Source organism: Neorhizobium sp. NPDC001467 (assembly GCF_050275975.1).
Classification (GTDB): domain Bacteria; phylum Pseudomonadota; class Alphaproteobacteria; order Rhizobiales; family Rhizobiaceae; genus Neorhizobium.
On sequence record NZ_JBNNPS010000001.1, the window covers coordinates 725,909 to 950,435 of the forward strand.

The 224,527-nt window shown below is 61.3% G+C and carries 219 protein-coding genes, 2 other RNA genes and 3 pseudogenes (2 of these 224 cut by a window edge); 135 read left to right on the forward strand and 89 right to left on the reverse strand.

Translation table 11 applies throughout. The features are described 5' to 3' along the window. Positions 1–640, reverse strand: the beginning of a protein-coding gene (locus tag ACQKKX_RS03660) for a putative bifunctional diguanylate cyclase/phosphodiesterase (RefSeq protein ID WP_427568911.1). Its footprint begins 1,145 nt before the window's first position; 640 of the gene's 1,785 nt are visible here — the first part of the coding sequence; it begins with the start codon at positions 638–640; the stop codon falls past the left edge of the window. Positions 641–791: 151 nt separating this feature from the next. Here ACQKKX_RS03660 and ACQKKX_RS03665 point away from each other — a divergent pair, with 151 nt between their 5' ends. After that, the gene (locus ACQKKX_RS03665) at positions 792–1,082 is read left to right on the forward strand and encodes a hypothetical protein (protein ID WP_427568913.1); all 291 of its coding nucleotides are present in this window, start codon (positions 792–794) and stop codon (positions 1,080–1,082) included. A gap of 18 nt (positions 1,083–1,100) precedes the next feature. Further along, entirely contained in the window at positions 1,101–2,090 is a 990-nt protein-coding gene (locus ACQKKX_RS03670) for an EAL domain-containing protein (protein WP_427568915.1), read from the forward strand. A gap of 404 nt (positions 2,091–2,494) precedes the next feature. Here the strand turns inward: ACQKKX_RS03670 and ACQKKX_RS03675 are convergent, their stop codons facing one another. From ACQKKX_RS03675 to ACQKKX_RS03690, 4 genes are all read right to left on the reverse strand, one after another. Next, positions 2,495–3,718: an HlyD family type I secretion periplasmic adaptor subunit gene (locus tag ACQKKX_RS03675; RefSeq protein ID WP_427568917.1), complete on the reverse strand. Its 1,224-nt coding sequence runs from the start codon at positions 3,716–3,718 to the stop codon at positions 2,495–2,497. Further along, positions 3,715–6,240, reverse strand: coding sequence for a type I secretion system permease/ATPase (locus ACQKKX_RS03680; RefSeq protein ID WP_427568918.1), 2,526 nt, complete (start codon positions 6,238–6,240; stop codon positions 3,715–3,717). The genes ACQKKX_RS03675 and ACQKKX_RS03680 overlap by 4 nt, the downstream gene beginning before the upstream one ends. Continuing rightward, entirely contained in the window at positions 6,240–7,481 is a 1,242-nt protein-coding gene (locus ACQKKX_RS03685) for a TolC family outer membrane protein (protein WP_427569342.1), read from the reverse strand. The genes ACQKKX_RS03680 and ACQKKX_RS03685 overlap by 1 nt, the downstream gene beginning before the upstream one ends. A 599-nt stretch (positions 7,482–8,080) precedes the next feature. Continuing rightward, complete coding sequence (locus ACQKKX_RS03690) at positions 8,081–8,257, reverse strand: hypothetical protein (RefSeq protein WP_427568920.1); 177 nt, start codon at positions 8,255–8,257, stop codon at positions 8,081–8,083. A gap of 236 nt (positions 8,258–8,493) precedes the next feature. On the opposite strand from ACQKKX_RS03690, the gene ACQKKX_RS03695 reads away from it, so the two are divergent. Then, positions 8,494–8,667, forward strand: a complete 174-nt coding sequence (locus ACQKKX_RS03695) for a DUF1328 domain-containing protein (protein ID WP_427568922.1) — start codon at positions 8,494–8,496, stop codon at positions 8,665–8,667. 62 nt (positions 8,668–8,729) lie between these two features. Here ACQKKX_RS03695 and ACQKKX_RS03700 read toward each other — a convergent pair whose 3' ends face one another. Further along, a complete protein-coding gene (locus ACQKKX_RS03700; RefSeq protein ID WP_427568924.1) occupies positions 8,730–9,200 on the reverse strand; it encodes an Lrp/AsnC family transcriptional regulator in 471 nt (156 codons plus the stop codon). A 140-nt stretch (positions 9,201–9,340) separates the two neighbouring features. Between ACQKKX_RS03700 and putA the strand changes: the two genes are divergently transcribed. Further along, positions 9,341–13,069: a trifunctional transcriptional regulator/proline dehydrogenase/L-glutamate gamma-semialdehyde dehydrogenase gene (gene putA / locus ACQKKX_RS03705; protein WP_427568925.1), complete on the forward strand. Its 3,729-nt coding sequence runs from the start codon at positions 9,341–9,343 to the stop codon at positions 13,067–13,069. Between the two features lie 81 nt (positions 13,070–13,150). Here the strand turns inward: putA and ACQKKX_RS03710 are convergent, their stop codons facing one another. Next, positions 13,151–13,276: a hypothetical protein gene (locus tag ACQKKX_RS03710; RefSeq protein WP_427568927.1), complete on the reverse strand. Its 126-nt coding sequence runs from the start codon at positions 13,274–13,276 to the stop codon at positions 13,151–13,153. A gap of 251 nt (positions 13,277–13,527) precedes the next feature. On the opposite strand from ACQKKX_RS03710, the gene ACQKKX_RS03715 reads away from it, so the two are divergent. From ACQKKX_RS03715 to ACQKKX_RS03745, 7 genes are all read left to right on the forward strand, one after another. Then, a complete protein-coding gene (locus ACQKKX_RS03715) occupies positions 13,528–14,661 on the forward strand; it encodes an ABC transporter ATP-binding protein (RefSeq protein ID WP_427568928.1) in 1,134 nt (377 codons plus the stop codon). Positions 14,662–14,699: 38 nt separating this feature from the next. Beyond that, on the forward strand, positions 14,700–15,833 hold the full coding sequence (locus tag ACQKKX_RS03720) for an extracellular solute-binding protein (RefSeq protein WP_427568930.1): 1,134 nt from the start codon (positions 14,700–14,702) through the stop codon (positions 15,831–15,833). Between the two features lie 161 nt (positions 15,834–15,994). Continuing rightward, a complete protein-coding gene (locus tag ACQKKX_RS03725; protein ID WP_427568932.1) occupies positions 15,995–16,816 on the forward strand; it encodes an ABC transporter permease in 822 nt (273 codons plus the stop codon). After that, entirely contained in the window at positions 16,813–17,637 is an 825-nt protein-coding gene (locus ACQKKX_RS03730; RefSeq protein ID WP_427568934.1) for an ABC transporter permease, read from the forward strand. The genes ACQKKX_RS03725 and ACQKKX_RS03730 overlap by 4 nt, the downstream gene beginning before the upstream one ends. A gap of 7 nt (positions 17,638–17,644) precedes the next feature. After that, positions 17,645–18,688 (forward strand): LacI family DNA-binding transcriptional regulator, encoded by a 1,044-nt coding sequence (locus tag ACQKKX_RS03735; RefSeq protein ID WP_427568936.1) that lies wholly within the window; start codon positions 17,645–17,647, stop codon positions 18,686–18,688. A 78-nt stretch (positions 18,689–18,766) separates the two neighbouring features. Further along, a complete protein-coding gene (locus tag ACQKKX_RS03740; RefSeq protein ID WP_427568938.1) occupies positions 18,767–19,090 on the forward strand; it encodes a hypothetical protein in 324 nt (107 codons plus the stop codon). A gap of 126 nt (positions 19,091–19,216) precedes the next feature. After that, on the forward strand, positions 19,217–19,417 hold the full coding sequence (locus tag ACQKKX_RS03745) for a hypothetical protein (RefSeq protein ID WP_427568939.1): 201 nt from the start codon (positions 19,217–19,219) through the stop codon (positions 19,415–19,417). Between the two features lie 84 nt (positions 19,418–19,501). Here the strand turns inward: ACQKKX_RS03745 and ACQKKX_RS03750 are convergent, their stop codons facing one another. Together ACQKKX_RS03750 and ACQKKX_RS03755 are read right to left on the reverse strand one after the other, a co-directional pair. Then, positions 19,502–19,999: an MgtC/SapB family protein gene (locus tag ACQKKX_RS03750; RefSeq protein ID WP_427568941.1), complete on the reverse strand. Its 498-nt coding sequence runs from the start codon at positions 19,997–19,999 to the stop codon at positions 19,502–19,504. 124 nt (positions 20,000–20,123) lie between these two features. Then, a complete protein-coding gene (locus tag ACQKKX_RS03755) occupies positions 20,124–21,374 on the reverse strand; it encodes an AGE family epimerase/isomerase (protein WP_427568943.1) in 1,251 nt (416 codons plus the stop codon). 184 nt (positions 21,375–21,558) lie between these two features. On the opposite strand from ACQKKX_RS03755, the gene metH reads away from it, so the two are divergent. Beyond that, positions 21,559–25,326 carry a methionine synthase gene (gene metH, locus ACQKKX_RS03760; protein ID WP_427568946.1) on the forward strand — a complete coding sequence of 1,256 codons (3,768 nt, stop codon included), beginning with the start codon at positions 21,559–21,561 and terminating at the stop codon, positions 25,324–25,326. A gap of 136 nt (positions 25,327–25,462) precedes the next feature. Here the strand turns inward: metH and ACQKKX_RS03765 are convergent, their stop codons facing one another. From ACQKKX_RS03765 to ACQKKX_RS03795, 7 genes are all read right to left on the reverse strand, one after another. Next, a complete protein-coding gene (locus ACQKKX_RS03765) occupies positions 25,463–26,350 on the reverse strand; it encodes a phosphotransferase (protein WP_427568948.1) in 888 nt (295 codons plus the stop codon). A gap of 56 nt (positions 26,351–26,406) precedes the next feature. Beyond that, positions 26,407–26,997, reverse strand: coding sequence for a DAK2 domain-containing protein (locus ACQKKX_RS03770; protein WP_427568951.1), 591 nt, complete (start codon positions 26,995–26,997; stop codon positions 26,407–26,409). 321 nt (positions 26,998–27,318) lie between these two features. Continuing rightward, positions 27,319–28,380, reverse strand: a complete 1,062-nt coding sequence (locus ACQKKX_RS03775) for an ABC transporter ATP-binding protein (RefSeq protein WP_427568954.1) — start codon at positions 28,378–28,380, stop codon at positions 27,319–27,321. Between the two features lie 3 nt (positions 28,381–28,383). After that, positions 28,384–29,181 carry an ABC transporter permease gene (locus tag ACQKKX_RS03780; protein ID WP_427568956.1) on the reverse strand — a complete coding sequence of 266 codons (798 nt, stop codon included), beginning with the start codon at positions 29,179–29,181 and terminating at the stop codon, positions 28,384–28,386. 7 nt (positions 29,182–29,188) lie between these two features. Continuing rightward, positions 29,189–30,061 carry an ABC transporter permease gene (locus tag ACQKKX_RS03785; RefSeq protein WP_427568958.1) on the reverse strand — a complete coding sequence of 291 codons (873 nt, stop codon included), beginning with the start codon at positions 30,059–30,061 and terminating at the stop codon, positions 29,189–29,191. A 69-nt stretch (positions 30,062–30,130) separates the two neighbouring features. Next, complete coding sequence (locus tag ACQKKX_RS03790; protein WP_427568961.1) at positions 30,131–31,234, reverse strand: ABC transporter substrate-binding protein; 1,104 nt, start codon at positions 31,232–31,234, stop codon at positions 30,131–30,133. A gap of 126 nt (positions 31,235–31,360) precedes the next feature. Continuing rightward, complete coding sequence (locus ACQKKX_RS03795) at positions 31,361–32,269, reverse strand: MurR/RpiR family transcriptional regulator (RefSeq protein WP_427568963.1); 909 nt, start codon at positions 32,267–32,269, stop codon at positions 31,361–31,363. 169 nt (positions 32,270–32,438) lie between these two features. Between ACQKKX_RS03795 and ACQKKX_RS03800 the strand changes: the two genes are divergently transcribed. The 8 genes from ACQKKX_RS03800 (at position 32,439) to ACQKKX_RS03835 (ending at position 40,746) form a co-directional block, all read left to right on the forward strand. Beyond that, the gene (locus ACQKKX_RS03800; RefSeq protein WP_427568966.1) at positions 32,439–33,218 is read left to right on the forward strand and encodes an N-formylglutamate amidohydrolase; all 780 of its coding nucleotides are present in this window, start codon (positions 32,439–32,441) and stop codon (positions 33,216–33,218) included. A 120-nt stretch (positions 33,219–33,338) separates the two neighbouring features. After that, positions 33,339–34,856, forward strand: a complete 1,518-nt coding sequence (locus ACQKKX_RS03805; protein ID WP_427568968.1) for an amino acid permease — start codon at positions 33,339–33,341, stop codon at positions 34,854–34,856. 78 nt (positions 34,857–34,934) lie between these two features. Beyond that, positions 34,935–36,305: a glutamine synthetase family protein gene (locus ACQKKX_RS03810; RefSeq protein WP_427568970.1), complete on the forward strand. Its 1,371-nt coding sequence runs from the start codon at positions 34,935–34,937 to the stop codon at positions 36,303–36,305. 83 nt (positions 36,306–36,388) lie between these two features. Then, positions 36,389–36,829, forward strand: a complete 441-nt coding sequence (locus tag ACQKKX_RS03815) for a helix-turn-helix domain-containing protein (RefSeq protein ID WP_427568972.1) — start codon at positions 36,389–36,391, stop codon at positions 36,827–36,829. After that, positions 36,819–37,238 carry a type II toxin-antitoxin system VapC family toxin gene (locus tag ACQKKX_RS03820; protein ID WP_427568974.1) on the forward strand — a complete coding sequence of 140 codons (420 nt, stop codon included), beginning with the start codon at positions 36,819–36,821 and terminating at the stop codon, positions 37,236–37,238. The genes ACQKKX_RS03815 and ACQKKX_RS03820 overlap by 11 nt, the downstream gene beginning before the upstream one ends. Positions 37,239–37,268: 30 nt before the next feature. Next, positions 37,269–38,654 (forward strand): aldehyde dehydrogenase family protein, encoded by a 1,386-nt coding sequence (locus tag ACQKKX_RS03825; RefSeq protein ID WP_427568976.1) that lies wholly within the window; start codon positions 37,269–37,271, stop codon positions 38,652–38,654. Next, on the forward strand, positions 38,651–39,796 hold the full coding sequence (locus ACQKKX_RS03830; protein WP_427568978.1) for an iron-containing alcohol dehydrogenase: 1,146 nt from the start codon (positions 38,651–38,653) through the stop codon (positions 39,794–39,796). Before ACQKKX_RS03825 ends, ACQKKX_RS03830 begins: the two co-directional genes overlap by 4 nt. Positions 39,797–40,029: 233 nt before the next feature. Then, a complete protein-coding gene (locus ACQKKX_RS03835) occupies positions 40,030–40,746 on the forward strand; it encodes an AAA family ATPase (RefSeq protein ID WP_427568979.1) in 717 nt (238 codons plus the stop codon). An 80-nt stretch (positions 40,747–40,826) separates the two neighbouring features. On the opposite strand, the gene ACQKKX_RS03840 is transcribed toward ACQKKX_RS03835, so the two are convergent. Then, on the reverse strand, positions 40,827–42,173 hold the full coding sequence (locus tag ACQKKX_RS03840; RefSeq protein ID WP_427569343.1) for a L,D-transpeptidase family protein: 1,347 nt from the start codon (positions 42,171–42,173) through the stop codon (positions 40,827–40,829). A 241-nt stretch (positions 42,174–42,414) separates the two neighbouring features. Here ACQKKX_RS03840 and ACQKKX_RS03845 point away from each other — a divergent pair, with 241 nt between their 5' ends. From ACQKKX_RS03845 to ACQKKX_RS03855, 3 genes are all read left to right on the forward strand, one after another. Further along, positions 42,415–43,254 (forward strand): DUF4432 family protein, encoded by an 840-nt coding sequence (locus ACQKKX_RS03845; protein ID WP_427568981.1) that lies wholly within the window; start codon positions 42,415–42,417, stop codon positions 43,252–43,254. Between the two features lie 78 nt (positions 43,255–43,332). Then, a complete protein-coding gene (locus ACQKKX_RS03850; protein WP_427568983.1) occupies positions 43,333–43,671 on the forward strand; it encodes a TIGR01244 family sulfur transferase in 339 nt (112 codons plus the stop codon). A 69-nt stretch (positions 43,672–43,740) separates the two neighbouring features. Then, positions 43,741–44,082, forward strand: coding sequence for a RidA family protein (locus ACQKKX_RS03855; protein ID WP_427568985.1), 342 nt, complete (start codon positions 43,741–43,743; stop codon positions 44,080–44,082). A gap of 71 nt (positions 44,083–44,153) precedes the next feature. Here ACQKKX_RS03855 and ACQKKX_RS03860 read toward each other — a convergent pair whose 3' ends face one another. The 3 genes from ACQKKX_RS03860 to ACQKKX_RS03870 form a co-directional block, all read right to left on the reverse strand. After that, positions 44,154–45,803, reverse strand: coding sequence for a thiamine pyrophosphate-binding protein (locus ACQKKX_RS03860; RefSeq protein WP_427568987.1), 1,650 nt, complete (start codon positions 45,801–45,803; stop codon positions 44,154–44,156). Beyond that, positions 45,803–47,014 (reverse strand): CaiB/BaiF CoA transferase family protein, encoded by a 1,212-nt coding sequence (locus tag ACQKKX_RS03865; protein ID WP_427568988.1) that lies wholly within the window; start codon positions 47,012–47,014, stop codon positions 45,803–45,805. Before ACQKKX_RS03865 ends, ACQKKX_RS03860 begins: the two co-directional genes overlap by 1 nt. 106 nt (positions 47,015–47,120) lie before the next feature. Beyond that, entirely contained in the window at positions 47,121–48,086 is a 966-nt protein-coding gene (locus ACQKKX_RS03870; protein ID WP_427568989.1) for an alpha/beta fold hydrolase, read from the reverse strand. A 119-nt stretch (positions 48,087–48,205) separates the two neighbouring features. On the opposite strand from ACQKKX_RS03870, the gene ACQKKX_RS03875 reads away from it, so the two are divergent. The 4 genes from ACQKKX_RS03875 to metF all read left to right on the forward strand — a co-directional run bounded on the left by ACQKKX_RS03875 (position 48,206) and on the right by metF (position 53,849). After that, positions 48,206–50,002 carry a hypothetical protein gene (locus tag ACQKKX_RS03875; protein WP_427568990.1) on the forward strand — a complete coding sequence of 599 codons (1,797 nt, stop codon included), beginning with the start codon at positions 48,206–48,208 and terminating at the stop codon, positions 50,000–50,002. Positions 50,003–50,108: 106 nt separating this feature from the next. Beyond that, a complete protein-coding gene (gene ettA, locus ACQKKX_RS03880) occupies positions 50,109–51,758 on the forward strand; it encodes an energy-dependent translational throttle protein EttA (RefSeq protein ID WP_427568992.1) in 1,650 nt (549 codons plus the stop codon). 157 nt (positions 51,759–51,915) lie between these two features. Then, positions 51,916–52,926: an ArsR/SmtB family transcription factor gene (locus tag ACQKKX_RS03885; RefSeq protein ID WP_427569344.1), complete on the forward strand. Its 1,011-nt coding sequence runs from the start codon at positions 51,916–51,918 to the stop codon at positions 52,924–52,926. Between the two features lie 17 nt (positions 52,927–52,943). After that, positions 52,944–53,849: a methylenetetrahydrofolate reductase [NAD(P)H] gene (gene metF, locus ACQKKX_RS03890; RefSeq protein ID WP_427568993.1), complete on the forward strand. Its 906-nt coding sequence runs from the start codon at positions 52,944–52,946 to the stop codon at positions 53,847–53,849. Positions 53,850–54,505: 656 nt separating this feature from the next. Here the strand turns inward: metF and ACQKKX_RS03895 are convergent. The 5 genes from ACQKKX_RS03895 to ACQKKX_RS03915 all read right to left on the reverse strand — a co-directional run bounded on the left by ACQKKX_RS03895 (position 54,506) and on the right by ACQKKX_RS03915 (position 60,104). Then, positions 54,506–55,453 (reverse strand): DMT family transporter, encoded by a 948-nt coding sequence (locus ACQKKX_RS03895; protein WP_427568994.1) that lies wholly within the window; start codon positions 55,451–55,453, stop codon positions 54,506–54,508. 309 nt (positions 55,454–55,762) lie between these two features. Then, a complete protein-coding gene (locus ACQKKX_RS03900; protein ID WP_427568995.1) occupies positions 55,763–56,992 on the reverse strand; it encodes a lytic murein transglycosylase in 1,230 nt (409 codons plus the stop codon). A gap of 213 nt (positions 56,993–57,205) precedes the next feature. Continuing rightward, positions 57,206–57,988, reverse strand: a complete 783-nt coding sequence (locus ACQKKX_RS03905; protein WP_427568996.1) for a glycoside hydrolase family 25 protein — start codon at positions 57,986–57,988, stop codon at positions 57,206–57,208. Positions 57,989–58,165: 177 nt separating this feature from the next. Next, on the reverse strand, positions 58,166–58,843 hold the full coding sequence (locus ACQKKX_RS03910; RefSeq protein ID WP_427568998.1) for a class I SAM-dependent methyltransferase: 678 nt from the start codon (positions 58,841–58,843) through the stop codon (positions 58,166–58,168). A 13-nt stretch (positions 58,844–58,856) separates the two neighbouring features. Further along, positions 58,857–60,104 carry a DUF3419 family protein gene (locus ACQKKX_RS03915; protein ID WP_427568999.1) on the reverse strand — a complete coding sequence of 416 codons (1,248 nt, stop codon included), beginning with the start codon at positions 60,102–60,104 and terminating at the stop codon, positions 58,857–58,859. 148 nt (positions 60,105–60,252) lie between these two features. Between ACQKKX_RS03915 and ACQKKX_RS03920 the strand changes: the two genes are divergently transcribed. Further along, on the forward strand, positions 60,253–61,599 hold the full coding sequence (locus ACQKKX_RS03920; protein WP_427569001.1) for a serine hydrolase domain-containing protein: 1,347 nt from the start codon (positions 60,253–60,255) through the stop codon (positions 61,597–61,599). Between the two features lie 180 nt (positions 61,600–61,779). Here the strand turns inward: ACQKKX_RS03920 and ACQKKX_RS03925 are convergent, their stop codons facing one another. The 3 genes from ACQKKX_RS03925 to ACQKKX_RS03935 form a co-directional block, all read right to left on the reverse strand. Next, the gene (locus ACQKKX_RS03925) at positions 61,780–62,862 is read right to left on the reverse strand and encodes a transglycosylase SLT domain-containing protein (RefSeq protein WP_427569002.1); all 1,083 of its coding nucleotides are present in this window, start codon (positions 62,860–62,862) and stop codon (positions 61,780–61,782) included. Positions 62,863–63,046: 184 nt separating this feature from the next. Beyond that, positions 63,047–63,676 (reverse strand): LysE family translocator, encoded by a 630-nt coding sequence (locus ACQKKX_RS03930; RefSeq protein ID WP_427569005.1) that lies wholly within the window; start codon positions 63,674–63,676, stop codon positions 63,047–63,049. 48 nt (positions 63,677–63,724) lie between these two features. Then, complete coding sequence (locus ACQKKX_RS03935; protein WP_427569007.1) at positions 63,725–64,936, reverse strand: pyrophosphate--fructose-6-phosphate 1-phosphotransferase; 1,212 nt, start codon at positions 64,934–64,936, stop codon at positions 63,725–63,727. 308 nt (positions 64,937–65,244) lie between these two features. Between ACQKKX_RS03935 and ACQKKX_RS03940 the strand changes: the two genes are divergently transcribed. The 17 genes from ACQKKX_RS03940 to ACQKKX_RS04020 all read left to right on the forward strand — a co-directional run bounded on the left by ACQKKX_RS03940 (position 65,245) and on the right by ACQKKX_RS04020 (position 83,269). Beyond that, positions 65,245–65,985: a TerB family tellurite resistance protein gene (locus ACQKKX_RS03940; RefSeq protein WP_427569009.1), complete on the forward strand. Its 741-nt coding sequence runs from the start codon at positions 65,245–65,247 to the stop codon at positions 65,983–65,985. Beyond that, positions 65,982–66,743 (forward strand): N-acetylmuramoyl-L-alanine amidase, encoded by a 762-nt coding sequence (locus tag ACQKKX_RS03945; RefSeq protein WP_427569011.1) that lies wholly within the window; start codon positions 65,982–65,984, stop codon positions 66,741–66,743. The genes ACQKKX_RS03940 and ACQKKX_RS03945 overlap by 4 nt, the downstream gene beginning before the upstream one ends. Positions 66,744–66,833: 90 nt before the next feature. Beyond that, complete coding sequence (locus ACQKKX_RS03950; RefSeq protein ID WP_427569014.1) at positions 66,834–68,030, forward strand: NAD(P)/FAD-dependent oxidoreductase; 1,197 nt, start codon at positions 66,834–66,836, stop codon at positions 68,028–68,030. A gap of 61 nt (positions 68,031–68,091) precedes the next feature. Further along, positions 68,092–68,496: RNase P RNA component class A (rnpB, locus tag ACQKKX_RS03955), an RNA gene on the forward strand. Positions 68,497–69,016: 520 nt separating this feature from the next. Then, a complete protein-coding gene (mraZ, locus tag ACQKKX_RS03960) occupies positions 69,017–69,454 on the forward strand; it encodes a division/cell wall cluster transcriptional repressor MraZ (RefSeq protein WP_427569017.1) in 438 nt (145 codons plus the stop codon). 14 nt (positions 69,455–69,468) lie between these two features. Beyond that, positions 69,469–70,494 (forward strand): 16S rRNA (cytosine(1402)-N(4))-methyltransferase RsmH, encoded by a 1,026-nt coding sequence (gene rsmH / locus ACQKKX_RS03965; protein ID WP_427569019.1) that lies wholly within the window; start codon positions 69,469–69,471, stop codon positions 70,492–70,494. A 2-nt stretch (positions 70,495–70,496) separates the two neighbouring features. Continuing rightward, entirely contained in the window at positions 70,497–70,967 is a 471-nt protein-coding gene (gene ftsL / locus ACQKKX_RS03970; protein WP_427569021.1) for a cell division protein FtsL, read from the forward strand. Further along, positions 70,967–72,715 carry a peptidoglycan D,D-transpeptidase FtsI family protein gene (locus ACQKKX_RS03975; RefSeq protein ID WP_427569023.1) on the forward strand — a complete coding sequence of 583 codons (1,749 nt, stop codon included), beginning with the start codon at positions 70,967–70,969 and terminating at the stop codon, positions 72,713–72,715. Before ftsL ends, ACQKKX_RS03975 begins: the two co-directional genes overlap by 1 nt. A gap of 66 nt (positions 72,716–72,781) precedes the next feature. Further along, positions 72,782–74,242, forward strand: a complete 1,461-nt coding sequence (locus ACQKKX_RS03980; protein WP_427569026.1) for a UDP-N-acetylmuramoyl-L-alanyl-D-glutamate--2,6-diaminopimelate ligase — start codon at positions 72,782–72,784, stop codon at positions 74,240–74,242. Continuing rightward, a complete protein-coding gene (locus ACQKKX_RS03985) occupies positions 74,239–75,672 on the forward strand; it encodes a UDP-N-acetylmuramoylalanyl-D-glutamyl-2,6-diaminopimelate--D-alanyl-D-alanine ligase (RefSeq protein ID WP_427569027.1) in 1,434 nt (477 codons plus the stop codon). Before ACQKKX_RS03980 ends, ACQKKX_RS03985 begins: the two co-directional genes overlap by 4 nt. Before the next feature lie 25 nt (positions 75,673–75,697). Beyond that, positions 75,698–76,798: a phospho-N-acetylmuramoyl-pentapeptide-transferase gene (mraY, locus tag ACQKKX_RS03990; protein ID WP_427569029.1), complete on the forward strand. Its 1,101-nt coding sequence runs from the start codon at positions 75,698–75,700 to the stop codon at positions 76,796–76,798. A 7-nt stretch (positions 76,799–76,805) separates the two neighbouring features. Next, on the forward strand, positions 76,806–78,212 hold the full coding sequence (gene murD / locus ACQKKX_RS03995) for a UDP-N-acetylmuramoyl-L-alanine--D-glutamate ligase (RefSeq protein WP_427569030.1): 1,407 nt from the start codon (positions 76,806–76,808) through the stop codon (positions 78,210–78,212). A 2-nt stretch (positions 78,213–78,214) separates the two neighbouring features. Next, complete coding sequence (gene ftsW, locus ACQKKX_RS04000) at positions 78,215–79,369, forward strand: putative lipid II flippase FtsW (protein ID WP_427569031.1); 1,155 nt, start codon at positions 78,215–78,217, stop codon at positions 79,367–79,369. A 9-nt stretch (positions 79,370–79,378) separates the two neighbouring features. Beyond that, complete coding sequence (gene murG, locus ACQKKX_RS04005) at positions 79,379–80,503, forward strand: undecaprenyldiphospho-muramoylpentapeptide beta-N-acetylglucosaminyltransferase (protein WP_427569032.1); 1,125 nt, start codon at positions 79,379–79,381, stop codon at positions 80,501–80,503. Then, positions 80,500–81,915: a UDP-N-acetylmuramate--L-alanine ligase gene (gene murC / locus ACQKKX_RS04010; RefSeq protein WP_427569033.1), complete on the forward strand. Its 1,416-nt coding sequence runs from the start codon at positions 80,500–80,502 to the stop codon at positions 81,913–81,915. The genes murG and murC overlap by 4 nt, the downstream gene beginning before the upstream one ends. Next, on the forward strand, positions 81,912–82,886 hold the full coding sequence (murB, locus tag ACQKKX_RS04015; RefSeq protein ID WP_427569035.1) for a UDP-N-acetylmuramate dehydrogenase: 975 nt from the start codon (positions 81,912–81,914) through the stop codon (positions 82,884–82,886). The genes murC and murB overlap by 4 nt, the downstream gene beginning before the upstream one ends. Positions 82,887–83,143: 257 nt before the next feature. Beyond that, on the forward strand, positions 83,144–83,269 hold the full coding sequence (locus ACQKKX_RS04020) for a hypothetical protein (protein WP_427569037.1): 126 nt from the start codon (positions 83,144–83,146) through the stop codon (positions 83,267–83,269). Positions 83,270–83,758: 489 nt separating this feature from the next. Here the strand turns inward: ACQKKX_RS04020 and ACQKKX_RS04025 are convergent, their stop codons facing one another. Further along, positions 83,759–85,063, reverse strand: a complete 1,305-nt coding sequence (locus ACQKKX_RS04025; protein ID WP_427569039.1) for an MFS transporter — start codon at positions 85,061–85,063, stop codon at positions 83,759–83,761. A 328-nt stretch (positions 85,064–85,391) separates the two neighbouring features. Here ACQKKX_RS04025 and ACQKKX_RS04030 point away from each other — a divergent pair, with 328 nt between their 5' ends. The 8 genes from ACQKKX_RS04030 (at position 85,392) to ACQKKX_RS04065 (ending at position 94,950) form a co-directional block, all read left to right on the forward strand. Further along, on the forward strand, positions 85,392–86,318 hold the full coding sequence (locus ACQKKX_RS04030) for a D-alanine--D-alanine ligase (protein ID WP_427569041.1): 927 nt from the start codon (positions 85,392–85,394) through the stop codon (positions 86,316–86,318). Further along, the gene (locus tag ACQKKX_RS04035; RefSeq protein ID WP_427569043.1) at positions 86,306–87,232 is read left to right on the forward strand and encodes a cell division protein FtsQ/DivIB; all 927 of its coding nucleotides are present in this window, start codon (positions 86,306–86,308) and stop codon (positions 87,230–87,232) included. Before ACQKKX_RS04030 ends, ACQKKX_RS04035 begins: the two co-directional genes overlap by 13 nt. Then, positions 87,229–88,560 (forward strand): cell division protein FtsA, encoded by a 1,332-nt coding sequence (gene ftsA / locus ACQKKX_RS04040; RefSeq protein ID WP_427569045.1) that lies wholly within the window; start codon positions 87,229–87,231, stop codon positions 88,558–88,560. The genes ACQKKX_RS04035 and ftsA overlap by 4 nt, the downstream gene beginning before the upstream one ends. 88 nt (positions 88,561–88,648) lie before the next feature. Next, positions 88,649–90,430: a cell division protein FtsZ gene (gene ftsZ / locus ACQKKX_RS04045; RefSeq protein WP_427569047.1), complete on the forward strand. Its 1,782-nt coding sequence runs from the start codon at positions 88,649–88,651 to the stop codon at positions 90,428–90,430. A 270-nt stretch (positions 90,431–90,700) separates the two neighbouring features. Then, on the forward strand, positions 90,701–91,657 hold the full coding sequence (lpxC, locus tag ACQKKX_RS04050; protein WP_427569049.1) for a UDP-3-O-acyl-N-acetylglucosamine deacetylase: 957 nt from the start codon (positions 90,701–90,703) through the stop codon (positions 91,655–91,657). A gap of 212 nt (positions 91,658–91,869) precedes the next feature. Next, on the forward strand, positions 91,870–92,745 hold the full coding sequence (locus tag ACQKKX_RS04055; RefSeq protein WP_427569051.1) for an outer membrane protein assembly factor BamD: 876 nt from the start codon (positions 91,870–91,872) through the stop codon (positions 92,743–92,745). A gap of 36 nt (positions 92,746–92,781) precedes the next feature. After that, the gene (recN, locus tag ACQKKX_RS04060; protein ID WP_427569053.1) at positions 92,782–94,455 is read left to right on the forward strand and encodes a DNA repair protein RecN; all 1,674 of its coding nucleotides are present in this window, start codon (positions 92,782–92,784) and stop codon (positions 94,453–94,455) included. A 57-nt stretch (positions 94,456–94,512) separates the two neighbouring features. Next, positions 94,513–94,950, forward strand: coding sequence for a DUF4279 domain-containing protein (locus tag ACQKKX_RS04065; protein WP_427569054.1), 438 nt, complete (start codon positions 94,513–94,515; stop codon positions 94,948–94,950). Here ACQKKX_RS04065 and ACQKKX_RS04070 read toward each other — a convergent pair whose 3' ends face one another. Beyond that, positions 94,951–95,520: a cytochrome b gene (locus tag ACQKKX_RS04070; RefSeq protein ID WP_427569055.1), complete on the reverse strand. Its 570-nt coding sequence runs from the start codon at positions 95,518–95,520 to the stop codon at positions 94,951–94,953. Positions 95,521–95,722: 202 nt separating this feature from the next. Here ACQKKX_RS04070 and ligA point away from each other — a divergent pair, with 202 nt between their 5' ends. Further along, the gene (ligA, locus tag ACQKKX_RS04075) at positions 95,723–97,888 is read left to right on the forward strand and encodes an NAD-dependent DNA ligase LigA (RefSeq protein WP_427569056.1); all 2,166 of its coding nucleotides are present in this window, start codon (positions 95,723–95,725) and stop codon (positions 97,886–97,888) included. A 4-nt stretch (positions 97,889–97,892) separates the two neighbouring features. Here ligA and ACQKKX_RS04080 read toward each other — a convergent pair whose 3' ends face one another. Next, positions 97,893–98,435: a GNAT family N-acetyltransferase gene (locus ACQKKX_RS04080; RefSeq protein ID WP_427569058.1), complete on the reverse strand. Its 543-nt coding sequence runs from the start codon at positions 98,433–98,435 to the stop codon at positions 97,893–97,895. 275 nt (positions 98,436–98,710) lie between these two features. On the opposite strand from ACQKKX_RS04080, the gene ACQKKX_RS04085 reads away from it, so the two are divergent. Beyond that, positions 98,711–99,301, forward strand: a complete 591-nt coding sequence (locus tag ACQKKX_RS04085) for a 3'-5' exonuclease (protein ID WP_427569059.1) — start codon at positions 98,711–98,713, stop codon at positions 99,299–99,301. 71 nt (positions 99,302–99,372) lie between these two features. Further along, the gene (locus ACQKKX_RS04090) at positions 99,373–99,864 is read left to right on the forward strand and encodes a CreA family protein (protein ID WP_427569060.1); all 492 of its coding nucleotides are present in this window, start codon (positions 99,373–99,375) and stop codon (positions 99,862–99,864) included. Between the two features lie 66 nt (positions 99,865–99,930). Here ACQKKX_RS04090 and ACQKKX_RS04095 read toward each other — a convergent pair whose 3' ends face one another. Next, a complete protein-coding gene (locus ACQKKX_RS04095) occupies positions 99,931–100,260 on the reverse strand; it encodes a hypothetical protein (RefSeq protein ID WP_427569062.1) in 330 nt (109 codons plus the stop codon). A gap of 266 nt (positions 100,261–100,526) precedes the next feature. Then, positions 100,527–100,994: a chemotaxis protein CheW gene (locus ACQKKX_RS04100; RefSeq protein WP_132272195.1), complete on the reverse strand. Its 468-nt coding sequence runs from the start codon at positions 100,992–100,994 to the stop codon at positions 100,527–100,529. Here ACQKKX_RS04100 and ACQKKX_RS04105 point away from each other — a divergent pair. The 3 genes from ACQKKX_RS04105 (at position 100,993) to ACQKKX_RS04115 (ending at position 102,995) form a co-directional block, all read left to right on the forward strand. After that, positions 100,993–101,274 (forward strand): hypothetical protein, encoded by a 282-nt coding sequence (locus tag ACQKKX_RS04105; protein ID WP_427569064.1) that lies wholly within the window; start codon positions 100,993–100,995, stop codon positions 101,272–101,274. The two genes, ACQKKX_RS04100 and ACQKKX_RS04105, sit on opposite strands and share 2 nt — an antisense overlap. Positions 101,275–101,417: 143 nt before the next feature. Next, positions 101,418–102,017: an SCO family protein gene (locus ACQKKX_RS04110; protein ID WP_427569066.1), complete on the forward strand. Its 600-nt coding sequence runs from the start codon at positions 101,418–101,420 to the stop codon at positions 102,015–102,017. Positions 102,018–102,113: 96 nt separating this feature from the next. Beyond that, positions 102,114–102,995 (forward strand): 50S ribosomal protein L11 methyltransferase, encoded by an 882-nt coding sequence (locus ACQKKX_RS04115; protein WP_427569068.1) that lies wholly within the window; start codon positions 102,114–102,116, stop codon positions 102,993–102,995. 223 nt (positions 102,996–103,218) lie between these two features. Here ACQKKX_RS04115 and ACQKKX_RS04120 read toward each other — a convergent pair whose 3' ends face one another. Next, on the reverse strand, positions 103,219–103,377 hold the full coding sequence (locus ACQKKX_RS04120; RefSeq protein ID WP_427569070.1) for a hypothetical protein: 159 nt from the start codon (positions 103,375–103,377) through the stop codon (positions 103,219–103,221). A gap of 225 nt (positions 103,378–103,602) precedes the next feature. On the opposite strand from ACQKKX_RS04120, the gene ACQKKX_RS04125 reads away from it, so the two are divergent. Beyond that, positions 103,603–105,438 carry an aminopeptidase P family protein gene (locus ACQKKX_RS04125; RefSeq protein ID WP_427569072.1) on the forward strand — a complete coding sequence of 612 codons (1,836 nt, stop codon included), beginning with the start codon at positions 103,603–103,605 and terminating at the stop codon, positions 105,436–105,438. On the opposite strand, the gene ACQKKX_RS04130 is transcribed toward ACQKKX_RS04125, so the two are convergent. The 3 genes from ACQKKX_RS04130 to pncA all read right to left on the reverse strand — a co-directional run bounded on the left by ACQKKX_RS04130 (position 105,439) and on the right by pncA (position 107,355). Further along, the gene (locus tag ACQKKX_RS04130) at positions 105,439–105,774 is read right to left on the reverse strand and encodes an AzlD family protein (RefSeq protein WP_427569075.1); all 336 of its coding nucleotides are present in this window, start codon (positions 105,772–105,774) and stop codon (positions 105,439–105,441) included. 1 nt (position 105,775) lies between these two features. Beyond that, positions 105,776–106,507, reverse strand: coding sequence for an AzlC family ABC transporter permease (locus tag ACQKKX_RS04135; RefSeq protein ID WP_427569077.1), 732 nt, complete (start codon positions 106,505–106,507; stop codon positions 105,776–105,778). 221 nt (positions 106,508–106,728) lie between these two features. Next, complete coding sequence (pncA, locus tag ACQKKX_RS04140; RefSeq protein ID WP_427569080.1) at positions 106,729–107,355, reverse strand: bifunctional nicotinamidase/pyrazinamidase; 627 nt, start codon at positions 107,353–107,355, stop codon at positions 106,729–106,731. A gap of 320 nt (positions 107,356–107,675) precedes the next feature. Between pncA and ACQKKX_RS04145 the strand changes: the two genes are divergently transcribed. The 3 genes from ACQKKX_RS04145 (at position 107,676) to ACQKKX_RS04155 (ending at position 111,970) form a co-directional block, all read left to right on the forward strand. After that, a complete protein-coding gene (locus ACQKKX_RS04145; RefSeq protein WP_427569082.1) occupies positions 107,676–108,899 on the forward strand; it encodes a YeeE/YedE family protein in 1,224 nt (407 codons plus the stop codon). 281 nt (positions 108,900–109,180) lie between these two features. Further along, positions 109,181–110,635, forward strand: coding sequence for a tlde1 domain-containing protein (locus ACQKKX_RS04150; protein WP_427569085.1), 1,455 nt, complete (start codon positions 109,181–109,183; stop codon positions 110,633–110,635). Positions 110,636–110,932: 297 nt separating this feature from the next. Further along, positions 110,933–111,970, forward strand: coding sequence for an alpha/beta hydrolase fold domain-containing protein (locus tag ACQKKX_RS04155; RefSeq protein ID WP_427569087.1), 1,038 nt, complete (start codon positions 110,933–110,935; stop codon positions 111,968–111,970). A gap of 273 nt (positions 111,971–112,243) precedes the next feature. Here the strand turns inward: ACQKKX_RS04155 and ACQKKX_RS04160 are convergent, their stop codons facing one another. Continuing rightward, positions 112,244–113,002: a metallophosphoesterase gene (locus ACQKKX_RS04160; protein WP_427569089.1), complete on the reverse strand. Its 759-nt coding sequence runs from the start codon at positions 113,000–113,002 to the stop codon at positions 112,244–112,246. 41 nt (positions 113,003–113,043) lie between these two features. Continuing rightward, a complete protein-coding gene (locus ACQKKX_RS04165; RefSeq protein WP_427569092.1) occupies positions 113,044–115,551 on the reverse strand; it encodes an ATP-dependent helicase in 2,508 nt (835 codons plus the stop codon). A gap of 307 nt (positions 115,552–115,858) precedes the next feature. Here ACQKKX_RS04165 and ACQKKX_RS04170 point away from each other — a divergent pair, with 307 nt between their 5' ends. The 4 genes from ACQKKX_RS04170 to ACQKKX_RS04185 all read left to right on the forward strand — a co-directional run bounded on the left by ACQKKX_RS04170 (position 115,859) and on the right by ACQKKX_RS04185 (position 122,685). Further along, positions 115,859–117,034, forward strand: coding sequence for an efflux RND transporter periplasmic adaptor subunit (locus ACQKKX_RS04170; protein WP_427569095.1), 1,176 nt, complete (start codon positions 115,859–115,861; stop codon positions 117,032–117,034). Positions 117,035–117,057: 23 nt separating this feature from the next. Further along, the gene (locus tag ACQKKX_RS04175; RefSeq protein ID WP_427569345.1) at positions 117,058–120,207 is read left to right on the forward strand and encodes an efflux RND transporter permease subunit; all 3,150 of its coding nucleotides are present in this window, start codon (positions 117,058–117,060) and stop codon (positions 120,205–120,207) included. 76 nt (positions 120,208–120,283) lie between these two features. Further along, on the forward strand, positions 120,284–122,287 hold the full coding sequence (locus ACQKKX_RS04180) for a GAF domain-containing protein (protein WP_427569097.1): 2,004 nt from the start codon (positions 120,284–120,286) through the stop codon (positions 122,285–122,287). Positions 122,288–122,289: 2 nt separating this feature from the next. Beyond that, positions 122,290–122,685: a response regulator gene (locus ACQKKX_RS04185; RefSeq protein ID WP_427569099.1), complete on the forward strand. Its 396-nt coding sequence runs from the start codon at positions 122,290–122,292 to the stop codon at positions 122,683–122,685. A gap of 35 nt (positions 122,686–122,720) precedes the next feature. Here ACQKKX_RS04185 and ACQKKX_RS04190 read toward each other — a convergent pair whose 3' ends face one another. Then, positions 122,721–123,125, reverse strand: coding sequence for a RidA family protein (locus ACQKKX_RS04190; protein ID WP_427569100.1), 405 nt, complete (start codon positions 123,123–123,125; stop codon positions 122,721–122,723). Between the two features lie 162 nt (positions 123,126–123,287). Between ACQKKX_RS04190 and ACQKKX_RS04195 the strand changes: the two genes are divergently transcribed. The 4 genes from ACQKKX_RS04195 (at position 123,288) to ACQKKX_RS04210 (ending at position 130,698) form a co-directional block, all read left to right on the forward strand. Continuing rightward, positions 123,288–123,875 (forward strand): TetR/AcrR family transcriptional regulator, encoded by a 588-nt coding sequence (locus ACQKKX_RS04195; protein WP_427569101.1) that lies wholly within the window; start codon positions 123,288–123,290, stop codon positions 123,873–123,875. A gap of 256 nt (positions 123,876–124,131) precedes the next feature. After that, a complete protein-coding gene (gene nhaA / locus ACQKKX_RS04200; RefSeq protein WP_427569102.1) occupies positions 124,132–125,322 on the forward strand; it encodes a Na+/H+ antiporter NhaA in 1,191 nt (396 codons plus the stop codon). 222 nt (positions 125,323–125,544) lie between these two features. Further along, positions 125,545–126,960, forward strand: a complete 1,416-nt coding sequence (locus tag ACQKKX_RS04205; RefSeq protein WP_427569104.1) for an FAD-binding oxidoreductase — start codon at positions 125,545–125,547, stop codon at positions 126,958–126,960. A 45-nt stretch (positions 126,961–127,005) separates the two neighbouring features. Beyond that, positions 127,006–130,698, forward strand: a complete 3,693-nt coding sequence (locus tag ACQKKX_RS04210; protein WP_427569105.1) for an AsmA family protein — start codon at positions 127,006–127,008, stop codon at positions 130,696–130,698. 16 nt (positions 130,699–130,714) lie between these two features. Here ACQKKX_RS04210 and ACQKKX_RS04215 read toward each other — a convergent pair whose 3' ends face one another. The 4 genes from ACQKKX_RS04215 to ssrA form a co-directional block, all read right to left on the reverse strand. Further along, positions 130,715–130,930, reverse strand: a complete 216-nt coding sequence (locus ACQKKX_RS04215; RefSeq protein WP_427569107.1) for a ribbon-helix-helix domain-containing protein — start codon at positions 130,928–130,930, stop codon at positions 130,715–130,717. A 69-nt stretch (positions 130,931–130,999) separates the two neighbouring features. Continuing rightward, on the reverse strand, positions 131,000–131,191 hold the full coding sequence (locus ACQKKX_RS04220; protein ID WP_427569108.1) for a DUF4169 family protein: 192 nt from the start codon (positions 131,189–131,191) through the stop codon (positions 131,000–131,002). Between the two features lie 35 nt (positions 131,192–131,226). Beyond that, positions 131,227–131,742 carry an SspB family protein gene (locus ACQKKX_RS04225; RefSeq protein ID WP_427569346.1) on the reverse strand — a complete coding sequence of 172 codons (516 nt, stop codon included), beginning with the start codon at positions 131,740–131,742 and terminating at the stop codon, positions 131,227–131,229. A gap of 160 nt (positions 131,743–131,902) precedes the next feature. Beyond that, positions 131,903–132,270, reverse strand: a transfer-messenger RNA (tmRNA) gene (gene ssrA, locus ACQKKX_RS04230). Between the two features lie 118 nt (positions 132,271–132,388). Between ssrA and ACQKKX_RS04235 the strand changes: the two genes are divergently transcribed. From ACQKKX_RS04235 to ACQKKX_RS04255, 5 genes are all read left to right on the forward strand, one after another. Then, positions 132,389–133,183 (forward strand): thymidylate synthase, encoded by a 795-nt coding sequence (locus ACQKKX_RS04235; RefSeq protein WP_427569109.1) that lies wholly within the window; start codon positions 132,389–132,391, stop codon positions 133,181–133,183. After that, entirely contained in the window at positions 133,180–133,698 is a 519-nt protein-coding gene (locus tag ACQKKX_RS04240; RefSeq protein ID WP_427569110.1) for a dihydrofolate reductase, read from the forward strand. The genes ACQKKX_RS04235 and ACQKKX_RS04240 overlap by 4 nt, the downstream gene beginning before the upstream one ends. 186 nt (positions 133,699–133,884) lie before the next feature. After that, positions 133,885–135,009 (forward strand): FtsH protease activity modulator HflK, encoded by a 1,125-nt coding sequence (gene hflK / locus ACQKKX_RS04245; protein ID WP_427569111.1) that lies wholly within the window; start codon positions 133,885–133,887, stop codon positions 135,007–135,009. Continuing rightward, complete coding sequence (hflC, locus tag ACQKKX_RS04250) at positions 135,009–135,965, forward strand: protease modulator HflC (protein WP_427569112.1); 957 nt, start codon at positions 135,009–135,011, stop codon at positions 135,963–135,965. Before hflK ends, hflC begins: the two co-directional genes overlap by 1 nt. Before the next feature lie 181 nt (positions 135,966–136,146). Further along, entirely contained in the window at positions 136,147–137,742 is a 1,596-nt protein-coding gene (locus tag ACQKKX_RS04255) for a Do family serine endopeptidase (RefSeq protein ID WP_427569113.1), read from the forward strand. Between the two features lie 43 nt (positions 137,743–137,785). On the opposite strand, the gene ACQKKX_RS04260 is transcribed toward ACQKKX_RS04255, so the two are convergent. Both ACQKKX_RS04260 and serB read right to left on the reverse strand, forming a co-directional pair. Further along, entirely contained in the window at positions 137,786–138,358 is a 573-nt protein-coding gene (locus ACQKKX_RS04260; protein ID WP_427569114.1) for a GNAT family N-acetyltransferase, read from the reverse strand. A 27-nt stretch (positions 138,359–138,385) separates the two neighbouring features. Then, positions 138,386–139,279 carry a phosphoserine phosphatase SerB gene (gene serB / locus ACQKKX_RS04265; RefSeq protein ID WP_427569116.1) on the reverse strand — a complete coding sequence of 298 codons (894 nt, stop codon included), beginning with the start codon at positions 139,277–139,279 and terminating at the stop codon, positions 138,386–138,388. On the opposite strand from serB, the gene miaA reads away from it, so the two are divergent. After that, positions 139,278–140,225 carry a tRNA (adenosine(37)-N6)-dimethylallyltransferase MiaA gene (miaA, locus tag ACQKKX_RS04270; RefSeq protein ID WP_427569347.1) on the forward strand — a complete coding sequence of 316 codons (948 nt, stop codon included), beginning with the start codon at positions 139,278–139,280 and terminating at the stop codon, positions 140,223–140,225. The genes serB and miaA overlap by 2 nt on opposite strands. Here miaA and ACQKKX_RS04275 read toward each other — a convergent pair. Further along, positions 140,210–142,243, reverse strand: a complete 2,034-nt coding sequence (locus ACQKKX_RS04275) for an ATP-binding protein (RefSeq protein ID WP_427569348.1) — start codon at positions 142,241–142,243, stop codon at positions 140,210–140,212. The two genes, miaA and ACQKKX_RS04275, sit on opposite strands and share 16 nt — an antisense overlap. Positions 142,244–142,717: 474 nt before the next feature. On the opposite strand from ACQKKX_RS04275, the gene ACQKKX_RS04280 reads away from it, so the two are divergent. Further along, positions 142,718–144,505, forward strand: coding sequence for an acetolactate synthase 3 large subunit (locus ACQKKX_RS04280; RefSeq protein WP_427569117.1), 1,788 nt, complete (start codon positions 142,718–142,720; stop codon positions 144,503–144,505). Positions 144,506–144,553: 48 nt separating this feature from the next. Continuing rightward, positions 144,554–145,126 (forward strand): acetolactate synthase small subunit, encoded by a 573-nt coding sequence (gene ilvN / locus ACQKKX_RS04285; protein ID WP_427569119.1) that lies wholly within the window; start codon positions 144,554–144,556, stop codon positions 145,124–145,126. Between the two features lie 37 nt (positions 145,127–145,163). Here the strand turns inward: ilvN and ACQKKX_RS04290 are convergent. Then, positions 145,164–146,020: pseudogene (locus tag ACQKKX_RS04290) on the reverse strand (aldo/keto reductase). Positions 146,021–146,242: 222 nt separating this feature from the next. Between ACQKKX_RS04290 and ACQKKX_RS04295 the strand changes: the two are divergent. Continuing rightward, on the forward strand, positions 146,243–147,112 hold the full coding sequence (locus tag ACQKKX_RS04295; protein ID WP_427569120.1) for an aldose 1-epimerase family protein: 870 nt from the start codon (positions 146,243–146,245) through the stop codon (positions 147,110–147,112). A gap of 98 nt (positions 147,113–147,210) precedes the next feature. Further along, positions 147,211–148,335 (forward strand): ATP-dependent DNA helicase, encoded by a 1,125-nt coding sequence (locus tag ACQKKX_RS04300; RefSeq protein WP_427569121.1) that lies wholly within the window; start codon positions 147,211–147,213, stop codon positions 148,333–148,335. Positions 148,336–148,339: 4 nt separating this feature from the next. Here ACQKKX_RS04300 and ACQKKX_RS04305 read toward each other — a convergent pair whose 3' ends face one another. Beyond that, on the reverse strand, positions 148,340–149,029 hold the full coding sequence (locus ACQKKX_RS04305) for a MerR family transcriptional regulator (RefSeq protein ID WP_427569122.1): 690 nt from the start codon (positions 149,027–149,029) through the stop codon (positions 148,340–148,342). A gap of 283 nt (positions 149,030–149,312) precedes the next feature. Here ACQKKX_RS04305 and ACQKKX_RS04310 point away from each other — a divergent pair, with 283 nt between their 5' ends. Together ACQKKX_RS04310 and ACQKKX_RS04315 are read left to right on the forward strand one after the other, a co-directional pair. Next, positions 149,313–150,065, forward strand: a complete 753-nt coding sequence (locus ACQKKX_RS04310) for a pyridoxine 5'-phosphate synthase (protein WP_427569124.1) — start codon at positions 149,313–149,315, stop codon at positions 150,063–150,065. A gap of 90 nt (positions 150,066–150,155) precedes the next feature. Further along, positions 150,156–151,418, forward strand: a complete 1,263-nt coding sequence (locus ACQKKX_RS04315) for an NAD(P)/FAD-dependent oxidoreductase (protein ID WP_427569126.1) — start codon at positions 150,156–150,158, stop codon at positions 151,416–151,418. A gap of 85 nt (positions 151,419–151,503) precedes the next feature. On the opposite strand, the gene ACQKKX_RS04320 is transcribed toward ACQKKX_RS04315, so the two are convergent. Then, positions 151,504–152,388, reverse strand: a complete 885-nt coding sequence (locus ACQKKX_RS04320) for an SDR family oxidoreductase (RefSeq protein WP_427569128.1) — start codon at positions 152,386–152,388, stop codon at positions 151,504–151,506. A 140-nt stretch (positions 152,389–152,528) separates the two neighbouring features. Here ACQKKX_RS04320 and ACQKKX_RS04325 point away from each other — a divergent pair, with 140 nt between their 5' ends. The 3 genes from ACQKKX_RS04325 (at position 152,529) to ilvC (ending at position 154,833) form a co-directional block, all read left to right on the forward strand. Continuing rightward, entirely contained in the window at positions 152,529–152,945 is a 417-nt protein-coding gene (locus tag ACQKKX_RS04325; RefSeq protein WP_427569129.1) for a winged helix-turn-helix transcriptional regulator, read from the forward strand. Positions 152,946–153,091: 146 nt separating this feature from the next. Further along, complete coding sequence (locus tag ACQKKX_RS04330) at positions 153,092–153,733, forward strand: TetR/AcrR family transcriptional regulator (RefSeq protein ID WP_427569131.1); 642 nt, start codon at positions 153,092–153,094, stop codon at positions 153,731–153,733. Between the two features lie 80 nt (positions 153,734–153,813). After that, positions 153,814–154,833 (forward strand): ketol-acid reductoisomerase, encoded by a 1,020-nt coding sequence (gene ilvC, locus ACQKKX_RS04335; RefSeq protein WP_427569132.1) that lies wholly within the window; start codon positions 153,814–153,816, stop codon positions 154,831–154,833. Positions 154,834–155,008: 175 nt separating this feature from the next. Here ilvC and ACQKKX_RS04340 read toward each other — a convergent pair whose 3' ends face one another. Continuing rightward, positions 155,009–155,461, reverse strand: coding sequence for an RbsD/FucU family protein (locus tag ACQKKX_RS04340; protein WP_427569133.1), 453 nt, complete (start codon positions 155,459–155,461; stop codon positions 155,009–155,011). A gap of 185 nt (positions 155,462–155,646) precedes the next feature. Between ACQKKX_RS04340 and ACQKKX_RS04345 the strand changes: the two genes are divergently transcribed. The 9 genes from ACQKKX_RS04345 (at position 155,647) to ACQKKX_RS04385 (ending at position 164,329) form a co-directional block, all read left to right on the forward strand. Then, positions 155,647–156,891, forward strand: a complete 1,245-nt coding sequence (locus ACQKKX_RS04345) for a PLP-dependent aminotransferase family protein (RefSeq protein ID WP_427569135.1) — start codon at positions 155,647–155,649, stop codon at positions 156,889–156,891. Between the two features lie 147 nt (positions 156,892–157,038). Continuing rightward, positions 157,039–158,019 carry an ABC transporter substrate-binding protein gene (locus ACQKKX_RS04350; RefSeq protein ID WP_427569136.1) on the forward strand — a complete coding sequence of 327 codons (981 nt, stop codon included), beginning with the start codon at positions 157,039–157,041 and terminating at the stop codon, positions 158,017–158,019. Between the two features lie 11 nt (positions 158,020–158,030). Continuing rightward, entirely contained in the window at positions 158,031–159,725 is a 1,695-nt protein-coding gene (locus ACQKKX_RS04355; RefSeq protein ID WP_427569137.1) for an ABC transporter permease, read from the forward strand. Beyond that, the gene (locus tag ACQKKX_RS04360; protein ID WP_427569138.1) at positions 159,713–160,741 is read left to right on the forward strand and encodes an ABC transporter ATP-binding protein; all 1,029 of its coding nucleotides are present in this window, start codon (positions 159,713–159,715) and stop codon (positions 160,739–160,741) included. The genes ACQKKX_RS04355 and ACQKKX_RS04360 overlap by 13 nt, the downstream gene beginning before the upstream one ends. Positions 160,742–160,835: 94 nt before the next feature. Then, positions 160,836–161,570 (forward strand): NUDIX hydrolase, encoded by a 735-nt coding sequence (locus ACQKKX_RS04365; protein ID WP_427569139.1) that lies wholly within the window; start codon positions 160,836–160,838, stop codon positions 161,568–161,570. Positions 161,571–161,640: 70 nt separating this feature from the next. Then, positions 161,641–162,558: a PhzF family phenazine biosynthesis protein gene (locus ACQKKX_RS04370; protein WP_427569140.1), complete on the forward strand. Its 918-nt coding sequence runs from the start codon at positions 161,641–161,643 to the stop codon at positions 162,556–162,558. A gap of 143 nt (positions 162,559–162,701) precedes the next feature. Then, on the forward strand, positions 162,702–162,905 hold the full coding sequence (locus tag ACQKKX_RS04375) for a hypothetical protein (RefSeq protein ID WP_427569141.1): 204 nt from the start codon (positions 162,702–162,704) through the stop codon (positions 162,903–162,905). A gap of 116 nt (positions 162,906–163,021) precedes the next feature. Beyond that, positions 163,022–163,240 carry a hypothetical protein gene (locus ACQKKX_RS04380; RefSeq protein ID WP_427569142.1) on the forward strand — a complete coding sequence of 73 codons (219 nt, stop codon included), beginning with the start codon at positions 163,022–163,024 and terminating at the stop codon, positions 163,238–163,240. 135 nt (positions 163,241–163,375) lie between these two features. Then, positions 163,376–164,329, forward strand: a complete 954-nt coding sequence (locus tag ACQKKX_RS04385; RefSeq protein ID WP_427569143.1) for an NAD(P)H-dependent flavin oxidoreductase — start codon at positions 163,376–163,378, stop codon at positions 164,327–164,329. Positions 164,330–164,343: 14 nt separating this feature from the next. Here the strand turns inward: ACQKKX_RS04385 and ACQKKX_RS04390 are convergent, their stop codons facing one another. Then, positions 164,344–165,606, reverse strand: coding sequence for a glycerate kinase type-2 family protein (locus tag ACQKKX_RS04390; RefSeq protein WP_427569144.1), 1,263 nt, complete (start codon positions 165,604–165,606; stop codon positions 164,344–164,346). Between the two features lie 537 nt (positions 165,607–166,143). Beyond that, positions 166,144–166,863 (reverse strand): Crp/Fnr family transcriptional regulator, encoded by a 720-nt coding sequence (locus tag ACQKKX_RS04395; protein WP_427569146.1) that lies wholly within the window; start codon positions 166,861–166,863, stop codon positions 166,144–166,146. A 122-nt stretch (positions 166,864–166,985) separates the two neighbouring features. Here ACQKKX_RS04395 and ACQKKX_RS04400 point away from each other — a divergent pair, with 122 nt between their 5' ends. Together ACQKKX_RS04400 and ACQKKX_RS04405 are read left to right on the forward strand one after the other, a co-directional pair. Then, positions 166,986–167,240 carry a DUF6894 family protein gene (locus tag ACQKKX_RS04400; RefSeq protein WP_427569147.1) on the forward strand — a complete coding sequence of 85 codons (255 nt, stop codon included), beginning with the start codon at positions 166,986–166,988 and terminating at the stop codon, positions 167,238–167,240. 383 nt (positions 167,241–167,623) lie between these two features. Continuing rightward, a complete protein-coding gene (locus ACQKKX_RS04405; protein ID WP_427569148.1) occupies positions 167,624–169,075 on the forward strand; it encodes a hypothetical protein in 1,452 nt (483 codons plus the stop codon). 75 nt (positions 169,076–169,150) lie between these two features. Here ACQKKX_RS04405 and ACQKKX_RS04410 read toward each other — a convergent pair whose 3' ends face one another. From ACQKKX_RS04410 to ACQKKX_RS04450, 9 genes are all read right to left on the reverse strand, one after another. Next, entirely contained in the window at positions 169,151–169,426 is a 276-nt protein-coding gene (locus tag ACQKKX_RS04410) for a hypothetical protein (protein WP_427569149.1), read from the reverse strand. A 30-nt stretch (positions 169,427–169,456) separates the two neighbouring features. Further along, positions 169,457–169,750, reverse strand: a complete 294-nt coding sequence (locus ACQKKX_RS04415; RefSeq protein WP_427569150.1) for a hypothetical protein — start codon at positions 169,748–169,750, stop codon at positions 169,457–169,459. Next, positions 169,750–170,250 carry a hypothetical protein gene (locus ACQKKX_RS04420; protein ID WP_427569151.1) on the reverse strand — a complete coding sequence of 167 codons (501 nt, stop codon included), beginning with the start codon at positions 170,248–170,250 and terminating at the stop codon, positions 169,750–169,752. Before ACQKKX_RS04420 ends, ACQKKX_RS04415 begins: the two co-directional genes overlap by 1 nt. Beyond that, positions 170,247–170,771 (reverse strand): hypothetical protein, encoded by a 525-nt coding sequence (locus tag ACQKKX_RS04425; protein ID WP_427569153.1) that lies wholly within the window; start codon positions 170,769–170,771, stop codon positions 170,247–170,249. Before ACQKKX_RS04425 ends, ACQKKX_RS04420 begins: the two co-directional genes overlap by 4 nt. Next, positions 170,761–171,072, reverse strand: coding sequence for a hypothetical protein (locus tag ACQKKX_RS04430; protein ID WP_427569155.1), 312 nt, complete (start codon positions 171,070–171,072; stop codon positions 170,761–170,763). The genes ACQKKX_RS04425 and ACQKKX_RS04430 overlap by 11 nt, the downstream gene beginning before the upstream one ends. Continuing rightward, positions 171,065–171,331 carry a hypothetical protein gene (locus ACQKKX_RS04435; protein ID WP_427569157.1) on the reverse strand — a complete coding sequence of 89 codons (267 nt, stop codon included), beginning with the start codon at positions 171,329–171,331 and terminating at the stop codon, positions 171,065–171,067. Before ACQKKX_RS04435 ends, ACQKKX_RS04430 begins: the two co-directional genes overlap by 8 nt. Further along, positions 171,324–171,866 carry a hypothetical protein gene (locus ACQKKX_RS04440; protein WP_427569159.1) on the reverse strand — a complete coding sequence of 181 codons (543 nt, stop codon included), beginning with the start codon at positions 171,864–171,866 and terminating at the stop codon, positions 171,324–171,326. Before ACQKKX_RS04440 ends, ACQKKX_RS04435 begins: the two co-directional genes overlap by 8 nt. A gap of 251 nt (positions 171,867–172,117) precedes the next feature. Continuing rightward, on the reverse strand, positions 172,118–172,669 hold the full coding sequence (locus ACQKKX_RS04445) for a hypothetical protein (RefSeq protein WP_427569161.1): 552 nt from the start codon (positions 172,667–172,669) through the stop codon (positions 172,118–172,120). A 134-nt stretch (positions 172,670–172,803) separates the two neighbouring features. Next, complete coding sequence (locus tag ACQKKX_RS04450; RefSeq protein WP_427569163.1) at positions 172,804–174,177, reverse strand: hypothetical protein; 1,374 nt, start codon at positions 174,175–174,177, stop codon at positions 172,804–172,806. A 413-nt stretch (positions 174,178–174,590) separates the two neighbouring features. Between ACQKKX_RS04450 and ACQKKX_RS04455 the strand changes: the two genes are divergently transcribed. The 8 genes from ACQKKX_RS04455 (at position 174,591) to ACQKKX_RS04490 (ending at position 180,104) form a co-directional block, all read left to right on the forward strand. Then, complete coding sequence (locus tag ACQKKX_RS04455; RefSeq protein WP_427569165.1) at positions 174,591–174,899, forward strand: hypothetical protein; 309 nt, start codon at positions 174,591–174,593, stop codon at positions 174,897–174,899. Then, a complete protein-coding gene (locus ACQKKX_RS04460) occupies positions 174,896–175,177 on the forward strand; it encodes a hypothetical protein (protein ID WP_427569167.1) in 282 nt (93 codons plus the stop codon). Before ACQKKX_RS04455 ends, ACQKKX_RS04460 begins: the two co-directional genes overlap by 4 nt. Before the next feature lie 104 nt (positions 175,178–175,281). Further along, the gene (locus ACQKKX_RS04465) at positions 175,282–175,926 is read left to right on the forward strand and encodes a hypothetical protein (protein ID WP_427569168.1); all 645 of its coding nucleotides are present in this window, start codon (positions 175,282–175,284) and stop codon (positions 175,924–175,926) included. 428 nt (positions 175,927–176,354) lie between these two features. Further along, a complete protein-coding gene (locus ACQKKX_RS04470) occupies positions 176,355–177,101 on the forward strand; it encodes a hypothetical protein (RefSeq protein ID WP_427569169.1) in 747 nt (248 codons plus the stop codon). Between the two features lie 75 nt (positions 177,102–177,176). Continuing rightward, entirely contained in the window at positions 177,177–178,745 is a 1,569-nt protein-coding gene (locus ACQKKX_RS04475) for a DNA cytosine methyltransferase (protein ID WP_427569171.1), read from the forward strand. Positions 178,746–178,981: 236 nt separating this feature from the next. Beyond that, positions 178,982–179,293, forward strand: a complete 312-nt coding sequence (locus ACQKKX_RS04480) for a hypothetical protein (protein WP_427569173.1) — start codon at positions 178,982–178,984, stop codon at positions 179,291–179,293. Further along, entirely contained in the window at positions 179,293–179,715 is a 423-nt protein-coding gene (locus ACQKKX_RS04485) for a hypothetical protein (protein WP_427569175.1), read from the forward strand. The genes ACQKKX_RS04480 and ACQKKX_RS04485 overlap by 1 nt, the downstream gene beginning before the upstream one ends. Continuing rightward, positions 179,712–180,104, forward strand: a complete 393-nt coding sequence (locus ACQKKX_RS04490) for a hypothetical protein (RefSeq protein WP_427569177.1) — start codon at positions 179,712–179,714, stop codon at positions 180,102–180,104. The genes ACQKKX_RS04485 and ACQKKX_RS04490 overlap by 4 nt, the downstream gene beginning before the upstream one ends. Positions 180,105–180,151: 47 nt before the next feature. On the opposite strand, the gene ACQKKX_RS04495 is transcribed toward ACQKKX_RS04490, so the two are convergent. After that, positions 180,152–180,820, reverse strand: coding sequence for a hypothetical protein (locus ACQKKX_RS04495; RefSeq protein ID WP_427569179.1), 669 nt, complete (start codon positions 180,818–180,820; stop codon positions 180,152–180,154). A 137-nt stretch (positions 180,821–180,957) separates the two neighbouring features. Here ACQKKX_RS04495 and ACQKKX_RS04500 point away from each other — a divergent pair, with 137 nt between their 5' ends. Next, positions 180,958–181,320 (forward strand): hypothetical protein, encoded by a 363-nt coding sequence (locus tag ACQKKX_RS04500; RefSeq protein WP_427569181.1) that lies wholly within the window; start codon positions 180,958–180,960, stop codon positions 181,318–181,320. Here ACQKKX_RS04500 and ligD read toward each other — a convergent pair whose 3' ends face one another. After that, a complete protein-coding gene (gene ligD / locus ACQKKX_RS04505; protein ID WP_427569183.1) occupies positions 181,321–182,388 on the reverse strand; it encodes a non-homologous end-joining DNA ligase in 1,068 nt (355 codons plus the stop codon). 53 nt (positions 182,389–182,441) lie between these two features. On the opposite strand from ligD, the gene ACQKKX_RS04510 reads away from it, so the two are divergent. Further along, the gene (locus tag ACQKKX_RS04510) at positions 182,442–183,164 is read left to right on the forward strand and encodes a hypothetical protein (RefSeq protein WP_427569185.1); all 723 of its coding nucleotides are present in this window, start codon (positions 182,442–182,444) and stop codon (positions 183,162–183,164) included. 235 nt (positions 183,165–183,399) lie between these two features. Here ACQKKX_RS04510 and ACQKKX_RS04515 read toward each other — a convergent pair whose 3' ends face one another. Next, positions 183,400–183,975, reverse strand: coding sequence for a hypothetical protein (locus ACQKKX_RS04515; RefSeq protein ID WP_427569187.1), 576 nt, complete (start codon positions 183,973–183,975; stop codon positions 183,400–183,402). A 133-nt stretch (positions 183,976–184,108) separates the two neighbouring features. On the opposite strand from ACQKKX_RS04515, the gene ACQKKX_RS04520 reads away from it, so the two are divergent. The 5 genes from ACQKKX_RS04520 (at position 184,109) to ACQKKX_RS04540 (ending at position 186,359) form a co-directional block, all read left to right on the forward strand. Next, positions 184,109–184,480: a hypothetical protein gene (locus ACQKKX_RS04520; RefSeq protein WP_427569189.1), complete on the forward strand. Its 372-nt coding sequence runs from the start codon at positions 184,109–184,111 to the stop codon at positions 184,478–184,480. Positions 184,481–184,593: 113 nt separating this feature from the next. Beyond that, positions 184,594–185,166, forward strand: coding sequence for a hypothetical protein (locus ACQKKX_RS04525; protein ID WP_427569191.1), 573 nt, complete (start codon positions 184,594–184,596; stop codon positions 185,164–185,166). Between the two features lie 271 nt (positions 185,167–185,437). Further along, positions 185,438–185,620 carry a hypothetical protein gene (locus tag ACQKKX_RS04530; protein WP_427569193.1) on the forward strand — a complete coding sequence of 61 codons (183 nt, stop codon included), beginning with the start codon at positions 185,438–185,440 and terminating at the stop codon, positions 185,618–185,620. Further along, entirely contained in the window at positions 185,617–186,018 is a 402-nt protein-coding gene (locus ACQKKX_RS04535; protein WP_427569195.1) for a hypothetical protein, read from the forward strand. Before ACQKKX_RS04530 ends, ACQKKX_RS04535 begins: the two co-directional genes overlap by 4 nt. Continuing rightward, a complete protein-coding gene (locus tag ACQKKX_RS04540; protein WP_427569197.1) occupies positions 186,015–186,359 on the forward strand; it encodes a hypothetical protein in 345 nt (114 codons plus the stop codon). The genes ACQKKX_RS04535 and ACQKKX_RS04540 overlap by 4 nt, the downstream gene beginning before the upstream one ends. Before the next feature lie 353 nt (positions 186,360–186,712). Here ACQKKX_RS04540 and ACQKKX_RS04545 read toward each other — a convergent pair whose 3' ends face one another. Beyond that, entirely contained in the window at positions 186,713–186,877 is a 165-nt protein-coding gene (locus tag ACQKKX_RS04545; protein ID WP_427569199.1) for a hypothetical protein, read from the reverse strand. Between the two features lie 143 nt (positions 186,878–187,020). Between ACQKKX_RS04545 and ACQKKX_RS04550 the strand changes: the two genes are divergently transcribed. Beyond that, a complete protein-coding gene (locus ACQKKX_RS04550; protein WP_427569201.1) occupies positions 187,021–187,719 on the forward strand; it encodes a hypothetical protein in 699 nt (232 codons plus the stop codon). Between the two features lie 299 nt (positions 187,720–188,018). Here ACQKKX_RS04550 and ACQKKX_RS04555 read toward each other — a convergent pair whose 3' ends face one another. After that, complete coding sequence (locus tag ACQKKX_RS04555; protein ID WP_427569203.1) at positions 188,019–189,965, reverse strand: DNA cytosine methyltransferase; 1,947 nt, start codon at positions 189,963–189,965, stop codon at positions 188,019–188,021. 183 nt (positions 189,966–190,148) lie between these two features. Here ACQKKX_RS04555 and ACQKKX_RS04560 point away from each other — a divergent pair, with 183 nt between their 5' ends. Genes ACQKKX_RS04560 through ACQKKX_RS04570 form a run of 3 tightly spaced genes read left to right on the forward strand, consistent with a single transcriptional unit; the run spans position 190,149 to position 192,124 of the window. Further along, positions 190,149–190,562, forward strand: coding sequence for a hypothetical protein (locus ACQKKX_RS04560; RefSeq protein WP_427569205.1), 414 nt, complete (start codon positions 190,149–190,151; stop codon positions 190,560–190,562). 10 nt (positions 190,563–190,572) lie between these two features. Continuing rightward, the gene (locus ACQKKX_RS04565; protein WP_427569207.1) at positions 190,573–191,460 is read left to right on the forward strand and encodes a hypothetical protein; all 888 of its coding nucleotides are present in this window, start codon (positions 190,573–190,575) and stop codon (positions 191,458–191,460) included. Beyond that, a complete protein-coding gene (locus ACQKKX_RS04570) occupies positions 191,438–192,124 on the forward strand; it encodes a hypothetical protein (protein ID WP_427569209.1) in 687 nt (228 codons plus the stop codon). The genes ACQKKX_RS04565 and ACQKKX_RS04570 overlap by 23 nt, the downstream gene beginning before the upstream one ends. Before the next feature lie 219 nt (positions 192,125–192,343). Here the strand turns inward: ACQKKX_RS04570 and ACQKKX_RS04575 are convergent, their stop codons facing one another. Then, a complete protein-coding gene (locus ACQKKX_RS04575; protein ID WP_427569210.1) occupies positions 192,344–192,886 on the reverse strand; it encodes a DNA cytosine methyltransferase in 543 nt (180 codons plus the stop codon). Continuing rightward, positions 192,843–194,894: a hypothetical protein gene (locus tag ACQKKX_RS04580; protein ID WP_427569212.1), complete on the reverse strand. Its 2,052-nt coding sequence runs from the start codon at positions 194,892–194,894 to the stop codon at positions 192,843–192,845. The genes ACQKKX_RS04575 and ACQKKX_RS04580 overlap by 44 nt, the downstream gene beginning before the upstream one ends. 239 nt (positions 194,895–195,133) lie before the next feature. Here ACQKKX_RS04580 and ACQKKX_RS04585 point away from each other — a divergent pair, with 239 nt between their 5' ends. Together ACQKKX_RS04585 and ACQKKX_RS04590 are read left to right on the forward strand one after the other, a co-directional pair. Then, entirely contained in the window at positions 195,134–196,024 is an 891-nt protein-coding gene (locus ACQKKX_RS04585) for a hypothetical protein (protein ID WP_427569214.1), read from the forward strand. Positions 196,025–196,026: 2 nt separating this feature from the next. After that, complete coding sequence (locus tag ACQKKX_RS04590) at positions 196,027–196,209, forward strand: helix-turn-helix transcriptional regulator (RefSeq protein WP_427569216.1); 183 nt, start codon at positions 196,027–196,029, stop codon at positions 196,207–196,209. Between the two features lie 50 nt (positions 196,210–196,259). Here the strand turns inward: ACQKKX_RS04590 and ACQKKX_RS04595 are convergent, their stop codons facing one another. Together ACQKKX_RS04595 and ACQKKX_RS04600 are read right to left on the reverse strand one after the other, a co-directional pair. Then, positions 196,260–197,156, reverse strand: a complete 897-nt coding sequence (locus ACQKKX_RS04595) for an NAD-dependent epimerase/dehydratase family protein (RefSeq protein ID WP_427569218.1) — start codon at positions 197,154–197,156, stop codon at positions 196,260–196,262. Between the two features lie 100 nt (positions 197,157–197,256). After that, on the reverse strand, positions 197,257–197,634 hold the full coding sequence (locus ACQKKX_RS04600) for a PH domain-containing protein (RefSeq protein WP_427569220.1): 378 nt from the start codon (positions 197,632–197,634) through the stop codon (positions 197,257–197,259). A 214-nt stretch (positions 197,635–197,848) separates the two neighbouring features. Here ACQKKX_RS04600 and ACQKKX_RS04605 point away from each other — a divergent pair, with 214 nt between their 5' ends. Beyond that, entirely contained in the window at positions 197,849–198,454 is a 606-nt protein-coding gene (locus ACQKKX_RS04605) for a transglutaminase-like cysteine peptidase (RefSeq protein WP_427569222.1), read from the forward strand. 18 nt (positions 198,455–198,472) lie between these two features. Here ACQKKX_RS04605 and ACQKKX_RS04610 read toward each other — a convergent pair whose 3' ends face one another. After that, positions 198,473–199,303, reverse strand: a complete 831-nt coding sequence (locus tag ACQKKX_RS04610) for a PhzF family phenazine biosynthesis protein (protein ID WP_427569223.1) — start codon at positions 199,301–199,303, stop codon at positions 198,473–198,475. Between the two features lie 121 nt (positions 199,304–199,424). Here ACQKKX_RS04610 and ACQKKX_RS04615 point away from each other — a divergent pair, with 121 nt between their 5' ends. Then, positions 199,425–199,871 (forward strand): Lrp/AsnC family transcriptional regulator, encoded by a 447-nt coding sequence (locus ACQKKX_RS04615; protein ID WP_427569225.1) that lies wholly within the window; start codon positions 199,425–199,427, stop codon positions 199,869–199,871. Between the two features lie 99 nt (positions 199,872–199,970). Here ACQKKX_RS04615 and ACQKKX_RS04620 read toward each other — a convergent pair whose 3' ends face one another. After that, positions 199,971–200,366, reverse strand: coding sequence for a hypothetical protein (locus ACQKKX_RS04620; protein ID WP_427569227.1), 396 nt, complete (start codon positions 200,364–200,366; stop codon positions 199,971–199,973). 215 nt (positions 200,367–200,581) lie between these two features. Between ACQKKX_RS04620 and ACQKKX_RS04625 the strand changes: the two genes are divergently transcribed. Further along, a complete protein-coding gene (locus tag ACQKKX_RS04625) occupies positions 200,582–200,977 on the forward strand; it encodes a response regulator (RefSeq protein WP_427569228.1) in 396 nt (131 codons plus the stop codon). Positions 200,978–201,184: 207 nt separating this feature from the next. Here the strand turns inward: ACQKKX_RS04625 and ACQKKX_RS04630 are convergent, their stop codons facing one another. Then, complete coding sequence (locus ACQKKX_RS04630; protein WP_427569349.1) at positions 201,185–201,739, reverse strand: TetR family transcriptional regulator; 555 nt, start codon at positions 201,737–201,739, stop codon at positions 201,185–201,187. Between the two features lie 45 nt (positions 201,740–201,784). Between ACQKKX_RS04630 and ACQKKX_RS04635 the strand changes: the two genes are divergently transcribed. Beyond that, positions 201,785–202,330 carry a dihydrofolate reductase family protein gene (locus ACQKKX_RS04635; RefSeq protein ID WP_427569229.1) on the forward strand — a complete coding sequence of 182 codons (546 nt, stop codon included), beginning with the start codon at positions 201,785–201,787 and terminating at the stop codon, positions 202,328–202,330. 21 nt (positions 202,331–202,351) lie between these two features. On the opposite strand, the gene ACQKKX_RS04640 is transcribed toward ACQKKX_RS04635, so the two are convergent. The 3 genes from ACQKKX_RS04640 to ACQKKX_RS04650 are packed head-to-tail and all read right to left on the reverse strand — an operon-like array spanning position 202,352 to position 203,649. Continuing rightward, complete coding sequence (locus tag ACQKKX_RS04640; RefSeq protein ID WP_427569230.1) at positions 202,352–202,597, reverse strand: DUF982 domain-containing protein; 246 nt, start codon at positions 202,595–202,597, stop codon at positions 202,352–202,354. A gap of 57 nt (positions 202,598–202,654) precedes the next feature. Further along, positions 202,655–203,203, reverse strand: coding sequence for a DUF523 domain-containing protein (locus ACQKKX_RS04645; RefSeq protein ID WP_427569231.1), 549 nt, complete (start codon positions 203,201–203,203; stop codon positions 202,655–202,657). Positions 203,204–203,205: 2 nt separating this feature from the next. Further along, positions 203,206–203,649 (reverse strand): Lrp/AsnC family transcriptional regulator, encoded by a 444-nt coding sequence (locus ACQKKX_RS04650; RefSeq protein WP_427569232.1) that lies wholly within the window; start codon positions 203,647–203,649, stop codon positions 203,206–203,208. A gap of 108 nt (positions 203,650–203,757) precedes the next feature. Here ACQKKX_RS04650 and ACQKKX_RS04655 point away from each other — a divergent pair, with 108 nt between their 5' ends. Then, a complete protein-coding gene (locus ACQKKX_RS04655) occupies positions 203,758–204,330 on the forward strand; it encodes a cysteine hydrolase family protein (protein WP_427569233.1) in 573 nt (190 codons plus the stop codon). Continuing rightward, positions 204,327–204,659 carry an antibiotic biosynthesis monooxygenase family protein gene (locus ACQKKX_RS04660; protein ID WP_427569234.1) on the forward strand — a complete coding sequence of 111 codons (333 nt, stop codon included), beginning with the start codon at positions 204,327–204,329 and terminating at the stop codon, positions 204,657–204,659. Before ACQKKX_RS04655 ends, ACQKKX_RS04660 begins: the two co-directional genes overlap by 4 nt. A gap of 88 nt (positions 204,660–204,747) precedes the next feature. Here the strand turns inward: ACQKKX_RS04660 and ACQKKX_RS04665 are convergent, their stop codons facing one another. Continuing rightward, positions 204,748–205,626, reverse strand: coding sequence for a LysR substrate-binding domain-containing protein (locus ACQKKX_RS04665; protein WP_427569235.1), 879 nt, complete (start codon positions 205,624–205,626; stop codon positions 204,748–204,750). Between the two features lie 99 nt (positions 205,627–205,725). Here ACQKKX_RS04665 and ACQKKX_RS04670 point away from each other — a divergent pair. The 6 genes and pseudogenes from ACQKKX_RS04670 to ACQKKX_RS04695 all read left to right on the forward strand — a co-directional run bounded on the left by ACQKKX_RS04670 (position 205,726) and on the right by ACQKKX_RS04695 (position 208,947). Next, positions 205,726–206,144, forward strand: a pseudogene (locus ACQKKX_RS04670) (tautomerase family protein). Continuing rightward, the gene (locus ACQKKX_RS04675; RefSeq protein WP_427569236.1) at positions 206,141–206,545 is read left to right on the forward strand and encodes a cupin domain-containing protein; all 405 of its coding nucleotides are present in this window, start codon (positions 206,141–206,143) and stop codon (positions 206,543–206,545) included. Before ACQKKX_RS04670 ends, ACQKKX_RS04675 begins: the two are co-directional and overlap by 4 nt. Then, the gene (locus tag ACQKKX_RS04680) at positions 206,542–207,087 is read left to right on the forward strand and encodes a DUF4865 family protein (RefSeq protein ID WP_427569237.1); all 546 of its coding nucleotides are present in this window, start codon (positions 206,542–206,544) and stop codon (positions 207,085–207,087) included. Before ACQKKX_RS04675 ends, ACQKKX_RS04680 begins: the two co-directional genes overlap by 4 nt. After that, a complete protein-coding gene (locus ACQKKX_RS04685; RefSeq protein WP_427569238.1) occupies positions 207,074–207,979 on the forward strand; it encodes an EamA family transporter in 906 nt (301 codons plus the stop codon). The genes ACQKKX_RS04680 and ACQKKX_RS04685 overlap by 14 nt, the downstream gene beginning before the upstream one ends. A gap of 266 nt (positions 207,980–208,245) precedes the next feature. After that, entirely contained in the window at positions 208,246–208,482 is a 237-nt protein-coding gene (locus ACQKKX_RS04690) for a DUF6894 family protein (RefSeq protein ID WP_427569239.1), read from the forward strand. Next, the gene (locus tag ACQKKX_RS04695) at positions 208,483–208,947 is read left to right on the forward strand and encodes a DoxX family protein (RefSeq protein ID WP_427569240.1); all 465 of its coding nucleotides are present in this window, start codon (positions 208,483–208,485) and stop codon (positions 208,945–208,947) included. A gap of 34 nt (positions 208,948–208,981) precedes the next feature. Here the strand turns inward: ACQKKX_RS04695 and ACQKKX_RS04700 are convergent, their stop codons facing one another. Both ACQKKX_RS04700 and ACQKKX_RS04705 read right to left on the reverse strand, forming a co-directional pair. Next, entirely contained in the window at positions 208,982–209,743 is a 762-nt protein-coding gene (locus ACQKKX_RS04700; RefSeq protein ID WP_427569241.1) for a ZIP family metal transporter, read from the reverse strand. 139 nt (positions 209,744–209,882) lie between these two features. Then, the gene (locus ACQKKX_RS04705) at positions 209,883–211,268 is read right to left on the reverse strand and encodes an HD-GYP domain-containing protein (RefSeq protein ID WP_427569242.1); all 1,386 of its coding nucleotides are present in this window, start codon (positions 211,266–211,268) and stop codon (positions 209,883–209,885) included. A 223-nt stretch (positions 211,269–211,491) separates the two neighbouring features. Here ACQKKX_RS04705 and ACQKKX_RS04710 point away from each other — a divergent pair. Then, a pseudogene (locus ACQKKX_RS04710) lies at positions 211,492–212,303 on the forward strand (class I SAM-dependent methyltransferase). A 226-nt stretch (positions 212,304–212,529) separates the two neighbouring features. Here the strand turns inward: ACQKKX_RS04710 and ACQKKX_RS04715 are convergent. The 7 genes from ACQKKX_RS04715 to ACQKKX_RS04745 all read right to left on the reverse strand — a co-directional run bounded on the left by ACQKKX_RS04715 (position 212,530) and on the right by ACQKKX_RS04745 (position 218,334). Beyond that, the gene (locus tag ACQKKX_RS04715) at positions 212,530–213,276 is read right to left on the reverse strand and encodes an ABC transporter ATP-binding protein (protein ID WP_427569243.1); all 747 of its coding nucleotides are present in this window, start codon (positions 213,274–213,276) and stop codon (positions 212,530–212,532) included. Continuing rightward, a complete protein-coding gene (locus tag ACQKKX_RS04720; protein WP_427569244.1) occupies positions 213,273–214,052 on the reverse strand; it encodes an ABC transporter permease in 780 nt (259 codons plus the stop codon). Before ACQKKX_RS04720 ends, ACQKKX_RS04715 begins: the two co-directional genes overlap by 4 nt. Then, entirely contained in the window at positions 214,045–214,887 is an 843-nt protein-coding gene (locus ACQKKX_RS04725) for an ABC transporter permease (RefSeq protein ID WP_427569245.1), read from the reverse strand. Before ACQKKX_RS04725 ends, ACQKKX_RS04720 begins: the two co-directional genes overlap by 8 nt. A 13-nt stretch (positions 214,888–214,900) precedes the next feature. Then, positions 214,901–215,914 carry an ABC transporter substrate-binding protein gene (locus ACQKKX_RS04730; RefSeq protein ID WP_427569246.1) on the reverse strand — a complete coding sequence of 338 codons (1,014 nt, stop codon included), beginning with the start codon at positions 215,912–215,914 and terminating at the stop codon, positions 214,901–214,903. Positions 215,915–215,968: 54 nt separating this feature from the next. After that, positions 215,969–216,307, reverse strand: a complete 339-nt coding sequence (locus ACQKKX_RS04735; RefSeq protein WP_427569247.1) for a 4Fe-4S binding protein — start codon at positions 216,305–216,307, stop codon at positions 215,969–215,971. After that, positions 216,304–217,866 carry an FAD-dependent oxidoreductase gene (locus ACQKKX_RS04740; protein ID WP_427569248.1) on the reverse strand — a complete coding sequence of 521 codons (1,563 nt, stop codon included), beginning with the start codon at positions 217,864–217,866 and terminating at the stop codon, positions 216,304–216,306. Before ACQKKX_RS04740 ends, ACQKKX_RS04735 begins: the two co-directional genes overlap by 4 nt. A gap of 279 nt (positions 217,867–218,145) precedes the next feature. Beyond that, positions 218,146–218,334 (reverse strand): hypothetical protein, encoded by a 189-nt coding sequence (locus ACQKKX_RS04745; RefSeq protein WP_427569249.1) that lies wholly within the window; start codon positions 218,332–218,334, stop codon positions 218,146–218,148. 322 nt (positions 218,335–218,656) lie between these two features. Between ACQKKX_RS04745 and ACQKKX_RS04750 the strand changes: the two genes are divergently transcribed. Genes ACQKKX_RS04750 through ACQKKX_RS04760 form a run of 3 tightly spaced genes read left to right on the forward strand, consistent with a single transcriptional unit; the run spans position 218,657 to position 221,519 of the window. Further along, positions 218,657–220,867, forward strand: a complete 2,211-nt coding sequence (locus ACQKKX_RS04750; protein WP_427569250.1) for a heavy metal translocating P-type ATPase — start codon at positions 218,657–218,659, stop codon at positions 220,865–220,867. After that, positions 220,864–220,998: a hypothetical protein gene (locus tag ACQKKX_RS04755; protein WP_427569251.1), complete on the forward strand. Its 135-nt coding sequence runs from the start codon at positions 220,864–220,866 to the stop codon at positions 220,996–220,998. Before ACQKKX_RS04750 ends, ACQKKX_RS04755 begins: the two co-directional genes overlap by 4 nt. 20 nt (positions 220,999–221,018) lie before the next feature. Next, positions 221,019–221,519: a copper chaperone PCu(A)C gene (locus ACQKKX_RS04760; protein WP_427569252.1), complete on the forward strand. Its 501-nt coding sequence runs from the start codon at positions 221,019–221,021 to the stop codon at positions 221,517–221,519. A 247-nt stretch (positions 221,520–221,766) separates the two neighbouring features. On the opposite strand, the gene ACQKKX_RS04765 is transcribed toward ACQKKX_RS04760, so the two are convergent. Together ACQKKX_RS04765 and ACQKKX_RS04770 are read right to left on the reverse strand one after the other, a co-directional pair. After that, a complete protein-coding gene (locus ACQKKX_RS04765; RefSeq protein ID WP_427569253.1) occupies positions 221,767–223,080 on the reverse strand; it encodes a DUF882 domain-containing protein in 1,314 nt (437 codons plus the stop codon). Positions 223,081–223,176: 96 nt separating this feature from the next. Continuing rightward, positions 223,177–223,593: a MerR family transcriptional regulator gene (locus tag ACQKKX_RS04770; protein WP_427569254.1), complete on the reverse strand. Its 417-nt coding sequence runs from the start codon at positions 223,591–223,593 to the stop codon at positions 223,177–223,179. Between the two features lie 637 nt (positions 223,594–224,230). On the opposite strand from ACQKKX_RS04770, the gene ACQKKX_RS04775 reads away from it, so the two are divergent. Further along, positions 224,231–224,527 carry the start of a hypothetical protein gene (locus ACQKKX_RS04775; RefSeq protein ID WP_427569350.1) on the forward strand. The gene runs 729 nt beyond the window's last position, so 297 of the gene's 1,026 nt are visible here — the first part of the coding sequence; its start codon is at positions 224,231–224,233; the stop codon falls past the right edge of the window.

Consider the following 224,527-nt stretch of genomic DNA (forward strand, 5'->3'; position numbering starts at 1 on the left):
CGGCATGGCCGTGGCTGTCGTTGATCTGCTTGAACCGGTCGAGATCAAGATGCAGCACGGCCAGCGACCGCAATTGGTCGTCCGCTTGCAGGGCGTGAAGCCGGGCGTCGAAAAAATGCCGGTTGGGCAGACCCGTCAGATAATCGTGCTGGGCGGCGTGTTCGATTTCGGCATAGCTGTCGGCCAGTTCGCGAGCGCGCTGTTCAAGCTGTACCTTGTGGTTCTGCAGGGTGTCATGCAGGGCAACATCCTCGGTCACGTCCCATTCGGCACCGATGACCGAGGGCTCGCCGGCATCGTTCAAATAATAATGGCCTCGCGAGCGCAGATGCCTGACCTCGCCATCAGGCAAAAGAATGCGAAACTGCGAATCGTAACGGCCGCGTTTGCCGATCGCCTTAGCGAAATCGTCGTTGGCGCGTTGTCGGTCGTCCGGGTGGATAGCGTTCTGCCAGGCGTCGGCAGATACTTGCCGGTCGGTGCGGCCTGTGCGGTAGATGCGGTGCATCTGTGCATCCCATACCAGTTCGTCGCGCGCCAGATTGTGCTCCCAAACGCCCATCTGAGACGCGTCGAGCGCCAGTTCCAGCCGGCGGATAAGATCATGGTAGTCGCTATTGGGGGATTGCACGTTTGCCACTGCTGTTCTCGACACTCCATCATATAGTAGGTATCGCTTATTAACGTAGGGTTTGCATCGAAAACCTTTCCTCGCCCGATCTTGCGGGGCGTAACATCGGCCACGCCCTGCGGGTTGGGGAGGGTGAGAGCAGTCCACGATGGGGGCTGCTATGCGCGGAACCAGTGATATCGTCATGTTCGTCGCCTTCGACCGGAACGCGCGCGGAGAAACGGTGCCCGCCTTTACGCCGCGCCAGGCCATGGATGAGGCGGAGGCCGTCCACGCCGTTGAAATTCTGGGCGGCAGGCATGCCGGCGCGGTTGCCTGGCGGCGCGAATCGAAGCCCATCATCTGCGAAATGGGCGAGCCGACCGTCGTTGCAGAGCGTGGCGCGATCGGGACTCCGCTTGTTTTTTTACCCTTTATTTACGCCTCTCGACATTTAGGTGTCTCTAAATGAGCCATTATAGAAATTTGCTTGGCCGTTTCGATTTTCGGGCTGGACTGCACGTTATGGCTGTGTTTACACTCCTGTCATGAGTTTGCGCCGTGCGGTTCTCGCGCGGTGGATGTAGTTGCACGAAGCACGAGACGAGAAACGGTAGTGTCTGATAAGGCCGGATTTCGACAATTATCCCTTCGTGTCCCGACGCATCTGAATACGGATTTGTCATCCGTCTTTGGACAAAGGTCGCCGCGCCCTGATGCCGGTCTCCGGCGGGGTGGCGTATCCAACGAGATCGTCAAGGGGTTGCCGCGGTTCGCGATGGCTTTTCAGCCGATCGCCGACACGATGACGGGCGCCGTATTTGCGCAGGAGGCTTTGGCGCGTGGGCGCGATGCAGAGGGTGCCGCTTCGGTTTTCGATAAGGTGCCTGCGGGCAAACGCCATCTCTTCGAAGCCGTGTGCCGCCAAAGGGCGCTGGAAGCGGTCAGCGAGATCGGCCTGGAGGATACCCGGCTCAGCCTCAATGTCTCCCCCGATGCCGTACTCGATCCCGATTTCGGGATTTGCGAGACGATCCGCGTGGCCCGCAGCCTCAACCTGCACGAACGTCAGTTGATTCTCGAGTTCACCGAACGGGAAAAGGCGGCCGACATGCGCGCCATCCGCGACCTGATCGTACCGTTCCGCAAACGCGGCATGATGGTGGCGCTCGACGATTTCGGTGCAGGCTATAACGGCATCCAGACCCTGCTCGACCTCAAACCCGACGTGGTCAAATTCGACATGGGGCTGATCAGCCGTATCGACACCTGCGAAATGCAGCAGACTTTGATCTCGAGCCTTGCGGAAGCCTGCAGCCGGCTCGACATCATCGTCGTGGCCGAGGGGGTGGAAACGCTGCCGCAGGCCCGCATGTTGCAATCGATAGGAATCGCGCTGATGCAGGGCTATCTCTTCGCCCGGCCCACGGTCGGCCTTCTGCCGGCGCCCGCCGCCGACATAATGGCGCGGCTGATGTAGAACTTTCTCGCCGGGTCTGGATTGGGCGCACCGTACCGTACCACGGCAATGACAGTCTCCCTGCGATATGTCGGTGCGATGTCAGCACATGGTCTGCGCGGAATGCGCGCCGCTTTTATCGCCTTACCCGACCTTGTGCCTGTCGCTGCGCCCTAAAAGTCGTGCGATCGTGCGCCTCGGCTGCATTCGACGCCTTCTGGCGGTCGAGTTGTTTTGCTGTGAAAGGGAGGGGGCGCTCGGGCGACGTGTGTCGGTTCTTTGCGTATCAGCCGGACCTATTCCAGGGCCGATTTCCCGGCATGCCGAGCGCGGCAAAGGTTCGAGCAGGAGGCGGCCCGGTCCGAAGGGCAACGTGTCCTCGACATCGTCCCCGACGCCGACAGGCGTGTCTGGCAAAAGCGCCGTCAGCGCTCCCGTAGAGCTTCGCTGGCCTTGTTGAAGGGCTTGACCAGATAGTCGAACACCGTCTTGGCACCGGTATGAATATCCACCGTCGCCACCATGCCCGGCACGATCGGAAACCGTTTGCCGGTGGCATTGATCAACGCGTCGGCCTCGGTCTCGATGAAGACGCGGTAATAATAGACCTCCGGATCCGCCTCGTCGCGCATCGTGTCGGGTGAAATCGTGGTGACCTTGCCTTTCAGGTCGCCGTAGACAGCATAGTCATAGGCCGTGATCTTGACGCTGGCATCCTGCCCGGGATGGATGAAGGCGATGTCGCGCGGCGCGATACGCGCCTCGATCAGAAGCTTGTCGTCGAGGGGCACGATCGCCATCAGCTTGCCATTGGGGGGAATGACGCCGCCAATGGTGGAGACCTCGATGTCCTTGACGATGCCGCGAACGGGCGAGCGGAGCGTCAGACGGGTAAGGGCATCCTTCTGCCCGCGAATGACAGCCGAGAGCGATTCCACCTCGGCGCTGGCCTTAGCCAGTTCCTCGCGCGCCTGCACCACATATTGCGCCTGCGTATCGACCTTCTTCATTTCCAGTTCGACCACCTGGCGGCGCAGCCGAAGTACCTCGACATTGCTGGCCGCGCCCATCGAGATCAGCCCGGTATTGATCGACAGTTCATCATTGAGAAGGACGAGCGACTCGGCGATCCATTTGAGCGTCTGCTCCAGGCTCTCGCGTCTGGCATTGTAGAGGTCGGTTTCGGCGCGGATCAGTTCTGGAAACTCGTCCAGTTCGGCCGGAAAGGTCAGCTCGGTCTGGTTGACCTCGGCGCGCAGACGCGCGCTGCTGGCAAGGGCGGCGCGATATTTTGCAGCACTTTCGCCGACCTCGGATTCCGTCACCGTGGGGTCGAGGCGGGCAAGAATCTGGCCCGGCCAGACGACCATGTCCTGGCGAACTTCCAGATCCGCCAGAATGCCGCCTTCGAGCGACTGGATGACCTGTTCGCGACTGGTCGGCACCACGCGGCCCGTGCCGCTCGATACTTCTTCCAGCAGGGCGAAATAGGCCCAGACGCAAGCTGCGATCAACAGTAGGAAGGCAAGCACGATGATGCGCGTTGATCGCACCAGCCGGGCATCGTCCGTCTCTCCGTAAATCCACGAGCGCTCTTCCTCGCCGAAATAACGATGAATGGTGACGTCTTCTCGTTTCCCATGTTTCATGCGAGCGGCTTTTGGCTGCGCTTGGCGCTGCTGCTGCGGCGCTTTGCAGGAACGGCTTCAGCAGTCTGTTTCGTCCTAGTTGCCCTGGTCGGGGCGCCGGTCGGCTCCGGCTCGAGCGTAATCGGCACAGGGGTGTTCCGTGCTGCGCTTTCCGCCGTTTTCGACGCTGCCTTTCGGGCCACGGTCGCGGTTGCGGATCGTGCCGGTGCCAATTCCGGGCCCGGCGGCGGCGGCTCCGGTGTCGCCGCCCGGGTGGCGGGCAGGGCGTCGGCGAGCGTATCCGTTGCGGTCGCAGCCGGCGCCGGCGTTGACGTCGTGGCTGCGGCAACGGGCCTTCGCGCGGTCGATGAAAGACGGCGCAAGGCGTTGTCCTTGCTGTCGTCAAGCGCGATCGCGCCGTTTTCGACGACGATCATCCGTTCGGCAAGGTCCAGCACGCGCATGCGGTGGGTGGCGATCACCACGGTCCGGCCTTCGCTCCATTGCGCGAACTGGCGAATGAAATTGCGCTCGGTCGTCTCGTCCATCGCGGCGGTGGGCTCGTCGAGCAGAATGACGTTCGGTTGGCGGATGATGAGACGGGCGAGAAGCAGCGCCTGGCGCTGGCCGCCGGACAGGCCGAGCCCGCCCTCCAGCAGGACGTGCTCAAGACCCTTGGGGAGCTTGCGGATGAACTCGTCGGCCCCCACCATGTTGAGCGCGCCAAGAATCTCTTCAGCCGATGCGTGCGGCGTGCCGAGCGTGATGTTCTCGCGGATCGTGCCGTAAAACAGCCGGGCATTCTGGGTGAGAAGGCCGACATCACGGCGCACATCGGCCGGATCGATCTGCGGCAGAGAGACCGCTTCGAGCAGAACCTCGCCGGAACTCGCCTCAAGAAGCCCTGACATGGCCTGCAACAGCGTCGATTTGCCGGCTCCGTTCTTGCCGAGCACGCAAATATGCTCGCCCGGCCGGATGATGAGGTCGCGGACGTTGAGTGCAGGAACACCCTCGGGGCCATATCGGAAGACGGCCGATTTCATCCGGTAATCGCCGCGAATGCGGGGCAGGTGGACGCGGCTTTCCTCATCCGGGTGATCGACCGGCAGGCGCATCAACTCGTCAAGGCTGCGCATGGCGACACGCGCATGCTGCAGGCGCGTGAGGATCTGGGCGATCTGCGCCATCGGCGCGATCATCCGCGAACCGAGCATGGAGGCGCCGACCAGTGCCCCGGTCGTCATGTCGCCGGCGATGACCATGGGTGCGCCGACGAAGATGATGACGGCGTAGACCGCCGTCTGCACGCTGCTTGACCAGGTATTGAGCGTATTGGCGAGATCGCGCGAGCGGATTTGCGCTTCGCCGGTGACGAGATTGAAATGGTTCCACTGCTGCTGGAAGCGTTCTTCGGCCTGCAGCGTTTTGATATCCTCGACGCCTTGTACTGCCTCGACCAGCATGGCGTTGCGCAGCGAGGATTCGCGCATTGCCTCGCTGGCATGGATGCGGATCTTGCGCTGCGCCACAAGGCCGGGAACGACCATGGCGATGATGGCAGCGATCGGCACGAGCACGATCATGCCGCCGATGAACCAAAACAGCACGAGGAAGAGCAACACGAAGGGCAGGTCGGCAAGCGCTGCGATCGTGGTGGATGTCAGAAGCTCGCGCACCTGTTCGAGATCACGCAACTGCGCGATGAACGTGCCGGTCGAGGTGGGGCGGGCACTGTTCTTCACACGCAGAGCATGACCGAACACGCGGTCGGAAATGCGCAGGTCGGCGCGCTTGCCGAGCAGATCCACTACGCCCGTGCGCAGTCGGCGCATCAGGAAATCGAAGCCGATGGCGAGCAGTACGCCGCTGAACAGGACATAGAGCGTCGGATAGGACTGGGCGGGAATGACGCGGTCATAGACCTGCATGGAAAACAGGATGCCGACCATGCCCAGAACATTGGCGACGAAGGAAGCGAGCATGACGTGGCCATAGGGCCGCATGTCCCGCAGGACGATGCCGCGCAGCCAGTTCTTGCGGTAGGGCTTGATATAGGCGTCGACACGCTGGTCGGGCACGGCACGCGCAGGCCGGGGAATGAGCAGGCGCTCAACCTTGCCCTCAAGTGCATCCAGCGGCATCGGCGTTTCCAGGCCGCGGTCGCCGCTGAACGCAATGCTGGCCGCATCCTTGCCGAGCGCGGTCAGGACGCCGATCCTGCCGTCGCTCAATTGCAGCACCACCGGCAGGTTCCAGCTCGACAGAGTGGCGCTGCTATCGCCGAACTTGACCTGCAGACCCATCTGGCGGGCGATGTTGCGGATCATTTCCGGTTCGTGGCTGAGCGCGTCCCACTCGGCGGCGTGGCGCACGCGCTCGATCGATGTCGGCAGGCGGTAATGCCGGGCCACATGCTGCAGCGCTTCAAGCCAGGGTTCGAAATGCAGGCTGCCCAGGGATTTCAGTGCCTCCGTCTCGCGCCCGCCCGTCGGCGCTTCAACGGACTCGTCCCTCGTTTGCGATGGTGCCTGCATATTCATTACAAACTCACTCCGCGAACCACTTTACCATCAAGGCCGAAGGCCTTGCGCGCCATGCCCGAATTGAACAGGCAGTCTGCATCCAGTTTTCTGAGGTCATGCTCGGTGTTGACGGCGTCGAAGCGGGCTGCATGCAGTTCCTGTTCGGCATTCAGGAGATCAAGCAGGGTGCGGGTGCCGAGCTGCACGTATTGTTCGCGGTACAGATCGCGGGTTTCGATCATCATGCCGTTACGTGCGGCAAGCGAGCCAAGAAGCTGCTGGAGGCCGCTCACCTGTCCGCGCGCCTCGTTGAGGCTGCGGCCGGCTTCGAACCGCGCCGCCTGGGCAGAGGCTTCGGCAGCTTTGAGCGCATAATCGGCGGCATCGCGCCGCGCCGCATTGGCGCCGCCCTCGTAAAGATTGCCGACGAGATTGAGGCCGACGGTAAAATCGGGATTGTCGACACGCGAATAGCTGGGCGAGCCGGCCACGTCGTAGCTGCCATCGGCCTGAAGCTGCAGGGTGGGATAGATTTCCGATCGGCTGAGCGCCAGCCGTGCGGCGGCCTCGCGCTTGCCGGCCTCGGCTTGCAGGATGCCGGGCACTTGCTGCCAGTCGGGCTCGGCCATGTCACAGGCCTTCGACAGCGTCGCGGAGCGGCCCGATGACAGAGCGACCTTGCCATTGACGCCGGCCAGTGCTGACAGCGTGCTTTCCCAGCGGCTGAGGGTCGAGGATATTTCCATGATCTGCGAGCGCGCGGCCTGCACGCGGGCTTCGGCCTGCACCTTGTCGGAACGGGTGCTGGCGCCGCTGTCGGTGCGCTGCGTCACCAGTTTGGCGATATCCGAGACACCGGTAACCTGGTCTCTCGCGACCGCCATTAGAGCTCGGTAGCGCTGTACTTCGATGACGGCATAGGTCGTATCGCGCACAACGGTATCGACCGCCTCAAGCATTTCTGCGCGGCTGACCTCTTCGCCAGCCTTTTCCGCTTCTACCGAATTGGCGACCTTGCCGAAATCATAGACCATCTGAGACAGCTGCAATGTGGCGCGCGGGCGAAAACCGCCATCGGAACCGTTGCCATAGCCGGAATTCAGCCCCCCCTGAATACGGGGATAATAACCCGCACGGGCAACGTTGATCTCCTGCGCGCTCTCTCCGACACGGCCGGCGGAGGCGGTGATCGACGGATGCCAGGCAACCGCGCGCAACACCGCGTCCTCCAGCGATCCCTTTTTCGCAGGCGACGCAATTTGGCGCGTCTGGCCTGCCGCCGCAGACCCGCTTTGCTGCTGGTCGGTGCGTAATGCGGCCTCCTTTGACGGCAAGGGTGAAAGAGGGCCACGATGAACGGAGCCCTTGCCGATCTTATCCCCCGTTTCCGCGTCCGCAGACGGGGTGAGGTTTGTACATGAAGTCAAAGTCCAACATCCAAGCAATACAAGAGCAGTCGGCCGTTCCCAAAGCCGTCGTAGCATTCGCCCTCCATCACGCGCATCATGCGCGGATCATCATGACCGGCGAAGGGATAGGCCGGTCGTACCTGCGTTCGCCGAAGCAAACCCCCATTTCCGGCGGGGCCCCAAGACAGAAAAGGATGCCCACGCCGCTCGCTCGTCGAAGCCGATGACGGATTCGCGTCTTCAGTATCGCTAATATTGATAGCTTGTGCGAGGGTAATCTTGCTACCAGTTGTTGTTCCCGCGAAATGATTCCAGCCGGTGTGGCCGTGGGGACCCTGTAGCCTGGGGTTATGGGCCTGCCGGCGGGAAAACCGGCGTTGTCGGCGGCTCACTGCCCGCTGCGGCCCGGTCTGGACAGGTAAGTTTTTCAAAGCCTGAGGAATAAGCATCTATTGCAGGTTCCGTTCATCATGCGCGCCGATGATGGCGCGACGCAGGAGGTCCTCGTCATGAAGACCGGTCTGAAAAAGCTGGATGGCGAGCGCGGCAAGACGGACGGCCTCCGGTTCGCGGATCGATAGCCCAAGAATGCCGAGCGAGCCCAGGAAGGCGCGTTCGACAAGCATTATGTCCGGCGGCGACAGGGGCGGTTTGGCAATGGTCTGTGGACTCGTTTCGATCGTAGTCACCCCGCTGTGCAGTGTGCTGCATTCAATATTAAAACATTATTATGTTATCAATCTTGGGCTTGGATCAAGTCGCACCGGTCGCCATGGTTCACGAGGAATGAAGAATTGCAGGCAGCGGAACCTACAGCTCCGTTCGGCCGTTGTCGGGCCGTTGTTCACCAGGGACGAAATCCATGCTGAAATGGGCGCTTATTTTTCTTGTGATCTCGCTGGTCGCCGGTTTTCTCGGCTTTTCCGGCGTTTCGGCGGCGGCAGCCGGAATCGCGAAGATCCTGTTCTACATCTTCCTCGTCATCTTCCTGATCTTCGTCGTGCTGGCGCTGATGGCCGGCAACGCGATCCTGTGACGTAAGACAGACGTTGGGGTAGACTGACCGTCATCACGCGATGGCGGTCTTTGTGACCAGGTTCAGAACCCCTTGTCCTTGACGGACTGCATGACCACGAAGGTCGAGGTACTGGCGACATGGGGCAGGGCGGAAATCTTTTCGCCGAGCACGAGGCGATAGCGGCGAATGTCGGCGGTCCGCACCTTGAGCAGATAGTCAAAGGAACCGGCGATCATGTGGCACTCTTCCACCTCGCGCAGTTTCTTGACCGCCGTATTGAATTCGTCGAGCGCCTTTTCGCGGGTGTCGGACAGCTTGACCTCGGCAAAGGCGATGTGATCGAGCCCGAATTTCTGCGGGTTCAGCGTGGCGCGGAAACCCGTGATATACCCCTCGTCGAGCAATCGCCTGAGGCGCATCTGGCAGGGTGTCTTGGAAAGGCCGACCTTTTGGGAAAGATCGGTGATCGACATGCGGCCGTCATCGGCCAGCGCATCCACGATTTTGCGGTCGAAGGCGTCGAGTTCACTTGGTAGGGCGGCTTTTGCCATGCGTTTTGACTTCCAGATGGCCTGATAAAAGACGAAAACACCAGAAACCGGCCATATTCAAGTCCGCATGGGGATTCCGCAACATGATATTCAGCAGGAAAGCGACCCGCGCGCGGTCGCAGCCCAATGAGGATTTCGCCATGGCAGACAGACTGGAACAGGCAGCCGCCCCGGCCGCTACGGAAACGACGCAGATGGACCTTCCCTTCCAGCCGGTTTTCGAAGATTTTGCGCCTGCCGTCAGCGAGAAGACGCCGCTTCGCGCCGCCATCACCGCAGCTTATCGCCGTAGCGAACCGGAATGCGTGGCGCCGCTGCTGGAGGCGGCAAGCCTGCCGGAGGATCTGGGCGTCAAGGCGAAGAATACCGCGAGAAAACTGATTACGGCACTGCGCGCCAAACACCGCGGCTCTGGGGTCGAAGGGTTGGTTCAGGAATATTCACTATCGAGCCAGGAAGGCGTGGCGCTGATGTGCCTCGCCGAAGCGCTGCTGCGCATCCCCGACACGGCGACGCGCGACGCGCTGATCCGCGACAAGATTTCGGATGGGGACTGGAAGTCGCATGTCGGCGGCGGACGTTCGCTGTTCGTCAATGCCGCGACTTGGGGTCTTGTCGTCACCGGCAAGCTGACCGCCACCGTCAACGACCGCTCTCTGTCCGCAGCGCTCACGCGCCTGATTGCCCGCTGCGGTGAACCGGTGATCCGCCGCGGCGTGGACATGGCGATGCGCATGATGGGCGAGCAGTTCGTGACCGGCGAGACGATCGCCGAAGCGCTGAAGCGCTCGAAGGCGATGGAAGAGAAGGGCTTTGCCTATTCCTACGACATGCTTGGCGAGGCCGCGACCACGGCTGCGGATGCCCAGCGCTATTACCGCGATTACGAGACAGCCATCCATGCGATCGGCAAGGCCTCGGCCGGGCGTGGAATTTATGAAGGTCCGGGCATCTCGATCAAGCTGTCGGCGCTGCATCCGCGTTATGTTCGTGCGCAGGCTTCTCGCGTGATGGAAGAGCTGCTGCCGAAGGTGAAGGCACTGGCGGCGATCGCGAAGTCCTACAATATCGGCCTCAACATCGACGCCGAAGAGGCCGACCGGCTGGAGCTTTCGCTCGATCTGCTGGAAAGTCTCTGCCTCGATGCGGATCTGGCCGGATGGGACGGGATCGGTTTCGTGGTGCAGGCCTATGGCAAGCGCTGCCCTTTCGTACTCGATTTCATCATCGACCTGGCGCGCCGCTCGAAACACCGGATCATGGTGCGGCTGGTCAAGGGCGCCTATTGGGACGCCGAGATCAAGCGGGCGCAGCTCGATGGTCTGGACGGCTTTCCCGTCTTCACCCGCAAGGTGCACACCGACATTTCCTATATCGCCTGCGCGAAAAAGCTGCTCGCGGCGACGGACCACGTCTTCCCGCAATTCGCCACCCATAACGCCCAGTCGCTGGCAACGATATACCATCTGGCAGGGCCGGATTTCCATATCGGCAAATACGAGTTCCAATGCCTGCATGGCATGGGCGAACCGCTTTACGAGGAAGTCGTCGGCGCCAAGAACCTCGGTCGGCCGGCACGCATCTATGCGCCGGTCGGGACGCATGAGACATTGCTTGCCTATCTGGTGCGCCGCCTTCTCGAAAATGGCGCCAATTCCTCCTTCGTCAACCGCATCGGCGACCCGCTCGTCTCCGTCGATGATCTGATTGCTGATCCGGTGGAGATCGTGAAAGCCATGGTCGAGCCGGGCGCAGGTCACGACAAGATCGCGCTGCCCGCCGATCTCTTCGGCGCCGCGCGGACGAATTCGGCCGGCATCGATCTTTCCAACGAGGATGTGCTGACTGCCGTGTCTGCGGCCGTGAAGCAGGGTGCTTCGATGGAATGGCGCGCCGTGCCACAACTGATCGGTGCCGAGGCGTCCGGTTCGCCGCAGCCGGTGCGCAATCCGGGCGATCATCGCGACACCGTTGGCACGGTCGTCGAGGCCAGCGAGAACGAGGCACGTGAGGCGGTGGCGCGGGCCGCTGCTTCCGCCGCAGGCTGGGCAGCCGTTTCACCCGTTGAGCGCGCCGAATGCCTGGAACGGGCGGCAGACCTGATGCAGGCCGAAATGCCGGGCCTGCTCGGCCTCATCATGCGCGAGGCAGGCAAATCCATGCCGAACGCCATTGCCGAAGTGCGCGAGGCGATCGATTTTCTACGCTATTACGCCCAGCAGACCCGTCGCACGCTTGGGCCGGCGCATGCGCCGCTCGGACCGATCGTCTGCATCAGCCCGTGGAATTTTCCGCTGGCGATCTTCACCGGTCAGGTGGCCGCCGCTCTCGTGGCCGGCAATCCGGTTCTGGCCAAGCCCGCGGAAGAAACTCCGCTGATCGCTGCCGAAGGCGTGCGTATTCTGCGCGAGGCCGGTATTCCGCTCGACGCGCTGCAATTCCTGCCGGGTGACGGGAAGATCGGTGCAGCACTGGTCGGTTCGCCAGAGGTTGCCGGCGTGATGTTTACCGGCTCGACGGACGTGGCGCGGCTGATCCAGAAACAGCTGGCCGACCGCGTGTCGGCCGCTGGCCGGCCAATCCCGCTGATTGCCGAAACCGGTGGCCAGAACGCCATGATCGTCGATTCCTCCGCGCTTGCCGAACAGGTGGTCGCCGACGTCATTGCTTCCGCCTTCGACAGCGCCGGTCAGCGATGCTCGGCTCTACGCGTGCTCTGCCTGCAGGAGGATGTCGCCGAGCGTATTCTGGCGATGTTGAAGGGCGCTCTGCACGAGCTCAACATCGGCCGCACCGACAGGCTTTCTGCCGATATCGGTCCGGTCATCACGGCGGAAGCCAGGGAGACGATCGAGGCACACATCGCGGCGATGCGTGAACTGGGCCACAAGGTGGAACAGATCGCGCTCGATGAGGCGACCAAGGCGGGTACGTTCGTGGCCCCCACGATCATCGAATTGCCGTCGCTTGCTGATCTCAAACGCGAGGTGTTCGGGCCGGTGCTGCATGTGATTCGTTACCGGCGCGCCGATCTCGACAGGCTGATCGACGAGATCAACGGCACCGGTTACGGCCTGACGTTCGGCCTGCACACGCGGCTCGACGAAACCATCGCGCATGTGACTAGCCGCGTGAAGGCCGGCAATCTCTACGTCAACCGCAACGTCATCGGTGCCGTCGTCGGGGTACAGCCCTTCGGCGGTCGCGGTCTTTCCGGCACAGGGCCGAAAGCGGGCGGCCCGCTTTACCTCGGCCGTCTGGTCGGCGTGCCGCCGGTGCCGCCGCAGCTGAGTTCGGTTCATCGCGACGAAGCAACCGCCGATTTCGCCCGCTTCCTCGACGAACGGGGCGAAGGCGACGCCGCCGAAGTGGTGCGCACGCTGGCGGCGACGTCGGCGCTGGGGCTGGAGCAGGAAATGCCGGGTCCTGTCGGCGAGCGTAATCTCTACGGTCTGCATCCGCGTGGTCGCATCCTGCTTCTGCCGCAAACGAAGGGCGGGTTGTTCTGGCAGCTCGGCGCGGCGCTCGCGACCGGCAATAGTGTGGTTATCGACGAGGCAAGCGGACTGCGCGAGGCGCTGTCCGGCCTGCCAATCTCGGTTTCCGCACGCATCACCTGGGCGAAGGATTGGGCCGGGCAGGGACCTTATGCCGGTGCGCTGGTGGAAGGCGATAGTGAGCGGTTGAAGACCGTGAACGCGGCGATTGCCGACATGCCGGGGCCGCTGGTTCTGGTGCAGTCGGCGACGACTGAAGCGCTCATCGCCGATCCGGAAGCCTATTGCCTCAACTGGCTTCTGGAAGAGGTGTCGATCTCCACCAATACGGCAGCAGCGGGCGGCAATGCCAGCCTGATGTCGATCGGATAGTCTTCAGCGGGACTGCGCAAAAGAAAGGCCGCGCGGGAAATCGCTGCGGCCTTTTTTCATGTCGCGGCTCTTCGCGCGACCCTAGTTGCCGACGCCGGCCATCTGTTCCGGCGTTGCCATGATTTCGTTGCCCAGAGTGTTGTCGGCATATTTCAGCCCGAGAATGCCCAGCACCGATGCGACCATGATCACGAATACGATCCGCATGTCAAAACTCCTTGATGCCCGACAAACGAAGATGTCGCAGTGAAAGTTCCCGTTGCGCTGGGGGCCATTATCTTCCTGAGCGGACGATGTTGTGGCGCTGCACCAGGCAGGCTTTGACCAATACGAACAGCGCTCATTCCCGATTCGGCCTCGAGGGAAAGATAATCCCACGCAGGTGTCATCCGCTTGTAAAAATAACGCCCTAAAGACACGTCGATGTTGATTGCACGCCTGTGCAATAGGGGTAGACGATGGGTAATGATGCGTTTCTTCAACTGCGCGGTTTGGAAAGCCACTATGGCAAGACGCAGGTCCTGAAGGATATCGATCTGACGATCCGCAAGGGTGAATTCGTCGCGTTGCTGGGCTCTTCGGGTTGCGGCAAGACGACGCTTCTGCGCATCATCGCAGGCTTCCTTTCGCCCTCCGCTGGTCAGGTCAGCGTCGGGGGCCGCGATATTACCCGCCATCAGCCCGACAAGCGCGGCATGGCGCTGGTTTTTCAGTCCTATGCGCTCTGGCCGCACATGACCGTTGGCCAGAATATCGGTTACGGGCTTAAGCTGCGCGGTATTCGTCGCGACGAGATTGCCCGTCGCGTTTCCGATCTGGCCGTCATGCTCGGGCTGACCGGGCTGGAGGGCCGCAAGCCGGCCAACCTGTCTGGCGGCCAGCGGCAGCGCGTGGCACTTGGCCGGGCGCTCGCCATCGATCCCGAAATCCTGCTTCTCGACGAGCCCCTGTCGAACCTCGACGCGCGGATCCGCTTGAGCGTCCGCCATGAGTTGCGGGCCCTGCAGAAACGGCTCGGCATCACCGCCGTCCACGTCACCCACGACCGCGAAGAGGCCATGGTGATGGCTGATCGCATCGTCATTCTAGACGGTGGCCGGATCGCCCAGCAGGGAGCACCGGAGGAGGTCTATAACCGTCCGGTTTCCTCCTTTGTCGCAGCCTTCATGGGTGCGGAAAACCTTGTTCATCTCAATGGCGTTCGCGATGGCGACGATTTCGTGCTGCAGCCGGGTGCCGCGGGCGAGGGCGGTCGTGTCCAGGTGGCGGGGCGGGGCCTCGCAAGCGGTGCCGTCGAGGCGCGCTTCCGGCCGGAGGCTGTTCGGCTGACGGATATCGATAGGCCTGCGACCGAACCCGGCGGGCGCTTCTTCGGGGAGGTCATGGCCGTCTCCTATCCGGGCGGCCAGTGGCGCCACGTCATCAAGGTCGGCGATCGCGAGATCATGGCGGATGCGGAGCGTGCGTTCACGCCCGGCCAGCCGGTCGCGGTGTTCGTGCCGGCCGCAGCACTCTTCCTGTTCAATTCGCCTTGCGGCGACCCCGTTTCCCGTACCGGCCTTTCCCCGGAGACGGCGAAAAATCAAGCCTGACCTTATCATCGTTTCGACTTCAATCTCTGGAGAGACCCATGAAGAGATTTTCCTACGCCGCCATCGCCGTCACGCTCGCGGCCTTTCCGGTCAAGGCCGCCGAACTGACGGTGGCCACCGCCGGCGACCAGAACATGGTCGATTACATCAACCAGTATCTCGGCCCGCTGTTTGAAAAGACCTATCCGGGCAACACAGTCCGCGCCGTCGGCACCGGCCCCGGCGATGCCGGCTCCCAGAAACTCCTGGAGCGTTTTGACGCCCAGGCTGCCGCCAAGGCTGAAAAATGGGATGTCGACGTTGCCGTCGTCCACGAAAAATTCGTTGGTCCGATGGTCACCAAGGCCTATCTTGCGAACTACCGCAGCGACATCGAAACCGGCAAGCTGGTGACCCGCGACAACGCCAAGATGGCGCTCGGCACCAATGTCGACGGTTATGTCATGCCGATGTTCAACAGCCAGACGGCGATTGCCTACAATCCGGACCTCGTGCCGAACCCGCCGAAATCCTATAAGGAGCTGGCAGACTGGGCAAAGGCCCATCCGAAACAGTTCGGCTATAACGGCATCAAGGGCGGCGCTTCGGGCGTGTCCTTCGTCATGGGCTGGATCTACGCTTTTGGCGATAGCGATGCCAACACGCTGATGAACGGCCCGTTCAATGCCGACGACACCAAGAAGTGGGACGGCGCCTTCAAGAGCCTTGCCGACTTTACCACCAATGCAACGCTGACGCCGGGCAATGCCGGCACGCTCGACCTTCTGTCGCGCGGCGAAATCGCCATGGGTCCGGTCTGGGTCGACATGTTCTATTCCTGGCAGGCCAGCGGCCAGCTGCCGCCGACCATGAAGCTGGTTCTGCCGGCTCCGGGCATGCCGGGCCAGCCGATGCATTACGTCATCCCGGAAAAGACTGCCCAGAAGGATCTGGCCGAGAAATTCGTGGCGCTTGCCACCAGCCCGAAGGTTCAGGCCGAAGGCATCGTCAAGCGCTTCAACTGGTATCCGGGCATCGATGCCGACAAGGTCAAGGCCGAACTCGACGACGCCACCTGGAACAAGCTGTTCGTCGATATCTCGCCGGCGGATCTCGCCGAAAAGGGTAAGCCTTTCCCGATTGCTCCGTACAACTCGGCGATCCTTGAGGCCTACGAGAAGTCGGTGAAGTAACAGTTGTTACGGCCGCGACAAGCACCTGCCTTTCACCCTCTCCCCGAACGCGGGGAGAGGGCCCATCGCGGCGGAAAGTGCCGGCCGGCGGATGAGCGGCGAACTCCCAGTGCCTCGGCCATCCGGTCGATGAAAACAAACAAGCTCCAGTAAGCGACCCCATGTCCAGACGTCTCCTTGGCCTCCTTCTCGTCCTGCCAGCGCTGGCGGTGATCGCGCTTCTCTTCATCCTGCCGCTGATCATGTCGGCGATCGGCGCGTTTCAGGTCGATGGTTCTTATGGCTTGGGCAATTTTTCGAAGGCCTTCGATCTCTACACGAAGGATATCATCTTCACCGTCGTCATCGTGTCGCTGTCGACCGTGCTGATCGGTCTCGCCTCGATCGCCATCGGCGGCTACCTGACGCTGGGCAACAACCCGGTCGCCGTCTCTATCCTGCGCTTTCTCTATCGCTGGCCGATGTTCATTCCCTTCATCGTCGTCGGGCAATTGATGCGGACCTTCCTTGCCAAGAACGGCATGATGAACAATACCGCCGTCAGCCTGGGGCTGATGACGCCGATGGAGACGATGAGCATTCTCGACTGGCGCGGCATCGTTTTCGCCTTCGTGTGGAAACAGACGCCGTTCGTGGCGCTTCTGGTCGCGGGCGCCATGGCGTCGCTCAATCGCGACACGATCGAGGCGGCGCGCAATCTCGGCGCATCGAACCTGCGTGTGCTTTTCGAAATCATCGTGCCGCAGGTGACCGTGACGCTGACTGTCGGCCTGATCCTCTCCTTCGTCACCATGATGTCGGTTCTCTCCGTCCCGCTGATGATCAATGCCCAGTCTCCCACCATGCTGACCGCCGACATCGCCTTCCGCGTCAATGCCTATGGCGATTACGGCGTCGCCAATGCGCTTGGGCTGATCTCGCTCGTGCTCGCGTCGTCGGTCGCGTGGATCTATCTCCGCATCAGCCTGAAGGAGCGGGCATGACCACGTTGCGCAAAAATCTGTCCGCCCTCTGGTGGGTGCCGCGCGGCATCATCTTCGGGCTGCTGGCCTTTTTCATCTTCGGCCCGCTGTTCAACATGCTGCTCTGGACCGTGACGGAGAAATGGTATTTTCCCCATACGTTTCCGCTCGAATACGGTTTCGGCTCCTGGGCAAAGGTTTTTGCACCGCGCGGCGGCGCGCTTGAATCGCTCGGCAATTCGCTGGTGGTGGCGCTGCTGACGGTGGCGGTCGCGCTGGCACTGGCGATCCCCGCCGGTTATGCGCTGGCGCGGCTGAAACTGCCGCTCAGGGGCGTCATCCTGCTCGCCTTCCTGATCCCGCAGGCGTTTCCGAACCTGACGGTCTATGTCAATATCGCCCGCATCTTCTACGAGATCGGACTTAACGGTACGATCCCCGGCGTGGTTCTGGTGCATGTCTCGCACGGCCTCGTGTATGCCGTATGGATCGCCACCGCCGCCTTTTCCGCGATCGATCCGGAACTGGAGCAGGCGGCGCGCAATATCGGTGCCGGGCCCATGCGCACTTTTCACGACGTGACGCTGCCGCTGGCCGCACCCGGCTTGATGGCCAGTGCCATTTTCGTTTTCCTCGAAAGCCTCGATGAATTCACCGGCAGCTTTTTCGTCGGCGCGCCCGATGTCAACATGCTGCCGCTGCTTCTCTACACGACCGCTTCCGGCGGCAATTACCAGATCGCTTCCATCACTGCTCTTCTCCTTCTCGTGCCCTCGCTGGTGTTCATGCTGGTAGTGGAGCGCTTCTTGAAAGCCGATGTGCTGTCGCGCGTTGGACAATGAGGTTGTTATGACCGAAGACGCCAAGAATGCCGGACGCATGCGCTTCGTCAGTGCCCAGCAAGTGGCGGAACTGGCCGGTGTTTCCCGTTCGGCCGTGTCGCGCACCTTTACCCAGGGGGCAAGCGTCGCGCCCGCAACCCGCGAAAAGGTGCTAACGGCGGCAAAGGCGCTGGGTTATCACGTCAATGATCTCGCGCGCGGCGTGCTCAACAACCAGAGCAGGCTGGTGGGGATCGTCGCGATGAAGCCGGAACTCGGGTTTCGCGCACATCTGACTGCAGCCCTTGCCAAGGCGCTGATAAGACGCGGCAGTATTCCCATCCTCATCAATACCGGACAGACGGAAGACGAGTTGCTGGCAGCCCAGAAGATGCTCATCGGTCACCGTGCGGAAGCGACGATCGTTCTGTCCGGTTCGCCACCGGCGGCGTTTTTCGAGGAAGCGCAGCGCAACGGACAGCCGCTGGTGATGATCGGCCGCTCGGAAGCCGATGCCGACCATGTGCGCGCCGGCAATGCCGAAGCATCGGGTGTCGCGGCCCAGGCGTTTGCCAAGGCCGGACGCCGCTATCTCGCGGTGGCTACATCTTCCTCCGGTACGCCCGCCATTCGTGAGCGCGAGACGGCTTTTGTGCAGGTGGCGCAGGCGGCGGGCTGTCTCACCGTGGTCGCGGAAGGCGGCAAGGAATCGGACTACATGACGGGCCTTTCGGCCGCCCGAAAACTGTTTGCTGGAAGCGATCACCCCGACGCGGTGTTCTGCGCCAACGATCTCATCGCTTTCGGCGTGATCGACCATCTGCGCGGGGAGCGGGATCTGCGGGTGCCGCAGGACGTGGCGGTGATCGGTTTCGACGACGTGCCGGAAGCGGCCTGGCTGAGCTACAGGCTGACGACCTTCCGGCAGGACCCGCTTGTAATGGCCGACCGTGCCGTGGACCTTCTGCAACGGCGCCTCGACAATCCCGGCGAACCGCCGTTTCAAGAGCGTGTCATCCCCGAATTGGTGGTGCGCGACAGTTTCTGGCCTGTTCTTGGGGCGGACGGGTAAGGCGGGCCGCAAGTTTCGGTCAGGCAATGGCGGGGTAACACGGTTTCCAGATACCCGAATCTGTCCTGACGGAGCCCCATGCAAAGCGCAAACCAGAAATATCGTGTCTCGGCCGCCGACGCCATCGTTGCGGAACTGATGACAGCCGCGGAGGCTATCGACGCCGTCAAGCCGCATCAACGCCGAATATTGGTGGCAAGGGCTGCGGCAGCGATCGAGACACAGCGGCAATTGCTCGACATCAGTGCCAGGGATGCATCGCTGCCGACCGGGATCGTGTCCGATCTCGATATGTTGCGTCGGGAAGGGGCGAGCCTGCCGGATCCGCTGGCGGCGCGTGTTCTGCGTCAGGTGGCCGACGAAATCCGTCGCCTGGCCGGTCTCGTCAAACACGCGATCTGACATTTGCGTCAGCTCGACCACGTGACATGCTTCCGTTAAATTTCATGGTTAATTTGTTAAGGCTCACAGGGGAGTGTGGGAACCGAACCGCGCAAGGCGCGTTCAAGACAGCACACGGGAGACACCATGATGTTCTTTAACAAGCCTGCCATCGCCGAGACCGCCACAGACGACATGTTCGCTACCGGCACCTTCGCCGACGGATTGTTGCAGCTGACAGAAAAGGAACTGGCCGAGTTTGCCCGCAAGGACTTTTCCGGCGCGTCCTTCCTGCGTGACTATGGCGCGCGGCGCCGTGTTTCTGAGTGCCGGATCGGGCAAATCTGATCCCTCTCAGCTTTCAGGTTTTCGAAGGCGTCTGCCGCTCGCGGCAGGCGCCTTTGTCGTTTGACGAGGCTTGATGGTGCAGGCTCATTCTTGGCTGGCATCATCCTTGATGCCAAGCGCGGTTTCGCTGCGGCGCACCAGCCACAGCACGATGATGCCGGCGATGGTGGCAAGAACAGCGATCAGCCACAGGCCCAGCCCGACGCTGAGGCCGATGGCGCCCGAAAGCCACATGCTGGCGCCGGTCGTCAGTCCCTGTACCGAACCGCGCGTGAAGACGACCACACCGGCCGCAAGGAAGGCGATGCCTCCCGTGACCGCTTCGATCAGGCGGATCGGGTCCATGCGCACCACGTCATCGGATGGGGCAAGACTGCCGATGAAGTGCAGGGCCACCAGTGTGAAGATCGTGACCGACAGGCCGATCAGCATGTTGGTGCGCAGGCCTGCCATGTTCTTGTTGATCCGTCGTTCGAGACCGATCAGTCCGCACAGGATCATGGCGCCGAACATGCGCGTGAGGAGGATCAGCGCCGGAACCGGGCCGTCATGCGAGAACTCTTCGGCAAGCGCCTGCAGCATCTTCGTTTCTTCCGATTGAGGTCGGGGGAGAACACGGCGGAAAGACCAAGGTTCCGTAACGTCAGGCGGGGAAGGGTGCGGCATGCTCGAGGTCCCCTACGGAGCCGCGCATGCCGCGGGCCGATCAGAGCCTGCCGGCCTGCAGAATGCCGCGCGTGACACTGCCCGTTGCCGGGTAGAGCGGTATGAGGCAGGCCTGCAGCGCGTGATAGATGTCGCCCTTGCCGGGGAAGAGGTCGTGTGAGGGAAGAAGATCTTCCGTCAGTTCCTCGTGCCACCCACCATGCGTGTGGTCGATGAAGCGGCGCTCGATGACGTTCCAGATCTTGCGATAGCTCTGTTCGTGGAAATCCGAGGGCAGGTGCTCGTTGAGGAAATGGGCCGCACCGGCGCCTTCGCAGGCCGGCCACCACAGCTTGTTGCGCTTGTCCGGCCTGTCATTCCAGTCGAGCGTGTAGAAGAAGCCGCCCTTGTCCCTGTCCCAGCCAAGTGCCATCGACTGTTCGAACAGCTTTTCTGCGGCACCCGGCATCCAGTCGTGCTTCTTGTCGCCCAACACCCAGAGCTGGAGGATCAGGCGTGCCCATTCCAGCCAGTGGCCGGGCGTGGTGCCGGCCGGTCGGAACATTTCGTTTTTGTGGTAATAGGCCTTGTCGATGGTCCAGAACGTGTCGAAATGTTCCGCGACCCGCCAGTTCACCGAGCCGGCGGCCCGGCGGATGATCAGGTCGGCAATGCGCTCGGCCTTGCGCAGATATTCAGCATTCCCTGTCGCCTCGAAGGCTGCCATCAGTGCCTCGGTGAGGTGCATGTTGGAATTCTGGCCGCGATAATTGCCGCCATCGAGCGGCCGCCAGTCGGGCGTGAATTCCTCCGCAATCGCCCCGTGTTCCTCATCCCAGAATCGGGTGTCGATGACCTCTGTGATGTCGGCGAGCATCCGGTCCGCCAAAGGATGATCGACAAGTTTGGCGGAGGAGGCGGCGAGCAGCACAAAGGCATGGCCATAGCCCTGCTTGTTGGCGTCCACCGGACCATCATTGCCGAGGGACCAGAAATAGCCGCCGTTCTCGGTGTCGCGGTGATGGTTCCAGAGATAAGCCATGCCGTGATCAACGACATCGGAGGCACCGGGACGGCCGAGCAGGGTGCCGATCGCAAAGCAATGAACAGCGCGGGCGGCGATGTGGATGCTGCGAACCTGTCCCTCGGCATCCAGCGGGCGGCCGCTATCGTCAAGATCGAAGAAGCCGCCTTTCGGATTGATTGACCGGTGCTGGAAAAAGCTGAAAAGCCCGTTGGCCTGGGCCTTCAACCACTCGCGATGCGCGGGACGGCGCGTCCAGTTGCCAAGGTCGCGATCTGCCAATTCCATGAGAATCCTCCAAATTCATGCAAAACAATGTGCCGAATGGCTATATAGGTCAGGCATGAGTCTGTCATCGGTCGATCCGCTAAAGGCAGAGGGCGAACGCCTGCGCGTCGCCTGCCATATATTGACATAAAGATATGTTTATGTGAACAGATCGTTCGAAATGCGTAAGTCAAGGGAGTGCGCCGTGTTCGACAATGTTTTCGGTCCTGAAGGGGCGGTGCGCGACGGCAAGGACGTATTCGAGGCGCTACGGAAAGCGGCAAGCGAGCGCATCCTCGTGCTCGACGGTGCCATGGGCACGCAGATCCAGAGCCTCGGCTTTGATGAGGATCAGTTCCGCGGCGATCGTTTCATTGGCTGCGCCTGCCATCAGCAGGGCAATAACGACCTTCTGATCCTCACCCAGCCCAAGGCGATCGAGGACATCCACTATCGCTACGCGATGGCGGGTGCGGATATTCTCGAAACCAACACTTTCTCCTCGACCCGCATTGCGCAGGCCGATTACGAGATGGAAGGTGCCGTCTACGACCTGAACAAGGAAGGCGCCGAGATCGTGCGCCGCGCCTGCCAGCGCGCCGAACGCGAGGATGGCAAGCGTCGTTTCGTGGCTGGCGCCATCGGCCCGACCAATCGCACCGCCTCCATTTCACCTGATGTCAACAATCCCGGTTTCCGCGCCGTTTCCTTCGATGAATTGCGCATCGCCTACGGCGAGCAGATCGACGGTCTAATCGATGGCGGCGCCGACATTATCCTGATCGAAACCATTTTCGATACGCTGAATGCCAAGGCGGCCATTTTCGCCTGCAAGGAGCGTTTTGCCGCCAAGGGCATTACCCTGCCGGTGATGATTTCCGGCACGATCACCGACCTTTCCGGCCGCACGCTGTCGGGCCAAACGCCGACGGCCTTCTGGGATTCGGTCAGCCATGCCAATCCGTTCACGATCGGGCTCAACTGCGCGCTCGGTGCCGATGCCATGCGTCCGCACCTGCAGGAACTGTCTGCCGTTGCCGATACGTTCATCTGCGCCTATCCGAATGCCGGCCTGCCGAACGAGTTCGGCCAGTATGACGAAACGCCGGAAATCATGGCGCGTCAGGTGGAGGGTTTTGCCAAGGAAGGCCTCGTCAACATCGTCGGCGGCTGCTGCGGTTCGACGCCGGACCATATTCGCGCGATTGCTGAGGCTGTCGCAAAACACAAGCCGCGCCCGCTGCCGGAACACAAGCCGTTCATGTCGCTGTCGGGTCTGGAACCCTTCACGCTCACCAAGGACATTCCGTTCGTCAATGTTGGCGAGCGCACCAACGTCACCGGCTCGGCGAAATTCCGAAAGCTGATTACGGCCGGTGATTACACCGCTGCTCTCGCCGTTGCCCGCGATCAGGTGGAGAATGGCGCGCAGGTCATCGACGTCAACATGGACGAAGGCCTGATCGACTCAGAGAAGGCGATGGTCGAGTTCCTGAACCTGATCGCCGCTGAGCCGGATATCGCCCGCGTGCCGATCATGATCGATAGTTCCAAATTTGAGATCATCGAGGCGGGCCTTAAATGCGTGCAAGGCAAGTCGATCGTCAACTCGATCTCGCTGAAAGAGGGCGAGGAGAATTTTGTTCGTCAGGCGAAGCTTGTGCGTTCCTATGGCGCCGCCGTCGTGGTCATGGCCTTCGATGAAACGGGGCAGGCAGACACCTATGAGCGCAAGGTGGAAATCTGCATGCGCGCCTATAAAATCCTGACGGAGCAGGCTGGTTTTCCGCCGGAAGACATCATCTTCGATCCGAACGTGTTTGCGGTCGCCACCGGCATTGAGGAACACAACAATTACGGCGTCGACTTCATCGAGGCGACCCGCACGATCCGCGAAAAGATGCCGCTCGTGCATATTTCCGGAGGTGTTTCGAACCTGTCCTTCTCGTTCCGCGGCAACGAGCCGGTGCGCGAGGCGATGCATGCCGTGTTCCTCTACCATGCCATCCAGGCGGGCATGGACATGGGCATCGTCAATGCCGGCCAGCTGGCAGTCTACGACCAGATCGACCCGGAATTGCGCGAAGCCTGCGAGGACGTGGTGCTGAACCGCCGCGCCGACGGCACCGAGCGGCTGCTGGAAGTGGCCGAGCGTTTCCGTGGTGGTCCGGGCCGCGAGGCAAAGGTGCAGGATCTGTCCTGGCGCGAACGCTCGGTGGAAGAGCGTATCTCGCATGCGCTCGTCAACGGCATTACCGAGTATATCGAAGCGGACACGGAAGAGGCGCGCCAACAGGCCGAGCGTCCGCTGCATGTCATCGAAGGCCCGCTGATGGCTGGCATGAATGTGGTGGGCGACCTGTTCGGCTCGGGCAAGATGTTCCTGCCGCAGGTGGTGAAGTCGGCCCGTGTGATGAAGCAGGCCGTGGCCGTGCTTCTGCCCTACATGGAGGAAGAGAAGCGCCTCAACGGCGACGATCAGCGCAAGGCCGCCGGAAAAATTCTGATGGCGACCGTGAAGGGCGATGTCCACGATATCGGCAAGAACATCGTCGGCGTCGTGCTGGCCTGCAACAATTACGAGATCATCGATCTTGGCGTCATGGTCCCGGCGACGAAAATTCTCGAGACGGCGGTTGCCGAAAAGGTGGATGTCATCGGGCTGTCCGGCCTGATCACCCCGTCGCTCGACGAGATGGTGCATGTCGCCGCCGAGATGGAACGGCAGGGGCTGGCTATCCCGCTGCTGATCGGGGGCGCCACGACCAGCCGTGTCCATACCGCGGTGAAGATCCATCCGGGTTATAACAAGGGCCAGACGGTCTATGTCACCGACGCCTCGCGCGCGGTCGGGGTGGTGTCGAATCTGCTCGCCGAAGATGGCCGCGAAAACTACGTGGCCGACATCCGCGCGGAATACGCCAAGGTTGCGGCAGCGCATGCCCGCTCGGAAGCTGAAAAGGTTCGCCTGCCGCTCGCGCGTGCCCGTGAAAACGCCCAGATGGTGGATTGGGCGGCCTACCAGCCGGTCACGCCGCAGTTCTTCGGCACGAAGGTTTTCGAGACCTACGATCTGGAAGAGCTGTCGACATATATCGACTGGACGCCGTTCTTCCAGACCTGGGAGTTGAAGGGGCGATATCCCGCCATTCTCGAGGACGAGAAGCAGGGGGAGGCCGCACGCCAGCTTTTTGCCGACGCGCAGGCGATGCTCAAGCAGATCATCGAGGAAAACTGGTTCCGTCCCCGTGCGGTGATCGGTTTCTGGCCGGCCAATACGGTGGGTGACGATATCCGGCTATACACTGACGAAAGCCGGACGGAGGAGGCGGCAACGTTCTTCACCCTGCGTCAGCAGCTTTCCAAGCGCGATGGCCGCCCCAATGTAGCGATGTCGGACTTCGTCGCACCGGTAGACAGCGGTTGCGCGGATTATGTCGGCGGCTTCGTTGTTACCGCCGGTATCGAGGAAGTAGCAATCGCCGAGCGGTTCGAGCGCGCCAATGACGATTATTCCTCGATCCTCGTGAAAGCATTGGCCGATCGTCTCGCCGAGGCCTTTGCCGAACGTATGCATCAGCGTGTGCGCCAGGAATTCTGGGGGTATGCGCCGGACGAAACTCTCACCAATGAAGAACTGATCCACGAGGACTATGCGGGCATCCGCCCGGCACCCGGTTATCCGGCCCAGCCCGACCATACGGAAAAGGCAACCTTGTTCCGCCTGCTTGACGCGACGGCGACGACCGGAGTCGAACTGACGGAAAGCTACGCCATGTGGCCGGGTTCTTCCGTGTCCGGCCTCTATATCGGTCACCCGGAGAGCTATTATTTCGGCGTCGCCAAGGTGGAACGCGATCAGGTGCAGGATTATGCGGCCCGCAAGGGCATGGCGGTACAGGAAGTCGAGCGCTGGTTGGGTCCGGTGCTGAACTATGTGCCGCAGGGGGCGACGAAGGACGAGGCTGCCTGAGCCATTTCGCTGCAACACCGTCATGCTCGGGCCCGTCCCGAGCATCTGCTACGTCGCGATTTCGGCGACGTGCTTAGGCCCTCGGGACAGACCCTCGGGACAGGCCCGAGGGTGACGCCAACAGGGGTGGCGGCGTTCAGAACAGCAGCAATCCAAGCCGATCCAGTGTTAGGCGGCACTGCCGACACAAAACCTCGTTGCGACCACCGCGATAATAGCTGAGAGCGATGACGGCGCCGTAAAGCGCCCAGCCTTCCGCTCGCAGCCAGTCTTCATCCTTCAAGCCGAGAGCGTTGCGAAAATGCTCGCGAGCGGTTGGATCGATGAAGACCCACGCGGCAGCATAATCTGCAGCCGGATCTCCAACGGCTGCCAGGCCCCAGTCGAGGACCGCGTGCAGGCGGCCGTGGCGCGCAAGCAGGTTGTCGGCCTTCAGATCACCATGCAGCCAGACGGATTTTTGGGGCAGGGAAAGCGCGCAGGCGCGTTTCCAGAGTTCGTGCGCGGTCTTGATGTCGATCTCGTCAGCGAGACTGTCGATGGCGGGCAGGGTGACAGGGGAAAGATCATCGAGAGCGACGCCGCGGCGGTGATTGGCCGGACCGGAGCGCGGAGCGCCGGTCGTGTCCTTCTGGTGCAGGGCATGCAGGAATGCCGCGAGATATTCTGCTGCCTGAAACGGGTCGGAGATCATGTCCGGTGTTGCAAGATCGCCTTCCAGCCAGTCGAAAATGCCGAAATCGACGGATTGGCCAACATTGGCTGTGCCGCGATACCGCAGGTTCGGCACCGCCAGCGGCAGGCCCTGCATATGCGGCAGCCAGTCGAGTTCCTTGGCTGTGACTGCAACGGATTCCCTGCGGCGCGGAAGCCGCAGCAGAAGATCATCGCCGATCCGGTATAACGCGTTGTCAGTGCCGGACGAGGCGAGACGTCTGAAGGGCAGGTCAGCCCATTGCGGCGTTTGATCTGCAATCAGCTGCCGAACACGGCTTTCGGGAAGAAAAAGATCGTCGTCATGCATGGCCCAACGATAATCGACGTGTGTGACACCCGCATGGCGAGTGCTTTCGTCTCAGTTCAGTTCTCTTGGCTGAGCGCGTCACGCATGGCGCGAATAACGAGAATAGAAGAGAGTTCGCCGGCGCCCGGGGCGGGAAGACCCGCAGGCCGTTCTTCCGCTGCCTCGGTCGCGGCCTTAAGACAGGCGGAGAGGCTGCCGCCGGCGGCGGATTCGATTGCATAGGCCTTTGCCGCACGCAGCCAGACGCTGGCGATCTCGGCGCCGCCCGGTTCGCGTTCGGCATGGTCGCGAAAGCTGGTGGCCATGGCGGCGAAGGCGCTGCCGAAATCCTCAGACAGGACCGAGCGCTTGCGCATCAGGGCACTACCGGCGCGGCGAAAGGCGCTGGCGTAGAGGCGCGGAGCAACGCCCGGGATGGTCAGAAGGGTTTCTGCGGCGAGGTCGAAATAGCGCCCTGGCGTCCATTCGGACGGTTCGAGACCAGCAAGTTCGGCCTCGATCGCGTCGAACATATCCGGCGTCACGGCACCGTGGTCGCCCCGGCCTTCATGGTCGGTCAGGCGTACCAGGCGGTGGCTGTTTTCGTTGATCGCCACGGCGATTTCGGAAAACATCTCGAAGATCGAAACGCTGTCGGTGTTCCGCATGAACCCTGCCTTTGTTTCCTGTGCCTGATCCGGTCTGTCAAAAAGCTCCCGGCTTGGCAAGGGTAGAAAGCCCGTCGGATCAAGCCGCTGCTTGAAGATCGCAAACGGATTTTATGCCCGGGTGGCACGATCAGGCGGGCGGCGCATGCGGTTCCGCGCCACCCAGACTGCGGCAGAACCGGGGTTTCCATCGGGCAGTGGCCGCGTTGGTCTGGAGCTCTGTCGCAAGGCTCGCAGCGGCGCTTGCAGAATTTTATGCCAACCCCTACCCGTCATCACAAAATGCGGCGCGGATCGTTTTCCACAAGCAATCCCTAAAGTTCAATCCCGGATCACCAGCAGGTCGCCAGCGGAAAAGCGCAGCGTGACGATCTCCTCGGGCGCGGGCATGACGAGATCCGGCGAATTGAACATGTCAAATGAGATGACGTTGCCGCCGACATCGATGCGGGTCCGCACGACGGAGCCGAGAAAGTTGGCGGAAACCACCTTTCCGGTCAGTGCCGTGTCGCCCTTGGCGCTTTCGGCCAGAGAGCCGGCTTCCGGACGCAGCGCGAGCGAGATCATGTCGCCACCTGCCTTGTCGGCGATCGCTTGACGCAGGGTGATCGTCTGGTCGCCGATCTTTACCAGACCGACTGCCGGATCAACGACTGTGGCTTCGATAATGTTGAGCGTGCCGACGAAGGAGGCGACGAAACGCGTGGCCGGACGGTTGTAGATATCCGACGGGCTGCCGATCTGGTCGGCGCGACCGGCATTCATGACGACGATACGGTCTGAAATCGACAGCGCCTCTTCCTGGTCATGGGTGACGAAGACCGTCGTGATGCCGAGCTGGCGCTGGATCTGGCGGATTTCCTCGCGCAGCGACACGCGGATTTTTGCGTCGAGGGCCGACAGCGGCTCGTCGAGGAGCAGGACCTGGGGTTTGGGCGCAAGAGCGCGCGCCAGCGCCACGCGCTGCTGCTGGCCGCCGGACATCTGGTAGGGATAGCGTTCGGCCAAGTGCTCGAGATGGATGAGTTTCAGCATCTCCCTCACGCGTGTTTCGATCTCCGCCTTGGGTTGGCCGGCGACCTTCAGGCCGAAGGCGACGTTGTCGAACACGGTCATGTTGGGGAAAAGCGCATAGGCCTGAAACACCATGCCGATATTGCGCTGATTGGGTTTCAGCCGCGTCTGGTCGCGGCCGTCGATATGGATCGTGCCGTCGCTTGGCGGTTCGAAACCGGCAATCATGCGCAGGATCGTCGTCTTGCCGCAGCCGGATGGGCCGAGGAAGGAAATGAACTCGCCCTTTTCGATCGCCATGTTGAAATCATGCACGACCTGGGTCTGGCCAAAGCTCTTCTTGATGTTTGCGAGCGCGAGAAAGGGCATGGATCAAACCTTGTAAGGACGGGATTGTGTCAGCTTACCGAAGCGCGACACGAACTGGATTAGGCCCATGGAAAGCCATGTGATGGCAAAGGCGATGATCGCGAGCGCGGACGGCTCATAGGCCTTGTTGGCGCCGACAAGCTGAAGATAGGGGCCGAAGGCCGGGCGGTTCAGGAGCGCTGCCATGGTGAATTCGCCGATCACGATGGCAAAGGTGATGAAGGCGCCCGACAGCACGCCCGACATGACGTTGGGAAAGATGCAGCGGAACAGGATGGTCGGCCACTTGGCGCCAAGGATTTCGGCGGCCTCCGTCAGCGTGCGCACATCGATCGTGCGCATCGCGGTATCGACCGAGCGGTACATGTAGGGAAGCGACAGGGTGATGTAGGACATCACCAGAAGGATGTTGGTGCCGAGGACGGAACCTGTGAAGGGAATATAGGAGGAGGAATTGTAGAGCCGCAGATAGCCGAAGACGATGACGATGGCTGGAATGACCAGCGGCATCAGCGTCACGAACTCGACAAAGGGTCGCATCTGCGGGAGGCGCAGCCGCACCCAATAGGCGGTCGGCACCACCAGCAGCATGCCGAAGGCGATGGTAAGCAACGCCATCATGATCGAGAATCCGAATGTCTGCTGGAACTGCAGGTCGGAAAATACCGACCCGTAGGCATCGAACGAATACTCGCCGCGACGCATGCGCAGCGAGAATTCGAACGTGCCCAGCAGCGGCACGAAGAAGTATATGACGCCGACGGCGATCGCGAGCCAGGCGAAGAATTTGCTCATTTTCATGGCGCCCTCACTTCTGCCAGCGTTCGGCGCGCATGCGCAGCCAGATGTAAAGCACGTTGGACAGGCCGGTGATGACGATCATGCCGAGCGCCAGCGCGTAACCGAGATTGGGGTTGTGCAGCACGTCGCCGCGGATTTGTGCGTAAAGCAGGATCGGCACGATGTTGAGCGAGGCGCCGGTCAGCGCGTAGGCTGTGGCGATGGCGCCAAAGGCGTTCGCAAATAGAAGCAGCGAGGTGCCGAGCAGGCTTGGCCACAGGATGGGCAGGGCAACCATGCGCCAGTATTGCCAGGCGGACGCGCCAAGAATTTCCGAAGCCTCGCGCCATTCCTTCTTCAACCCGTCGAGCGCCGGTGTCAGGATCAGCACCATCAGCGGGATCTGGAAGAACATGTAGGTAATGGTGAGACCGAAGAAGGACAGGAGGTTAAAGCCCGTCGAATAGAGATTGAAACCGAACCATTCGCGCAGGAAAACCGTGACGAGCCCGGTGCGGCCGAGCGTCGCGATAAAGGCGAAGGCAAGCGGCACGCCGGCAAAATTGGAGGCAACGCCGGAAAAGGTGAGGAGGCCATTGCGGATCCACGAGGGCAGGCCCCCGAGTACGATCGCCCATGCCAGGAAAAAGCCGATCAGCGCGCCACCCAGCGAGGAGGCCAGCGAAACCCGGATCGAGATCCAGTAGGCCGACAGGATGGTCGGCGTGAACAGGTCGGCAATATTCTGGAACGTGAACCGGCCGTCAGGCGTGAAAAAAGCGCCGGTGACGAGGTAAAGCGTCGGCACGATAAGGAACATCAGCGCAAAGATCATGAAGGGGGCTATGCCGAGCCAGTCGATGATCGTGCGGCGGTCGATGAGGGGGGATGCGGTGGACATCAAGGCCGCCGTTTCTGCCGGAGGAAGGAAGACCTCCCCGCACCAGGCGGGGAGATCGATTGCCATCGATTACTGGATGTTGGCGCCGACGACCTTGTCCCACTGCGTGGTGATCGCGGTCTTGCCCTTGTCCTGCTCGTCGAGCGTCGGGAACTTGGCCTTTTCATAAGCGGCTGCCGGCGGCAGGGCGTCAAGCAGGTCCTTCGGGATCTTGTTGTTCTTGGCAAGATCGTTGAAGCGGATCGGGTGGCAATAGCCCTTCAGGTAAGCCAGCTGGCCTTCGTCGGAATAGATGTGTTCCATCCACAGCTTGGCGGCGTTCGGGTGTGGTGCGTAGGCCGAGATCGCCTGGACGTAGACACCGGCAACGACGCCCGATTCCGGAACGACGACTTCGAGCGGCGGGTTGCCCTTCAGCGTGTCGCGCCAGGACAGACCGTTATAATCCCAGGCGATGACGATCGGGGTGGACCCCTGTGCAAGCGAAGCCGACTTGCCGATGACAGGCACGAAATTGCCGGCCTTGTTGATTTCGGCAAACAGCTTCAGGCCGGCTTCGCCAGCCTTGGTGGCATCTGTTTCGCCAGCGGCGATACCGGCGGCGTAAACGCCCTGAACGGCCTGGTTGGACGAGCGCGGATCACCGGCCAGCGCAACCGAATTGGCATAGTCCGAACCGGTGAGGTCCTTCCAGTCCTTGGGCACGTTCTTGACGATGTCGGTGTTCACGATGAAGGACAGAACGCCGTAATAGTCGCCGTACCAGTAGCCTTCTGCGTCCTTGGCGTCGTCCGGGATCGAATCCCAGGTGGAGACCTTGTAGGGCTGGATCAGCTTTTCAGCCTTGGAGGACGGGCCGAAGGAGAGACCGACGTCGATGACGTCAGGCGCCTGCGGGCCGGTATTGCCCTTGTTGGCCTTGATGGCTTCGATCTCGTCGCCGGAGCTCGCATCCGGGTTCAGCTCGTTGACTTCGATACCGTACTTGGTCTTGAAGCTGGAGATGATCTCACCGTAATTGCACCAGCTGTGGGGCAGGGCGATGGTGGTGAGCGAGCCTTCCTTCTTGGCGGCCGCGATCAGCTCTGCGCTCGGCTCTGCATAGGCAAAGCCGGTCGAAGCGATGACCATGGCGGTGGTGACGGACAGAAGACGTCTGGTCTTGGTGATCACGGTATCCTCCTGGGTTTCAGAACGTGTCGGCGACACTCGTAGAACCGGTTTATGTAGCGTATGTGACAGTATGCACAGCCGCCAAAGCATCAATGCAAATGCTTGGATTTCCACTGTTTTCAGTGGCTATCCGTGGTTTTGGCGATCGTTTTTGCCGCCACGCCGGAAAAGACGGCTGCGCTCGAACAGATTTTCCAGCGAATGGATGCGATCGCGTGTGGCTTGCCATTCCGCGCTTTGCACGGCTTCGATCAGCGCCTCTACCACGAACAGGGTGACGACGGAGGAATCCCAGGCCGACGGGGCCTCGATGCGCATCTTGAAGATGTGGCGGGCCGAATGGGCGACAGGCGAGGCCCACAGATCGGTAAACAAGACGATGACGACGCCGGCAGCGCTTGCGGCTTCCGCCAGCGTCGCCATCTCCTGCTCGTAACGGCGGATATCGAAAATCACCAGGACGTCGCCCGCATTCATGTTGATCACATGCTGCGGCCAGGAACTGGAATTGTTGGAAATCAGCGTCGTGCGCGGCCGGATGACCTGCATATGCGTAAAGAAATATTCGGCCAGCGACCCGGTGATGCGACCGCCGACGAAATAGATGTGACGATCGAGATCGCGCAGCAGCGCGCTCGCCCCATCGAAGGCAGCGATGTCGATTTCGGCCAGCGTGTCGCGCAGGTTGTCGGTGACGGCTTCGGCGAAACGGTTGAGGATGTGCGTATCGGGCGCGCGTGCCGCCCATAGGTCCTGCCACTGATCGTGTTTGGCGATTGGATTGGAGATCGTCGCTTCCAGCTCCTGGTGCAGGCGCGCCTGGAATTCCGGATAGCCCTTGAAGCCCAGTTTTTGCACGGCGCGCGCCACCGTTGCCGTCGAAACGCCGGCGTTTTCAGCGGTCGCGGTTATGCTGCCAAGCCCTGACACCGGATAATTCTCCAGCAGGCTATCCGCCAGTCGTCTCTCGGTCGGTGTCAGGCCGTCGTAGTGCCGGCGAATGACGTCTGACACGGTGCGCAAGATGTCTGGCACGGATGCTTGTTCCCCTCCGGTCTTTGCCGGTTGGCGAAATTAACAGCCGGAAGAGCATTTCTGTCAATGGAGGCGCTGAAAAGATTTTTTCAGAGAACCGATTGACCTTGTGCAAAAGATGAAGAATTCTTTTCTTCAATCTTCGTTAACGAATGCGGCGGGGCTCTGCATGCTCATTCGGTCGGCAGTTCTGACAGAGGCGGATGGCAACGCCGTCGCGGTGGAAAACCCGGGCGGCCGTGGCGATGTCCTGTTGATCTGCGAACATGCGTCCAACCGCCTGCCGGAGGCCTATGGCGATCTTGGCCTGCCGACAGAGGCGCTCGTCTCGCACATCGCATGGGATCCGGGTGCGCTTGCCGTCGCGCAACTGATGGCGAAAAACCTCGATGCCGTCCTCATTCATCAGCGCTTTTCGCGGCTGATTTACGATTGCAATCGCCCCCCGATCTCACCGGCGGCGATGCGGGATGTCAGCGAGGTCTTTCGAATTCCCGGCAACGAGAACCTGTCGGAGGTGGAAAAATCGCAGCGCACCACGGCGCTTTACCTGCCGTTCAAGGGGCATATTGCCGAGGAAATCGCGGCAAGACGAGAAGCGGGAAGGGCGACCGTACTTGTGACGGTACATAGTTTCACGCCGGTCTATTATGGCCGCAAGCGCGAGGTCGAGATCGGTATACTGCACGACAGAGACAGCCGGCTGGCGGACCGCATGCTGACGGCGGCGGCCAATACCAGTCTGTACCGGATCGCCCGCAACGAACCTTACGGGGCCGCCGACGGTGTGACCCATACGCTGGAAGTCCATGCCATCCCGGCCGGGCTTCTCAATGTCATGATCGAGATAAGGAACGATTTGGTAGACGACGAAATCGGCCAGGGAGTCGTGGCCGATTTTCTCACGGGCCTCTTGCGGGAAAGCCTCGCCGAGACCTCGGACTCCTAAGGGAACAGCACTGCCGTCCGTACGCACCGAAATATCGGGCGGCGGACACGAACTGAACTGGGGGCGCTGCCCGGCCATTGTGGCCGGTCGCCTGTTTTTTCTTTGATCAGGAGAGAAGGCATGGAACGTTCATCATCCGGCGTCAGCTACAAGAAGGCTGACGCATCCTATTTCGAAAAAAGGCATCTTTCCCGTTATGCGGGCGTGTGGTCCCTCTGGGCGCTCGGTGTCGGTGCCGTTATTTCAGGCCATTTTTCCGGCTGGAATTTTGGTTTCGCCACCGGCGGCTGGGGCGGCATGCTGGTTGCCGGCATCATCATCGCGGTCATGTATCTCGGCCTGACCTTTTCGATCGCTGAAATGAGCCCGGCGCTGCCGCATACGGGGGCCGCCTATTCCTTTGCCCGCACGGCCATGGGGCCGTGGGGCGGGTTCGTCACCGGTCTTTGCGAAAATGTCGAATACGTGTTGACCCCGGCCGTCATCGTCACCTTCATCACCGCCTATGTGAACACTATTTTGGGTCTGGATGCGGCCTACTCGCCGATGCTCTGGGTGTTCTTCTACGCGGTCTTCCTTGGCCTCAACATCTTCGGGCTCGAACTGTCGTTCAAGGTGACGCTGGTCATTACCCTGATATCTCTGGCTGTGCTGGTATTCTTCTGGATCAGCGCCATCCCGAACATGGATTTTTCCCGATGGGCGCTGAATATCGGCGTCGGGCCTAACGGTGCACCGATCGAATTGCCGGACGGCAATGGCGACTGGTTCCCCTTCGGGTTTTCCGGTGTTCTTGCCACGCTGCCCTTTGCCGTCTGGCTGTTCCTTGCCATCGAACAACTGCCGCTGGCGGCCGAAGAATCGGTCGATCCGAAGCGTGACATGCCAAAAGGCATCATTCTCGGCATCATCACGCTGATGATCTCGGCGTTCATGATCGTGCTTCTCAACCCGTCGCTGCCGGGCGTGGGTGCCTTCCATCTCGGTTCGGCGCTCGAGCCGTTGCTCGACGGTTTCAAAGCGGTCTACGGTGACAGCGGTGTGGTCATTCTTGGCCTGGTCGCGCTCACCGGCCTGATCGCCAGCTTCCATACCATTCTCTACGCGCAGGGCCGGCAGATCTATTCGCTGTCGCGGGCCGGCTATTTCCCGACCGCGCTTTCCGTCACCCATCACCGCTTCCGCACGCCGCACGTTGCCATGCTGACGGGCGCCGGTATCGGCCTGGCCGTCATGCTGGCGATCTGGTTCGCGCTGGGGGCAGAAGCGGGCGGTAGCGTCATCGGCGCGGTACTAATCAACATGGCGGTATTCGGGGCGATGTTCTCCTACATCATGCAGGCGATTTCCTTCATCCTGCTCAGAAAGAACCTGCCCCATATCGAGCGGCCGTTCCGCTCGCCGCTTGGCATTCCCGGCGCGGTACTGACGATCCTGATCGCCTGCGTAACGCTGGTCTATCAGGTGCAGGATCCGAATTTTACAAAGGGCGTGCTGTGGGTGGCCGTCTGGTTTGCCGTGGCGATCGCCTATTTTGCGCTGATTGGTCGTCACAAGCTGATCCTCTCGCCGGAAGAGGAGTTCGCGCTGGAACACAAGGAGAAAGCGCTCGCCGCAACAGCCGCGGCACGCGCCTGATCTTACAAACCGCAATGCCGGCGGCATCGCCGCCGCCGGCGCTTTTCTTCGATTGTTTTTCAAGCAATGGGTTCAGGCATGGCCAAGGCATACAGTTTCGAAGAGTTGAAGGCCGATGTCGCGGGCGGCGTCATCGATACGGTTCTGGCCTGCCAGGTCGACATGCAGGGCCGGCTGATGGGCAAGCGCTTCCAAGCCGAGTTTTTCGTCGAAAGCGCATGGGAGGAAACGCACAGCTGCAACTATCTGCTTGCCACCGATTTCGAGATGGAAACGGTCGGCGGCTACAAGGCGACAAGCTGGGAAAAGGGCTATGGCGACTACGTTATGAAGCCGGACCTTTCGACGCTTCGCCGCGTGCCCTGGTTGGATGGCACGGCGTTGGTTCTATGCGATGTGCTCGATCATCACACCCGTGAGGAGGTGCTTCATTCGCCGCGCGCCGTCTTGAAAAGGCAGGTGGCGCGGCTGGAGGCCATGGGCATGAAGGCCTTCATGGCGACCGAACTCGAATTTTTCCTGTTCGACCAAACCTACGAACAGGCGCAGGCATCCGGTTATCGCAGCCTGAAACTGGCAAGCGCCTATAACGAGGACTATCACATCTTCCAGACCACTAAGGAAGAGGATGTGATGCGGGCCATCCGTACCGGCCTGCAGGGCGCGGGCATTCCGGTCGAAAATTCCAAGGGCGAGGCGTCGGCGGGGCAGGAGGAGATCAATGTCCGGTACACCGATGCGCTGACCATGGCCGACCGCCACGTGATCGTGAAGAACGGATGCAAGGAAATCGCCTTCCTCAAGGGCAAGGCCATCACCTTTCTCGCCAAGTGGCATTATTCCGCCGCCGGCTCCTCGTCGCATATCCATCAGTCGCTGTGGAGCGCCGACGGCAAGACGCCTTTGTTCTTCGACAAGGATGGTGAATGCGGCATGTCGGACACCATGCGGCATTACATGGCCGGCCTGCTCGCCCATGCCGGTGAGATCACCTATTTCCTGGCGCCCTATATCAATTCCTACAAACGTTTTGTAGCCGGCACGTTCGCGCCGACCAAAGCGGTATGGTCGAAGGACAATCGCACCGCCGGTTATCGTCTCTGCGGCGAGGATACCAAGGCGGTGCGTGTCGAATGCCGTGTCGGCGGCGCCGACCTTAATCCCTATCTTGCCATGGCGGCGCTGATTGCCGCCGGCATTGACGGTATCGAAAAGAAGATGGAACTGGAGCCGGCCTTCGTCGGCGATGCCTATGGTGTCAAGGACGTGCGCGAAATTCCGGTGACCCTGCGGGCGGCGACCGAGGTGATGACCGGATCAAGCATGCTTCGGGAAGCTTTCGGAGACGACGTTATCGATCACTACACGCGGGCGGCCCGCTGGGAGCAGGAGGAATACGACCGGCGCGTGACCGATTGGGAAGTGGCAAGAGGGTTTGAACGCGCATGAGGAAACCACAGTCAGCCATGCGAGATTGTTGAGTTTTCCTCGATGACCGCCTAGGTTGCGTTTGAGCTTTCAAGGGTGAGGCCATGACCAAGATCGACAGTGACTGGTTTTATGCGAGGCTGAAGGAAATCGGCTCGTCCGGCAGTGAGCTTGCCAAGTTTCTTAAACTCGATCCCAGTTCCGTTTCCCGCATGCTGAAAGGTGAGCGCAAAATGAGTGCGGAGGAGCAGGACGGGGTTGCCGAATACCTCAAAGTGTCGCCGCTGGAAATCGCCGCACGCCGGCGGGGCGGGGCCGCCGGTTTCGCCGAGGATAATCAGAGTAGCTACGATAGCGCGCTCAAAGCTTCCGACACAGCAGTCGATCTGGACAATCGAAACGCGGGTCAGGACGGTCTCAATCTCGAGGCCAGCAATTTCTACGATCGGGTACGGGGATGCATGAAGGGAACCGTGACGATCTTACCGGGTGTGGATCTGACGGCGCCTTTCGATGCGGATTGGGCTGCGTCATATGAGAGCTGACCGTTATCTGTTCGATACCTGCGCATTGATCTACCTTGCGGAGGACGAAGCCATTCACCTTGAAGCGCAACGCGTGCTGCGCGGTATCGAGCCGGTTTCGGACCGGATCTGGGTTTCGGTTTTCTCCGCTTGGGAGATTGGCATGTTGGTCGGCAAGGGGCGCATGATCATGCGCAGGGATCCGAAACTGTGGTTCGATGATGCGGTAGCGAAACTGGCGGCGCGGCAGGCAGGCGTGTCATCGGATATACTGATGAAATCCTGTTTCCTGCCTGATCCGATCCATCGGGACCCTGTCGACCGCATTCTCATTGCCACGGCGCGGGAACACGACCTCACCATCATCACGCGTGATCGCGCAATCCTCGACTACGGTGCTGCGGGCCATGTCCGCACACTCGCCTGCTGATAGCTTGCTGAACTGGGAGTTCTTTTGGAAATGACGATGATCCAATGCATTTCGCCGGTCGATGGTTCGGTTTACGCCGAGCGGCCGGTGCTCTCGCTCGATGCGGCAAAGGCTGCGGTGGAACGTGCCCGAAAAGCCCAGAAAAGCTGGGCCAAACAGCCGCTGGAAGAGCGTGTGCAACTGGTGCTGAAAGGTGTCGCCCGGCTCAACGAGATGATTGACGAGGTGGTGCCGGAACTGGCCTGGATGATGGGGCGTCCGGTACGTTATGGCGGCGAGTTCAAAGGTTTCAACGAGCGTTCCAATTACGTGGCGTCCATCGCCGCTGACGCCTTGAAGCCGATCGACGTGGAGGACAGCCAGACTTTTGCGCGGCGCATAGAGCGCGAACCACACGGTGTGGTTTTCGTCATCGCGCCTTGGAATTATCCGTACATGACCGCCATCAACACGGTGGCGCCGGCGCTGATGGCCGGCAATACCGTCATAATAAAACATGCGGCCCAGACCCTGCTGGTGGGCGAGCGCATGGTGCGCGCCTTTGTCGAGGCCGGCGTGCCAGAGGATGTGTTTCAGAACGTCTTTCTCGACCATGAGACCAGTGCAGCGCTGATTGCCGCCGGCTCGTTCAACTTCATCAACTTCACCGGATCGGTGGAAGGCGGGCGCGCCATCGAGCGGGCTGCGGCCGGGACCTTTACCGGGCTTGGGCTGGAATTGGGCGGCAAAGATCCGGGTTACGTGATGGAGGATGCCGATCTTGATGCGGCGGTCGATACGCTGATGGACGGTGCGACCTTCAATTCCGGCCAGTGCTGCTGCGGCATCGAGCGTATCTATGTGCATGAGAGCCTCTACGATGCCTTCGTGGAAAAGTCAGTCGCCTGGGTGTCCAACTACAAGCTTGGCAATCCGCTGGACGGGGAAACCACGCTTGGGCCGATGGCCAACAAGCGGTTTGCCAAGGTTGTGCGCGAGCAGGTGGCCGATGCCGTTGCCAAAGGCGCCAAGGCGCTGGTCGATCCGAAACTGTTTCCGGCCGATGATGGTGGCGCCTATCTCGCGCCGCAGGTGCTTGTCGATGTCGATCACTCCATGGCCTTCATGCGCGAGGAAACCTTTGGGCCGGCTTTCGGCATCATGAAGGTGAAGAGCGATGACGAGGCGTTGGCGTTGATGAATGACAGCCAATACGGGCTGACGGCTTCGCTCTGGACCAAGGACGTCGAGCGAGCGTCGCGTATCGGCGCCGAGATCGAAACCGGCACCGTGTTCATGAACCGTGCCGATTATCTCGACCCGGCGCTCGTCTGGACCGGCGTCAAGAAGACCGGCCGCGGCGGATCGCTGTCGGTTCTCGGTTTCCACAATCTCACGCGTCCGAAATCATACCACCTGAAGAAGGTTACAGCATGAACATCGTTGCGAACTGGAGTTACCCGACTGCCGTCAGGATGGGGCGTGGCCGGATCAAGGAACTGGCCGAGGCATGCAAAACGCTGGGCATGAAAAGGCCGCTGCTGATTACCGATCGCGGACTTTCGACCATGGTCATCACCCAGACGGCACTCGATGTGCTGGAAGAGGCGGGGCTCGGCCGGGCGATGTTTGCCGAGGTCGATCCCAATCCGAACGAGATCAATCTCGAAGCCGGTATCAAGGCGTTTCGCGATGGCGGCCATGATGGCGTCGTCGCCTTCGGCGGCGGCTCGGGGCTGGATCTTGGCAAATGCGTGGCCTTCATGGTCGGCCAGACGCGGCCTGTCTGGGATTTCGAAGATATCGGCGACTGGTGGACGCGCGCGTCGGTCGAAGGCATCGCGCCGATCGTGGCTGTGCCGACCACAGCCGGCACCGGTTCGGAAGTCGGCCGCGCCTCGGTGATCACCAATTCGCAGACGCATGTGAAGAAGATCATCTTTCACCCGAAATTCCTGCCCGGCGTGGTGATCTGCGATCCGGAACTGACCGTCGGCATGCCGGAGGTGATCACTGCGGGCACCGGCATGGACGCGTTTGCGCATTGCCTCGAAGCCTATTCCTCGCCCTTCTATCATCCGATGTCGGCGGGAATAGCGGTGGAGGGCATGCGTCTGGTGAAGGATTTTTTACCACGCGCCTATCTTGAGGGAACCGATATCGAGGCGCGCAGCAACATGATGGCAGCGGCCGCCATGGGGGCGGTGGCGTTCCAGAAGGGGCTCGGCGCCATCCATGCGCTGTCGCACCCGATCGGCGCCGTCTACAATACTCATCACGGAATGACCAATGCGGTGGTGATGCCGGCCGTGCTGCGCTTCAATCGCCCCGCGATCGAGGACAGGATTGCGCGCGCCGCCGCGTATCTTGGCATAGCCGGCGGATTTGATGGCTTTTACGATTACGTCCTGTCACTGCGGTCGGAACTCGGCGTGCCCGAAACGCTGACGGCGATGGGAGTAGCGCCTGATCGGATTGACGAGCTTTCCGCCATGGCAATCGAGGATCCGAGTGCCGGCGGCAACCCGGTTGCACTGACGCTGGAAAACACCGGAACGCTGTTTCGCGACTGCTTTTAACGTTTTTACAGGCAGGGGCATTCGATCCTACCCCCGGGAAGGCCAAGGAAAACCCGCTGCTTGACGGCGGGTTTTCACGTTTTGCGGACGGCGCTTAAAACTCAATCATTATATTAACGATATCTGAATTAATATCTTGTTAACCATGTTTGGAAAGGATGTGAGTATCGGCGCCATGTTTCCCGGCGCCCCACCGGAGCGATGCGGCTCGCACCTTTTCGAGGATTTATCGCATGCCAGTAATCTCATTCGCAAATGCCAAGGGCGGCGCCGGCAAGACGACGGCAGCCCTTCTGCTGGCAACGGAACTTGCCCATTCCGGCCACCGCGTGACGCTGATCGACGCCGATCCGCAGCGCTGGATCAGCCAGTGGGCGCAGATGTCCGATCCCATCCGCAATATCGAGGTGATCTCCGAGGTAAGCCTTGCCTCGCTGCAATGTCATCTGCGCGAGATGGCCGCGCAGACAGACTATTTCATCATCGATCTAGCCGGCGCTCGCGACGCGCTGGTGACGACGGCCATCGGTCTTTCCGACCATGTCATGATCCCGGTTCAGGGCTCAGCCATGGATGCCAAGGGCGCAGCACAGATCCTCGATCTGCTGGCGATGATGAAGGACAAAGCCAATCTCGATATCGCCCATTCGGTGGTGCTGACTCGTGTCGCCTCGATGGTAACGACCAAGGCGCTGGTGGCGATCAAGGGCCTGCTGGCAGCGCGCGGCGTCAACGTCCTGAACACGCCGATCAATGAACGAAATGCTTTCAAGGAGCTGTTCGAGGTGGGCGGCACGCTGCACACACTCGATCCGACCAAGGTCAGCAATGTCGACAAAGCGCGCGAAAATGCCGGAGCCTTTGCGACGGAAGTCATGCGGTTGATGCCGGTGCGGGTGGTGCGCTCTGGCTTGCCGCGCGTATTTTCGTTCCGTCGTCAGGCAGCCTGACGGACAATCCATTCACGACAAAGGCCCGGAAGCGCGCTTCCGGGCCCTTGTCTTGTCTAGAGCGGTTCAGTCCGTTGCCATCATTCAACGAATTCGACGGTGGTACCGGGCTTGACCATCTTGGCCAGTTCGGTCGCATCCCAGTTGGTGAGGCGGATGCAGCCATGGCTGTTGGTCTTGCCGATCTTGGATGGTTCCGGCGTGCCGTGGATGCCGTAGGTCGGCTTCGATAGCGCGATCCAGACCGTACCAACCGGACCGTTCGGACCCGGCGGGATCTGCAGGATTTCCTTGTTTTCACCCTGCGTGAAATTGATCTTTGGATTGTAGGTGTAGCCAGGGTTCAGCGCGATACGCGCGACCGTGTGATTGCCGACCGGCGATGGCGTATCGGACGAGCCGATCGTCGCGGGATAAGCGGAGATCAGCTTGCCATCGGCGCCATAGGCAAACACCTGCTTGCGGCCCTTGTCGGCGATGATGCGCGTGACTTCGCCGGTCTTGGGTTGGCCGGGGCTGATCACCTTGATGATCGTGCCGGGAATGGTTAAGTCGACATTCGGGTTGATCGCCTTCAGATATCCTTCGTCCATGTGGAACTGCTCGGCCAGCTTTTCGCTGGTCGAGGTGTAGGACATGGCCGGCAGCTGCGCCTTGTGGGCATAATCTTCCGGTATGGACGCAACATAAGGACCGGCTGCGTCTGCAGCGGTGATGGTATATTCGACGATCGGCATGCCGCCTGAATAGGACAGTCGCTGGACGATATCCTCGGCATTGTTCGGATCGAGCGTCTCGCCGGTCATTTCCTGCCACGCGGCAATCGCCTTGTTGACGTTGTCGCCCAAACGGCCGTCAATCACGCCCGGCGAAATGCCTTCGCGGTCGAGAAAGACCTGGAGCGCGGCGATTTCCGCCTGCGGCTTGTTGGTGACGGTGATCGTCGTGCCGGAATGTTTCGGCTCAGGCCCAAGCGGCTGCGTCTGGTTCGGCTCGATCGAGGCGTAGTCCGGATCGTATTGCGACGGGTCGTTGGACGGCGCATCGAGCGGAAGACGGGTGATCGAGCCGCGGTCGGGAACGGACCCCGTCACTTCGCCGTCATAGGAGCCGTTGCCACGATAGTCGCGATAGTCACGGTAGCCGGTCGAGACACCCGGAACCGGTTCATTGCCGCCGTATCCGCCAAGGTCACGACGGCTCTGCTGCTGCATTTCCGTGGCGACGACGTTGCCGGCGCGATCCATATAGACACGGCGACCGCTGCGATCGCGGCTGACGACGAATTCGCCGGGTTCCGGCGTATAGTCGAGAATGTATCCCTCTGGCGTGACCAGAGTCGGCCGCGTGCCGTCGTACTGGCGCTCGGGGCGGTAGTCGGGCGCGCCACCGTAATCGCGATACATGACCTGCGCCTGAACCGGCATGCTGACCGCCGTCAGGGCAATAAGGCTGAGGCTTGTAACGAGGCTGCGCTTCACGATATCACCGATCCTTGAACTTCTTCACCAACACGCGAGAGTGTCGTCTCGTTCCAACGCTGGTGGCCATTGTTCCAGACGAATAAATTAAGACCCTAATGTGGAAAAAATGAATTCGTGGTGAAGGCGGCGTTAAAATCTACGTGTTTGGGCGTATACCAACAGGGATGATCTTGGGATAGCGGACATGAAGGCATTTTCGACGGGACGTGAACCGAAACTCTTCCTTGACCCGACATCGGTTCTCGATATCGGCGGCTGTATTGTCGAGGGCATCGATATCGCCCCCGGCCGGGCCATTCCCGACGATGGCGATCCGCGAATCGATCATTCCCTGGAAGGGTTTTTGTTTACCTGCGGACCCGATCATATCCGTCATCCGGATCTCATAGCGGGCAGGGCGGATGGCCGGACTTATCCGCTGCACGGATCCTTTTCCGCGCATCCGGCCAATATCCTGTTCTGGGATGTGCAGGGTGACGACGCCGAATGCCGCGCGCAGGTGCCAGTCGTGCTCGCCGACGGCGGCTCGGCCATGCTTGAACGGCACTGGCGTATCGACGGCCGAAGCGGCGAAGTGTCTCTTGACGACCAGGTAACCAATACCGGGTCCACGCCGTTTGCACGCGTCCACATGTATCACATGAACCTTGGCGCCTGGCTGTTCGACGAGGGTGTCAGGCTTTCCGGCCCCATGTTCGAGCCGGGCGGACTGCCGTGGAATTTCGGCGAAGATCCCGGCAGCGTCTTTTGCGTGGATGCGGCAAGGGCAGGCGAGGACTGGGCCGAGGTGGCGCTCGGGCCGATCGCTGCACTCGATAATCGCACGCTGAAGGTCCGGTTCCGCACTGATGCGCTGCCTTATCTGCAGATGTGGCGAAACCAGAAGGCGCCGGCGCATGTGCTCGGCATCGAACCGGTTTCGCATCGACTGGCAGAGCGTGGCGAACTGGAAAAAAACGACGAACTCAAGATGTTGCTGCCGGGCGAAAGCGCGCGTTACGCGTTGCGTTTCGCTTTTGTCTAATTCATTCCGGAGCTTCCATTGACGGTCTGCGCCGCATCACGCTAAGTGATCGTAACTGAGGTAGCCGGAGGGGCACGCATGGATATCCGCCCGATCAACGACGAGTATTCGGTCAGCGGCCAGATCACTGTCGAGGACGTCGATCAGGTCAAGGCGCAGGGGTTCAGGTCGATCGTCTGCAACCGTCCTGACGAGGAAGAGCCCGGCCAGCCGGCCTTTGCCGAAGTCGCGGCGCGCGCACAGGAACTGGGTCTTGAGATCCGTCATATCCCCGTCGGCCGCATGGGGCTGACGCCGGAGAGCGTGACCGACATGGTCGATGCGCTGGAAGACCTACCCAAGCCGGTTCTGGCTTATTGCCGTTCGGGCGCCCGTTCCACGGCGATCTACGAACAGAGCCAGCGTTTTCGCGGCTGATCATATCGCCGCCGGCGCTCATGCGGGTGCCGGCCCACCCACGCCCGCATTTTATCGAGGAGTATTCCCATGACCATCACACGCATCGAGACCGGCGCCCGCATGAGCGGCGCTGTCGTTCACGGCAACACCGTCTATCTGGCCGGCCAGGTCGGCGAGGGCGCTACCGTCACCGAACAGTGCAAGGATGCACTGGGGGAAGTCGAGCGCCTGCTGGCGGCTGCCGGCTCCGACAAGTCGAAGATCCTGCAGACGCTGATCTATCTGTCCGACATCGCTGATTTTGCCGAGATGAACGCCGCTTGGGAAGCTTGGGTCGATCCGGCCAACACGCCGGCCCGCGCGACCAGCGAAGCCAAGCTGGCGGCCCCGAAATACAAGGTGGAATTCATCGTCAGCGCGGCGATCTGATTCTTTCGAAGGTTCAATGAAAAGGCCGGGGCGTCATCTGATGCCCCGGCCTTTTTCGTTCAAACTGTTGTTTAGGCCTTGTCGCGGATTTGTGTCAGCGTTTTCGCAGGCGTGATGGCTTCGGGATCGAGCCGCACCTCGATGATCGCCGGTTTGCCGCTGGCGCGCGCCCGCTCATAGGCCGGGCCGAACTCTTCGGTCTTTTCCACCAGTTCGCCATGGCCGCCAAAGGCCTGCGCATAGGCGACGAAATCCGGGTTCACCAGATCGGTGGCGCTGACGCGGCCGGGATATTCGCGTTCCTGATGCATGCGGATCGTGCCGTAGATGCCGTTATTGACCAGGACCGTGATGATCGGCAGGTCGTAACGCACGGCGGTGATGAATTCCTGGCCATGCATCATGAAACATCCGTCGCCAGCAAAACACACGACCTCACGCTGCGGAAACAACTGCTTGGCGGCAACGGCTGCGGGAAGGCCGTAGCCCATCGAGCCGGATGTGGGGGCCGCCTGCGTGTTGAAGCGCTGGAAACGATGGAAGCGGTGCAGCCATGTGGCGTAGTTGCCGGCGCCATTGGTGAAGATGGCATCCTTTGGTGTGTTGGCTTCGATCCAGTCCATGATCGGCCCCATATGGACGTCGCCGGGGCCGGTCTTCGGCGGTGTCGACCATTTTTCGTAGGCCGCATGCATCTGCGCGGTCCGTTCGGCCCAGACCGGATTTTTCGGAGCGGGCAGGTCCTTCAGCGCCGCGACGAATTCAGCAGGTGCGGCGCAGATGGCGAGGTCCGGGCGATAAACGCGGCCCAGCTCTTCAGGGTCGGGATAGACATGCACGAAGGCTTGGGCCGGGTAGGGGATATCGACCAGCGTATAGCCCGATGACGGCATTTCCGAGAGCCGACCACCAAGAAGGACGAGAAGGTCGGAATCCTTGATCTCCTTCGACAGCGCCGGGTTGATGCCGATGCCGACATCGCCCGCGTAGTTCGAATGTGTATGATCGAACAGCATCTGGCGGCGGAAGGAGCAGCCGACCGGCACCTTGAACCTTTCGGCAAACGTCTGGAAATCGGCGACCGCCTGTTCGCTCCATCGCGTGCCGCCGAGAATGAACATCGGCCGCTTGGCCTTGGACAGAACCGAGGCGAAGGTGGCAATCTGTGATGCGCCCGGGTGGCTTTCGACCGGCGTATAGGGTTTTGCAGTAACAGCTTCAACCTCTTCCACCAGCATGTCTTCCGGCAGGGTCAGCACGACCGGGCCGGGGCGGCCGGAGGTGGCGACGGCAAAGGCGCGGGTGACGAATTCCGGAATGCGGCGGGCATCGTCGATCTCGCCTACCCATTTGGCGAATTCGGTGAAGGCGCGGCGATATTCGACCTCCTGAAAGGCCTCGCGTTCCTTCATGTCGCGACCGATCTGGCCGACGAACAGGATCATCGGCACCGAGTCCTGCTTTGCCACATGCAGACCGGCTGAGGCATTGGTGGCGCCGGGACCGCGGGTCACCATGCAGATGCCGGGTTCACCGGTCAGGCGCCCCCAGCAATCGGCCATCATCGCAGCGCCGCCTTCCTGACGGCAGACAAGGACGTCGATATCGCTGTCGTAAAGCGCGTCGAGCACGGCGAGGTAACTTTCGCCCGGCACGCAGGATACGCGTTTCACGCCGTTTGCCTTTAGGGCCTCGACGATGAGCTGACCACCGGTCTTCATTACATCCGTCCTTTCGATGTCCTTGCCGGGGGCTTGCCCAGCTCCGCCAGAATTTCGTCGGTATGCTCGCCAAGCGCCGGGCTCGGGCGATGATAGGAAAGCGGCGTTTTCGACAGCATTATGGGACTGCGCACGCCGGGTATCACCGTACCGTCCTCGGCCTCCAGATCAATGCGCAGTTTGCGCGCGATCACTTGCGGGTCTTCGAACATTTCGGCGATGGAATTGATCGGGCCGGCGGGCACCGCAGCCTTGCCGCAGGCCTCAAGCAAATCGCCCTTCTGCCACCGGGCTGTTTCCGTCGTCAGCATGCCCCGCACGCCGGCGCGATTGGCGACACGCGCCTTGTTAGTGGCAAACAGCGGATCGTCGGCCATGGCCTCGATGCCAAGGATTCTCGTCAGGCGCCGGAACTGACCGTCATTGCCGATCGCAAGGATGACATGGCCATCTGCGACAGGCACGACCTCATAGGGGCTGATATTGGGATGGGCGTTGCCGAGCCGGGAAGGGGCAATGCCCGAGACCAGATAGTTCATGTTCTGATTGGCCAGGATGGCCGCCTGCACATCGAGCAGGGCCATGTCGACCAACTGGCCTTCGCCGGTCTTCATCACATGGATGAGGGCGGCCTGGATGGCGGTGACGGCATAGATGCCCGTGAAAATGTCGGCAATGGCGACCCCCGCCTTCATCGGTTCGCCGTCGGGCGCGCCGGTGACCGACATGAAGCCCGACATGCCTTGAACGATGTAATCATAGCCGGCGAGGTCGGCATAGGGGCCGTCCTGCCCGAAGCCGGTAATCGAGCAGTAGACGAGTTTCGGATTGATGGCTTTGAGGCTGTCGTAATCGAGCCCGTATTTTTCGAGACCGCCGCGCTTGAAGTTTTCGATTACGACATCGGCGCGGGCGGCGAGTTCGCGAACGGTCTGCTGGCCTTCTTCGGTCTTGAGATCCAGAGCAATCGAGCGTTTGCCGCGATTGGCGGAATGGTAATAGGCGGCCGACAAGTTCTCGCCGGCAATGCCTTCAACAAAGGGAGGGCCCCAGGCACGGGTATCGTCGCCGCCATCAGGGTTTTCCACCTTGATGACATCGGCGCCCATATCGGCCAGCACCTGGCCGGCCCAGGGGCCGGCGAGCACGCGGGCGAGTTCGAGCACCCGCACGCCGGCAAGAGGGGGCTTTCTCGTTGGCGTGTCTGTCATCTCGTCTCCATTGCCCGGCCCGCGACGCCCGCCGCGATGCAGCTGGCGCGGGAGCTCCGTCAGGCACTGATAGACCTCGGCACCGCCGTGAGCACGTGATTAAAAATCATGAGGTCATTCCCGGGCGCAGGCGGTTTTCGACCGATCGGGACACGATCTGTGCCGCCCATGCGGAAAATTGCGCCATCGCGTCCGCGGCGCCGATCTCGTTCAGCGTTTCATGGCGCATGTCGCGGTAGATCGCGCAGGTGACGGCGGTCATGCCCAGCCGGTGCATCTGCCGGCTCAACCACTTGACCGCCTGCCCATTGTCCGTCGCCGGATCCTGGCCGCCACCGACGAGATGGACCGGCAGGTCCTGAGGCAGTCGCAGCAGCCGGTCGTTGCCGATGGCGCGGAAGGTCATCTCGAAAATATCGAGCCACATCGAAACGCTTGCGTCGAAGCCGCAGAGCGGGTCGGCGACATAGGCATCGACGGCGACAGGATCGTGGCTCAGCCAGTCGAAGTCGGTACGGCCCTCTCCGATGGCCCTGTTCCAGGCGCCGAATGTAAGCTTGGGCAAAAGCGTGCTCGGCACGTCCGAGCCTTTAAGGGCTCGCTCCGTCTTCAAGAGGATTTGCGCGGCGCGGCCGGCAAGGCCGGGATGGAAATTGGCGTTCCAGATCGCCAGCCCGTCGAAACTGCCAGGAAAATCTTCCGCGGCGTTGAGGGCGATCAGGCCGCCCATGGAATGGCCGAGCAGAATGATCGGCAGGCCGGGATGGACGCTCGCGGCACGGTCGCGCAATGCCATCGTGTCGTCGATCACGGCCTTGACGCCGTTCCGTACTGCGAAACGCCCGATCGGTGCATCCACGGCGGTCGTTTCGCCATGGCCGCGGTGGTCATGGGCATAGACATGGAAGCCGCGTGCTGCCATTGCCTCGGCGAAAGGGCGATAGCGTCTCGAATGCTCCGCAAGCCCGTGGCAGACGATAATGATGCCGATGGGGGCGACGCTGGCCGGCGCGTAGTGATAGGCAAGGCTGGCGCCGCTGGCGGTGAGCAGCCTTTCGGTCGTATCGAACATGTGCTTCGCTGTACTTGGAATATGCCTCTGACTTCTGTTTCGCAGAGGCCGGGCCTTAGCGCAATCTTAAATGGCCACAGACTAGTTTCCGGATTGGAATTTTCGGGGGCTTTCTATACATGGCAAATGGCGCTGAAACCGGTATGGACGGTCTGAGGGGCCGTGCGGAACTGCGACTTTTGCCGCTTTTTTTCACCGTCTTCCTGGTTGCTCTTGTCGTCTGCCTTTTCGATCTCGCCGATGCCCGCACGTTTCTTGGCGACGTCGACGACCAGATGCGGGAAATCCAGATCCGTCGCCTGATGTTCGGGGGCGGGTCGTGGTGGGATCTGGGGCTGCCGGCGGTTGCACTGCCGGAGCCTTATGTCTCCCCCTGGTCACGCCTCATCGATGCTCCCTACGTGCTGATCGCCTGGCTGCTGACGCCGATTTTTGGCGCGCAGAAAGCGCTTTCTCTGGCCTTCGAAATCTGGCCCCCGCTCATGCTGGCTGTGTTTTCGCTGGAATGCGCGGTCATCTACCGGCGCACGCGCGTAACGGCCTCGCTTTTCGGTCATGTCGTCGTCGGTTCGGCCACTGTCCTGATGGCCTTCGCCCTGTGGGAATTCGTTCCGGGCCGCATCGACCACCACAACGGCCAGATCGTTGCCCTGATGGCGATCGTGTGCGGCCTTGTGCGTTGGGACCGCGTCGGTGGCTGGCTTGTCGGTCTCGGCACGCTCGGCGCCGTGGCGATTTCGCTTGAAGGGCTGCCTTTCATCGCCTGCGTCTATGCCGGTCTGTTGACGGCAATGGTTCTGCGGGCGGATGGCGCCGCCCTGATGCTGAGACGAGCTTCCGCAATCCTGTTCTTGCTGTCCCTTCCGCTGGCCTATGGCCTGCTTGGGCCGGTCGGTCTTCTTTCGGTGCAGTGCGATGCCTTCTCAGCACCCTATATCGTGTTGCTGACGGGATTAAGCGCCGTTTTATGGGGCGTCTCAAGATTGCTGCCGCATGCCGGTTGGGCCGCGCAGGCGGCGGCGCTTGTCGTGCCGGGTGCTGCCGTGGTCGGCTTGTTCGCGTTCCTGTTTCGCCAATGCCTTGCCGGTCCTTACTGGATGATTGATCCGCTTTCGAAAAGCCATTGGCTTGATCGTGTCGGACAGGAGCATAGTGCCCTCTATTTCATCGAGCAGGGGCAGATTTCCATCGTAGCCCTGGCGGTCATCCTAGGTTCTGTCCTGACCTTTGCCTCGGGCGCTCTCGTGCGGCAACGGCAGGATGGCTGGCCGGGGTTGTTGATCGCGCTCATCACTGCCTGGGCGGCGCTGATCCTGACGCTGGTGCTCAACCGCTACATCCGCTTTGCCTTCGCCTTCGCGCCGCTTTTCGTGCCGATCGCGACCCGGTTCTTCCTGGATGGGGCAACCGGCAAGATGACGCGTCGTGCTGCTATAGTCTGTGTCGCAGCCTATATTGTGGTGGCCGGGTGGATTGCTGTGGTCACGCCAGTTCCGATGGCTCGATTCGACGCCGCCGACTACATGGCCTTCGATACCTGCAGCGAAGGTGACTTCAGCGCGCTGGCCGCACAAAGCCCCGGCCGGATCGCTGCGCCTCAGGGGATGGGGATCACCCTCATCAATGGGCTTCCAGACGGTTTTTCCGTTGCGGCCATTCCCTTTCACCGCGCCGCACCCGGCATGAAGCGAATGTTCGAGGCCTTTCTCAGTTCCGATCCGGCCGTGCGCCACCTTGCCTTGGCGCCCTTCGATTATGTTGCCATCTGCCGCTTTCCGTTGAAGCCGGATTACGGCACCGCGCCGCTCTACGACGCCCTGTCGGCGGGAGATGACTGGCCGGGTCTGATGCGGCTTCCCAATGGCGCCGAAAATCCGTTCCAGCTGTTCCGGATCGACCACGCGGCCTTGCGATAACGCAAATTAGCCGTCGAAACCTGCCGCTTTCGCCGCGCCACGCGTTGCCCCGGGGCGCTTCTTCGCCTACATAGCGGCAAACCATTTCCCCGGAGCAGAATTACCGATGGCACGTCAGTTCATCTACCACATGTCGGGACTGAACAAGTCCTACGGCGCCAAGAAGATCCTCGAAAACGTCAACCTGTCCTTCTACCCGGATGCCAAGATCGGTATTCTGGGCCCGAACGGCGCCGGTAAGTCGACCGTGCTGCGCATCATCGCCGGCCAGGACAAGGAATTTACCGGGGAAGCCTGGCTCGCCGAGGGCGCGACCGTCGGTTACCTTGAGCAGGAGCCGAAGCTCGATCCCAACAAGACCGCTTTCGAAAACGTTATGGAAGGCGTTGCCGACAAGCAGGCCGTCATCGATCGCTACAACGAGCTGATGATGAACTATTCCGACGAGACCGCCGACGAAGGCGCCAAGCTCCAGGACATTATCGACAGCCAGAACCTGTGGGACCTCGAACAGCAGGTCGAAATGGCGATGGAAGCGCTGCGCTGCCCGCCGAAGGATTCTCCGGTCGACAATTTGTCGGGTGGTGAACGCCGCCGTATTGCGCTCTGCCGCCTGCTTCTGTCGCAGCCGGACCTGCTGCTGCTTGACGAACCGACCAACCATCTGGACGCCGAAACCATCGCTTGGCTCGAGAAGCATCTGCGCGATTATCCCGGCGCCGTCATGATGATTACCCACGATCGCTACTTCCTCGACAATGTCACCGGCTGGATTCTTGAGCTCGACCGTGGCCGCGGCATTCCTTACGAAGGCAATTACTCCGCTTACCTGCAGGCGAAGGCCAAGCGCATGCAGCAGGAAGCCCGCGAAGAAGCTGGCCGCCAGAAGGCGCTGTCGCGCGAACAGGAATGGATCGCATCCAGCCCGAAAGCCCGTCAGGCCAAGTCCAAGGCCCGTATCAAGGCCTACGAACAACTGGTCGACGCAGCCGAGGGCATCCGTCCCGGCGACGCGCAGATCATCATTCCGGTCTCGGAGCGTCTCGGTAACGTCGTTATCGAGATGGAAGGCATCAAGAAGGGCTTTGAGGGCCGCACGCTCATCAACGACCTGTCGATCAAGCTGCCGCCGGGCGGCATTGTCGGCATCATCGGCCCGAACGGTGCGGGCAAGACCACGCTGTTCAAGATGATCACGGGCCAGGAAAAGCCGGATGCCGGTACGGTTCGCATCGGCGATACCGTGCATCTCGGTTACGTCGACCAGAGCCGCGACGCGCTCGATGGCGACAAGACAGTGTGGGAAGAAATTTCCGGCGGCGCCGAAGTCATCAAGCTCGGCAAGTTCGACATGAACTCGCGTGCCTATTGCGGCGCCTTCAACTTCAAGGGCGGCGACCAGCAGCAGAAGGTCGGCAATCTCTCAGGCGGTCAGCGCAACCGCGTTCACCTGGCCAAGATGCTGAAGGCCGGCGGCAACGTTCTCCTCCTCGACGAACCGACCAACGACCTTGATACGGAAACGCTGGGCGCACTTGAAAGCGCGCTCGAAGCCTTTGCCGGCTGCGCCATCATCATCAGCCACGATCGCATGTTCCTCGACCGTTTGGCGACGCACATCCTTGCGTTCGAAGGTGACGGCCATGTCGAATGGTTCGAGGGCAATTTCGAGGATTACGAGCAGGACAAAATCCGCCGCCTCGGCCCGGATGCGCTGAATGCAGGAAGCCAGGCCTACAAGCGCCTGACGCGCTAAGCTTAGAGATATCCAGTCATTCAGGAAGGGGCCGTCGGGCCCCTTCTTCAGTTCACCGGTCCGCATTCATCTGTGCGAACTGCCGCTTTCCGCTTGCAAGGGTCACAGTCTTCACATAAACATATCTTTATATGTTGATTGTGCTTTGGTGATGACGATGGCTTTGGGGCTGGATGGACTGGTGGATGTTCTGAAGGCGGCGGGTGAACAGACCCGTTTTCGCCTGCTGGCGCTTCTGGCATCGGGCGACCTGACAGTCAGCGACATGACTGAAATTCTCGGACAGTCGCAGCCGCGCATCTCGCGCCACCTGAAACTGCTTGCCGAAGAAGATCTAATCGAACGCTATCAGGAGGGCGCCTGGGCCTATTTTCGCCTTCGCCACGAAGGTGACGGCGCCGTGCTCGTGCGCACGCTGCTTGCCGGGTCCGACTGCAATGATCCGGTTCTCCTGCGCGATGGTGAGCGTCTGGCCGCCGTCAAGCGAGCGCGGTCCGACCGTGCGCAAGCCTATTTCAGCCGCAACGCGTCCGAATGGGACGAGCTTCGCCGTCTTCTGGTGAGCGACGCTGCCGTCGAGGACGCCGTGCTGCGGCTGGTGGGGCCCAACCCGGTCGATGCGCTGCTCGATCTGGGCACCGGGACCGGCCTGATGCTGCGGGTGCTGGAAAAGACCTATCGGCATGCGGTCGGCATCGATGCCAGCCGCGACATGCTGGCGGTGGCGCGCGCCAATCTCGATAAGGCCGGTATCGTCAAGGCGTCCGTGCGTCACGGCGATATCCTCAACCTGCCGCTGGAAGGACAGGATTTCGATCTTGTTACCGTGCATCAGGTCCTGCATTTTCTCGATCAGCCGGAACTCGCGATTGCCGAAGCCGCGCGGGTGCTGCGGCCGGGCGGACGATTGCTGATCGTCGATCTGGCGCCGCATAGCCTTGAATACCTGCGAGACGCGCATGCGCATGTGCGGCTCGGCTTTTCGCACCAGGCGGTGGCCGAATGGCTGAACAAGGCCGGTCTTGATGTGGAGCAGACGATCGACCTTGATGCCGACGATAGAAGCGAAGCGGCGCTGACGGCCACCGTCTGGCTGGCGCGTGACCGCCGGCTGCTGGTCGCGGATGCGAAGAGCACGGTCCGTGCGCTCGCTGAACAGACAATTTGATATCGGAGATTTAAGCCATGCAGACGAGAGCCACCGATCAGCAGAACGGCAAATCCTTCCGTCTTTCCTTCGAGTTCTTTCCCCCGAAATCGTCGGAGATGGAGGCGCAGTTGTGGGAATCCGTCGCCGACCTGACGGCCTGGAACCCGGAATTCGTATCCGTGACCTATGGTGCCGGCGGCTCCACCAAGGCGCCGACAATGACCACCGTCCGTCGCCTTTTGACCGATACGCCGCTTTCGACCGCTTCGCATCTGACCTGTGTTGATGCGCCGCGCGAGGAAACGCTCTCCGTTATCAAGGAACTGCGCGAGGCCGGCGTTCGCCATATCGTGGCTTTGCGCGGCGATCCTTCCGCCGGTATCGGAACGGCCTATCAGCCGCATGCCCAGGGTTATGCGAATGCCGCGGAACTGGTGGCGGCGTTGAAGGAGATCGGAGGCTTCGAGATTTCCGTGTCCGCCTATCCGGAAAAACATCCCGAAAGCCCTGACGCCGCTGCCGATATCGAAATGCTCAGGCGCAAGGCCGAGAGCGGCGCTGACCGCGCCCTGACGCAGTTCTTCTTCGATAACGACGTGTTCGAGCGTTATATGGACAAGGTCCGTGCCGCTGGCATCACCCTGCCGGTGGTCCCGGGTATCATGCCCATCCAGAACCTCACCATGCTGAAACGCTTTGCCGGCCGCTGTGGCTCGACGGTGCCGGCATTTCTGGATCAGCGTTTTTCCGGCACCGAGGATGACGTCGTCGCCCGTGCCGAGGTTGCCGCCGACGTGGCGGCCGAACAGATCGAGGATCTGATCCGTCGCGGCCACAGTGAATTCCATATCTATACGATGAACCGATCGGCGCTCACCAATGCCGTTCTGGACCGGCTCGGGCGCCAGCGCGTTGCCGTAAAGGCCGGCGCTGCGGCCTGATCTTTCAGCCCGCGACGCGCCAAAAAAGGAGGCCCATGATCCTTTCGGATCATGGGCCTTTTTCAATTTGAAGTGCATTGAAGATCAAACGGCCAGTGGATGCTTTAATGACCGGTTGAAGGGCGCGGCTGGCCTCAGATGAAGAGCATCGAGGCTACGAAAACGAACGCTGCACCAACCACCAGGACATTGAGAGAATGAGTGCGTCCCATATCTGCCTCCTTGCGTTGACAGATCAATTGTGGCGAGTTCCGCCGCAAATGCAAACGAAAATTTACGCTGCGTTGCGATGCTTACACGCGCACCAGGCCTGGAAATACGCGCTAATTAGATGTTTTAAATAGATAAAATCCATTAAGATACAGCGTTAATCGGCGCTTAAAATAACTGCTCGGCGTGTTAATAAGCGTTACGTTTTGTGATGGATTGCCACATTTGGGGTGTGGATATCGAATCGTGGTCATCTCAGGGCAGCCCGTTCGAAGTGGTTTCCGGGTGCGACCTGGATCGGCCGGTGCTGTCAGAACCCGCACTGCAGATGGGTCCTGACATCGGCACGAATGCTGCCGACATTGCCGCCGAGACCTGCCGGCAGGCCGTGTGAACTGCCACGCCTGCCGACGCTCGTGTCGTAAAGCAGATCGCGATGATGCCGCCTACCGATCCGGCACCGGGACCCGCGTCTTGGCGGATGGCGACCGCGTCCCGATTTTCAGCATGCCGTTCAGCACAAGGAGGCCGAGGCCGATCAGCACCATGCCGCCGATCTCCGCAACATCCAGTCGCTCGTGCAGAAAAACCACGCCGAGCAGAATGGCACTGGGCGGCACGAGCAACGTCACCAGCGAGGCATAGGTGGCGCCTGCAAGCGCAAGGATTCGGAAATAGAGGAGATAGGCAAACGCGGTCGACAGCAGCGCCAGGGCGAGAATAACCCCGACGACCGCGAGCGATGGAAAGGTGAGCATCCAGGGCTGATCGACGAGCAGCATGAGCGGCAGCATCATCATCGACGAGGCGGTGAGCTGGCCGGTCGCGGTGACAGGCGCCGGCAGCGTGCGGAAGCGTTTGCCGTAAGTGGCGGCGAAGCCGTAGGAGAGGGCGGCGAGAACGGGCAGGAGCAGCGCCCAGAGAGGTGCAGCCGTGGCGGTGAAGACGCCGGGACCGATCAACACGACCGTGCCGGCAAGGCCTAGCAAGCAGCCCACGATCTTGGCGGCCGACAGTTTCTCGTCCTCGGTGAAGCGATTGGCGATCAGCACCGTAAAGATCGGCGTGGTGGCATTGAGAATGGCGGCGAGGCCTGCGCCGATTTCCGTCTGGCCGAAGAAAATCAACGTATGCGGTATGGCGTTGTTGATGAGGCCAAGCACTGCGAAGGACCGCCAGTGCTGTTTCAACAGCGGATAGACGTCGAAGCGACCGGACAGGTAGACATGCAGCGCCAGCGCCGCCAAGGCCAACCGGACGAAGACAAGGGTAAAGGGCGGTACCTGCGCCACGGCGATGCGGGCGAAAAAGAACGATCCGCCCCACAGCAGGCCGAGGACGAAAAGCAGCAGCCAGACGGTGGCGCCTGGTCCCGACGTGGTCGTGGTTTTCATGCCAATCGATCTCCCGAGCAGATGGGTGGTGGATATGAGGAAGGGTGCTTTCGCCCGCAAGGGAAAGTCGCCGCGGTCCCGCCCTTGCAGCCCCAAAGGCCGGGAAGGCTACGCCGCAGCCCGTTGCTGCACCTGCTACGACGGCGTCTTCACAAGCCCGGTTCTTCCCTCTGGCACCGCGGTCGACCTGTAACTTCCTACCCGCCCTGCAAACCCGTGCCGCACAGCCATAGACCGGGATGGAAAAAGCCGCCACCCGATTTGCGGGATGGCGGCGCAGCTACGACGTTTTGATGGGCCCAGGCGCGTTCAGAGGCCTTGAATCAGCTGCTGTGTCGGCCAGCCATCAGCGGGCAGGCCGAGGCGCTGCTGTTCCTTCTGGATCGCCGCGCGCGTGCCGGAGCCGAGAATGCCGTCGATCTTGCCGACATCGTGACCGTGGGTCTGCAGCTTGGTCTGCAGATCCTTCATTGCGGCATCGTCAAGCGCCGGATCGGGATTGCCCTTGACGTATGTCGGCGCGCCGGACAGGCGGGTGGCGAAATAGGCGGCGGAGGTCGTGTAGATGAACGACTGGTTCCATTCCAGATAGATATTGAAATTCGGATAGGTGAGGAAGACCGGTCCCTTGCGGCCCTGCGGCATGATCAGCGCTGCCGGCAGGTTGCCGAACTGGGTGTTGCCATCGCGCGGCGTGACGCCAAGCTTGAACCATTCGGATGCCGCCATCTCGTTTCCGAGACCAGTCTTTTCCCAGGGCAGGTTTTCCGGCACCTGCACTTCCTGGATCCACGGCTCGCCCTTGCGGTAACCGAGCGACTTGATAAAGGCTGCGGCCGTCAGAACCGCGTCCGCGGAGGATTTCTTGACGTCGATATGACCGGAATTGTCGCCGTCGACGCCGTGGGCGATAATGTCTTTCGGCAACATCTGAACCTGGCCGATTTCGCCAGCCCATGCGCCCGTGTTGGTCGCCGGATCGAGGTCGCCATGCTGGACCATTTCGATCAGCGCCATCAACTGCGGGCGAAAGAGCTGCGGGCGACGGCAATCATGCGCCAGTGTTACCAGCGCGTTGCGGGTGTTGAAATCCCCCTGTACGACGCCGAAATCGGTTTCCATGGCCCAGAAGGCGGTGATGACGCCGGCCGGCACGCCATATTCGCTTTCGGCACGGGCAAAGACGTCCTTCATCTGGTTGATCTTCTGGCGGCCGATATCGAGGCGCGCCTGGCTGACGGTGCGCTGCGAGAATTCGAGAAAGGTCTGGCGGAAAACGCCCTGGGCACGATCGCGCGACAGGACTTTCTGGTCGATCTGCGCCCCTGCAAGAGCAGTGTCAATGGCATCGGCCGGGATACCCTTGGCGAGCGCCTCCTCTTTCACGCCGGCGAGAAAAGCCGCTAGCTCACCGCCGCAGGCGACCGGTTTGGTGTCGGCACCGGCGGACAATTCGAGCGACGCGGCACGGGACAGCTCGGTCGAGGCAAGAAGGGCTGGCAGGCAAATCGCCAGAACGAGACGACGGGCAACGGACATGGAAAACGTTTCCTGTTGTGGGCGAGAGTATGGGTTCATCGCGGTTTTGGACATGAACCGGTTCCCGATGCTAATGGAGCGGCTTCAAAACGGTGTTGCCGACCGTTGTGACGGAAACAATGTGACCGAAACAAGGAAAGGGCGCCGCCGGGCTTCGTCTTACAGCAGTTCCCTGTCGTTTCTGCAAGGGTCAGCCAAAAGGCTCGAAAACGGCTATCTGCCGGCGGAAGCCAGCCACTGGCGCCAGGCCTTCTGCGAACCGGCAAACACGTTGATATCCGTCGGTCCCTTGATGCCGGGAACGATGCCGGTGGCGGTATATTGCCAGAAGGTCCATTTGCGGTTGGCGTAGATCTGGCCCGGATGGGCGGCGACCGAGCGCACCCAAAAGTGATGGTTGCCGAAGGCGCCGACCAGTCTGTCGCGATGAAAATCGACGGACGTGTAGATGATCGGCCGCACGCCGTAATGAGCTTCGATCCGGTCCATGAAACGCTGCATCACGTCGCGTACCGTGGCGGTATCCGGTTTCAGCTTGCAGGTGGGCGATGCATGGTTCCATTCCATGTCCAGAACCGGCGGCAGCATGTTGGCTTCCTTCGGCACGTTCTCGATGAACCAGTCGGCCTGATCCTCCGGTGTCGAACAGAAATAGTAGAAATGATAGGCGGAATGGGGAATCCCGGCCGCCGCTGCGGCCCGCCAGTGGCTGGCGAAGGCGGAATCGATGCGGTCCTTGCCTTCCGTGCCCTTGATGAAAACGAAGGCGACGCCGGACTTCTTCACCTCCTGCCAGTCGATATCGGTGCCGTTCCACTTCGACAGGTCGATACCGTGCACCGGGTGGGTGCCGGGATGGTTGCGGCCGAAATCCTGCGGATCATTGTCCTTGAAACGCGTGCCCTTGATCGACGGCGTGTCGAGAAGATCAGCGGTTGAGGTGCAGCCGGTGGCAAGGATGGCAGTCACGGCAAGGGCAAGGAGGGTACGGTACATGAAGGGTCCGGTTTTGCGGCTGCGCTGCTCGGCCGTCCATACGCGAGGGCGAGCGCAAGGAAACCGGTACGCGCCGGATCGACGCGTACCGGGATGGCCGAATCTCCTGTAACACAAAGACCGCAGGATTGGAGCCGGGCAGACAAGGCCGGCGATGACAATTGCGTCAGGCTCGGATCAGACGCGTTTGCGAATGATTGCGTGCCAGGCGTAACCGCCGCCGATTTCCTCGAACAGCATGTCGGCGCCCGCGGCTTCCAGCCGCTTTTCCAATGCCTCGTGCAGGTTGGCACGGGGCGTTACATGGAAGCGGATCAGCCAGGCCTGCAACAGGCCACGGAACCACGCGGGCAAACGTTCCTGCTGGCCGAAATCGACAATGTGAAGCGAACCGCACGGATTGAGCGCGGCCAGGGCCGCGTCGATGGCGCTTTCCCAGTCGGGGATCATGGACAGGGCGTAGGAGATGAGGATGCGGTCAAAGCCTTGCTGGCCGAAATCCTGCGGCTTGAACGTGGCTGCGTCCGCCACCTTGAAGTCCGGCCGAACCGGCTTGCCGCGAAAATTGCGGCGCGCGCTTTCCAGCATTTCCGCCGAGATATCGAGCCCGTAAAGGCGCGCGCCCTTGTGATGCTTATGGGCGAGAAGCAGATTGCGGCCGGTGCCGCACCCGACTTCCAGAAGCGTCTGACCCTCGGTCATTCCAAGGCTGGTGATCGCCTTGTCGCGGCCGAAGAGGTAGTATTTGCGCGTCAGATCGTAGATGTGCCGCTGATACCGGTACATGCCGTCCATGCGGGCAGCGTGGCGGACATCGTCGTCTTCAAGATGCGTCTGTTCGTTTGCCGATGCCATGCGCGTGCCCTGCTCAGGCGTTCTTGGTGTAGATGTGGAAGCCGCCGTAGATCGCCGAACGGTCCTGCTGGTTGAGCGCTTGCGACCGGGCGGGCTGATAGGTCCACTGATCGGCAATCGCCTGCGTCAGACGTCCTTCGATGACGCTCTTTTCTGCGGCGGTGCGGAAGATCACGCGCGCGCTTTCCGCAGCGGTCCGGGTGATCTCGCTCCACAGATCGTTCAGCTGCTCATCGTTCATCCAGTCCTGGGCGTCGAGCAGGATATAGCGATCGACGGAGGCTGCCGGCTTCTGGTTGAGAAGTTCGGTGAAGCTGGCGTGATGGACGCTGACGCGCTCCGCATTGTCGCGGATGGCGGGGTAATGTTCCTCGCGCAGATAGGTAGGCAGGCCGCCTTCATGCGGCTGCGGATAGCGGCGGGCAAAGGCCTGCCAGGCAAAATAATTGTCCCGCAGAGGAAAATGGCAGGCAAGCTTTTCGAGACGCTGGCGCAGGACCGGCGCGATCGAGCCGTCATCGGCAAGGCTTGCCAGTTCATCATATTGCTGCGGCGGAATGCCGAGGCCGAACAGTGAACTCTTGCGGCTGGTCAGAAAGCGGATGAACGGCTTGTCGAACAGCGGTGCGATGCGGTCCTCGAAGAACTGGCGTTGCTCCCGCAGCGATTTCGACCGGGCAAATTCGGTCAGATCGACGCCGTGCATACGGGCAAGCAGGTGGCCGATGCCGATGAAGCGGCCGAGCAGGCCGGTGCGGTAGATGTTGCGCTTGAAGACGTCGATGCGCCGACGGCCGCTGATGCCGCGTTTGAGCCAATAGGCTCGGGTCGTATCATCGAGATGCGGTGCGATGAAGCCGTCGAAGGCGGAAGGGTTGGCGTCGACATTGTGCTGGCCCAGCAGGCGCACGACGTCCGAATGAGCGGGAAGGTGACGGAAGGCGGCAAGCTTCAGGCGGTTCAGCGCGACGTGATGCGGGTTGAGGTCGACGACGTCGATTTTTTCCGGGTGCCGGCTGAGATAGGCGAGCATGTTGCAACCGCCCGAGGCGATGGTGACGACGCGGTGGCCTGGGCCAAGGTCCATCGCCGCCATGTCGACATCCGGGTCCTCCCAGATCTGGGGATAGACCAGACCGGAAAACAGCAGGCCGAACATCCGCTCGGAAAAACCCTTGGCCGACAGCGCCTTGTGCTGCAGCAGCGCGGTTCTGAGCTTGTCGTTCTTGAGGTAGCCGGCTTCCGATGCAAAATCCGTCATGGTCGTTTCCTGCTCTTCATGAGTTGCAACGGCTCTAGACGCCGCCTGCTACAGTTTGATGACGCGGGATGGCTGCGACTGAAATGCCGGCGCCCCCTTTCCAGGCTCTGATTTTCCTGATTGCATGCGGCCGCAACCGGAGCCCGCCATGCGTGTCATCAAGATCACAGCCGTTACCGCCCTCACGCTAATGGCCGCCTGTCTTCTCTGGTTCGTCACCATGCCGCCGGAGCTGTTGCGGGTGGGCAGCGGCTATGCCGCCAAAATCGTGTGTTCCAACGTTTTTCTGGCCGGACGCGATGCCGGCGAGGTGCTCGCCGTCGACGTTCAGGCGCCGGGCCATCCGCTGCTGAAGCTGATGCGGGTGAATGTCGACGCGCAGGCAGCAAGGGTGGAAGCGGGCCTGTTCGGTTTCATCGCACCTTCGGTGGCGATCTATCGTGACGGTGCCGGCTGCGCGGTGACGCAAGATCTGAAGGCGCAGGGGCAGCGTCGCGAACAGGCGCCGATCTCCGGTATCGAATCAGCGGCAGCCGGCAAACTTTTTCCTCAGGGCACGAGGATCGAAGCGGATCCGAGGGTCGCATCGCTCCTCTCCGACGCGGCATTCAGCGGTCCCGGCATGCGGGCCGTCATCGTGGCCCAGAACGGGCGTATCATTGGCGAACGTTATGGCGCGGGATTTTCCGACAAGACGCCGTTGATCGGCTGGTCGATGGCGAAGACGGTCAATGCGGCACTGGTCGCTAAGCTGGTGGGCGAGGGCAGGCTTTCCTATTCCGACAGCAACCTGTTTCCGCAATGGGCCGGCGACGAACGCAGCGAGATCACGCTGGCGCAACTGCTCGCCATGGAAAGCGGACTTGGCTTCAACGAAAATTACGGCACGGTGGCCGATGTCACCCGCATGTTGTTCCTGGAAGAGGACATGGCGGCATTTGCGATCGACACGCCGCTAGAGGCGACACCCGGAACGCGGTTCTCCTATTCTTCCGGCACCGCAATCCTGCTGTCGAAGTTGTGGATGGATCGCATCGGCGACAAGGCGGCTGCGCTTGCCTATCCCCGCCGGGCGCTGTTTGGGCCGCTCGGCATGACGAGTGCGGTTTTCGAGACCGATGCCAGCGGCACCTATGCCGGCAGTTCCTACATCTATGCGACGGCACGCGACTGGACGCGGTTCGGCATGCTGCTTGCGGCCGATGGCCTGTGGAGGGGCGAGCGGATTTTACCGGAAGGGACGGTTGCGATGATGAGCACGGCCTCCCCCATGTCCGACGGCCGCTACTCACAGATGCAGACCTGGCTGAAGCTCTACGGCCGCGATGGCGATGGCTTGCCGGCCGACCTGTTCATGCTGAGCGGTCATGACGGGCAGACGCTGGCTGTGGTGCCTTCCATGGGGCTTGTGGTGCTGCGCATGGGCCTGACGCCTTCCGGGGGCGGCTATAATGCGCTCGATCTGGTGGCGGCAGCGGTGAAGGCCGTGCGCTGAGAGCTGAGAGGCGTGTTTCGGACGCCAATGGCTTGGCCATATCGCAGCCAGCGGGGCGGTCTCTTTAAGATACCAGGCGAAGAGCGTAGGCGGTGATCGTGCCGTATGGCCGAACCCGGATTCCGGTCGTCGAAGTCGTGGTCGGGCGACGCGGGCAGCGGTTGGGGAGGGGCGCTCGGCCTATTTCAGGACGTGTAGCATGTCCTTGCGCTTGGCGTCGTAGTAATAGCCGCGCGCATAAAGTTTGATGGCGTCGTCATTGCGGTTGCCTGCCACCAGCCAGGCGCCGCGCAGATATTTCACGGCATATTTCAGGTTGGTCTCGGCGTCGAGCAGGCCCTTGGCCGGGCCGTCGTAGCCCATCGACTTCGCGGTCGGATAGGTGATCTGCATCAGACCCCAATAGCCGTTCTTGTGGTAGGCTTTCGGATCATATTTGCTTTCGCGATGCACGACACGGTGCACCAGCGATTCCGGGACACCGTAGAGGCCCGCATAGCGCGTAATGAGCTTGTTGAGTTCCGGCGTGCTGCCATCGGCGGTGTCGGGGATGGGGGCGCCCGGTGCCGGCGGGAAGAAGCCCGCATTCATCATGCCGGAAACCGCGTTGGTGGGGCCTGCATAGGCCAGCATCATGTTAGGCGCGGTCGGCTTGGGGGTTGGTACGACGGTCTGGATAGCAACCATTTCCGGCGTGATCGGCAGTTCGGCGGTCTGTACGGTTTCGTTGGCGACCGGACCACCGGTCATCTGCGGCGACACGATACGGCCCGATTTGGCGGAAAGCGGATGTGCGGACGCGGTCGTCGCGACAAGCCCGGTGGCCGTCTGCGCGGGAACGGGCGCCGTCGCGGCAGCAACCGGACCGGCATTTGTCGAAGGGGCCGGCGCCGATCCGGCAACCGGTGCAGCGCCGGCAATCGCCTGGGCGGCACTTGTTGCGTCAGCCACCGGCGCGATGGCAAGCGCTACGGGCTGTGGCGCCGGTTCGGGGGATGCGAGTGCGGCGGTCTGGATGGCGAGCGCGCTGACGCTGCTTGGCAGTGCGGCAATCTGGATGCGGCCGGTCTTTTCAGGGACCGGTGCATTGGTGCCGGCCATATCGGCCGTCTGGGGTGCGTTGGGGTCGGTCGCAGATGCCGCGACCTGACCGGTCTTCAGGCTCGGCCCGGAGGCCTGATCCATGCTCGAACAACCGGCGAGAACGGAGGATAGTGCAAAAGCCAGAGCCGTCTTGCAGCCGCCAAATCGGTCTATTGCCATTGGGTCGCTCTCGTAAAATCGCTTGTCCAAGCCCGTTGGTGAATCTTAACGGACAGCCAAGTCCATTAACCGATCGGTAGGCTTCGGGCAAGTGGACTGCACCGCTGTACACCAAGTCTCTGTTTAAACGGTATTTTTACCGTTTGTCTCCGGCGCTGCGCTGTCTTCGTTACATGCTGCGTGTTCAGGCGGCAATGCGCCGATAGCCTGCCGTCACCGCACGGCGGGATATGAATCGCGTATGAGGCTTGCGCGAGGCTGGGCGCCCCGATCCGCGCTTCTCCATGCGCCTGAGGCGATGGCCGGCCAGTTCCATGTTGAGGATGCTTCCAAGCACGACGGCTGCGATGAAGGCCAGGTCGAATTCGACCAATTGCCACGGCAGGACAGCCCGCGGATCGAGCGCCTGAGGCAACAGCGCGAGGAAGGCGAGAATGGAGCGGGGCCTGAGCGCGGCCACGCGGAAGACGTAAAGGACGATGCGCAGCGGACGGCGTTCGGGCAGGTTGTCGTTATGGGCAAGGTAACCGCGCGCTGGATGCTGGAGCGTCCACAGGACATGCAGCATGAGATAGACCATGCCGATCCAGGACACGAGTTCGAACAGGTGCGGCAGGGTGCGGGCAAGCGCAACCACAGGCAGGCTCGCTGCCGTCATGGCGGCAACGAGACCGAGGGCGATCGCCGGAACGGTCAGAAGGCCGGTCGCGCGTCCGCGCGCCAAAGTGTATCGAGCGGTCAGATCAGCCAGCGGACCGGGCAGGATGACGAGGAACAACGACGCCGCAAAAACTAGCATTGTATCGCTGGACATTCCCATTCTCCTCCGGCCCGTCTTCTTTCGCGCCGTTGCCGACCGACATCAGGCCTTTTCGACAGTTTGGCCGACTGCCGTCATCACGTCGCCGAACCACGGCGTCGACAAATCAAAATGCTTGCCTCCCTTGATACGCGGGAATTCGATCGTGCGCAATTTGCCATTCTGATCTTCGTCATGTCCGGTGACGCCGGATACGCCGTTCAAGGCGCTTTCGACGGCCAGATCGACCATGCCCTGGATAAGCCGCAGGTCCTCGCCATTGGCCGGCGCCGAACGTGCGAAATAGCCGGATTTCTGGACGAGCGAACGTTCCGCGCCGAGCAGTGCGGCAAACTGTTTCTGGAACCATCCACCGACATTGATCGTGTCGAGCTTCACGTGGCCGAAGGCATCGCGCTTGATGTTTTCGCCCGAGGCTTCGAGTTCCTGGACGATGACATCCATGCAGGCGCCCTCGGATACGAACAGGGTGACGTAACCGTAGCGGTCCATCACCTCCCTCAGCCGAGAAGCTTCCGCGTCGCGGTCGAAGCGCATTTCGGGTAGATAGAGGCCATCGATCTTTTTCAACTGTGCGTCCATCAGCAAGCCCCCGACATAATCGTGGGTCTTCGTCCTTTGCATATAGGCGCGGGCAGTGGCAGCAGTCAGCCAGCCGCAATGGCGGCCCATGACCTCATGGATGATAAGCGTGCGCGGGGCAGCGCTCTGCTCGTTCGAGACGTTGTCGAAAAACTGCGCGCCGACATCCGCCGCGGTCCATGCACCGAGCGACTGGCGGATGGGCACGATATCGTTGTCGACGGTTTTCGGCAGGCCGACGACGGTAAGATCGTAGCCGTTCTGGCCGAGATAGGCGGCAAGGTCGGCCGCCGTCGTATTTGTATCATCGCCGCCGATCGTGTGGAGGATGGTGACGCCGTCCGCGGCCAGCCGTTCGGCCGCCACCTTCAGCGGGTTCTCGCCTTCCTTGACGAGGCCCCGTTTGACGCAGTCCGCCGCATTGGTGAGCTTGACGCGGCTGTTGCCGATCGGTGACCCACCGAAGCGATGCAGGAGGTGCGCCTTTTCGCGCATGTCACCGGTGATCTCGATCGAATCGCCCAGCAGCACGCCCTGATAACCGGATCGATAGGCGATCAGATCAAGCTCAGGCGCGACATCGCTGTAACGTTCGATCAATCCGCCGACCGCCGACGACAGGCAAGGGGCAAGGCCTCCTGCCGTGAGCATCGCTACTTTCCGTCCAGCCATGACTTCTCCTCCCAGCGTCGACCGCTCCTACAGCGCCAGCCTTGATGGTTGCGTCACCCAAGCACAGCTGTAAAGGCAATATTCGAAAATTTGTTGTTTTGCAGCGCCATGCGGCGATCCGATATCCGAAGCGTGCAAGGCATGGCTTCGACCTGCCGTAACGTCAGGCGTTACGCAAAAGACTTGTGGTGGAATGTCGGATCAGGGCGTCTTTCAAAAATGCTCTCGCACGAAAGTGATGATCGGAGCTCTTGTGTGCGGCTTGTCCCAGCCTTGCAAAAATCGATGAAAACTGGTCATGTGGCGCGATGATCATCGATTTTGCCTGCCTCCAAATTTCATCTCTCTGGGAAAAGCTGCTGGGCGCGATCGGCGATGCGGCCGGCGGCGCGCTGTCGCGCGTGGTGGAGGCAATCCGTACCGTTTTCGAAGGAGACCCGGAAACACGGCGTCAGGTGTCGTTTTCCGTCGCCATCATCGCGCTTTCGGCCAAGATGGCCAAGGCCGATGGCAATGTGAACGAAAAGGAAGTGACGGCTTTCCGTCAGATCTTCGATTTTCCGCCGGAAGAAGCCCAGAACGTCGCGCGTCTCTACAATCTGGCGCGTCAGGACGTGGCCGGCTACGAAGCCTATGCCTCGAAGCTTGCCAACCTGTGTGGCACCGGGACGCATAACTGCCCGATGCTGGAAAACGTCGTCGATGGCCTGTTCCATATCGCCAAGGCGGATGGCCTTCTGCATGAGAAGGAACTGTCTTTCCTTGCCCGCATCGCCGAGATCTTCGGGATCGACGAACATCATTTCCGCCGTATCATGGCGCGTCATGTGGAGTTGGAAGGGCGCGACCCCTATCTCGTGCTCGGCGTTTCGCCGGAAGACGATTTTGCCACGATCCGCAAGCGCTATCGCAGTCTGGTGATCGAGCATCATCCCGACAAGCTGCACGCGCGCGGTGTGCCGGCGGCGCTGCATGCGGCCGCAACCGAGCGCATGGCTGCCCTTAACGCCGCCTATTCGGAAATCGAAAAAGAACGCCGCGCAGCATGAGCGCGGTCAAATCCGAGCATATCGGCGCCTCGCTGATGCCGTCGCCCAATCACGGTGAGCGGGCAGGCGGGCGCGAGCCCGACATGATCATCTTGCACTATACCGGCATGAGCGGCGAGGATGAGGCGCTCTCCTGGCTGTGCAATCCGGGCAGCCAGGTATCGAGCCATTATTTCGTTCGCGAAAACGGTACCGTATTCCAGTTGGTGCCAGAGGGCCGGCGTGCCTGGCATGCCGGCAAGAGCGTGTGGGAAGGCGAGGCGGATACCAATTCCCGTTCGATCGGTATCGAGATCGCCAATGCAGGCCACCCCGGCGGACTTCCGCCCTTTCCCGGTGCGCAGGTCGAGGCGGTGATCGATCTCTGTCGCGATATTGCGCGCCGTCGCTCGATCGCGCCGCAGCACATTCTCGGTCATTCCGATGTGGCGCCGATCCGCAAGGTCGATCCGGGCGAAAACTTTCCATGGCGTCGGCTGCACCAGGCCGGGATCGGCCATTGGGTCGCGCCGACGCCGATTTCCGGCGGTCGCTTCTTCCAGCGCGGCGACAGCGGCCAGCCGGTCGAGGCACTGCAATCGATGCTGGCGCTTTACGGTTACGGTATCGAGATCACCGGGCAGTTCTGCGAGCATACGCAGGGCGTCGTGGAAGCATTCCAGCGGCATTTCCGAACCGAACGCGTTGACGGCATTGCCGATATGTCGACCATCGATACCCTGCATCGCCTGCTGGCCTCGCTGCCGCGTTACGCCTGACCGATCATCGTCCGTCTTGCTCTGGAATTGATTCCGCAAACCGCTACAAGTGTCTGGGCATCATCGCTTACGACGGAACGCGAGCAGGATATGAACGGGCATTTCAAATTCATCATCATCGGTTGCGGCATGATGGGCGCGGCTGCCGCACGCCATCTTTCGCTCTGGACGGATGGCGTTGCGGTGATCGGACCGGCGGAGCCTGCCGATACGGCCAGTCACACCGGCGTGTTTGCCAGCCACTATGATGAAGCGCGCATTACCCGCACGATCGATCCGGATGCGACCTGGGCGCGACTCGCCAATCGCTCGATTGCCCGTTACGGGACCATTGCCGCAGAGAGCGGCATCGATTTCTACGCCCCGGTCGGCTGCCTTGTGGTGGGTCCGCAACGCCACGATGACGATCTGAGCTATGTCGGTCGCGTGCAGAAGGCAGCAGCAGCGCTTGCCGTGGCGACGGAGGATATGAACGATTCCGGTCTCGTCGAGGCCTTTCCGTATTTCGCCTTCCCGCGGGGGAGCGATGGCATTTTCGAGCGGATGAATGCCGGGCATATCAATCCGCGCCGGCTGGTGAAGGCGCAGACCCTTCTGGCGGAGCGGCAGGGCGCGACCGTCATCCGCGAGACGGTCACCGCCACGCGCGAGGGGGCCGGTCTCGTCACGATCACGACTGCCGAGGGCAAGACCTACACGGCGGACAAGGTTCTGGTGGCTGCGGGCGGCTTTTCCATCGCCGAAAGATTGCTGGGGGCCCGGCTCGACCTGAAGGTCTACGGCCGTACCGTGTCCTTCTTCGAAATCGACGAGGCGCAGATGGCGGCATTCGCCGGCATGCCGTCGCTGATCTGGCGGTGGACGGATGCGGCGGAGGGGATCTACATGCTGCCGCCGGTGCGCTATCCCGACGGCAGGTTCTATCTCAAGATCGGAGGCGACCCCAACAATGTGGAGCTTCGCAGCGAACCGGAGATCCGGGCATGGTTCCGGTCCGGCGGACGCGAAAGCACCCACCGTCATCTGGCCTCGGTGGTGGCCAAACTCGTGCCCGAAGTGGATCTGTCAAGGAGTTCAATGGCCGCCTGCGTCACCTCTTTCACGCCGACCGGTTACCCCGCCATTTCCATGGTCTCGGACCGCACCGGGGTGCTTACAGGTGGCTGCGGAGCCGCAGCCAAGAGTTCTGACGAAATCGGCAGGCTTGGCGCAGAACTGCTTTTCCATGGCCGGATCGAGGACGACGTCTATGCGCCGGCCAATGGTTTCCCCGCCCATTTCCTATGATTGGCGCCAGCTGGCGTTTTCCCGGTGGCATTTCGGCCCTGTCTCGTCTAAGGAGCGCGGACCAGTTGGCCGGGCAGCCGCGCTTTACCAATGCCGAAAGGCGGTAGGGTGAGGAAAGTCCGGGCTCCACGAAAACGCGGTGCCGGATAACGTCCGGCGGGGGCGACCCCAGGGAAAGTGCCACAGAAAGGATACCGCCCGGTTCAGGCCGGGTAAGGGTGAAAGGGTGGGGTAAGAGCCCACCGCGCTTCTGGTAACAGCGGCGGCATGGTAAACCCCACCGGGAGCAAGACCGAATAGGGATGACGCGGGCTTCGTCGCAAGACGGGCTACAGCCGGTTTTCGGGCCAGTCATCCGGGTGGGTTGCGTGAGGCGTCGTGCAAACGGCGTCCCAGATGAATGGCTGCCACGTGCCGGTTTTTTACCGGCGCCATACAGAACCCGGCTTACAGGCCAACTGGTCTTCACACTCTGAAGGCGGCAGGACCGCCCATGGCGATGCCGGGGCGTATCACTGGCCGGGAAGCGGTTCACGCCCTGGCGTAGAGTTGCGCCATCGCTTATGCGCGCCCAGATTGTTTCCTGCGCTACTGTCGATATCCGCCTTCTTTCTAATCTGACAGGTGAGGCAATAACTTAACCTGTGGAGGCGGGTCATTTCCGCGCATGGGCGCAGGTGATCTGCCGACTTCCCGCGCTAACTGTTTGTTAAACTTAACAGGTTATAAATAAACAATGTCGCGTTCCGGTTTGCCCGGCGCTTCCCATTGACGCCCATATGGTCCCATGTTATCCCAAAACTGCACTGCACAAGGGTCGCGCAAGGCCCCTCAATCAGACAGTTTCGACCAGTTCCGGAAACGGAAAGGCGGATGGGCTTATGGTCATCCGGCTGCTGGGTCGTGGCTTCTGTCCGGGATCGCGCGGTGTGTTTCGGCCGACATGTTTTTCGTTCGGCGGCTTTCGGAAGTGGATGTTTGGCGTAATGAACCGCTTCCTGTCCAATGCGACGAACAGGATCGATGCGAAGGGGCGGGTTTCCGTGCCGGCGCTGTTCCGTTCCGTGTTGGCGCAGCGGGGTGTTCAGGAGCTTTATTGCCTCCAGGACCTCGTCTTCCCGGCGATCAGCGTCGGCGGTCTGGATCTGCTCGAGCGGTACGAGCGGCAGATCGAGGCGGTCGATCCGTTCTCGCCGGAAGCGAACAGGATGTCGCTGCTGGTTCACGGTGGCGGCGTTTTCATGAGGCTCGATGCCGAAGGCCGGCTGATGGTCACGGATTTCATCCGGGACTTCACGGGAATCAGTGCGGACGTGACCTTTGTCGGGCGCTCGGATCATTTTCAGCTTTGGCAGCCGCATGCGTTTCACGAGGCGCAGGCGGCAGCAAGAGAAGGGCGCTCGAGTCTGTCGCGCCCTCAGTAGGACGAGGAAACGGGATGGCGGCGAATCTTGGCGACGGGACACCTGAAGCCGATGGCGGATCGGTTCGCCACATCCCGGTTCTTCTCCGCGAAGTTCTGACATCGCTGCAGCCGAAGGCGGGCGAGATCATTCTCGACGGCACGTTTGGCGCAGGCGGTTATACCTCGGCCATTCTCGATGCTGGCGCCGATGTCATTGCGCTCGACCGCGATCCGACGGCGATTGCGGGTGGTCAGTCTCTGGTCAAGGCAAGCGGCGGTCGTCTTTCGCTCATCCATTCGCAGTTTTCCAGTCTCGATCAGCATGCGCCGGAAGGCGGTCTCGATGGTGTCGTGCTCGATATCGGCGTGTCCTCCATGCAGATCGACGAAGCCGAGCGTGGCTTTTCCTTTCAGCGCAACGGACCCCTCGATATGCGCATGTCGGCTTCCGGCGTTTCCGCAGCGGACGTTGTCAATCGCGCCAAGGTTGGCGACCTCACCCGCATCTTCGGTTTCCTCGGCGAGGAGAACCATGCCGGCCGCATCGCCCGTGCTATCGAAAAGCGCCGTGCACAGGAACCGTTCACGACGACGCGCGATCTGGCCAATCTGATCGAAACCGTCAATCCGCGGCGCGCCAAGGACAAGATCCATCCGGCTACCCGCGTCTTCCAGGCGCTGCGCATCTTCGTCAACGACGAACTGGGCGAGCTGGCGCAGGCGCTGTTTGCCGCCGAACGGTCGCTCAAGCCCGGTGGTCGCCTCGTCGTGGTGACGTTCCATTCGCTGGAAGATCGCATCGTCAAGAAATTCTTCGCTGACCGTTCCGGCAAGGCCGCAGGCTCGCGCCATATGCCGCTGGTCGAAGAGCGGCCGGTCGTGTTCGAGACCATCGGCAAGCCGATGATCGGTGCCACCGAAGAAGAGGCGGAGCTCAACCCGCGCGCCCGTTCCGCAAAGCTGCGTGCGGGCCTGCGTACCACGGCGCCCCACGGTTCCTTCAATATGTCCATTTTCGACCTCCCCGACCTCGCAAGCCTAGCAACGATGGGAGCCTAAGCATGCTCAGAAGCTTTGATATCGTTCTCATCGGCGCCATGACGGCCGCGGCCGTCGTCACCTACACGATCAAGCACCGCGCCGAACTGAAACTGGAAGAGGTGCATCGACTGCAGACGGAAATCCGGCTTGAGCGCGACACGATCGATCTTCTCAAAGCCGACTGGGCGCTGCAAACGCAGCCCAACCGCCTGCAGCATCTTATCGGCACCTACCAGCAGGAACTGCAGCTCGTCTCCACCGAAACCACTCAGCTTTCGCAGCCCAACGAGTTGCCCATGCTCAAATCGCAGCTGCCGCAGCCGGAAACCTCGATCGAGCAGCTGATCGCGGGCGCCGATGACGAAGTGGCCAAGGCGATCCGCGGTGTGGCAGCCGCAAAAGCGTCGCCTCCAGCTTCGCGCATCCCCGTTCCGGTAGCACGCGGGTCAGTACGCGTAGACTCAATTTCAACCGGATCGGTAAACCGCTGATGTCTTTTCTTTCCCGGATCATGGTGCTGAAGAGCAGGGGGCATTTCTCGACTGGTGCCCGTGGCGTCTCGTCACGCAAGGCCGGCGCGAATTTCGAGGGCATCCGCAAACGCAAGGCGCAGCAGGCGCGCAACAGGGTCGGTCTCGTCATCTTCGGGTTTGCCGCGCTCTACTGCGTGATCGGCGCACGCATGGTGTTTTACGCCATGAGCGAACCGCAGACGACGTCGAGTATTCCGCCCGCCGACCGGCTGATGGCATCGCGTCCGGATATCGTTGACCGCAACGGTGCGCTTCTTGCCACCGACATCCGCACCGTTTCGCTGTTTGCCGAACCCCACAAGATCGTCGATGCCGATGAGGTCATCGAAAAGCTGTCGACGGTACTGCATGATCTCGACGTCAAGGGCACCTATACCAAGCTGTCGTCCAAGAGCCGGTTCCAGTGGCTGAAGCGGCAGTTGACGCCGAAACAACAGAGCCAGATTCTGGCGCTTGGCATTCCTGGCATCGGCTTTCGCCCGGAAAAGCGGCGCTTCTATCCGGGCGGTCCGACAGCCGCGCATATCGTCGGTTACGTCAATATCGACAATCGCGGCGTCTCCGGCATGGAACGCTATATCGACAGCCAGGGGCTGGCCGATCTCGCTGCCGTCGGCATGACGTCCAGTCAGCCGCTCGAACCGGTCAAGCTGTCGATCGACGTGCGCGTGCAGTCGATCGTGCGCGATGTGGTCGCAAGTTCCATAGACAAATACAAGTCGATCGGCGGCGGGGCCGTGGTGATCGACGTTCATACCGGTGAGATTCTCGGCATGGCCTCGGCGCCGGATTTCGATCCGAACGATCCGAATGCCAACGGTCCGGAAGGCTGGATGAACCGCATGACGAACAGCACGTTCGAAATGGGCTCCACCTTCAAGTCCTTCACGCTCGCCATGGGCCTCGATTACTCCAAGATTTCGCTGAACGACACGATCGATGCGCGTTTCCCTATCCGCATCGGCGGCTTCACTATCAAGGATTTCCACGGCAAGGGGCGTGTCCTGTCCATTCCGGAAGTCTTCCAGTATTCCTCCAATATCGGCACCGGCAAAGTTGCGGACGCTGTCGGCATCACGGAGCACAAGGCTTTCCTGACGCGTCTTGGTCTGCTCAGCCGCATGCATACGGAGCTGCCGGAAGTGGCAAACCCCAGCCAGCCGCGCGAATGGAAGAAGATCAACTCGATCACGATCTCCTTCGGCCACGGCGTCTCGACTACGCCGCTGCAAACCGCCGTCGCGGGTGCGGCTCTGGTCAACGGCGGCGTCCTTTATCCGCCGACATTCCTGCCGCGCACGCAAGAGCAGGCGGCGGAAGTGGCCAGTCAGGTGATGAAGCCGACCACCAGCCGCGACATGCGCTATCTGTTCGAATGGAACGGTTCGAAGGGTTCGGGCCGTAATGCCCGCGTCGACGGGTTCGATGTCGGCGGCAAGACCGGTACGGCCGACAAGGTCGTCAACGGTCGCTATGCCCACGACAAGAACTTCAACGCCTTCCTGGCAGCCTTCCCGATGAGCAATCCGCGCTACGTCGTTTTGAGCTTTTCCGACGAACCGAAAACCGACAAGGGCAATGGGGCGGCGCTTGCTGCGACCTCCGCTGCACCGATGGTCAAGGAGATCATCGCACGGTCGGCCCCTATTCTCGGTGTACAACCTTCGTTTGGTGAAAATGGCTCCGCCTTGCTCGTGTCCTATTAGGTCATAATGAATGGCACGACGATTCGCGGGCCGGTCTGATCCGGCCCCCGGAAGGAGAGGGCAGAAATGATATTGAGAGAGCTGATCGGCACAGATTTTCCTGAGCTTGCCGAGGCTGTGAACGGTCCCGTTGGGGATGTCGAGATCAAGGCGGTCGCTTCTGACAGCCGTAAGGTTGTTCCCGGCGCGCTGTTCTTCGCCATGGCCGGCAGTAAGGCGGATGGCGCAGGCTTTATCGGAGACGCCGCCGCGCGCGGCGCGGTGGTTGCGATCGCAGCGCATCCGGCCGATGTCGGCATTCCGGTCCTGACCGTCGACAATCCGCGCCGTTTTCTGGCGCTGGCGGCAGCAAAATTCTCTGGTGCGCAACCGGATACCATGGTCGCCGTCACCGGTACGGCTGGCAAGACCTCGGTTGCTTCGTTTACTCGCCAGATCTGGGCATATGCAGGCCACCCGGCTGCGATGATCGGCACGACCGGCGTCGTGTCGCCCACCCGCAACGATTACGGTTCGCTCACCACGCCTGATCCAATCGCGCTGCATGCGCTGCTCGCCGAACTGGCATCGGAAGGCGTGACGCATGCCGCCATGGAAGCCTCCAGCCACGGCCTCGACCAGAGCCGCCTCGATGGCGTTCGACTAGCGGCCGCCGGCTTCACCAATCTCGGCCGCGACCACATGGATTATCACCCGACCGTGGAATCCTACATGGCCGCCAAGATGCGGCTGTTCGATACGCTGATGCCCAAGGGCTCGCCGGCGGTGATCTTCTCCGACGATCCGTGGTCGCAGGAAGCCATTCGCGTTGCCAGCGCCTCCGGGCTCGATGTCCGCACCGTCGGCCGCAAAGGTTCCTACCTGACGCTCAAGCGCGTCGAGCATTTCCGTCACAAGCAGACCGCCGAAATTACCGCCGAGGGCCGTATCTTCGAGGTCGATATTCCGCTCGCCGGTGATTTCCAGATCGCCAATGCGCTGGTTGCCGCAGGTCTCGCCATGTGCACCGGCGTTTCAGCCGAAAAGGCGATGGCCGCGCTCGAAAAACTGGTCGGTGCTTCCGGCCGTCTTGAGCTGGTCGGCCAGACGTTGGACGGCGCGCCGGCCTATGTCGATTACGCCCATAAGCCGGATGCGCTGCAGAACGTGCTCTCTTCCGTGCGTCCCTTCACCACCGGCCGCGTCGTCGTGGTGTTCGGCTGCGGTGGCGATCGTGACAAGGGCAAGCGTCCGATCATGGGGGAAATCGCCACGCGGCTTGCCGATGTGGTGATCGTCACGGACGACAATCCGCGCTCGGAACAGCCTGAAACAATCCGCTCGGAAATCATGGCAGCCGCTCCCGGCGCTATCGAGATCGGTGACCGTGCCAAGGCAATTCGCCACGCCGTTTCCCTGCTGCACGCAGGCGACACGCTGATCGTTGCCGGCAAGGGCCATGAAGAGGGGCAGACCATCGGTTCAACGACCCTGCCGTTTTCCGATCATGTCGAGGTTCGAAAAGCACTGGAGGGCCTGAAGTCGTGAGCGTGCTCTGGACCTGTGATGAAATGACCGCCGTGATGGATGGCCGCCCGGTTGGCGCATTGCCGGCTGGCATTACCGGCATTTCCATCGACAGCCGCTCGATCGGAGAAGGCGAAGCCTTTTTTGCCATCAAGGGTGATCGCGTCGACGGACACGACTATGCCGGCGTCGCGGTTGCCAACGGTGCGGCGCTGATCGTTGTTGCCGAGGGCAAGCTGCCGGCCATGGGCCGCCTGTCGGTGCCGATGATCGTTGTTGAGGACGTACTTGAAGCGCTCGGCAGGCTCGCCGTTGCGGCCCGCAAGCGCAGCCGTGCCCAGATCGTCGCCGTAACTGGTTCGGTCGGCAAGACGACCACGAAGGAAATGCTGCGCCACGCTCTCGCCCCTTCCGGCAAGGTGCATGCCGCCGTCGCCTCCTTCAACAATCACTGGGGCGTGCCGTTGACGCTCGCCCGCATGCCGATCGACACCTATTTCGGCGTGTTCGAAATCGGCATGAACCATCCCGGCGAAATCCGCCCGCTGGTCGCCATGGTGCGCCCGCATGTGGCTGTCGTCACCACCATTGCCGCCGCCCATCTCGGCCACTTCCGCGATCTCGACGAGATTGCGCAGGCCAAGGCCGAGATTTTCGAAGGCGTGTTGCCGGGCGGTGCGGCGCTGATCAATCGCGACATCCCGCAATACGATCTCTTGGACAAGGCGGCGCAGGCCGCCGGCGTGGAAAACGTCCTGACGTTCGGCCAGCATGCGAGAGCCGATTTCCGTCTGGCGGATTTCGAAGGCAATGCCGAGGGCTCGACCATCTGGGCGACGCTGCAGGGCGATACGACAGAAGTCCGCATCGGCGCACCCGGCCGCCACATCGCGGAAAATGCCATGGCGGCGCTTGCTGTGGTGTCGCTGTTCGGTGCCGACATGGGCGCAGCCAAGCAGGCATTGGCCGAGCTGAAGCCCGTGAAGGGGCGCGGCGAACGGCACAGGCTCGGCATCGGCGAAGGCCACCTGACCCTGATTGACGAGAGCTATAACGCCAATCCGGCCTCGATGCGGGCCGCCATAGCGCTTCTGGCCGCACATGAGCCGGAACTTTCGGGCCGCCGGGTCGCAGTGCTTGGCGACATGCTGGAAATGGGCGAGCATTCCACCAAGGTGCATCAAAACGTGGCCGGCGCACTTCTGGCGGCGGGCATCGAACATGTCTGGCTGGCCGGCCGTGAAATGGCCGCATTGCGCGACGCATTACCCGGCAGCGTCGAGGTGGCCTATTTCGAAACGACGCAGGCGCTCGCGGATTACTGCGTACAGTCGGTCGTTCCCGGCGACGTGCTGATGGTCAAATCCTCGCTGGGGCTTGGTTTCCGCAAGATTATCGACGCTCTTATTGACAACTATCCGGCCTTCGCAGACACGGAGCCGCACTCTTGATCCCGGCTTCCGAGAAAGGGCCAACATGCTGATCTGGCTAGTCGAACTGGCGGACCACGTCCAATTTTTCAACCTGTTCCGGTATATCACCTTCCGGACGGGCGCCGCTGCCTTCACCTCCGCCTTCATCGTTTTCATGTTCGGTCCGCGCATCATCGACTCGCTGCGCGTGCGCCAGGGCAGGGGCCAGCCAATCCGCGCCGACGGCCCTCAGACCCATTTCAAGAAGGCCGGCACACCCACGATGGGCGGGCTGATGATCCTTGCCGGCATTCTGGGTGGCTCGCTGCTGTGGGCCGATCTGTCCAATATCTACGTGGTCTCGACCCTGCTGGTGACCCTTGGTTTTGGCGCCATCGGCTTTTACGACGATTACCTCAAGGTCACGAAACAGTCGGATAAGGGCTTTTCCGGCAAGGCGCGTCTGGGCATCGAGTTCCTGATCGCTGGCATCGCTACTTTCTTCATGATGCGCATGGCGCTCGCCACCGGTCAGAACGGATCGACGCTCGGCTCGTCAATCGCCTTTCCCTTCGTCAAGGATTTCGTCATCAATCTCGGCATCTTCTTCGTGCTGTTCGGTGGTTTCGTCATCGTTGCGGCCGGCAATGCCGTCAACCTGACGGACGGGCTCGATGGTCTTGCCATCGTGCCGGTGATGATTGCGGCAGCTTCCTTCGGCATCATTTCCTATGTCGCCGGCAACGCCGTCTTTTCCAATTACCTGCAGATCAATTTCGTGCCCGGCACGGGTGAGCTTGCCGTTATTCTGGGCGCGGTCATCGGGGCCGGTCTTGGGTTCCTGTGGTTCAACGCGCCGCCCGCCGCCATTTTCATGGGCGACACCGGCTCGCTCGCGCTTGGAGGTCTGATCGGTTCGGTCGCGGTTGCCACCAAGCACGAGATCGTCATGGCCATCATCGGCGGCCTGTTCGTCATGGAAACCCTGTCTGTCATCATCCAGGTCGGTTTCTTCAAATTGACGGGCAAGCGCGTCTTCCTGATGGCGCCGATCCACCACCATTTCGAAAAGCTCGGCTGGACAGAAAGCCAGGTGGTGATCCGCTTCTGGATCATCGCCGTCGGCCTTGCCCTTCTCGGCCTTTCCACCCTCAAGCTGCGCTGATTACTCCATGATCCCGGTCTCCACGTTTTCTGGCAAACAAGTCGCTCTCTTCGGCCTCGGGGGCTCGGGGCTGGCGACGGCAAAGGCGCTGGTGGCCGGTGGCGCTCTCGTCACCGCATGGGACGACAATCCCGACAGCGTCGCCAGGGCGGCCGACGAAGGCGTAACGACGGCAGATCTACGGGAGCTGGACTGGCCTTCGCTTTCCGCGCTTGTGCTGTCGCCCGGCGTGCCGCTCACCCACCCGAAACCGCACTGGACGGTCGATCTGGCCCGTGCAGCCGGTGTCGAGGTAATCGGCGATGTCGAACTTTTCGTGCGCGAACGCCGCGCGCGTGCGCCGGATTGCCCTCTGATCGCCATTACCGGCACCAACGGCAAGTCGACGACGACGGCGCTGATCGCGCATATCCTCAAATCCAGCGGCCGTGATACCCAACTCGGCGGCAATATAGGCACTGCCATTCTGACGCTCGATCCGCCCAAAGCCGAGCGTTTTTATGTGGTAGAGTGCTCGTCCTACCAGATCGACCTGGCACCGACGTTGAACCCATCCGCCGGCATTCTTCTCAACCTGACGCCTGACCATCTCGACCGCCACGGCACGATGCAGCATTACGCCGATATCAAGGAACGCCTGGTTGCCGGTTCTAATACGGCCGTCATCGGCGTCGACGACAGCTTTTGTGCCCTGATCGCAGACCGCGTCGAACGCACCGGCGTGAAGGTCGAGCGCATCTCCAAGCGCAATCCGGTCGCAGAAGGGCTTTATGCCGAAGGCAGCCGTATTCTCGGCGCGCACAGCGGCAAGATCTCTGAGCTGGCAGATCTCGCCGGCATCGATACGCTGAAAGGTGCCCATAACGCCCAGAACGCCGCGGCGGCGATTGCCGCCTGCCTTGCGGTCGGCGTTTCCATCGAAGAGATTCGTCTGGGTCTCAAAAGTTTCCCCGGCCTGAAACACCGCATGCAGCCTGTCGGCCGTCGTGGTCAGGCCGTGTTCGTCAACGATAGCAAGGCGACCAATGCCGAAGCCGCAGCGCCTGCGCTGTCGAGTTATGACCGTATCTACTGGATCGCCGGTGGCTTGCCTAAGGAAGGTGGCATCACAAGCCTCGCTCCACTCTTCCCGCGTATCGTCAAAGCCTATCTGATCGGAGAGGCGGCGCCGCAATTTGCCGCGACGCTGGGCGATGCCGTGACGTTCGAGATTTCCGGCACGCTTGCCCAGGCTGTTGCGCATGCGGCGGCCGATGCTGCCGAAGACGGCGAGGCGTCTGCCGTGATGCTGTCGCCGGCTTGCGCCAGCTTCGATCAGTTCAAGAATTTCGAGGTCCGCGGTGATGCTTTCGTTACCGAGGTCGCAGGTCTTGACGGTGTGACGATGCTGGTCGAGCCCAACAAGGAGATGTGACGATGGTAAGCCGCGTAGACCGTGGGCCACTGGCAGAGTGGTTCTGGACGATCGACCGCTTCTTTCTGGCGGCTTTCATTCTCCTGATGGGGATCGGCTTCATGCTGTCCTTTGCCGCATCTCCCGCAGTGGCAGAACGTCTCGGCCTCGACAGCTTTCACTTCGTCGAACGGCACGCGATGTTCCTTGTGCCCTCGATCATGGTCATGGTGGGCTTGTCGCTGTTTTCGCCGCGCCAGATCCGCCGGACTGCGATCATCCTGCTGGCCGTGGCGCTGGGCATGATGGTGCTGGCGCTATTTTTCGGCGTCGAGGTCAAGGGAGCACGGCGCTGGGTCAACTTTGGCAGCCTGTCGATCCAGCCCTCCGAATTCATGAAACCCGCCTTCGTCGTCGTCTGTGCCTGGCTGTTTGCCGAGCACGCACGCCAGCCCGAAATTCCTGGCAACCTCTTCGCCATCATCCTGTTCGGCATCGTCGGTGCGCTTCTCGTCGCGCAGCCCGATATTGGACAGACCATCCTGACCAGCGCTGTCTGGGGCGGCATGTTCTTCATGGCCGGCATGCCGTGGCTGTGGATCGTCCTGCTCGGTGGTCTCGGTGTGGGTGGCGTCATGACCGCCTATTACATGCTGCCGCACGTAGCCGGTCGTATCGACCGCTTCTGGACCGGTGAGGGGGACACCTTCCAGGTCGACACCGCCCGCGACGCCATCATCAACGGCAACTGGTTCGGCCTTGGACCTGGCGAGGGCATCTACAAGCGTATCATCCCCGACAGCCATACCGACTTCATCTTTTCCGTCGCGGCGGAAGAATTCGGCATCCTGTTCTGCATGGTTCTGGTCGCGATCTTTGCCTTCATCGTTCTGCGGGGCCTTGGTCACGCTTTTCGTGAGCGTAATGATTTCAACCGTTTTGCTGTTGCGGGTCTCGTGCTGCAACTCGGTGTGCAGTCGATGATCAATATCAGCGTCAATCTCGAACTCATCCCGGCCAAGGGCATGACCTTGCCGCTGATTTCCTATGGTGGTTCCTCGATGATCGCGGTTGCCGTCACCGCCGGCTTCATTCTGGCACTGACGCGCCACCGCCCGGAAAAGCGTGCACAGGAACGCAGCCTGTTCCGCGTGACATCTGCGGTGCCGGCGGAGTAAAAGGGTTTCATGACTAAAGGCATCATTCTGCTTGCCGCCGGGGGAACCGGCGGCCATCTGTTTCCGGCCGAAGCACTGGCTCATGAGTTGAAGGCGCGCGGTTATTCCGTGCATCTGGTGACCGACAGCCGTGCCGAGCGTTTTGCCGGCAAATTTCCGGCCGACGAAATCCATGTCGTGCCATCCGCGACGATCGGCTCGAAGAACCCGGTTGCCGTGGCGAAATCGCTGTTCAAGCTGTGGACCGGGCTGCGCGCTGCTCGCAAGTTGATCGGGCGGATCAAGCCGCTCGCTGTGGTCGGTTTCGGTGGTTACCCGACCGTTCCGCCCCTTCTGGCCGCGACCGGGCTCGGCGTACCCTCGATGATCCATGAGCAGAACGCTGTGATGGGCCGCGCCAACAAGGCGCTTGCCAAGCGGGTCAAGGTGATTGCCGGCGGCTTTCTGCCGGAAGGCGCCGGTGCTTACGCCGACAAGACGGTGACGACCGGCAATCCGGTGCGTCCTGCCGTGCTTGCCGCTGCCAACACGCCTTATCAGCCAAGCCTCGAGGGCCAGCCGTTCAACCTCGTCGTTTTCGGCGGCAGCCAGGGCGCGCAGTTCTTTTCGCGCGCCATTCCGACGGCGTTGAGCCTTCTTGACGAGAGCGAGCGCAATCGTATCGTGCTGACCCAGCAGGCACGTCCGGAAGATCAGGATCAGGTCGGCTCCTGCTTTGCCAAGCTGAAGATGTCGCCGGATGTTTCGGCCTTCTTCCCCGATATGGCAGAGCGTCTTGCGTCCGCCCATCTCGTCATCTGCCGCTCCGGCGCCTCTACCGTTTCGGAAGTGTCGGTCATTGGCCGCCCATCCATTCTTGTCCCTTATCCTTACGCGCTCGATCACGATCAGGCCGCCAATGCCGCGGCCCTCGTTGCAACCGGTGGTGCCGAAGTCGTGTCGCAAGCGGAGCTTTCGCCGGAGCGTCTGGCGGAGAAGCTGAAAGCGGCGCTTCACGAGCCTGAGCGTCTGGCAAAAATGGCGGAAGCCGCCAGGCAGGCCGGCCGTCCGCATGCGACGACCTTGCTTGCAGACATGGTTGTCGCTATTGCCGGGGCGCAAGGGATCGCGCAGTTCAAAGGAGTTCGGGCATGAAGATGCCGCAGGCCATCGGCCTCGTCCATTTCATCGGTATCGGCGGCATCGGCATGAGCGGCATTGCCGAAGTGCTGCATAACCTTGGCCATAAGGTTCAGGGCTCCGACCAGTCCGACAGCGCCAATGTGCAGCGCCTGCGCGACAAGGGCATCCCGGTTTTCGTTGGTCATCAGGCGGAAAATCTCGGTGATGCCGAAGTCGTGGTCGTGTCCACCGCCATCAAGAAATCCAATCCGGAACTGATCGCCGCGCGTGAAAAATCACTGCCGGTGGTGCGCCGCGCCGAAATGCTGGCCGAGCTGATGCGTTTCCGCAATGCCATCGCGATCGGCGGCACGCATGGCAAGACCACGACCACGTCAATGGTCGCAACGCTGCTCGAAGCCGGCAATCTCGATCCGACCGTCATCAATGGCGGCATCATCAATGCCTACGGTACCAATGCCCGCATGGGCGAGGGCGAGTGGATGGTGGTGGAGGCCGACGAGTCCGACGGGACCTTCCTCAAACTGCCGGCCGACGTTGCAGTCGTCACCAATATCGACCCGGAACATCTAGACCATTACGGCAATTTCGACGCCGTGCGCGCCGCTTTCCGCCAGTTCGTGGAAAATGTGCCCTTCTATGGTTTTGGCGTGATGTGCATCGACCACCCGGAAGTGCAGGCGCTGGTTGGCAAGATCGAGGACCGCAAGGTCGTCACCTATGGTGAAAACCCGCAGGCCGATGCCCGCTTCTCGAATGTGCGCATGGAAGGCACCAAGGCGATCTTCGACGTTGAAATCCGCCGTCGCCGCACCGGCCGCGTCTTCTCCTTCAAGGACCTGACGCTGCCCATGCCGGGCCGCCACAATATTTCCAATGCCACGGCTGCAATCGCGGTCGCCAACCGTCTTGGTATTTCCGAAGAAGACATCCGCAAGGGGCTTGCCGCTTTCGGTGGGGTAAAACGCCGCTTCACGCTGACCGGCACCTGGAACGACGTGTCGATCTTCGACGATTACGGTCACCATCCGGTCGAGATCAAGGCCGTGCTCAAGGCTGCGCGCGAAAGCTGCACGGGGCGTGTCATCGCCGTCCACCAGCCGCATCGTTACACGCGCCTTCACAGCCTGTTCGAAGATTTCGTGACCTGCTTCAACGATGCCGACAGCATCATTCTGGCGCCCGTCTATGCGGCGGGCGAGGACCCGATCGAAGGCACCGATTCCGAGACGCTCGCATCGCGCATCCGCGCCGGTGGGCACCGCGATGCACGCTTCATGGCCTCGCCGGAAGCGCTCGCCGGCATCGTCGCCACCATTGCCAAGCCGGGCGATTTCGTGGTTCTTTTGGGTGCGGGTAACATCACGCACTGGGCAGCATCGCTGCCAAAGGAATTGCAGGGCATTTCGGGGCATACGCAATGAAGCAGGTGAATGGGGAACGGTTGCTGGCTTCGCTCGGTGAGGGCGTCAAGGACATCCGCGGACGGCTGACGCCCGATGCGCCGATGGACAAGGTCACCTGGTTTCAGGCCGGTGGCCTGGCCGAGCTGATGTTCCAGCCGCATGATGTCGATGATCTCGTCACCTTCCTGAAACTTCTGCCGGAAGACGTGCCGTTGACGGTTGTCGGCGTTGGCTCCAACCTGCTGGTGCGCGATGGTGGCATTGCCGGTGTCGTTTTGCGCCTCTCGGCCAAGGGTTTTGGCCAGGTCGAACTGGCGGGTGAAAATCGCATCAAGGCCGGCGCCATCTGCCCGGACAAGCATGTCGCCGCCATGGCCATGGACAACGGCATCGGCGGTTTCGCCTTCTATTACGGCATTCCCGGCTCGATTGGCGGCGCGCTGCGCATGAATGCCGGCGCCAATGGCACCGAAACCAAGGATCGCGTTGTCGAAGTCCATGCAGTTGACCGTCAGGGCAACAAGCACGTGCTCTCCAATGCCGACATGGGTTACAGCTATCGCCATTCCTCGGCTCCCGCCGGCCTGATCTTCACCCATGCCGTGTTCGAAGGGTATCCGGACGACCGCGCAAAGATCCGCGCCGAAATGGACGCCGTGCGCCAGCACCGTGAAACCGTGCAGCCGGTCAAGGAAAAGACCGGTGGTTCGACCTTCAAGAACCCCGAAGGCCATTCGGCGTGGAAGGTGATCGACGAAGCCGGTTGCCGTGGCCTGATGAACGGTGGCGCCCAGATGTCCGCGCTGCATTGCAATTTCATGATCAATATCGGCCATGCCTCCGGTTACGATCTCGAATATCTTGGCGAGATGGTGCGCCAGCGCGTGTTCGAAGAGCATGGCATCAAGCTGGAATGGGAAATCAAGCGCCTCGGCGTCTTCATGCCCGGCCGTGAGGTGCGTCCCTTTCAGGGCCTGACGACGGAGTGATGATCGGCTCTGCTGGTCCGTTTGTGAGGCGTTGATGACGCTGGTACACAATGAACGGACCAAGCTGCTCGCCAATTCATTGGACCGGCTTTCCACGGCTTGCGTCGCGGCCGGTTTCATTGCCCGGCAGTGTCGCTCTCAAGCGGCGCGATGTCGTTCAGCATTTCGCTTTCGACCGCGGTTTCCACCGTGGCTTGGCTTTTGGGGGCTTTGATACTACATTTGAGTGCAAGACGCGCTCTTGGAGGGCTGATATCATGAATGCCCCGACATTTTTCTTCCTCTACATATTGCCGTTCGTGATCGCGGGCGCAGGCTGGATTGCGGTGCTCCTGAACGAGCGTTGCGCACGCCGCAAGGTGCGGGTTCACGCCGACAAGTAGCGCCATCGGTCGGCGGGGTGATCGATGTCCGATGCCGGTTATGATGAAAAGTAAGAGCGGCGACGCGTTCTTGTTCGGAACGAACGGTTGAAGCTGGCAGCCGCCAATCTTGATCGCTTATCGACCGCTTACGCTGTTGCGGGTTTCGTTGCTTTGATAACATCGTTCTCTGCAGCGGTAGCCTGGAAAGTCTCACGCTAAGAATCGGCATATCAACGATGGTTTGGCTTTTGGCGGCCTTGATACGACATTGGATAGCGAGACAACTTTTAGGAAGGCTTGGAATATGACCTTCACAATGGCTTTCTACCTTTACATCCTTCCCGCTGTGCCAGCGGTCATAGGCCTTGCGTGGATCATCTTCGATAAGCGGCAGGAGCGCCGAAAAAGCCGGGCGCACTTTGGCGAATAGCGATCCTCATTGAATACGAAAAAGCCCGCGAAACCATCGGTCTCGCGGGCTTTTTCGTCAGTTCATCCAGTCGAGGATCAGACTTCGTCCTTGCCCGACAGGAAGATGCAGGCGAGCGTGATCAGGGCGGCTACGAAGAGGTAGTAGCCGACATAGGTCATGCCGTAATTCGCCTGAAGATAGGTGGCAATATAGGGTGCCAGCGAGGCGCCGAAAATGCCGGCGAAGTTGAAGGTGATCGACGAGCCGGTGTAACGCACCGAGGTCGGGAACGGAGCGGCAAGTGCCGTGCCGATCAGGCCGTAGGTCATGCCCATCAGCACCATGGCGAGAACCACGAACAGGAAGATCATGCCTTCGCCGTTGGTCATCAGGTAAGGCAGGAAGAACGAGAACGCGGCGATCAGTGCGGTCGTGACGATCAGCATCTCGCGGCGGCCGTATTTTTCCGCCAGCTTGCCGATCACGACGATGAAGATGCCGAATACGACCGAGCCGAGAAGCTGCACTTCCAGCGCATCGAGGAACGGCATCTTCAGGACCTTAACGTTGTAGGACAGAAGATAGGCCGAGCCGATGTAGAAGAGCACGAAGGTGGCGAGCGCCACGAAGGTGCCGAGCACGAGGCTGCGCTTATGCTTGCGGAACAGTTCGGCGACCGGAACCTCGACGCGCTCGTGCTTGTCGATGGCCTTCTGGAAAGCCGGGGTTTCGGTAATCGACAGACGCACCCACAGGCCGATGGCGATCAGCGCGATCGAGGCGATGAACGGCACACGCCAGCCCCAGGACAGAAGCGTTTCCTGCGACATGAAATGCAGGAGTATCCAGAACACGCCCGACGACAGGAACAGACCGAGCGGTGCGCCCAGCTGCGGGAACATGCCGTACCAGCTCTTCTTGCCCGGAGGTGCGTTTTCGGTGGCCAGCAGAACCGCGCCGCCCCATTCTCCACCGAGGCCGAAACCCTGGCCGAAACGGCAAAGCGCCAAAAGCAGCGGTGCGAGAACGCCGATCTGCTCATAGGTCGGCAGAAGGCCGATCACCACCGTGGAAATGCCCATGGTAAGGAGCGCGGCCACGAGCGTCGTCTTGCGGCCGATGCGGTCGCCGTAATGGCCGAACACGATGGCGCCGAGCGGACGGGCGAAAAAGGCGATCGAGAAGGTCGCGAACGAGGCGAGGAGCGCGCTCGTCGGGTCCGAGCCCGGGAAGAACAGTGCCGGGAAAACCAGAACGGCAGCCGTTGCATAAACATAGAAATCGAAGAATTCGATCGTCGTGCCGACCACGCTGGCCGTCAGGACTTGTGCAGCAGAGTTCTTTGCAACAGGTTCCAGCGGCTCAGCGGCCGACGACACGGGGGTATCCATCTGTGTCATCTGTATATCCGTGAGTGATGTATGCCCTACTTGTTAAGAAGGGGCGCAGCGGCCATAACGCAATTTTACTTCCGATAAAATGCCTTTGCGGCAATAAAGCGCAAAAAATTGCTGAAAAGACGAAAGCTACCATGCGTGCCGGCGGAATAGGGATGGCTGCCTTCTCCTTGCCATTAACGCGTTTCAATGGCCTTGGTTAACGAAAGTAAACGTTTTGTTAACCCTAATGGCGCTTAACTGACGGCGTCGAGAGCTGTTGGAATCACCTGTCGAAAGTTTCGCACAAGCGTGATCCCGCAACCTAAGGTGATTTTTTCGGGAGTGGTTTATGAGTGGCAAGCATGTGGCTGTTCTGATGGGAGGTTTCTCCTCCGAGCGGCCTGTCAGCCTGTCTTCCGGCAATGCCTGTGCCGATGCCCTTGAGGGCGAGGGCTACAGGGTCACGCGCGTCGATGTCGAACGTGACGTTGCGGCCGTGCTGGCGAACCTGCGTCCCGATGTCTGCTTTAACGCATTGCATGGTCCCTACGGTGAAGACGGCACCATTCAGGGTATTCTCGAATACCTGGAAATTCCCTATACGCATTCGGGCGTGCTCGCGTCGGCCCTGTCGATGGACAAGCAGCAGGCCAAGCATGTCGCCAAGGCTGCCGGCATTCCGGTCGCCGAGGCCAGGGTGCTGGATCGCCACCATTTCGGCAACGCGCATCCCATCAAGCCGCCTTATGTCGTGAAGCCGGTACGCGAAGGGTCGTCCTTCGGTGTCGTCATCGTCAAGGAAAACCAGGCACATCCGCCGCAGGTCATCGGTTCGTCCGAATGGCGTTACGGTGATGAGGTGATGGTGGAACGCTATGTCTATGGCCGTGAATTGACCTGTGGTGTCATGGGCAATGTCGCGCTTGGCGTGACCGAGGTGGTCCCCAACGGCGACACCTTCTACGACTATGATGCCAAATACGCTGCCGGCGGCTCGACCCATGTCATTCCGGCACGAATTTCACCGAATATTTACCAAAAGATTCAATCATTGGCTCTCAAGGCGCATCAGGCGATGGGTTGCCGTGGGGTGAGTCGGTCGGACTTTCGTTACGACGATCGCTTCTCCGAAAACGGCGAGGTCATCTGGCTGGAAATCAACACACAGCCGGGCATGACCCCGACCTCGCTGGTGCCCGAAATGGCCGCGCATGCCGGCCACTCCTTTGGTGAACTCGTCCGTTGGATGGTGGAGGACGCGTCTTGTTCGCGATGAACGGCAAAAGGGCGGGCGAACCGCGCCATCCTTTGGAGGACGGCCCCGTTGCGGACGATCGCCGGGTGCTGCCGCGCCCGCTGCGCCGTGTCGTGCGTTTTTGCGTCAGTCTGGCGACTGGTCGCATCGATATTCCGCGCCATACGGGAACGATAGCGACATTCGGCTTTTTTGCTGCCGTCGGTCTCTATGGCATGTCGATCGGCGGGCACACTCAGACGGTTGCCCAGGCCACCACGGCCGCTGCCGGCTTCGCCATCGAGGATGTCCGCGTGTCCGGCAACAGCCAGACATCGGAAATCGACATCCTGCAACTGCTTGGTCTCGACGGCACGACGTCTTTGGTCGCGCTCGATATCGAATCGGCACGCCGCCAGCTCTCGCAGCTTCCCTGGGTTGCCTATGCCGAGGTCCGCAAAGTCTATCCGCGCACGATCGAGGTTATGCTCAAGGAGCGCGAAGCGTTCGGCATCTGGCAGCATGGCAGCGAACTGTCGCTGATCGAGAAGAGCGGCGCCATCATCGCGCCCCTGCGCGACAATAAGTTTGCCTCCCTGCCGCTCTTCGTCGGACGCGATGCCGAAAAGGCCGCGGCCGGCTTCGAAGAGGAAATGGCCGAGTGGCCGGAGCTGAAGCTGCGTGTGCGCGCCTTCGTGCGCATCGCCAGCCGCCGCTGGGACCTGCATCTCGACAACGGCATCGTCGTCAAGTTGCCGGAAGACAATGTCGGCGCGGCCCTCAAGCGCCTCGCCAAGTTTGAAACCAACCAGCAGATGCTGGAGCGCGACATTGCTGCCGTCGATCTTCGTCTGCGCGATCGCACCACCGTCCAGCTGACGGCCGATGCCGCCGAACGCCGCCAGCAGGCGGTTGCGGCACGGGCCAAGGCATTGAAGAAAGCAGGGGAAACGTGAGCCTGTTCGGATCTTCCAATCTCGGTCTGCCGCGCCTGAAGCCACTGTCTTCCAAGCGCAGCCATGTTGTTTCGGTTCTTGATATCGGATCGAGCAAGGTCGTGTGCATGATCGGGCGGCTGACGCCTCGGCAGGAAAGTGAAGTTCTGCCTGGCCGTACCCATCATGTCGAAATCATCGGCATCGGCCACCAGCGCTCGCGTGGCGTCAAATCCGGCGTAATTGCCGATCTCGACGCCGCTGAAAGCGTTGTGCGTCTGGCCGTGGATGCCGCCGAGCGTATGGCCGGCCTCACCATCGACAGCCTGATCGTCAACGTTTCGGCCGGCCGTCTGGCCAGCGACGTCTATACGGCCACCATTGACCTCGGCGGTCAGGAGGTTGCCTCCGGCGATCTGCGCAAGGTCATGATCAATGCCAGCCAGCTGTCGCAGCGCCAGGATCGCGTCATCCTGCACTCGCTACCGACCGGTTATTCGCTCGACGGCGAACGCGGCATCCGCGATCCGCTGTCCATGTATGGAGATACGCTTGGCGTCGACATGCATGTCGTGACGGCCGAGCGCGCCGCGATCCGCAATCTCGAGCTTTGCGTCAATCGCGCGCATCTGTCGGTCGAGGGCATTGTCGCCACGCCCTATGCCAGCGGCCTTGCGGCCCTCGTCGACGACGAGGTCGAACTGGGCTGCGCGGCCATCGACATGGGCGGCGGCACGACCACGATCTCGGTCTTTTGTGAAGGCAAGCTGGTGCATACCGATGCCATCGGTCTCGGCGGCCATCACATCACCACCGACCTTGCCCGCGGTTTGTCCACCCGAATCGAGGATGCCGAGCGGATGAAGGTCGTACACGGCTCGGCCATCTCCACCGGCGCCGACGAGCGCGACCTGATTTCGGTTGCGCCGATCGGTGAGGACGACCGTGACCAGCCGACCCAGATCCCCAAGGCTCTGGTCACCCGCATCGTTCGCGCGCGGCTCGAAGAGACGCTGGAAATGATCCGCGACCGTATCCAGAAATCGGGTTTCAGCCCGATCGTCGGCAAGCGCGTGGTTCTGACCGGAGGCGCCAGCCAACTGACCGGCCTGTCGGAGACGGCACGTCGGATCCTTGCCCGAAACGTCCGAATCGGGCGTCCTATGGGCTTGTCGGGCCTTCCGACCGCAGCAAAGGGACCGGCCTTCTCCACGGCGGCCGGACTGATGATCTACCCGCAGGTCGCCGCTCTGGAGACGCATGCGACAAACGGTGGCTTCGCGTCGGCCCTGGTCAGCGGCGATGGCCGGCTGGCGCGAATGGGGCAATGGTTGAAGGAAAGTTTCTGACACACCGGTTTCGCACCAGCGTGTCGAGGTAATCGGGAATAGACGGCCGAGTGGCGACTCGGCCCAGACATTAAGAAGGAACGGTTAGATGACCATTAATCTCAACAAGCCGGACATCACCGAGCTGAAGCCTCGGATCACCGTGTTCGGCGTCGGCGGCGGCGGCGGCAATGCCGTCAACAACATGATCACGGCTGGCCTCGAAGGCGTCGACTTCGTCGTTGCCAATACCGATGCTCAGGCTCTGACCATGACCAAGGCCGACCGTATCATCCAGATGGGTGTGCAGGTGACGGAAGGTCTCGGCGCCGGCTCGCAGCCGGAAGTCGGCCGCGCTGCCGCTGAAGAGTGCCTCGACGAGATCATGGACCACCTTCAGAACACGCACATGTGCTTCGTCACCGCCGGCATGGGTGGTGGTACCGGTACGGGCGCGGCTCCAGTTGTGGCGCAGGCCGCACGTAACAAGGGCATCCTGACCGTTGGCGTCGTCACCAAGCCGTTCCACTTCGAAGGCCAGCGCCGCATGCGCCTTGCCGAGCAGGGCATCCAGGAACTGCAGAAGTCGGTCGACACGCTGATCGTTATTCCCAACCAGAACCTGTTCCGCATCGCCAACGACAAGACCACGTTCGCCGACGCATTCGCAATGGCCGACCAGGTTCTCTATTCGGGTGTTGCCTGCATCACCGACCTCATGGTCAAGGAAGGCCTCATCAACCTCGACTTCGCCGACGTTCGCTCGGTTATGCGCGAGATGGGCCGCGCCATGATGGGTACGGGTGAAGCTTCCGGTTCGGGCCGTGCCATGCAGGCCGCCGAAGCGGCGATCGCCAACCCGCTGCTCGACGAAACCTCGATGAAGGGCGCGCAGGGTCTGTTGATCTCCATCACCGGTGGTCGCGACCTCACCCTGTTCGAAGTCGACGAGGCGGCAACCCGCATTCGCGAGGAAGTGGATCCGGACGCCAACATCATCCTCGGCGCAACCTTCGACGAAGCGCTCGAAGGCATCATCCGCGTGTCCGTCGTTGCCACCGGCATCGATCGCGGCATGGGCCAGGTCGACCTGCGAGCCGCCGAAATGCGCGCAGCCCAGAAGCCGACTATCCGTCCTTCCGCGGCCGTTGCTCCGGCTCCGGCCGCAGCACAGCCTGTCATGCAGCAGGCCCCCCGCGCGATTGCCCCGGCACCGGTTGATCCGATCGCCGAGACCATCCGCCACGCCGAAGCCGAAATGGAACGCGAACTGGCCATCGCCGTCGCTCCTGCGCCGGTCGCTCCGGCGCCGGCTCCGGTTGCTCAGGCCGAAGAGTTCCGTCCGCAGAGCCGCATCTTCGCATCGGCTCCGGCCGAAGCACCGCGCGTAGCTCCGGCGCCGTCCTATGCCGCTGCTCCGCAGCCGTCCTACGCGGCACCGCAGCCCCAGGCTCCCGTTGCACCGCAGCCGGTCCCGGCACCGCGGATGATGCAGCCGGAAGCGCCCGTCATGAGCCAGCCGATCGTTCGCGAAACCGTCGAACAGGTTCGCATGCCCCGCGTGGAAGACTTTCCGCCGGTCGTTAAGGCGGAGATGGATCAGCGCGCTCACCCGGCACAGCCGGCCCACGAAGAGCGCGGCCCGATGGGTCTCCTGAAGCGCATCACCAACTCGCTCGGCCGTCGTGAAGAAGACGATCATGTCGGTGAAATGATGCAGGCTCCGGCTGCCTCCTCCCAGCAGCGTCGCCCGCTGTCGCCGGAAGCCAGCCTCTATGCACCGCGTCGTGGCAGCCTTGACGATCATGGCCGCAGCACGCCGCGTGCAGGCGCTCATCACGAGGACGACCAGCTGGAAATCCCGGCCTTCCTGCGCCGCCAGTCGACCTGATCCACAGGCGAACATCATGCTGTCGTAAGGGCCTGGATCATGCGATCCGGGCCCTTACGCATATCCTTGCTCAAAGGGAAATTGTCGAGCATCTGCCGGTACTTGGCTTCGTAACAATGCGAAACGAACAGTGATTTGAGATATGCTGCGCCGAGACGTATCTAGATCCTCAAGAGACCCTGAATCAGGTTCGGTTTGGCCGAACGGATCGAGGGGCAGGAATTCCGGATCGCCCGCAAAGGCAGGGCCGGTCAGCAAAGGCATGAAAGAATGAGCATCGAACTTCTCGGCTTCCAGACCACAATCGCCGCCCCCGTCACGCTTTCGGGAACCGGCGTGCATTCGGGAAGCCAGGTATCGATCACCTTCCAGCCGGCCGATGCCGGCACCGGCATCGTTTTTTCCCGCGCCCTTGCTGACGGCACCACAGCCGAATACCGCGCCGTGTCCTCGCAGGTCGGCAATACGGATCTCTGCACCGTTCTCGGCACCAACATGGCTCGTTCGGTCGCAACCATCGAACATGTCATGGCGGCGATCTACGCACTTGGTCTCGACAACCTTGTTGTCGAAGTCGAAGGCGCCGAAATGCCGATCATGGACGGCAGCTCCTATCCTTTCATCGAGGCGATCGAACAGGTCGGCATCGTCAATCTCGGCGTGAAACGCCGTTACATCCGCATCGTCAAGCCGGTGCGGATCGATGCCGGCGCGTCGTGGTCGGAATTCCGCCCCTATGACGGTACCCGTTTCGAAGTGGAGATCGATTTCGATTCGCCGCTGATCGGACGCCAGTCCTGGAAGGGCGATCTGACGGCCTCGGTCTTCCGTTCCGAACTGTCGCGTGCACGCACTTTCGGGTTCATGCGCGATGTCGAACGTCTGTGGGCTGCGGGTTACGCACTCGGCTCCTCGCTCGAAAACTCGGTCGTCATCGGTGATGACAATACGGTGGTCAATGTCGAGGGCCTGCGTTACGCCAAGGACGAATTCGTCCGTCACAAGACGCTCGACGCGGTCGGCGATCTGGCGCTGGCCGGGGCGCAGTTCATCGGCTGCTACCGCTCCTATCGCGGTGGTCACAAGATGAATGCCAATGCACTGAAAGCACTGCTGAGCGACCCGACGGCCTACGAAATCGTTGAAGCGCCGGCACGCAGCCAGCGCGTTCGTGCCAGCGCCTTCGTACCGGTCAATGTTCCGGAATTCGCGCCCTGGGTCGGCTGACCGCCAGCCGCGTCTGTCCGAAGCTCATCGTAATGGCCGTCCCCTGTGGACGGCCTTTTTCTTTTTGTTGTTTTTACGGGAATTTAACCCGTGCTCTTGCCACAAAATTGCGCGAATGCGCCATCATTGCGTTGCCCTTGTACTGCTTTTATGGCTAGAACGCCTGTCAGGGCGGTGGCTCCTTTTATCGCGTTGCAAACGGGAACTCTTGCATGGCTAATGTCAGGTCTTCAGTAATCGGGAAATCGACCCGTATCGCGGTCGTGTCCCTCGTGCTGGCAGCCGCCGGCATGACCGTGACGGCCTGCGGTACTGACCCCGATATCGACATTACCAAGCTTGGGCTCGCCACCGATCCGCCGGAACAGCTCTACAATCAGGGTCTGGCCAACATGAAGGCCGGCAATATGGGCGAGGCGGCCCGCAAGTTCGAAGCCATCGACAAGCAGAACCCGTTCACCGAATGGGGCCGCAAGGCATTGGTGATGACGACGTTCGTCAACACCCGCATGAACCGCAACGACGAGGCGATCGCCGCCGGCAACCGGTACCTCAAACAGTATCCGCGGTCCGCCGATAGCGCCTATGTGCAGTATCTGGTCGGCCTGTCCTATTCCAAGCAGATCAGCGACGTGACCCAGGATCAGCGCGCCTCGGCGCGCACCATCGAGGCCATGAACAAGGTCGTCAACGATTACCCCGATTCGGAATATGTCGATGACGCACAGGCGAAGATCCGTTTCGCCCGCGACCAGCTCGCCGGCAAGGAAATGCAGATTGGCCGCTACTATCTCGAACGCAAGGAATACCTCGCCGGTATCCAGCGGTTCCGTCTGGTCGTCGAGCAATACGGCAATACCAACCAGGTCGAGGAAGCCCTGGCGCGTCTGGTCGAGTCCTATTACGCCATGGGCATTGCCGAGGAAGCGCAGACCGCTGCTGCGGTTCTCGGCCGCAATTATCCAGACAGCCAGTGGTATGCCGACAGCTACAAGCTTCTGAAGGGCGGCGGGCTCGAACCGCGGGAAAACCGCGGCTCCTGGATTTCGCGCGCGGCCGTCAGGCTGGTTGCAGGCGGTGGCGCCTGATCGTCTTTTGGCAGGACAGGGCCGGATCGAGGTAACATGCTGATCCAGTTGTCGATCCGCGATATCGTCCTGATCGAGCGGCTGGACCTTGATTTCGAGGCCGGCCTTTCCGTCTTGACCGGCGAGACCGGCGCGGGAAAATCCATTCTTCTCGACAGTCTTTCGCTGGCCCTTGGGGGGCGTGGCGATGGCGGTCTCGTGCGTCACGGCAGCGACAGAGGGCAGGTGACGGCGGTCTTCGATGTCGGCATGGACCATCCCGCCCGGCAGCTGCTGCGCGAAAACGGCCTCGATGACGACGGCGACCTGATCTTCCGGCGTGTGCAGTCCGCCGATGGCCGCACCAAGGCCTCCGTCAACGACCAGCCCGTCAGCGTGCAACTGATGCGCCAGCTCGGTCACCAGCTTGTCGAAATCCACGGTCAACACGACGATCGCGCCCTGGTCGATACAGATGCCCATCGCACGCTGCTCGACGCCTTTGCCGGTCTGGCAGATGAAACAGGGCGGGTGTCCGCCCTTTATCGGGCATGGAAAGATGCCGAGCGGACGCTGAAGACCCACCGCGCCCGCGTGGAGGCTGCCGCGCGGGAAGCCGATTACCTGCGTTCATCGGTCGAGGAACTGGAAGCCCTGTCGCCGCGCGACGGTGAGGAAGACGAGCTTGCCGATTCGCGCGCCCGCATGCAGAAATCCGAACGCATTGCCGGCGACATTTCCGAAGCCTCGGAGTTCCTTAACGGTCACGCCTCGCCGGTGCCGCTGATCGCTTCCATGGTGCGGCGGCTCGAACGCAAGAGCCATGAGGCGCCGGGTCTTCTTGAAGAAACCGTCGAACTGCTGGATCAGGCGCTCAACCATCTCTCCAACGCCCAGATGGAGGTGGAGGCAGCGCTTCGCCGCACGGAGTTCGATCCTCGCGAACTGGAGCGTGTCGAGGAGCGCCTGTTTGCGTTGCGCGCCGCCGGCCGCAAATATTCCGTGCCGGTGACCGAATTGCCGGCGCTGGCGCAAAAGATGGTGGCCGATCTTGCCGATCTCGATGCGGGCGAGGAAAAGCTCGGTCAGCTGGAAAAGATATCCGAGGCTGCCAGAGCGGCGTTCGACCAGGCTGCCGTGGCGCTTTCGTACAAGCGCCACGACGGCGCTTCGGCACTTTCGGATGCGGTGATGGCCGAACTGCCGGCGCTGAAACTTGAGCGCGCCCGCTTCATGGTCGACGTGACTACCGATGCACAGGCAGCAAGTGCCGACGGCATCGATCAGGTCGAATTCCATGTGCAGACCAATCCCGGCACGCGGCCCGGTCCGATCATGAAAGTTGCTTCGGGCGGCGAGCTTTCGCGTTTCCTCCTGGCGCTGAAAGTCGCTCTTGCCGATCGCGGTTCGGCGCCGACGCTTGTCTTCGACGAAATCGACAGCGGCGTCGGCGGCGCTGTCGCCGATGCCATCGGCCAGCGACTGAAACGGCTATCGGCAAATGTTCAGGTTCTGTCGGTTACGCATGCGCCGCAAGTGGCCGCTCGCGCCGCCACGCATATGCTGATCTCCAAGGGGCCGGCCGGTGACGGATCGGACAAGATCGCCACCCGCGTCGCCACCATGACGCCGGAGAATCGCGCCGAGGAAATCGCCCGCATGTTGTCGGGCGCTTCCGTTACGGCCGAGGCGAGGGCGGCAGCCGCTGCGCTGTTGGCCGCCGAGGGATAGGCCGCTGCGGAATATGCAGGCGATGACGATCGACTTTGAAGACGCTTGAGGATTATCATGGCCGCAGTTCATCAAACCATCGCCTGCCTGCGTTTCTTCGGCGATGATCTCGATCCGGACCATATTTCGAAATCGCTCAACGCGAGGCCGACCACCGCCTATCGTAAGGGCGCGGCCATAGACCCGGAAGAGGGCGATGCGGTTCTGGCGCAAACCGGGACGTGGCAGCTGGAAGCCGACGAAGAGCTTTCCGGTGACCTCGGCGCTCAGCTCACCGCGCTTCTGGCCGAGCTTACGGATGACCTGGCTGTCTGGAGGGACCTCTCGGCGCAGTATGACGGCGACGTTCTGGTTGGTTTGTTCATGGCCGATGGGAAGGAGGGTTTTTACCTGGAGCCTGCACTGCTTTCAGCGCTCGGCGAGCGGGGCCTCGTTCTCGATTTCGAGCTCTACGGCACCGAAGATGATGATGCCTATCACGACGATGACGCCTAACTAGTGCGCTGACGCGACCTGTCTGTCGCGCCCCGCCATGCGGGACAGAACCGTATCTTTCCAGAGGTAACGGTGGATCAGCACCATGAGGATATGGCCTGCGATCATGGCGAGCAGCGTCCAGGCAAGCGTACTGTGCAGCAGACGTGCGGGCGCGATCATCCACTCGACATTCTCGCCACCGGGCGCAACGATCTCGAACCCGTAGAGCATCAGTCCCCATTGCGAGCCGACTGCGCGCAGCAGCGCCAGCGCCGGGACGAACAGCATCAGAAGATAGAGGACGACATGACCGACCCGGGCGGCAAGCCCAAGAGGACCGCGCTCATGCGCTGGCCGCTGGCCGAGATTATAAAAGCCCCATAGCGCCCGGACGGCTGCCATGATGAGGATGGTGGTGCCGAGCGAGCCATGCGTGACGTTGAGAAGATCCGTCAAGCCGGAGCGCCCGAAAAGTCGTCCGATGACCAGACCGGAAAACTGCCAACAGATGAGAGCAGCCATCGACCAGTGCAGAAGGCGCGTCACAATCCCATAGCGTAATCCGGTATCTCGCCATCGATTGGCCATGCGGTGCCCCTTGTCGTCGTCGCTGAACCTGACTTTCGTGCGCAGGTATTAAGGTGTCACAGGGCGCAGCGTCCAGTGGGCATTTTGCGCGTCGCGTGCCGTTTTCAAAAAGAACTGCGTGATTTTCACGGAGATCGAGACGCGCCGCTTCTTCCAATCGTCGTCGATTGCTCTAGAAAAACGACAGACATGGAGAATCCCAATGGCCGGCGACCAGACAGCGATCGACACCCTCAACGAAGAGGCGGCTTCCGCCGAGCTGGAGCGGTTGGCAAAGGAGCTTGCCCGGCACGATGCGCTTTATCACGGCCATGACGCGCCGGAAATTACCGATGCCGAATACGACGCACTGAAGCGCCGCAATAGCGCCATCGAGGAAAGATTTCCGCAGCTGATCCGCGCCGATTCGCCATCGATCAAGGTCGGCGCCACGCCGCTTGCCACCTTCGCGCCGATCACCCATTCGCGGCCGATGCTGTCGCTCGACAACACGTTTTCCGATGAGGACGTGCGCGATTTCGTCAACTCCGTCTATCGCTTCCTCGGTCAGTTGCCGGACAATTCGATCGCGTTTACCGCCGAGCCCAAGATCGATGGTCTGTCGATGTCCATCCGCTACGAAAACGGCATTCTCGTCAACGCCGCGACGCGGGGTGACGGCACGACGGGCGAGAACGTCACCGCCAACGTCAGGACCATCAAGGAAATTCCCAATCGCCTGCCCAAGGGCGTGCCGGCTGTCGTGGAAGTGCGCGGCGAAGTCTATATGGCCAAAAGCGACTTCCTGAAGCTCAATGCCGAGTTGGAGGCACAGGGCAAACAGCTCTATGTCAATCCGCGCAACACCGCCGCGGGTTCGCTGCGCCAGCTCGATGCCAAGGTGACGGAAAGCCGCAAGCTGAAATTCTTCGCCTATGCCTGGGGCGAGATTTCCGAGCCGAACGACCTGCCCAAAACCCAGTTCGAAATGGTGCAGACGTTCAGGGACTGGGGCTTTCCGGTCAATGATCTGATGAAGCGCCTGACCTCGCTGGAAGACATTCTGTCTCATTACAACGAGATCGGGCTCGCCCGCCCGGATCTCGACTATGATATCGACGGCGTCGTCTACAAGGTCGATCGGCTTGACCTGCAGGCGCGCCTCGGTTTCCGTTCGCGTTCGCCGCGTTGGGCAACGGCGCATAAATTTCCAGCCGAACAGGCATTCACGACGGTCGAGAATATCGACATCCAGGTCGGACGAACCGGAGCGCTGACGCCGGTCGCGCGTCTGACCCCGATCACCGTCGGCGGCGTCGTCGTCACCAATGCGACGCTGCACAATGCCGATTATATCGAGGGCATCGGCAATTCGGGAGAGCGCATCCGTAAGGAAGATCACGACATCCGCATCGGCGATACCGTGATCGTGCAGCGAGCCGGCGATGTCATCCCGCAGGTGCTGGACGTGGTGATGGAAAAGCGTCCGGCCGATACCACGAAATACGCGTTTCCGACCAAATGCCCGGTCTGCGGCAGCCATGCGATACGCGAGAAGAACGAAAAGACCGGCAAGCTCGATTCGGTGACCCGGTGCACTGGCGGTTTCGTCTGCCGAGCGCAGGCGACCGAGCACCTTAAACATTTCGTGTCGCGCAATGCCTTCGACATCGAGGGTTTTGGCACGAAGCAGGTGGATTTCTTCTTCGAGGCCGAGGATCCGTCCCTGCAGATCCGCACCGCACCCGATATTTTCACGTTGAAGAAGCGGCAGGGCGCATCGCCCCTGACAAAACTCGAAAACATCGAGGGTTTCGGCAAAGTCAGCGTCAGGAAGCTGTTCGACGCCATCGACGAGCGCCGTTCGATCGCACTCCATCGCTTCGTTTATGCGCTCGGCATCCGCCATGTGGGCGAGACGACCGCAAAGATGCTGGCACGCCATTACGGTACCTATGAGGCGCTGGAACGGTCGATGAAGGCGGCGGCAGACCTTTCCGGTGACGCATGGCAGGACCTCAACAATATTGAAGGCATCGGCGAAATCGTTGCCCGCGCCATCGTCGAATTCTTCAAGGAGAAGCGCAATATCGACGTGATCGAGCGGCTGCTGGCGGAGGTCGTCCCGCAGGATGCGGAGCAGGCCACCGCATCCGGCAGTCCGATCACCGGCAAAACGGTCGTCTTTACCGGCAGCCTGGAAAAATTCACACGCGACGAGGCGAAGGCGCGGGCCGAAAGCCTCGGTGCCAAAGTGGCGGGTTCGGTTTCCAAGAAGACCGATTATGTCGTTGCCGGCCCCGGCGCCGGTTCCAAGCTGGACAAGGCCCGGGAACTCGGCGTCGAGGTGATGAGCGAGGACGCGTGGCTCAACCTGATCGGCGGCTGAAGGCTCAGGCCTTCAACCGCGCCATCGTATAAGCATCGACATAATGGCCGTCGCGAAAGGCATAGTCCTTCAGGCGGCCTTCGATGACGAAGCCGTTTTTTTCGTAGAGGGGGACGGCAGCGTCGTTGTCGGTATAGACGGTCAGTTCGAGGCGGCGCAGGTTGTACCAGTTGTCGGCGAGGTCGAGCACGGCCACCATCAGCGACGATCCGATGCCGCGTCCGGCAAATTCGTCATGCACACCCATGCCGATCGTGGCGGTGTGGCGACGTCGCGGATTGCCGGCGAGCGTCAACCCGATATCGCCGATCACGCGACCGTCGAGATCTGCGACAAGGCGTCTGCCATCCCCCGTTGGGCTCTCCAGGTAGCTTCGTATTTCCGTAACGGAATGAAACGGCGTGCGCAGGGTGCCATAACGATAGCCGGGCAGATTATGCAGGGCGGTGATTGCTTCCGCATCCTGCGGGCAGGCGGCGCGGATCACCAAGCCCTCTAACCGGTTGAGACGCTGCGGTCTCTCGGTCGATCCTGCTGATGAATTCATCTGTGCTCTCCTGGATTTGTGCCGAGGCAGAGCGGAACACCGATCCCTGCCATCATTCGGCAGGGTGGTGGATGGATGACCGATTAACGCGCCAGACCCGCCACGCGCCCTGCAAGGCGAATGGTCACGGTCGTGTGGCAAAGGGTGGCGCGATTGGTCATGACGACATTGACCTGCAAAATCGATGAAACGTCAACCCGTCGGAACTGACCATCTTTGCCGAATCGGTCCAGCTGGCTTAAAAGCGCCGAACCATCGCCATCCGGAACACCTCTTTGAAAACCATCGCCATCGATTTTGAAACCGCCAACGAACAGCGCGGCAGTGCCTGTTCGGTCGGTCTGGCCTGGATCGAGGACGGAAGGGTGACCCGGGTCGAAGAGCGGTTGATCCGCCCGAAGGACATGCGGTTTTCGTCCTTCAACATCGCCATTCACGGCATCCGTCCCGAACATGTCGAGGATGCCGGCGAGTTTCCCGAGGTGATGGACGAATTCGCCGAGGATTTTGCCGGCGCGACGATGATCGCCCACAATGCCTCCTTCGACTTTTCCGTCTGGCGCGCCTGTCTCGATCGATATGCCCAGGCCTATCCGCAGCTTTCCTATCTCTGCAGCGTGAAAATGGCGCAGAAAGTGTGGCCGCATCTCGGCTCACACAAGCTCAACATTCTGGCCCAGCATCTGGGGCTCTCCTTCCTGCATCATAATGCTGCCGAGGATGCGACCATCTGCGCGCAGGCGTCGCTTGCCATCGCCAAGGCGCTCAACGTTACGGAAATCAGGGATATTGCGCCGGCAATCGGCATGCGCAGCGGCCGGCTCTTCAGCGGCGGTTACGACGCCTGCAGGCTGCTCAAGTCGTAACGCCCGATCTTGCAAGGCGGCGCCTGCACCTTATGTCTGGTCACGGATCGCTGACCGGAGAATTCAAAGATATGCCTCGTCGTTTTTTCACCTTTGCCAGCGTCGCCGCTCTGGCGGCTGCTCTTTCGCTCCCGGCCTGGTCACAGGTGGTCGGCAAGATCGGCGTCGATTGGATCGGCAACGATATCATCGTCGAGGCTGTGGCTGACCCCGCGGTCAAAGGCGTCACCTGTCACGTCACCTATTTCGACCGCAGCATGATCGACCGCCTGAAGAACGGTAACTGGTTCGAGGACCCGTCCAATAGCGCCATTTCCTGCAGCCAGACTGGACCGATCGAGATTGGCGAAATCGACCTTTCGCGCGACGGCGAGGAAGTTTTTCGCCAGGGCCGTTCGCTGATCTGGAAGGACCTGCTCGTCAAGCGCATCTACGACAAGACGAACAATGCGCTGGTCTATCTCGCCCATTCGCGGCGGATCGTTGACGGATCGGCAAAAATGGCGATTTCCACCGTGCCCCTCTATGGACAGCAGGTGTCGTGGACGGGTTCGAAACCCTGATCCTTATGACGCACAAAAAAAGAGCCGGGTCCTGCGACCCGGCTCTTTGCGTCGTCTGCGGCGCCGTTAGCGAACGTAGACAACCTTGCCGCCGTTGGCAGCGGTCTGAATGTGAACGACGTTCGAGAGCTGAACGTTCTTCATGGCCAGTGCGTCGACCAGGGCCGGATCGGACTGGAGCTGGGCCTGGGCGTCCTGGATCAGTTCCGGGCCCGGATTGGTAAGGTTCATCGGCAAACGGCTGCCATTGCCGGTGCTCGGGTCGTTGGTGACGTTGACCACGGTCACTTCCTCAGCCGAAACGACCGGAGCGGCCGCGCCATAGGTCTGGGCCGAGGCGCCGGCGGCAAAAACAGAAGCGGAAATCAGGGTGGCGAGTGCAATAGCCTTTTTCATAACATTCTCCTTGCTTTCACGTTCTTTGAAGAGACGTGGCAACCGCTTCCGGGAGCGAAAAGGTTGCCGCATCGTGATGAAATCACATGCTATCAACCGCTTGCCGCGGGGATGGTTTCAAAGAAAAATCGTTATTCTACAATAATTTAGGGTTCCATCACATCTTTGTGGCGCACACGATCGTGAGCATCGTTCCAAAGGCGAAATGAAAACACCCGCAGTGTTGCCACTGCGGGTGTCGCGAAGGAAGCCAGTTCGAACTCGGATCAGGCCGCTTCGCGGGTCAGTTCGTCGGCGATGACAGTGTCGAGGTTCAGGAAGCAGACCATGGTCTTTTCCAGCGCGACGATGCCACGGCAGAAGGCGCGCTGGCCTTCCGGAATGATTTCCGGTGCGGGCTGCAGGTCTTCGCTCTTGATCGTCATCATGTCGGAGACCTGCTCGACCAGAAGCCCTACCAGCTTGCCAGCGATGTCGGTGACGATGATAGCGGCCCGTTCCGACGGTTCGGTCATTTTCATGCCAAGACGGCAGGCCATGTCGATGACCGGGATCACCGCGCCGCGCAGATTGATGAGGCCGAGCACATAGGGCGGGGTGTGCGGCATCGGCGTCACTGGCGCCCAGCCGCGGATTTCGCGGATCGCCATGATGTCGATACAGAATTCCTGGTCGCCCAGATGGAATGAAACGATTTCGAGATAGGCTCCCGACTGCTTGATGGCGTTGCTCATGACGATCATCCTGATTTCGTTGCGCACACGCTGTCAGACTCGGGTTAAACTTCCCCTAATCTCCCGGAACGCTCGCTCGTTTTGGACGGTTTCGAAGAATAAAAACCCTGCTATACTGGTCTACATGCAGGACCAAGCTCCATCGATACGCCTTCCGCTGATCCTCGCCGGCTCTATTCTGGCGACGGGACTGCTGATTCTGTCGGTGCTCGGATGGTTGCAGTACGGCTCGGAGATTTTTCGCGTGATGGCCGAGAACGGCATGTCCTGGTGCGCGTGAACGCCCATACGGTTTGAGCAGCGGCATCGCGTCTAAGCTATGAAATCGCGCTGTTGAATTGCGCCATCCGGCCCGCTCGGTTATCACCGGTTGAGATTGCCGGCACCGGGGCGCCGGCACTGCTACGAGAAGGCATATCCGGCATGAAGACCTTTCGCATCGTTCTCTGGGTCGCCGTCGTCGCGCTGGCGGGCGTGCTGGTCTGGCTGACCATGGAAGTTACCGGCAAGCAGCAACGGATTGCCGACGGCCCGTTCGGCGTTCCGTTCGAACTGGTGGCGCAGGATGGGCGGCCTATCACAGAAAAGGCGTTTCAGGACAAGCCAACCGCCCTGTTCTTTGGTTTTACCCATTGTCCGGAAGTCTGCCCAACCACGCTTTACGAGCTGAATGGGTGGCTGGAAAAGGTCGATCCGGACGGAAGCCGGATCAACGCCTTCTTCGTTTCGGTCGACCCGCAGCGTGACCCTCCTGAAGTCTTGGGGCAGTACATCTCCAACGTTAGCCGCCGGATCACCGGTATTTCAGGCGATCCACAGAAGGTCGCCGACATGGTCAAGGGCTACAAGGTTTATGCCCGCAAGGTACCGGTGGACGACAAACAGCCGGATGGCGACTACACCATGGATCACACGGCTTCGATCTTCCTGCTCGACCATGGCGGCCGGTTTTCGAAGACCATTGCCTATGGCGAGGACGACCAGAGCGCCATGAGCAAGCTTGCCAGCCTGATCGGTAGCTGAACGTCGTCACTCTCGCGCGAAGTCGCCATCACGGCTTGAAGCCGGACCGCCTTGTGTGGCATGGCACAGACCTGCAGACAATCTAAGGATCCGACCGTGAGCGAAATCCGCCTCTATGTTTCCACCACCGAGAAGAAGGCGGAACAGATTCTCGACATCCTGTCCTTCTGCTTCGGCGAGGAGGATTTTGCCGTCGGCACTACGGAAATCGATGAAAAGCGCGATATCTGGGAGGCCTCGGTCTATATGATGGCCGAGGACGAGGTCGAGGTGCACGGTCGGATCACCGAGGCGCTGGCGCAGGAATTCCCGGATGCCGTCATCGAGCGCGAAATCATTCCGGATATCGACTGGATTGCCAAATCGCTGGAGGGCCTGAAGCCGGTCAGGGCAGGTCGTTTTCTCGTCCATGGCAGCCACGATCGCGACAAGGTACGGCCCGGCGACATCGCCATCGAAATCGATGCCGGCCAGGCCTTCGGCACCGGTCATCATGGCACCACCGCCGGCTGCCTGGAAACCATCGAACGTGTGCTCAATGCCGAAAGGCCGCGAAATGCGCTCGATCTCGGCACCGGCTCGGGCGTGCTGGCGATTGCCGTGCGCAAACTGAGGCCGATGATACCGGTTCTGGCGACCGATATCGACCCGATTGCCGTCAGGGTGGCGCGTGAAAACGTCCGCCGCAATGGCATTGCCAACGGCATTGCGCTCGAAACCGCGCCGGGCTTTCATTCGCCCGCCTTCGACCGCGATGGGCCGTTCGACCTTGTCATCGCCAATATTCTTGCGCGCCCGCTGATCAAGATGGCGCCGCAACTGGTGACGCATCTGTCGCCCGGCGGTTCTGTGATCCTGTCCGGTATCCTGGCCGAGCAGCGCTGGAAGGTGATTTCCGCCTATTCCGGCGCCGGTCTTGCTCATATGCGCACCATCTGGCGCAATGGCTGGGTAACGATCCATCTGCGCAAGCTCTGATAGCGTCCGCAGCGCGCTCAGTTCTCGAAGCGGCTTGAACCGAAAAGAAAAAAAGAGGCGACACCAAAGGTGCCGCCTCGTGCTGGTTTGCGACCAGCGGACCGCGAGCCTTGGGAGGAGGGCTCTAGCGGCTATGTTCTGTTACACGCGGCTTGCCAAATGCCAGTTGTTGCATGGGGAAATCTCATGCAGTTGTGCGGCAAAAGTTTGCCTCCGCCAGCGATCAGAACCGGTTGCGCAGCAGTTCGGCGCGGCTGGTGCCGATGCTCTTCAGCGTCTGGTCGTCGTAGCGCAACAAGGTTTCGTTGATCAGCATGTCGGCCTGGCGCTTTCGGGCGGCGACGACGCGGTCGAACGCATTGCGGAAAAAGGAATTGCCCATCGGTTTCGTCCTTGTCTGAATATCGTATCGGTGTGTTGGGATCTTTATAAGCGAAGCATGATTGCTCAGGCAGTAGGCTCATTTCAATCGAGCCATGTTCCCAGCGCATGGCGCACCATCTTGCCCCCCGCATCTTGGGCAAGGCGCGCTTTTTCTGGCGTAGGCGTCACGAAATCGATATGGGTGGGCCACGTCCATTCACACGCAGCCTTTGGAATATCGCCTATGTTTCAGTCCTTCGACAGCACGTCCACGCCGCAGTTCGGACGCGAGCGTGTCGCCGCCATTCGCGCCCGCTTCGACGATCTCGGGATCGACGGTTTTCTCATCCCGCGGGCCGACGAATATCAGGGCGAGTATGTGCCGAAATCCGCCGAGCGCCTGTCCTGGCTCACCGGGTTTACCGGTTCTGCGGGTATCGCCCTCATCACCCGCTCGACGGCTATCGTGTTTGTCGACGGACGCTATGTGACGCAGCTCGCCGAACAGGTGGATGGCAGCGTGTTTACCGGCGGAGATCTCGTCAACGAGCCGCCGCATCTATGGCTGGCCAAACATGCGCCCAAGGGTTTTCGCCTCGGAATCGATCCGTGGCTGCATGGCGGTGCGGAAGTGAAGAAGCTCGCCAAGGCGGTTTCCGAAATCGGCGGCACGATCGTTGTGCTCGACGAGAACCCGCTCGACAAGACCTGGACGGACCGCCCGGCCGAACCGATGGGCGCAGTAACCGTGCAGCAGGAAGCCCATGCCGGCAAGCCGGCGAACGAAAAGATCGCGGAAATCGCTGCCGGCCTGAAAGCCAAAGACGTGTCGGCCGCGCTGATCGCCGACCCTTCATCCGTTGCATGGATATTCAACATCCGCGGGGCCGACGTGCCGCATACGCCGCATCCGCTGTCACGCGCGCTGATCACGGCAGACGGCAAGGCAGAGCTTTTTATCGACGAGCGCAAGCTCGGCGCGGAGGCGCTTGGCCACCTGAAGCCGCTTGCGGCACTGCATGCGCCGGCATCGTTGACCGCGCGCATCGCGGTTCACGCCAACGATGGCGCGCGCATCCTTGTCGATCCCGAATTGACGGCGCTGGCGCTCGGCCACGCGATTGAAGCAGCCGGTGGCACGGTGGTCGAGGGTCCTGATCCGGCGCGCCTGCCACGCGCCGTCAAGAATGCCGTCGAATTGGCGGGATCAGCGGATGCGCATGTCCAGGATGGCGTCGCAATGGTCGATTTTCTCGCCTGGCTTGACCGGTCGCAGCCCGGCTCGCTCACCGAGATTCAGGCCGTGAAGGCCCTGGAGGCCGCGCGTGCCCGCGTCGGCCAGTCGATGCAGAACCCGCTTCGGGACGTCTCCTTCGACACGATCGCCGGCGCCGGCGAGCATGCCGCAATCATGCATTACCGGGTGACCAGCGAGAGCGACCGGACGATTGACGACGGCGAACTGTTCCTGATCGATTCCGGCGCGCAATATGTCAACGGCACCACGGATATCACCCGCACGGTCGCAATCGGCACGGTCCCTGAGGATCGCAGGCGCTTCTTTACGCTCGTCCTCAAGGGCATGATCGCGATCAGCACCGCGCGCTTCCCGAAGGGAACGCGTGGTTGCGATCTTGATCCTCTTGCCCGGATCGCGCTGTGGAAGGCCGGCGCCGATTTCGCGCACGGTACCGGCCATGGCGTCGGCTCGTATCTGTCGGTGCATGAAGGCCCGCAACGCATCTCGCGGCTTGCCACCCAGGAATTGCTGCCCGGCATGATCCTGTCCAACGAGCCGGGCTATTATCGCCCCGGCCATTACGGGATCCGCATCGAAAACCTGATTTTCGTGCGCGAAGCGGAGGACGTGGCGGGTGGCGATATGGCGATGCGGTCTTTCGAAACGCTGACCTGGTGCCCGATCGACCGCCGGCTTGTCGTTCCCGCGCTGCTGACGGCGGACGAACTGGAATGGCTGAATGCATATCATGGCACGGTGCGGGAAAAACTGTCACCGCTCATCACTGACGCCGCCGTCAAGGCCTGGCTGGAGGAAGCGACCGCGCCGATAACGGCGTGATCACAGGCCGATGCCGAAACCGTAACGGGCGGCCATCACGGCCGCCCAGCCGACGGCGAGCAGAATGAGGCCCGGAAACCGCAGGCCGACCACCAGGGCCACCGCCATGGCGATCTTGATGTCCCAGCCGCCATACACGAAGGGCGGTGCCACCAGCGTTGTCAAAACCGCTGCCGGCACGGCATTGAGCGCCGATTCCAGCCGTGGCGGAATGCGCTTCATGCTGCCGACCAGAAGATAGCCGCCAATGCGCGTGAGATAGGTGGCGATCGCCGCAATGACGATCAGAAGCGCGGTATCCGGGGCGATGGAGAAGGCTGCGATCTCTTGGTCCATCCTAGTTTGCCGCCTCCGAATTCAACTGAGCCGGTTCAGGGCCTGTCCGTGTTTGCGGTGGCGGCAGAACGACGGCCACGAGGATGCCCAGCACTGCGCCGAGACTGATATGCCAGGGCGAGCCGACCAGATGAAAGGCGGCGACCGAGCCGACCGCTCCTGCCAGCATGACCGGCATGAAATTGTGGCGGCTGCGGAAACCGAGGGTCAGCCCGAGGAAATAGACCGGCAAAAGAACATCGATGCCCAGCGCCTTCGGATCGCCGATCATGCGCCCGAAATAGGCGCCGATCACCGTTGTCGCGACCCATGAGACCCAGATGACCGCGCCCATGGCGACATACCAGCGAAATGTCGCCGTCCGGCCGGATTCCTCCCGCTTCACCGTTTCGGCAAACTGCGGATCGACCAGCAGAAAGAAGGCAAGCCAGCGCTCCGTATGCGGATAGCGGCCGATCACGCCCGTCAGGGCCGCCGAATAGAGCACATGGCGGAAATTGACGGCGAGAATAGACAGGACAATCACCCAGGCGGCGACGTGATGACCGAAAAGTTCGATGCCGACCAGCTGACTGGCGCCGCCATAGACGAGCCCGCTCATCATTGCCGCCTCGGCGATGCTGAAACCGTTATCGACGGCAATCGCGCCGAACAGGACCCCGAAGGGCGCGGAGGACAACGCAACCACGACGCCCTTTTTCAAACCATTCGCCAACTGCTGCTGTTTGTCCATGCCATCCCCGCGTTGCGTTCCATCCCGCAATCCTGTGCTGCCTGTAGAAGCCGGCGGGCGGGCTTGCAATCGAATTGCGTTTATCCGACCGATCGATTTTGGTAAATAATCCCGGCGCGCGGGCATTTGACCTGGCCGAGGACAGGGATTGCGAGCGGCGCCATGAAGGACTGGAGAGGTCGCGGCTGCACCCGACTTATTGACGCAGGGCTGGGGGGCGATCAGTCTGACAGGATGTCGTCGCTGGTAACGATGCCGATGCCGCGGGCGCGCATTTCCGCAATTGCGGAGGCAACGCCCTCGCGATCGATACCGCGGCTTGCATCTGACACGAATCGGACCGTCAGTTCCGGCAGCATGTCGCGCGCGTCCAGGGCGGAGAATTTAACGCAGTAGTCGGTGGCCAGCCCGCAGATGTCGAGTTCCTGCACACGTTGGGCCTTGAGATAGGCTGCAAGTCCGGTCAACGCCCCGCGGTCATTGTCGCGAAAGGCCGAATAGCTGTCGACGGCCGGGTTCTCGCCCTTCTGCTGGATGTAATCCACCGACCCGATATCGAGATCGGGATGAAACTCCGCATCCTGCGTGCCCTGAACGCAATGATCGGGCCACAGAACCTGCGGCTGGCCGGATAGCACGCCCTTGTCGAAGACCTTGGCGCCGGGATGTTGCGAGGCGAAGCTGCCATGGTCGGCCGGGTGCCAGTCCTGCGAAGCGACGATAACGTCGTAGCCGCCGTCGCGGATCAGCCGGTTGGCGACGGGTACCACCGCGTCCCCATCCGGAACCGGCAGATTGCCGCCCGGGCAAAAACCGTTCTGGATATCGATGAGCAGCAGCGCCTTCATGGCTCTTCTCCTTGCGCAATCCCATCGCTGCCGACCGTCTTCGGGCAAAGCAGCACCTCTGGAACTCTAGCATAAACCGCCGCCTCGGAAACAGTTCGGTGAGGCACCCGCGCCGGGTAAAGTGCCCACCTGACGGCGAGGCAACGGCCAGCATGCGGGCGGCACCCGGCTCCGGATATCGCCGCATCAACGCTATATTCTTTCTATCCAATCTTCCACTGGGCGAACAGGAATCTCTGTTCGCCCGCCCAGAGCGAATGACGTACCTCGTAGGCTGTCGCCAGGGCTCGTATAAAAGCGACATATCTAGGAGTTTTTCCATGACATTTTCTGCTTCCCCTGCCGAACCGCGTGCGGATATGCCCACGCTCGGCATTCCGGGTCTTGGCGCCCTCATCGTGCTGGTTGCCGGCACGTTGGCACTGGGTGTGGCTTACGGTCCCGCGCAAGGTGCGCTTTTCCTCGTCGGTGGCGCACTCGGCATTTCGCTTTACCATGCTGCTTTCGGTTTCACTTCCGCCTGGCGCGTCTTTATCGCCGAGGGCAGGGGACGGGGCCTGCGCGTTCAGATGCTGCTGCTGGCCCTTGCGGTCATCCTGTTTTTCCCGTTCCTCGCCAGCGGCACGTTGTTCGGCCATGAAGTGCGCGGCAATATTTCGCCGGCCGGCATCGGCGTCATGGTTGGCGCCTTCATGTTCGGTATAGGCATGCAGCTCGGTGGCGGTTGCGCTTCCGGCACGCTGTTTACCGCCGGCGGAGGCAATGCCCGCATGCTGGTGACGCTGTTCTTCTTCATCGTCGGCTCGCTGATTGGCACGATGCATACGCAATGGTGGGCGGCGCTGCCGGCGCTGCCGGCGACTGCGCTTTTCCAGCCTTTCGGCGCGCTGGGCGGCATTGCCGTTTCGCTGCTCATTTTCGGCGCCATCGCCGCCCTGACCGTCTTCGTGGAAAAGAAACGCAACGGCGCGCTCGAACAGGCACCGCCATCGCCGCGTCACGGCCTGTCGCGCTATCTGCGCGGTCCCTGGCCGCTGGTGTTCGGGGCGGTGGCGCTGGTCATCCTGAATTTCGCGACGTTGGCGCTTGCGGGTCGTCCATGGGGCATCACCTCCGCGTTCGCGCTGTGGGGCGCCAAGGGTGCGCAGCTGATCGGGATCGATGTCGCATCGTGGCCGCACTGGCAGCAACCAGCTAACGCCAAGGCACTGGCGCAGAGCGTGTTTGCCGACGTGACATCGGTCATGGATTTCGGCATCATCGCCGGTGCCATGCTGGCCGCCGCACTGGCCGGCAAGTTCGCGCCGAGCCTCGACATTCCGCTGCGCTCGGTGCTGGCCGCCGTCGTCGGGGGTCTGCTTCTCGGTTACGGCGCCCGCATCGCCTATGGCTGCAATATCGGCGCCTATTTTTCGGGCATTGCATCGGGCAGTCTTCACGGTTACCTTTGGGCCGTGGCTGCCTTTGTCGGCAACGTCATCGGCGTGCGCCTGCGCCCATGGTTCTTCATGGAGCGCTCGGTCGTGCGACGCATGGACGGCTGACGCATTGGGACGGCGGCGCGTTAAGCATAGCTGCCGCTTCCTCGCCGTATTTTGGCTAAATTTCCGACGGAAAGCGCCAGTATTAGCGCAATTGAATACTGACTGGGGATCGAAATCAGGGGCGGCGTAAACAATTTGGTTACCATAACTCGGCATTCTCTTCAGCAACCGGCGATCGCTGGCTCGGAGATTTCTGATCTCCCGCCGTGCGTGTTGCCCGATTTCGGTGGCGTGGCGTTCGGTAGCGCCACCGGTTTGCGTAGAGTGTGCGGGTAACCAGTATGGCGCTGACAATAGACAGTTTCGAAAACTCCTTTGAATGCCCCAATGGCAGGCGCAAGGGTCGAAAGGCCAAGGCGTCCGCAAGCAAGTCGAAAGGCGCTTTCGTCGGCACCGTTGTTCTTGGTGCAACCTTGCTCGGTGGTGTCTGGGTTGGTGCTGCCGTCCTGTCGGTGGGCAAGATGGCAGGCACAACGAGCCTCGCGCCGCAGCCGAAATTCCAAACCGTGTTGTCGATGCGCGTCGCCGCGCCGGTTCCAGTTGTGGCTGACGATCACCAGTCGGTGACCGTCGATAGCGACCGGCAGCGCCTGGTTGACGTTGCAAAATTTTCGCGAATTCCGACATCGGTCGATCCGAAATCGGGCCGTCTTGAAGGCGCCGAGGCATCGGTCATGGCCGCCTTGCGACCGGCCGACGAGGCCGTGCGCGCCGGGCTCGACATCGCGCTCGTCGCGGCTGCTGCCAAGATGAAGGCTGCCGAAGAGGACCGGCGCTTCGCGGCCCTGATGGCGGCCCGCCCGAATTCCGAGGCGATCCGCGGAGCTTTGATGCCGGCGATGCAGAGTGTTGTCGCTGTCGCGCCGCGCGGCGCCCTGCCGGATATCGTCCAGGATGTCGTGCCGGCCACGGACGTCGCGCAGCTTAAGACGATCGCGCCGGTCGAAGACAGTATGGAAATTGCCGCTGCCGACCCTGAGGCGCCAGCCCGTTCGAACGAACTTGCGCTTGGCGATGCCTTGCCGGAAAACGGGCCGATGCCGTTCGGCCGCCCGCAGGTCGCAAAGATCGTGGCCGCTTCCAAGCCAGCGAAGCCCGAGGTCGATCTTTCCGAAGGCGCCTCGCCGCGCAGTGGTCTCGATGCGATTGCCCGCGTTTCGCCGCAGAAGCCGACGCGTGACGAAAAGCCCGATACGGTTCTTGCCTATGCCAAGCCGGACAATCCGATGCGCCAGACGGCGCCGTCGGCCCCCTCCCGTTCGGCGCCGAACTGGTCGGGTCTCGGCTCCAAGGTGGCGGTGTACGATATTACCAATGCGACGGTCTATCTGCCGGACGGCAGCAAGCTCGAAGCGCATTCCGGCATCGGCAAGCTGCGCGACGATCCGAAGATGACGCATGTCAAGATGAAGGGGCCGACCCCTGCGGGAAGCTACAAGCTGTCGATGCGGGAAAAGCTGTTCCACGGCGTGGCGGCCATTCGGTTGACCTCGGTCGACGGAAAGAACCCGCTAAACCGGACCGGTCTGCTGGCCCATAGCTACCTGCTGCGCACACGCGGCGATTCGCACGGCTGCGTGGCCTTTGCGCAATACGACAAGTTCCTTGCGGCCTTCCGTCGCGGCGATATTACCCATCTGGTGATCGTCGACGAATGGGATGGCAAGCGTCCCGGACGCGGCGGCTCCTCCGGCAAGACGCTGGTGGACCTGTTCAAACGGGGCAACGACGCCTGATCCCGAAAATGTGATCCTTGAGCAAAGACGCTGCCTGCCGGGCGGCGTCTTTGTCGTTTGGTCGTTGTCGGGAATGACGCGGGGCGGCCAGGGGCTTTTGCGGCGGTACGCTGCGATTGCCGCGCATCGGGTGCAAAAGCATTCTTGACGGCGAAGGCTCATTCTCGCGAATATCGGCAAGCGCCCGCTTGCCGCGCTGCGCCCGGAGAATTGTGATCCATGCTCCTGCTTCTTGCCGCCGATCGCCGCCTCTCAAAGCAATCCTACTTCATCAGGCAGATGCCTTCCCGAACCCGAATGTGGCTTGCTGCTATCGCGCTGTCGCTCGCGGCCTGGCTGCCCCCGGCCGGCGAAGCGGTCGCGCAGGCCGAGGGCGCTCTGGTTTCCAGCAGGGCATGCCGTGCCGATTACCGTCAGTTCTGCCGCGGTATCCGTCCTGGCGGCGGCGCGGTAGCCACATGCCTGCGGGCGCATGCGAGCGAGGTTGCGCCGTCCTGCGCCTCTGCTCTCGCTCTGTTTCGAGCGGAACGCCGGCGCGGCGGGCCGGCAAGCGAGGTCTCAGCGCTACCGGAAGGCGTTCGCATCGAGCGCGATCTCGCCTATGGCGCACTGCCGCAGCAGCGCCTCGACCTCTATCAACCCGCAAAACCGACTGTCAACGCACCGATCATCGTCATGCTGCATGGCGGTGCCTGGGCGCTTGGTTCCAAATCGGCGGCGCAGGTGGTCGACAACAAGGTGACGCACTGGCTCCCCAAGGGCGCGCTGTTCGTTTCCATCGAGACGCGGCTTCTGCCGCAGGCAGATCCGCTTGCGCAGGCTGGGGACGCAGCCTTGGCGCTCGGCTTCGTGCAGAAGAACGCCGCCGGCTGGGGTGGGGATCCGCGCAAGATCGTGCTGATGGGGCATTCCTCCGGCGCCCATGTCGCCATGCTGGTGACCACCGATGGCGATCTCGCCCGCAAGGCGAAGCTCGAACCGTGGCTGGCGACCGTGGCGCTTGATAGCGCTGCGCTCGATGTCGAGGCGATCATGCGCGGCGAACATGCGCGCCTCTACGGCCGCGCTTTCGGCCGGGACCCAACCCGGTGGCGGAAAGCCTCGCCGGCTGCGCAGCTCCGGGACGGTAAGAGCCTGCCGCCGATCCTGTTGGTCTGTTCCAGTCTGCGCCAAACGTCCTGCCCACAGGCGCGTGCGTTTGCTGCAAAGGCCGGCAGCCGTGTCTCGACGCTTGCCGTCGCACTGCGCCATGAAGCCATCAATGCCGATCTCGGTCGGCCGGGCGTCTATACCACGGATGTCGACGCCTTCCTGCACCGGCAGGGATTGCGCTGAGGCGCTAGAGCGGGTCGCAGCTAATCTGCGCCATTCTGTTGGCTTAGACGGAGTCGGCTCTCCGTTCGGCCGGCGCGTGTGGTAGCCAAAGCATACGGCCAAGCCGGCCGAACGAATAGGCGGCCGGTATCAATCAACCCCGCATTTGATCAGAAGGAAGGAGGGGCGGGCATCTTTCCGTCAGGGGCAGAGGCGATCGGCCCGAACGTACCCCAAGGTATGCCCTTCGCTAATCGGCGCCGGCAGAATGGCTCAGATTAGCTGCGAGGTGCGCTAGACCTCCACCACGAGGCCAGCATCGAACAGCGTATGCGTCCGCTCGCCGGGATAACCACGCGGGTTGGCAAGGACGCGCGTCTCGCCGATCCGGTAATCACAGGCGACGTGGACATGGCCGTGGATCCACAAATCGGGCTTTGCGGCAAGGATTGTCTCTTCGAGGTCCGAAGCATAGGCCGCCGAGATCGGTCTTTCACGCTGACGTTCGGGAAGCGACAGACGACTTGGCAGATGGTGCGTCACCACGACCCGCGGTCCGTCCTTCGGCGTGGCTGCCAGCGCATGTTCGATGGCTACCCGATCGGCCACGTGTTTTTCGCGGGTAAGGGCCGGCGTCAAGGGTTGTGGCGGATCCTGTAGATAAAGAGTGCGGCGGTAATCGTTCATCCGCTCGCCTGCGAGCGCCATGGCCGCCTGCGCATCGCCCAGCATCGCAAAATCCGTCCACAGCGTCGCGCCGATAAAAAGAGTACCGCCAAGCGTCACCGTACCGCCGTCGAGAAAATGGATGTCATCAAGCAGAGGTGCGGCCTCGCGTGCAGCCTGCAGACTGTCGCGGAAAACGGCGTCGTAAAATTCGTGATTGCCTGCGACAAACACCACCGGCATGCGGAAGGAAACATGATCATGGAGCCAGCGCAGGCTCGGCACGATGCCGTGGATGGTCAGGTCGCCCGCACAGACGCATACATCCGCCTGCGGGATTTTCAACGGCAGCCGCATAGGCGACGCTTCCAGATGCAGATCGGACATGACCCATATTTTCACGCCCGACCTCGCTCTCTATTTTCGCGTCACACCTTCTCGACGAAGCCGTCGAGCACGCGCTTCTGCCCGGCGCGGTCGAATTCGATGGTCAGCTTGTTGCCCTCGATCGCCGCCACGTTGCCATTTCCGAACTTAATGTGGAACACCCGGTCGCCGACGGCAAATTTCGAAGGCGTGCTTGCGACCGATTTGGCCACGAGTTCGCCTTCGATCATGCGGCCGCGTGGCCCCGTTTCACCGTAACCGATACGCTCGACCGCATGGCCGGAGCGCGAACCCCAATTGTCGCGGGTGGCATCCGTCTTGTTGGCCTGGGCGCGTTTCCAGCCGGGCGTTGCGTAGGAATTGGCGAAGGGGTCGGCCTTGTCGAAGCGTGACTGGCCATAGCCGCCGCGCCCGCCATAGCCGCCATAGCTGCTATCGGAAGGTTCGGCGACATCGACATGCGCCGGCGGCAATTCATCAAGGAAACGCGATGGCATAGTCGATTGCCACAGGCCGTGGATGCGCCGGTTGGAGACGAACCAGAGATGGCAGCGGCGTTTTGCGCGTGTAAGGCCCACATAGGCGAGACGACGTTCTTCCTCCAGGCCGGAGCGACCGCCTTCGTCCAGCGCGCGCTGGTGCGGGAAAAGCCCTTCTTCCCAGCCGGGAAGGAACACGGTGTCGAACTCCAGCCCCTTGGCCGAATGCAGCGTCATGATCGAGACGGCATCGAGGTTCTCGTTAGTCTCCGCATCCATGACCAGCGCAACATGCTCAAGGAAACCGCGCATGGATTCGAACTGCTCCATCGAGCGGACCAGTTCCTTGAGGTTTTCGAGACGGCCTGGCGCCTCCGCCGACTTGTCGTTCTTCCACATGTCGGTATAGCCCGACTCTTCAAGTATCTGTTCAGCCAGCTCGGTATGTGGAACGGTTTCAAGACGTTCCTGCCAGTTCTTGAAACTCTGGACGACGTCGAACAGCGCCTTGCGCGCCTTCGGCTTCAACTCGTCCGTCTCGATGATATCACCTGCTGCGGCAAGCATGGGAATGTCGCGCGTGCGGGCATAGTCGTGCAGGTTACGGATGGTCGTATCGCCTAGTCCGCGTTTGGGCGTGTTCACGATGCGCTCGAAGGCCAGATCGTCGGAGGACTGGCAGACGAGGCGGAAATAGGCCATCGCATCGCGCACTTCGAGACGCTCGTAAAAGCGCGGACCGCCGATGACGCGGTAATTGAGGCCGAGCGTGACGAAACGGTCTTCGAATTCGCGCATCTGGAAGGAGGCGCGCACGAGGATCGCCATGTCGTTCAACGCGTGCTTCTTGCCATCGGTGCTGTCGCCGCGTTGCAGCCGCTCGATTTCCTCGCCGACTGCGCGCGCTTCCTCTTCGGAATCCCAGGCGGCGTGCACCTGCACCTTCTCGTCATCCGGTTCTTGACGGTCGGTAAACAGCGTCTTGCCCAGGCGTCCTTCATTGTGGGCGATCAGATGACCGGCAGCGCCGAGAATATGCTCCGTGGAGCGATAGTTGCGCTCGAGCTTGATGACCTTGGCGCCGACGAAATCCTTTTCGAAGCGCAGGATATTGTCCACTTCGGCGCCACGCCAGCCATAGATCGACTGGTCGTCGTCACCCACGCAGCAGACATTCTGCGGAACGCCCTTCGGCCGCTGCGCAAGCAGCCTCAGCCACATGTACTGCGCGGTGTTGGTGTCCTGATACTCGTCCACCAGAATGTAACGAAAGCGCTCGTGATATTCCTTGAGCAGATCCGGCGCCTTGCGGAACAGTGCGATCGGATGCAGCAGAAGGTCGCCGAAATCGCAGGCGTTCAGCGTGCGCAGACGCGCCTGATAGGCAGCGTAGAGCTCGCGGCCCTTGCCGTTCGCAAAGGCGCGGGCATCGCCTTCCGGGATGTCTGGCGGAAGCAGCCCCTTGTTTTTCCAGCCGTCGATCATGCCCGCGAACTGCTTGGCCGGCCAGCGCTTGTCGTCGAGACCTTCGGCCTGGATCAGCTGCTTGATCAGCCGCACGACGTCGTCGGTGTCGAGAATGGTGAAGTCCGAGCGAAGGCCTACCAGCTCCGCATGACGGCGCAACAGTTTCACGCCGATCGAATGGAATGTGCCCAGCCACGGCATGCCTTCCACCGCGCCGCCGACGAGAACACCGATGCGCTCCTTCATCTCGCGTGCCGCCTTGTTGGTGAAGGTGACAGCAAGAATCTGGCTCGGCCATGCTTTTCCGGTCGCCAGAATATGGGCGATGCGGGTTGTCAGCACGCGCGTCTTGCCGGTGCCGGCACCGGCGAGAACGAGGACTGGGCCGTCTGTCGTCTCGACAGCCTCGCGTTGTTCCGGGTTGAGGCCCGACAGGTAGTCGATGGAAGGCCGGTTCTGATCGCGGGCGGCCATTGCGCGCGCCGCGATGCCAAGACCGCCCGCGGCTGGGCTGGCGGCATCCTCAGTCCGGCCGCGCTGCGGCTGGCGGCGGGGTTCCGGCTCTTCATCGAAGAACGGAATATCGTCGAAACTATTGCTCATGGGCGCCAATGTAGTGATTCGGAACCGAAAGGCCAGAAAGATGTTCTGCTTTCATTCCAACGCTGCGCCGTGACTGTGGACTTTTTCAGACCCGGCGCCGGGTAAAGTGAAAACCGCTGGCGCCGGGCGGGTGATGGTCATAGCCGCCCGTAGTTTTCCAAGCGGACATCCGCAGCCGACATATGCTTGCAATTTCGCGAGGTTACAAATCGGTAAGGTCGGCTGCGAAGCATTGCGCGGAACGGCCGAAGCGAACATAATTGTAGCCGTGCGACCTGCCTACTTACCTTGAATGCCGGAGAAATGCATGCGGATCGGAAACCAGCTCGTGATCTCGGCGGCGATGTTGCTTGCAGGCCTCTGTCTCTGGGTGTGGCTGTCGGCAGACGCCGGCCGTACGCTGGTTGCGATGGGTGTTCCCGAAGGCGCCGTCGCCAAGATCAATCCGGCCGTCAGCGAACCCGTCTCGGCGGAGCCGTCCTCCGGCAGCAGGGCGCCAGCCGGGACCCAACGCGGCGGCGGTGGGCAGCAAACGGTTCTGGTCGCTACACGCCCCGTTGGTAAGGGTGTTGTCAACGACCAGTTGTCGGCAATCGGCAGCGGCGAGGCTATCCAGTCGGTCATCGTCATGCCGCAGGCCTCCGGGACCATCAACGAAATTCACGTGAAGTCGGGCGATCGCGTCCGCAAGGGCACGGTTCTTGCCCAGCTCGACGATGATGAGCAGATCATCGTGCGCGATCAGGCACAGGTCGTGCTGCGCAGCGCCCGCGAAAAGTCGGACAGCTATTCGGCGCTGAAGAGCTTTTCGCGTCTCGAGGTTCTCGATGCGCAGATCGCCAAGGAAACCGCGCAGCTGACGCTCACCAATGCCGAACTGGCATTGAAGCGCCGTTCCGTGGTGGCGCCGATCGATGGCATTGTCGGCATCGTGGCTGTCAATATCGGCGACAACGTTACCACCACGAGCAATATCGTTCAGCTGGATAACCGCGAGCAATTGCTGGTGGACTTCTGGGCGCCGGAACGGTTTGCCGTGCAGGTCAAGGTCGGCATGCCGGTCGAGGCGACGTCCGCCTCGCGTCCGGGCCGCGTGTTCGAGGGCGAAGTCGAGGCGGTCGACAACCGTGTCGATCCGGCCAGCCGCACCATCCGGATCCGGGCCAAGATCGACAACGAGGACGATCTTCTGCGCGCCGGCATGTCGTTCGGCGTAACGATGCGTTTTCCCGGCGAAACCTATGCCTCCGTCGATCCGCTTTCGGTCCAGTGGGACAGCAAGGGCTCGTTCGTGTGGCAGATCGTCGACAAGAAGTCGGTGAAGGCCCGCGTGCGCATCATTCAGCGCAATCCCGACGCCATTCTCGTCGCCGGGGACGTGAAGGAGGGCGACATGGTCGCGACCGAAGGCCTGCAACGTGTTCGCGAAAACGGCACGGTGCGCGTGGCCGGTGAAAAGACGCCGGAGGTCGCCAGCCGATGAGCATCAACGACGAGAGCGAACACATGTCCGGCCACGGCAAAAGCGCTGACAGCCAGAAGAGTTTCACGGCATTGTTCGTGCGTCGCCCGGTGCTCGCTGCCGTCTTGAACACGCTGTTGGTGGTCGCCGGTCTGGCGGCCCTCGTCGGTATCGAAGTGCGCGAACTTCCGGACGTCGACCAACCGGTCATCAGCGTGCGCACCACCTATGACGGCGCCTCGGCCCAGACGATGGACCAGGAAGTCACCGACGTCATCGAGGGCGCAGTCGCTCGCGTCAGCGGCCTTAAGTCCATTTCTTCGGTTTCCGATTTCGGCCAGAGCCGCGTCACGCTGGAATTCAGCGACACGGCCGATCTGGCGGTGGCCGCCAACGACGTGCGGGATGCGCTGGGTCGCGTCACCAACCAGTTGCCGGAGGATGCCGACGAACCCCGCATCATCAAGGCCGACAGCGACAGCCAGCCGATCATGCGTCTCGCCGTCACTTCCACGACGCTGTCGATGGAAGATCTGACGCTTCTGGTCGATAATGAAATCTCCGACCGTCTGGCGGCCGTCGACGGTGTCGCCGATGTCGAGCTCTACGGCGATCAGGAAAAGGTTTTTCGTGTCGATGTCGACCAGGAAGCGCTGGCGGGCCGCGGGCTGACGATCGCCGATCTTTCCAACGCGCTGTCGACCGCCGCACTTGATGTGCCGGCCGGATCACTGGAATCCTCGACGCAGGATATCATCGTCCGCGCCACCGCCAATCTCACAACGCCGCACGATTTCGAAAACGTCCTGATCGGCGACAATGTTCGCATCCGCGACGTGGCGACCGTCATGCTCGGTCCGGACGACGGCACCACCGCTTTGCGGTCCAACGGCGTCCCGGGCGTGGGTCTCGGTGTCCTGCGCCAAGCGCAGTCGAACACCCTGAACATTTCCGAAGGGGTTAAGGCTGCGGTTGCCGCCCTGCAGCCGACCCTGCCGGAAGGAACGCGCATCGCCATCACCAGCGACGATGCCGTCTTCATCGACGGCGCGCTGCATGAAGTCGAGATCGCGCTCGGCCTTTCCAGCCTGATCGTCGTCGTGGTCATCTATCTCTTCCTGCGCGACTGGAAGGCGACGCTGATCCCGGCGCTGACGATCCCGGTGGCGCTGATCGGCACGTTGGTGGCGATCTACATGGTCGGCTTTTCCATCAATATCCTGACGCTGCTCGCCATCGTGCTGGCCACCGGTCTGGTGGTGGACGACGCGATCGTGGTTCTCGAAAACATCGTGCGCCGGCGCGCCGAAGGCATGGGACCGCGCGCCGCTGCCGTGCTTGGCACGCAGGAAGTGTTTTTCGCCGTGCTAGCAACGACCGCCACGCTTGCTGCCGTCTTCATTCCGCTCTCCTTCCTACCAGGCCAGATGGGGGGCTTGTTCCGCGAGTTCGGTTTCGTGCTGGCCTTTGCCGTCGGCCTGTCGTCGATCACGGCGCTGACGCTCTGCCCGATGCTGGCGTCGCGCATGCTGACCAAGCCGATGCGCGAGGATCACGGCATGCTCGGCCGCTTCGGCGGTGTCCTGGGCGGCCTTTACACCCGCAGCCTCAGCGCCTGCCTGAATGCGCCACTCGCCGTCATCATCATCGGTCTGCTCATCGCCGGCGTCGCCTATACGATGTTCGGCAGGGTGCACAGCGAACTGACGCCGCAGGAAGACCGCGCCATGGTCATGCTGCGCGCTACTGCACCGGAAGGCGTCAGCCTCGAATATACCCGCGACAAGCTTCAACTGATCGAGGAAAAGCTGCAGCCGCTGCGTGACAGCGGCGAGATCCAGAACATCTTTTCCATTTCGGGGCAGGGTGGCGCGTCCAACAGCGGCTTCATGGTGCTGACGCTGGCACCGTGGAATGAACGTGAGCGCACACAGGCGGACATCGTAAAGGATATCAATGCCGCCGTTTCCACTGTTCCGGCGCTGCGCGCCAATGCCATTCAGCAGAACAGCCTACGTATTCGCGGTGCCGGCAATGGCCTGCAGATGGCGTTGGTGGGCACCAATCACGAGGCCCTGACGGCATCGGCACAGAAGCTGATCGAGGCGCTGCGGGAAACCAACCTGTTCGATACGCCGCGTCTTAACGACGAGCCGAACCAGGCGCAGATCTTTGTCACCGTCAATCGCGAGCGGGCGTCCGATCTCGGTATCGATATCAAGGCGCTCGGCACTTCCATTCAGTCGCTCCTGGAAGGCAGGTCGGTCGTCGATGTCTTCGTTGATGGCGAGGCGATCCCGGTCAAGCTGAAATCGACGACACGGCCACTGGATGACCCGACGGATCTTGAAAACATCTTCCTGAAGACCAAGGACGGCCGCATGGTGCCGATGTCGACGGTGGCGACGCTGCAGGAACGCGCCGTCTCGCCAACGCTGCGACGCGAACAGCAACTGGCCGCCGTGTCCTTCTCTGCCGGCCTCAAGGACGGCGTCTCGCTCGGTCAGGCCGTGCAGGTGGCAACGCAGCTGGCTGAACCGCTGATACCGCAGGGCTCGCGCCTCATCCCGCTTGCCGAAGCGGCGACGCTTCAGGAAAACTCCTCCGGCATGGCGCTTACCTTCGGTTTCGCCATCGCCATCATCTTCCTGGTTCTGGCAGCGCAGTTTGAGAGCGTCCTGTCGTCGATCATCATCATGTCGACCGTACCGCTCGGGTTGGCCTGCGCCGTCTTCGCGCTGGTGCTGACCGGATCGAGCCTCAACGTCTACAGCCAGATCGGTCTCGTGCTCCTCATCGGCGTCATGGCCAAGAACGGCATTCTGATCGTTGAATTCGCCAACCATTTGCGCGATGCCGGCGCGACGTGCCGCGAGGCGATCGAAAAGGCCTGCAGCATCCGCCTGCGGCCTGTCATGATGACGATGATCGCGGCCGTGCTCGGTGGCGTGCCGCTGGTGCTGGCGCAGGGAGCGGGTGCCGAGGCGCGCATCGCGCTCGGTTGGGTGATCGTCGGCGGGCTGGGCATGGCGACGCTTGTCACGCTCTACATCACCCCGGTCGCCTATCTGCTCCTTGCCCGCTTCGGCAAGCCGCATGCGCAGGAAGCGCAGCGCTTGACAGACGAACTGGCGCTGGCGCACGGCCAGGCTGCCAACGCGCCGAAGCAGCGCCCCTTGCAGGCTGCCGAATAGAATATCGGCCGGGTAGAGTTCGATGTTGCTTTTTTAGCAGTTTCCTCCATGTTGGCGACGGGGTGATGCGGAGAGGGTGCTGGATACGGTGACATCGGAGCGGGACGACACCAGAAGGCTGGAAGCCCTTGCCCTCTATAATATTCTAGATACGCCATCAGAGCCCGAATTTGACGATATCGTGCTGCTGGCCGGGCATTTGTGTCACGCGCCGGTCGCTCTGGTGAGCCTTCTCGATAGGGATCGCCAGTGGTTCAAGGCGCGTCTCGGGTTTGATCGCAGCGAAGGGCCGATCGAGCAGTCGGTCTGCCAGCATGCGCTATCAAGCCCGGACGTGCTGGTCATTCCAGACCTCACCCTCGACCCGAGAACCAACGACAATATTGCCGTTACCTCTGATCCGCATTTCCGCTTTTATGCCGGTGCGCCGTTGATTTCTGCTGAGGGCGTGCCCGTCGGTACGCTCTGCGTCATCGACTACGCGGCTCGGCCCAACGGTTTGACAGAGATGCAGCGCAAGTCGTTGTCGGCGCTGGCGCGTCAGGTCGTTGTGCTTCTGGAAATGCGCCACACGTCCAGCCGCAAGGATGATCTCTTCCGCCGTCAAAAACGCATCAGTTCCGAGGTGCGCGCCATCGCGGCCAGTAGTATCGCAGCCCAGGAAGCCGGCGGGATCGGCACGTTCGACATCGACATTGCAAGCGGCCGGATGAAGATCTCCGCCGAGGGCTGCCGCATCTTCCGCCTGCCAGTGCAGGATGAGTACCCGGCGGACGTCATCTACGATTTCATCCTGCCTGAGGACCGCCATCTGCCATCGGCCGACAAGACCCGCGCCGATGGGTCGGCAATGCTCGAGGCGCAGTACCGTATCGTCACGCCCCGGGAAGGCATCCGCTGGATTTCGCGACGCGCCTCCTTCCACCACGATGCAGATGGGCGGCCGGTGCGTATGGTGGGTACGCTGCAGGACATTACCGAACAACGCGCGGCGCAGGCGCGCATGCAGGCGATGATGGAACTGGGTGACGTGCTGCGCGACATGGAAGACGTCCAACAGGCCGCCTTCGACGCCGCCGAACTGATGGCGCGGGCGCTCGGCGCCACGCAGGCGGGATTCGGTCTCGTCGATTCCCTTTCCGAAACCGTGATGATCCAGCCGGACTGGCGTGCTCCCGGCGTTTCTACATTCGAAGGACTGCGCCGCTTCCGAGACTACGGGTCCTTCTTCGACGATCTGCGCCGGGGCGAAACCGTCATGATCGGCGATGTTACCGCCGATCCGCGCACCTGCGATCATGCCCAGGCTCTCCTCGACGTGGGGGTACGCGTTCTTGTCAACGTGCCGATCTTCGACAGGGGCCGGTTCACGCTTCTCGTATTTGTGCACTATCAGGACCCGCACGAATGGAGCCATCAGGAGGTGGATTTCATTCGCAGCGTAGGCGACCGGTTGCAGGCAGCCATCGGCCGTCTTCTGGCCGAGCAGGATCAGGACATACTCAATCGGGAACTCAGCCATCGGCTCAAGAATACGCTGTCGATCGTTCAGGCGATCGCCACCCAGACGCTCAAACCCATCACGCAACGTGACCCGATCATCGCTTTCGAAAAACGCCTTCAGGCGCTCAGTTCCGCGCATGACGTGCTGATCCACCGCAACTGGACCGGCGCGGATCTGAAAGCCCTTGTCTCCGGCACGCTCGATCGCATCGGCATGCTGGAACGATCGGAGATCAGCGGTCCTCCGGTCTTCATGGGGCCGAAAGCGACGCAATCGGTGATGCTTCTCCTGCATGAACTGGCCACCAATGCGGTCAAATACGGCAGCCTGTCGAACGATAGGGGCAGGATCGCGGTCGACTGGAAGGTAACGGAAGAGGGAGACCAGCCTGAATTGCGCTTTACCTGGCGCGAAAGCGACGGCCCGGCTGTGGCCGAGCCGAAACGTCGGGGTTTCGGTTCGCGGCTGATCCGTTTGGGATTGCTGGGAACCGGAGACGTCGATATCCGTTATGATCCCCTGGGGCTGATGGTTGTCATGACCGCCTCATTGTCGCATTTGCAAGAGGCAGGCTGAGAATGGGGCAATCCCAGGCGTTTGGAAGGCCTGTCGTGCTCGTGGTCGAAGATGAACCGCTGTTGCGCATGATGGCGATCGACCTCGTCGAGGATGCCGGTCTCGAAGCCATCGAAGCCGCCAATGGCGACGAGGCGCTCAGGCTTCTGGAATGTCGAAGCGATATCCGTGTGGTTTTCACGGATATCGATATGCCCGGCAGCATGGATGGCCTGGATCTGGCGGCGGCGGTGCGCGATCGCTGGCCGCCGATCGAGATCATACTGACATCCGGCCATATCCATGTCAGCGAGATCGATTTGCCTCAGCGCGGCGCATTCTTTTCCAAGCCCTACGACCATGGCCAGGTGATGCGCGCGCTGCAGTCGATGACCGGCGAGGGCGATGACCGGCTTTGACGCATGGCGGATCGCAGACCCGCCATGCGCAGGCATCAATTGCTGGCAGCCGACGGAAGACGGGCAACCACCTTGATCTCGAAATCGAAGCCGGCAAGCCATGTGACGCCAACAGCCGTCCATGTCGGGTAGGGCGGTTCGCCGAAAAATTCGGCTTTGACCTTCATGATGGTTTCGAACTGTGCCTCGGGATCGGTGTGGAATGTGGTGACATCGACAACATCATCCAGCGTTGCGCCCGCAGCCTTTAACACGGCAATCAGATTGGCGAAGGCGCGGCGCACCTGCGTTTCAAAGTCCGTTTCGGGCGTCCCGTCGCTGCGGCTTCCCACCTGGCCTGATACGAATAACAGGTCGCTGGCGCGCACGGCGGCTGAATAGCCATGTTGATCGTAGAGTGCATGGCGTCCCTCGGGAAAGATAGCTTCGCGTTTTGACATGGGCTCGGCCTTTCTACTGGTTTTGGTATCTGGAACCGCTGGGGAGCGTGCTGTCTGATCGCTATGCAGCAGCATCGAATTTTGATATACGCCCCGTATTTCAATATTCGGATACGGGGCGTATGTCAATTACAAATACGTTGCGTATGTGAGAGGGGTGTGATGGCAGTATCTCGCAGTGAGTCGATGAAGGAGAACCGGGCGAGGCTGATCGCTTCGGCGCGAAGGGCTTTCGCGGAAAAAGGCTATGCAGCGGCATCGATGGATGAACTGACGTCGGCCGCCGGATTGACGCGCGGCGCGCTCTATTCCGGCTTTGGCGACAAGCGAGGTTTGCTGGCAGCCGTTGTCGAAGAGATCGATGGTGAGATGGCGGTGAAGGCGGGCGCGGTTGGCGCAACAAGCCCGGATCTATGGGATGGCCTTATGCGCCAGGCGGCAGCCTATATCGAAATGGCGCTCAATCCGGAGGTGCAAAGGATCGTTCTGCTTGATGGCCCCGCTGTCCTCGGCGATCCGTCCTCCTGGCCAAGCCAGAACAGTTGTCTGAAGGAGACAATGATTGCGGTGCGCCAGTTGGCGGAGGAGGGAAGATTGAAGCCGGTGGATGTCGAGGTCGCCGGCCGGCTACTGTGCGGGGCAGCCTTTGATGCGGCCCTGTGGGTGGCGGCCAGCGACGATCCACCAGCTGCGTTGCCAAAAGCGGTCGAAGCTTTCCGCGCGCTGGCCGAGGGCCTGCTTGCGCAGTGACGGCACCGGCGCCGACGCGAATGTGGCCGTGCATTGCGATCTCGCTCGGCGATGCAGCTAATCCCAAGCACCTGTTTCGGCGGACCTGTTCCGTCGTCTGCCATGCTGGCCGAGGCAACGGGAAAACCGATCGATTTCAATGGAAAACCATCGGCTCCTGCGCTATATCAAGGGCTATTGCGTGTGCTGCGTGCGCTGCGGGTTCCCCGAAATCGACGGAGACTAAAGTCAACCTTCCAAAAGGGAGCGATAACTCTTGTCTTCACTTATGTCCCCGGGTCGTATCCAGTCCACGTTCCGCCACTTTCTCGACAACGAGGCTGCAGGTGGTCTTGTCCTGATGATTATGGCGGCGCTCGCGATCATCGTCGCCAATTCTCCCCTTTCTGAGCCCTATTTCCACGCCCTGCATATCTATATCGGCCCGCTCAGCCTGCAGCACTGGATCAACGACGCACTGATGGCGGCCTTCTTTCTGCTGGTCGGGCTCGAGATCAAGCGCGAGATGCTCGACGGTCAGCTTTCGACATGGAGCCGGCGTGTTCTTCCCGGGGCGGCCGCCGCCGGGGGCATGCTGTTTCCCGCGCTGTTTTACGTGGCCTTCAACTGGAACAATCCCGCCGCCCTGCGCGGCTGGGCAGTGCCGACAGCCACCGACATCGCCTTCGCGCTCGGCGTGCTCTCGCTCCTGGGGTCACGCGTGCCCGCCTCGCTGAAAATTTTCCTGGCGGCGCTCGCCATCATCGACGATCTCGGCGCCGTGATGGTGATTGCGGTCTTCTATACGGCCGAACTCAACGGTCTGGCGCTTGCCGGCGCGGCACTGACGCTCGCTGTCCTGTTTTCGCTCAACCGGATGAAAGTTGGGTCCCTCGTGCCCTATCTTCTGCTCGGCGCCGTGCTGTGGGTTCTGGTTTTTGCGTCCGGCGTCCATGCCACGCTCGCCGGTGTGCTTCTGGCGCTGACCATTCCGCTGAAGCTGACGCCCGGCACGCCCGAAGCATCGCATGACGTATCGCCGCTGCACCGGCTGGAACACCGGCTGCACAAACCCGTCGCCTTCATCATCGTACCGATCTTCGGTTTTGCCAATGCCGGCGTGTCGCTGGCCGGGGTCTCGCTCTCGCTGTTCTCCGAACCGCTGACCATGGGCGTTGCCGTCGGGCTTCTGGCGGGCAAGGTCGTCGGTGTTCTCGGCACGGTGGCGCTTCTGGTCAAGCTACGGCTGGCGCAACTGCCTGCCAAGTCCACATGGCCCCAAATGGCCGGCACGGCGCTTCTTTGCGGCATCGGCTTCACCATGTCGCTGTTCATCGGGCTTCTGGCCTTCGATGATCCGACAGTGCAGGATCACGTCAAGATCGGTATTCTGCTGGGATCGCTGGCATCAGGCATCCTGGGCGCCGTATTGCTGATGCTGGTCGGCCGGCGCAAACCGGCGATCTGACCGATCGCCCCTGCAAGCCCGTAGGCCCGGCCGCGGCGAAGCAATGCATGGGTTTCCATCGCTCGCCATCGGACAGGCTTGAGCCGACAGCATGTCCAGCGATTTTCGAAGTCGGGAAACTGCCGGAGGCGCAGTTTCCCCCTTCAAACTGGACAAAGCCGAACGGCTCCCATACCAAAAGAGACGAGGGCGAGGCGCCCGGATAAAACAGGAAGTCTGAACATGGCAATCAGGGATGTCCGGCAGGGCAAGCGCAACGAACAAGGCATTGCCGCCGCTGTCGAGATCTTGAAGCAAAGTTTCGGCGAGCGGTTCCAGACCGGTCAGGCCTTCCGCGAACAGCATGCGCACACCACGACCTATCTGCCGTCGCAATTGCCCGATGGCGTGGTCTTCGTCGAAACCAGCGAGGACGTGAAAGAAGTCGTCAGGACCTGCGCCGCCCATAAGGTGCCGGTCATCGCCTTCGGTACCGGCTCTTCGCTGGAAGGCCAGGTCAATGCCACGCATGGGGGCATCTCTATTGATTTTTCCCGCATGAACAAGGTTCTGCGCCTGTCGCCGGAGGATCTCGATGTTACCGTCGAGCCCGGCATCACCCGGGAGGAACTGAATGTGCATCTGCGCGATACCGGTCTGTTCTTCCCCATCGATCCGGGCGCCAACGCCTCGATTGGCGGCATGACCGCGACCCGCGCTTCGGGCACCAATGCCGTTCGCTATGGCACGATGAAGGACAATGTTCTGGCCCTGACCGTGGTCACTGCCGAGGGCGAGGAAATTCATGTCGGTACCCGGGCCCGAAAGTCGTCGGCCGGCTACGACCTGACCCGGCTTTACGTCGGTTCGGAAGGCACGCTCGGGATCATCACCTCGGTAACTTTGCGGCTGCAAGGCATTCCCGAAAAGATCGGCGGCGGCGTCTGCGCTTTCGAGACGATCGAGGCGGCCTGCAATGCCGTCATCATGACTATCCAGATGGGAATTCCGGTTGCGCGCATCGAGCTTCTCGATGCAATGCAGATCCGCGCCTGCAACGCCTATTCCAATCTCGAATATCCGGAAAAACCCACGCTGTTTCTTGAGTTTCATGGCACCGAGGAAACCGTTTCGTTGCAGTCGGCGCAATTTGCCGAAATCGCCGCGGAATTCGGCGGCGATGAATTTGTCTGGACAGCCAATGCCGAGGAGCGCGCCAAACTCTGGAAGACGCGCCATAATGCCTATTGGGCCGGACGTGCGCTCGCGCCATCGCTGAACGGCTTCTCCACCGATGTTTGCGTACCGATCTCGCGTCTGGCCGAATGCGTCGCGGAAACCCAGGCCGATATCGCCGCAGAGGGCTTGCTGGCGCCGATCGTCGGTCATGCCGGCGACGGCAATTTTCACGTCCTTGTCATGTTCGACGACAAGGATCCGCAGTCGGTCGCGAAAGTCGAAGCCTTCACGCATCGTCTGGGCGAGCGCGCGCTTGCCATGGACGGCACCTGCACGGGTGAGCACGGGGTCGGTCAGGGCAAGCTCGGCCTCATGGCGCAGGAATCCGGGCCTGCACTGGCGCTGATGCAGGCGGTGAAAAAAAGCCTCGATCCGGGTAATATCTTCAATCCGGGAAAAATCTGGCATCAGGAAGACTGACGAAACCGGCGCAGAGGGAGACGGCAGGCAGTGCTTGGACGATTGATGCTCTTTCTTGGCGGGCTGGTGGTGCTGGCCCTGTTCACGGCACTGCTGGCGCCGTTCTTCCTCGACTGGTCGAGTTTCCGCACCGAATTCGAGACACAGGCAAGCCGCATTCTGGGCAAGAAGGTCACGGTGCACGGCAATGTCGATGCGCGCATCCTGCCATTCCCGTCGGTGACCATGCATGACGTGCGCATCGGCCGCGATACCGACGGCACGCCGCAGGTACAGGCCGACGAGTTTTCCATGGACATGGAACTGGCGCCCTTCCTGTCCGGCGAAGCGCGCATCTTCGACATGCGCATCGTGCGCCCCAAGGCGCGCATCCGCGTGCTGGCCGATGGCACGCTGGATTGGACGCGGGGTGGACGCGCCGATATCCCGGCGCGCAACGTCGTCCTGGAAGACGTGCATATTACCGATGCCGCGATCGAATTCATCGACGAGCAGACCGGTCGCATCCGTCACCTGACGGCGCTCGACGCCGATATGGCCGCCGCCTCGCTGGCCGGTCCCTGGCGGGCCGATGGCACCGCCAATCTGGACGGCTATGACGCGCGGTTCAATCTGTCGAGCGGCGAGCCGGATGCGGCGGCCGGTTCCGTGCCGTTACGCCTGCGTCTGTGGCCGGACCTTCAACCGATCGAGCTGCAACTGGATGGAGCGCTTGCCGTCAAGGATGGCCGGGCCGGTTACCAGGGCGGCTTCAACCTTGTCACGCTGACGGAAGAGACCGAAGAAGAGCCTGTCACCCCGCCGCCGCCGGGACCGCGGGTGCGCGGCCGGTTCGAACTGACCAATGACCGTATCCGCATTCCGGAATACCGGCTGGAACTTGGCGCCGCCGACAATCCTTACGTCACGACGGGCGAGGCGACGCTTGATACCGGCGAAAAGCCTGAATTCCTGTTGACCGGCGATGGCCAGCAGATCGACGTCAACCGCCTGACGCAGGAGGAAACCGGCGGCAAGACGGCCCGAAATCCGGCCGTTTCCGCCAACCGTCGCCTGAACGCCCTGATCCGCATGGCGGCTGCGATTCCGATCCCGCAGGTGCCGGGCAAGGTGTCGCTCAGCCTGCCCGCCATCGTGCTCAACGACACGACCATGCGCGACATCCATCTCGATCTGCGTCCTGCAAATGAGGGATGGGCGGTCGACAAGGTCGTGGCGACGCTGCCGGGGCGCACTCGTGTGGAGGCAAGTGGCAGCCTGCGGCTTGTCGACAATGCGGGGTTTGCCGGCGATATGCTTCTGGCGTCCAACCAGCCGTCCGGTCTCGCCGACTGGCTGTCGGGCAAGGTCGATCCCGCGATCAGGCGTCTGAGCTCTGCAGGGTTTTCAGCAAAGGTCGATCTTACCCCTGCCCGCCAACGGTTCCAGGATCTCGAACTGGCCATCGGCAACGCCACGCTGACCGGCAGTATCGAGCGCCAGTCGATGCCCGAGCAGACCCCCGGCCTGATGGTGGACCTGTCCGGCAACGAGATCGACATCGACGCCATGCGGGCGCTCGGATCGCTGCTGACCGGCGATGATGCCGGCCGCGACGTGCTCGATCACCGGCTCGATGGGAGGCTGCGGGCCGATCGCCTTACCGCATTCGGCATGACCGCCAACGCGGTCGAGACCGCCTTCACCTTTGCCAATGGCGCGCTGTCCTTGGACGAACTGACGGTCGGCGATCTTGCCGGTGCGCAGATCGCCGCAAGTGGGCGCTTTGAAGGCTCGCTCCTGTCCTATACCGGTGGCGGCACGGTAAGTCTAAAATCCGGTGATCCCTCTGCGTTGTTTGCCCTTATGCGTGACAGCCTGCCGCGCAACCCGGCCCTGACACGGCTCGCCGAAAGTGGCGGGTGGTACGCGGAGACCGAACTTAGGGCTGATCTTACCCTCGGCGGCAATGTCAACGGTGTCGCCGCCAAGGTGGCAGGCAGCAGCAATGGCAGCCGTATCGCGGCCGACATTCGCCTGCCTGAACTTTTCGATCTGACGGGCACCGACGATTTCGATGTCAGCGCGGTGGTTGAAAATGCCAGCGCCGCCGTGCTGTTCGGTCAGGCGGGGCTCGATCCGCTGCCCTTCGATGTGGAAGGCGATGGCCGCCTGACACTTCATGCCAGTGGCAGCGGCGACAAGCCGGTAGCGATTGATCTCGGTTATGGTGCCGGTGGCACCACCCTGTCGGCAAAAGGTGAGGTCAGCCTTTCCAGCCAAACTTTCGGCAACGGCAATGTCGCTCTTTTCGCCGAAAGCCCCGACCTGGAACCCTATCTGCTGATGCTGGGCACCGGCATGCCGCGGTTCGGTGCAGGTCTGCCGGCCAGATTGTCGGCGGATATGCGGGTCAGCCCCGAGACCGTCACTCTCGCCGGCCTGCGCGGTACGCTATCGGGCAACGCCGTCGAGGGCGAAATCAGCATCGATCGGATGAACCCGGAGCTGCCTGCGACCGGAAAGATCTCTGTCGATACGCTCGATCTGCCGTGGTTGGCGGAGGCAATCTACGGGCCGGTCACCGATCCCGAAACCGGCGCATTGACGACGCGAGATTTTTCCGCCCCCATTTTCGGCGGCAGCGATGTCACGCTTGATCTGAAGGCCGCAAACCTGCGCAGCGACGTCACCGCGCCGGTGACGGATTTTTCCGCACGTCTTGTCCATCGAGGCGGCAGCCTTACGCTTGAGGATGCTGCGGGAACTTGGAACGGGGGGCGGCTTGCCGGACGTCTCATGATGTCGAACGGGCAGGGTGTCGGCATTTTCCAGACACGCCTCTCGGTTGCCGGTGCGGATCTCGCGCCGCTGATGTGGCTGTCGGGCAGGGGGACGCCGGTCGCGACCGGCGGGCTCGGCTTTGATCTCGTCGCGGAGGCAACGGCCAAAAGCGTCGCTGATCTGCTTCGGTCGGCCAGTGGTTCAGGACAGGTGCAGCTTAAAGGCCTCACCATCGACGGCCTCAACCCGTCAATGTTCTCGCCACTTCTCGAAAAAGCCGACGGGATCACCGGCGAAGTAACGGAAGCCAGGGTTGAGCCGCTTGTGGAGCAGCTTGTCCATGCCGGGAAGTCTCCTGTCGGCGACGTTACCGTTCCTTTCACCATGAGCAATGGTGAGGCACGTGCGCAGAACATCACGGCTGGTGATGGTCCTGCCCGGTTCAGCGGTGCCCTGCGGCTGAACTTCCCGGACAATACCATGGCCGGCGATATTGCCATCAGTTTCGATGCCGGTGACGAAGCGCTCGCCGGTGGCGATGCGGCCTTGAGACTGGTTTATGCCGGCGCCATCGACGCGCCGACGCAAACCGTTGATGTCGGCGACATGGCCAATTTCCTGTCTCTCCGGGCTTTCGAAAAGGAGCGCCGGCGGGTCGAGACGCTTCAGGCAAGCGTTCTCGAAAAGCAGCGCCTGCGCCGCGAGGCCGCACTTTATTCGTTCCGGGAAAACGAGCGCCGCATTGCCCACCAAAAGGCAGAGGCCGAAGAACGCGCGCGGCTGGAGGAGGAGGCTCGCCTTGCCGCCGAGCAGGAGCAGCGCCGTCTTGCCGAGGAAAGGGCGGCGGCGGAGCGGCGGCGCGCCGAAGAAGCGCAGCCGCGTCTTACCGTTCCGCCGACGGGGGATGCCATCGGTGCGCCGCCTGCCGATTTCAACACTCTTGATTTTCAGAACCTGCCCGGCGTGCAACAGTAACAGGCCGGCGCCGGTATCAGTTGCTCGCGCCCTTGAGATGCCGCAGCACATGCAGTCTCAGCGCGGACGACAGATTGCTACCGGCCACGCGACCGTCATCGATTTCCGCAATCAGCGCGGCGACGCTTTGCTGACGCGTCTGCGCGATGGCCTTGAGTTCGCTCCAGAACTCGTCTTCCAGCGTGAAGCTGGTACGGTGCCCGTGCAGCGTTGCGGAATGTTTGCGGATCATGGCATCGTACTCGCACAGGAGACTGATCGATCGGCATTCAAGGCATTCATGCGGTTTCGGGCGGCGCGTTCAGGCGTCACCCTCGGGCCTGTCGAGCTTCTTCTGGTCGAGCGCCCGCTCGGCCTTCTCGTTCAGCGCCTTGGTCAGCGTCTTTTCGGCCTTCGTACGCCCGAAAGTCAGGCGGTTCTGGTCCGCCTGACTTTGCTTCTCGGCCCGTGCCTTGTTCTTGCGGACCTGACGCAGGTTGACGATATCGGCCATGCGGGTTCTCCGGATCGGCTAAAGCCGCCGAGCAATCAGTGCTTCTTGCGGAACGAATCGAGCGAGACTACCGAACCTTCCTTCTTCGGCTCGTCCGACTTGTCCTCAGCGCTGCCTTCCGCCGGCTTGGCGGCGGCATCGACCGGATAGGCGGTGATTTCCGCAGAAGTTTCGTTCTCGTCTTCATCCGTCATCGGCACCTCGAACTCGAGCTCGAAATTCACGGACGGATCGTAGAAGCCGCGGATCGCGTTGAACGGGATTACCAGGCGCTCGGGCGTGTCCGAAAAGGACAGACCGATTTCGAACTGGGCCTCGTTGACCTTAAGGTCCCAGAACTGATGCTGGACGACGATGGTCATCTGCTCGGCATATTTCTGCTTGAGATGCTGCGAGATGCGCACGCCCGGTGCACCGGTCAGGAAGGTGATGAAGAAATGATGCTCACCGGGAAGCCGGCCGGTCGTGGCCACTTCGGACAGAACCTTGCGGATGACGCCGCGCAGTGCGTCCTGCGCCAGAATATCGTAGCGGATATGATCCTGCCCCATCGGCCTGTCTTCCATTCGTTGTCGTCTTTTCGTGATCCGTTGTGTTTGCCCGTTATAGGCCAGCGCAGGGTGAGGGAAAAGCCCCGCCAGGTCCCGATTTCCGGCATTCTACAAAATTTAAGGCGCAAGGAGAAGCAGGCGCGCAATCGAGGGGAGTTTGAGTGGAGGTTTCTGTTGCCAGGTACCTCCGAACCCCGCCTTACGGGGCTAACCGTAAGGACTTAGAGCGGAATTCCCGCACCGCCATTAGGCAGCGAGAGCGTATTCCTTAGCGTTGTTGTCGTTTGCAACTACACTTGTGACCCGATAACGGCGGTATCATGCCGAGCAAAAGTACGATCTTTACACCCTTGTCGATCCTATTTCGCCCCCATCAAAAGCCGGTCCTTTCGACCGACCGGTTTTTGGTGGAGGCGCCGGGTACCGCCCCCGGGTCCAATAGGTTTATTACACCGACCATTTATCGCCATATCCGGACCGAAGTCCGGCACGGCTGATATAGGTGTTTGCGCGCGCGTTGAAAAGAGGTCTTGTCATCATACCGTAATGACCGTGGAAAAGGGCGGCCATATCCGTCAGAATGATTGGTCCCCGGCAAGCATGCTACTATGTAGGTCCGAAAGACAGGAATCGGCGGCCAGCGACCATGAAACAATATCTCGACCTTCTGCGGCATGTGATGGAGACCGGCAGCGACCGTGGTGATCGTACCGGCACCGGCACGCGTTCCGTTTTCGGTTACCAGATGCGCTTCGACCTCGCAGACGGCTTTCCGGTTCTGACCACCAAGAAACTGCATCTGAAATCGATCATCCACGAACTCCTGTGGTTCCTGAAGGGCGATACCAATATCGCCTATCTGCAGCAAAACGGTGTGCGCATCTGGGATGAATGGGCCGACGAGGACGGCGATCTGGGCCCGGTCTATGGTTACCAGTGGCGGTCCTGGCCGAAGCCCGACGGCGGTCATGTTGACCAGATCAGGAACCTGATTGAGGGGCTGAAGACCAACCCGAATTCGCGCCGCCACATCGTGTCAGCCTGGAACCCGGCACTGGTGGACGAAATGGCGCTGCCGCCGTGTCACTGCCTCTTCCAGTTTTATGTTTCGGACGGCAAACTGTCCTGCCAGCTCTATCAGCGCTCGGGCGACATCTTTTTGGGCATCCCCTTCAACATCGCGTCCTACGCTCTGCTGACTCTGATGGTGGCGCAGGTGGTCGGGCTTCAGCCCGGCGAATTCATACACACGCTGGGCGATGCGCATATCTACTCGAACCATTTCGAACAGGCGCAGCTGCAGATGACACGGCAACCGAAGGCGCTGCCGACCATGCGCATCAATCCCGATGTCCGGGATATCTTTGATTTTCGTTTTGAGGATTTCTCGCTCGAGAATTACGAGGCGGATGCCCATATCAAGGCGCAGGTGGCGGTGTGAGCAGGGTTCCCGTCGCCATTTATGTCGCAGTGGCTGCGAACGGTGTCATTGGCCGGGCTGGAGACATGCCCTGGAAACTGTCGACCGATCTCAAGCGCTTCAAGGCGATGACCATGGGCAAGCCGTTGGTGGTCGGGCGCAAGACGCTGGAATCCTTTGGCGGAAAGCCTCTACCGGGAAGACCGCATGTTGTCGTCACCCGCAACGCCTCTCTGGCGATTGCGGGCGCCGAAACGGCGCCGTCGCTCGAAGAGGCGCTGAAGCGGGCGAACGAAATCGCGCTGCAGAGCGGCGCTGAGGAAATTGCGGTGATCGGCGGCGGGGAAATCTATCGTCAGGCGTTCGAACGCGCCGATATTCTCTACGTCACCCATATCGAGGCGGAGATTGCCGATGGCGATACTGTCTTTCCGGCCATCGATCCGGCCGTGTTCGAAAAGGGTGAGGAACAGGTCGTTCTTGCCGGGGAAAAAGACAACTATCCCACCCGCTTCGTCATCTATCATCGCAGATGATCGCGGCTTGACGGCTTTCGATTTCTAAATTGCTCCGAACCCCTCTGAAACCTGCTTCGAACACCGGGAAGTTATTGAGCGCGCGTTGAAACCCCGTGTTGCGAACCCTATAACGGGCTAGATCGGGAAATGTGCGGGGGAATTCGCGCGCCACCGGCATTTGAGATTATCAACAAAGAGGTTTTGATGCCCTGGAGCAATCAGAATGGCGGCGGCCCCTGGGGGGGTGGCGGCGGAAATAACGGCGGAAACAACCAAGGCGGTCCTTGGGGGCAGGGACCGAACCGCCCGCGCGGCGGCGGGGGCGGCAATGGCGGCCCTCCCGATCTTGAGGACCTGATCCGGCGCAGCCAGGATCGTCTGCGCGGCGCCATGCCTGGCGGCTTCAACGGTGGCGTGTTTGCCATCCTGGCCCTGGTGGTCGTCGCGTTTATGGCCTTCCAGTCCGTCTATACGGTTCAGCCGGATGAACGCGGCGTCGAGCTGCGTTTCGGCAAGCCGAAAGACGAGATCGCCATGCCCGGCCTGCATTTTCACATCTGGCCGTTCGAGAGCGTCGAGATCGTCAAGGTCACGGAACAGCAGCAGAATATCGGCGCGCCGCGCGGCTCCAACACCAATGCGGGCTGGATGCTGACGGGCGATCAGAACATCGTCAACGTACAGTACTCGGTTCTGTTCACCGTCAACGATCCGAAAGCCTATCTCTTCAACATCGAGACCCCTGCCACGACATTGCAGCAGGTCGGTGACAGCGCCATGCGCGAAGTGGTCGGACGTCGGCCTGCCCAGGACATTTTCCGTGGTGGCCGCGAATCGATCTCGACGCAGGTGCGCGACATCATTCAAGGCACGATGGACCGCTACGGTTCGGGCATCTCCATCAACGCTGTTTCGATCGAGGATGCATCTCCGCCGCGTGAAGTCGCTGGCGCTTTCGAGGAAGTGCAGAAGGCAACGCAGGCCGAAGACCAGGTGAAGGAAGAGGCCAACCGCTACGCCAACCAGAAGCTGGGTGGCGCGCGTGGTCAGGCGGCCCAGGTCCGCGAAGAGGCGTCGGCCTATCGCGACCGCGTCGTCAACGAGGCGCAGGGCGAAGCCCAGCGTTTCGTCTCCATTTACGATCAGTATCGCAACGCGCCTGAAGTCACCCGTCAGCGTATCTTCATCGAAACCATGGAAGGCGTGCTGAAAAATTCCAACAAGGTGATCATCGAAGACGGCAAGGGCGTCGTGCCTTACCTGCCCATCAACGAACTCATGAAACAGCCGACCGGTGCAGCGGCAGCGACGCAGCAGGGGGCAAACTGATGGTATCGAACAAGTTGCCTGCTTTCCTGATCGCCCTCGGCGTTCTGCTTTTCATCGCCTATTCGTCGCTGTTCGTGGTCAGCGAACGCGAGCAGGCCATCGTCATCCGCTTCGGTGAAATCCAGTCCGTGAAGAGCGAGCCTGGGCTTTACATGAAACTGCCGTTCGCCTTCATGGATGCCGACCGCGTCCAGTATATCGAGAAGCGCGCACTGCGCCTCGATCTGGAAAATATCCGGGTTCAGGTCAATGACGGCAAGTTCTACGACGTTGACGCCTTCGTTGTATATCGGATTGCCGACGCACGTCGCTTCCGCGAAACCGTTTCGGGTGATCGCAGCTCGGCCGAATCCCGTCTGCGCACCCGCCTCGATTCCGGTCTTCGCCGTGTTTACGGCCTGCGCGGGTTCGAAGCCGCCCTGTCGGAAGAGCGCGTATCGATGATGACGGAGATCCACCGCGATCTCAATATCGCCGCCGAATCGCTTGGCGTGCGGATCGAAGATGTCCGCATCCGTCGGACTGACCTGACGCCCGAACTGTCGGAACAGACATTCAGGCTGATGGAATCCGAGCGTCTGGCCGAAGCCGAACTGATCCGCGCCCGCGGTAACGAAGAAGCCCAGCGCCGCCGTGCCATCGCAGACCGTCAGGTTGTCGAACTGGTGTCGGAAGCGCAGCGCGATTCGGAGATTATCCGAGGCGAGGGCGACGCGGAACGGAACCGTATCTTTGGTGAAGCCTTTTCGCGCGACCAGGATTTCTTCCAGTTCTATCGCTCTATGCGCGCCTACAATTCCGCGCTGAATGGCACCGGAACCACGATGGTTCTGTCGCCGGACTCCGAGTTCTTCCGGTTCTTCTCCAATCCGGACGGCAATCAGGCTCCGGGGCAGACGCCCAGTCCTGCGGCGCCAGCAACCGGCGGGCAGACACCGGCAGCCACCGGCAACTGATGGCAGACGAGTAAATTTGAGGGGCGGCTTTCGGGCCGCCCCTTTTGCATTGCGCACAGTTTGGACCGGCGCACTGTTCATGGGGATGGAGCGCGCTATCTCACGAAAAGGTAATTTCCCCGGTCTTCATTCCGCCTTATGCTTCTGGTCCAGATAAGTCGGGTTCTCAGCGAGGATATAGATGGCTCGTTCCTTTCGATCGTCCTTGAAACGATCCGTCGCGGCCGGGGCCGCGCTTGTCATGCTCTCGGGCGCGATCGCGACGCCGTCCGTCTCCTGGGCGCAAAGCCCGGCAAGACCGGCCGCGCCCTCGCTGGCACCGGTGCCCGGTGCCGGGCCTGCCTCGGTCGCCGACCTTGCCGAAGGCTTGCTCGATGCGGTCGTCAACATTTCCACATCACAAAGCGTCAAGAATGACGGCGATGGTCCGCAAAAGCCCGTCGTGCCGGAAGGCTCTCCCTTTCAGGAGTTCTTCAACGACTTCTTCGACGGCGACGGCAAGGGAGAAGGAAACCGCAAGGTCAATTCGCTCGGATCTGGCTTCGTCATCGATCCGGCCGGTTTCGTCGTGACCAACAACCACGTCATCGAGGGTGCCGACGATATCGAGGTCATTTTTCCGAACGGCGACAAGCTGAAGGCACGGCTGATCGGCACAGATACCAAGACCGATCTTTCCGTTTTGAAGGTGGAACCTAAGGCCCCGCTCAAGGCCGTCCGTTTTGGCGATTCCCGCAGGATGCGGATCGGCGACTGGGTGATGGCGATCGGCAATCCCTTCGGTCTTGGCGGATCGGTAACGCTGGGGATCATCTCGGCGCGCGGACGCAACATCAATGCCGGCCCTTACGACAATTTCATCCAGACCGACGCATCCATCAACAAGGGTAATTCCGGCGGACCGCTCTTCAATACCAGGGGCGAGGTCATCGGCATCAATACGGCGATCATCTCGCCGAGCGGCGGGTCGATCGGCATCGGTTTTGCCGTGCCGACCGAACTGGCGGAAAATATCGTCAAGCAGCTGATCGAGTTCGGCGAGACCCGTCGCGGCTGGCTTGGCGTGCGTATCCAGCCGGTCACGGACGACGTGTCCACCAGTCTCGGCCTGAAGGCGGCGCGCGGGGCTCTGGTTTCCGGCGTCATCAAGGGCGGACCGGTCGATAACGGCTCCATTCGTGCGGGCGATGTCATCCTTACCTTCGACGGCAAGCCGGTGAAGGAAATGCGCGACCTCCCGCTTGCGGTGGCCGAAAGCCCCGTCGGCAAGGAAGTCGATGTCGTCGTCATGCGCGACGGCAAGGAGCAGACGGTGAAGGTGACGCTCGGGCAGCTCGAAAACAGCGCGGAACCAGAGCAGGATGCCGGGCAGCCGGTTCTGCCGGAGAGTGAGAGCGAGGACATGGAGCCGGACGACGATACGGATCAGAGCCAGGCGCCGGAGATCAAGCCGCCGGCTGCGGCCGGAGACAGTGTTTCGCCGGCCGGCCTCGGTCTGGCGCTGTCGTCGCTGGGCGAAGAGCAGCGTCGCAGTTTCGGCATCGGCGCCGGCGTCAACGGCGTGGTGATCACGGCGGTGGAGCCGAACACGGCTGCAGCGGAAAAAGGCTTGAAGACTGGGGAGGTGATTGTCGAAGTCGGTCAGGACGCCGTCAAGAACCCCGATGACGTCACCAAGCGTGTTCAGTCTTTGAAGAGCGAGGGGCGTCGATTCGCTCATATGATGGTATCGGATGCGAAGGGCGAGTTGCGCATCGTGGCGGTGCCGCTGGAATAGGCGTCAGCCATAACGAAGCGTGTGAAGGCCTGCTGGCGACCCGTCAGCGGGCTTTTTTCGTCGCCTCGGCCCACAGTTCCGCTGCCGCCGCGTAAACCACGTGGTGTTTCAGATGCGGGTGGCTGGCAGGCACGCGCGGATGGTCGAAGTCCAGCCATGGCTGCCGCTGCATGCCTATCCGTTCCATCACCGCCGTCGAGCGGCGGTTCGCCGCAACGGCGAAGGATACGACGGCCTTGAGGTCGCGGGTGATGAAGGCGTCGTCCAGCAGCGCCCGGGCCGCCTCGGTAACATAGCCGTTGCCCCAGAAGCGTGTGGCAAGACGCCAACCGATCTCGACCATGCCTTCGGGAAAGATGTCGGGCAGGTTGGTCGGCGAAAGGCCGCAAAAGCCGATCGGTTCATCGTCCTCCTTCAGGGCGACGGCGTAAAAGCCCAGCCCGGTCTCGGTGATCATGCCGTTGAGCTTATCGAGCACGGCGTCCGATTCCGCATGCGTGCGCCGGAAGGGGAAGAATTCCATCACTTTCGGGTCGGCATTGATCTCGCGAAACAGGTCGCGGTCCGAGGGCCGCCAGTTGCGCAGGATGAGGCGTTCGGTCTCCAGGATGATCACGCGCGCCTCCGTGGCTGCTTTGCGGGCTTATGCGGGAGCGACAAAGTCCGTCCTGCGGTATCCCTGGATATAGAGAAGGGCGGTCAGGTCGCCATGGTCGATGCGGATCCTTGCCTGCGCAGCCACCGCCGGCTTGGCATGTAATGCGACGCCGGAACCGGCAAGGCCGAGCATGCCCAGATCGTTGGCACCATCGCCGACGGCCATGGCATCGTCAGGCGTGATGCCCAGCGTGTCGCACAGGTCGACAAGTGCATCGATCTTGGCCTGCCGGCCGAGAATCGGTTCGGCCACAGTGCCGGTCAGCACGCCATCCTCTTCAAGGAGGATATTGGCCCGGTTCTCATCGAAGCCAAGCATGGCGGCGACCCGGCTGGTGAACACAGTAAACCCGCCGGACACGAGTGCCGTATAGAAACCCTTTGCCTTCATGGTAGCGATCAGATGCCCCCCACCCGAGGTCACCGTGATGCGCCGGGCAATGACATCGTCGACGACGGTGATCGGCAAGCCCTTGAGCAGGGCGACGCGTTCGCGCAGAGCCGGCTCGAATTCGATCTCTCCGTTCATGGCGCGCGCCGTGATCGCTGCCACCTTTTCCTTCAGCCCGACTTCTGCGGCCAGTTCATCGATACATTCCTGACCGATCATGGTGGAATCCATGTCGGCAAGCAGCAGCTTCTTGCGGCGGGTCTCTGCCTGCTGGATGACGAGATCAATGGCAGCATCGGCAATGACGTCCCGGATAGCCGCCTCGCAGGCGTCGAGATCCGCGTCGTCACGCAGGGCAAGATCGCAGGCAATCCCGTCCGCCAGCCAGTATAGACCTGCAGCATTGGCCGCTGCGGCTGCGCGTTCTCCCAATGCCGCGCTCAGAATGGGGTTTGACGGATGGGCAATGAGCGTGGCAACGAAAGCCATGATGAGCGACCTTGTGGACGATTTCGACGCGATCCTGATAACCGGGCCGACGGCCAGCGGCAAGTCGGCGCTCGCCGCCACTCTGGCAAGACAGCATGGCGGTGTGGTGATCAATGCCGACAGCATGCAGGTCTATGACACGCTCCGCGTGCTGACCGCGCGTCCCTCCGACGCCGAAATGGAGGATGTGCCGCATCTTCTCTACGGCCATGTTCCGGCCCTTGCAGCCTATTCCACAGGCGAGTGGCTGCGCGACGTAACAGCCTTGCTTACGAAGCTGCGCGAACAGGGACAGATGCCGATCCTGGTGGGAGGAACGGGGCTTTATTTCAGGGCGCTGAGCGGCGGTCTGTCGGACATGCCGGTCATCCCCGACGCTCTGCGGGAAAACCTGCGTCAGCGTCTGTTGCAGGACGGGCCGGCTCGCCTTCATGGCGAATTGGCGAGATGCGACCCCGAAACGGCGGCGCGCTTGCAGATGAATGACGGACAGCGGATCGTGCGGGCCCTTGAAACCCATATGCATACCGGACGCTCGATCTCGTCTTATCAGCAGGCCAGCGGTCCGGTCGTTATCGATCCGGCAAGGGCGAAAAAGATCGTCGTGCTGCCGGAGCGGACGGTTCTATACGATCGCATCAACCGGCGTTTCGAAATCATGCTGGCAAGTGGCGCGATCGAGGAAGTCCGGACGCTGATGGCGTTGCAGCCGTCGCCGGATAGTCCGGTCATGAAAGCGATCGGCGTGAAAGAGATTGCCGAGATGCTGGCCGGACGCATGGACCGGCAGGCGGTTATCGAGCGGGGTTCGGCGCTGACGCGCCAATATGCCAAACGTCAGATGACCTGGTTTCGCAACCAGATGGACGAGACCTGGGAACGCTGGCCGGGTCCCGAAGCAGCGCTTCGCGGTGAAACCGGCCGCGCCTCTCAATCCTTGTCGTAGAGGCTGCTGAGCGGCTTCTTGAACAGACTTTCGCGCGTCGATCCAACGGTATCCGATCGGCCGAACTGGGTCCGGACCTGGGAAGTGTAGTCCGATCCACCTTCGCGGCGGATTTCCGCAAACCGGCTGAGCCGTGGCGGTTCGGCATCCTGAGGCGGTCGGGGCAGCATGTCGGGTCGGTAGGGTTCGAGATCCTCACCGGACGACAGATGATCCGGTGCCAGGGACGGCAGGTCCTGCGCGCGCAGTTCGCTGGTCCAGCGGGCAAGCTCGGCATCGCTGGCACCGTCATCCTCGGCATCGTCGAGATAGGCGTCCGTCTGCACCTGCGAGAAGCTCTGAGCGCTGACGCTGCGTTGGAAATTGCTGATGTCCGGGCCGGACACCGAGCGCATGCGCGAGACGACGGAGCGCAGATCGACAGTGTCGGGCGTATCGTCGCCGGCCTGATGAGCGGCGGTGACACCGTTGGCCTTGGGCAGATAGTTCTGCGAGACGCGGGTGAATCGCATGCGCATCGGCACGGTGATGGCTTCACCGAAGGCAATCGCCTCGCCATTGCCGATCGACGACAGAAAGCTCGTGGTCGAGACCGAGGAGTTCGGGATGGCCGAACGGATGATGTCCTGGTCGTTGTCATTGGCGAGCCGCATCGCAAACACGGTCGAACATTGCGACAGGATGGTCTGGTCGAGTTCGCCTGGGCGCTGGGTGATGACGCCGAGCGACACGCCGTATTTACGGCCTTCCTTGGCGATACGGGCGATGGCCTGTCTGGTCGGCACGAAGCCGAGTTCACGGTCGGCCGGCACGTAGCGGTGAGCCTCTTCGCAGACGACCAGCATGTGAATGGCGCCATTGCTCCAGAGCGCCAGTTCGAACGACATGCGGCACAAGATTGAGACGACAGAATTGACGACTTCCGACGGGATGCCCGCCAACTGGAAGGTAGAGATCGGCCTGTCATCGCCCGGGATGCGGAAGATGTGGGCGATGGTCTCCATGATCGTGTCCTGGATCGTATTGTTGGAGAACATGAAGTGGTAGCGCGGATCGTTGATGGCCGAAGTGACGCGCATCTTCAGCGAGCGTAGCACCGGCTTTTCGCTGCGCCCCTCGAGCCGCCCGATCCGCTCGTCGATCAGGGCGAGAAGGTCGGCCATGCGGTAGGGGACGGGCGTGTCGGCGGTCACCGAACTTTTTTCGGTGGTGCGGCGCATCAGTGAGGATTCGCTACCGCGAAAGGCGCGTTTGGCCTCGGGAATGATATCGCGCAGGATGTCGAGTTCGTCGGGCACAGGCGTGCGACCGCGGAAAACCACTTCGGCAAACTCTTCCAGGCGCATCAGCCAGAACGGCAGGTCGAGCGTGTCGGTGTCGATGACTACGGACTTTTCGGGAAAGGCGGCGGCGAATTCGTTATGCGGGTCGAGGATCAGGACGCGCAGTTTCGGATCGGCCTCGATGGCCTTGTTGAGAAGCAACGACACGGCGGTCGATTTGCCGACGCCGGTTGAGCCGACCACGGCGAAATGCTTCGACAGCATCGAGGGAATATGAATGGTCGCGTCGATCGCCTCGTCCTGCGTCAGCTTGCCGATGACGCAACTTTCGGACTGGCCGGTATCGTAGATGCGGACAAGGTCGGCCGCGCGGATCCGGTGCGCGATGGCGCCGAGATAGGGGTAGCGGCTGATGCCGCGCGAGAAATCTTCGCGTCCATCCGGGCTTACGCGAACTTCACCGAGCAACTCGACCTCGATGCGGAATTCGTTGTCGGCGCCGTCGATCCATTCGTTCTTGTCGGTAGACATGGAATAGGAAATCGCGACGACGCGATTGGTGCCGACGCTGATGGAAATCAGTCGACCGACGGACCAGAGTTCGGTCAGCCCGGTTTCACCGTTTTCGGCAACCGCGGCAATCGTGGCATGTGCGCCATTGCAGGCAACGACGCGTCCAAGCAGTCTGTTGCCGGGCCTGTCTCCGTCACGACGCTCCTGCTCGCCTGCCGTCATCGCCTGATGAAAGTCATTGTTCCGCACTACTTGGCCCCTATTATCTGCATCGGGCTGAAACGAACGTTCTATTACTTTCGAGGTTTCCCCCTTTAATCTTGGGGGAGAGTAGCGCACGCAGCTTAATAAGGCGTTTCAATAGGTTGTCGCAAACGAACTGTCTGTTTCTTCTTGGAAGACAGCGGTAGGCGCTATTTTTCGTGCCTTTGCGCGTTGACGCCTGATCGGATTGTCGTTAACACTTTGCACCATGAAAATCTCGATCGCTCTTATTGTGGTGGGAACGCGCATGGGCAGGATGGTGTAACCATCCGGCGACAGCCACCCATGCGCGGAAAGACAGGCTCCTCAAGGGGCCTTTTTTTATGCCTTGTTTCCGGTCGGCGCAGCCAGACCAAGCGGATCGGACGCACCAATGCCAGTAGCAAGCACGGTCATTGCAAAGATGAAGGCCGGCTATCAGGAGGACAGGACATGACGGATACGGCAGACAACGGCAACCGGATGACAGGCGCCGAAATCGTGCTTCGCGCGCTCAAGGACAATGGCGTCGAGCACATTTTCGGCTATCCCGGCGGTGCCGTTCTTCCGATCTATGACGAGATCTTCCAGCAGGACGAAATCCAGCACATTCTCGTCCGTCATGAACAGGGCGCCGGCCATGCGGCCGAGGGCTATGCCCGCTCCACCGGCAAGGTCGGCGTCATGCTCGTCACTTCCGGTCCCGGCGCGACCAACGCAGTGACTCCGCTGCAGGACGCGTTGATGGACAGCGTTCCGCTCGTCTGCCTGTCCGGTCAGGTTCCCACCACACTGATCGGCTCCGATGCTTTCCAGGAGGCCGATACGGTCGGCATTACCCGGCCCTGCACCAAGCACAACTGGTTGGTCAAGAATGTCGATGACTTGGCGGGCATCATTCACGAAGCCTTCCGCATCGCCCAGAGCGGCCGCCCGGGTCCGGTCGTCGTCGACATCCCGAAGGATATCCAGTTCGCCACCGGCACTTATACGCCGCGAGCAGAAACGCCGGCCGCGAAAAGCTACGCGCCCAAACTGGACGGCGATCAGAACGCGATCCAGGCCGCAGTGGAGCTGATGGCATCGGCGCGCCGGCCGGTTCTCTATACGGGTGGCGGCGTCATCAATGCCGGTCCGCAAGCCTCCAGGCTGCTGCGCGAACTGGTGGAACTCAGCAATTTCCCGATCACCTCGACACTGATGGGTCTGGGCGCCTATCCGGCATCGGGCAAGAACTGGCTCGGCATGCTTGGCATGCACGGATCCTACGAAGCCAACATGACCATGCACGATTGCGACGTGATGGTCTGCATCGGCGCGCGCTTCGACGACCGCATCACCGGCCGGTTGAATGCGTTTTCGCCGAATTCACGAAAAGTCCATATCGATATCGACCCGTCGTCGATCAACAAGAACGTCCGCGTCGATATCCCGATCATCGGCGATGTGGCGCATGTTCTGGAAGACATGGTCCGGCTGTGGCGGGCTCTGCCGCAAAAGCCAGACAGGGCGCAGACGGCAGAATGGTGGTCCTCGATCGACACCTGGCGTGCCCGCAAGTCGTTCTCCTACAAGAACTCGAACGACGTCATCATGCCGCAATATGCGCTGGAGCGGCTCGCCGAGGCAACGAAGGGGCATTCGACTTACATCACCACCGAAGTCGGCCAACACCAGATGTGGGCGGCGCAGTTTTTCGGTTTCGAGGAGCCGAACCGCTGGATGACCTCTGGCGGTCTCGGCACGATGGGCTACGGCCTGCCGGCAGCGCTTGGCGTGCAGGTGGCGCATCCCGACGCTCTCGTCATCGATATTGCCGGCGATGCCTCGATCCAGATGTGCATCCAGGAAATGTCCTGTGCCATCCAGCATAACCTGCCGGTCAAGATCTTCATTCTCAACAACCAGTATATGGGCATGGTGCGTCAGTGGCAGCAATTGCTGCACGGCAACCGTCTGTCGAATTCCTACACCGAAGCAATGCCCGATTTCGTCAAGCTGGCGGAAGCCTATGGCGCGGTCGGCATGTATTGCGACGACCCGAAGGAACTCGACGGCAAGATCGCCGAGATGATCGCCGTGAAGGCGCCGGTCATCTTCGATTGCCGCGTCGCCAATCTCGCCAACTGCTTCCCGATGATTCCCTCGGGCAAGGCCCATAACGAGATGCTTTTGCCGGATGAGGCGACCGACGATGCGGTTGCCACCGCCATCGACGCGAAGGGCCGCCAGCTCGTCTGAGACGAGCCGGCATTGCTGACAGAATTTTCACGGAAACGGACCCAGATCATGAATGCACATCAGCAACCGACCGGCTCGGCCTATTTCATCGCCCCGGAGACGGCCAAGGTCGAAAGTCACACGCTATCGGTTCTCGTCACCAACGAACCGGGCGTGCTTGCGCGCGTCATTGGCCTTTTTTCCGGCCGCGGCTACAATATCGAAAGTCTCACGGTGTCGGAGACGGAACACGAGTCGCACCTGTCGCGAATTACCATCGTGACCAATGGCACGCCGCTGGTCCTCGAACAGATCAAGGCGCAACTGGAGCGGATCGTGCCGGTCCACCGCGTGGTCGACCTGACGGTGCGGGCCGGCCAGTTGGGGCAGGAGCGCCCGATCGAACGGGAAGTGGCTCTGATCAAGGTAGCCGGCGCCGGAGAAAGCCGCGCCGAAGCGCTACGTCTCGCCGATGCGTTCCAGGCGAAGGTCGTGGATGCGACCGTTGGTCATTTCATCTTCGAAATCACCGGCAAATCCTCCAAGATCGACCAGTTCGTGGCGGTCGTGAAGCCGCTGGGCCTGATCGAAGTCTGCCGTACCGGCATCGCGGCGATGAATCGCGGGGCCCAGGGCATGTAGTCGCGCGCGGCAGCGTCGCAGCCGCCCGCCTGACGCGTCAGAGCATTTCGAGCGGCCTTGCCTCAGTTGGGGCCGGGAATATCGCATTGAGTTTTTGCCATTCGTCGTCCAGCAGGCGCAGGGCGAGTGCCCGCACATTTTCCTCGACATGCGCTTTGTTGGAGGCCTTCGGAATGGCGATCACGCCAAAGTGCTGAAGGACGAATGCGAGAGCCACCTGTGCGGGCGTCGCCTGATGCGCCTTGGCGATCTCGACGAGGGCAGGATGGTGCGCGAGGCGGCCCTGTTCGATCGGCGAATAGGCCATGATCGGAATGCCGTTGCCGACACACCATGGCATGAGATCATGTTCAATGCCCCGGCGTCCCAGATTGGGAGGACCTGATTGACCGCGCAACGATCGCCATGCGGGACAGAAAACAGTTCTTTCATGTCGGCAGTATCGAAATTCGAGACGCCCCAGTTTCCGATCTTGCCCTGTTTGACCAGCGTCTTGAAGCCCTCGACCGTTTCGCCAAGCGGATGGCTGCCGCGCCAGTGAAGAAGGTAGAGGTCGATGCGGTCGGTGCGCATGCGCTTGAGGCTGCGCTCGCATGCCGCGACGACGCCCTCGCGGCTGGCATTTTGTGGATAGACTTTCGAGACAAGGAAGACCTCGTCGCGCCGGCCCTCGATCGCTTCGCCGACGACTTCTTCCGCTCCGCCATCCCCGTACATTTCGGCAGTATCGATCAGCGTCACGCCGAGATCGATGGCGTAACGCAAAGCTTCGATCTCAATGGCTCGGTCGCGGGCGCTCTCGCCCATGTTCCAAGTGCCAGCGCCGAGGGTGGGTACCACTGTGCCATCCGGTAGGGAAACGACGGGGTTGAGTGTTTTTGGTGTCTGGGGCATCGGATGTTTCCGCTTTCGTCTATCCCATGGACATGGGGCGAGGTGCGAGCCATGTCCAGCATGGAAACTTTTATTGACCCTGTCTGCCGGCAACCTTCTTTACAGCCCCCTACCATTGCCCAGCATTCGTGCCATCGCATTGACCTTCGTCGCGCAGCGCCGTGGCTGGCAAAAGGAACGATTGCCGCTAAGTTCGCTCTCAGTCGAATCGAGGAGCGTGTGATGAGCCAGGCGGTGCGGATCGGAAATGAATATCTGACGGTTGACGTCTCGCCGCTCGGCGCAGAGATGCAGGGCTTGAAGACCAGGGACGGCCGGGATTGGCTCTGGAACGGTGATGCGCAATACTGGACCGGCCGTTCGCCCGTGCTGTTTCCGATCGTCGGCAAGGCGCCGGACGATCACATCGAGATCGACGGTCGCGTCTACCCGATGGCCCAGCACGGTTTTGCCCGACGCACGACGTTCGATCTGGCGGCATCGACCCCGACCATGTGCCGTTTCGAGCTCAAGGCCTCCGACGTCACCCGCGCGGTCTATCCGTTCGATTTCCTGCTGGCGGTCGAGCACGCGGTCGACGGCACAAGATTGACGGTGGCGGCCGAGGTGGAGAACCATGGCGAGACAGACATGCCTTTCGGCATCGGTTTTCATCCGGCATTCCTTTGGCCCTTGCCGGGAGGGGAGGGCAAGCCGCATCAAGTCGTGCTCGACAACGGTGCCGAGCCGGCTCTGTCGCAGCTTGAGGGCGGTTTCATCCCGCACACGCTGATGGACTCGCCGTTCGAAGGCGGACGGCTGACGCTGCGGCCGGACATGTTTAAGGCCGATGCGCTGATTTTCCCGCAAGGGGCGGGTGAGGGCCTGACCTACGGGGCGGAGGGCGGTCCGCAACTGCATTTCACATTCGAGAACCTCCCGAACCTGGCGCTGTGGCAGAAGGTGGGCGCGCCCTTCCTTTGCGTCGAGCCCTGGCACGGCATGGCGGCCCGCGCCGGCGCAGGCGCCGAGCTTTCGGCACGGCCGTCCACCACCGTTCTCGTGGCAGGCGAAAAGGCCCGCTTTGCCTTCACCGTGGAGATGCCTGCATAGTTGCCGTCGGGCTAACCGTGGCATGACGGCGCGGCCCATTTGATCCTCTTTCGTTCTTTTCGGTTGCTTTGCCGCGCAGAATCCTGCCATGTCGCGGCATGCAGTTTGCTCCGCAACAGGATGAGGCCCTCAAGGCCGTTTCCGACTGGCTGAAGGCCGGTCGCAGCCCGGTTTTCCGCCTCTTCGGTTATGCCGGCACCGGCAAGACGACGCTGGCTAAACATTTTGCCGAACATGTCGATGGCGACGTGCTGTTTGCCGCCTTTACCGGCAAGGCGGCGCAGGTCCTGCGCTCGCGTGGCGCCAGCAATGCCAAGACCATTCACTCGCTGATCTACCGTCCGCGCGGTGAGGAAGCCGTTGAAGACGAGGATACCGGCAAGACTTCGATCGCGCCGATGTTCTCGATCAACCGCCAGAGCCCGGTCGCCAAGGCGGCGCTGATCGTCATCGACGAATGCTCGATGGTGGACGAGGCGCTGGGACGCGACCTGATGAGTTTCGGAACGCCCATTCTCGTGCTTGGCGATCCCGGCCAGTTGCCCCCTGTTTCCGGCGGCGGCTTCTTCACCGATCAGGAGCCGGACTATCTGCTGACCGATATCCACCGCCAGGCCCGCGACAACCCGATCATCCAACTGGCCATGCAGGTTCGCGAGGGCAAGGAGATCATGCATGGCGACTATGGCACCGCCAAGGTCATTTCCCGCAACGACGTCAGCCAGGATCTGGTGCTCGATGCCGATCAGGTCCTGGTCGGAACGAACAGGACGCGCAAGCGCTACAACCAGCGCCTTCGTCAGTTGAAGGGGTTTACTGCCGATTACCCGCAATCGGGCGACAAGCTGGTCTGCCTGCGCAACGATCAGGTCAAGGGGTTGCTCAACGGCTCGCTTTGGCAGGTCATGAGTTCGTCACGGGAAACGGTCAAGCCCGGTATCAACCTGATGATCCGGCCCGAAGACGACGACATGGATCGCGGCGCCGCCAAGATCAAATTGCTGAAACAGGCGTTCGAGACCGAAGAGGAAATTCCCTGGACGACGCGCAAGCGCTACGACGAGTTCGATTATGGTTATGCGCTGACCGTGCACAAGGCACAGGGTTCGCAGTGGAACAATGTCGTCCTGTTCGATGAAAGCTGGGCGTTCCGCGATACCCGCGAGCGCTGGCTCTACACGGCGGTAACCCGTGCGGCGCAGACGCTCACCATCGTTCGGTGAGCGATCAGTTCGGCAACATGCCCGCCAGGATGGCCTTGGCGGCCGCCTGGTAGCGGTTGCCGGCGTCGAGCTTGGTCATGATAGCATTTTCGAGTTTCTGAAGGTCGCCGCTGCAGATGCCGAGCGCAAGCGCCAGGCTGCCGCCCTTGTAGCCTTCGGTCATCAGGCCAAGGCAGCGCTTTTCCAGATCCGACAGGCGGGCCGGCGGCTCCGATACGGTCTGTACCTGTTCGCTTTCATGCTCCGGCGTCATCAGCGTGCGGATCTGCTCGACCCTTCGGGTGACCAGCGCCACCTCAGCCACCAGTTCCCGACGGCGGGCCGACAGTTCGTGGCGAAACACGGTATCGGCCTCTGACTGGGACCCGGTCTGCGACAACCGCTCCATGAGATCCTGAATCGCGCTCAAAGACATGCCGATCTCGCGACAGGTGTTGATGACCATCATCCGCAGAATGCAATCCGCGTCATAGACGCGCATCGTGCCGGCACGCTCTGGCACGAGAAGTAGTTTTTCCTCGTAGAAATGCAGGGTTCGGTGTGTCACGCCGAACAGGTCGGCCATGTCGGCAATCGGCAGCGGATGCGGCGGGAGCGCATCCATGCCCGTCAGCCACGGCAGATAACCTGTCGCCATGACCGGCAGATGGGGCGGCACTGCAGGTGTGCCGAACAGATCGAAAGCGGCTCGCATGATACTCCTTCGTCGCGCGAGACAGATGCCGGCTTATGCGCGGTCACCATTCAATCCCTCCCTGCTTGCTTCCGAATCGCCGGAACCGCAGCTTTTATGAGCCGATGGTGCCATCTTCACCGCCAGTGGTGAATTGTCACTCTATGTCGATGACAAGTTGTATCGGGCGCAGGCCACGCGCAATCTTCAGCCGGCTTTCTTGACCGACCGGCTGAAAACGATTGTCTGGCGCGGCGGATGGCTTAAAGGTCAAGGGGCTTGATTGCTGCCCGAGGATGCCCCCATGCCGACAACGCTTTCCGTGAATGTCAACGCTATCGCCATGCTGCGCAACCGGCGCGACCTGCCATGGCCAAGTCTCGAGCATCTCGGCCGTATCGCGCTGAAGGCAGGCGCATCAGGCCTGACCGTGCATCCACGTCCCGATCAGCGGCATATCCGCTTCAGCGATCTTCCGGTCCTCCGTGCATTGATCGACGACGAATTCCCTAAATGCGAGTTCAATATCGAAGGCTATCCCAGCGAGGATTTCCTTGCCCTTTGCGAGCGCATCGAGCCGGAACAGGTCACTCTGGTGCCCGACGATCCGGCGCAGGCGACCTCGGACCACGGTTTTGATTTTCGCGCCGATCAGGACATGCTGAAGCGCGTCGTGGCTCGCTTGAAGAGCAGGGGCATGCGGGTATCGCTGTTTGCCGATGGCGATGGCGACGTCGAGGCCGTGAGACTGGCCAAGTCCACGGGAGCCGATCGCATCGAGCTCTATACCGGACCCTATGGCGGCTGTTTCGACGATCCCTCAGGCGCGGCCCGGTTGATCGAAGAGTTGGGTCGAACGGCGGATGCCGCGATGGCCGAGGGGATGGCCGTCAATGCCGGCCATGACCTGACCGTCGCCAATCTTCCCGCTCTCGTCGCACGCATCCCGGACCTGGCGGAAGTCTCTATCGGCCATGGCCTGACCGCGGATGCGCTGGAATTCGGGATGACCGAAACGGTGCGCCGCTTCCTGCGCGCCTGCGGGCAGACAATCTGACGCAGTTTAAAAATTGACGCGTTTCAGTAAAACACCATACTGCGTCGCAGCATCTATCTATGCCGATGCGTTTCCCGGAAGGAAGTGGTTGTGTCTGAACATCGTGTGGTCGTCGTTGGCGGTGGCTTTGCAGGGCTGCAAGTCGTCAATTCTCTTGAAGGTGCACCGGTCAAGATAACCCTTGTCGACCGCCGCAATCACCATCTGTTCCAGCCGCTGCTCTATCAGGTTGCAACGACGGTGCTGGCGACTTCCGAGATCGCCTGGCCCATCCGGCGCCTTTACCGCAACCGTGCGGACGTCACGACGCTGCTGGACGAGGTTCTGGGCGTCGACCGGATGGCAAGGACCGTGCAGCTGAAATCGGGCGAGGTCCTGCCGTTCGATACGCTGGTTCTCGCCACGGGCGCGCGTCACGCCTATTTCGGTCGCGACGACTGGGAAAGCATTGCGCCGGGTCTGAAGACCCTCGAGGATGCGACCACGCTGCGCCGCCGACTTCTGCTGGCCTTTGAACGGGCAGAGCTTACAAATCGGACTGAGGAGCAGGATGCGCTACTGACCTTCGTCATCATCGGCGCCGGGCCGACCGGTGTCGAGATGGCGGGCATGATCGCGGAACTGGCATACCGTGTGCTTCCCCGGGAATTTCGCAAGATCGACACGGCACGTGCCCGTGTCCTGCTGGTCGAAGCAGGGCCGCGCGTGCTGTCGGCTTTTTCCGAAGATCTTTCCGCCTATGCGAAAAGAGCACTCGAAAAGCTCGGCGTCGAAGTGCTGACAGGCAATCCCGTCACGGCGATCACTGACGACGGCGTCACGATTGGCGACCGTTTCGTGCCGGCGCGCACCGTTATGTGGGCGGCGGGCGTGCAGGCATCGCCTGCCGCCAAGTGGCTGCAGACGCCGGCTGACAGGGCAGGGCGCGCCATTGTCGGGCCCGATCTTGCGATCGCCGACGATCCGGACATTTTCGTGCTCGGCGACACGGCGCTGGTCATGCAGGACGACAAGCCGGTCCCAGGCATCGCGCCGGCGGCAAAGCAGCAGGGCGAATATGTCGGGAAACTTCTGCGCGCCAGGTTGTCGGGCAAGGCACTGCCCGGACCGTTTCATTATCGCCACCAGGGCAACCTGGCGACAATCGGACGCCGGGCGGCCGTGATCGATTTTGGCCGGTTCAAGCTGACTGGATGGCTCGCCTGGTGGATCTGGGGCCTGGCACATATCTACTTCCTGATCGGCACCCGCTCGCGCATTGCCGTGGCATGGAGCTGGATGTGGACGCATATGTCCGGGCTGCACAGCGCGCGGCTGATTACCCAAAAGGAGACGTTGAAGGACGAGTCCTGAGGGTCCTTCGACCGCCAAGCCGAACGAAATCGGCCGCCGACAACCGTCGGCGGCCATTTGCATATCTTGCCGGCCAGTCCCGCCGTCAGCCGAGCAGGACGTTCCGGTTTTCCTGCAGGAAAGCCTGCAATGACTGCGGGTCGCGCCCGGTCAGCGTCTTGTAATCGTCGGTCACGATGTCGAATTTGCCGGCCGCGATATTAGCGTCGGCCGACGCCAGCATGCGGACCAGGAAATCGGGCAGGCCTGCCGCAGCCATGCCGGCCGCAAGTTGCTCGCCGTTGACCTGTACGACTTCAAGCGGCTTGCCGGCGGCCTCGGAAACGGTGGCGGCAACCTCGTCTGCGGTGAGGGAGGATGCGCCGGTCAGCGTCAGGATCCGGTTGCCGGCCGGTGGTTTGGCAAGCGCGATGGCTGCGGCAAGAGCGCAGTCGTCCCGGGAAATGGTTGCGACCTTACCGCTGCCCGTGGCGGTAAACCATTTCCCGCCTTGCAGATTGTGCGGCATGCTCATCAGGTAGTTGTCGTGATACCACGCATTGCGCAGGATCGTGTAGGCGATTCCCGTGGCCCGGATTGCTTCCTCGCTGCCGTGGTGGTCGGGCGCGAAGCTGACCAGCGATGTTTCCGGTTCCGGCATCGAGGTGTAGAGAATATGGCTGACGCCGGCCTGTTGGGCAGCGGCGATCGCAGCCTTATGCTGTGTCAGCCGCAGGCTGGGCACGGCCAAGGCATCGGTCGAGATGATGAGCGCGCGGTCAATGCCGTCAAAGGCGGTGGCCAGTGTCGCCGCGTCGGAAAAATCGGCCTTGCGGATTTCGATGCCGCGATCCTTCAGGTCGCTCAGCGCCGACGTATCGCGGCTGGCCGCAATCACATCCTGCGCTGAAACCCCGACAGTTTCCAGAAGGTGCCGGATGACGTCGCGGCCGAGTTTGCCGTTTGCGCCGGTGACGAGAAGCCTTGCCATGCAGATTTCCTTTTTTGTAAGCCGGCCATGCGGAACGGCGTTTGCTGCTCTCAAAATGAGACCAGGCCTAGAATAGGAATTGACCGCATGCTGTAAAGAAGGCAGTTTTCCGGTTGATCGTTACCGAAAGGGAACTACCCATGACGACTCGCGCCCCTGCGCCGAAGCCCCCCGTCGAGGAGAATGTCGTCTCGAACTGGAATGCCGAAAACTGTCCGGTTCGCGATGTCATCAACCAGATTTCCGGCAAGTGGTCGACCCTTATGCTGCAGGCGCTCGCGCTCCGGCCCTACCGTTTCGGCGAGTTGCGCCGGCTGATTCCGGACATTTCCCAGCGGATGCTGACCCAGACTTTGCGTGACCTCCAGCGCGACGGCTATATCGATCGCGAGGTCTTTCCAACCACGCCGCCCAGCGTCGAGTACCGCATGACGGCGCTTGGCCATTCGCTGTTTGCACCTCTGTCCGAGGTTCTCAAATGGGCCGAAGACAACCATGTCTCGGTCAAGGCGGCCCGTATGCGTTACGACGCCGTTGAGCCTGCCCGGTCGGCCTGAACCAGTTCGGGCACGTTGCTTGCACAGGTTCCGCTTTTACGAACCCGGCATTTTGGCGCAACAGGCTTGACGGCACACGAATGCGTAGACTATAGGAACCGTACGGTACGGTACTTGAGCCGTCCACAGCATTCTCGGAGTAGATCGTGCCCGTCGATACCGCCGCCTCGACAAAATTTTCGCCGCGTCAGAGCGCCGTCCTGGGAGAGGCGTTGCGTCTGCTTGTCGAAGGTGGTGACAAGGCCTTGACCACGTCCGGCCTGGCGCGCGCCGCCAACTGTTCCAAGGAAAGCCTGTACAAGTGGTTCGGAGACCGCGACGGCCTGCTGGCGGCGATGATTTCCTTCCAGCAGAGCAAGGTTCGCACAGCTGACCGCAGCGGCGAAAGGCTCACCCTGGAGACGCTGCGTGAACATCTGGACGTGTTCGCCCGCGATCTTCTCGAGGTTCTGGCCGGCGACGTATCGCTGGCGCTGAACCGTCTGGCGATCGGGCAATCGAGCCGCGATGGTTCCAAACTGGGCAAGCTTCTTCTGGAGCACGGTCGCCGCGAGATCGACCGACGGGCGAGGGCGCTGATCGAGACCGGCAAACGCTCCGGCCTGTTGCGTTTCGACGATGCCGACGATGCCTATCACACGCTTTACGGCCTGGTGGTTTCAGATCTGCATGTGCGCATGCTTCTGGGAGAGCAGGGGCCGAAGGACAATACCCGGCAGGCACGAAAGGCGGTTGACGCCTTCCTCATCCTGCATGGGACGCAAAAGGGTTCGCAGGAGACCGCATAGGTCTCGGCGGTTCGTTAAACCAAGACAACGCCGGACCGGCAGCGTCCGGTCAACACTGTCGCTTAGGGAAGGAATTTGGCATGCGTGTTTATTACGATCGTGATGCGGACATCAACCTCATCAAGTCCAAGAAGGTCGCCATCATCGGCTACGGTTCCCAGGGCCGCGCCCACGCGCTGAACCTGAAGGATTCCGGCGCCCAGAACATGGCGATCGCCCTGAAGGCAGGTTCGGCCACGGCCAAGAAGGCCGAAGCCGACGGCTTCAAGGTGATGACGGTGGCGGAAGCCGCGGCCTGGGCCGACCTGATGATGATGGCAACCCCGGACGAACTGCAGGCCGACATCTACAAGGATGAGATCGCTGCCAACATCCGCGACGGCGCCACGATCGCTTTTGCCCATGGCCTCAACGTCCATTTCGGCCTGATCGAGCCGAAGGCATCGATCGACGTCGTCATGATCGCACCGAAGGGCCCGGGTCACACGGTTCGCGGCGAATACCAGAAGGGCGGCGGCGTTCCCTGCCTCGTTGCCATCCACCAGAACGCTTCGGGCAATGCGCTTGATCTCGCTCTCTCCTACGCCTGCGGCGTTGGCGGCGGCCGTTCGGGCATCATCGAGACCACCTTCAAGGAAGAGTGCGAAACCGACCTTTTTGGCGAGCAGGTCGTTCTATGCGGTGGTCTGGTCGAGCTGATCCGCGCCGGTTTCGAAACGCTGGTCGAAGGCGGCTACGCCCCGGAAATGGCCTATTTCGAGTGCCTGCACGAAGTGAAGCTGATCGTCGACCTGATCTATGAAGGCGGTATCGCCAACATGAACTACTCGATCTCGAACACGGCCGAGTGGGGCGAATATGTCACCGGTCCGCGCATCATCACTGCTGAAACCAAGGCTGAAATGAAGCGCGTTCTGACCGACATTCAGACCGGCAAGTTCACCTCGGACTGGATGCAGGAATACCGTGCGGGCGGCGCGCGCTTCAAGGGTATCCGTCGCAACAATGACAGCCACCAGATCGAAGAAGTCGGCACCAAGCTGCGCGCCATGATGCCGTGGATCGGCAAGAACAAGCTCGTCGATAAAGCCGTCAACTAATTGGCTTGCCGGTCCAAGGCATCTTTCGTGATGCGCGCCTGCGGCGACGCAGGGATCGGCAAGAACAAGCTCGTAGACAAGGCCGTCAACTAAGCGGCTCTTGTCTGGCTATACGGCCATGACGGTTTGAAAAAATGGGCCGCGCCGGGAACTCTCCTGCGCGGCCCATTCCGTTTTAGTTCTTGGGCGGAACGACGCCCTTGGTCAGCAGGAAGCAGCCGTAGAAGCGGGTTTCGCCGGTGGCGATGACGCAATAGGCTTGTTTGGCCTTTTCGTAGAAGGCAAATCGCTCGATCCCGTACATCGGTGCGGACTGGCCTTCAGCCGTATCGATCTCCGTCTGCACTTCCTGCTGGATCTCGGGGATGGTGTCTGGATCACCCATGATTTCCATGCGCCCGACCGATGGTTGCAGCGGCGTGTCGAGAGGCAAGACGGAGAGGATGGCCCGCATGGCGCGGGCAGCAGTTACGTTGTCGATCCGCAGCACCTTGCCAAGCACCGTCTGGCGCGCAATCGAATCTGATGGAAAGTTGGTGTCGGCGAGCACGAGCGTATCGCCGTGCCCCATTGATCTGAGCGCATAAAGGACGTCGGCATTGAGGGCCGGATCCAGGTTTTTCAGCATGATCTTCCTCCTTGATCATAAGCAGGTCCGTGGTGACATACTTACCGCCTACTGAGAAGATAACGGTGGCGGAGAAGGCCGAAGAAATGCAAGAAAATGATGATTATCCGATAGGTCAGTATTGCTGACCTGTCGAAATTTCTGTAAAGCTGAAGGCAACAAATTGTAATAAGAGGAAACGTCCCGTGCTTGATTGGGAACAAATCTTCGCCACGCGCTCTAGCCGCATGAAGGCGTCGGAAATCCGCGAACTGCTGAAACTATTGGAGCAGCCTGATATCATCTCGTTTGCCGGCGGTATTCCGGACCCGGCGCTGTTCCCGGCCGACGAGTTCAAGGCCGCCTATGCCGACATCTTTTCAAGCGCCCAGGTGAACTCGGCGCTGCAATATTCGGTGAGCGAGGGATACAAGCCGCTGCGCGACTGGATCGTCGCCGACATGGCCAAGATCGGCATCGACTGTACAGCCGACAACGTCTTCATCACCTCCGGCTCGCAGCAGGCGCTCGATTATTTCGGAAAACTCTTCCTGTCGCCGAACGATACCGCGCTGGTGACCTGGCCGACCTATCTTGGCGCTTTGTCCGCCTTCAATGCCTACGAGCCGCATTACGATCAGCTGTCGCTCAACGGCAACCGCACGCCGGAAGCCTATCGCGAGACGGCGTCCAAGGCTGGCGGCGCGGTAAAGTTTGCCTATCTCTCGGCCGACTTCTCCAACCCGACCGGCGAGACAATCGACCTTGCCGGTCGTGAAAAACTTTTGGCGCTGGCCGATGAACTGGATATCGCTGTTCTCGAAGATGCGGCCTATCAGAACCTGCGCTTCGATGGCGACGCCATCCCGCCGATCCTGGCGCTGGATATCGCCCGCTCCGGCAGCATCGAAAACACCCGCACGATCTATAGCGGCAGCTTTTCCAAGACGCTGGCGCCTGGCCTGCGCGTCGGCTTCGTCGTGGCCGCCATGCCTGTCATCCGCAAGCTGGTGCTGATGAAACAGGCGGCAGACCTGCATTCCTCGACAATCAACCAGATCGCCGTCGAGCATGTCGCTTCGCGCGGTTTTGCCGATCAGGTCGCCAAGATCAAGCGCGTTTATAGCGGCCGTCGCGATGCCATGCTGGCCGCGCTCGGAAAATACATGCCGAAGAACACCAGCTGGACCAAGCCGGAAGGCGGGATGTTCGTGTGGGTGACGCTGCCCGAAGGCATGGACGGCGCCGAGCTTTTGGCGAAGTCGCTGGCGACGGAAAAGGTCGCCTTCGTGCCGGGCAAGGCGTTTTTTGCCGATGGCAGCAATGCCAACACGCTGCGCGTCTCGTTCTCCTGCGCCAATGATGCGATGATCGACGAGGGCATCAAGCGCCTTGGCCGTCTGGTTGCCAATGCTTCGGTGAGCGAGCACGAAAGTCTGCCGATCATCTGATCGACAATCATGTTAGAGACAACGAAAAGGGCGGGTCCACAGGCGACCCGCCCTTTTTCTTTGCCTGATTGAACAGCTGCGCAAGTCTGTCATATGAGTGTCGCCGAATGTGTGTTTAAGCGCGTCAGATCAACAAGGAACGCCTTCATGAAAAAGCTCCTTTCCTCCTTCACGGCGCTTGTCGCGCTCGGTCTCGCCGGCGTTGTGAATGCTGCGGATCTGGTCGTCTATACCAGTCAGCCGAATGCCGATGCGCAGGCGACGATCGACGGATTCAAGGCCGCCAATCCGAATGTCGACGTCGAGTGGGTTCGCGACGGAACGCCGCAGATCATGGCAAAACTCAACGCCGAAATCGCTGCCGGCAACCCGGTCGCCGACGTTCTGCTGATCGCCGATACGGTTACCTTCGAACGCATGAAGGCCGCGGGCCAGCTCTTGGCCTACAAGTCGCCGGAAGCCAAGAACTTTGACGCCTCGCTTTATGACGCTGATGGCTACTACTACTCCACCAAGCTGATCACCACCGGCATCATGTACAACACCCAGGCGGCGATGAAGCCGACGAGCTGGGCTGATCTTTCCAAGCCGGAAGCCAAAGGTCTCGTCACCATGCCGAGCCCCGTCGCCTCGGGCGCTGCTCTCATCCACGCTCAGACGCTGGCCGGCGTCGAAGGTCTTGGCTGGGATTACTACAAGGACCTCAAGGCCAATGGCGCTGTTGCAGCAGGCGGTAACGGTGGCGTCCTGAAAGCCGTTGCTTCTGGCGAGAAAGCTTACGGCGTTGTCGTCGATTACATGCCGATCCGTGAAAAGGCCAAGGGCGCTCCGGTCGAGTTCGTCTTCCCGACGGAAGGCGTTTCTGCCGTCACCGAGCCGGCCGCCATCCTGTCCACGACGAAGCATCAGGACAATGCCAAGAAGTTCATCGATTATCTTCTGTCTGAAAACGGCCAGAAGATCGCTGCCGGTCTCGGTTACATCCCGGCCCGCAACGGCATCGAGCTGCCTGCCGGTTATCCGGCTCGCGAAGAGATCAAGGTTCTGCCGCTGAATGCCGCCGATGCGCTCAAGAATTCGGAAAAGGACGTCAAGACCTTCTCTGATATCTTTGGCACCAAGGGCTGATATAAGGCCTGATGTTCCGATCTCAGAATCGAGAAAACAGCCAGCCCCGCTGGCTGTTTTCCTTTGTCGTCGTGGTGATCTTCTTCCTGAGCGTACTGCCGCTCGGGCGGCTCGCCATGACTGGCGTTTCGTCGCTCTTTGGGGGCGGAGCCCATGCGCTCTTGTCGGACCCTGCCGTCTGGCAGGCCGTCTATGACACACTGACCACATCCTTTCTCGGCATGATCGCGGCCGTCATTCTCGGTGGTGGGTTTGCGCTGCTGCTGACGCTGTTCGATGTGCGCGGCAAGACGGCGCTCGGTTTTCTGTTCATGCTGCCGACGATGATCCCGCCACAGGTGACGGCCTTGTCGTGGATCGGCATGACCGGCCCGTCGAGCGCGCTTCTGAAGGCGATTGGCATGGCGCCGCCGCTTGGGTCTCCTCAGCCACTCTATTCGATCGGCGGCATCGCGCTGCTTTACGGCGTCCAGAATGCTCCGCTGGTCTTCCTGTCGCTACGCGCCGGTCTTTTGGCGCTGCCACGTGACGGCGTCGAGGCCGCACGGCTGTCCGGCGCTTCGTCCTGGCAGGTGCTGAAGGATATCGTCCTGCCGCTGTCCTTGCCGGGTTTCGTGGCGGGTGCAGCGATTGCCTTCGTCTCCTGCGTCGGCAATTTCGGCATTCCCGCCATCCTCGGCATTCCGGCATCGATTTACACTTTGCCCACGCTGATCTATTCGAAATTTGCCGCCTTTGGCCCTAATACTTTTGCCGATGTCTCGCTTCTCTCTGGCCTGATCGCCATCCTCTCGGTGATGGGCCTGACCGTCGAGGAACGGGTTTTGCGTGGTCGCGACTATCGCGTCATTGGGCTTTCCGGGCAGGTGGCCCTGTTCCGGTTGGGCAACTGGCGTCTGCTGGGTGAGCTGGTTCTGTGGCTGGCGATTTTCGTCATGCTGGTCATGCCGCTGACAGCCTTGATCGCAAGCTCGCTGGCGCCTGCCTATGGCGTGCCGCTGACACCAGCAACGGCGACCTTGGATGCCTATCGCGAAGTCCTGTTCAAGCAGACCATCACCCGCACGGCCTTTTTCAATTCCGTCGCGCTATCGCTGACGACGGCTCTCGGTCTCCTCGTCGTGACTGTGCTGACAGGATATTATCTCGTCCGCTCGAAAAGCCGTCTTGCACCTGTTCTGTCGGCTCTGGCGGAGATACCGTATGCGTTGCCCGGCATCGTGCTCGCCGTTGCGCTGATCCTCGTTTTCGCCGCGCCGATCCCTGTCATAGGCATTTCCATATACGGCACGATCTGGATCATCCTCGTCGCCTATTTCTCCAGCTTCTTCGCGGTCAGCCTGAAGCCGGTAGTGAGCGCCTTCCGCCAGCTCGATCCGTCGCTGGAAGAAGCGGCACGCCTGTCAGGCGCGGGTTTCGGACGGCGGCTCATCGATATCGTTGTGCCGCTGGTAGCGCCGGCGGCAGGCGCGTCGGTCATTCTCGTCTTCCTCATTGCCTGCAACGAACTGACCGTTTCAGCCATTCTCTGGTCGGCCGGCACGCAGACGCTCGGCGTGGCGATATACAATCTCGATGACAGCGGCAGTTTCAATCTTGCCGCCGCGCTCTCCGTTCTCGTCGTCATCATGGTGATCGCGATGATGCTGTTGCTGGAACTGATGGCGAAGAAACTGCCGAAAGGTGTGGTACCGTGGCGAAGCTGATCCTCAACCGTTTGTCCAAATCCTTCGAAACCGGGGGACGTCCGGCTGTCAACGACGTGTCGCTGGACGTGCGCGACGGCGGCTTTCTGGCGCTGCTCGGCCCTTCTGGCTGCGGCAAGACGACCGTTCTGCGCATGATCGCCGGTTTCGAACAGCCGACCGACGGTTCCATCCTGCTCGGCGATCGCGTGCTCGCCGATGCAGGCGCGATGGTGGCGCCCGAGCATCGCAACATGGCGATGGTGTTTCAATCCTATGCGCTCTGGCCGCATATGAGCGTTGCCGACAATGTCGGTTACCCGCTGAAGGTGCGTGGTATCTCTGGTGAAAAGCGCGCGAAGAAAATCCGCGAGGCGCTCAACGCCGTCAGGCTCGAAGCCTATGCTGACCGTCGCCCAGCTGATCTGTCCGGCGGCCAGCGGCAACGTGTGGCGCTGGCCCGTTGCCTCGTCACTGAGCCGGATGTCGTTCTGCTCGACGAGCCGCTCGCCAATCTCGACCGCCATCTACGCCAGGAAATGGAAGAGACGTTCAGGGAATTCCATGCCCGATCCGGCGCGACGATGATCTATGTCACACACGATCAGGCCGAGGCCATGGCGCTTGCGACCGACGTTGCCGTCATGTCGGAAGGCCGGGTTTTGCAGATGGCAAGCCCGCAGGACATCTATGCGCGCCCGGAGGGCCGTCTTGTCGGTGAACTCGTCGGCCAGGGCGCGATTCTCAAGTGGCCGGCGGCATCGCTTGCCGGCAGACTGCTCGATTGGTGCATGCTGCAGCAATCGCTTTCGCATGCGGAGGGGCATGGCTTCTGCGATATTTTGGTCCGGCCTCAGGATGTCGAGGTCGATGCCGACGGTGTGGCGGCGACGGTGACATCGGTGCTTTTCGAGGGGGAGCGCTATGCATTGAGGCTCGCGCTGGGCGATGGACAGGTGCTGCGTGCCTTCAGCCGCAGTCCGGTCAAGATTGGCGATAGGATGTCGATCGCCATACGATCCGCCTGGAGATTGTAGCGGGTAGCCGGTCTTGCTTTGCGGGGCTAGGGTAGGATGGACAAGCCGCAACGCGATCGCGGCGGCGTCGCATCCCTCAAGGAGCTGATCTGGCATGACGATAAAGCCGCCCGGCGTCTGGCCTCCGCCGACCAACCCTTTTCGCGTCGATGGCTTCGATCTGCGTGTGGTGGAGGGGCCGCACCCAATCCATGTCGAAAATGCCGAGGCAATCAAGGCAAACTGGCGTGTCGCGAGCGAGAGAAATCCGCATCTGTTCAACGGCCCAATGCTGTTGCAGCGCCGTGTGACCCTTGATGGCGGCATCATCCGCGGTGTTGCCCAGGTCATCCCCTATGCCGCCTTTCTGTGGTGGCGCAAACAGCCCGAAATGGCGGGCGCCCTGCATCTCTTCGGCTTTGCCGTTCCGGTTTCGAGCGACGGTGCGATCGTTGCCATCCGCATGAGCGAACGGACCTCCAGTCCAGGCAAGGTCTATTGCGCAGCCGGATCGCTCGACCTTGCCGATGTCGCCGACAACCAGGTCGATCTTGTCGGCAATATGCGTCGTGAGGTGCGTGAGGAGACTGGCATTGATCTCGATACCGCGCAAGCGGACGCGCATTTCCATGCCAGCCATGACCGGAACCGGATCGTGGTCTTTCGTTTTTACCGCTTTGCGATGAGCGCCGACGCGATGGCCGCGCGGATCGAGGCCCATATGCGGCAGGATCCGGAACAGGAGATCGATGCCGCGGTCATCGTCCGGTCATCCGATCGGGCTGCGCACGACTACAGTCCGGCCATGTACCCAATACTCGACATGTTTTTTGCACGGGCCGACAAATGAACAAACGGGGTTGCGCCGCAGAAAACGCTGGGGCAGTTTGATGCCATCGCCAACCACCTAGAGGTTCGCTGTGGCTCGCCGCTACGCCATCTACGACGTTTTCACCGAGAGCAAACTTGCGGGAAATCCGCTGGCAGTCATTTTCGATGCTGATGGTTTGTCCGATCAGGCGATGCAGGCGTTGGCGCGGGAGATGAACCTGTCGGAAACCGTTTTCGTGCAGCAGGCGGATAATCCGGCGCACGCGGCGCGTCTGCGGATCTTCACACCGGGCAAGGAACTGCCCTTCGCCGGCCACCCGACGGTCGGCAGTGCCGTGGCGCTGACCGAACTGGAGCGCGGACCCGATGCCGGTGATGTCGATCTCGTCTGCATGATCGAGGAGAAGATCGGTCCGGTGCGCTGCGCGGTGCGATTGCGCAAAGGCGGCGTCGGATTTGCCGAATTCGATCTGCCTCGCAAGCCTGCCCGCATCGATCTGTCTTTGGATATCGAGGGACTGGCCAACGCGCTGAGCGTCAAGACCGGCGATCTCGGTTTCGAGAACCACATGGCGTCGATCTGGAGCGCGGGCGTTCCGTTCCTAATGTTGCCACTGCGTAATATTGCGGCGGTGCAGAACATGGAATTCGATGTCACGTTGTGGGAAAAGGCAGCTCCGTTCGTGGAGGGTTCGCTGGCATCCGCCTATGTCTATTGCCGGGGTGGCACGCATCATCAAGCGAAATTCCACGCCCGGATGTTTTCCCCCGACATGGGGATTGCCGAGGATCCAGCGACCGGCGCCGCCGTTGCAGCGCTTGCCGGTGCCATTCGCCACTTCGACGGCTTGCCCGATGGACATCACCCCATCCTCGTGGAGCAGGGCGTGGAAATGGGTCGGGCCTCCTACATCAACCTGCATATCGAGGTGAAGGACTCAGACATTGGGCGGGTCCGCATCGGCGGGCACGCGGTCAAAGTGGCTGAGGGATCGCTGTTGGTTTAGCCTCAAGGCAGCTTGCGATTTTGCAGGCGCGAAGCTTCAACCTTTAGTACAAGTGATTGCAAAACCTTCATAAAAATATTCCGATATGAACGGAACAAAGCCGCTGTCTTACCGTTATGAGGCGTTCGATTGGAGACGCGGGAATGAACACGGCGATCGTGGAGGCAGCAATTACGAGAGATGGCGAGCGGATCGCGCTCGGCATCATGAACATCGTTCAGGCCCTTGCACTTCCGTATGATGATCTCGAATTCACCAATCCGCATCAAGAGACGGGCGCCGCGCCGAAGGAAGCGCCGCCTTTTCTAATGCGCGACGAATTTATCCGTCTCCTCGAACGCCCCTGAACCATATCGCCCATCATCCACCTCAGGTGGTGTCTGCCAGAGCTTAGGGACCGGAAGCAGAACCGGCCCCGGCTGAAGTGCCTCGAGTATGCGTAAGCATGACGTTAGGAGTTGAAATGATCAGAAGTGAAAAGAGGCGAAGCGAGGAGCCTCTGGACTCGAACGATCTGCTGCGTTGCCAGCAGGTTTTCGAGGAACTGAAACAGGATCTCGGCGCTGTCGAGGACGTCGAAGAGATCAACCGCCTGGCGGCGATCACCATCGAGCTCTACCGACAGGGCGTTCGACGCAAGGACCAGCTGCGCACGATGGTTGCAGCCGCCCGTGGGCGCTGATCGCGCAGTTCGCTAAGTCTACAGCCATTTTCCAACTGCAGCCGGCGGCCCACCCCGCCGGCTGCTTGCGGTTGGGCGTCAGCCCTTATAACCATGTCCGCTCGGGAATTGGTGCATGCCTTGGGAGGAGAATGGATGCCACTGCCGAAGATATTCGAGGTATTGCGACTGCCGGCCATTGCCGCGCCAATGTTTCTGGCCTCCGGGCCCGACCTCGTCGTCGAAACCTGCCGGTCGGGCCTTGTCGGCACGTTTCCGGCCCTCAACCAGCGGACGACGGAAGGGTTCGGCGATTGGCTGAACGAGATCCGCGCACGTCTGGCGACAGCTGAGACGGCGGCACCTTACGGCGTCAATCTCATCGTTCACCGCTCCAATCCGCGGCTGGAGGCGGATCTTCACAAGATCGTCGAGCACAAGGTGCCGCTGATCATCACCTCGCTCGGCGCCGTGCCCGATGTGGTTCAGGCTGTGCATTCCTATGGCGGCCTGGTGTTTCACGATGTCATCAGTCGCCGCCACGCTGAGAAAGCGGCGCAGGCGGGCGTCGACGGCATCATTGCCGTCGGGGCCGGCGCGGGCGGGCACGCGGGCACACTCAGCCCCTTCGCTCTCATCCCCGAAATTCGGAGTTTCTTCGACGGGACGCTGCTTCTGTCCGGTGCGATGAGCAATGGCGCGCAGATTGCCGCTGCCCGCCTCATGGGCGCCGATATGGCCTATCTGGGGACGCGCTTTCTGGCGACGAAAGAGGCGATGATCAGCGACGAGCAGAAGCGCATGACGGTGGACGCGACCGCCGCCGACATCATCTATACACCGGCAATCTCCGGGGTCGCCGCCAACTTCCTGCGTCCGAGCCTGCTCGCTGCCGGGCTCGATCCCGACAACCTGGTCGGCCACGGTGCGATGGATCTCGGCAGCGAGGCAAAGGCCTGGAAGTCGGTGTGGTCGGCGGGACAGGGAGTTGCGTCGCTCAAGGATGTGCCGAGCGCTGCAGATCTGTGCGAGCGGCTGATCCAGGAATATGCCGCGGCCATGGCTTCGGCCGGAACGGATCCATTCGCCATGCGTGCGCGAAACGGGTGATCCGGCACCCGACGTCACCGGATCAGAATGGCGCGAAAATCGTTGACATTCGTGCCGGTCGGACCGGTGACGAAAAGATCGTCGATGGCATCGAAAGCCGCATGGCTATTGTTTTCGCTAAGCAGTTGCTGCGCGTCGATGTTCCTGTCGCGCAGGCGCTGCATCGTCATGCCGTCACAAAAGGCGCCGGCATTGTTTTCGGTTCCATCGGTACCGTCGGTATCGGCGGCAAGAACCTCGATATCGTAGCCATCAATGGCCTGCACCATGGCAAGCGCGAATTCGCCGTTACGGCCTCCCTTGCCACCGGCGCCGCGCAGCGTCACGGTCGTCTCGCCGCCGGATAGAATCACGACCGGTCGCGAAAAGGGCCGGTTGCGCGTGGCGATTTCGCGCGCGATCGCAGCATGAACCAGGCCGACATCGCGGGCCTCGCCTTCGATGGCGCCGGACAGGATGACCGCCGGAATGCCTTGTTCCGTCGCGGCCGTCGCTGCCGCTTCCAGCGATACGCCGCTGGAAGCGATGACGCGGTGGCTGTGACGGCCGAAAACCGGATCTTCGGGCCGTGGCGCGTCGGCCTTATCGCTGTGAAGGTGATCGATCGCAGCCTGGGGCAAGGCCAGGCCGTAGCGACGAACCACGTCCAGCGCGTCATGACGGGTCGAAGGGTCGGGGACGGTTGGTCCGGAAGCGACATGGGCGGGATTGTCGCCGGGAATGTCCGACACGATCAAGCTGACGACCGGCGCCCGGGTCGCCGCGGCAAGGCGGCCGCCCTTGATCGTCGAAAGATGCTTTCGCACAACGTTCATCGCCGCAATGGGCGCGCCCGATGCCAGCAATACCCGGTTGATAGCGATCTCGTCCTCGAGCGTCATGCCAGGCGGCGGGGCGGGAAGCAGCGCCGACCCCCCGCCACAGATCAAGGCGATAACGAGATCGTCTTCATCAAGGCCTGCAATGGCATCGAAAAGGCGCTGCGCCGCTAACAGGCCGGCCCCATCGGGCACTGGATGGGACGCCTCGATCACGTCGATGGCCTCGGTCGCACAGCCAAATCCGTAGCGCGTAACGACGACCCCCGAAAGGGGACCGTCCCATAGGGCTTCCAACGCCTGCGCCAGCTGTGCCGCACCCTTGCCTGCGCCAATCACCACCGTGCGTCCGCGCGGTCTCGCCGGCAGATGCGGCCGCATGCTCTCGACCGGATCAGCGGCACGGACTGCCGCATCGAAAAGGGAGGCTAGAAAGGCGCGACGGTCCGGCATTGGCATCTCCTCAGGTGCAGGACATTCTTCTTTCACGACCGCACGGTGAAATACAGGGCAGATCTTATCGACATTTCGTCTCATTACCCGAGAGAGGGAATGAGTTCCTGATGCTTCGGAGATTCAACGGGTTCAGTCGCCTATGCTCGACCCCGATTTTACGCGCGTGCGAAAATGATGCATGCACATTAACTAATGTATCAAATCGACATATATGCGGCGACGATCGCGCTTGTCGGACAGAATATCATGGCGGGGCTCACCAACTCTCTCGAGTAGGGGGTCCGCGAGCCCCTAACCGGCGTCATGCCGGCTGCGGGAAGTTAGACGGCATGGTTGCCCAATTCTCAACATCCAGCGCCGTTATCTTCCCGTTAACCTGCCCGATACATTAACCAAGTGTAAATGGGCGTGTCAGCGTGACGCATGCCGTTCTCGATCTGCCATCCGCGGAGCGGTGCGTCGTCGTTCAGCTTGGAAAGTGCCTCGGTCTCGCGCAGATGAAGCCATACCCAAGGCGGCGTCCGCGGCACGGTTAGGGCCTCAACGTGGCTCGGCGTTCAGGGACAGGTAGGTCGGATCGAAGCCGGCAACGGATTGAAGGCGGGGCCAGTCGAGGATGGTGATCGTGTCCTTGGCCCAGGTGATAAGGTTTTCGCGCCGCAGGCTTTGGATGACCCGGTTCATGTGAACGAGCGAGATGCCAAGGACGTCAGCCATTTCCGACTGCGACAGCGGGAAGTGAAACGCCCAGCCCTGTGTATGGGCGACGACCTTGAGGCGCAGGTAGAGTTCGCAGATGACATGGGCGAGATGGGCGGTGCGCGAGCGCCGCCCCATGGATACGATCCATTCCCGGTGAATGCCGCCATGGATCAGCGTATCCAGCCACAACAGCCGCGACAGATGCGGCCAGTCTTCCGTCACCTTTTTCAGGTCCGCGTAATCGACCATCGCCACGCGACAGGATGAGAGCGCGACAATGCCATGGTCCATCGTCTTCAGCAGGAAGGCGTGCAGGTCGACGAATTCCCCGGCGATATGAATGGCTGTGATCTGGCGAGCCCCTTCCGGCGTCACCTTGTAGCGGGCGGCAAAACCCTCCAGCAGCATCGTGCTGCTATTGGGACGGGTGCCTTCGGTCACGATGTCCTCGTTGGCGGAAAATCGCCTTTCGCGCCCCACCAGCGAACGCAACACATCCTTTTCCGCATCGGAAAGATAGTCGCGCTGCTCGAGGTTGAGGACGAGGGACTGGATCACGGTGATCTCCGGCTTTTCGTGTCGTGGGGCAATGCCGGATGAGCGGCGGGGGCGAGAGCGCGTTACCCCGGAACAATTCCATTTGCTTGGGATTACATCGTCTGCTGAAAGATGGAATCACCATGCCAAGATACTTTTTCGATGTCCATAACGGCAATGGCGCAAGCCGCGACGAACACGGCCTGGAACTATCGTCCGCCGATCGGGTCATGTCGGAAATCAGCAGGATCATGCTCGACATCGCGCGCGACGAATTTCCCAGTCAGGAAGAGGGCCGCATCGCAATCTTCGCCCGCGACGAAAGAGGCAACGAAATCTGCGCAAGTTATCTGAGCTTTCAGACCGAATGGTTGAAACAGGATGACGACCATTCCTGATCTCGACCCTGCAGGATCGTCCAGCGCGGTGTCAGACCGAGACTTCAGTCACGATATCAATGGCTTGAGAAAGGTTGGTGGGTGATGTAGGGCTCGAACCTACGACCCGCTGATTAAGAGTCAGAGGGTCTCGTATTTCCTTCTGCCCGCGCCGTCAGCGCTTGTCAACAAAGTTGACGGATCAAGGCCTTAGAAACAAGGGCAAATTTGTGGACGTGCAGTTTCATCACATATCTTCGTCAACTTTCTTGGTTGTGACTTAGAGACGTGTTCCTAAATCACACGTGATTTGGCTGCTAACCGACGAGTGTGCTGGGGTCTAGCACTTGCCAAGCGATTCGATCCGGGTGACCATTTTCTCAGACAAGAGAAAGAGATCCCGAATGCCCTCCGAAATTTTCAGCGGCTACACACTCACAAAGGTCAAGAATCAGATCAAGAAAGGCGTCTCCGCAGCCGTGGTCTATCGCGACCAGGACACGAGCGGTCTTGCGATCAAGCTCACAAAAACCGGAGCATCCTGGTACTACAGCACCCGAGACACGAACCTACAGATCGCACCGTTCGCCCACTTCGGCCTCGACGACCTGCCAATGCTTCGGGAACTGGTCGTCAAGATCAGGAAGGAAGCGAAGAAGGGCAACCCGATCGATACGCTCGTGAAGTCCTTCGCAGCCGGGTATTCCGTTCAGGATGCAGGACATCTCCACGATGTCGCAACGGGTACCGGAGTAGTTTGGGAAGTCGCACGTGACCTCTATCTGGAATGGTGCGGTCGGAACCGCAACGCTGACACAGCGCGTGGCTACAAGTCGGCGCTGGGTGCAACACCCGGCCTCCATGAAGACTTCGCTCCTATCCACGGAAAACCGCTTGCCGCCATTCTCACGCGCGATCTCGCTCAGATCCGAGATAACATCGTCTCCCGATGCACCGAACGTGCTATCGAGGAGCAGCAGGCTCGCGGCGACAGAGGCTCGAAGAAGGATGTAGTAGCGGGGATCCGCCAGGCAGATCTAACCGTCAGCGCACTGAAGGCGGCCTTCAAGCATTTCGTGAACAAGAAGCAGTTCAACCTTGACCGCAACCCCGCTGCCGACCTGTCGAAGTGCCTGGAGCGCCCGACAGAGATCGCTGGCAAGGAGAAGTTCCGCGCCCTCACGCAGATCGAGATTGGAGCGTTGTGGGAGGCTCTGGAATCGTGCCCCAACGAGACGGTTCGCGGTGTGCTCAAACTCCAGCTTCTTACCGGACAGCGCCGGACGACCCCCACAATCGCTCTCCAGTCAGCCTTTCAGTTCGACTCCGGACATTACGAGTGCGTATGGGGTCTCGAGGACAAGAGCCACCATTGGCGGAAGCTCCCCCTTCCGCCGTTGGCGGCTAGCATCGCGAAGCACGCTCTCCGGATGGCCGTGAACAATCCAGCATCAGTCCATCTGTTTCCGAAGCAGCGGCCGAAAAAGACTGGCGATGATATGGCTGGCCACATCAACGTCCGCACTGTGTCGGATAAGATCGAAGAGATGCGGAAGCCCGGGGGCGTTTTCGAGCTGATGCCGTTCAACGTATCGACCCACGATCTCCGCAAGGCGTTCGTCTCGATCGTCGGCCCGAAGATGTCCCGTTTCACGTTGCGTGGTCGTCCGATGGATTCAGAAGAGGTCACCATGATCACTCACAAGAACGAAGGCCGTGAGAGCGTGGCTCAGCTCGTGTACGACAAGAACAGCTATCTCGACGTGAAGCTCGAGATTCTCACGTGGTGGCAGGAATTTGTTCTCGAAGGTCACCGGATGTATCTGGCATCACTTACGATGAAGAAAGCCGCCTGATAGTCACCGATCGGTGATCGCCATCCCGTCCCAGTGCCCGCCGGATCCGCTTCCGCAGGCACTGGGTGCCAGTTCTCAATGCTTGATCTCATCCGGATCCTCAGGATCTCGCTCACCGTCTGACATCAGCTCCTTCATCAAGTCGAGACCGGCACCGTAGTCCTGCAAGAAGTGCGCGATTGCCTCCTGCTCATTCTCGAACATCACCGACATGGACTCCCGCTTCGCTCGCCAATCCTCGGCATCGATGACATCTGCATGTAGGACGCACTTGGCCCGTACGTCGTCACCGGCACCAATCAGGCCACCTGGACGTCCGCAGCACTCACACAAGACGACTATTTCCGACATCAACGTCTCCTGTGGTGGTTATGTCCGATATCAATCTTCATCGTCGTGCAGTCCGCGGCGCCCCATCTCGTCGATGACCAAGCTACGAACGTATGTCCGTAGCCACGCACACTCGTCCTCCGACATCGGCAAGATGAGCTGCCAGCTCTCGACCTCGCTGCGGATCCACACCCGGGTATCCTTTTCAGCGACCGACATCGCGGCAACGACGGCGGTCTCGATGTGGGGTGCCAGTGTCCGTAGGATCTCGGCTTCGCGCCCGCGCTCCGCGATATCGGCCTCGATCTGATCCAATACGGGTGTCCGCCGCTTATGATCCGCCATCAGATCCTCCTCCCTAGCTTGACCCAGCCTTCGTCTGTGAGCGCCATCCCGTACGTCCTGTTGAGATACAGCAGCCTGCTCCAGATCCGCGGCCCCCAATCTCCATGATAGACGGATCCGTTCACTCGCCACTCAGCGGGCACATCGCCGGACTGCCAGAGCTGGCAACTCCACGGCGTTACGATGGGCGCTCGAAACATGTCTTCTTCCGTCGGCTCCGTCTGGCGCGACAACCGGAATTCGGGCGGAGGCAGAAGGTAGCCGTCCGGAGAGAGGAGCTGCAGCAGTCGTCGACCGATCCGGAAATCGGTGCCTGTCATGCTGGCCATATGCCATCCGATCCGGCTGCAGGTGTCGTCGTCGTCGAAGGCATAGAGGTCGAGCAGAGTCTCGATGTCTGGGCAGCGGGTGAGAGCATGGATCACCAAGTCGGCGCGATCCATGCTCTCGACGTGTATGGTGGGCGGCGGCAAGCCGAGGCGGCGGCGGGGTACTGTCATCGGCGCGGATATCGCGTTTCGTGTGGCAGCGTTCCGTACGGCGGCTCCATGGCTTCGAGCGTATCGGCGACGGGATCGTAGCGGCATTTGGTGCCGGCTACCCAGACGTAGGGATTCTCGTAGAAGTCGGGCTTCGGCCACGACCGCTGCTCGTCAGTAGCGTGCTCGTCACAGCGACACTGGAGCCACGCAAACTGCCCGGCAGGCGGACGGCGGATGTAACCGGGCTCGCCGCAAGCTTCGCAGCGGTACATCGAGCGCATCTCCGCGAGGCCGTCAGCGAGGTAGATCTCCTCGCGAACAGCTTCAGGAGGGAAGGCTTTGTGGATACGCAGGCTGCCGAACTTTTCCTTCAACTCAGTGATCTCAAGCTGAGGCCAAATAGCCTGCGCCATCCGGATGAAGTCCTGAATGATAGGCAGCCAGCCGACACCGACGTCAACGTAACGCGCGCCGTCGAAGACACCGGGGAAGTCAGCCTGCAGGTCGTCGAGCTTAATACGCGGGATATCAGGAAGCATTGCACCAAGTCTCCTGTTCGCACTCATCACACGTCACCACACGCCGTTCTCCGCGATCGCGGCCATGTCCAGACCCGCAGCTCATGCAGGTAGATAACGACTGGGTGACAAAACCCTGAACGAGGCGCCCGAGTGCGGCGCGGTCGGCGGGGCCGAGCTGGCTGTCGTCGACGGCAACGTGGAGCCAGCCGCGGTCAGCGGTCATGGCTGTGACGGCTGCCGTCGGATGGTGGCGCATGAGAGCGATACGGAGATCGTGGACTAGATCGAACCAGCCCATCGGAAGGCGACTATCAGTCATTAAGGCGCTCCTGGTACTCTTCGAGGATGGCATAGACGGCTGTCTTGTCGGCTGCTGTGATGTCGTCGGAAACGCGAGCATCGATGACGACTAGGCCTTCGTCGCGTTCGGTGATGCCGTAAACACGGACGCGGTAGCCAGAGAGCGCGGCAAAGAGTTCGTCGACGATCGGCTGGAGGTTGGGCCGGATCTGCAGATCCTCGGCGGCGGGAATGGCATCGCCATGGCGGGACACGAGGCGGTCGTACCAGTCAGACATCGGTCAATCCTTTCGTGAGCTGCTTGAAGGTTCTCGGCGTGAAATTGACATCGGGGAGATCGACACCGACGTCGCGAGAACGCCCCAAGGATTCGAGCCGGCCGTGAGCGTGCCCGAAGAAATGCCAGTGGCCTTTCAGGTGTCCCTGCCAGGCGCGCTGGGCGTAATGTGAGAGGACGACGTGCTGGCCTTCGTCGCGGACGAACATCAGGGCTTCGGGACGCGCCGCCCAATCGAGTCCTGCGATGGTCGGATGCAAGTCGCCGTCGCGGCGGACATCATGGTTGCCGTAGATGAGGAACTTGCGGCCGTTCAGACGGTGGAAGATGCTCCGGATACGATCGGGATTGTTGAGTCCGAGCGCGAAATCGCCGAGGTGATAGACGACATCTTCAGGGTCGACGACGGCGTTCCAGCGCTGGATGAGATGCTCGTCGTGCTGCTCGATGGACTCGAACAGCCGCGGCTGCATGCGCAGGATGTTATCGTGGCAGAAGTGGGTGTCGCTGATATAGAACTTGCGGACGTACGACATGTGGAGACTCCGAAAATAGGCATAAGCGAGCGGCTCCGCGCGAGGGCGGATCAGGCTGCTATGGCTATTCGGAGTACCTGCGTCATCGTGTTGTCCTTGTTCGGATCCTGAATAGCAGGACCCGGGGGAGTTGTGAGCCCCGCCAGTGCGAGAAGGCGCCGGCAGGGTTAATGGAGAGCGATCGAGTTCACGGACTTCTGCATGAGATATCGCGCATGGTATAATCGAGGTCGGATATACCGTCTATGATATCAGGCGGCCGCTAGGAGCTCAGTGACCGTGTCGTCCGGATGGATGCCGCAGCGGATGCCGTGTGCCATCTTCTTGAGATATTCGCGACGGAGGGCGTGAGGGATGCGCGTCCACAGATCCGCGTCGAGGGATGGCGGCTTGCGGATCGGAGGCAGCACTGGACGTGGTGGCTCGATCGTGTCCGGATAAGGATTCGATCTCAAGTCCTTGAGACCGTCGGCGAACATTACTGCGGTGATAGGGTCGACAGCTCCGGGTGTCAGGAGCGTGCGAGCGTGGGACATCATTTCAGTTGCACCCAAGGCGGCGGCCAGCGCGGTCATCGAAACCGTCGGCTCGACCTTCACGGTGACACCCTTGTCTGTCGGCGACGGATGGCCGCGCCGGGAGCGTACGAAAGCCACACCGCCGTCCTTCCCCGCCACCAGCGAGAGCCACGTGTCGTACGTCTCCGCGATGTATCGGTTCTCGACGACACGCATCACATCATCTCCCTCTGCGTTCTCTTCGAGATCGGCAATGAAGTCTCGGTAGCGCATGTATGTGGTCATGATGGCTTCCTTTCAGAAACGGAAAAGGGAGAGCTGCCGGAAGCTCTCCCTCAATGAGATCGAGCTCAGGTAAAACCCGATCCTGTTACCAGTGTGAGCGGGGCGGCGGACTTGCACAATAGCCGACAGCGAGATCATGCCACGATCTCCTGAAGAACAGTGTCGAGGTGCTTGTAGACGAATGCGCGGCTGACACCGGCACGGATAGAGATCGTCTCCTTCGACATCCCATCGAGCTTGCCTCCATCCTGCAAAGCTGAAACGGCGGCCTTCAGGGTGTCGAATGACTTCTGAAAGCGAGCGCCTTGGGCATAAGCCGCACCCGCACGCTGCCTGTCTTCGACGGTCGGCATATCCTCGACGACGTGAGCCAGCCGCTTGCGGGCCTTCGGCCTCTCCAACTTCGAGGGATCGAAACTCGTTGCCAGGTGGGTGGCGACCTTCTCGATGACGTAGGCAGCACGGTCTTCAGCCAGTCCGGAAGTGGCCGCGTAGAATTCCAGTTCGCGGTAGACGGCGTTTCCAAGTTCGTCAGCCGGAAGGAGGATGCGTTCGTCGCGGGCGAAGTGCCAGGACGCGAGGAGCTTGGAACCGAAGTCGAGAAGCTTGTTGAACAGCTCGTTCGATGCAGACTTGCTCATCCGGCTTTGGATCCGCGCTGATTTCCGAACCAGCTCCGCGCGCGATGCCTTCATGTCCAGGACGTCCGCGTACTCCTTCAGCGACATGAACTGGCTCGCGTTCGGAGTGAGCGTCTGCCAGATCGGCGACAACGGGTTCTTGCAGCGAAGGGTGCCATGCGGCGCGCTCGCGTCTGCGCCTAGATCCAGAAGCGCCGCCACCAGTCCCCGCGAGACGGCCTCGAACAGCTTGACCGGAGCCTTGCGGCATCGCTCATCCGACTTGCTGTTCCAGGCTCCGACTTCAAGCATGAAAATGAAATGAGGGCCGCAGAAAGATCCGTCTGCCAGTTCGTCACCCACCACGATGTGCGGCAGATGCGGGATGGCGCCCTCATCGACGCGTCTCTGAAGAGCTGCAAGGCATGCCTCAGACGACGTGAACACCGCATCGCAGTCGATCCGGATGAAGCTCAGGAACTCCTTGTTCCCCTCGATATAGGCGCAGTCGAGCGTCAGCAGCTTCGACCAGTATGGGACGTACAGATCGGCCTTGTTGTCTGAGGCACGAACCTTCCCCTTGCGGGGGAGCCTGGTAACGAAGAGCTTGAGGATGGGATTGTTCACGCTGCGCAGACCAACCTCGACGAACGGCTGCCTGACGCTTCCGGCAATCTCTCGGGCGAACGGCAGGATGTAGCCTTCCTCGACGCGCTCCCGGATCATCCGCTTTTCATCTGCGGCTCGGACATGAAAGGGATTCGTGACGTCGAACTGCGTGGATCGTGCCTTCAGATCTGCGACCTCATCGCGGGACCTGCGGTTCTGGTCATACCTGTGGCAGAAGTCGACGAGCCAATCTGTCGTCGTAGTGAGAGTATCGTTCATGCGCACCTACCTGATCAGGATGTTCCGGCATCCTGTAAAGAATGGTGCTTGTCGGCGGAGAGTGAATCAATGGGGCGGTTCGCACTTCCGTATCTCTTTTTAACTTAACACCATCAGAGACAAATAAGTGGACAGCGTAGATCGGTGGGATGCGGACGTGTTGCTGTCCACGATATTGTCCGCGATGGTGTTAAGTTAAAAAGAGATCTGCGGAACGAACACCCCATGCTCAGTTGTCCCATGCGCCGCCGGTGGCGACCCTGATATCTCGTAGTGAGGGCGAATCGCTCTCGTAGTGATGACAGGAGGCGAGGATGCCGAGGGCACGGACGCAGAGGGGTGAGGCGCATGCGAACGAGCAGGTGCGGTATCGTGAAAAGCTTAAGGCTCGGGGAGCTCCGGAGGCGTCGGACGTGGACGTTGCTGTTGCCGCGGCGGTGGCGGTTTCCTTCGCTCGTTCCAGAGGCAATGCGAAAGCGGATGCCGCTTTCGACGCTCTGATCGACACCGCGAAGAGGATCCTGGTTGATCGCGGCTACGATCCTCTCGAAGCCGAGCGGAAGACGCGTGGACGTCTGCAGTTCCGAGCCGATCTGGAAGCGCTGACGGCAGTCACTACCCGACCTTTGAATCAGCCGACTTCCCCCCATTACTCCGTCTTTGACAAACGGCTTTCTCGGGTTCCTCGTAGTGAGCGTAGTGATGCTGGAGGTGCGGCATGAGAAAATTCGACCCACCACCGCGCGGCGACGATCCGCGCTATCCCAAGGCTCGAGAAGCTCTGCTCGTCCTAGGCGCTGTGGCAGCCGAAGACGCTGACTACGCCAAGAACCGGAACGGCCGAGGTTTTTCCAAAGCCGACTCGACGAAAGGCCACGCCCTTGCAGCCCTGTCCCTGGTTGCTGTCGTCCGAGACCCCACAACATTCGCCGAGGTGACCTCAATGGCGGCGCGATACCGACGGCAAGCGTCGCGCATCGCGCAAGGTGCTTTGCTGTAACGCGAGGCGAGTTGCGGTTTTTCGATTCAGCCTCGCCACGGCTGCCGGCGATTGAATCTTTCACTGCATCGAGGCGACCATACTCCTGACACCAGGAGATCATGATGGCCGCGAAGGACGCAAAAATTCAGACACTCGCCCCGCGGGTCGACTGGGTCGAGCAAGCAATTGAGGATCTCTATAAGCGTCCTGGCGGTTCAGGCACGCTTGACGAGAAGCTCTGGAAGGCGACGCTCACAGGTGCCGAGGCATCCGCCACCTGGGGCGACAAGCCTTGGGAAGCCACCGATCTCATTTACGGCCCAACCAGCCCCAACCAGCTATCGATGCAACAGACGATCTTCGGGACGAGCTCGGCTGGCGCAATGAAGTGTCAGGACGGTAAGGGATTCTACGGGTGGCTCTTCCCGGAGGAAGAGACCCGTTGGCAGTATCCTCAACCTCAGACGCTCGCGAACGATGTCTTCGACCAGCCCGATTCCGGCTACGTCCACGCACTCCGCACCGCGACGCTGTCCCTCATGGCAGCCATATTTAAGGCGCCTGAGTACGTCGGCGACTATACCATCATCGACCGCATCAACGACCTTGCGACCGAACTCGAGGAACTCGCCGGACAAGCACAGGAAGCCATCGGTGATCTGCAGGCAGAGATCGCTCATCAAGCGGAAGTGAACACGACGGCTCACGAGGATCTCCAGGCCCAGATCGACGCCCTCCGCAACCGCCTCAATGCCGGAGGCCTCTGATGGACACCGACCTCACGCCCCGTCAAGCCGTCCACGCCTACCTCGGCGGCGAGCACGTCCCACCGCATATCCTGCGCGCGGCCGTGGCGCAGTACGTCTGCGGCTAAGAGACCCTCGTCGATCTCGCTCAGGACGTGGTCGGCGACCCTAACGATCTCTCTGCGGGCAACGACCTCGCCGCCGAGATCATCATGCAGCAAACCATGCTCGAGGAATTCTACACGCTGACGTCGGCCGCGACCGCGCTGCCCGATCTGGTCCGAAGCCGGCAGCCGTCCCGAAGGACTCGCGCATGAATCCTCTTGCGCTGTCCGCCGCCGCCGCACACCATTCATCTACCGCCGGATTCACTCCCTGTCGGTTCCTTCCAACTGCCCCGGCTGCCGCGCGATCAACCGCGCGCCCGGGGTTCTTTTTTGAGGTGACGAATGGCGAAGGATGACGTTTTCCAGTTCGATCTGCGCGGCTTCGAGCGGACTATGAAGACGATCGAGAAGGAGGTGCTGCCGCAAGCGCAGGCCGGGTTCCTAAATGGGATTGCGTTCGGTGCGCGCCGCGGTCTCCTTGCGTACGCCGACAAGAACATCAAGGGTGGACCGAACCCTTGGACGAAGAAGGGATTCGTCGTCGACAAGGCTACCCCGCAGAATCTGGAGGCATCGGTCAGCATCCGCCCGGAGCAAGCAAGGTACATGACCTACCTGATCAACGGCGGCGTTCGACGAGCTGGAGATCCGGGAGCGTCGAAATACGATGTCAGGGTCGACAGCTCCGAGGAATCGAAGAACAAGCTGGGCAACGCGACGAAGGGGTATCTCGGCAGGATCGCGCGGCAGGCGAGAGCCGAGAAAGCCAAGCGGGCAAAACTCGCGGCGAAGCGTGACAGGCTACGCGCGTCAGGCAAGCCCACCGCACCCGCAGGATGGAAGGCCGCCAACACGTCTGGCAAGCCTGGTATCTTGTTCGGCGAGGTCTCCGGCAAGAAGGGGTATTGGCAGCGGCCTCAGGCTCGCAATGGCAAGCTCAAGATGCTCGTGCGCTTTTCGGATGACGCGACGTACAAGCCCTCGTTCCGTTGGGACGACACGATCTCGGCCTCGGTCAAGGATTCGGATCTCGCGAAGATCTACCAGTCCGAGATCACGCGCGCGCTGAAGAAGCTCAACGGCGGCTGATCCTGCCGGCGACGTTTACCTGGGCTCAACGGTCCCACACTATGACCTCAAGGATTCGTGTGTGAGGGTGTGGGAATGCGGTTCATCGAACTTTTCGCCGGTGCCGGTGGCATGGGTCTGGGCCTCGAGGCGGCGGGCATGGAACACCTTCTTAGTTTCGAGCGGGACGCGGCTCCGCACTCCGTCCTCGTTCATGCCGGTAAGACTGCCATCAGGATGGACCTCAAGGATGTCGGCAACGCCTGCCTGGCGATGCGTCATCAGCCGACGCTCATCGCCGGAGGGCCGCCGTGTCAGGATTTCTCGAAAGCGGGCCAGCGAAAGATCACGGACCGCGCGAAGCTGACCCAGCACTTTGCGCAGATCATCTGCGTGGTGCGCCCGGAGTGGTTCGTGTTCGAGAACGTCGAACAAGCAGGAACGTCGAGCCAGTACAAATACGCCCGTGCTCTGTGGAAGCGCCATGGCTACGGCCTGACCGAGCACGTATTCGATGCTCAGGAATACGGCGTTCCGCAGCGTCGAAGGCGGCTTTTCTGCATCGGACGTCTCGGAGAAATCGACGGCTTCCTGCTCGATGACCTGAAAGCTGCTGCCGGCAAGAAGATGGTCGTCCGCGACATCTTGGATCCGGAGCGCGAGGATGACGCGGCTCTGCTCGAGAAAGGCGCGTTCTTTGCAAGGCCTTGGATGGGCAAGAAGGACGAACCGAACGGTCGCGGGATCCTTTCCATAGATGAAGTCTGCCCCACTATAGCAAGACACACTCATGAGAAGCCTGGCCCCTCGTACCAGCCCCATCCGGACGACGCTGCCACTCCGGATGCGGCGCACTACCTCACCATGGAGCAGGTGGCGAGGATCCAAGGTTTTCCGAGCGGATACGATTTCCGCCGAAAGAAGGAAAAATACGCGCGGGAGGGCTGGCCGGACAAGACGATCAACCTCATGGTCGCGAACGCCGTTCCCATGCCGATGGCGCAGAAGATCGGCAAGGTCATCTTCGACCGCCACTACGCTGCGACGCTGCCGAAGCTCGACAAAGGCTTCACGGATTTCCTCTATAAATCACGCAAGCTCGATCCCGTGACGAAGGATGGACTATCGCAGCGAGCGGTGGACAACATCCGATCCCTCGTGAACCGTGCGCTCAGACGCATCGACGGCAAGATGCAGGCTAATCCCTACATGCTCCTGCACGCCCTCGAGACCTCCGTCGCCGGCGACGGGAAGTTCTCTGATTTGACGACCCGGCTTCAGTCCGATCTCCGACAGTGTCTGCTGGAGTATCATAACTACTGCCTGCAGCGGCCGCGGTCTCAGTGGTCGCCGACGACGAAGATGCCTGAATTCCGCGAGCGGTTCCGGAAGGCCAGGAAGCCGGGGAAGTGGAAGGGCGATGCGCTTGCCCCGGCATCAACGCGACCTGTCGTTTCATGGCCGCCTGCCTATTCCGACAGCCAGCTCGATCCCGAGATGGCCGTGTTCGAGACTATCTTCCGGGAAGACTTCGCTCCCGATCCGTACGCACCCCAGCCGCTTGCAGGCGATCCCGACGAGCACTGGCGTCCCGACGGCTACGACGATCCAACGCAGGATCCGCTATACCACGAATACCTGGCAGCGCGGAAAGACGACGACTGACTTGCCTCTCTCTCCGCCGGCACGGACACTATTCCCGTAGTCGAGGAGTAGTGCATGCCCGCAGCCGAACACATCGTCGAAAGATTCCCCACCTGGTCTAGCCGCGTCCGCCGACTACTGCGGCGCGGGTCGACTGGGTCTCGCTCGGCAGTGAATACGACATCGGACACATCGTCAGGCTCTGGCAGTTCGTCATGCGGTTCCGTCTCGACTCCTTGCCGGACGACGGATCCGTCATGTGGCAGCTTGCAGATGTACTGCTCGGACGGCGTTCCGATATCGTCAGTATCCGGGAGGCGGATGTCGTGATCGATCGCCGCCATCTCAAGGACTTCCGCAATGCCATTGATTGGCTGTGGGATCACCTTGTCGACGAGCACGGAGAGCAGCGCTACTGCTTCTCCCGCGACGTCGGTGACTATGTGAGGATCGAGACCGAGCATCCGCCGATCACCGATCTCGAGGATGCCAGGCGCGCCATCGACATCATCAAGGCGCTCGATGACCTGCTGGCCGACAACGTGATCAAGATCTGGGAGGACGCGTGATGTATGTGCCGTACATATCAGCCGAAGACCATTTCGAAAGGTACGACTCGGTCCCTGCAGAGGACAAGCGGCCGCTACCTGAATGCCCCGACTACATCGCAATCGAGTTCTCGCCGCACGAAGCGATCGGCGTACCATTTGCTTCGTACAATAGTGACATCGACGACGACATCCTCAACGTCATGCGAGGCGTGCGCGATGGCCTGTTCTGCACGGACATTGCCGAGAAGCACGGCATGTCCAGAACGCACGTGGAACTGATCCAGGCAATCCTCTGTGGCGCAGAATTGGCAAACTACGGCACCAGTCCCCGCGGCTCCTTCGTAAACTTGGACTCGAAAGACATCTTCCATCGGCTACTGGGCTACTGGGAGCGCCTTCAGGCTGCCGACTACGACGAGAATGAAGCAGGAGATCCATGATGGCACCCCGCAAGCCGAAACCCGCGCCTGACACCGCCGCCGGGCCGTTCATCGAGCAGCCGACCATGAACTACATCACGAATCCTGTGATCGTCGCCCACACGACACCGCGTACTCGCGACGAGATCGCGATCCGTGATGTCGCTAGTCGGGCGATCCATGTCCTTCATCGTCGGGCACCAGTGATAGAGACAGCCGCCAGTGACGACCAGGTGCTCGGACTCCTCGAAAGCGCGGAGGCGGCAGGTCAGTCGCTCCTGCGCATACCTCTGGAAGCCTTGCGGCACATCCTGTCCGCGAGCCTTGAACTGAGCCTTGAGCTTCTCCGAGTTCCTCTCGCCGTTCGATACCGACATCTCCGTCCTCCCAGAAATCACGTAGTGATCTGAGGTGATGATTTGCGTCGTCGATGCCTGGCGCAAACGCGCCGGCGGAATCAGATGAAATGGCGAACGTAGTAGTAGACTTGATCGGCAGCCTTCTCGCCCCGCTCTCGAGCCTTCTTCCTCAGGAGCAGAACATCCGGACGCTTGTCGGCATCTGCGAAGGCGCCCCGGTAGGCCTCCTCAACATCGTCGATGCCGAACAAGGATTCATTGACCGCAAGCTCGAGCAGCGTCCTCTCCGCTGACGCAACCCTATACGGCCGCCCGTCCGCGTCCTCACGGACTTCAACACCCCACGGCAAGTCCACACCCGCCAGCCACTCCAGATCGTAATCGCCCCACTTGGCAGGCTGCGGCATCCGCTCCGGTTGGCTGAGCTGCCGGAAGCCATGCGAGTTCGCGGACGTCCATCCGCGGGCGATGGCCGACTGCATTGCTGTGACATGGGCGACCGGAAACGCCTGACAGAGATCGGCCCATCCGGCTTGCTCCGCATACGAGTCGAGCAGTTCAGCATCCCTGCCGGTCGTCGTGCGGGACTGCTGCAGCCATTCTTGAGCGCGTGCTGTCATCTTGTTCTTGATCCCAACCTCGCCGACGCGGAGCCTCTTTGCCGTGCGCTCGGAGACGTCGAGAACGGCGGCAAGCTGCGGTGCGGATAGTCCAGACGCGGAAAGCCACTTCTGGAAGTCATCCGTCGTCCATACCCGCCGTGCCATAGCCGTCTCCATCTTCGTCGATGACTACTGGGTGCCAGAAATGTGACACCCAGTCAAATGAGGATAGTGCCGACGGTTAAGGGATTGCGATCGCGGACACGGCATGCATGATCTCTGCGGGTGCTGGGGAGATCCTTATGAGATTGATGAATGCAGTAGTCGCGGTGGGGCTTGTCGCATCCGGATCCGCGCATGCCCAGTCCGCGAACATGGTTGGCTACGGCCTATCGTCATGCCGCGACATCGTGGCCACGACCATACAGGATCAGCCTCGGACACTTGAGATCATGGGATGGGTCTTCGGCTACATGTCGGGCCTGAACACCGGAATGATCATCAGCCAGAAGCAGTACCGGGATATCGGTGCGGTCGTGAAGGATGGCGCTGCCGGTGCGCTCACAGTTCCGCTGCTGCGCGCATGCAAGGACAATCCGACGAGAAACTTCGCAGACGTCGTGGGCGAGTTCTACTCGACGCTGCCGATCAGGAACTTCCATTAGCTACTGGTCGATCTCGTAGACATCGTCGGCATCGGCTTTCTCCCGGATGCCTTTGTATGATGCGTGTCTCAGCTTTCCGTCGCCAGTCCACGCTCTGTACTCGACCTCGGCGATGATCTCCGGCTTCACCCAGACCACGTCCTTTCGCTTCAGTGGCAGCGGAGGCTTCGATGTCGTCAGGACATCCATCTGCTTGCGGAGAATGGGCGCATTCCGGGCGTTGAAGCCAGTGCCAACTCCGCCGACATACACGAGGGCCTCTCCCTTCCGCGCCGCGAGCAGGAGACGGCCAATCCCGCTGGGCGCTGCGGTGCTCTTCTCATAACCGATCACGAGAAAGCCATCGCTCTGTACGCACTTGACCTTGACCCACTCGCCACCGCGCCCCGGCTTGTACGGAGCCGTACGATCCTTGCAGATGATACCTTCGAGGTCGTGAGCACACGCTGTCGCGAGTAGAGCTGCCGGATCGTCTGTCTCAATCTCCTGCGACAGCCGGATCCCGCCTGCGGCATCTTCGGGTACCAGGTCTTCGAGAAGTCGGCGCCGATCCTCCTGATCCATTGCCGAGATGTCATGCCCATCGAAGTACAGCAAGTCGAAGGCCATGTAGATGACCTCGTTGGCGATCCGCTTGCCACCACGGCCGCCGAGTGACTGCTGAAGGGCGTTGAAGTCGCTACGGCCCTGTTGGTCGAGCACGACGGCCTCACCATCGAGTATGGCCGTCCCGACGGCAAGGTCGGAAGCGGCTGCGGCGATGGTCGGAAATCTATGCGTCCAGTCATGACCGCCACGAGTGATCAGTCGCACACCGCGGCTGTCCTTGTGGAGCGCTAGCCGATACCCATCCCACTTGACCTCATAGAGCCAGTTCGGCCCCGTCGGCGGTGACGGGCGGAGCAACGCGAGGCACGGCTCGATCCTGTCCGGCATCAGATCGAAAGGCAGCGCCGGCTGCTGTGGGTCGCGAGGACGGCGGCGCTGACCGCGGAGGGCGGCATCATCCTCGGTGAGGAGCGGCGCAGATTTCGGTGGTTTACTCGGATTACGCGGACGCTTGACCATGCGTCCATGGCATCATGGATTGGTTAAATAGCAGTGAGTCGCAGGAGAAGCCGTTGACGAACAGCAAGCCGCCGTCAGGATGGGGAACTGACCCACTTACTCAGTACCTGGAAGACGCGCGCGGCAATCAGTTCGCCACCTTCGACAACAAGCGGCGGGCGATGGCCGACCTCATCGCCATCGACAGGCTATTCCTCAAGCTGCTGCACAGCGCAGTCAATCCTGACCCGAAGATCCCGATGTTCTTCCTCCTGCGTGCCCATGCCGCCTACCGCGCCGCCACGAGTGCTGTAATGGCCGGGCAGCTCTTCGAGGTGCAGGCTCTCCTCAGGTTGTGCCTGGAGCACGCGGGGTACGGTCATTTCATTGGTGGCGACATCAAGAAGTGGGAACGCTGGATGTCTCGTACGGACAGCAAGAAGACCCGCAAAGCCGTCCGTGACGAATTCACCGCTGGCGCCGTCAAAGCCTCCATAAAAGCGGCTTCAGCTCATATCGCTCAAGGGTACGAAACACTCTACGAGCAAGCCCTCGACTATGGGGCGCACCCGAACGAAACTGGCTTCTCGATGTCATCTGCTTTGCGACGGGCTGACGACAGGATCCACTTCGACACCGTCTATCTCCATTCAGACGGACTTGCACTGGACTTCTCTCTGAGGACGACAGCGCAGGTGGGTCTGTGCGTCCTCCGGATCGGACAGCTCATCTACCCGACCCGCTACGAGCTTCAGGGCATCCGTCACGATCTCGACGTCATCAGGCAGCGGTACTAGCGGACTGGCCGATCCTTCGCGATCCCATACCTGTTGCCAATCACCCCGCCTATCAGAGCGAAGATGACGGCTGCCGGCACGCCCGCCGCGCCGCCCATCGCGGCGATGCCTACGCCTCCGATCATGAGACCGAGCACGGCTCCTGCCACAACCCCGATGACTGACCATCTCGTTTCCGCAGGACGGGCCTTGGCCGCAGCCGTGAACTTCTGAGCACCTGATGCTAGCTTCTGCTTCATTTTGCTTTCCACCCCTTCAGGAACTGCGCGAAGAACGACTTGATGTTGTCGTTGACATAGGGGGCCATCTCCCGAACCACGTTCTGCTCACCATACCCGGAAGCGATCATCGGATGCTCCCAGAGCACTAGATCACCGCCCCGGGGCACGGACTCAGGATTGTCGGGTCTCGCATCCTGCTCAATGGCGTTGCTGTAGAATCTCCGCGCTTCCAAGTTTACGTGGACTGCTGTCAGCCCTCCCGCGCCAGTCGTTGCGAGCGTCTCCAGTTCTAGGATGAGAGGCGTTCCGAGCTTTCCGGCGTTCAGATACATCTGGAAGGAATTCTCGTCCTTGCTGATGCGATGAGGTATTTCCGAATTCTCCGCCAGATAGTTGAATTCTGCGCTGGCGCTTTGACAGATGGCATCCGCTATAGCCTTGTGCTGTGAGTTCGGCTCGCAGCGCAGCAAAATACCTGTCCACCCCTTGAACTGCTTGATGATGAACGCGCGCTCTTCGTCGTCCTCTTGCGCGAATGCTGTCGATAAAGTGGACGCTACCAGCACGGCAGCCAGTACGATTGCTCTCATGATCCCTCAACCCTTGCGTCGGCAGACAGTACTGAGAGGCCACTTTCCCGACAAGCCGAATCCTGCCGGCGTTTGCGCGGGGCACCGATAGCCCGCACCATTCTCTCAGGCACCAAAGTACAGGGAGGGTGATATGAGCATTGTTGAGTGGCAGTCGGTTGATGAGGACAGGCTGACTGGGTTCGTCGGTCAAGAGCACGTCTTCGATATCATGCCATGGGCAGAGGAAGCCAATCGGTGGCCGTGGCAGTTGCAGATTAGGAGCGACCTCTTCTGCCAAGGCGAGTACGTGCGGGCGGCCAGGACGCAAGAGGAAGCCAAGCTTCTCGCCGAAGATCTGACTCGTTATGCCTTCGTCGCTTTGAACGTCGTCCCTGCCGATCCCGACGTCGCGGCCGCCTTTTTCGTTCCCCGAGATGATCCGGAACGGAAATCCGGAGACGAAATGATCCGGTCTCGACACAACTGGCTTCGCGAAACTGGATGGTACGATCCGACAGTCTGACCCCCACAAGCCGCCTCCGGGCGGCTTTTCCATGCCCGTCGATTCCTGCCGGCGCTTGCGCCGCGCACGGCCAGCGCACACCATTCTTCTGGCACCTGAACGAGGAGGATGTGATGCCGGTGATTTTGGAACTGGAAGAATACGAGGCAGACCTCGTCGTGGCCGCACTCATGGAAGGCCGTATCCGGCTGATGAAGGAGTGGGGAGAGCGCTGGAGATCACCGGATCGCAGCCCCTTTGAAGACGACCTTGCTCACAACGATGCCGACATCGTGGCAGTCGCTGAAATCCGGGAGCGTCTCAAGGAAGGCATCATGTGGCAACGCTTCTGCCAGGAGAGGTCTGCAGATCCTGAAAAGAGGGTCAGCGTCGCATGGCACCATGAACACGGTTGGCTGCCTTCCGCCGACTTCATCGAGAAGCCGATGAGTGCGCTCTCGATCAGGATCAGATGTCGCCCGGCACCTGGACTACGCTGCCTGAGGATGCCGAGGACTGGATGTTCGACATCACGGATCCCAAGGACAAGATCGTCGTCGCTGCCGCCGACGGCAGCCTTCACTTCACGCGAGCATGTAACCGCAGAATTCGGCTACGACGTCGAGGAAATCGATCTGCAGAATGCGAAGGGTGCCGCGAGAGCCGGAGCTTCGCGGACCGTACACCGTCTCCGAAGGTGCCGGTGAGATGGGGCCAACACATCAGCAAGATCGTCAAGGCGCTGCAGAACAAGTCGGTGATGGATGCGATCATGAAGATGGTCGGACAAGAAGTAACATGATCATTCGATCGTATTCTTGCTACTAAAAAAACTCATGCAAAAGTCCGTTATGACCGAAATAACACAATGAGAAAAAACGCCTATCAAACCCACAGAATCAACGGAAAAGCTGTTGACGCAGAACGAGACATCCGGCCTTTCTGTACGCGTACTCAACGCACAGAGAGGCTAGTACCGTGTACCTTTGCGACTTCCTGACCATCGATGGAGAACGGTTCTTCATCAGCGCCAACACCCGCACGAAGCAGTTGCGCTTCGAGCACGTCTCGAACGAAGAGTTCGAGAAGTTCGTCCTCGCGCTCATCGCACCGATCGAAGGCGAGTCCGCCTCGATGATGGAATTGGAGGTGTCGGCATGAGCACCGTCAGTTACCGTCTCCCGATGCCTTTGGTCGATGTCAACCAAGCTTTTGCGAACGTCGCCGAACTGGAGGACGTGCTGGTATCGCTCCACAAGCGCGCGATGTGGTTCCTGTCGACCCGCAGCTCGGTCGAAGTCGATGAGGAATATGCTGACCTCGGCGTCTACGTCTGGAGCGTGAAGGTCGACGAGGAATTCGTCACACACGTTGAACTCGCTGAGCGCCGTCACGCAATCTCGCACTATCCGGAGGATGCGCTCTGGTTGGCGTTCGATGGTGTCTGGACGCTTCGTCGTGTCGAGGAAGCGATGAACTCCGACAACTGGATCGCGTCCTTCCTTGCTCTAGGCGTCGACCAATACCTCGGGAAGTTTACGGGAGGGGGTCTGCATTGATTCCCGATCCAACGCTGGACGCCATCTGCGCGGCAAACAGTGCACTTCTCTTACGGCTGGAGACGATTTCTCAAGCCGAAATGAGTACGCAGTTCCCAGCCGACTTGGAACTCGTCATGACGTTTGGACATGACGATGAGGTATGGACGCTTCACATTGTGCCGAAGAATGGCGCGCGCTTCCACAATGCCGTGGTCTACCATTGCGGCGTGCCCGACAACGTCTTCAACGTCGGAGATATCGCAGCGTATCTCACAACCCCGGCTTGGTCGGAGACTTTGATCCGCATGAGCCAGGACTACGATGCCTTTCATGGTCCGAACCCGGTGAAGCTCGACTGACCTCTGAAGCCCCCGATTTCCCGGGAGCTTCATTTTTCTCGTGATGTCATCTCGAATCTTGGAGACGGCCAGGCAGCGCTCTCTCCAGACACTGATCTGAGACGAGCCAGAATGCTCGCTAAACCTCCGACATCAGAAGCCGCCACCATGTCCTACTCGGGCACGGTTAGGCGCGCGCTGTCGTCTGGGAACGTCTCCTCAGTCCGGTTTCCGTCAACACTGAGACCGGCAGCTTCACGGTCGTTGTGAAGGATCGCGCAAATCTCTGCGATGCTGTCGGGGCACAGCCTGGAACCCCTCGTTCTACGGTATGTACGCCAAGTCAACCAAAGAGGCCGCCTCCAAGAGACAGCCTATTTGGTGGCGCCACGTTTGATCTCAAACCCTTGAAACCATGAACTGCCTTGGAAAGCTTGCCCTAAGGGAAATCTATCAGGCGTGGGGTCCATCTCCACGTCAATATCATCCTTGCCGGCTGCGGATGATGCAAGCGCATCGCTCCAAAATCTATTGCTCATGCCATCGGCTCGTATTCGGAAATGCCAGGACCAGCGGCAATTTCTTCATTTCCGATAAGGAAACTTACCGGAACCCAGTTCTCAGAGCAGCAATACGAGCCTTTTGTATGGAACGCTCGTAAGGTTCAAGATGCCGTCAGCAAATGCCTAAAGACCCACGTATCGAGCAGCTCGTCCAGGACGCGCGACGGATCGCAAGGAAGGCGGGCAGGGAGGTCGATGCCATCGACCTGATGAACCTCGTTCCGCCGATGCTGCCTCTGCGGGGAGGAGAGCGGCGCTCCGTCTGCCTACATGAGGCAGGACATGCGGTCGTAGGCCTCGCTCTCGAGGTCGGCGACATCGAGATGATTGTGGTGCCGAAGGAAGCGGGACACATGGACAGCACTTCCGGTCACGTGCAGTGGATCAGGCCGAGGGGGCATAACCGCAGCAGGGAGTCGTACCTGGACGAGATCTGCATGCTGCTGGCTGGAATGGCGGCGGAGCGCGTCCATCTCGGCACGGAGTATGACGGCTCCGGCGGCCTCATGGGATCCGATCTCCAGCAGGCGGTCGATCTCGCCACGCTGATGTTCGTGAGCCTCGGCCTCGAGGCCCTGCAGTTCAATGAAGTCACGACAGCGGCTGAACTCGAGGAGTTGCGAAGGTCGGATCCTGTACTCCGCCGCCGTATCGAGCGGCTTCTGGAGGATCAGCTCGCACGCGCCGAGGCGATCATCCGGGAACGGGAGGACCTGATGGAAGCGCTTGTGGCTGTCATGCTAGATCGTGAAGTTGTTATGGGGCGCGAGGTGCTACGGCTGTTCCGCGGCGACTCAGGCACTGCCTCGGCGACGTGACAGCGGGTTGCTTCTCGGGTGGACGAGGATGCCTTCGCGCCTCGTCCACTACCAGACCTTCATCACCTGCTACTCGACCATCGATGAAATGCCGCTGGCGTGGCCCCCGCTGCAGTCGCATTGCGTAGGAGGCTCGGCGTCACGGAAGCCGGGGTTTAGATGAGCAGGCGTTGGCGATCTTCGTCCACAGCCCCACGATGCCTTTCTGGTCGAGGTCTCTGATGCGTGTAACAAAGTCAGGAGGCTTTTTCTTATCCGTCTTTCTTCGTCGGGCCTCTATCACGGAAGGACGCCTCAACTCAGACGGCAGCTTCGCTGCGTGACGGTTCGATGATGCCGAACTCGGCCTGCAGAGGAGGGGCCTCAACCCTGATCCGGGCCTCGCCAGGCCACAGCATCGCCTCCATGTCCCATGTCACTCCTGTCATTGCCGCGTACATCGCCAGTCCGACCGCCTGCGCCAGCCTTGCCGGAACGGCGTTGCCGATCTGGTCCGCGGTCGCCTGCTTGCCGCCCGCAAACTCCCAGTGATCCGGGAAATCCTGAAGTCGTGCGCGCATCCGGGCAGTGAGCGCGGGCATGAAACCCGGCTTAGCAGCTTCCTCCGCTGTCGGAGCCCTCTCAGGCAGCCCCGCGATATCGACGCACTTTCTCGCCCAGCGTGCAGCTTCCTTCTCCCGCGGCGTCCCGCGGCGCGTCACTATGGTGGATGCAAGCACGCCCCGTACGACGACGTTGCCCTCCCTGTCGAAAACAGGCTGCTCGCGACGCGCGCGGGCCCACTCGTAGGCTCCCGTCCAACCGTTCTCCGCCATCAGATCGACGAGAGCGTCGCCGATGTTCGTTCTGCGGTTCGGGAAGGCGGGCGGCATCCTGAATGCTCCCATCAGATCCTTCCGGAGGCCGACGATGAGGACGCGGCTGCGCTCCTGGGCGATCCCATAGTCCTCGGCTTTCATCCGGTGGATGTCGACGTGGTATCCCGCCTTGCGGTACCGTCGGAGGATGTCGGCGACGTGATCGGCGTGCCGGGCGTGCAGGAACCCGTCCACATTCTCCCATACGAATGCCTTCGGCCGGACCTCCATCACTACCCTGACGCCTTCGAGCATCAGATCGCGCGGATCTTCCTTCCCAAGTCCTTCGCCATCGGACGAGTAGGGCTGGCAGGGCAGACCTCCCGTCACGAGCGCGATTTTCTGGTTCCGGTATGACCGGAAGTCGATCTTCCGGATGTCCTTCTCGATCACGGGCCAGTCCGGCCGATTGCGGCGGAGGGTGGCCGCCGCATGCTTGTCGCACTCGAACAGAGCCATGTGACGGAAGCCCGCCTTCTCGAGGCCGATGGCCATGCCTCCCGCTCCGGCGCAGAGCTCGAGGACGCGCAGATGATCGTAGGCGGGAGGCAGCGCGGCTAGCGCCGGCCCTTTGTCGCGGTCAGCGCCAGTCGGCAGCGGATACCCCGTCAACCTCTGCAGCGCCGCGAGGGTGCTGCTGTCGGACCGTGGTCCAACACAGCCTTCAGGGTAGTGTTCGACACATCCGAAGCGGCCCTCGGCGATGCGGACAAGAGCCTGGTAGGCAGACGGCATGACGCTGCGGTGCGAGCCTGCCCTGATGCCCTCGAGCGATGTCATGCGGTCGCCGAAGAGCGCCTGGAACTCCTTCAGAAGCGCTGCCGCCTCCAGGCGGATTGCTTCAGACTGTGCTACCTCGTTCAGCCGCCGCGGGGCATAGTTGATTAGCTGTGCCCATAGGATTCGCACCTTTTCCTGGAATGCGGAAGCGTGGTCGGTGCTGCGGGCGCGAGCCGCTGCGGCGACCATCCGGCTGTGCTTCTTACTGAGGACCTGGCGGGGTGTCAGCTTCGCTTCGCGCAGGCGTTTCCTGACCGCAGCAATCTCTCGGTCATCGATCCTGGCGCCTATGTCCATGCGCTCGAGAATTTCACGGCGCGCTTCCGGTTCGGCCGCGACCAGGGCCTTCATGACCGGAAACGATACACGGGCCTTTGTCAGAGCGGGTTCGCACCCTCTGAGGACCTTGCCGAAGCGGACGTAGGTGTTGAGTTCGGATACGGGCAGGTTGCACGAAACGCGCAGGAATTCCCGCGCCTCCCGCTCGGTTACCACTTCAAGCAGTTTCTCGACTTCCACCGCCATCTCGAGGATTCGACTCGTCATCTGCTTCTGGAGCGCGACGATGCGCTTCTTCGTCGCCGCCAGTGCCTCCGCCTCAGGATTCATGCTGCCCTCATGATGTGTCGAAATCGGTCATCACCCGATACCGGTGCATCTCTTAAGGGCCCGGGAAGGGATTCGCTCAAATGCGATCGATCAACGAAATCATAGCGATGAGACGTCTGCTTAACCTGGTCGAAGGGACTCATGCCGATAATCCGGCAGTAACCGAACAGATTGGTAGACATCATGGAACACTCGTCGGCGCCACTTGAGGGGATCGCTGTCATCGTCGTGGACGCTCCGTCGGAGACGCCGCGCATCGAGAAGGCGCTCTCCCAGGCAGGCGCCGCCGTTTTCATCGCTGATGGAGTCGAGGCCTGCCGTGCCATTCTCGAGAAGATCCAACCCCATTTCGCTGTCATCGATCCCGAAGAGGCTGGTGGAAGGGGACCTCAGAGTGCTGCCTGGATGCTCTTCGGCCACCCTGAGATCCGCACCATCGTATATTCCTCCGCTCCTCAGTCTGGCTTGGACGGAAAGCCTCTATGGCTGATCTTCAAGGACCGCCCGGTCGCGGACGTGGTCGACGCGGTGCTCGCTCGCGTCCGGGACCCGGACTGGCTGAAGAAGGGTGGGGACGACATGAGACCACCGTTGTGAGGTCGAAGCCTTGAGAGGCGAAACTCCTGACGAAGGCCTGATCGCCGCCGGGATCGACGCATCCCGCCAGCACACCGGCGGGCTGGCGGGACAACTGGGCTATCGTTTCCAGACGCTCGTCGTAGTGCGGGACATTCTCGAATGCGCAGCAGACAATTCCGGCGACAATCCGCTGTTCATCCAGGAAGCGAGGGATTCCTTCACCGACGATCTACACGTCATCTGGAGTCCCGATGCTCGGAACCACTCTCAGATCAAGGCCGTGAAGGACCTGTCCTGGGAGGCGGATCTGGTTCGGCAGTTCAAGGACGAGCACCGGAGGTATCCGCGCGCGAACCTATACCTCGTGGTCGATGCTGAGAGCACGAGAAAGTCCATGGCCGCCAACAGGCACCACCACGAGCTCGGATACGTGGTTGTCGAGTGTGTCGACAGAGGGTGGATTCACTGTCCGCACCTGAACCTCGCGATCTGCAGGTGGCTCGGGCAGCTAAGTCTGATGCCAGCACATCCGACCCGCAACGCGGCGATGTGGAACCACATCTATTCGACCTGGGTGAACATCTTCGGCGGCGGTACCGCACACATCAAGAAGCTCTTCGCCGAGATCAGCAGGACGTCGGGATACACGATCTCGTCCCTGAAGCCGACGACGCGCGCGATAGACCAAATCGTCGCCGGGCTGCGGGATGCGGTAAAGGGCTTGGAGTTCGCAGCCGACGGCTACACGATTGTCGCCACGACGCAGCGAGGCCGCGTCCTTGTACCGATCCCCGTCGATTGGGCGAGGATCGACTCGGAATTCTGGACCAGTTACCCTACCGATCCATGGGCATTCCTGGATACGTTTGGAGGATTTAAGAGTGACATCGATGATGAGCTCGACGACGACTGGTAAGGTTCTGCGAGATCCGGCGTCGGGCCGCCTGGAACTTCACAACGCCATCAAGGAATCGCTGCCGGATGTGCACCGGAAGGTCTTGAAGGCGGTATCCGGATGCAAGCGGATCTACCTGGTGGGCAATGGATACGACTTCGACGAGTTCTCGGCGCGACTAGCCAGATCGCTTGGCGATGTCCTCTCCGGGGCTGCGTGTCTCTGGATGAAGCCAATGCCGCATCCGTTTCCAAACGGATGGCGCTCCTTTCTTGTTGCGCAGGAGATGGTCGAGCCGACCGCTGGCGACGAAACGGCCCTGGTGCTTGGCCAGTCGGTCGTCGCAGACGAGTTCGAACTTGTCACAGCGGCCGGGCGGGTCTGGGAAGGCGCCGCATTCGAACGGGTGGTGATCGCGGGCGCAATGATCGAGCGGAAGGTCGGAAAGAACCTGGCAGCGCATTTCCAATCGCACCTGTCCGTCGAGGTACAGTTTGCGCCGCACGAGGTCTCGGACGAAGATCTGTCCGAGGTACGCGACCGAGTTCTGGAAACCCTGGACGACCGACCTGTGAAGCTGATCCCGCCGATGTTGAAGTGGATGATGCGGCGTGAGTTCGGCCCTCGGCCGGGAAACGATTCGGCTCCTCAGGTCTCCGCTCCGCCTCGACGCCCGGGTCGATGACGGCGGCCAACGGATCGCCAGCCCACCGCCGCGAAGATACATGAACTTCATCCAGGACGTCGGCAGGGGCAGGATCCGAGGGGTTGAACTCCGAGGGCTTCTGTTCGATCAGCCTGTCCGGATCTGAAGACGCACGGCCGGATGTCATGATAATCGGACCGCATCCGCTCCCGCCTGATGAAGGTCAGCGGTCCTTCTGCTCCCGCATAAACATGATGATCAACAGTGCCAGCACTGAGCAGGAGGCCAGAAAGACGTCAGCCCCGGTTTGAAGCCGGGCTTCGAAGCCTCCTCGGCAGTCGGAGCGCGCTCCGGCAGTCCGGCGATGTCCACCCCCTTGCATTCCCAGCGCGCTGCCTCCTTCTCGCGAGGGCTGCCGCGTCTCGTGACGATCGTCGACGCCGTTGCACCGTTGCCTGCGAACTTCCCGTGCCTGTCGAACGCAGGCTGTTCCCTTCGCTCGCTCGCCCAATCGTGCGCGCCGGTCCAGCCGTTCGCCGCCATCAGGTCCACGAGGACATCGCCGATGTTTGCCCTGCGCTCCGGGAACGCCGGAGGCATCCGGAACGCTACGGCAAGATCCTCACGCATCCCGACGATGATGAGACGCTTCCGGTCCTGCGCGATCCCGAAGTCAAGCGCATTGGCCCGATGGATCTCCACCTGGTAGCCGATCCGCCGGAAGCCACGGAGAACGCCGACGCGGGTATGCGTCCGGCTACATTCCCTGCGGCAGGCCCAACTGGTTAAAGAACGCGGCATTCCTCTGGGACGCCGCCTGAAGGAGGCCGTCGAAGTCGATCACCTCGATGTATGCCATGATGTTCGGGTTCGGGTTCCATCCGAAGTAGCTGAGGCCGTCTGGCGCCGCATGAAGGGATGCGTATTCGCAGCGCTCCTTCACGCTCTCCGTCAGGTCCGCGAGGACGTAGATGTATGCCGGCAGTTCCGAAGGACTCTTGAGGTGCCTGCCCAGGCCGTTCACCTTCGAACCCGCGCGAATCTTTCGGAGGTACCCGAGCGCCTGCTCCAGCGGATCCTTCTTTTCGCCGGCCCTGAACCCGTCGCGCATCGGCCGCTTGATCTCCACGATGGTGATGGCGGCCTGAACCGCGCTGTCGTTGTCGCCGAACAGATGGGGGTTGTCGTAGATGTTGAGCCCGACGATGTCAGTCTCCTCGCCACCTCCGGCCTCGGTGAAGGGAATCCTGCTGAGCGAGACCTCGGACCCCAGGTAGTGCTGATGAAAAGCGAGACGTTCGTCGAGTAGCCACAGGTTGCTCGCACGCAGGTGGTCGAGATCCTCGCTGGTCGTGCTCATCGGCATGATGAGATTGTGAAGCACCGCCTCCCGCTCGTAGGTACCGTCCGGACGCACCTTGCTCGACGCCTTTAAAAGGTCCAGGACGACGCGACGATGAGCGACGTAGGCCGCCAGGTCCGACTGCTTCACACTCTGGAGCTTCTCCATGTAGCGTGCGACACGGTCCGAATAGTCCTTGAAGTCGTCACCGAGCTTCGGGTTCAGCAGTTCGCTTCCTTCGGTGAGAAGGACCTGCTCCACCTGAAACTTCTTGGCGTGGAGAATCCTGTCGAGCGCCGCATCGTTTGTCGACGCGTCGACGAACGGGACGTCGTCGAAGTGCTTGATGATCGGCAGGTAGTGCGGCGCCTTCGACCTTACGAAGTGCTCCACGCGCTTCTTTCCGGCGTCGAGATTGTTCTGTAGCGCCTCTCCGAGAAACGCCTCGATAAGCGGACGCGCCGCATCGCGGATATCCTTTCGTGAAATCTCGGTTTCGGCGAAAAGACCTTCGGGACCGTCGTCGATGTTCAAAGTTGTCCGCTCGGCAGAGACGCGCTCGTCCAAGAAGCTGCTGAAGACGTATGCCGCATATCTGAAGGACCCGGACCCATCCGCGATGCTTGACGAAAGCCCAGGAAGTTCGAGGGTCTCCTCCAGCACGAGCCGCTGGCCTGCGCAGTATGCGACGACGTGCTTGCGGTCCTGCCGAAGCCGGAACTTCACGTGGGTGATTTCGAACCCGACACCTTTGACCTCGAAGTCCTGTCGCAAGGACTCGGCGTGCATGTGCTCGTCGAACAGATCGTTGAGGTCGATGGTCTCCTCAGCGTCGTCGTCGACCACCAGGATCTTCGGCACGCCGCCATCCCTCACGAAGTACCAGAGCATATGCTCCAGCAGACGGATCGCGACCCCTCGGGCGGAACTCTCGACGGCGGACGCGTAGTCTTTGCGGAACTCGCGGAGACGGACACGTGTTTCCGGTTCCGACCGTGTCAAGTCGGCTTTCTTGTCTCCACCGGACACCTCCGCTTCGGTCGAGAACCGGAAGCTTCTCCGTCCCATGCCGCTCGCGTCCGGGAACGTGCTGTCGACTTCCGCGTCGCGGAAGGCCTTCAGCCAGGTAAGCCTGCCGATCCCCTTGCACCCCTTGTCGCCCTTCAGCGTGAAGTCGAGCCGCTTGAAGGATTCCCAGTTTCGGTCGTTGAAGCCGATCCCGTTGTCGACGACGTCGAAGCCGCTGATCGGTTTGAGGTGCCGGTCCGAATCCCACGCGAGTTCGGCCTGCTCGCTTCGCCGACGTATGGCGACGGTGACGGTTCCCCGGTTCGAGACGTCCCTAGGGGATCCGAAGCGTTCCTCGATCGCATGCACCGAATTGACCACGGCTTCGAAAAGCGGGATCAGGCCGTTCTTCCTCGGCAGGGTGAGGTTCCCAAGGCGCCCCTGTAGATTGGTGTCCATTGCCGTGACGATCTCCCCGTTGGCCCTTGATAGATGCGAAACGGATTCTGGGAAAGAGGGCCGAGGTGTGCTCGCTGCGTGTCGGGCTTCATTATCGCCGGGCATGGGATGCATTTCCACACCCGGCAGGGCGCGTGCTCGGCATGAGGACGTGCAGTTCATCGAGGCGGCTCCAGTATTTCCTGGAATAAGGGTCGATCGTCGCGGTGCTGGCGGCAAGCCCCCCGGGATTCGTGTCCGTGCGGCTCGACCCGATGCCGACGGAAGTCGGTTTGACGAATTTCCGCACGCACGACCCTGTGCTGGCCAGGCTCCACCCGGCTGCCATTTTCGCGATCGACCCCCAAGGCACCCACCGATATGTCTGCACTCCGAATGTGCGCGAAGGGGTGGAGTACTTCACCAAGCATCCTCTCCGCTTCGAGAACATTCGTCCGAAGCGCGCCCTCGAGCGTATGCCGTCGACGTTCTGCCGCGATGTCGAGTTGATGTCTCCGGAAGAATTCGCAGAAGATCGCGTCCTCAAGGAGGTGATCAACCGCTTCGGCAATCATTGGGTCGTCGGTGCCGTGACACAGGAGCCTACGGGGCATCTGATCATGTTCGACATCCAACGCAGGATCGGCATGGACCACTTCAGCGACAAAGAGATCGATCGGTTGAACATGCTGAAGCCCGACCTCGTGCGATCCGTCTACCTGGCCTCAAGGCTGGCGTTCTCGGAAGCCCGGACAGTCACCAGCACCATGGAGGCCATCGGACTGCCATCCGCTGTTCTTGATCCGGGTGGCCGGGTGCTCTCAGCCAATGAAGGGTTCGAGGCGCTTGCTCCAAGGATCGTGACAGGTGCCCGGGATCGGGTCATCGTGGCGTTGCCCGCAATGCAGGCGCAGCTTTCCGATGCGCTGCGCCGTCTGGATGCCATGGACAAGCCGGAAGTGCAGTCCCTGCCGTTGCCTTCAGCAGATGGAGGGACAGCCCTGATCCTTCACCTGCTTCCCGTAAGACGAGCCGCCAGAGACATCTTCTCGCGGAGCCTCGCCATCCTGATCGTGACCGGGATAGGCACCGTCGGACCGCCGGACATGCGGGTCCTGTCCGGGCTTTTGATCTCTCGCCAGCAGAGGTGAGGGTGGCGCGAGCACTTCTTGGGGGTGGGTCCGCACCCGAAGTCGCCATGGAGCTCGGCATCGGCACCGAGACGGCTCGTACCCACTTCAAGAACATTCTGAGGAAGACGGGAACGCGCCGACAGGTGGAGCTGGTCTCACTCCTGCTGGGAATGAACGCGCCTATCCGTCAGCCCGGTACGTGATCTCCGCTGCACACTACAAGAGCGGACTTCCGCGCTGAAGTCCAAGCCACCTAACTCCGCGACACGTACTTCTTCCAATCGTGTTCTTCCTTGAACCCGAGAACCTCCCGGGCCTTGCGATTGGAAATTGGCGCTTCGAAGTCATCGAGTTCTTCAAGCACCGGCGTTTCGGGTGCCCACTGCTTCAGGAATTCCCGTGTCGGCTCCCATGCGGTGATCGTATCGTTGACCGCATTGAAGACCTGGAAGCCGAGGCCGTCCTTCTCCACGCAGAGGTGAACGATCTGCCCGAGGTCGCGGGCGTCGATGTAGCTCCAGGCGTTGCGCTTTCGCGATGGCGGGTCCGCGAGGAACTTCGGGAACTTCTCGTACTCGTGAGGCTCGATGACATTGCCGATCCTGAGCGCATAGATGTCAGCGCCTGACCGCATGGCGAAGGCTCGGGCAGTCTTCTCGTTGACGACCTTCGAGAGGCCATAGCTGTCCATCGGATCGACGTCATAATCTTCCGTCAGGGGGAAGGAATGATAGTCCTTGTCTCCTTCCGCGAAGCAGACCCCGTAGGTGGTCTCGCTGGAGGCGATCACGATCTTGCGGATGCCGAGCTTCACGGCTGCCTCGATCACGTTGTAGGTCGAGATCGTGTTGGCAGCGAAGGTCGCGTTGTCAGGGCGGATCAGGATTCGCGGCACCGCTGCAAAATGCACGACGGCGTCCACCGGAGCCGGGCCCAATCCTGTTTCCAATCCGGCAAAGTCGAAATGCATCGACAATGCGTTGAAGGTCTCGCCGCTGTCGGTGAGATCGGCATGGATCGTGTTGATCCCCGGCTCATCTGATGGCACGAGATCGATATTCAGAACCTGATGCCCTTTCGAAGTCAGGTAGGGCAGGACGTGGCGACCTGCCTTCCCGCTCCCTCCGGTGAAAACGATCCGCTTCCCCATGATCTACTTCCTCGTTAAAATACTCATGGCCCCGCTCTCTGGCAGCCTCCATCAATTCAGTGCAGCGACAGAATAAGACGTCTACACGGTTGGATATCGTCTATCGTAGCACGCCCGAGGCAAGGGCACGTTGGATGGCCCGGACATCCGTGCCCTTCTTGAGTGTTTTCTGGATCGGTTGGTCGGTCCCGGAGACCCAGATCTTCAGCTCCGCGTCGAGATCGAAGGTTCCGGCCGTCTCCACCGAGAAGCGAGTGACCGCCTTGAAAGGGATCGACACGTAGTCGACCTTGCTTCCGGTCATCCCTTGGATGTCGACCATTATGATCCTGTACTGGGTGAACACGAAGAAGTCACGGATCAGCTTGAAGGCAAGCTGAACCTGCTCTCCGTCGATGAGCACTCCGTTGAGGCGCTTTTCCAGTTCTTTGGGATCCACGGTGCTTCCGTGTCCCAGAATGCCGTCGAGAAGACCCATTTATGAAATCCTAATTTTTGCGCACAGACGGTCCAACCGGGCGCGGGAGCCCGTGCGCTTCGGGAGGATTTAGCGCGGCACCCGGATCCAGCAATGCTTGCTACCGCCGATGCCGCGCACGGTGCCGAACGCGATACCTCACGGGTGAGAGTTCGCAAATTGACCGTGCGTCGAACCCGGCTCAGTCTTCCATCAAGAAGACGGGGACGAATGCGTGAGTGTTTCGAAGATCGCGGTTCTTATTGCCGCAGCCGCACTTGCGCCCGCATGGGCGGCACTGGCCGACATGCCCACGGCAACGAGCATGCCTGTCGGCGCTGGCGCCACGCAGCCCATCGGGCACTACGACCTGTGCATCAAGGATCCTGAAGAGTGCAGGAAGCTGTCGCCCCCGGAAGCAGCGCGCGATCCTTCTGAGGCCGAGTGGGCGGCGGTCGGGGAGGTGAATTCCTCGATCAACGCCAGGATACGCCAAAAGCCCGACAGGCAGATGCACGGGGTCGATGAGCTCTGGAGCTACCCCACCGTGGAAGGTGACTGCGAGGACTTCGCGCTCCTCAAGCGCCGTGAACTCGCAGAGAAGGGCTGGTCGCTCTCGGATCTCCTGCTGACGACGGTTCGCAAGCCCGACGGCGAGGGGCATGCGGTGCTGACCGTCCGCACGGCCCGGGGCGACTTCGTCCTCGACAATCTCGACGGCAGGGTGCGACCCTGGAACGAGATCCACTATACCTTCGTCAAGCGCCAGTCGTCGACGAACTCTGGGCGCTGGGTTGCCATCGAGGCTGGGAAAGACGTCCCCGTAGGCTCGGTGCGCTGAAGTCGTGCACTATACGGGCTAGTTGATCTTCGCCGTAGCGCCGCTGACGAAGACGGGACTTCCGGCCGAGGAATCGAAGCGAACGGAGATACGTGAAGGCCGACCCATATCTGCTCCTTGCAGGATGGTCAGTTCGCCCTGATTCAGTATGCGCTGATCCCGCAGCATACCGGCCAGAGCCGCCGCAGCCGCGCCAGTCGCCGGATCCTCGATGACTCCCCCTGAGGCGAAGGCGTTCCTCGCGTGGAACAGGTGCTCGGACTCGCGCCAGACGAGCGCTACGGTGACAAGGCCGTGGCGACGCATGAATGCTCGACCCTTCTCGAGATCGTAGCTCATGTTGCTCAGGCGCGCGCGAGTGTCCAAAGCGAGAAGCAGATGCTCGGCTCCGGCATTCATCAGCCGTGGCGGCAGGTCACGATCCAGTGCTTCTGCCGGATACCCGAAAAGCGCGATTGCTTCTTCGACAAGCGTGCCCGGAGCAGGTGCATTGCGGGTCGGCAACGAGCGAAGGGTGGAATGACCTGTCCCCTCCTTCACGAATGCTTCCACTTCGATTTCGCCTCCGGACAGGGAGAGCTGGTAGAGTCCAGTTCCTATCTCCTCCGCCATGACCGCTCCCAAGGCGATCGTCGCATGACCGCAGAAGGGAACCTCGCTCTCGGGGGAGAAGTAGCGGGTCAGCCAGCGTCCTCCAGACGGTGCTGTGAACGCCGTTTCCGAGTATCCAACTTCGGCTGCAATACGCTGCATGGTCTCCCGATCCGGCAGCGTGTCCGCAAGGACGACACCTGCTGGATTTCCACCCGAACCCTTTTCCGTGAACGCTGTAACTTTGTGAATCCGCATGGGCCGCTCCCTGTTGTCGGGCACATGTTACCCGCTTATCGTTCTGCTGTACCCACCGGTCGTTAGGTGTGCGGATTCAATATAACTAGATTCGTTAAGTGGACATATCGAAAGACCTTACATGACGAAGCACATCCTCGATTACGCGGACAAGGCGATCATCGACCTCCTGCTGGACGACTCCCGGGTCAGCCTGCGGACGATCGGCGCGCAGATTGGCATGACTGCCCCTGCAGTTCGCGACCGGATCCTCAGGATGGAGGACGTGGGAATCATCGAGGGCTTCACCATCCGGTTGAACACTCGAGCCCTTGGTTTCCACCTGGAGGCTGTTCTTCGGGTAGAGCCGTTACCAGGCAAGCTTCGAGCGGTGGAGAAGGTCCTGCAGGACATGCCTGAGATCGTCGATTGCTCCGTCGTCACAGGAGAAGACTGCTTCGTCGCCAGGCTCCTCATGCGGGAGATCGGAGAGCTCGACAGGCTTCTCGGCCCGCTGCACGACGTCGCCCGGACGAAGACCAGCATCGTGCATCGCCAGCCAGTGCCGCCCCGCCGCCCTCCGGTCTAGCGATGGGTGACCTTCGAGCTCCTGTAGCTGAGCGCTGATGTTGACACGCCTCAGTTCGCCACGATCACCTCCGCAACTGCACTTGCAAGCACTTGGTCGCTATCCTTGGGGTAACCAGGAAGCGTGATGGCGACGGCGCGGCCTGCAACGGTCGCGGGCGTAGCGCTTGTAAACCATATCCTTGCCCATTTCCTCGCCGAGAGCCTTCGTCTGCACCGTGGTGGAGAGGAACTTCTCGAAGGCGCTCGCTTCGCGTCCCGAGTATGCCGTGGTGCAGCCTTCCACCTGTTTGCCAGCCGTTCCGGCTTTGGAGACGACGACGGCTTCGAAAGACTCGCCTTCACCGTTCCTGACCAGCCAGCCTTCGATGGAGGTCGGTTCGCCGACGGGCGTGAACGCCATGGCCATGTCGGCTGCAATCGGTTTCCATTCCTCCCACTTCGCCTTGTCGACCGTCTTGGTTAAGCTCGGTCCATCCTGAAGGCAGTCCGACATGAACTTGCCTGCCGCATGATTCGAGGCACGAACGTCCGAGGGTGATCCCACCAAGGTGATTGAGACAAGGGAGGGCAGGAGGGATCGCATTGTTTCTCCGGACACCTCGCAAGATTCGTCGGGAGCGCAGACAGTGGGAACTACGTACGCAGCAGCACGTTCTGGCGTCCGGTTGAGCAATTGCTTATGATGTGGGCGTAAACGGGGCCACCGCATTGAGTTCAGGCAGACATCTCATTCTCATAGTCGAAGACGACGCGCTCGTATCCATTGCGGTCGAGGACCTTGTCTCCGACGGTGGCTTCGACTTCGTCTCGTCACGTACGGGAGACGAGGCCATCACTGAACTCGAGACCGATGCAGCCCGGTTCTGCGCCGTGTTGACCGACATTCGGATGCCGGGAAGCTCCACAGGCTGGGATGTGGCGCGTCGCGCACGCGAACTGGCGCCAGCGATGCCCGTCATCTATATGACCGGAGACAGCGCCTCCCAATGGTCAGCGAACGGTGTGCCGAACAGCATCCTGCTCCAGAAACCATTCGTCGACGCGCAGCTCATGACGGCCCTTGCCAATCTTCTCATTGCGGCAGCCTCCGTTCCGCAGCCGTAGGAGCGGTTCGCCTGGGCGTTGCCGACAGGATCGGTTGCAGCCGAGTTCTCATCCTGATCCGATGCAGGAACCGGAACAGGAGATGCTGTCTGGGAACCGGAGCTTGATTCAGGGTGAATCCTTTAGGATCAGCAGGCGATGTCCGGGTTAGTGAGGCTCCTCGCGATGCGCGCCATCGCGAGGAGCGGGTGGTAATACCTCAGTTAGTCAAAGCCTTCGCACCCAAGCCTCCAAAGCCTGCCGGATCGCTCGATCTGCGGGAACTGACTGATTGAACGCCCACCAGGTATGTGCGCCTTGCCAGAGAGTAGCCATCTGCCAGCCGAGCAGGTCGGCCTCACGTTTATCTGTCGACAGCCGCCGTCCCAGGGCTGACACGAGCGCTTGGCCCCAAGCAGCACCTCTTGCACGAAGCTTGGGGTTGCGGATGTCCTCCCGTAGAAGGAGGAGACCATCAGAGGCATTGCGCTCCGCCGTGTCCGGAGGCATCAGGCGCAGAAGAAGCTTGACGGCCCCTTCAGGAGATAAGTCCTCTTCGTTGTCTGCGGCCTGCGTCTGTGCGTCCAGTCGGTCCCAGGCCTGAAGAAGGATCGCCTCAACCAGACGTTCCCGGTTGCCGTATCGCTGCACCAATGTTGCCGCCGACAGGCCTGCAGCCTGCGCAGCGCGAGCAAGGGTCAGTCCATCGGGTCCTGTCTGCATCATCAGCTCGAACAAAGTGTCGAGTACCTGCTCGTCGGGGATTGTCTTGTGTCTGGGCATAGAGATATATAAACGTTCATTCACTTATAAATCAAGGAAACGTTGATGGCAAAGATTGTTGGCTACATTGCCGCCAGCCTGGATGGCCTGATCGCAGGCGAGAACGATGATCTCGACTGGCTCTACAAGTATGACGAGATGGATCTGGGCGAACACGACTATCGCACCTTCATCAAGGGGATCCGGACCGTTGTCATGGGCCGCGGCACCTATGACTTCATCGCCAGCCATCCGGCGCCCTGGGCATACGGTGAGCAACGTGTCATCGTTGTTACATCGCGACCCATTGAAGATCCCAAAGGCGCACTTGAGGTGAGGGCTGATGTCGATCACCTTATCGCTGAGCTTCGCGCGCTCGACGGCGGTGATGTCTGGATGCTTGGCGGCGGGATGTTGCAGATGGCGTTCATGGAGCGTGGTGCGCTCGATGAAATCGAGATCTACATCATCCCGGAGCTGCTCGGCGCTGGGCGGGCCCTCTTTCCGCTGACCGGATTCAGATCAAGCCCCGAATTGATCAGCGCCAAGGCGCTGGACAAGGGATGTGTCCGGCTGCACTACCGATTGTCGTACACAACGTCCGCTTCTTAAGGCTGTCGTAGTGGCCGTCTCCTAGTGCCGCAGGATCCCGGCATTCTCGGCTGCCTGCAGGAAGGCAGCCTGAGCTTGGCTGCTGGTGGCTCTGCCTTCGATAGCAAGAAGGCAAGCCTTTTTGGCAGTCGCAGCAAGCTTGCAATGCTCCTTTGGCCAAGACTTCTTGATGCACGCCACCGCTTCGCGGCTGTTGCTGACACGATGGAAGTGGTCCGAGCTCTCGATCATCAACTCGACTGGCTTGTCCCAAAGGTCCTCGGTCATGGTCGTCTCCTGCTGATCACTACGGGAGCTACAATAGGCAGTAAAGCTGAGTGTTCCTCAGACTTTGTACCCATCGTCACGAGTCGCTTCGGCGAGACTCCGTTTTGACCTGCCAGCCTGACTGCTCAGACAGGACTGAAGCTCGTCGATCCGGGACTCAGAGAACACCTTGATTCCATGGTTACGGAGCAGCGAAGCGGTCACACCTGCCGCGCCATGCGTTTGCCCCCTGAAGCTGCCGTCGTAGATGAATCCGCTGCCACAAGAGGGGCTGCCGTCCGTCAGGAGAGCAAAGCGGCAATCATGCTCACGGGCCAGCGCCAGCGTCGCGTGAGCTCCTGCCACATAAAGCGCCGTCACATCCAGGCCGGTCGCCTCTATCACGTTGGCACAACCTTGCAGGACAGCCTCCCCGGAACTTCCAAGCGCTATCTCTGCTGGGGGACGAGGAACAGCGAACCCGGCCGTCAGCTCCGGACAGATACTGACAATCCGTCCCTCGCGTTGCCACCGCTCGAGCAGTTCATGTCCTGTGAGTCTGGCGGTCCCGTTGTAGCGAACCGGACGGCCCAGCAGGCAGGCGCTTACGATGATCTTCTCGACCATTGTCAGGTCCTTCGGTCAAAGTGGGTTCTCAGGGCGACATGCGTCTGTACAGTGGCGATGCCGGGGGTCGTTGCGACTAGACGGCGCACGTTGTCCAGTTCTGCATTGGATGCACATTCGACGAGAAGCATCAGGTCAGTTGAACCTGCAAGTGACCAGCAGGTGACGACGTTCGGGATCCCGGTCAGGTGTGGCACCACGTGGTCGCAGTTCCGTCCCGCCTGGAACGATATCGCGACCAACGCCTGAACCCCTGGTGCTTCCCTGTCTGCTCCAAGTCTGACGGTGTAGCCAGCAATAACACCTTTGGCCTCAAGCCGACGAACACGCTCATGGGTCGCACTGCGGGATAGGCCAGCGTGCCGAGCAAGCTCCACGAGGCTCTGCCGGGCGTCGGCGCGCAGTGCCCCAAGAAGCAGCCTGTCCTTCTCATCAAGGTCGTTCATCCTGTGGCTCTCTCCTAAAGCGGTCGTTTGTCCCGTGTTCCGGCATCTTGTTCGGCGAAACCGGACACAAAAGCAACTACCTGTCGGGAGGATAAAGGAAAAGCGAACATGAACAATCTACCCGATAATGCTGTGTTGCTTCCGATAGACATGCAGCAAGCATTTGATGAACCGCAATGGCCGAAGCGCTGGAACGGCCAGATCGATCGCAATGGACTAAGGGTTCTGGAAGCTTGGCGCTCATCCGGCAGATCGGTCATTCACGTTTGCCACGATAGTGTCACACCCGGCTCGAGGCTGCGTCCCGAGGCTCCCGGGAATGCGCTTAGACCTGGGTTTGAACCGCAGGAAGGGGAGGCAGTGATCCGGAAGAGCGTCAACGCAGCCTTCATCGGCACTGACCTGGACCTGCGCCTGCGTCGGATGAAGTGCGACACCGTGGTTATCTTCGGCATCTCGACGGACATGTGCGTATCAACTAGCGTTCGGGTCGGGTCGAACCTTGGCTACCGGGTCATCCTCGTCGAGGACGCATGCGACTGCTTCGACATGCAGGACGGGCAGGGCGAACGTATTCCTGCGGAAGAAGTGCACCGGATCCATGTGGCCACGCTTCGCCACGAGTTTGCCAACGTGCTGCGGACCGATGAACTTGTGCAGGCATTGGGAACTACAACATGATTGCCCGTACCTGGAAGGCAACGCTCGATCTTGCTCGGGTGGACGAGTACGAGGAGTTTGCGCGATCAGTCTCGCTGCCGATGTTCAGGCAGCAGCCGGGCTATGTCGGCGTCGTGATGTCGAGGAGCGGAAGCACCTGTCTCGTCACCTCCTTCTGGCGATCGATGGATGATGTCGAGATGCTGGAGCGGTCAGCTTCCTATCAGGAGGTGGTCAGGGGGATCCTCAGCGCTGGCTTCCTGACGGATACGAAGGCCGCCGAGGTCGCAGAAGTTCATCTGGCTGATTGGAAAGACGTCGGTCCCGGCGGAACCCTCCCGTCTTCTTGAGGCCTACCGGGTACAAGTGCGACATCTTGATGATAGGTGCAACTGGAACAGCGGCAACCTGACTGCAGTATTGATCTGCTCCATCACGTCAGATCGATGACGAAAGGCTGGTCGCCACAATGGACGCGAGCGCGTTCGCCGCTGATGGCAGCTCTGCCTGGGACCGATGCAGCGTCAACCCCAAGGATGGCAATGGCGGAAGATCGGCGTCAACGGGCGAGAGCTGATCGACCTTGTTTGGAAGCCAGAGGCTTGTCCGCACAGTGATGCCAAGGCCTGCGGCTGCTGCCGCCCAGAGGCTGGCAAGGCTCGAGCCGACGAAAGCAATGCGCCACGGCCGCCCCGCGTCGTTGAGAGCGCGTGTGGCGATCTCGCGCATCAGGCACGGGTTATCAAGAGCCAGAAGCGGGACAGGTTCGTCCGGACGGAGAAGATCGAGATACTGGCGACTTCCAATCCAGCACAGCGGCACTTTCATGAGCGGCTGGCAGTGCGCGGTGGTCGCCCCGTTGCTCCAGGCAAGCGCGAGATCAAGCCTGCCGCTGGTGACGGCATCGACCAGTTCAGCATTGCGGGACACGCGTGCCTCGACCTTGACCTTCGGATGCGCGCGGCTGAAACGGCCTAGCACGTCCGGAAGAAGCGTCTCTCCGAAATCCTCCTGCAGGCCAAGCCTCACCCACCCCTCGAGTTGTACGCCCTGCACGGCGACAACGGCCTCGTCGTTGAGCTCGAGAAGTCTCCTGCCGTAGGCGAACATCGTTTCTCCGGCGTCCGTCAGGGCAAGACCACGGCCCGACTTCCGGAACAACGGAGTCTGCGTCTGCTCTTCCAGCTTCTTCAACTGAGCGCTCACCGCCGAGGTCGAACGTCCCAACCGCTCCGCTGCTTTGGCGAAGCTTTCGGCATCCATCCCGACAACAAACGTGCGGATGACATCGAGGTCCAGGTTCAGCTTTCTCTTCATCGTCCTGTTTTTTCGAACTGAAGCTTCGGAAATATGCGATTTTCGGGATCCAGATGACATGCAACGGTAGGGGTGTAAACATCAACACAGGAGGGCGCTATGCCTTTCGTCAGAATCTCCCTGATCAGGGGAAAGTCGGAACATTACGTCCGGGCATTGGCAGACGGTATCCCCGTGCGCTGGTTGCCGAGTACGAGGTACCGGAGAACGATCGCTTCCAGATCATCCACCAGCACGATCCAGCGGAGATGATCTTCGATCGAAACTACCCTGCCGGTCCGCGTTCAGACCATTTCGTTCTCGTCGCTATCACTGCTGGGAGACCCCGCAGCACCATGATCCGTGAAGCATTCTTCAAGCGAGCTGCGGAAGAACTTCAGAACGATCCCGGTCTCGAGCCGAAGAACCTGATGATCGTCATCAGCACGAGTGGTGCGGACGAGTGGTCTTTCGGAGATGGCCTGGCGCAGATGGTGGCCCAGGAGCAGGTAGCCCCCGGCGCGGAGTCGTACAGATGAACAGGCTCAACCCGAACCAGATGACAATCCGCAGAGCCGGGAATGCTGCTCAGTCGCCGCACGGCATCAGCACGAACACATTCTGGTTCGAAAATCTTGTTGAGGGATGTGGCGACGGAGATCTGGCTGCCATCCGCGCCGACCTTGCGCCGGGGACAATAACCAAGTGGCATTCTCACCCGCAAGGTCAGCTTCTCTATGTCTTGTCGGGGCGAGGCCTTGCACAAGTTGAAGGCGGGGACGTCGAGGAGTTGCAGGCCGGAGATGCGGTCTGGTTCGCTTCTGGCGAGAAACACTGGCATGGCGCAGCAGCCCACAGCTCCTTCAGCTATCTTTCGGTTCAGCCTTGGATGGACGGACGTAACGTCGACTGGTTTCAGGATGTGGAGGAGCCGAGATGATCGCCATGCAGTACAGCTTCACGCTCCCGGCGGACTACGACATGTCGATCATCGACCGTCGCATCAGGGACAACGGGCACAAGCTCGATGGGTTTCCCAACCTGGGCTTCAAAGCCTATCTGACAGCGAAGAGAGGAGACGGCGGAAGCACCGAAAACCTCTATGCCCCTTTCTATCTCTGGGAGAGACCTGAAGGCATGGACGCCTTCCTCAGTGGACCGGGCTTCAGGGGTGTCAGCAGCGCTTTCGGGTGGCCGACCGTGTCTACCTGGATCGTCTGGCATCAGCAGTTTTCAGATGACGTTGTTAGAGCGCAGTTCGCGTCAAGACGGTTGTCAGATATACCTCCACACAGCGATCTTTCTGAAGTCAGATTTGCCGCGATCGGCGCCGCAAAAGCGCTACTTGAAAACGGTGCCGCTTCTGTCGTCGCAGCATTTGATCCCCGCGGATGGACGCTCGTCGAGTTCTCGCTGTGGAACGAGCGCCCTCGAGACACAGGCAACATGCAGGTGTATGGCGTGGGGCATGTCAGTGTCTGAATCGAAGACAGCAGGAGGCCACAGTCCCGCATCACCAGCTTCAGGGCAGCGTGAAGTTACATACGCCACAATGGGGATCGTGCTGTGCATCCTATCGATGTTCAGCGTCCAGATAGGCGCGGCACTCTCCAAGTCCGTCATGCAGGACCTTGGTTCTTTCGGCACCACCTGGCTGAGGCTCTGCATCGCCGCTGTTGCCCTGAACCTTATCGTGCGCCCCCGCGTTCGAACCTATGAGCGTCGACATTGGCTTGCGGCGGCCGCACTCGGCGGTTCCATGGCGACTATGACGCTCTGCTTCTTCGCCGCGATCGAGCGGATCCCGTTGGGACTGGCGGTTGCGATCGATTTCCTTGGACCGCTGACTATTGCAACGCTTTACGGCATTGGGCGACTACGGTTCCTCTGCCCCGTAATTGCCGCGGCTGGAGTCCTTTGCCTTGCCTGGGACGGCACGACATGGCCTGGCGAGATCATCGGCGTGGTCCTTGCAATGGGTGCGGCTGTCGGCTGGGGCGGCTACGTCCTCCTCATGAAGCACGTTGGCCAGCTCTTCTCGGGACTGGAGGGTCTGGCCGTTTCCTTGGCCTTTGCAGGTGCCATGGCGACACCCCTCGGCCTCCCAGAGGTCGGGCCTGGGATAACGCTTGAACTGGCTGTGATTACCGCTCTGCTTGCGTTCCTCGTTCCGCTGCTTCCCTATGCTTTAGAATATGTCGCGCTGCGACGGATGAGGGCCGCCGCCTTCGGAATCCTGATGAGCCTCGAGCCTGCGATCGCAGCGGTGACCGGATCCATCATCCTCGGGCAGTCACTGACATCAGGTCAGTTCTTCGGCGTTGCGTTAGTGGTTGCCGCTAGTGCTGCTGGCGCCTTGATTAACAGTGGTTGAAACAGAAAATCTACCAATTCGCGCCCGGGCGGCGTGTCGAGCAGCCTCTTACAGGCGAGTGCACGTGGCTCTCTGCTCGGCTTCAAGTAAGGCGCCCAAGCTTGGCTTCCCGGCGTTGCGTCTCGTCGCGCACTTATTCTTACCAACGCGGAAGCGACGCGCTCGTTCACCACTATACGGTAGCTAACCGAGTTTCCCGTTCCGTTTGTTGAAGCGAGGGAACATCCGAAAGCAGAGCGGGTTGAGATGGCAAGTAGAGGTCATCAATGCCACGCTATTTCTTCCACAACCGCAAACCCAATTCGCTTGAAGAAGACCCCGAGGGAGTCGAGCTTCCCTCCAATACAGCCGCATTGGAGGAGGCGGTGCTTGCCGCCCGGGAGGTTCTGGCGGATGGGGTGAGTAAAGGACAGATTGTGGATGGCGACCAGTTCGAAATCAGAAACGAGGCAGGTGACGTCATTCATGTTCTTCCGTTCCGCTCGGTTCTGACGCTCGATTAGGTGTCGGCGCAACGACCGCCCCACGACTCCGGGCAACGCGAAGCCTCCTTGGCTGAGTCTGGCACCGGGCTGGGGACCTGGCGACGTCGCTCCCGTCTCTTTCTGGCGCTTTTATATGGTACGGCTGGCATCCTGCACCTTGCCTTCCCTGAGCCGTTCCTAAGCATTGTACCGGATTGGGTGCCATATCCTGAAGACGTCGTTGTCCTGACGGGACTCTGCGAGCTACTAGGCTCCATTGGATTGCTCTTGCCGCGCCTATCGCGGTATGCCGCCATCGCTCTTGCCGTCTACGCCGTCTGCGTTCTCCCCGCCAACCTCAAGCACGCCCATGACAGCCTCAGCGGTTCTTCGGCATCCTTGTTGCAGTGGCTGTATCACGGAGCCCGTCTGCCCCTGCAGCCGTTCCTCGTCTGGCTCGCGTTGTTCGCCGGAAGGGTAATCTCCTGGCCAGCGCGCGGATGAGATTCAGGGAAGGCGGCGTTCTGTAGCACAGGCTTCATCCGCCCGCCTTCGACAGGATGAACGCCAGCAGAAACCCGAAGACCGTGATGAGGCCCGCATACTCATGGGTCTCCTCGAAGGCTTCCGGAATCATGGTGTCGGCAAGCATGGCCAGTATCGCTCCCGCAGCCAGTGCAGTCGTCGCGGCGATGACGTCCGGGCTCGCTCCTGCCAGTGCGACGTTACCGAAGAGGGCTGCTAGGCCGGAGGCTATGGCGATGCCGCCCCAGACGCCGAAGATGTAGAATGGAGAACGTCCTGCCTTACGCATGCCCGCCGCACTCGCGAGCCCCTCGGGCACGTTCGACAGGAAGATCGCGAAGACGGTCACGAGGCTCACGCCGGCTCCGCCCAGAAGGCTGACACCGATGACGATCGACTCCGGGATGCCATCGAGCAGCGCGCCGACAGCGATCGCCAGTCCGGATCCTTCTGTCGCTTCCTGCTGCTTCTGGTCCTCGTTCGAGCCTGATCTCTTTCTGTGTTTAGCGCCGCGGCGAGAGAGATAGACGTTCGCGGCGGTATAGACTGCGGCACCTGCAACGAACCCTGCCGCGGTGGAGTCAAAGCCGCCGCGAGCGAACGCCTCGTCCATCAGCTCAAAGGCGACTGCGGAGATGAGCACTCCGGAACCGAGCGCCATCACCGAAGCTATGACCCGCTGTGGAAGATCGGCAAAGAAGGCAATGGCAGCGCCGAGAACGAGAGCGGAGCCTCCGAGCAGGCCCCAGAGTGCAGCCTGCATCCATGTTGCCATTAACGCCTCCTGCTGAAGATCATCCGACAACCCGTCCCAGACTGCGTGGGTTCCAGTCGCCCAGCCACACCGAAAAGTAGCAGTTCCTGTAGGAGACGAAGAATACGGAGCCTGGAGAACGTGAAGGAGGCGATCGCTCCTAAGCGGCAGCGAACTCCGGAGTGGCTTCATCCTGGAGATGCTTCGCCAATGCTGTCCTCGCCAGCGCCCTCTCCAGGGCCTCGATGCAGATGGGGTCGTGCGACTTACCCGCGCCCTGCCACAGGATCTCCATAGCCTCCGCGACGGGCATGGCGGCACGGTATGGACGGTCGGCGGTGAGAGCATCGAAGACATCGGCCGTCGAGACGATGCGAACCTCCATCGGGATGGCATCTGCGGTCAGACCTCTGGGATAGCCCGTACCGTCAAGTCTCTCATGGTGTGCGCCGCCAATAAGAGCCGCTCCGGCAAAGGCATCGACGTTCGACAGGATGTTTTCCGAGAACTCGGAGTGACGTTTCATCTGCTCCCACTCGTCCCCATCAAGCTTCCCTGGCTTGTCGAGCACGGTGCTGCTGACCCCAAGCTTGCCGATGTCATGGAGGAGCGCTGCCCGCTTCAAAAGACGGCGGTTCTCGATGTCGAGGCCCATCTCCTCGGCAATGAGGTCGGTGAAGAGGGCGACACGTTCGCTGTGTCCGGACGTGTAGGGACTCTTCGCATCGATGACCTTGGCGAAGCCCGCCGCTATGTCGTCGAGGTAATCCTCGTCGGCCAGGACGATCTGCTGCCCCGGTTCACTGTTTAGAACCTCAGCCTCCAGCTTTGGAGAGGAGAGAGTGACCCAGAAGCCAGCGTCGGCCGCCAAGGGTGCGAACTCTGTGGCAAGACGAGGGTCGAACCAGGATCCTGAACGGCGTGCCACTTCCTCGGCTGCCGCCTCGGGTCCGCCGCTGGCCCAGAACACGTCTGCCACCTGTGCAAGCAGCGCGATCCTTGAGAACAGGGGGATCTGGTCCGCCTTCAACTGCTGCGGCTGGCCGCCGCCATTCCAGTGCTCGTCAAGACTCGCGATGCCGTCGGCGACACCGTCGCTGAAGCGCATCATCCTCGCGATCTCGGCACCGCGCTGGCACCTCGTCTGGATCAGGTCGGTGGCGAACTGCCCGCCGTTCTGCAGGACGTTCAGGATGGCGCGGAAGCGATCTGCAAGTCCTGCACGCATGCCCGTGTGGCCGATCACGAAGCGCAGGACCTGGCCGAGGCTGCCGTCGACCAGCTTGAAGTCCTTCTTGAAGGTCAGATCATCCGTCAGATAGAGCTGGCAGATGCGCGCGGCATTGCTGCTGCAGCCCAGGTCCTTAAGTAGGAGCGTGTAGTAGAGGTCGTTCAGCTCCTGCTGGTCCAGACCGATCCGTTCTCCCAGCCGCGTACCGATGTAGCAGACCCTGATGCAGTGACCTTGTGGCTGGCCCTCGGTAAGATCCAGCGCCTTGCTCAGCGCCTCGATGATCTCAGCCAATCTTATACGCGTACCGTCCATGGATGCTCCTGACACACGTGGTCTTTAGCACGGAGGCGGTTCGAGAAGGGTGTGGAGACAGAGTTAAAGATTGATTGAAACGTTGACAGTACGGCAAGTGGAAGAGTGGCATGCAGTTCTAGCGCCGAAGCACCAAGTCATCCTCCGAAAGGTGAGGGTGCTGCTGCCTTCAGAACCACAACCGGATACGATAGGATGGATCTCCACGGCTTCGGGAGGAAGCATGGCGGAAACCGACAAAGCCTTCACAGGCAGCATTCCTGAGATCTACAAGCGGTACATGGTTCCGATGCTGTTCGAGCCATACGCGGAGGATATGGCGGAGCGGGTGGAGCGGCTTGCACCGTCGAGCGTCCTGGAGCTCGCTGCGGGTACTGGAGTCGTCACCAGAGCGCTCGCCTCATGCCTGCCGCATGACTGCGAGATCACTGCGACCGACCTCAACCAGCCGATGCTCGAGGAAGCGACGCGGCTCCAGAGCGGCAAGGGAAACGTTGTCTTCCGTCAGGCCGACGCCCAGTCTCTCCCATTCGAGGACGAAAGCTTCGATCTCTCGTCTGCCAGTTCGGCGTCATGTTCTTTCCGGACAAGCTCCGGAGCTATCGTGAGGCCTGCAGGGTCCTGAGGGCCGGAGGCACCTACATCTTCTCCGTCTGGGACCAGATCTCGAACAATGAGTTCGTACAAGTCGTCAACGAGGTGCTGGTGAGCCGCTTTCGGGATGATCCGCCGAAGTTCATGGAGCGGACACCTCACGGCTACCACGACATCGACGCAATCGCCGCCTCCGTTAGAGAGGCAGGATTTTGCGAAATGACGGCCGACGCGGTCGAGAAAGTTTCAGTGGCCAGTTCCGCCATGGATGCCGCCACGGGTTACTGTCAGGGCACCCCCCTCCGCAGTGAGATAGAGGCCCGCGCTCCGGAGGAATTGGACGCCGTCACGACAGTGGTCGCGAAAGCTCTTGATCAACGTTTTGGACCGGGACGGATGAGGGGTCGCGTCCGCGCTCATGTCATCACCGTTCGTAGGTAGAACGCCTTGAGTATCTTTGGGGTAGATCACGGTTTTCCACGTAGTTGCTCGGAACGGATGACAATGGGTCGCTGCCTCATCTGGTGGTCCTACGCCAAGAGGTAAAGGCATCGCGAGCTTCCACGAGCGAGGTCTTTTGGAAAGCTGTACAGGTCATAGTAGCTGGCCGCGGCGCTGGGACAGCTAATGTATTCGGGTGTTTTATGTACCTCTGCCGCCCCGTCGCCTAAGCTACGAGCATCCCCAGGCATCTTCTCTTGAGGTCGACCAGGGTAGCCGCCGAACGATCCCGCGGGCGCTCCAGATCTACTTCAATAATGTCGCGTATCCTGCCGGGGTCGGGCTCCATCACGATCACCCGGTCGGAGAGATAGAGCGCTTCCTCGACATCGTGGGTGACGATGACGATCGAGACGCGGTTCCGCTCCCAGATTGCCAGCAGCTCGTCCTGCAGACGCATGCGCAGGATCGAGTCGAGCGCGCCGAATGGCTCGTCCATGAGCAGCACGTCGGGCTCCTGTGCCAGCGCTCTCGCGATGGCCGCGCGCTGCGCCATTCCTCCGGAGAGCTGGCGGGGGTAGGCGGTCAAGAAGCTCGAAAGCCCGACAAGGTCGATGTAGTGCCGTACCCTGTCCCGCTTCTCGCCGGAGGACAGCGGACTACGGTCGAGAGCGAGAGCCACGTTGGCCTCGACGGTGAGCCAGGGGTATAGCCTGTGGTCCTGAAACACCATGCCCACGCGCGTTCCCGCAGATGCGTCGGCTCCGTGGCTAATGGATCCCCGGAAGTCGTCGTCGAGTCCCACGATCAGACGGAGCAGGGTGGACTTTCCACATCCGGACGCACCAACGATGCTCACGATCTCGTTGCGGCCAACGGAAAAGTTCACGTCCCTGAGGACCAGACGGTCAGACCCTTTCAGGGCATAGGATTTGGAGACATGTTCAACGGAAAGTGCGGCCGCGGCGGTCATTTCACATCCTGGGTCCATGGAGAAAGTTTCTGCGTCAGCGCCCCCACCAAGCTGTTGAGCAGGACGCTGCCCGCGGCCAGTGCAAGGACCCCGACGATGACGATGTCCATCCTGAATTGGTCGCGCGCGCTGGCGATGTAGCTTCCCAGCCCGCGACCGTTCCCGATGGCGTATTCTGAACCGATCGTTCCGATCCATGCCGACAGCACGGCAATCTGAATACCCACGTTGACGCTCGGGAGAGCCGCCGGAAGATAGAGTTTCCGCAGCCTGGTTCTGTAAGTCAGTCCGGTGACGTGCGCGACCTCCACGAGCGAACGCGGGACCTGGCGCACACCTTGCTCGGCAGCCAGGAACAGCGGAAAGAACGCCGAGAGCGCGGTGAAGACGAACTTTGTGACCTCGCCGTTTCCAAACCATGCGGTCAGGAGCGGGATCCACGCGAAGAGGGCGACCTGCCTGATACTGTGGATCGTCGGAGACAGTCCGAGTGCGGCGACACGGTAGAGACCCGCCATGTAGCCAAGCGCTAATCCTAGCAAGCCGCCGAACAGCCCTCCGGACACGACGCGGGCGACGCTTGCTCCGAGAGAGCTCCACAAGGCAGACCCCGAAGCATCCTTGAAGGGAACGGCAGCAACTTGTTGAGGCGTCACCACCAGCGGCCCGTGCAGAAAGCCCGACGAGGTCGCCGCCCACCAAAGCAGGACAATGGCACCGGGAAATACGGCTCCTCGGGGAGCGTGTCGCGACATCCGCCAGAGCCGACTAGCCATTGTCGGCTCCCGGGCGAATGAGCGTCTCGCCCGTCTTGAGGAGTTGGTCCAGGACGAAGCCTACCACGCCCACGATGATCATCCCGACGATGACGATGTCGAGCTGGAAGAGCGTGCGCCCCCAGACCATCATGTAGCCGAGCCCGTCTGTCCCCGCGAGCATCTCCACCACGATCAGCGACACGAATGCCTGGCTCAAGGACAGTCTGACGCCGCTGGCGATGAACGGTGCCATGGCGGGAACGACGAGCTTGAAGAACCTGGTACGGCGACGAAGACCAAGCACGTCCGCGACCTCCACCAGCCTGACCGGGAGGTTCCTCGCTCCCTCGGCTGTGCTGATCGCCATCGGGACGAAGCAGGCCTTCGCGAGGATGACGATCTTCAGCGATTCCTCGATCCCCAGGAGCAGGATGAGGATGGGTAGCCAGCCGAGTGAGGGAACGGCAGCGATGGCCCGGAAAGTGGGGCCGAGATATGCCTCCGCCGTCGTCGACCGACCGAGCAGCATCCCGAAAGCGAACCCGGCTGTCGCGCCAAGGAAGAAGCCCTTCGCGATCCTTTGGAAGCTGACTGCTGCCGCCGCAAGGATGTCTCCGTTCACGAGGAGGTCGATGAACGTCTGCATGACCCAGACAGGCTGCGGAAGAACCTGGGGCGACACCCATTCCCAGGTGGAGCTCAGCCACCAGAGCAGCAGGATAAGCGTCGGCGCGAGCAGGCAGAGAGCGACGCTGCTCGCCTGCCGGAGGGCCGCGGAAACAGCCCTCCTGTTCGGCTTGCCGACACGATCCCGCACCAGGGCGGAAGATCTTTCGAGCTCGATCGTCGCCATGATATTGGCCTCGTCAGTTCTGGAGGGTGCCGTTCTCGCCGCGATCTGGCCAGAACGCGTCAAGCTTCAGTGAAGAAACGGCCTTGTCGACGTAGGAGCGGTCGACCCAGGTATCGAGGTTTACTTCGCGACGGATCAGCTTCTGCTCCAGGTCGAAAGCGATGCCGCTCTTGTACCGGGCCGTGAAGAAGGCATCCAGCCGCGGATTGTACTTCTCCTTCAGCGGGCTGCCCACGTTCGATCTGCGGATGACGTCGATGGGCGTCCCCGCGCGCGACCAGATCTGGAACGCTTCCTCCCTGTTCTTCTCGTCACCGAGCCAGTGCGCGGCCTTCACGAAGCCGTTCACCACCTTCTGCGTCGCCTCCGGATAAGCCTTCCTGAACTTGTCAGTGACGAGAAAGGCACCGAAGCCGTCTCCGAATGCGCCAGCTTCCGACGACTTGTAGAAGATCTTGGCGAGGCCCTTGTCTTCGAGCGGCAACAGGAAGTCGGCCCCAAAGGCTGCATCAACGCTCTTCGCGGCAAGGGCAGCAAGCTGGTCCGCGTTCTTCAGGTCGACGATCGTGATGTCCTTCTCGGTCAGTCCGGCGTTCTTCAGCGCGGAGATGAGCGCCCAGTGGATGATCGTCGCCTTCTGGATAGCGACCTTCCTGCCCTTCAGGTCGGCGATCGACTTGATGTCGACGTCTGGCCGGGCCGCGCCGAAGACGGTCGTGCCGCCGTACGAGGCGAGGATGACGGTGTCGAGGCCGTTGGACTTGCCGATGATGTTGGGCACTGCGCCATAGGACGCAAAATCGAGCTGGCCGTTGGACAGTGCCTCGTTGATGGCTGGTCCGGTTCCGGTGAAGTAGGTGAACTGGAGCTTCGTGGGGGTGCCCTTGAACTCTTCCGCGATGAAGCCCTTGGCGTCGGCGATCGCCTGAAGCCCCACGCCGAACGGCGTGCCGAAGCCGAAGCCCACGTCGCCGAACCGGATGGTCGCCGGAGCGTCCTCAGCCCGTGAGGCAGCACCGGTCAGCACGACGGCTGCGGCTAGAAGAAGGGAAGTTATGAATCTGCGCATGGTTCTCTCCAATCAGGGGATGATGTTTCCGGTCTCGAATATCCGGTAGCTGAGGTCGCCCGCGGTTCCGCGCGGCTTGGAATTCTTCCAGCCCATCTCGCGCCGGAAGCTTCCGAGCACGCCGCGCTCGATCAGTTGCTCCTCGCTTGCGCCTTCGATCGTCTCGGATAGCGGCGATACGTAAAGCGCGTCCGTGGGACAGAAGAGCTCGCAGAGGAAGCAGGTCTGGCAGTCGGATTGCCGCGCGATCACTGGGATACCTCCGGGGACGGCATCGAACACGTTGTCGGGGCAGGCTTCGACGCAGAGGTCACATTTGACGCACCTGTCGGCGCTGACGATCTCGATCATGATGCCTTGCTCAAGGATTGGTGGGACGAGGAGAAGGCGGACCAGATGGAATCGGTGCCGCCGGAATCTATGCGGCGCGCCAGGGATGGGTTCATGTCCGGGTAGTCCAGACGTCGTTGAAGGCCGCGGCTCTCGCGGCGCAGGATCGCGCTCTCGGTCGCCCATCTCGCGGTTGCGATCAGGGCTTCCGCTTCACGGACCTTCGCGCTTCTGCTCCAGCGCCAGCTTTGATCCTGCCATAGGTCCCGTAGGGCCGCTGATCCTTCGCCAAGGGATTGGGAGGAGCGGAAGAAGCCTCGCTCCAGTGGCAGCGTTTGCCGCTTGACAGCCTCGATCACGTCGTGGACGTCAGGGTTCTCCCGCGCAGTCCGGACTAGCGGCGAAGAGGTCACTCGTTCCACCGTCCGAGACCGCCAGTGAGTCCCCAGCGACTTCACGTACTTCGAAGCGTCTTCCCCGGCCCACGAGCCTGTCGCCATGGCCCAGCTAGCGTTCGGCCCGCCGCCGCCTGTCGTTGCTCCTGACATGCCTTGGCGCGTGGCGGCGTCTCCCGCGGCAAACAGCCCCGGCACGGTTGTGGACGCGCGGTCGTTGATCTTCATACCGCCTGTCCCGCGGACGGTGCCTTCGTGCCGCAGGGTGACGGGAAAGCGATCCCTAAAGGGATCTATACCCAGACGGTCGAAGGGCATGAAGATGTTGGGCTGCCCTCGTCTGAATCCTTCCTGAAGGCGGGGAGGGGCCTTGTCCAGGACGGCATAGACAGGGCCTCTCAAGAGCGCCTCGGCGACGATGCTCTGCCTGTCTCCGACGCCGGCAAGGATGTTGCCGTCTTCGTCGCTGAACGTGCCCCAGAAGTAGACGACGCCTTTGGTGACGCTGGAATATGCGGGCGAGATCCCGTATTGCGCCGAGAACTCCATGCCCGACAGCGTGGCTCCGGCTTCCGCTCCCATGAGGTAGCCGTCGCCCGTGAGGTTGTTGGTGCCAAGCGCGCCGCTCAGGAAGGCACAGCCGCCTGTCGCGATGACAACGGCTCCCGCCCGGATCTCAAGAGCCTCTGCGGTACGACGGCTCCGGGCAATGGCACCTGCGGCGCTGCCGTCGGAAAGCAGAAGTTCTTCGGCGGGATGGTGGTCGAGTATCCTGACCCGTGCCTTGATCAGCTTCTGGCGCATGAAGCGGAGGTAGTCCGGCCCGCGGAGCATCCCGCGATATGGGCGGCCGTCGTCGTAGGACGGGAAGTCGTAACCCCATCCGGCGAGAAGATCGAGGTTTTCGTGGGTTCTGTCGAGAACCCGTTCAACGCGTTCTGGCTCGGCGAAGGCGTGGCCAAGCCTCACCCGCTGCGCGACGCTAGCAGCCCGTTCCGAAGTCCCGCGTCTCGAGTAGATGGTTGTCGTGTTGCCCGCGGCGGTCGCGCCGCTGGTCCCGACATAGCCTTTGTCCAGAAGCACCACATCCAGCCCGCTCGCGACTGCGTTCCAGGCTGCCCAGCATCCTGCCGGTCCCCCGCCGATCACCAGCACATCCGTGTTGAGAACCTCGATCATCGTCATCCGTCACCCTCTTCGGGATGAAAGACTACTTAATCGGTAGACATTATCGAGATCATGTTGTTGCGGCTGCTGATGGGCTAGGGGAATATTGTTCTAAAGGTGGCGCTGTAAGCTGGTACAAGCTGGATGCGGCCGACGAGCTTGATCGACGTCTGAGTGCCTCGCCATCCCTCAGATTCGGCAAAAAAGCCGCCGTCGACTGATCAAGCACGCCGCTTGCGTTGATATCCGCAGCAGTCATCAAGTCCGTCGCCCGCATCACCGAGCTCGACAAGGTGCTCATCGACGACGTGGAAATGGGACGGTAGCCATCTCCCGTACCCATCGCGCATTTTCGCAATCCTCTTCGACGTCCCAGAAGGAGATGGCCTTGGCAAGATCATCAAAAGTGACCGAGCCTTCGACAACAATGTCCATCAGGATCTCGACGCCGACCTCACCGAAAAGGCGCGCACATGCGGTCTCCACTGTCTCTCCAAAATGAGGAGACGCAGGCAAGCCAGCAGGGTGTTCGCGTCGATGTGAAGTGGAAGCGGCGCGTTGACCGTGGTTAACGCCTGCCAGATTGCGTTGCTTTTCACAGTGTGATTGTGCATGACGATACACCTATCGAACAAAGGCACGGGACCTCAAGAAAACAAGGAGACCCCCTTGATCCCACGCAGCGTCACATAGCGGGTGGCAGTTGCCGCCCAATTTCGGGGTTTTCTCCATCCCGTCGTTTTTCCGCTTGCACCTCTAGCTACTAGAGGTCGTAAACCGTCCTCATGGACAGCATGAGGATTCTATGATGAGCGAACCGATGCAGACGAGGTTCCGTGTGGGTGGCATGGACTGCGCTTCCTGCGCGAGCAAGATCGATACCGCCGTGCGCCGACTGCAAGGTATCGATGACGTTGGGGTGTCTGTGACTGCCGGCACGATGACCGTGCGGCATTCTCCCGCCGTCGATCTGGCGGCGGTCGAAAAGCAGGTGTCAGCGCTCGGATTCTCGATTGCGCCCATCGTGCGGACAACGGCTGCGCCGATCGCTGCTCCGGTCCACAGCCATTCCGACCACGATCATCCCCATAACCATGCCTCTGATGCATCCGACGCGCGGATCGAAGGTCTCCATGGTCACGACCATGGTCCCACCGATGGCCCCTGGTGGCGCAGCCGGAAGGGCCGCCTCACCATCTTCGCGGGTGGCGCGCTCGCCATAGCTTACGGGATCGGCCATCTGTTCCCCGCCGTCGAGACCTACGCCTTCGTCGTTGCCATGCTGATCGGTCTGGTGCCGATCGCCCGCCGCGCGGTGATGGCAGCGCTTGCTGGGACCCCGTTCTCCATCGAGATGCTGATGACGATCGCCGCGGTCGGCGCTCTGGTCATCGACGCGTCCGAGGAGGCCGCGGCCGTCGTCTTTCTGTTCCTCGTGGGCGAACTGCTCGAGGGCGTCGCCGCGGGCAAGGCGCGCGACAGCATCAGGTCGCTCACGGCGCTGGTACCGAAGACGGCGCTGCTCGAGGAGGGCGGCAAGACCCAGGAGGTTCCGGCAGAGACGCTGACGGTCGGCTCGATTATCCTGGTGCGCCCCGGTGACCGGATTTCCGCCGACGGGGTCGTCGTCGCGGGCGAGGGGTCGGTCGACGAGTCTCCGGTCACTGGAGAGAGCGTCCCGGTCCGCAAGACAGTCGATGACAGCGTCTTCGCCGGAACGGTCAACGGCGACGCCGCGCTGCGTGTCCGGGTGACCGCAGCGGCGCAGGACAACACCATCGCCCGCGTCGTGCGGCTCGTCGAGGAGGCGCAGGAGTCCAAGGCTCCGACAGAACGGTTCATCGACCGCTTCTCCCGCTACTACACGCCCAGCGTGGTCGCCGTTGCCGCGCTGGTCGCCATTTTGCCGCCGCTCGTCGCGGGCGGCGAATGGAGCGAGTGGGTCTACAAGGGACTCGCCATCCTCCTGATCGGCTGCCCCTGCGCGCTGGTCATCTCGACACCTGCGGCCATCGCGGCATCGCTATCGTCCGGGGCGCGTCGCGGCCTGCTCATGAAGGGCGGAGCCGTTCTCGAAGGCCTCGGCAGGCTCACCGCCATCGCCTTCGACAAGACGGGCACGCTGACCGAGGGGCGACCGAAGGTCACAAACGTAGTACCCTTCGGCCGCAGCGTGCCCGAAGTTCTCGGGATCTCCGCGGCGCTCGAGGCGGGATCGAGCCACCCGTTGGCGCTCGCCATTCTGGAGAAGTCCTCGGAAGACGGGATCGAGCCTCCCGCAGCGACCGACGCGAAGGCTCTGGGTGGCAGGGGCGTGACAGCCGTGGTGGACGGTGTCGAGGTCTTCCTCGGCTCCCCCAAGGCGGCCGCAGAGCGCGTCGCCATCCCTATGGCGCATTCGCGCAGGATCACCGCCCTCAACGACGAGGGCAAGACCGTCTCCGTCCTGGTAGTCGGCAATGTCCTCGCAGGTGCGATCGCCATGCGCGATGAGCCCAGGGCGGACGCCATCGAGGGGCTCAAGGCGCTGACCGATGCCGGGATCCGGACCGTCATGCTGACGGGCGACAACAGCCGCACAGCGAAAGCCGTGGGAGCCGCGCTTGGAATCGAGGTCCGGGCCGAACTGATGCCGGAAGACAAGCAGCGGATCGTCGGCGAAATGAAGAAGGAAGGCTTCGTCGTCGGCAAGATCGGCGACGGGATCAACGATGCTCCAGCTCTCGCCGCGGCCGATGTCGGCATCGCCATGGGGGGCGGAACGGACGTCGCGCTCGAAACTGCAGATGCCGCCGTGCTCCATGGCCGTGTCGGAGACGTGGCGCTAATGGTCGACCTCTCGAAGAGGACGATGCGCAACATCTTCCAGAACATCGGGATCGCGCTTGGCCTGAAGGCCGTCTTCCTGGTCACCACGATCATCGGGATCACCGGCCTGTGGCCTGCCATCCTTGCTGACACGGGCGCGACGGTGCTGGTTACGATGAACGCGCTGCGCCTGCTGAGGCCGATCCGATGAAGCCAGCTAGCAGAAAGATCGTCTTCGGTGTGCTTCTCTTGTCTGTCGCCACGTCGATCGTCTTCAGCATGATCGGCGTGCTGGCGGTCTGGAACCCGATGGAGCTGTTCGGCTACGCGGCGGGACAGTGACCTTGTGCTATGGAGTAGATATGAGAACAGGAATAATTCGCCTGGCCGCCGCGTCAGCCTTGCTCGCGCTGCCACTGGCCAGCGCAACAGCCCACGACTTCAAGGTGGGCAATCTGGAACTGAAGCATCCATGGTCGGCCAAGGCTCCCACGGTCGCTCCCGTGCTCGGCGGCTACCTGGTCATCGTGAACACTGGCACCGAAGCCGACCGCCTCGTCGGCGGCACCACTCCCGCGGCGGAACGGCTGGAGCTGCACGAGTCGTCGCTCGCCGACGGCGTTGTGCGCATGCGTCCTGCGAAGCAGGGTATCGAGATCCCGGCGGGTGGAGCCGTCAGCCTCCAGCCTGGCGGCGCCCACATCATGCTCGTGGGACCGAAGGAGCGTCCGCCGGAAGGCGGGAAGTTCAAAGCCACCCTGCAGTTCGAGAAGGCGGGTCCCGTCGAGGTGGAGTTCGTCGTTCAGGCGAAGGCGCCGCAGCCTGCTGCTCCGGACGATCACGGCGGTCACGCGAAGCCGTAGATCGGCCTCGGGCAGATCTTGAATCCGCACCCGCCCGCGACCATCTAGGGTTCACCACCCGTCATAGATGACTGCCTGCAGCGCCGCTCTCGGCCGCGCGTTCGCCGTCGTCCGGGTCAGGAAGGCGCTCCCTGGAAACAGGTCGAGCGCCTTCCTTCTTCCTGAGGTCAGTCTTCGGGCGTGACGGAGCCGTCATTGGCACCCAGTTTCTTGATGCCAGAGACGAAGTCACCTGGTGTTTCGATCCTCAGCCGTCCGCCCAAAAGCGGCCGCCGTCGAACTGCGCCTCGGTTGGAACCGCCGTCTGGCCGCCGTCATAGGCGGCAGTCGCGGACGCGCTTGAGGAAAGCGACCGCTGGACCAGGACCGGCGCAATCATGCCGCGCGAACCCGGCTCCGAGAGCGCCCACGACACGAGCGACTCCTCCATGTCCACCTCGTCCTCGTACTCCCCCCCGGGCTCGGGAGACGACATCGGCAGCAGGGCGATGCCGCCCGAGGGTTGCTTCAGCACAGGTAGCGGCGCAGGGTTCGCAGGCTCTTCCAAGGGAGCGGACGACGGGCCGAGCGAGGCCGTCTCGACTGCGTCCGCGGGCACGGCGGCCGAGGGCCGCACGCTCGGAACCGGAACCGCCAGCGCGGCAAGGTCTACGAACTCCGGCTGCTCGGGAGGGATGGTCTCCGCGCGCGCCTTCGTCTGTAATTCCAGCGCCTCTTCCGCCCGGCTCTTCCTGGACGGCAGCATCGCCGTCAGGATGCTGGCGCGCACAGGAGTGCGGGCCGTGTCATCGTCGTCGCCTTCTCCGGCGGCGGAAGCGATCTGGATCGAGTTAGGTCCTACCCGTCGCCTGTAGTCGGCGACCGCCTGATCATAGCCGGGCAGGGGCCGCCCGTCGGCCGGAAGGTGCATCGTCTTCCCATCAGGAAAGATTCGCGCGAGCTCCTGCCGGGACATCCTCGGCCAGGCACGGACGTTGCCGACGTCGAGATGGACGAACGGCGAACCGGAGGTCGGATAGTAGCCGACGCCGCCGACCTGGGCCTGCATGGCGAGCGCCCGGAGCGTCGCCAGCTTCACGCCGGGAATGTAGAAGTCCATCGCCTTGCCGAGCATGTGCTGGCTGTTCTTCGCCACCCCCGTACTGCGCGACCGTCCGCGGAGCATGTTGTTGGTCGCGGGGGAACGGTAGGCTGAAACGATGTGGATGTAGTCCTTCGCTCCGCTCCTGTCGTAGACTTCCCAGACGAGATCGAGGAGCCGCGGGTCCATGCGGGCCGGCTCGTTCCTGCGCCAGTCGCGGAGAAAGCGGTTGATCTCGGCGAGGCCGCGGGAGTCGTACCTTCCGTCGCGCTTGTAGGTGATCGTTGCGCGCTCTCCGGTATGCGTGAAGAAGAGCTTGAGAGAGCGGTCCTCCGCGGACGCGAGACCAGCGGTGCATACGAGTGCCGGAAGCGCAAGCAGTGCCGACGACACGGTCTTCGCCAGCCACTGGCGGATCCGTAGAAAGAAGGTTTCCGCGGTCGAGGAGATGCAGGACGAGTTCTTGAGGTACGCGGGCACTAGGGTCATCCATGAAGCTGCAGGCCTCCACAGTTTCATGGATCATGGTCAACAAATAGCTAATGGATCCGTTGGGGGACGTCGAACGCAAGGCGATCAGTCGTGATCGGCGGCGCACATGTCGTGATTGGCCAGCGCCCGGATCACGTAGCAGTCGCGAACCTGGCTTGAGTGGCAGTGCGTCGAGATGCGCTCGAGTTCGGCCTCCAGTTTCTTCAGCCGCTCGATCTTCTGGCGCACGGTGACGAGTTGCTCGGCCGCAATGCGGTCGGCCTCGGCGCATGGCTTCTCCGGGTGTTCGCTCAGATCGATCAGCTCTCGGATGGCCTCGATCGTAAGACCGAGATCGCGCGCATGGCGGATGAACGACAGCCGCTCCAGTTCTGCCTTCGAGTACCGGCGCTGGTTTCCTTCCGAACGCTCTGGCTGCTTCAGAAGACCCATCTGCTCGTAGTAGCGGATCGTCGGCACCTTCACCCCGGTGGTCCTCGACAGGTCTCCAATTGTCAGCATTTGAATCCTTTCCGCAAACCCCGTTGCGGTCCTGCAATGGTAAGATCTACCGAGCGAAATTGGAAGATCGATCTTCCGGAGCGCCTCCGCGCGGACGGCTGGTGGCGGCCATTTGGTGCCTCCAGTCACGAAACCACATGTAGGATTCGACGCCGATAGCAGTTCCGAATGCCACCGACGCGACGGAGCCGATGAGGGCCTCAGTCCAATCGTGGCCGCCGACCCAGCAGACGAGGGCGAAACCCAGCTTCACGAGCGCGAAGCCAGAGAGGCAGAATAGGGAGATAAAGGCTGCCGCCCGCGCGATGCCGGGAATGCTTCTCATCATCTGTCGGACGTAGACCGGGAGTGGCCGGAGACGAAATTAAGTTGTCGTGCATGTCAATATCGACAGGCCCTCTTGCACCTCAAGCAGCTAGAGGTCTTAGGATCGTGGCGCATCTTGGCAGGAACGGGCGCTCGCGCTTCCTCATCTGATCGTGTATTAGGCTTAACAAAGACGAAACGCGCTTGCGGGAATGTACCGCGCGACATCTAACCCACGGGGCAGAAATACGTCCACATGATTTCGACGATCGACCGGAAGCAGACCTTCCGCACTGGCCGCCTGGTCACGCTTCTCCGCCGCGGGGTGGCCATGGCCCTGCTCGGCGCCGCGCTGTCCGGATGCGTGGCGGCTGACATGGCTCTTGATGACCTGCCGAAGGCGCCGCCGCAGATCCCGTCCAGGATGCTGGCGGAGATGTCGAAGAAGGGCATGAAGGCTGAAAGCCCCGTTCTGGTGCGCATCTTCAAGCAGGAGAGCGAGCTCGAGCTCTGGAAGGTGGACGCGAGCGGCCGCTACGCGATGCTGAAGACCTATCCGATGTGCAGGTGGTCCGGCAAGCTCGGCCCGAAGATGAAGGACGGAGACCGCCAGGCGCCCGAAGGCTTC

Bases quoted from the DNA above. Each gene is read 5' to 3' on its own strand.
- ACQKKX_RS04635 (WP_427569229.1), top strand. From the start codon at position 201,785: ATGGCAAAGATTGTTGGCTACATTGCCGCCAGCCTGGATGGCCTGATC.
- ACQKKX_RS04090 (WP_427569060.1), top strand. From the start codon at position 99,373: ATGCCTCGTCGTTTTTTCACCTTTGCCAGCGTCGCCGCTCTGGCGGCT.
- ACQKKX_RS03855 (WP_427568985.1), top strand. From the start codon at position 43,741: ATGACCATCACACGCATCGAGACCGGCGCCCGCATGAGCGGCGCTGTC.
- ACQKKX_RS04105 (WP_427569064.1), top strand. From the start codon at position 100,993: ATGACGATCATCCTGATTTCGTTGCGCACACGCTGTCAGACTCGGGTT.
- ACQKKX_RS04600 (WP_427569220.1), bottom strand. From the start codon at position 197,634: ATGGGTCTTCTCGACGGCATTCTGGGACACGGAAGCACCGTGGATCCC.
- ACQKKX_RS04640 (WP_427569230.1), bottom strand. From the start codon at position 202,597: ATGACCGAGGACCTTTGGGACAAGCCAGTCGAGTTGATGATCGAGAGC.
- lpxC (WP_427569049.1), top strand. From the start codon at position 90,701: ATGAGCATCGAACTTCTCGGCTTCCAGACCACAATCGCCGCCCCCGTC.
- murC (WP_427569033.1), top strand. From the start codon at position 80,500: ATGAAGATGCCGCAGGCCATCGGCCTCGTCCATTTCATCGGTATCGGC.
- ACQKKX_RS04770 (WP_427569254.1), bottom strand. From the start codon at position 223,593: ATGCTGACAATTGGAGACCTGTCGAGGACCACCGGGGTGAAGGTGCCG.
- ACQKKX_RS04280 (WP_427569117.1), top strand. From the start codon at position 142,718: ATGACGGATACGGCAGACAACGGCAACCGGATGACAGGCGCCGAAATC.
- ACQKKX_RS03935 (WP_427569007.1), bottom strand. From the start codon at position 64,936: ATGGCTGGACGGAAAGTAGCGATGCTCACGGCAGGAGGCCTTGCCCCT.
- ilvN (WP_427569119.1), top strand. From the start codon at position 144,554: ATGAATGCACATCAGCAACCGACCGGCTCGGCCTATTTCATCGCCCCG.
- ACQKKX_RS04435 (WP_427569157.1), bottom strand. From the start codon at position 171,331: ATGTCTGACTGGTACGACCGCCTCGTGTCCCGCCATGGCGATGCCATT.
- ACQKKX_RS04215 (WP_427569107.1), bottom strand. From the start codon at position 130,930: ATGATCCGCAAACATTCCGCAACGCTGCACGGGCACCGTACCAGCTTC.
- ACQKKX_RS04500 (WP_427569181.1), top strand. From the start codon at position 180,958: ATGAGATTGATGAATGCAGTAGTCGCGGTGGGGCTTGTCGCATCCGGA.
- ACQKKX_RS03695 (WP_427568922.1), top strand. From the start codon at position 8,494: ATGCTGAAATGGGCGCTTATTTTTCTTGTGATCTCGCTGGTCGCCGGT.
- ACQKKX_RS04350 (WP_427569136.1), top strand. From the start codon at position 157,039: ATGAAAAAGCTCCTTTCCTCCTTCACGGCGCTTGTCGCGCTCGGTCTC.
- ACQKKX_RS04595 (WP_427569218.1), bottom strand. From the start codon at position 197,156: ATGGGGAAGCGGATCGTTTTCACCGGAGGGAGCGGGAAGGCAGGTCGC.
- ACQKKX_RS04155 (WP_427569087.1), top strand. From the start codon at position 110,933: ATGTGGCTTGCTGCTATCGCGCTGTCGCTCGCGGCCTGGCTGCCCCCG.
- ACQKKX_RS04700 (WP_427569241.1), bottom strand. From the start codon at position 209,743: ATGGCAACATGGATGCAGGCTGCACTCTGGGGCCTGCTCGGAGGCTCC.
- ACQKKX_RS04485 (WP_427569175.1), top strand. From the start codon at position 179,293: ATGTATGTGCCGTACATATCAGCCGAAGACCATTTCGAAAGGTACGAC.
- mraY (WP_427569029.1), top strand. From the start codon at position 75,698: ATGCTGATCTGGCTAGTCGAACTGGCGGACCACGTCCAATTTTTCAAC.
- murD (WP_427569030.1), top strand. From the start codon at position 76,806: ATGATCCCGGTCTCCACGTTTTCTGGCAAACAAGTCGCTCTCTTCGGC.
- ACQKKX_RS04495 (WP_427569179.1), bottom strand. From the start codon at position 180,820: ATGGCACGGCGGGTATGGACGACGGATGACTTCCAGAAGTGGCTTTCC.
- ACQKKX_RS04020 (WP_427569037.1), top strand. From the start codon at position 83,144: ATGAATGCCCCGACATTTTTCTTCCTCTACATATTGCCGTTCGTGATC.
- ACQKKX_RS04560 (WP_427569205.1), top strand. From the start codon at position 190,149: ATGGAACACTCGTCGGCGCCACTTGAGGGGATCGCTGTCATCGTCGTG.
- ACQKKX_RS04385 (WP_427569143.1), top strand. From the start codon at position 163,376: ATGCCACTGCCGAAGATATTCGAGGTATTGCGACTGCCGGCCATTGCC.
- ACQKKX_RS04390 (WP_427569144.1), bottom strand. From the start codon at position 165,606: ATGCCAATGCCGGACCGTCGCGCCTTTCTAGCCTCCCTTTTCGATGCG.
- ACQKKX_RS04735 (WP_427569247.1), bottom strand. From the start codon at position 216,307: ATGATCGAGATCGTCAGCGCCGACAGGTGCGTCAAATGTGACCTCTGC.
- ACQKKX_RS03920 (WP_427569001.1), top strand. From the start codon at position 60,253: ATGCGTGTCATCAAGATCACAGCCGTTACCGCCCTCACGCTAATGGCC.
- ACQKKX_RS04575 (WP_427569210.1), bottom strand. From the start codon at position 192,886: ATGCCGCGTTCTTTAACCAGTTGGGCCTGCCGCAGGGAATGTAGCCGG.
- ACQKKX_RS03715 (WP_427568928.1), top strand. From the start codon at position 13,528: ATGGGTAATGATGCGTTTCTTCAACTGCGCGGTTTGGAAAGCCACTAT.
- ACQKKX_RS03740 (WP_427568938.1), top strand. From the start codon at position 18,767: ATGCAAAGCGCAAACCAGAAATATCGTGTCTCGGCCGCCGACGCCATC.
- ACQKKX_RS04110 (WP_427569066.1), top strand. From the start codon at position 101,418: ATGAAGACCTTTCGCATCGTTCTCTGGGTCGCCGTCGTCGCGCTGGCG.
- ACQKKX_RS03675 (WP_427568917.1), bottom strand. From the start codon at position 3,718: ATGAAACATGGGAAACGAGAAGACGTCACCATTCATCGTTATTTCGGC.
- ACQKKX_RS04665 (WP_427569235.1), bottom strand. From the start codon at position 205,626: ATGAAGAGAAAGCTGAACCTGGACCTCGATGTCATCCGCACGTTTGTT.
- ACQKKX_RS04430 (WP_427569155.1), bottom strand. From the start codon at position 171,072: ATGACTGATAGTCGCCTTCCGATGGGCTGGTTCGATCTAGTCCACGAT.
- ACQKKX_RS03805 (WP_427568968.1), top strand. From the start codon at position 33,339: ATGGAACGTTCATCATCCGGCGTCAGCTACAAGAAGGCTGACGCATCC.
- ACQKKX_RS04630 (WP_427569349.1), bottom strand. From the start codon at position 201,739: ATGCCCAGACACAAGACAATCCCCGACGAGCAGGTACTCGACACTTTG.
- ACQKKX_RS03850 (WP_427568983.1), top strand. From the start codon at position 43,333: ATGGATATCCGCCCGATCAACGACGAGTATTCGGTCAGCGGCCAGATC.
- ACQKKX_RS04135 (WP_427569077.1), bottom strand. From the start codon at position 106,507: ATGGACAAACAGCAGCAGTTGGCGAATGGTTTGAAAAAGGGCGTCGTG.
- ACQKKX_RS04375 (WP_427569141.1), top strand. From the start codon at position 162,702: ATGAACACGGCGATCGTGGAGGCAGCAATTACGAGAGATGGCGAGCGG.
- murG (WP_427569032.1), top strand. From the start codon at position 79,379: ATGACTAAAGGCATCATTCTGCTTGCCGCCGGGGGAACCGGCGGCCAT.
- ACQKKX_RS04145 (WP_427569082.1), top strand. From the start codon at position 107,676: ATGACATTTTCTGCTTCCCCTGCCGAACCGCGTGCGGATATGCCCACG.
- ACQKKX_RS03975 (WP_427569023.1), top strand. From the start codon at position 70,967: ATGTCTTTTCTTTCCCGGATCATGGTGCTGAAGAGCAGGGGGCATTTC.
- ACQKKX_RS04355 (WP_427569137.1), top strand. From the start codon at position 158,031: ATGTTCCGATCTCAGAATCGAGAAAACAGCCAGCCCCGCTGGCTGTTT.
- ACQKKX_RS04525 (WP_427569191.1), top strand. From the start codon at position 184,594: ATGCCGGTGATTTTGGAACTGGAAGAATACGAGGCAGACCTCGTCGTG.
- ACQKKX_RS03820 (WP_427568974.1), top strand. From the start codon at position 36,819: ATGAGAGCTGACCGTTATCTGTTCGATACCTGCGCATTGATCTACCTT.
- ettA (WP_427568992.1), top strand. From the start codon at position 50,109: ATGGCACGTCAGTTCATCTACCACATGTCGGGACTGAACAAGTCCTAC.
- ACQKKX_RS04195 (WP_427569101.1), top strand. From the start codon at position 123,288: ATGGCAGTATCTCGCAGTGAGTCGATGAAGGAGAACCGGGCGAGGCTG.
- ilvC (WP_427569132.1), top strand. From the start codon at position 153,814: ATGCGTGTTTATTACGATCGTGATGCGGACATCAACCTCATCAAGTCC.
- ACQKKX_RS03905 (WP_427568996.1), bottom strand. From the start codon at position 57,988: ATGTACCGTACCCTCCTTGCCCTTGCCGTGACTGCCATCCTTGCCACC.
- ACQKKX_RS04420 (WP_427569151.1), bottom strand. From the start codon at position 170,250: ATGACAGTACCCCGCCGCCGCCTCGGCTTGCCGCCGCCCACCATACAC.
- ACQKKX_RS04550 (WP_427569201.1), top strand. From the start codon at position 187,021: ATGCCTAAAGACCCACGTATCGAGCAGCTCGTCCAGGACGCGCGACGG.
- ACQKKX_RS04750 (WP_427569250.1), top strand. From the start codon at position 218,657: ATGAGCGAACCGATGCAGACGAGGTTCCGTGTGGGTGGCATGGACTGC.
- ACQKKX_RS04100 (WP_132272195.1), bottom strand. From the start codon at position 100,994: ATGAGCAACGCCATCAAGCAGTCGGGAGCCTATCTCGAAATCGTTTCA.
- ACQKKX_RS04620 (WP_427569227.1), bottom strand. From the start codon at position 200,366: ATGTCGGACTGCCTTCAGGATGGACCGAGCTTAACCAAGACGGTCGAC.
- ACQKKX_RS03895 (WP_427568994.1), bottom strand. From the start codon at position 55,453: ATGAAAACCACGACCACGTCGGGACCAGGCGCCACCGTCTGGCTGCTG.
- ACQKKX_RS04255 (WP_427569113.1), top strand. From the start codon at position 136,147: ATGGCTCGTTCCTTTCGATCGTCCTTGAAACGATCCGTCGCGGCCGGG.
- ACQKKX_RS04160 (WP_427569089.1), bottom strand. From the start codon at position 113,002: ATGTCCGATCTGCATCTGGAAGCGTCGCCTATGCGGCTGCCGTTGAAA.
- ACQKKX_RS04690 (WP_427569239.1), top strand. From the start codon at position 208,246: ATGCCACGCTATTTCTTCCACAACCGCAAACCCAATTCGCTTGAAGAA.
- ACQKKX_RS03800 (WP_427568966.1), top strand. From the start codon at position 32,439: ATGCTCATTCGGTCGGCAGTTCTGACAGAGGCGGATGGCAACGCCGTC.
- ACQKKX_RS04445 (WP_427569161.1), bottom strand. From the start codon at position 172,669: ATGACCACATACATGCGCTACCGAGACTTCATTGCCGATCTCGAAGAG.
- ACQKKX_RS03860 (WP_427568987.1), bottom strand. From the start codon at position 45,803: ATGAAGACCGGTGGTCAGCTCATCGTCGAGGCCCTAAAGGCAAACGGC.
- ACQKKX_RS04405 (WP_427569148.1), top strand. From the start codon at position 167,624: ATGCCCTCCGAAATTTTCAGCGGCTACACACTCACAAAGGTCAAGAAT.
- ACQKKX_RS04760 (WP_427569252.1), top strand. From the start codon at position 221,019: ATGAGAACAGGAATAATTCGCCTGGCCGCCGCGTCAGCCTTGCTCGCG.
- ACQKKX_RS03785 (WP_427568958.1), bottom strand. From the start codon at position 30,061: ATGTCCACCGCATCCCCCCTCATCGACCGCCGCACGATCATCGACTGG.
- ACQKKX_RS04320 (WP_427569128.1), bottom strand. From the start codon at position 152,388: ATGGCAAGGCTTCTCGTCACCGGCGCAAACGGCAAACTCGGCCGCGAC.
- ACQKKX_RS04705 (WP_427569242.1), bottom strand. From the start codon at position 211,268: ATGGACGGTACGCGTATAAGATTGGCTGAGATCATCGAGGCGCTGAGC.
- ACQKKX_RS04490 (WP_427569177.1), top strand. From the start codon at position 179,712: ATGATGGCACCCCGCAAGCCGAAACCCGCGCCTGACACCGCCGCCGGG.
- ACQKKX_RS04580 (WP_427569212.1), bottom strand. From the start codon at position 194,894: ATGGACACCAATCTACAGGGGCGCCTTGGGAACCTCACCCTGCCGAGG.
- ACQKKX_RS04400 (WP_427569147.1), top strand. From the start codon at position 166,986: ATGCCAAGATACTTTTTCGATGTCCATAACGGCAATGGCGCAAGCCGC.
- ACQKKX_RS04205 (WP_427569104.1), top strand. From the start codon at position 125,545: ATGGCAATCAGGGATGTCCGGCAGGGCAAGCGCAACGAACAAGGCATT.
- ACQKKX_RS03845 (WP_427568981.1), top strand. From the start codon at position 42,415: ATGAAGGCATTTTCGACGGGACGTGAACCGAAACTCTTCCTTGACCCG.
- ACQKKX_RS03885 (WP_427569344.1), top strand. From the start codon at position 51,916: ATGGCTTTGGGGCTGGATGGACTGGTGGATGTTCTGAAGGCGGCGGGT.
- ACQKKX_RS03825 (WP_427568976.1), top strand. From the start codon at position 37,269: ATGACGATGATCCAATGCATTTCGCCGGTCGATGGTTCGGTTTACGCC.
- ACQKKX_RS03840 (WP_427569343.1), bottom strand. From the start codon at position 42,173: ATGCCGGTTCAGGCGCAGGTCATGTATCGCGATTACGGTGGCGCGCCC.
- ACQKKX_RS04130 (WP_427569075.1), bottom strand. From the start codon at position 105,774: ATGGACCAAGAGATCGCAGCCTTCTCCATCGCCCCGGATACCGCGCTT.
- ACQKKX_RS04725 (WP_427569245.1), bottom strand. From the start codon at position 214,887: ATGGCGACGATCGAGCTCGAAAGATCTTCCGCCCTGGTGCGGGATCGT.
- ACQKKX_RS04185 (WP_427569099.1), top strand. From the start codon at position 122,290: ATGGGGCAATCCCAGGCGTTTGGAAGGCCTGTCGTGCTCGTGGTCGAA.
- ACQKKX_RS03810 (WP_427568970.1), top strand. From the start codon at position 34,935: ATGGCCAAGGCATACAGTTTCGAAGAGTTGAAGGCCGATGTCGCGGGC.
- metF (WP_427568993.1), top strand. From the start codon at position 52,944: ATGCAGACGAGAGCCACCGATCAGCAGAACGGCAAATCCTTCCGTCTT.
- ACQKKX_RS03950 (WP_427569014.1), top strand. From the start codon at position 66,834: ATGAACGGGCATTTCAAATTCATCATCATCGGTTGCGGCATGATGGGC.
- ACQKKX_RS03775 (WP_427568954.1), bottom strand. From the start codon at position 28,380: ATGCCCTTTCTCGCGCTCGCAAACATCAAGAAGAGCTTTGGCCAGACC.
- ACQKKX_RS03780 (WP_427568956.1), bottom strand. From the start codon at position 29,181: ATGAAAATGAGCAAATTCTTCGCCTGGCTCGCGATCGCCGTCGGCGTC.
- ACQKKX_RS04645 (WP_427569231.1), bottom strand. From the start codon at position 203,203: ATGGTCGAGAAGATCATCGTAAGCGCCTGCCTGCTGGGCCGTCCGGTT.
- ACQKKX_RS03710 (WP_427568927.1), bottom strand. From the start codon at position 13,276: ATGCGGATCGTATTCGTGATCATGGTCGCATCGGTGCTGGGCATTCTC.
- ACQKKX_RS03945 (WP_427569011.1), top strand. From the start codon at position 65,982: ATGAGCGCGGTCAAATCCGAGCATATCGGCGCCTCGCTGATGCCGTCG.
- ACQKKX_RS03830 (WP_427568978.1), top strand. From the start codon at position 38,651: ATGAACATCGTTGCGAACTGGAGTTACCCGACTGCCGTCAGGATGGGG.
- ACQKKX_RS03665 (WP_427568913.1), top strand. From the start codon at position 792: ATGCGCGGAACCAGTGATATCGTCATGTTCGTCGCCTTCGACCGGAAC.
- ACQKKX_RS04480 (WP_427569173.1), top strand. From the start codon at position 178,982: ATGTGGCAGCTTGCAGATGTACTGCTCGGACGGCGTTCCGATATCGTC.
- ACQKKX_RS04275 (WP_427569348.1), bottom strand. From the start codon at position 142,243: ATGACGGCAGGCGAGCAGGAGCGTCGTGACGGAGACAGGCCCGGCAAC.
- ACQKKX_RS03870 (WP_427568989.1), bottom strand. From the start codon at position 48,086: ATGTTCGATACGACCGAAAGGCTGCTCACCGCCAGCGGCGCCAGCCTT.
- ACQKKX_RS04410 (WP_427569149.1), bottom strand. From the start codon at position 169,426: ATGTCGGAAATAGTCGTCTTGTGTGAGTGCTGCGGACGTCCAGGTGGC.
- ACQKKX_RS04095 (WP_427569062.1), bottom strand. From the start codon at position 100,260: ATGAAAAAGGCTATTGCACTCGCCACCCTGATTTCCGCTTCTGTTTTT.
- ACQKKX_RS03930 (WP_427569005.1), bottom strand. From the start codon at position 63,676: ATGTCCAGCGATACAATGCTAGTTTTTGCGGCGTCGTTGTTCCTCGTC.
- ACQKKX_RS03940 (WP_427569009.1), top strand. From the start codon at position 65,245: ATGATCATCGATTTTGCCTGCCTCCAAATTTCATCTCTCTGGGAAAAG.
- ACQKKX_RS04120 (WP_427569070.1), bottom strand. From the start codon at position 103,377: ATGGGCAATTCCTTTTTCCGCAATGCGTTCGACCGCGTCGTCGCCGCC.
- hflC (WP_427569112.1), top strand. From the start codon at position 135,009: ATGGTATCGAACAAGTTGCCTGCTTTCCTGATCGCCCTCGGCGTTCTG.
- ACQKKX_RS04715 (WP_427569243.1), bottom strand. From the start codon at position 213,276: ATGACCGCCGCGGCCGCACTTTCCGTTGAACATGTCTCCAAATCCTAT.
- hflK (WP_427569111.1), top strand. From the start codon at position 133,885: ATGCCCTGGAGCAATCAGAATGGCGGCGGCCCCTGGGGGGGTGGCGGC.
- pncA (WP_427569080.1), bottom strand. From the start codon at position 107,355: ATGAAGGCGCTGCTGCTCATCGATATCCAGAACGGTTTTTGCCCGGGC.
- ACQKKX_RS04365 (WP_427569139.1), top strand. From the start codon at position 160,836: ATGACGATAAAGCCGCCCGGCGTCTGGCCTCCGCCGACCAACCCTTTT.
- putA (WP_427568925.1), top strand. From the start codon at position 9,341: ATGGCAGACAGACTGGAACAGGCAGCCGCCCCGGCCGCTACGGAAACG.
- ACQKKX_RS04650 (WP_427569232.1), bottom strand. From the start codon at position 203,649: ATGAACGACCTTGATGAGAAGGACAGGCTGCTTCTTGGGGCACTGCGC.
- ACQKKX_RS04515 (WP_427569187.1), bottom strand. From the start codon at position 183,975: ATGAGAGCAATCGTACTGGCTGCCGTGCTGGTAGCGTCCACTTTATCG.
- mraZ (WP_427569017.1), top strand. From the start codon at position 69,017: ATGAACCGCTTCCTGTCCAATGCGACGAACAGGATCGATGCGAAGGGG.
- ACQKKX_RS04415 (WP_427569150.1), bottom strand. From the start codon at position 169,750: ATGGCGGATCATAAGCGGCGGACACCCGTATTGGATCAGATCGAGGCC.
- ACQKKX_RS03700 (WP_427568924.1), bottom strand. From the start codon at position 9,200: ATGGCAAAAGCCGCCCTACCAAGTGAACTCGACGCCTTCGACCGCAAA.
- ACQKKX_RS04465 (WP_427569168.1), top strand. From the start codon at position 175,282: ATGGCCGCGAAGGACGCAAAAATTCAGACACTCGCCCCGCGGGTCGAC.
- ACQKKX_RS04685 (WP_427569238.1), top strand. From the start codon at position 207,074: ATGTCAGTGTCTGAATCGAAGACAGCAGGAGGCCACAGTCCCGCATCA.
- ligA (WP_427569056.1), top strand. From the start codon at position 95,723: ATGGCCGGCGACCAGACAGCGATCGACACCCTCAACGAAGAGGCGGCT.
- ACQKKX_RS03680 (WP_427568918.1), bottom strand. From the start codon at position 6,240: ATGAATATGCAGGCACCATCGCAAACGAGGGACGAGTCCGTTGAAGCG.
- ACQKKX_RS03750 (WP_427568941.1), bottom strand. From the start codon at position 19,999: ATGCTGCAGGCGCTTGCCGAAGAGTTCTCGCATGACGGCCCGGTTCCG.
- ACQKKX_RS04450 (WP_427569163.1), bottom strand. From the start codon at position 174,177: ATGAACGATACTCTCACTACGACGACAGATTGGCTCGTCGACTTCTGC.
- ACQKKX_RS04300 (WP_427569121.1), top strand. From the start codon at position 147,211: ATGCAGTTTGCTCCGCAACAGGATGAGGCCCTCAAGGCCGTTTCCGAC.
- ACQKKX_RS04295 (WP_427569120.1), top strand. From the start codon at position 146,243: ATGAGCCAGGCGGTGCGGATCGGAAATGAATATCTGACGGTTGACGTC.
- ACQKKX_RS04225 (WP_427569346.1), bottom strand. From the start codon at position 131,742: ATGGGGCAGGATCATATCCGCTACGATATTCTGGCGCAGGACGCACTG.
- ACQKKX_RS04065 (WP_427569054.1), top strand. From the start codon at position 94,513: ATGGCCGCAGTTCATCAAACCATCGCCTGCCTGCGTTTCTTCGGCGAT.
- ACQKKX_RS04660 (WP_427569234.1), top strand. From the start codon at position 204,327: ATGATTGCCCGTACCTGGAAGGCAACGCTCGATCTTGCTCGGGTGGAC.
- ACQKKX_RS04555 (WP_427569203.1), bottom strand. From the start codon at position 189,965: ATGAATCCTGAGGCGGAGGCACTGGCGGCGACGAAGAAGCGCATCGTC.
- ACQKKX_RS04615 (WP_427569225.1), top strand. From the start codon at position 199,425: ATGACGAAGCACATCCTCGATTACGCGGACAAGGCGATCATCGACCTC.
- ACQKKX_RS03875 (WP_427568990.1), top strand. From the start codon at position 48,206: ATGGCAAATGGCGCTGAAACCGGTATGGACGGTCTGAGGGGCCGTGCG.
- ACQKKX_RS04025 (WP_427569039.1), bottom strand. From the start codon at position 85,063: ATGACACAGATGGATACCCCCGTGTCGTCGGCCGCTGAGCCGCTGGAA.
- murB (WP_427569035.1), top strand. From the start codon at position 81,912: ATGAAGCAGGTGAATGGGGAACGGTTGCTGGCTTCGCTCGGTGAGGGC.
- ACQKKX_RS04680 (WP_427569237.1), top strand. From the start codon at position 206,542: ATGATCGCCATGCAGTACAGCTTCACGCTCCCGGCGGACTACGACATG.
- ACQKKX_RS04055 (WP_427569051.1), top strand. From the start codon at position 91,870: ATGGCTAATGTCAGGTCTTCAGTAATCGGGAAATCGACCCGTATCGCG.
- ACQKKX_RS04210 (WP_427569105.1), top strand. From the start codon at position 127,006: ATGCTCTTTCTTGGCGGGCTGGTGGTGCTGGCCCTGTTCACGGCACTG.
- ACQKKX_RS03815 (WP_427568972.1), top strand. From the start codon at position 36,389: ATGACCAAGATCGACAGTGACTGGTTTTATGCGAGGCTGAAGGAAATC.
- ACQKKX_RS04165 (WP_427569092.1), bottom strand. From the start codon at position 115,551: ATGAGCAATAGTTTCGACGATATTCCGTTCTTCGATGAAGAGCCGGAA.
- ACQKKX_RS04655 (WP_427569233.1), top strand. From the start codon at position 203,758: ATGAACAATCTACCCGATAATGCTGTGTTGCTTCCGATAGACATGCAG.
- ACQKKX_RS04080 (WP_427569058.1), bottom strand. From the start codon at position 98,435: ATGAATTCATCAGCAGGATCGACCGAGAGACCGCAGCGTCTCAACCGG.
- ACQKKX_RS03910 (WP_427568998.1), bottom strand. From the start codon at position 58,843: ATGGCATCGGCAAACGAACAGACGCATCTTGAAGACGACGATGTCCGC.
- ACQKKX_RS04610 (WP_427569223.1), bottom strand. From the start codon at position 199,303: ATGCGGATTCACAAAGTTACAGCGTTCACGGAAAAGGGTTCGGGTGGA.
- ACQKKX_RS03720 (WP_427568930.1), top strand. From the start codon at position 14,700: ATGAAGAGATTTTCCTACGCCGCCATCGCCGTCACGCTCGCGGCCTTT.
- ACQKKX_RS04220 (WP_427569108.1), bottom strand. From the start codon at position 131,191: ATGGCCGATATCGTCAACCTGCGTCAGGTCCGCAAGAACAAGGCACGG.
- ACQKKX_RS04475 (WP_427569171.1), top strand. From the start codon at position 177,177: ATGCGGTTCATCGAACTTTTCGCCGGTGCCGGTGGCATGGGTCTGGGC.
- ACQKKX_RS04755 (WP_427569251.1), top strand. From the start codon at position 220,864: ATGAAGCCAGCTAGCAGAAAGATCGTCTTCGGTGTGCTTCTCTTGTCT.
- ACQKKX_RS04170 (WP_427569095.1), top strand. From the start codon at position 115,859: ATGCGGATCGGAAACCAGCTCGTGATCTCGGCGGCGATGTTGCTTGCA.
- ftsW (WP_427569031.1), top strand. From the start codon at position 78,215: ATGGTAAGCCGCGTAGACCGTGGGCCACTGGCAGAGTGGTTCTGGACG.
- ACQKKX_RS04470 (WP_427569169.1), top strand. From the start codon at position 176,355: ATGGCGAAGGATGACGTTTTCCAGTTCGATCTGCGCGGCTTCGAGCGG.
- ACQKKX_RS04545 (WP_427569199.1), bottom strand. From the start codon at position 186,877: ATGAGCAATAGATTTTGGAGCGATGCGCTTGCATCATCCGCAGCCGGC.
- miaA (WP_427569347.1), top strand. From the start codon at position 139,278: ATGATGAGCGACCTTGTGGACGATTTCGACGCGATCCTGATAACCGGG.
- ACQKKX_RS04030 (WP_427569041.1), top strand. From the start codon at position 85,392: ATGAGTGGCAAGCATGTGGCTGTTCTGATGGGAGGTTTCTCCTCCGAG.
- ACQKKX_RS04460 (WP_427569167.1), top strand. From the start codon at position 174,896: ATGAGAAAATTCGACCCACCACCGCGCGGCGACGATCCGCGCTATCCC.
- ACQKKX_RS04125 (WP_427569072.1), top strand. From the start codon at position 103,603: ATGTTTCAGTCCTTCGACAGCACGTCCACGCCGCAGTTCGGACGCGAG.
- serB (WP_427569116.1), bottom strand. From the start codon at position 139,279: ATGGCTTTCGTTGCCACGCTCATTGCCCATCCGTCAAACCCCATTCTG.
- ACQKKX_RS04340 (WP_427569133.1), bottom strand. From the start codon at position 155,461: ATGCTGAAAAACCTGGATCCGGCCCTCAATGCCGACGTCCTTTATGCG.
- ACQKKX_RS03900 (WP_427568995.1), bottom strand. From the start codon at position 56,992: ATGTCCGTTGCCCGTCGTCTCGTTCTGGCGATTTGCCTGCCAGCCCTT.
- ACQKKX_RS04425 (WP_427569153.1), bottom strand. From the start codon at position 170,771: ATGCTTCCTGATATCCCGCGTATTAAGCTCGACGACCTGCAGGCTGAC.
- ACQKKX_RS03730 (WP_427568934.1), top strand. From the start codon at position 16,813: ATGACCACGTTGCGCAAAAATCTGTCCGCCCTCTGGTGGGTGCCGCGC.
- ACQKKX_RS03925 (WP_427569002.1), bottom strand. From the start codon at position 62,862: ATGGCAATAGACCGATTTGGCGGCTGCAAGACGGCTCTGGCTTTTGCA.
- rsmH (WP_427569019.1), top strand. From the start codon at position 69,469: ATGGCGGCGAATCTTGGCGACGGGACACCTGAAGCCGATGGCGGATCG.
- ACQKKX_RS03915 (WP_427568999.1), bottom strand. From the start codon at position 60,104: ATGACGGATTTTGCATCGGAAGCCGGCTACCTCAAGAACGACAAGCTC.
- ACQKKX_RS04380 (WP_427569142.1), top strand. From the start codon at position 163,022: ATGATCAGAAGTGAAAAGAGGCGAAGCGAGGAGCCTCTGGACTCGAAC.
- ACQKKX_RS04190 (WP_427569100.1), bottom strand. From the start codon at position 123,125: ATGTCAAAACGCGAAGCTATCTTTCCCGAGGGACGCCATGCACTCTAC.
- ACQKKX_RS03725 (WP_427568932.1), top strand. From the start codon at position 15,995: ATGTCCAGACGTCTCCTTGGCCTCCTTCTCGTCCTGCCAGCGCTGGCG.
- ACQKKX_RS03745 (WP_427568939.1), top strand. From the start codon at position 19,217: ATGATGTTCTTTAACAAGCCTGCCATCGCCGAGACCGCCACAGACGAC.
- ACQKKX_RS04325 (WP_427569129.1), top strand. From the start codon at position 152,529: ATGACGACTCGCGCCCCTGCGCCGAAGCCCCCCGTCGAGGAGAATGTC.
- ACQKKX_RS04305 (WP_427569122.1), bottom strand. From the start codon at position 149,029: ATGCGAGCCGCTTTCGATCTGTTCGGCACACCTGCAGTGCCGCCCCAT.
- ACQKKX_RS04720 (WP_427569244.1), bottom strand. From the start codon at position 214,052: ATGGCTAGTCGGCTCTGGCGGATGTCGCGACACGCTCCCCGAGGAGCC.
- ACQKKX_RS03865 (WP_427568988.1), bottom strand. From the start codon at position 47,014: ATGACAGACACGCCAACGAGAAAGCCCCCTCTTGCCGGCGTGCGGGTG.
- ACQKKX_RS04740 (WP_427569248.1), bottom strand. From the start codon at position 217,866: ATGACGATGATCGAGGTTCTCAACACGGATGTGCTGGTGATCGGCGGG.
- ACQKKX_RS04675 (WP_427569236.1), top strand. From the start codon at position 206,141: ATGAACAGGCTCAACCCGAACCAGATGACAATCCGCAGAGCCGGGAAT.
- ACQKKX_RS03755 (WP_427568943.1), bottom strand. From the start codon at position 21,374: ATGGAATTGGCAGATCGCGACCTTGGCAACTGGACGCGCCGTCCCGCG.
- ACQKKX_RS04535 (WP_427569195.1), top strand. From the start codon at position 185,617: ATGAGCACCGTCAGTTACCGTCTCCCGATGCCTTTGGTCGATGTCAAC.
- ACQKKX_RS04570 (WP_427569209.1), top strand. From the start codon at position 191,438: ATGAGCTCGACGACGACTGGTAAGGTTCTGCGAGATCCGGCGTCGGGC.
- ligD (WP_427569183.1), bottom strand. From the start codon at position 182,388: ATGGTCAAGCGTCCGCGTAATCCGAGTAAACCACCGAAATCTGCGCCG.
- ACQKKX_RS03980 (WP_427569026.1), top strand. From the start codon at position 72,782: ATGATATTGAGAGAGCTGATCGGCACAGATTTTCCTGAGCTTGCCGAG.
- ACQKKX_RS04440 (WP_427569159.1), bottom strand. From the start codon at position 171,866: ATGTCGTACGTCCGCAAGTTCTATATCAGCGACACCCACTTCTGCCAC.
- ftsZ (WP_427569047.1), top strand. From the start codon at position 88,649: ATGACCATTAATCTCAACAAGCCGGACATCACCGAGCTGAAGCCTCGG.
- ACQKKX_RS03835 (WP_427568979.1), top strand. From the start codon at position 40,030: ATGCCAGTAATCTCATTCGCAAATGCCAAGGGCGGCGCCGGCAAGACG.
- ACQKKX_RS04150 (WP_427569085.1), top strand. From the start codon at position 109,181: ATGGCGCTGACAATAGACAGTTTCGAAAACTCCTTTGAATGCCCCAAT.
- ACQKKX_RS03690 (WP_427568920.1), bottom strand. From the start codon at position 8,257: ATGCTTGTCGAACGCGCCTTCCTGGGCTCGCTCGGCATTCTTGGGCTA.
- ACQKKX_RS03765 (WP_427568948.1), bottom strand. From the start codon at position 26,350: ATGCATGACGACGATCTTTTTCTTCCCGAAAGCCGTGTTCGGCAGCTG.
- ACQKKX_RS04175 (WP_427569345.1), top strand. From the start codon at position 117,058: ATGTCCGGCCACGGCAAAAGCGCTGACAGCCAGAAGAGTTTCACGGCA.
- ACQKKX_RS03735 (WP_427568936.1), top strand. From the start codon at position 17,645: ATGACCGAAGACGCCAAGAATGCCGGACGCATGCGCTTCGTCAGTGCC.
- ACQKKX_RS04520 (WP_427569189.1), top strand. From the start codon at position 184,109: ATGAGCATTGTTGAGTGGCAGTCGGTTGATGAGGACAGGCTGACTGGG.
- ACQKKX_RS04070 (WP_427569055.1), bottom strand. From the start codon at position 95,520: ATGGCCAATCGATGGCGAGATACCGGATTACGCTATGGGATTGTGACG.
- recN (WP_427569053.1), top strand. From the start codon at position 92,782: ATGCTGATCCAGTTGTCGATCCGCGATATCGTCCTGATCGAGCGGCTG.
- ACQKKX_RS03770 (WP_427568951.1), bottom strand. From the start codon at position 26,997: ATGCGGAACACCGACAGCGTTTCGATCTTCGAGATGTTTTCCGAAATC.
- ACQKKX_RS04235 (WP_427569109.1), top strand. From the start codon at position 132,389: ATGAAACAATATCTCGACCTTCTGCGGCATGTGATGGAGACCGGCAGC.
- ACQKKX_RS04310 (WP_427569124.1), top strand. From the start codon at position 149,313: ATGCCGACAACGCTTTCCGTGAATGTCAACGCTATCGCCATGCTGCGC.
- ftsL (WP_427569021.1), top strand. From the start codon at position 70,497: ATGCTCAGAAGCTTTGATATCGTTCTCATCGGCGCCATGACGGCCGCG.